Here is a 230,686-nt window from a genome sequence, read left to right on the forward strand (position 1 = left end):
GCAGCGCGCACGATGTCCACCAGCTCGGTCGTCGCGCCGCCGAACGCGTGCACGGTCAGCGCATCGCACACCCCGGCCAGCGGCGTCAGGTTCGAACCCGGCCGCACCAGGACGTGCACCGTCCAGCCGTCGTGCACCAGACGGCGCGCCAGCTGCGAGCCGAGATAACCGGAAGCGCCGGTCACGAGCGCACGGCGCCTGGCGCTGCCGGGCCCCTGCTTGTTGCTTGCACTTGCCATGATGCGATTCGGGAGAAAAGAAGGCGATTCTACCGCGGCGCCGCCGCCCCTTGCCTCCAGCGTGCATCCGCACAGGCCTTGATGATGGATTTCCGGATGTGCACGCCCGAACAGGTTCTTTCCGAGATCGTCGGGAAAGGCTGACGTCCCGTCGAATCCGTATCGGGGCCAGGCTTCTCGCGCCTGCAGTCCTCGGCCTGGTCGGCCAGCCGCCGCGCCGGTTCGCCGGGTGCGGCTTGATGGCGTCATCAGGGTGGCGCCGTTTGCGTAGAACAATCAACCGGCTGGCGGTCCCGGCCGTTCGCCGATCTGCTGGCGCCACATCGCATAGTACAAGCCGCGTGTCTCCAGCAGCGCCGCGTGCGAGCCGCTCTCGACAATCTGCCCCTTCTCCAGCACGAAAATCGTATCGGCATGCATCACCGTCGACAGGCGGTGCGCGATCAGGATCGTGATCTGGGTGGCGCGTGCGGAAATCTCGCGCACCGTGTTCGTGATCTGCTCCTCGGTCAGCGAATCGAGGGCGGACGTCGCCTCGTCGAAGATCAGCAGCGCCGGCTGGCGCACCAGGGCGCGCGCAATCGACAGGCGCTGCTTCTCGCCGCCCGAGAGCTTCATGCCGCGCTCGCCGATCACCGTGTCCAGCCCCTCGGGCGAGCGCTCCAGCAGGTAGGCGCAGGACGCCGCGCGCATCGCCGCCACGATTTCCTCGTCGCTGGCGTCGGGCGCCACGAAGCGGATATTGTCGCGGATGGTGCCGGCGAACAGATAGGTTTCCTGGGTCACGAAGCCGATCTGGCGCCGCACCCGGTTGTAGCGCAAGGCCGTGGTGGCCACGCCGTTGTAGAACACCTCGCCCTCGTTCGGCGTGTACAGGCCGACCAGCAGCTTCACCAGGGTCGACTTGCCCGAGCCCGAAGGCCCGACAAAGGCGATCGTCTGGCCCAGCCTGGCGTCGAATGAAACGCCTCCCAGCGCATCTTCCTGCGCCCCCTTGTGGCGAAAGCGCACGTCCTGGAAGCGCAGCGCGACCAGCGGACCGATCTCGACCGGGTCGGGCGGGCGGCGTTCGATCGGCTTGTCGATCAGGTTCTTGAAGTTCAGCAGCGAGGCTTCGGCTTCGCGGTGCGCCAGGATGATGTTGCCCAGCTCCTGCAAGGGCGCGAAGATGGCCACCGAGATGAATTGCATGGCGATCAGTTCGCCGGTGCTGAGCACGTCGCGGAAGATCAGCCACAGCAGCGCGAACAGGATCGCCAGCCGCAACAGGCTCAGGGTCGAGCCCTGCAGGAAAGACAGCAGGCGGATCCGCTTCACCTTCTGCATCTCGAGCGCGAAGATGGCGTCGGTCTGACTGCGCAGGCGCCGGATTTCCGGGAAGGTCAGGCCCAGGCTCTTGATCAGCTCGATGTTGCGCAGCGACTCGGTGATGAAGCCGGAGTTGCGGTTGGTCTCGCGCACGATCGAGCGCTGCTGGGTCTTGATCTCGCGGCTGAGCAGGCCGGTCAGGCCGCCCAGCACCAGCACGCCGACCAGGAACACCGGCACCAGCAGCCAGTGTTTCGTCACCGCATACCAGGCCAGGAAGCTCACGCCCACCAGCGCGGCAAAGGCCGTGTTGATGAAGGTATTGATGAAGCGCTCGCTGTCGGCGCGCACCTTTTGCAGCAGGGCCAGCATTTCTCCGCTGCGCAGGTCCTCGAACTCCTGGAATTTCAATCGCAGCAGGTGCCGCAGGCCGTCGTTGAAGATCGCCACGCCCAGCTTCTGCACCACCAGACGCGTCACGTATTCCTGCAGGGCCTTGGCCAGGCGCGACAACACGGCCACCAGCACGGCCAGGCCGAGCAGGCGCAGCACGCGCGCAACGAGTTCGGTGTCGTCGGGGCGGCGGCTGGTTACGCCGTCGATGATCTTGCCGAAGATGATGGGATCGACCAGGGCCAGCACCTGGCTGATGCCGGCCAACAGCAGGGCCAGCAGGCCCAGGCGCCAGTGCGGCTTGAGGTAAGTCCAGAGGATATGCATGGGTCCATCTTAACGGGCCGCTCCCTGGCGGCGCGCACCGATGAGCCGGACAAGACACGTGCGCCTGTCAAGCGTGCACACCTGTCGGGCTTCTGATATGGCTCAGTTGTAGCGCTGGCGCCCTCGCTTATCGTTGGATCACGCAGCCGCTGTCATTTGCTGTGCGCCTTGCCATCGATCAACCTTTAGCGCATTTTTTCGTGAGGTCCATCATGCATTTACGCAAAATCCTGTGCGCCCTTGCGCTGCTGCCGGTCCTGGCGGCCTTGCCGGCGCAGGCAGCACCGCTGTACACCGTTACCGCGCTGCCGACCGGTTTCAATTCCTACGACATCAACAACCTCGGCCAGATTTCCGGCTACGTGCAGACCGAACCCGGCGGCGCCACCCATGCCGCGCTGTATTCCGGCGGCAGCATCACCGAGCTGGGCGGGTTTGGCGGCAGCGCCGGCTTTGCACGCGCGCTCAACGATGCCGGCCAGGTCATCGGCACCGCCTCCACGGCCTCGGGCGAATTCCACGGCTTCCTCTACACGGGCGGCAGCCTGGTCGATCTCGGCGCCAACGCCAACACCCAGGGCATCAACGCGCGTGGCGACGTGGTCGGCCAGCTCTCCATTCCCGGCGGCTACACAGGCTTCCTGTACCGCGGCGGCAGCTTCACCCAACTCGGCAACTTCGGCACCGGCGACGTCCGCGTTGCCTGGGACATCAACGACCATGGCAAGATCGTCGGCGAATCGAACATCAATCCCGAACTGCACGCGCCCTTCCACCCCTTCCTGTACAAGAACGGGCGGCTGACCGACCTCGGCACCCTGGCCGACCGCGAAAACAACTCCGCGCGCGTGATCAACAACGCCGGCCGCATTGCCGGCTACAGCGAAGCCGAGGGCGGCGGCCTGCACGCCTTTGTCTATGAAAACGGCATCATGCGCGATGTCGGCTCCTTCGGCGGCCTGAACCTCGACGTGGCCGACATCAACGAGCGCGGCGCCTTTGTCGGCAGCGCCTCCACCTGGGACGGCCCGACTGTCGGCTACATCTCCTTCGGCGGCGAATTGATCGACCTGAACACCCTCATCGACCCGAGTTCGGGCTGGGTGATCGGAGGCGCCTCGGGCATCAACGACCTTGGCCAGATCGTCGCCAGCGCCTGCCGCGACTTCGAATGCAGCTCGGTGCGGCTCGACCTGGTCAGCGCGGTGCCGGAACCGGCCATGGCGCTGATGCTGCTGCCCGGCGTGCTGGCGCTGGCGGGTGTGCGCCGGCGCCGGATGCGCCAGGACGCGCGCTGAAATGGATGCTGCGGACGTAAAAAAACCCGCTGGGAGCAGCGGGTTCTTCGGATACATCGGCCAGGACGCGGACCCGGGGTCCGCTTCCGCTTCAGTTTCCGCTTCCGATTACGCGCCTTCGCGCGATGCCTTCTTGCGCTCGTGTTCCTTCAAATAGCGCTTGCGCAGGCGGATCGATTTCGGGGTGATCTCGACCAGCTCGTCGTCCTCGATGAACTCGACGGCGTATTCGAGCGACATCTGGATCGGCGGCACCAGGCGCACGGCTTCGTCGGTACCCGACGAACGCACGTTGGTCAGCTGCTTGCCCTTGATCGGGTTCACGACCAGGTCGTTGTCGCGCGAGTGGATACCGATGATCATGCCTTCGTACACCGGGGTGTTGTGCTCGACGAACATACGGCCGCGGTCTTGCAGTTTCCAGATCGCGTAGGCAACGGCGGCGCCGTCGTCCTGCGAGATCAGCACGCCGTTACGGCGGCCAGCCAGTTCGCCCTTGGTGTTGTCGACCGGTGCGTACTCGTGGAACACGTGGCTCATCAGGCCGGTGCCGCGGGTCAGGGTCATGAATTCGCCCTGGAAGCCGATCAGGCCACGTGCTGGGATCAGGTATTCCAGACGAACACGGCCCTTGCCGTCCGATTCCATGTTCTGCAGGTCGCCACGGCGGCGGCCCAGTTCTTCCATCACGCCGCCCTGGTTGGCTTCTTCGACGTCGACGGTCAGGTTTTCGTACGGCTCGTGGCGCACGCCATCGACCATCTTGTACACGACGCGCGGACGCGACACGGCCAGCTCGAAGCCTTCACGGCGCATGTTTTCCAGCAGAATGGTCAGGTGCAGCTCGCCGCGGCCCGACACTTCGAAGGTGGTGTCGTCGTCGGTCGGCGACACGCGCAGGGCCACGTTGGCCTTCAGTTCGCGCTCGAGGCGCTCGCGCAGCTGGCGGCTGGTGACGAACTTGCCTTCACGGCCGGCCAGCGGCGAGTTATTGACCATGAAGTTCATGGTCAGGGTCGGCTCGTCGACGGTCAGCATCGGCAGCGCGTCCGGGGTGTCGGCGGCGCAAACGGTCGAACCGATGCCGATTTCTTCGATACCGTTGATCAGGCAGATGTCGCCGGCGACGGCTTCGTCGACCAGCACGCGCTCCAGGCCCTTGAAGTTCAGCACCTGGTTGATGCGGCCCTTGATCGGGGTGGCGTCAGGGCCGTTCATGATGACGACGTCCTGGCCGGTCTTGACGGTGCCGCGGTTGACGCGGCCAATGCCGATCTTGCCGACGTACGACGAGTAGTCCAGCGAAGTGATCTGCATCTGCAGCGGGCCGTCCGGATTGTCGTCACGCACAGGCACGTACTTCAGGATGGCGTCGAACAGCGGCTTCATGTCGCCGTCGCGCACGTCTTCGGTCAGGCCGGCGTAGCCGTTCAGGCCCGAGGCGTAGACGATCGGGAAGTCGAGCTGCTCGTCGTTGGCGCCCAGCTTGTCGAACAGTTCGAAGGTCTGGTTGATGGCCCAGTCGGCGCGCGCGCCCGGACGGTCGACCTTGTTGACGACGACGATAGGCTTCAGGCCCAGGGCCAGCGCCTTGCGGGTCACGAAGCGAGTCTGTGGCATCGGGCCTTCCTGCGCATCGACCAGCAGCAGCACCGAGTCGACCATCGACAGCACGCGTTCCACTTCACCGCCGAAGTCGGCGTGGCCTGGGGTGTCGACGATGTTGATGTGGGTGCCTTCGTACTCGACCGCGCAGTTCTTCGACAGAATGGTAATGCCGCGTTCTTTTTCGAGGTCGTTCGAGTCCATCACGCGGGTGTCCACGGCCTGGTTTTCACGGAAGGTGCCGGACTGACGGAGCAGCTGGTCGACCAGGGTGGTCTTGCCGTGGTCAACGTGGGCGATGATTGCAATATTACGAATTGCGCGTTTGGTATTTGACATGTGATTTCAGCGTGGATTTGCGTGATGTACGGATGTGTACGGTGCTGCCAATTTCGGAAACCGACTAGTATAGCACGCGGATGTGACGTATCAATGAAAAAGCCCCGCGTTTTCAATAGCTTGCCGGGATTTCAAGGGTTTTGCGGTTTCGGGACGGCTTCAGAAGAGCAATTGCGCTTTTTCCTGTAGGAATGAATCAGGTATGTAGGGTGGTCGGCTCCACCCCGGAGCTCGTGCGCACGCAGCGTGAGCGCCGCCCACGCGTTCAAATAGCAGTAGAAATACCGGGCAGGCCTCCATGCCGGGTTTGAACGCGTGGACGGCGGAGCCGCCTTTCGTGGCCCGGACCACCCTACGGGAATTAATCAGTGTTGTACAGCGATCAGGCGCTCTGGCGCCAGGATCGCCCACTCCTGCAAATTCGCCGTCCCCAGCAGCTTGCCTTCGTGGTAGACGCGTACCCTGCCCTGCTCCGGCGGGACTGCGACCGCTTCCTTGCCGAGCGCCAGGCGCTGGCCGTTCAGGAAGCGCTTCGCCAGCTCCGCCGTCAGCTCGACCGCCGGGAAAGTCGACAGCAAGGCATCCACGGGAGCCAGCAGCGAACGCGGCTCTGCATGCGCCTGCAACGCTTCCAGCGTGATCATGCCGTCGAGCGTCAGTGCCCCAACCTGGATGCGGCGCAGCGCATTCAGGTGGGCGCCGGTGCCGAGCGCCGCACCGATGTCCTCGCCCAGCACGCGCACATACGTGCCCTTGCTGCAGGTAACGCGAATCCGCAGCATCGGTGCTTCATACGCAATCAGCTCTAGCGCGTGGATGGTTACCGGCCGCGCCTCGCGTTCGAGCACGATGCCTTCGCGCGCATATTCGTACAGCGCCTTGCCGTCGCGCTTCAGGGCCGAGTACATCGGCGGCACCTGCAGGATCGGGCCGCGGAAACGCGCCAGCGCCGCTTCGATCTGTTCGACCGTCACGTCCACCGGAAGCGTTTCGATGGCCTCGCCCTCGGTATCGCCGGTGTCCGTCTTGATGCCGAGGTGAACCGTCGCCTCGTAGGTCTTGTCCGCTTCCAGCAAGTCCTGCGAGAACTTGGTCGCCTCGCCGAAGCACAACGGCAGCAGGCCGGTGGCAAACGGGTCGAGGGTGCCGGTGTGGCCGGCCTTTTTCGCGTTCATCACGCGCTTGGCGCGGATCAACGCATCGTTCGAGGACAAACCGACCGGCTTGTCGAGCAGGAGCACGCCGTCGACGAGGTCGCGCGGCTTTTTCGGAGGGCGGGCGTTCACTTGCTGTCGTCGTCGGCGTCGGGTGCGGCGGGTGCCTTGCCGTCATCGAAGTCGGCCGCGCGCACGGCATTCGCCTGGTCGATCAGGGCCGACATCTGCAGGCCGCGCGAAGTCGAGGTGTCGTGCACGAAGTGCAGCGACGGCAGCGTGTGGATGTGCAGGCGCTTGCCGAGCATGTTGCGCAGGTAGCCGGACGCCTTGTTCAGGCCGTCGAGCGTCAGCTTGACTTCTTCCTTGCTGTCTTTCAGCAGGGTGAAGTAGATCTTCGCGTGCGCGTAATCCGGGGTGAGCTGGACTTCGGTCAGCGTGACCATGCCCACGCGCGGGTCCTTCAGTTCGAACGCGATCAGTTCCGACAGGTCTTTCTGGATCTGGTCGGCAACGCGCAGGCCGCGCTGGGGAATGTTTTTGCTGTGTTTTGCCATGTTTCTTGGTTAGGTTTGGTGACAATGGTACATCGATCGTGCGCGGACGGGCGCAAACGAAAAAACGCCACCGGCCGGGCGCGAGCCCGACTGATGGCGTTCCTGGCATCCCTGCAAATTACAGGGTACGCGCCACTTCCGTCACTTCGAACACTTCCAGAACGTCGCCGACCTGGATTTCGTTGTTGTTCTTCAGCGAGAGGCCGCACTCGAGGCCGGCACGCACTTCTTTCGCATCGTCCTTGAAGCGCTTGAGCGAGTCGATCTCGCCGGTCCAGATGACGATGTTGTTGCGCAGCAGGCGAACCGACGACGAACGCTTGACGACGCCATCGGTGACCAGGCAGCCCGCAATCGCGCCGACCTTCGACACCAGGATGACCTGGCGAATCTCGACCTGGCCGGTGATGGTCTCGCGCTTCTCCGGCGCCAGCATGCCCGACAGTGCCGTCTTGATCTCGTCGATCGCATCGTAAATGATGCTGTAGTAACGGATGTCGACGCCGTTGGCTTCCGCCACCTTGCGCGCCTGGCCGTCGGCACGGGCGTTGAAGCCGATGATGACTGCCTTCGAGGCGACCGCCAGGTTGACGTCGGATTCGGTGATGCCGCCGACCGCCGCATGGACGACCTGCACGCGCACTTCCGAAGTCGACAGCTTCTGCAGCGAGCCAACCAGTGCTTCCTGCGAACCCTGCACGTCGGTCTTGATGATCAGCGGCAGGTTCTTCACCTCGCCCTCGCCCATCTGGTCGAACATGTTTTCCAGTTTCGCCGCCTGCTGCTTGGCCAGCTTCACGTCGCGGAACTTACCTTGACGGAACAGACCGATTTCACGCGCCTTGCGCTCGTCGGCCATGACCATGACTTCTTCGCCGGCTGCCGGGACTTCGGTCAGGCCCTGGATCTCGACCGGGATCGATGGACCGGCTTCGGCGATGGCCTTGCCGTTCTCGTCGAGCATTGCACGGACACGGCCGTAAGCCGAACCGGCCAGCACCACGTCGCCGCGGCGCAGGGTACCCGATTGCACCAGGATCGTCGCGACCGGGCCACGGCCCTTGTCCAGACGGGATTCGACCACCAGGCCACGGGCCGGTGCGCCGACCGGCGCCTTCAGTTCCAGCACTTCGGCCTGCAGCAGCACTTGCTCGAGCAGGTCGTCGATACCGGTACCGACTTTCGCCGACACTGGCACGAATGGCGAATCGCCACCGTATTCTTCCGGCACCACGCCTTCGGCAACCAGTTCCTGGGTCACGCGGTCGGTGTTCGCGCCCGGCTTGTCGATCTTGTTGATCGCCACGACCAGCGGCACACCGGCAGCTTTTGCGTGCGCAATTGCTTCCTTGGTTTGCGGCATCACGCCGTCGTCCGCCGCCACCACCAGGATGACGATGTCGGTTGCCTTGGCGCCGCGGGCACGCATGGCCGTAAAGGCTTCGTGGCCCGGGGTATCCAGGAAGGTGATCATGCCGCGCGGGGTATCCACGTGGTATGCACCGATGTGCTGGGTAATGCCGCCGGCTTCGCCCGCGGCAACCTTGGCGCGGCGGATGTAGTCCAGCAGCGAGGTTTTACCATGGTCGACGTGGCCCATGACGGTCACGACCGGTGCACGCGAGGTCGACTCGAACTCGGCATGCGCGCCCTGGTCGGCCAGGATCGCTTCCGGATCGTCCTCGGCGGCAGCGAAGGCCTTGTGGCCCATCTCTTCCACCACGATCATCGCGGTTTCCTGGTCCAGCACCTGGTTGATGGTGCACATCTGGCCCAGCTTCATCAGCTGCTTGATGACTTCCGATGCCTTGACCGACATCTTGTGGGCGAGTTCGGCCACGGTGATCGTTTCAGGGACGTGGACGTCCTTGACGATCGCCTCGGTCGGCGCCTGGAAGTTGGTTTCGCGGTCGTCGCTGTGCGAACGGCGGCCACCGCTGCGGCCACCCGAACGCCAGCCGTCGCGGCCGCTCGGCGCGCCGGTGTTGCCACGGGTCTTGGCGCCGCCCGGGGCGCCGCGCTTCTTGTCGTCCGACCAGGTCGAGGACACGTTCGCCGACTTGATCGACTTCTTGTCGCCCGGCTTCTTGTCGCCCGGTTTCGCGGCGGCGCCGTCGGCCGGCTTCTTGTCGGCAGGCTTGTGCAGCGTGCCGGCAGGTGCGGCCGGCTTGGCCGCCACTGGTGCAGGCGCCGGTTCCGGCGCCTTGATCACGCGGCGCGGCTGGGCCATCATCAGCTTGATCTGGGCTACTTCGTCGGCCACGGCCTTGCGTGCACGCTCGGTGGCGGCAGCGCGTTCGGCAGCGGCCTTGGCGGCTTCGTCGGCCTTTTGCTTGGCGTCGGCGGCGGCGGCCTGCTTGGCCTGCTCGCCGGCGGCGGAGCTGGCAGCAGCGGCTGCGGCGGCTTCGCGCTTGGCCTTTTCGTCGGCATCGCGCTTGGCCTGCTCTTCGGCGGCACGGGCTTGCTCGGCGCGCTCGGATTCGAGCTTGGCCAGGCGTTCCTGCTTTTCGCGCAGGTCGGCTTCCTGGCGCGCGACGAGTTCAGCGTGACGGCGCGCCTCTTCCTCGCGGCGTGCGATTTCGGCTTCGTCGATCACGGGTGCGGCAGGTGCGGCTGGTGCGCTCGGGGCCGGGTCGTCACGTTGTACGAAAGTACGCTTCTTGCGCACCTCGACCTGGATCGTGCGCGATTTGCCCGATGCGTCAGCCTGCTTGATCTCGCTCGTTTCCTTGCGGGTGACCGTGATTTTCTTTTTCTCGGTCGATTCGCCCGCGCCGTGGGTACGGCGCAGGTGGTTCAGCAGCTTGTCCTTATCATCTTTCGACAAGGGATCTGACGTCGAACTTTTCTCGACGCCGGCAGAACGCAGCTGCGTCAGCAGCAAGTCTGCAGGCATCTTCAGTTCGGTGGCAAATTGGGCTACGTTGTTACTCGCCATTCAGTCCTCTTTTCTATGTGTCGCGGAGATGATAAAGATTTGCAAATTATGCCTTGGCCGTTTCTGCAAGGCTCCAGGCTTTCGCCTGCAGCGCCTTGGCGCGGTCGTCATATTTACTGTCGACCAGCTTCATCTCATCGTCGGTCACATCATTAAATTCGTTCTTGATCAGTTCACGGGCGCGGTCCGACGGCAGCGACAGGATGGCGCCGAATTCGTCGTATGCGAGACCCGCAAATGCTTCGACCGTCTTGATGCCGGCCAGGCCGAGCTTGCCGGCGGTGCTGCGGTCCATGCCCTCGAGGTTCACCAGCGCCTCTTCCATGCCTTCCAAACCTTCTTCGGATGCAATGGCTTCGGTCACCAGCGCGTCACGGGCGCGGGTACGCAGTTCGTTGACGGTTTCCTCGTCGAAGGATTCGATTTCGAGCATTTCGGAAATCGGGACGTACGCGATTTCTTCAAGGCTCGAGAAGCCTTCTTCGACGAGGATGTCGGCCACTTCCTGGTCAACATCGAGCTTTTCCATGAACAGCGCACGGATTGCCGCCGTTTCCTGGGCCACCTTGTTGGCCGATTCCTCGGCCGTCATGATGTTGATCTTCCAGCCGGTCAGTTCCGACGCCAGGCGCACGTTCTGGCCCGAGCGGCCGATCGCGATTGCCAGGTTTTCTTCATCGACCACCACGTCCATGGCGTGCTTTTCTTCATCGACCATGATCGAGGAAACGTTGGCCGGGGCCAGTGCGCCGATGACGAACTGGGCCGGATCGTCGGACCACAGCACGATGTCGACACGCTCGCCGCCCAGCTCGCCGGTCACGGCCTGCACGCGCGAACCGCGCATGCCGACGCAGGTACCGATCGGGTCGATGCGCTTGTCGGCCGTGTACACGGCGATCTTGGCGCGCACGCCGGCGTCACGGGCAGCCGATTTGATTTCCAGCAGGCCCTGCTCGATCTCTGGAACTTCCAGCTCGAACAGCTTCATGATGAATTCCGGCGCGGTGCGCGACAGGATCACCTGCGGGCCGCGCATGTTGCGATCGACGCGCAGGATGTAGGCACGGACGCGGTCGCCGATGCGCAGGTTTTCCTTCGGGATCATCTGGTCGCGCGGCAGGCGTGCTTCGATCTTGCCCGACTCGACGATCGCATCGCCGCGTTCCATGCGCTTGATGGTGCCGGTCACCAGCGAATCGCCGCGCTCGAGGAAGTCTTGCAGGATCTGCTCGCGCTCGGCATCGCGCACGCGCTGCAGGACGACCTGCTTGGTGTCTTGCGCGAAGCGGCGGCCGAACTCGACCGATTCCACCGGCTCTTCGATGTACTCGTCGACTTCGATGTCGGCGATCTGTTCTTTTGCTTCGAAATGCAGGATTTCCTGGTCCGGCAGTTGCAGGCCGGCTTCATCCGGCACCACGTGCCAGCGGCGGAAGGTTTCGAATTCGCCATTGTCGCGATCGATGCTCACGCGAATGTCGACCTCGCCTTCATAGCGTTTTTTGGTGGCCTGGGCCAGGGCGAACTCGAGCGCCCCGAAGACCACTTCCTTATCGACGTTTTTTTCGCGCGCGAGCGCATCAACCAGTAACAAAATTTCGCGACTCATGCTTTGCGACTCCTAAAATCCACCTGTGGCACCAGACGTGCCTTGTCCAATTCGGCCAGCGTAAATTCCAACAACGCCAGACCATCTTTACCTTCAAATTCCAGACCGATCTTGTCGCCTTCCGGCGCGACCAGGATGCCCGTATAGGTTTTCCGGTTCGCGGTGCCCGGCATGGCGACGCGCAGCTTCACCGTGCATTCGTGGCCGGCGAAGCGCTCGAAATCGGCCAGGGTGCGCACCGGGCGGTCCAGCCCGGGCGACGAAATTTCCAGACGCTCGTAATCGACGTTCTCGACGGTCAGTACGTGCGACAACTGGTGACTCACCGTTGCGCAATCCTCGACCGTGATCGGCCCCTTTTCGTCCGCGACGGCAGCGGGGAAATCGATAAACACGCGCAGGATGCCACGCTCGCCCCGTTCGACATCAACGAGGTCGTAGCCGAGGCCACCGACTGTCTTGGCGATCAAATCAAACTGCTGCACGACACTTCTCCAGGGCTTTAAAACGTTTTACCAAAAAAAAAATGGGCATCTGCCCATCTTTTTGTATTCACTACCCAACCAGATGAAAGCACTTGCACCAAATTAATACTGGGAAGAACTCCGGATTAGGCTGCAAATTATAACGTATTCGAGGGCGTGCTGCAATCGACATACCATTATATGGACGACCAAACAACAGCTGCACACGATAAATGTGGATGGGTTCCTCAACCCACCACTCGGGTGCCATCGTTTCGTAGGGTGGGCACTTGTGCCCACGCGGTTTCACCGGCTGAACATCGATACCGATAATCCAGGACACCCTACATGAGGACAGGGCGCCGATGTTCAAGAGGTGAACCAGCGTGGGCTCAAGAGCCCACCCTACAAAACCCGCGCAGCGCTCATCCGCTCAAGCGGTGGGTTCGAGAACCGACCCCACCAAACCTCAACCGCGGCGGCCGCGGCGCGGCAGGCCGTGCTCGGAACCGCGCGGGCCCTGGCCGCCGCGACGGCCACCGCCGCCGGTACCGGCAAAGCCGAACGTGGTCTGCAGCGGATCGGGCTGGCGCGGACGGCTGCTGCCGCCGTTATTGCTGCCCGGACGGCCCGACGTACCGCCGAAGCCGCCGGCGTTGCCGCCACGGCCACCCTTGCCGCCACCCTGCGGACGCCCGTTCGGAACCGTCGACAGGCCGGCGTTGCGTTGCGGCGCGCCGGCGCGTGCGACCTGCGGGCCGAACGGGTCGACGTTCTTGTTGGCGTCGGCACGGTCGATGCGGTTGCCGTCGGAACGGCGTGGATCGGCCGGCTGGCCACCCTTGGCGCCCTTGCCGCCCTGCGCACCGCCTGCGGCGCCCTTCTTCTCGATACCGAAGGCCGACATGAAGTTGCGCACGTCGTTCTCTTCCAGCTCTTCCCAGCGGCCGCGCTTCAGGCCCGACGGCAGGGTCATGGCGCCGTAGCGGGTACGGATCAGGCGCGAGACGGTCAGGCCGACCGCCTCGAACATGCGGCGCACTTCGCGGTTGCGGCCCTCGCCGATCACCACGCGGTACCACTTGTTGATGCCTTCGCCGCCGCCGTCGACGATCTTGGTGAACGCCGCCTTGCCGTCGTCGAGCTCGACGCCGGCCAGCAGCTTCTGGCGCATGCCTTCTTCCAGCTCGCCCAGGGTACGCACGGCGTACTCGCGGTCAATGTTGTAACGCGGGTGCATCAGGCGGTTGGCCAGGTCACCGGAAGTCGTGAACAGCAGCAGGCCCTCGGTGTTGAAGTCGAGGCGGCCGACGGCCAGCCACTTGCCGGTCTTCATGGTCGGCAGGCGGTCGAACACCGATGGACGGCCTTCCGGGTCGTCGTGGCTGACGATCTCGCCGGCCGGCTTGTGGTACACCAGCACGCGCGGCGGCTTGGTGTTGTTCACCTTGCGCTGGATGAGCTTGCCGTTGATGCGTACGGCATCGGTCGGCAGGATGCGCTGGCCGATGTGGGCCGGCTCGCCGTTCACCGACACGCGGCCGGCAACGATCAGGTCTTCCATGTCGCGGCGCGAACCGAGACCGGCCTCGGCCAGCACCTTGTGCAGCTTCGGCGCGTCGTCGTCGGCGGTCAGGTCGCGGCGCACCTTCGGCTTCTGCTGGCCCTGGCCGCCGTCGTTGGCGTCGAAGGCATCCGAAGTGACGAAGGAGAACACGGCGTCGGCATCGTTGCCGCCCTTGCCCGGCTTCTGCTTGCCGCCCTTGCCCTTGTTACCGTGGGCGCCGCGCACCTGCTGGCCCGGCTGCGCACCCTGGCCCGCCTGCTGGGCGCCTGGCTGGCCAGGCTTCTGGGCATTCTTCTGGTTCTTCTGCTTGCCCTTGCCCTTGCCCTGGCGCTGTTCGCGCACCGGCTCGGCGGCGCGCGCTTCTGCCGCGCCGTCGACGCCGGCTTCCAGCGCGGCAACGGCTTCAACCTGCGATGCGGCAGCCTCGGCCTGGAGCAGTTCGCGCTGGCCGCGCTGCTCGCGCATCTGGCGCGGACCGCGCGGCTTGCGCTGGCCCTGCTCCTGGCGCGGCGCGGCGGCGCCCGGCACAGCGGCCGCTGCCGCAGGCACGGCTTCGGCGGCTGCCACCGGTGCGGCCGGGGCCGCGACTGGCGCCGGCGCGCTGGCGGCGGCCTGGGCCGGCGCCTCGACCTGGACCTCGGCCGGCTTGGCCTTTGCCGCGCGCGGCTTGCGGGCGGCCGGGGCCTTCGGTGCAGGCTCGGCAGCGGCGGCAGGCGCAGCAGCGGCAACAGGCGCAGCGGCGGCGGCGCCGGCGGCATCGCCCTCGGCGGCAGCCTTGGTGCGGCGCTTCGGCTTCGCAGCCGGCGCGGCAGCGTCGGCCGGGACCGCGGCAGGCGCTTCGCTCACGGCGGGCGCTGCAGCGGCGGCAGCGGCCTTGGTGCGGCGCTTCGGCTTGGCCGCGTCGCCCTTGCCCGGCTCGGCCGGAGTGGTCTCGGTGGTGTCAGTTGGATTCATCATTCGTGTCATTGTTTTGCTGACCTGGTACCGAGCCGGCGGCCGGTTGCGGGTCATGAATCGGCACTTCCACTTGGGAAGCCCCTTGTTCGTCTTCGGCTGCCGCTCCCGCGGCTGCCCTGTCAAAATTGTCGTTCAGCGCCGCTTCCAGCGCTTCCAGCGAGCGCCCGTCGGCGGCGTCGGCGATCGCTTCGAGCGGCGGCAACCCGCCCAGCGACGCCAGGCCCAGGTCGTCAAGAAATTGCTTGGTCGTACCCAGCAGGGCGGGCCGCCCCACCACTTCGCGGTGGCCGACCACATCGATCCAGCCGCGGTCTTCGAGCATCTTGATCGTCTGCGAGTTCACCGCGACGCCGCGGATTTCCTCGATGTCGCCGCGCGTGACCGGCTGGCGGTAGGCGATGATCGCCAGCGTTTCCAGCGTCGCGCGCGAATACTTCGGCGGCTTTTCCGGCGAAATCCGGTCCAGGTAAGGCTTCATTTCCGGGCGGCTCTGGAAACGCCAGCCCGAGGCCAGGCTGACGATCTCGATGCCGCGGTCGCGCCAGTCGTAGCGCAGTTCCTCGAGCAGCAGCTTGATCGTGTCGGACCCGACACCGATGCCGAGCGGCCTGCCGTTCGCATCGACGTCGGCGAACAGCTTCTTCATGCCATGGATCGACATCGGCTCGCGTGCGCACAGCAAGGCGGTTTCGAGGATCCGCTTGGCCTCGTCAGTCTTCATTCTCGATGTTGTCAGGCTCGAAAGCTCAATATAAATACTTGGTTTGCCAGCGCACCCAGGCGCGGCAAAGATCATCGTGCAGCTGCCGCCGTGACGCGACCGGCTACAAATGCCGGTGGCCGTCGCGAACGGAACGAGGTTCACGGTACTGCTCGTCGAAACTGGATGCGTGGCCCGCGCCTGGATGGGACGGGCACAATACGGTAGCGGGACAGGACCCGGCCACAGGCTGCTCGCTTGCCAGGCGGGCAACGGGTTGGTGATCTAGCGAAACAGGCTTGCCGGTTTTGCCGGCGCACGCACGGGGCGTGAAGCCATCGTTTCTTCCAACTGCGGGTCATTGTAACCGATAAAACACGGGAACGGCCACTTGCGCAAGGGTGCGCAGTGCGGTTTAGGATCAAGCGGACAGTTTTTCCGCCAGAATCGCCGACACGCCAAGGAAAGCCGGATACTGCGCCGTGATCACGTAGGTCGGCACCTGGGACAGGTAAGAAGAGAACCTGCCCTTGCGCTCGAAGCGGCTGCGGAAGCAGGAGGCGGCGAAACGCTCGCCCAGGCGCGGCACGATGCCGCCGCCGATGTACACGCCGCCCTGGGCGCCCAGCGTCACCGCCAGGTTGCCGGCTGCGCAGCCGAGCATGCCGCAGAAGACCTCGAGCACCTCGACCGCGAGCGCGCATTCGCCGGCCATGGCGCGGCGCGAAATCTCCGGCGCGCCGATCGCTTCCGGCTGCTGGCCGCGGTAATCGGCCAGCGCGCGGTAGATCAGCTCGACGCCGGCGCCGGACAGGAAGCGCTCGGCCGACACGTGCTCGAACTCGCGCCAGGCAAATTGCAGGATCGCGACTTCGAGTTCGTTCGCCGGCGAAAAGCCGACGTGGCCGCCCTCGCCCGACAGCGCGGTCCAGCTGTCGCCGACCGGGATCAGGCCGGATACGCCGAGGCCGGTGCCGGCGCCGATCAGCGCCAGCGGCGCGTTCGGGCGCGCGGCGCCGCCGCCTACCTGCACCTTGTCGCTATCGGGCAAGTGCGGCAGCGAGCGCGCCAGCGCGTAGAAATCGTTCACCACCAGCAAGGTGGCAAAACCCAGTTCCTGGCGCATGCCCTCGATCGAGAATTGCCAGTGGTGGTTGGTCATGCGGACCTGGTCGCCATCGACCGGATTCGCGATGGCGATCGCAGCGTGGCTGACCGTGCCGAAGCCTGCCGTTTCCGGCGCAGCGAGATAGCTGCGGATGGCGTCGGCCAGCGTGCCGTGGTCGGCACAGCCCAGCACCTGCACCGCTTCGAATTGCCCAGGCGCCGTTTCCAGCGCAAAGCGGGCATTCGTGCCGCCGACGTCGGCCAGCAGGCGCGGTTGATCGAAACGGGCAACGGAGGAAACGATGGTGTCAGGCAAAGAAGCAGTCATTGCGGCACAGGAGGCGGGTGATCCTCCAAGCTTACTGGATTTCTTTACGGGAGCACAAGTTTATTTTGTAGTTTAGGTACAAAGCAATCTTCATACGTCTGAAGAATGGTTAAGCTTAGGCGTAGTACAGTTACGTAGGGTGGTCGGCTCCACCTATGCGTGTGCACCACGGCTGCGTGTGCGCCGCCCACGCGTTCAGGTACAGGCCGCCGGGTCGTGCCAGGAAGCGGAGGGACGGTTCGTTTTCCGAAAATTGGAAAGACGGCACCGCTTCAGGCGCGGGCTTGCGCACGCTGATTGAACGCGTGGATGGCGCAGCCATCCACCCTACGTCGGTAACGGTGTCAGCTCGGGCGGTGGTGCGGCATGGTGGGCGTGCCAGGCATCCAGCCCGCCCAGCAAGGGCCGGGCACGGTGGAAGCCGTTGGCCAGGAAGGCCTTGGCCACCTGAGCGGCGGTGACGTCGTTCGGGCAGTTGCAATACACGACGATGTGCCGGTCGCGGTCGAGCCCGGCCATCAGCTGGCCCGGCTCGCATTCGGCATACAGCAGCGCGCCGGGAATCGCGTGCTCCATCGCCTGCGCCGTGACGCTGCGCGCATCGACGATCAGGGGATCGTGGCCGCCGTCGATCAGCGTCTTCAGTTCGGCAACGCCGATGCGCGGCAAGGCCATGCTGGCGCGGTGGCGGCGCCGCTCCACATATTTATAGGCGACGAACAGCGCCAGCAGCGTCCCGACCACCATCAGCGCGGTGCTGCCCATGGTTTCCAGGCCATCGAGCACGCGGTCGACGCTGTCGTGGAAGAGCATGCCGACCGCCAGCCCGCTGCCGCCCCAGAGCAGCGCGCCGGTGGAGGCAAACCCGAGGAAATGGCGGGTACCGGTGCCGAGGGCGCCCGACATCGGCGCGGCAATCGCATTGAAGCCGGGGATGAACTTCGAGACCAGCAGCGACTTCGGCCCGTAGCGGCGGAAACGGTCCTCGGTCTGGTTAACGCAGGAATCCGGCGACAGGGAAATGCGGCACAGCAGGCGCAGCACGCGCTTGCCGTAGTAGCGTCCGGCACGGAACCAGAAATAATCGCAGATCAGGCAGGCCAGCAGCACGGCAAGCAGGCACAGCTGCCAGCTGGCGCCGCCATCCATGGCCATGGCCCCGGCCACGACCAGCACGGGAAAGGCGGGAATCGGCAGGCCGAACTGCTCCAGCAGCACCGTGCCGAAGACGAGCAGAACGCCGTAGTGCTGGATCAGGAGGATAAGTTCGGACATGCTGTGATGGTAACGGAAATCTTCCTGCCCGGCTGGCAGCGGCCGGTTTTCCACCATGGGACTGCAACACCGGCGCAACAGTCAGGCGCCACGCGGAATCGCAGCCAGCAATGCCCTGGTGTAGTCGTGCTGCGGGTTGCGGTACAGCGCGTCGGAATCGGCCATTTCCACCACGCTGCCCTGGTGCATCACCATCACGCGGTCGGCAATGTAGCGCACCACCGACAAATCGTGGGATATGAAGATGTAGCTCATCTTGTATTCGTCCTGCAGGTCCTGCAGCAGGTTCAATACCTGGGCCTGGACCGACACGTCCAGCGCCGACACCGATTCGTCGCAGACCAGGATCTCCGGCTTCATGGTAAGACAGCGCGCGATGGCGATACGCTGGCGCTGGCCGCCGGAAAACTCGTGCGGATAGCGCTGATAAGCCGCGGCCGGCAAGCCCACCCGTTCCAGTAGCGCCATCACGGTGGCGGTGCGCTCCCTGTCGTTTGCGCCGATGCCGTGGATACGCATCGGTTCCAGCAAAATCTGGCCCACCGTAAAACGCGGGTTCAGCGAGGCATAGGGATTCTGGAAAATGATCTGGATGCGGCGTTTATAGGCCCCGTATTCGCGGTCCGACATGCTGACCAGGTCCTTGCCATCGAACAGGGCGCTGCCGCCGGTGGCGCGGTGCAGGCGCAGCAGCGTCAGGCCGACCGTGGTCTTGCCCGAACCGGATTCGCCGACCACGCCCAGGGTCTTGCCGCGCGGGAGGGTGAACGACACATCCTTGACGGCGCGGAACTCGCGCTTGCCGAACAGCCCTTCGCGCAGCCAGAAGCTTTTTTGCAGGTTCTTGACCACCAACACGTTCTCATCGTCCGGCGCATAGCCGCGCGTACGCTGCGGCAGCACGATGGACGCGGCGCCCTGCCCGCGCATGAAGTCGTCGATCACCGGCAGGCGCAGCGGACGTTCGTCCAGCTTCGGGCGGCAATGCAGCAGGGCTTGCGTGTACAGGTCGCGCGGCGCGCCGAACACCTGCGCCGCCCTGCCCTCCTCGCGCACTTCGCCATGGCGCATCACGATCACGCGGTCGGCAATCTCTCCCACCAGGCCGAGGTCGTGGGTAATGAACAGCACCGCCATCCGGTGTTTCTTTTGCAGCCTGGCGATCAGCTCCATGATCTGTTTCTGGATGGTCACGTCGAGCGCCGTGGTCGGCTCGTCCGCAATCAGCAGCTTCGGTTCACAGGCAATGGCCATGGCGATCATGACGCGCTGCTGCTGGCCGCCGGACATCTGGCTCGGGTAGGCGTCGATCTTGCGCGCCGGGTCGGGAATGCCGACTTCTTCCAGCAGTTCAAGGGTGCGGGCGCGCGCTTCGCGTTTGCTCATGCCCAGGTGCAGGCGCAGCACTTCGCCGATCTGGAAGCCGACCGTGAACACCGGGTTCAGCGAGGACATCGGCTCCTGGAAGATCATGGCAATGTCCTTGCCGCACAGGCGGCGCCGCTCGGCCGCCGGCAGGTGCAAGATCTCGCGGCCATCGAACTGCACGCTCGACCCGGAGTCCACGACAGTCGTATCCGGCGGCAGCAAGCCCATCACGGCCAGCGAGCTGACCGACTTGCCGCTGCCCGATTCGCCCACCAGCGCCACGGTGGCGTTCGCCGGCACGTCGAAGGAAATGCCCTTGATCGCCTCGACCGTGTTCTTCTTGTCGGTGCGAAAGGCAATGCGTAGATCGCGCACGCGCAGCAGTATCTTGTCCTGGTCCGTCATGCCGGCCTCACTTTAGTTTCGGGTCGAGCGCATCGCGCAGCGCGTCGGTGAACAGGGAAAAGGCCGTCACCAGCAGCGCCATCGCCCCGGCCGCGGCCGCCAGCTGCCACCACTTGCCGAGGATCAGTTCATTTTGCGCTTCATTGAGCATGCTCCCCCAGGACACGGTGCCGACCGGCACCCCGAAACCCAGGAAGGACAGGATGACTTCAGCCTTGATGAAGCCGACCACCAGGATCGACACCTGCACCAGGGCCACGTGCGAGACGTTCGGGAAAATGTGCGAGAACATCTTGCGCCAGCTCGAGGCCCCGATGGCGTCGGCCGCCATCACGTATTCGCGCGCCTTGTGCTTGATGTACTCGGCGCGGATCAGGCGGTAGGGCCCGGTCCAGCCGGTCAGGCCCAGGATCAGCACGATGGTGGTCACGCCCTTTTGCTGGAGCACGGCGGCCACCGTCAGGATCATCAGGATCGAGGGAATCGAGGTGAAGATGCTGTAGAACCAGTTGAAGAAGTCGTCGACGTAGCCGCCATAAAAACCGGAGATGGCGCCGAACAGGGTGCCCAGCGCCACCGCGACGGAAGCGGCAACGAGGCCGACCACGATCGAGGTCTCGCCGCCCTTCACCGTTTTCTTGAGGATGTCGTGGCCCCATTTGTCGGCGCCGAAGGGCAGCGTCAAGGCCTTGGCCACGGGCGGATGCGTGGCCTGGACCGCGCGCTTCAGGGTGCCGAGTTCGTCGGCCAGCGGGTCGAAGGCATTCGGCGGCGTCGGCCGCTGCGGCTGGGCCAGGGCAGCCAGGGCCGGATTCGCGCCAACGAAGCCTGGCGGCGCGTAATTGACTGCGACCTCTTCTTCCCAATCGGCTGCGACCAGGCCGCCCGCAGACAGCACCAGCATCAGCAGGAACAGGCCGACCACGGCCAGGGCCACCATAGCGACGCGGTCGGCGCGCAGGCGGCGCCAGGCGAGCGCCCACAGGCCGGGCGAAACGGGGTGATCGGTCATTTGAGCTGAACGCGCGGATCGACGGCCTGGTACAGCAAGTCCGCCAGCAGATTGAATACCATGGTCGCCGCGGCCACATACACGGTGATCGCCTTAATCACTGGAAAATCGCTGCGCTCCACGGCCAGGATGACTTCGCGCCCGATGCCGGGGATGCCGAAGAAACGTTCCAGCAGAAAAGCACCAATCAGCAAGGCGGGCAGGTTCGCCATCACATGGGTGATGATGGGGATTGCCGCATTCCTCAGCACGTGCACCCAGACGATGCGCCGCTCCCCCAGGCCCTTGGCGCGTGCGGTGCGCACGTAGTCCTGGTTGGCCTCGTCGAGCACGAAGCTGCGGTACAGGCGCAGGGTCGGGGCGATCGACACCGCCAGGCCGATGATGATGGGCAGCAGCGCGTAATGCAGCAGGTTTTCTCCCAGGCTGTTGCCCCAGCCCTGGACCGGGAACAGGCCGAGTTTGTAGGCGAAGAAGTACTGGAACACGATGATGTAGACCAGGATCGAGATCGACATGCCGACCGTGCAGGCGACCGTCACGGCGCGGTCCGTCAAGGAGCCGCGCACGAAGGCGATGGCCAGCGCCAGGGCGATGCCAAGGAAGGTTTCCAGCAGCGTAAGCGGCACCAGCACGGTGAGCGAAGGGCCGAGACGGCTGGCGATGATGTGCGAGACCGGCTCGCCCGTGCTCCAGGCGTTGCCGAAGTCAAAGGTGAGGATCTGCTTCAGGAAGATGCCGAGCTGCACCCAGACCGGCTGGTCGATACCGAGCTGGGCGCGGATGTTGGCGATCGCCGCTTCATCCGCCATCTTGCCCGCAAGCAGGTATGCCGGGTCGCCGCCCACCCAGTTGAACAGCACGAACACGAGGACGATCACGCCGGCCATCGTGGGCAACATTTGCCACAGGCGCCGCAGGAGGTATGCTGCCATTCTTGTTCTCGTGTGCCCAGCCTTGGGAAAAACGCTAACGATAGCGCAAATCAATACCGCCAGGCCATGAACTTATTTTGTACTGCAATAACCGTAGGGTGGGCACTTGTGCCCACGCGGTCCCATCGACTGATCCTCGGCGCCATAAGCGATAGCTCGACGTGCGGACCCTACGGGGATTCGTTTCGACGTGCCGCCGTTCGACCGCGTGGGCTCGAGAGCCCACCCTACGAAAATCCACCACGCCACGACGCAAGAATACGCGTTACAAATCTTCGCGCAGCCGCCGCTGGCGCACCGCCGCCGCCAACCCCTCCAGCACACCAATACTGGTCTCCCAGTCGATGCAGCCATCCGTCACCGACTGCCCATAGGTCAGCTCCTTGCCCGGCACCAGATCCTGGCGCCCCGCCACCAGGTGCGATTCCACCATCACGCCCACGATCCGCTCGTCGCCGCGCGCGATCTGTGCGGCAATGTCCGCGCACACCGGCACCTGGTTCTCCGGCTTTTTGGAACTGTTCGCATGCGAGGCGTCGATCATCAGGCGCGAGGCCAGGCCCAGGCCGGCGATCTGGCGGCACGCCTCCTCGACGCTGGCGGCGTCGTAGTTCGGGGTCTTGCCGCCGCGCAGGATGATGTGGCAATCCTCGTTGCCGGCCGTGGAGACGATGGCCGAGTGCCCGCCCTTGGTCACCGACAGGAAGTGGTGCGGCTGGGAGGCCGCCTTGATCGCCTCGGTGGCGATCTTGATGTTACCGTCGGTCCCGTTCTTGAAGCCCACCGGGCAGGACAGGCCGGAAGCCAGCTCGCGGTGCACCTGCGATTCCGTAGTCCGGGCGCCGATCGCGCCCCAGCTGATCAAATCGGCGATGTACTGCGGGCTGATCACGTCGAGGAATTCGGTGCCGGCCGGCAGGCCCATCTCGTTGACGTTGCGCAGCAGCTCGCGCGCCATGCGCAGGCCGTCGTTGATGCGGAAGCTGTTGTCCATGTAAGGATCGTTGATCATGCCCTTCCAGCCCACCGTGGTGCGTGGCTTTTCGAAGTACACGCGCATCACGATCTCGAGGTCGCCAATAAAACGCTGGCGTTGCTCGGCCAGGCGGCGCGCGTACTCGAGCGCGGCCTTCGGGTCGTGGATCGAGCAGGGGCCGATGACCACCATCAGGCGGTCGTCCTGGCCGTGCAGGATGCGGTGCAGCGCCACGCGCGCATTTGCCGCGGTCTGCTCCGCTGCCGGCGTGACCGGAAACTCGCGGATCAGGTGCGAGGGCGGCGTCAGTTCCTTCATTTCGCGGATGCGTAAATCGTCGGTGCGGGGCATGCTGTACTCCGTTTCTGGTCTGGAAATAAAAAAACCGCCATCGCTGGCGGTTTCTGGTGTTCGGTCCTGGGTTGCTTGCTGTTGCGTGTACCCGCCGCTACTCCACCGCCTGAAGGCCGGAAAAGCCAAAATAAAACCAGCGGGTAAAGAAAACGGCGTTGCGCATGAGGGAATCCGAAAATGGTCGAATCGACTATAACGCCAATGCGTGAAGATTGGCAAGCCTTTTGTCCGTAGCGTAAACATCACTCCATTGACAAGCGGTTGCGACAAACGCACAGCCGCGCAAACGCCGGAATGACGTTTGAGAGATATCAGACGTGTCGTTGCCGGTGCTGCAAAAGTCAGGACAAGCCCCGGTTCAGCGGTGTTTGTCTTTATCGAGAATCAATTGCTGTGTGTTGATTGTCTGGGTGAAAGCAAACAAGCGCGACATGGACCGGAATTCCCACACGTTCTGGAGTCCGGACATGACTGAAACCCTGATATCCCGCGCCATTCGCCGCCTCTTTGCCGGCGGCGGCGCGGCCGGCCTGGTCCTGCTGGCGTTGCCCCTTGTGCAGGCGCAGGCACAGGCGCCGTTGCAAGAGCAGGCGCAGCGGCCCATCGCGCGCGTCGAAATCACCGGCAGTAACATCCGCCGCGCCGAAGCCGAAACCGCCTCGTCGGTGATCACCGTGAACCGCGCCGACATCGAGCGTTCCGGCAAGAGCACGGTGTCGGAACTGCTGCAGACCCTGGCGGTGGACAACCAGGGCTCGGTGCCGACCTCCTTCGGCAACGGCTTCGCGGCCGGCGCTTCCGGCATCTCGCTGCGCGGCCTGGGCACGGCCTCGACCCTGGTGCTGCTCAACGGCCGGCGCATGGCGCCCTATGGCCTGGCCGACGACGGCCAGAAGGTCTTCAGCGACCTGAACGTGATCCCCACCGACGCCGTCGACCGCATCGAGATCCTGAAGGACGGCGCCTCGGCCATCTACGGTTCCGACGCGATTGCCGGCGTGGTCAACATCATCCTGCGCCGCAACTTCACCGGCACCACGGTGCGCGGCCTGCTCGGCATCAGCGAGGAATGGGACGGCGAGGAGCAGAACTTCGCCATCACCCACGGCTTCGGCGACCCCGACAAGGACCGCTACAACGTGCTGCTGAACTTCGAGTTCAAGCGCAGCAACGACATCTGGCTGCGCGACCGTGGCAGCCGCGACCACATCGGCCGCGTCGATTTGCGCCGCTGGGGCTATTCGGCGCTCCAGAACCTCGGCGGCACCGGGGCCATCACCACCAACAACGCGGCCGGCAACGCCATCAACGGCAACGTGCGCAACCCGACCACCCTCGACTACTACAACCGCGGCAACCTCGACCCGGCCACCGGCTTCACCCGCTTCTTCCCTGGCGCGGCCTGCGGCAACTTCACCAACCACCCGCAGGGCGACCCCGGCGGCGGCTGCCTGATCGACTCGACCCTGGTCTACAACCAGATCCAGCCCGAGCAGGAAAACTACAGCCTGTTCGGGCGCGGCACCTACCGCCTCACGCCCACCATCGAGGGCTATGGCGAGGTCAATCTGTACAGCAGCAAGTCCTCGTCCTCGACCACACCGTCCACCGTCAGCGCCTCGGTCGGCTATCCGGGCGGCCCGGTCAGCAACGCCGCCTCGCTGCTCGGCGCGGCCCACCCCGATAATCCCTATTTCGGCACGGCCGCGCGCCTGCGCTACCTGGCCGGCGACGTCGGCCCGCGGGTGTCGAACATCGATTCCTTCTTCTCGCGCCTGCTGGCCGGCGTGAAGGGCGAAGTCGCCGGCTGGGACTACGATACCTCGATCCTGTTCTCGCGCAGCACCGTCACCAACGAACGCCATGGCCAGCTGCAGCGCGACGTCACCTTTGCCCTGCTCAATCCCGACGACACGGTGAACGTGGCCTCGGCCCTGGCCACCAGCCCGGCCTATGCGGCGCTGCCGCCCGGCACCTTCTGGCGCATCGGCGAAAACGCCGGCCTGAACGACCCGGCGGTGTATGCGGCGCTGTCGCCGATGATCCGCAATAGCGCCGAGACCAAGATCATCCAGGGCGACTTCAAGGCCACGCGCGAATTCGGGCAACTGGCCGGCGGGCCGATCGGCGTGGCCGTCGGCACCGAATGGCGGCGCGAGGAAACCGAACTCGGCCCGAGCACCGGCACCGAGCGCGGCAACGTGATCGGCCTCGGCTACTCGGCCTACCGCGGCGCGCGCAATGTGTTCGCGCTGTACGGCGAGGCGCTGGCGCCGGTGCTGCCCGGGGTCGAGGTCACCGGCGCGCTGCGCTTCGACGACTTCACCGACGTCGGCCGTTCCTGGACGCCGAAGGTCGGCGTGAAATGGACGCCCTCGCGCCAGTTCGCCCTGCGCGGCACCTTTGCCAAGGGCTTCCGCGCCCCGAGCGCGGCCGAGAACGGCGTCGGCGGCCTGGCCGCGTTCGCCACCGCCGAGGACCCGCTGCGCTGCGCCCTGGGCGTGACGGCGGCCTGCGACCCGGCGAATATCGCAGTGATCACCTCGCCCAACCCGGACCTGTCGCCGGAGCGCTCGCGCAGCTACAACATCGGCTTCATCTGGGACCCGCTGCCGCGCACCAGCATCTCGGTCGACTTCTGGAAGATCAAGCGCAAGAACGAGATCAACCAGGAGCTGACCGACGCCGCGATTGCCGCCGGCAACGTGGCGCGCGACCCGAGCACGGCCACCGGCATCCCGGGCGACCCGGGCGCCATCACGGCGGTGCTGGCGAACTACGTCAACTCGGCGCAAACGGAGGTGCGTGGCATCGACCTCGACGCCCGCCACACGCTGCGCCTGCCCGATGGCTGGGGCAACCTGCTGCTCGACGGCAAGCTGACCTACCTCGACGAATGGGTCCGTACCGAACAGGACGGCAGCTCGCGCGACTTCGCCGGCACCCACGGCAACTGCGACGTCACCAACTGCATCGGCACCCCGGACTACCGCGCCAACCTGCGTGCGACCTGGGACCGCGCCGACTGGCGCGTGTCGCTGAACGCCAACTACCGCGGGCCGATCGACAACGTGCTGTTCAAGGGCGACCCCGACGGCTGCGCCAGCCACTACGCCAACGGCGACGACGCGCCGCGCAACTGCGAACTGGCCTCCTTCACCACCTTCGACCTGGTGGTGCGCTGGAAGCCGCAGCCACAGTGGGAAGTGTTCGGCACCGTGGAAAACCTGTTCGACAAGGTGGCGCCGCTCGACCCGCTCACCTACGGCGCCCAGGCCTACAACCCGCTCGACTACCTGGGTGCGGTGGGACGCACCTTCTCGCTGGGAGCGCGCTACACGTTCTGAAGGTGGCTGAAGACGGGGGGGCGCAGCGGGGCCGGCAGCGGCAGGCCTGCCCCGCGCGCCCGTGTAGCCGATGCATGCGTTCCCTGTGGTGCGCATGCCACGGCTCCCGTCCTTGCCGCGGGTCCGGCTGGCGAATCGCCCGCCGCTTCCCGCCCCGTTTGACCGAAATCACATAAACCCGATAAAGCGGTGCAAGACTCGATTCCAGGCACCTCGGCACAACATGTGTTTATTCCTAAAAACAATTGTTTAGCAAGGAAAGACGATGTGGCGCAGCGAGGCGATCACGACACCATTCGGGAGCTGATCATGCACGAAACCATCCTGTCCCGCGCGCTGCGCCAGCTGTTCCGCGGCGCCGGCCTGGGCCTGCCCGCCTGCCTCTTCCTGTGCCTGCCCGCCGCGGCGCAGGAAGCGCAGCGCCCGCCCGAATCACCGGCCCTGCAGACGCAGCCGGCCGAACAATCCGCCGCCCAGCCGATCCAGCGCGTCGAAGTCACCGGCTCCTCGATCCGGCGCATCGCCGCCGAAAGCTCGCTGCCGATCACCACCATCCGCGCCGCCGACTTCGCCAAGCAGGGCCTGACCACGGTGCAGGAAGTGCTGAACACGATCCCGATGAACCAGACCTCGACGGTCGCCTCGTCCGCGGTCGGCTCCGGCACCGGCGGGCGCGCCGTGGCCGACCTGCGCGGCCTGGGCGGCGACAAGACCCTGGTGCTGCTGAACGGCCGGCGCCTGGCCAACCATCCCTACTTCGCCGACACGGTCGACCTGAACATCATCCCGGTGGCGGCGCTGGAACGGGTCGAGGTATTGCGCGACGGCGCCTCGGCCATCTACGGCACCGACGCCATCGGCGGCGTCATCAACTTCATTACCAAGCGCTCGGTCGAGGGCGGCGCCCTCACCTACGAGGGCTACGAGCCCTGGCGCCAGGGCGGCGGCAACGAGCAGCGCATCAATTTGTCGGGCGGCTGGGGCAACCTGGGGCGCGACGGCATCAGCATGTTCGGCGTGCTCGACTACCACCAGCAAAGCGCCCTGCGCGCCACCGAACGCGCCTTCTCGCGCACCGGCGTGCGGCCCGAGCGCGGCATGAACGAGGTCAGCGGCACGCCCTTCCCCGCCAACTTCTTTTCCGACCTTGGCGTGACCGGCAACCCCGGCTACGCCAGCGGCTGCCGTCCGCCGGATTCGCTGCCGGCGGCGGACGCCCCGGTCTGCGCATTCGACTACACCCAGTACAACGACAACATCCCGAAGACGCGCCAGCTCAGCGCCATGGGCAAGATCAACCGCCAGTTCACGCCCGAGCACCTGGGCAGCCTGGAATTCGTCTGGGGCCGCAGCACCAACGAGTCGCGCGTGGCGCCGCCGCCGATGTCGAACATCGGCATCGTCATGACCGCCGCCAGCCCCTATTACCCGGGTAACGGCGCGGTGCCGGCCTTCCCCGGCCTGAGCGGCGAAAACCTCGACATCAGCTGGCGCCCGGTGGAAAGCGGCCCGCGCAAGAACTACGACAGCAGCAGCACGGCGCGCCTGCAGGCCAGCCTCGAGGGAACGATTGCCGGCTGGGACTACAACACCGCCATCTCGCACTCGGTCGGGCGCGCGAAAAGCACCTTCCGCGGCGGCTACCTGGTGGACCAGCGCATCATCGACGGCGTGGGCGCCGGCATCCTGAACCCCTTCGGCCCGCAAAGCCCGGCCGGGGCCGACTACCTGAACAATTCCCTGCTGCTGGGCGAATACGTGCATGCGCGCATCAACAGCAGCGCCATCGACGGCCGCGTCAGCCGCGAGCTGATGACCCTGCCCGGCGGCGCGCTCGGCTTCGCCCTCGGAGCCGAGTTCCGGCGCGACCGCGCCAAGTATTTCGTCAACCGCGACCTGGCCGGGCAGGCCTCGAGTTCGGGCTATGCCGATGCCCAGAACCAGTCGGGCCAGCGCAGCATCTATGCCGTGTTCACCGAATTGAATGTGCCCGTTATCAAGGACCTGGAACTGAACTTCGCCGGCCGCTACGACCACTACAACGACGTCGGCGGCAGCTTCAACCCCAAGGTGTCGCTGCGCTGGCAGCCGACGCGCCAGCTGCTGGTGCGCGGTTCCTTCAACAAGGGCTTCCGCGCCCCGACCCTGTTCGACCTGTACGGGCCGCAATCGACCACCAACAGTTCCGACACCTACAACGACCCGGTGCTGTGCCCGAACGGCGTGCCGGTGGCGGGCGCCAACCCGAACGTCGTCTGCGGCCAGCAGCAGGACATCCGCCAGGGCGGCAACCCCGACCTCAGCCCGGAACGCTCGCGCACCTACAGCGCCGGCGTGGTGTTCGAGCCGGTGCGTGCGCTGACCGTGTCGCTCGACTACTGGAACATCAAGCTGAAGGACCAGATCAGCGCCCTGGCCGAGCAGACCATCTTCTCCAACTACCCGCGCTACCAGAACCTGTTCGTCTACAACGCGGCCGGCACCAGCCTCGACTACGTGCTCGACATCACCGACAACCTGGGCGAAGTGCGCACCCGCGGCCTCGACCTGTCGCTGCTGTACCGCATGCCGCGCAGCCCGGTCGGCAACCTCAGCGTCAGCCTCGACGGCACCTACGTCAACAAGTACGAATACCAGAACGAGCGCGGCGGCCCCTTTACCCAGAACGCCGGCCGCTACGCCGACGCTTCCCCGGTCTTCCGCTGGCGCCACAACCTGCTGTTCACCCTGGTCCGGGGCGACTACACCTTCAACCTGTCGAACCGCTACATGTCGCACTACGAGGACCAGAACACGGCGGTGGCGCCCGAGTTCTTCAACAAGGTCGGCCATTACTCGACCTGGTCGGTGTCGGCCACCTTCACCGGCAATCCGAAGTTCGAGTTCACGGCCGGGGTCAAGAACCTGTTCGACGAGACGCCGCCGTTCACCAACCAGGTGACCAACTTCCAGCTGGGCTACGACCCGCGCTACACGGACCCGTTAGGAATTACCCCTTATATGCGCCTGACGTACAAATTTTAATGACGCGGTATAACCGGGGCACGTTCGGGCCTCCCGCCCGATCGTGCCCAACACGACGTGATCGTTTCCGGTTTTGGCCTGATGCACGCTGATATTGCCTGCTCCGATCTGCCCTGATCGGCAACCCGGCTTCGTCACCCGACACGCTCATGGCTGGCATGTCACGGCGTGGCCATGCTTTGCCTGCCTATCTGCGTATGCAATCGGCGCGGCAGCATTCCCCAGCACTGTTTATCCCCTATTTGCCTGCAGACTGTGGGATACATGCTGCGCAGTCACGTATTGATTTAAATCAAGTTCTGCCTTTCAACACCACGCAACAATTACCTCTTCGGTCCACGCAATCCCGTTCGCTTTGATGCATGAGACAACGTCGGTCTCCATATGCTATCCCTCGGTACGTCATGGCCGCGGAGTAAGTCATAACGGGAACACGTAACCGGAAGCTGCTCTTTCAGAGGGCATTTACTTCACATTTCTATTCGGAGCCGAAAAATGGCAATTGATGTTCACCTGCAGATTGACGGTATCAAAGGCGAATCCCAAGACGATAAACACAAAGACTGGATCGAACTGACCTCTGCCGAGTGGGGCGTCATCCAGCCCAGATCTGCTACCGCATCGACGGCAGGCGGGCATACGGCAGAGCGTTGTGAGTTACGAAGCATATCGGTCACCAAGCTCGCTGACCTGTCGTCGCCCATACTGATGCAAACTTGTGCTGCCGGAAAAACCTTACCAAAAGCGAGACTCGAGTTCATGCGTGCAGACGGTCAGGGAGCGCGCATCAAGTACTACGAAGTCGAACTGGAAAACGTTCTTATCGGGAGCATTAATCAGGCAGCACATGAGGGCGGCATCCTGCAAGACTCTCTGGGCTTGAAGTTTTCGAAGGTAAGGTGGAAATATACGCAGCAAAAAATTTCCGGAGGTGCAGGAGGCAATACGGCTGGTGGCTGGGATGCGGCGACAAACAGGATCGCGTGAAGGAGCCATCATGCTCATGATTCAACCTAAAGATACGCGCGGTTTCTTCATGTTGCCGCAAGCCCCGCAGGATGCTGGATATTATGTTTACGGCACCCCAGGGAAAGGAGCTGGTCAATATGCCCATCCAGCGATGATGACTGTTCTGCTCTATGTCGAGCGTGAATGGCAGACGGGTGACCACAGAAAATTCGGCATTGGAAACATCAGCCTGGCCGGTGGCAAGGTTTTCGAGCCACACGATAGTCATCAAGACGGCCTCCAGGTCGATGTCCGGCCGTTGCGGATCGATGGCAATCATGTTCCGGTAAAGTATTTCCAGTCCGGCTATGACAAGGCTGCAACGACGAGGTTAATCAGCATTTTTCAATCCCATCCAATGATCAAGAAAGTATTTTTCAATGACAGTTCGATACCTGGCGTACGGCCCATGACCAGCCATGACGATCATTTCCATGTCGAATTGAAGATAACGACCAAATGAAAAATACAGCGTTGATTGTTGCAGCCACCATTCTGGTGTCGATCGTTTGTTCCATCAGCGCAGCCGAGTGGCCTGCGCCGTATCGGCAATTCAATGGCAAATACGCGATCTATTCAGGAGAACTGGGGGATCAACAAGCGCCGACGCGTACCGAAACCAAGGTGTCGTTCATCGTGGACGGACAGTCTGCGAAAGAGCTGTTCGATGCGATGTATCCCGATGACAAAGAAACCTGTGGAGGCGAAGGCGCTCGCGCCCGTACGAAAGGCAATGTTTGGTGTACTTACCACCCGGGACGAGGCTACAAGTGTTATTTCGGTTTCGATCTCAAGACGGGCAAGAGTATCGGTGGTGGCATCTGCTGACGATGTATCGCAAGCACAGGGAAACTGCCTGCCTCGGGAAGCGCCTGTATCCAGTGAGCTGTCATGCTTCTGAATGAAGAACGGCCCGGTCGAACAGTCGACCGGGCCGTCAAGATCTTGCCTCGGCTTTACGCCGTATTCAAACGTATCAGGCCGTCCCGCCCACCGTCACGCCATCGATACGCAGGGTCGGCTGGCCCACGCCCACCGGCACGCTCTGGCCTTCCTTGCCGCACACGCCCACGCCCGAGTCCAGGCGCATGTCGTTGCCGATCATGGAGATGCGGTTCATCACGTCCGGGCCGTTGCCGATCAGGGTCGCGCCCTTCACCGGGTAGGTGACCTTGCCGTCCTCGATCATGTAGGCTTCGCTGGCCGAGAACACGAACTTGCCGTTGGTGATGTCGACCTGGCCGCCGCCGAAGTTCACCGCGTACAGGCCGTTTTTCACCGAGGCCAGGATTTCGCCCGGGTCCTTGTCGCCGCCCAGCATGTAGGTGTTGGTCATGCGCGGCATCGGCAGGTGGGCGAAGGATTCGCGGCGCGCGTTGCCGGTGACCGGCATTTTCATCAGGCGCGCGTTCATGGTGTCCTGGATATAACCCTTCAGGATGCCGTCCTCGATCAGCGTGGTGCACTGGGTCGGATTGCCCTCGTCGTCCATGTTCAGCGAGCCGCGGCGGTCCTTCAGGGTGCCGTCGTCGACCACGGTCACGCCCTTGGCGGCCACGCGCTGGCCGATCATGCCGGCATACGAAGACGAACCCTTGCGGTTGAAGTCGCCTTCCAGGCCATGGCCGACGGCTTCGTGCAGCAGCACGCCGGGCCAGCCCGGTCCGAGCACGATGGTCATCGGGCCGGCCGGGGCCGGGCGCGCGTCGAGGTTCACCAGGGCCGCTTTCACGGCTTCGTCGGCATAGCGTTCCAGGATTTCGTCGTCGAAGTAGCCGTAGTCGAAGCGCCCGCCGCCGCCCGAGGAACCGGTTTCGCGGCGGCCGTTCTGCTCGGCGATCACGGTCACCGACACGCGCACCAGCGGACGGATGTCGGCCGCCAGCACGCCGTCGCTGCGCACCACCAGGACCACGTCGTATTCGCCGGCCAGGCCTGCCATCACCTGCACCACGCGCGGATCCTTCTTGCGCGCCATCTTTTCCACGCGCTCAAGCAGTTTCACCTTGGCGGTGGCGTCGAGCGAGGCCAGCGGGTCGTTCGGCAGGTAGAGCGAACGGCCGCCGGTCGGCTGGGCCATCGAGGCCACCTTCACGCGGCCAGCGCCGGCGCGCGCAATGGTGCGCGTGGCCGCCGCCGCGTCCAGCAGGGCGGACTCGGAAATCTCGTCGGAATAGGAAAAGGCGGTCTTCTCGCCGGAGATGGCGCGCACGCCCACACCCTGGTCGATCGAGAAGCTGCCGGTCTTGACGATGCCCTCTTCCAGGCTCCAGCCCTCGCTCTTGGTGAACTGGAAATACAGGTCGGCATAGTCGACCTTGTGGGTGAACATCGTTCCCAGCGTGCGCAGCAGCTTGGCTTCGTCGAGGCCGAAAGGCGTCAGCAGCACGTCGCGCGCCACGGCCAGGGAGGAAAGATTCGGTTCGAATGGGATCATTTTGCGTCTGTTTCTCGTGTGGATTGGGGCATTGTGCCATATCCGCCGGGTTTGCATCGGCGTGCCGCGGCACCCGAAGCGGGGCCGTGGCGGCGGCATTCACACCATTACAGTTTGCGGTGGCGCAGCGCCGGCAGGCTCTCGCGCACGCCGGCAAGAAAAGCCGGGTCGAGCTCGCCCACCACCACGCCCTCGCCTTCGCGCAGCACCGCCTTGACTTCGCCCCAGGGGTCGACCAGCATGCTGTGGCCGAAGGTGCGGCGGCCGTTTTCGTGGGTCCCGCCCTGGGCCGAGGCCAGCACGTAGCACTGGTTCTCGATGGCGCGGGCGCGCAGCAGCACTTCCCAGTGCGCACTCCCGGTGGTGTGGGTGAATGCGGCCGGCACCACGATCAACGCGCATTCGCCCATCGCCCGGTACAGCTCGGGAAAGCGCAGGTCGTAGCAGACCGACAGGCCGACGCGCCCGAACGGCGCCTCGAAACTGCCCACCGCCTGCCCCGGCACGATGGTGCGCGCCTCGTCGTAGGATTCGCTGCCCTTGGTGAAGCCGAACAGGTGGATCTTGTCGTAGCGGCTGATTTCCTGCCCTTGCGGATCGTAGACCAGGGTGGTGTTCATGACCTTGCCGGCATCACCCGATACCAGCGGCAGCGTGCCGCCGATCAGCCAGATGCCGTGCTCGCGCGCCAGCTGCGCCATGCATTCCTGGATCGGCCCGCTGCCCGGCTGCTCGGCCCGGGCGACCTTGTCGGCATCGCTCATGCCCATGATCGGCCAGTACTCGGGCAGGGTCACGAGAGTGGCCCCACCGGCGGCAGCTTCGCCGACCAGGCGGCGGGCGGTGGCAAGGTTGTGCGCCACGTCGGGCGTGGACACCATCTGGACTGCGGCTACGCGGGCTTGCATGTCGCTTTTCATGTCACTCCTCTCAGGTCACTCTTTTCTTGCGGTGGGCGAGCGTGGCCGCTCCGGCGGGCGGTCCGGCGGATTGTCGATCTTGGTAATCGTCGGCGATTTCCACGGTCCTGTCACCTGCATCTGGTAAGTCAGGGCCTTCATCACCGGCGCGCGCAGGAACAATTGCGCCAGGTAAGAGCCGAGGCCGATCACCGGGTTCACGGCCAGGCCATACACCAGCGGCCCGGTGCCGAGATTGAACTCCGGAATCACCACCACGCGCAGGTTGGTCGATTCGTTGGCGATGTCGGCCGTGCCGTCCATCAGCACCGTCGCCGCCACGCCGTGCATCTTGAGGTTCTCGGTGCGCACCACGCCCTTCGAGATCATGGCGTTGGCCGTGATGCCGTCGAACGCCAGGCCTTCCGAGAACACGTCGTGGAAGTCGAGTTTCAGCAGGCGCGGCAGGGCCTGCAGGCTGAGCACGCCGAGCAGCTTGGCCGCGCCCGGGTCCTGCTTCAGGAACTGGCCGCCGCCCACGTTCATCTCGATCTGGCCCGACAGCGAAGGAATGTCCAGCGCATACGGCAAGCCGTTCCAAGACAGATCGCCGGAGATCTTGCCCTTGCCTCGCCTCAGGGTTTCCGGGAAGCCGAGCCGGTCGAGCAGGCGCCCGGCATCCAGGATGTCGAGGGTAAAGTTCATGCCGGTATTGCTCTTGCCGTCCTTGGTCAGCCAGCGCCCGGTGGCGCGCAGCTGGCCGTCGGGATTGGCCAGGCTGAGACGGTCGATGCGCCATTCCTTGCCGGCCAGCGCAGGCACGTTGCTCGCCTGCAGGTCCAGGCGCCCGAACTGCTTGTTGAACAGTTCGAAGCGCTCGGCCACGATGTCGAGCGCAGGGATGCTGGCCGCGCCGGTATTCGATTCGAGCAGGTCCTTGACCTCGGCCGCCGCCGATTCGGGAATGTCGAGGAAGGCCAGGCGTGCCGTGACCTTGCCCACGCCCCCTTGCTGCTCGCTCCAGCTGAGGTAGCCGGAGGCCTGGCGCGACTGCAGATTCGCCAGCCAGACATTGCCGCGGTGGGTGGCGCCGACCACCACGTCGGCCATGCGGCGGTCGGCCACGAAGAGTTCGGTGGCGCGCGCGGCGATCGTGGTCGGCACCACGTATTGCGAGAAATTCGGCCCCGAAGCGCCTGGCGTGCCGCCCTCGACTTCGCCGTCGCCGGCAATCGCGCGCGCCGCCGCCAGCCAGGCGTCGACGTTCACCGACTTCATGTCGACATTGATCATCATGCCTTCGTCAGGCTGGGGCGCCGGCACGTTGACGCCGATGCCGCCGCGTTCCACGATCCAGGGTGCGCGCGGCTGGTGGCTGCGCTGGTAGCGCGCAAAGACGGTGTTCCCGAGCGACAGGCGCAGCTGGTCGCGGCCCACGCCCTCGACGGTCGGCTCGCCCTCGAGCACGAAGCGCAGCGGCAGCGCCGTGTCCTGCGCCTTGTTCAGCGGCGCCGGGAATTCCAGGCCCAGCCCGGCCAGTTCGGATTCCACCGTCACGTTCAGGCGATGGTCACGCACGCCGATCATGCCGCTGTAGCGGGTACTGCCCGACAGGCGCGTGGCCAGGCGCGCCACCGCCGGCGCCGGCGCACTGCGGCGCATGCCGTCGGCCGACAGGGTGCCGGCCAGGCGGATCGCGATCGCGCCATCCTTCTGGCTGCCGCCGGACAAGGCCAGCGGCCCGCCCAGGAAGCTGGCGCCGACTCCGTTCAGGTTGAAGCCGCGCTCGTTGAACTCGACCTTGCCCAGCGCCGCCTGCAGCGGCGGCAAGTCGGGAAGCAGGTTGACGTCGTTGTTCTGCAGCTGCAGGGCCCCTTGCACCCTGGTTTCGTGGAGGTCGGCCAGCGGCATCTGCAGTTTGAGGCTGAGGCCGGCATTGCCGGTGCCGCGCGTGTCTTCGGTGAAGTGGCCGATCCAGCCCAGCACCGGACTGGCCGCCACGTAGCCGAGGAAGCCCTGCAGCGGCCCGCTGGCGCTGCCGTCGATGTCGAGCACGGAATCGTGGGAACCGAGGTTCGGGATCACGGCGCGCACGTTGCGCAAGTCGAGGCCGAAGCTGCGCAGGGTGTCGCCGCGGATTTCCATGCGGTCGCGCTCGAACACGATGCTGCCGTTGATGGCCTCGGCCAGCGGCCAAGCCGGCTTGTTGTCCGGCGTGCGGTGGCCCGGGGCGTATTCGAGCACGGCACCGGCCAGGCGCCCGGCCACCCGGAATTCGCCGCGCGCGCGCTCGGCTGCGTTCTCGGCACGGAAAGGAAATTGCGACAAGTCGCCGCGCAGGCGCAGGCGCACGTCTTCCAGCATGCCGCCCTGCAGGGCCGAGCCCAGCCACTCGCGCAGGTGTTCCGGCGTGGCGTTCGGCAGGAAGCGGCCGACCTCGGCAATGCGGAAGCCCTCCAGGCTGCCGCTGAAGTCGGCCACGCCGGGGCCGTGACCGGGCCCGAGCGGCAGCTGGTGGCGCCCGGACAGATTGCCGCGCAAGCTGCCTTGCGCAAAGGCCAGCTTGTCCACTTCCACCAGCAATTGTTCTTGCGGCTCATAGCGCCAGCGCGCCTGCAGCGCCAGGCTGTCGAGCGGCATCGCCGGTTCCGCGAACCAGGCCGGCATGCGCAGCGCCAGGTCGGTCGAGTCCACGCTGATGCTGCCGCCGTCCTGGGTGGCGTCGATGCTGCCCGTCAGGTTGTCGACGCCCGGCAGGGCCGGCCTTGCTGTACCTGCACCTGCACCTGCGCCCCCGTCCACGGCCGGCCTGGCCGCCTGCGGCTGCAGGCCCAGGCCCGCCACCCTGCCCTTCACGCGGTAGCCGGCCAGTTGCGGGTAGCGGCCGTCCCAGGAAGCGGAAAAGTCGAGCAGCTGGCCGCGTGGGGCGAAATCGGCCAGTGTCTGGCGCTGCAGGTCCGAGAGCGGCAGCTGCGCCGCCAACTGGGCCAGGGCCGCCAGGTCGACCTGGCTGGCCTCGACCGCGACCCGCTGCGGCTTGCCGGCGCGCGCAGGCGTAAAGGTTTCGCTGACGGTGGCGGGCGGCAGCACGCGGCCGTCGTCCAGGGCCATCGTGAAATTTTCGATGGCCACCGTGTGGCCGTTGGCGCCGAAGCTCGGCTTGCCTTCGGTGTCGGGCAGCAGTTCCTCGTGCGCCGAGAGCCGGCCCGACACCCGCGCCAGGCGCAGCGGCGGCAGTTCCGGCGCCATGCGCGCGGCCACCCCGGCCAGGGCCAGGTCGGCGGTGAAGCCCGCCAGGCGCGCACGGTCGAGCTGCATCCAGGCGCGCAGCGAGCCCTTGCCCTGGCTCAGCTGGAAGGGGTAATCGATGTATTGCTTCCAGGCCGCCAGGTCGGCTTCGCGCAGGTCGGCATACAGCTCGCCCTTCCAGCGCGCGATGTCCGAGGCGCGTCCGCCGAAGCGCGGATGGGTGAAGCGCGCGCGCACGTCGAGCGGGCGCGCCAGCGCGCTGGGTGGCGTGGCCTTCAGGGCGACGCGGTGGGTGCGCCAGCGGTTCTGCAGCACCAGCGAGACGTCGCGCAAGTCCAGCGGCGCGGCGCCGCGCAGGCCGTCGGTCCAGGTGACCTGCCCTTCGCGGATCACGATCTCGCGCTGGCGGAACACCCAGTCGCCGCCGGCGCCGCCCTTGTCATCCTTGGGGTCGATGCGCACCCCGGCCACGTGGAACACGCCGTCGCCGGCGCGCCGCACGTCCAGCTGCGGGCGGATCAGTTCCAGGGTCTCGAAACGGGGTTCGGCGGCAAACACGCTCCACCAGGAAAAGGTGGCCGAGACCGACGGCAGGGCCAGCACCTGGCGCCCGGCGCCGTCCTTCAGGGTGACATCGCCCAGGAACAGCGAGGGATGCAGACCGCTCCAGGAAGCATAGATGCGGGAGATGGCGACCTGGTTGCCGAGCGCGCGGCTGGCCAGGCGCTCGATGTCGCCCTTGTACATATCGATATTCGGCAGGATCGCGTAGCGCAGCGCCAGGAACAGAATACCCAGCCCGAAGTACACCGCCAGCACCAGCTTGATGGTGAACCCGAGCACATGATGCGAGGCCAGGTTGGCATACCGGTAGGCGGCACGCAGCCGCCGCCAGCGCTCGGCCAGCGGCGAATGGTCCTGAGACGCCTCGGGCGCCTGCGGTTCCGGGTTGTGCATCAAAGTGCTCAAAGGCTCGCCGTAGGTTGTTTCTTCAATATCAGAGCGCTTGCTAGGTTCGCGGCGTCTACCTTACCATCGGGCATGCGAAAAAATCGCCATGGCCGCGTTGCATCGTCTCGCCGTACCCATGTACTGTCTTCGACTCTGCGTCGGTGGGCCGCAGCCCTTGCCCTGGCGTTATTTTTGCCTGCCCTTCGTGCTGACCCTGGCAGCACGGCGGGCAATTCTACCGCAAGCACGCCTCCCGGAACGCTTTTACTCATGTGCAGGACTGCCCGATGACCACCCCGATGCCAACCATTGCCGCCGCCTGCGCCTCGCGCTGGTACCAACGCTGGACCGACGCCGCGCCCGACCGTCCCGAGCGCGTCGGCAAACTGGCCCAATTATCGCTGGCCCGGCCGGATTTCGGCGCGTTATTGGACACTGAGCTGGCGGCCGGCATTCCCCTGCCGCGCGCCATGCGCCGCCTGCGCAATCTCTTGCTGGCAGGCTTGATCCGGCGCGACCTGGAAGGCCTGGCCGACCTCGACGAAGTCGTCACCGCCATGACCGGCCTGGCCGACTTCGCGATCCGCACCCATGTGCAGGACCTGATGGCCGAGCAGGTGGCGGCCCACGGCATGCCGATCGGCGCCGAATCCGGGCGCCCCCAGGAGCTGATGGTATTGGCCATGGGCAAGCAAGGCGGCGGCGAACTCAACGTGTCATCGGACATCGACCTGATCTTCGTGTACCCGGAAGACGGCGAGACCGCCGCGGGACCGGGCCAGCGCGCGCTGTCGAACCACGAATTCTTCGTGCGCCTGGGCCGCAAGCTGATCGGCGCGCTGTCGGAAGTGATCGAGGACGGCTTTACCTTCCGGGTCGACATGGCGCTGCGCCCGAACGGCAAGTCCGGGCCGCTGGCGGCCAGCCTGAACATGGTGGAAGAGTACCTGATCGTCCAGGGCCGCGAATGGGAACGCTATGCCTGGGTCAAGGCGCGCGCCGTCACCGGCGTCGAGGAAGACATCGCGGCCCTGGACGCCATCGTGCGGCCCTTCGTGTTCCGGCGCTACCTCGACTTCGGCGTGATCGACGCGATCCGCAACATGCACGCCCAGATCCGCGCCGAAGTCAAACGCCAGGAACGCCTGCACCCGGACCGCAGCAACAACGTCAAGCTGGGGCGCGGCGGCATCCGGGAAATCGAATTCCTGGCCCAGGTGTTTCAACTGATCCGCGGCGGGCGCGACCCGGCCCTGCGCGAACGCTCCACGCGCCAGACCCTGCGCCTGCTGGCCGAGCGCGAGCTGATGCCGCGCGCCACCGTCGAACGCCTGCTGGAAGCGTATACCTTCCTGCGCAACCTGGAACACCGGCTGCAATACCTGGACGACGCCCAGACCCATACCCTGCCCCCGCTCAACGCGGACCGCGAAGTCGTGGCGCACATGATGGGCCTGCCCGACGTGCCGGCCCTGCTCGCGCGCCTGGAAGAACAGCGTGCCTTCGTGGCTGCCGAGTTCGACGACATGTTCGCCGACAAGAGCGCCGCGCCCGACGAGGAACGCGCCGAACTGGAAGCGATCGCGGCCGACCCCGAGCAGGTCGGCGCGATCGAGGCCCACCTGGCGGCGCTCGGCTTCAACGACCCGGCCGACGGCGCGCGGCGCCTGGTGGCGACCTGGCAGGCGCCGCGCCTGCAAAGCCTGCCCGACGCCAGCCGCGCGCGTTTATTGTCGCTGGTGAACCTGGCCCTGCCCCAGGTCGCGGCGACCGTCAAGGAAAGCGGGGTCGGCAGCCATGGCGCGACCCTCGGCCGCCTGCTCGACTTCCTGGAAGCGGTGGCGCGCCGCTCGGCCTACCTGTCGCTGCTGAGCGAATACCCGCACACGCTCGAGCGCGTGATCCGCATGATGCATGCGAGCGGCTGGGCCGCCACCTTCCTGACCCAGCACCCGATCCTGCTCGACGAGCTGCTCGACGACCGCGGCGGCATCGACGACCCGGCGCAAGTTGCGGCCAGCCTCGACGCGCGCCTGCAGGAAGCCGAAGGCGACACCGAGCGCCAGCTCGACATCCTGCGCGAAACCCACCATGCCCAGCAGTTCCGCCTGCTGGCCCTGGACCTGGCCGGCGAACTCTCGGTCGAGCGCCTGGCCGACCATCTGTCGGCGCTGGCCGACGTGGTGGTGGCGGCCACCGTGCGCTGGGCCTGGAAGACGGTGGCCTCGCGCCACATCGAGGAGCCGCGCTTCGCCGTCATCGCCTACGGCAAGCTGGGCGGCAAGGAACTGGGCTATGTGTCCGACCTCGACGTGATCTTCCTGTTCGACGACGAGGACGACATGGCGCCCTCGAACTACGCCAGGCTGGCCCAGCGCTTCATTACCTGGATGACGGCGCACACCCCGGCCGGCATCCTGTTCGACATCGACACCGCCCTGCGCCCGGACGGCGCCAGCGGCATGCTGGTCAGTTCGGTGGCGGCCTTCGAGCGCTACCAGCGCCAGTCGGCCTGGGTCTGGGAGCACCAGGCCCTGACGCGCGCGCGTTTCTGCGCCGGCGACGCCGCCATCGGGGCGCGTTTCGAGGCGATCCGGGACGAGGTGCTGCGCCAGGACCGGACGGGCCGCGAGGCCGAGCTGAAGGACGAGGTGCTCAAGATGCGGCGCCGCATGCGCGACGCCAGCCCGAACCGCACGCCGCTGTTCGACCTAAAGCAGGATGCGGGCGGGATGATCGACATCGAGTTCATGGTCCAGTACCTGGTGCTGCGCCATGCAGCAAATTACCCGGAATTGACGGCAAATCTCGGCAATATCGCCTTGCTCCGGATTGCCGGCGAACTCAGCCTGATCGATCCCGCTCTCGCTGGCAGCGTTGGCGACGCTTATCGCCTGATGCGCAGGCTGCAGCACAAGCGCCGTTTGCAAGGTCAGGAAGCCCGTGTCGAGCATGCTCAGGTTGCCGAACAAGCAAAAAATGTCTTGCATCTTTGGCAAATTCTCTTCGTGTAAATATGCGGCACTGCAACATGACGCCGATCTTCCTTATTATTCATTTGTATGCACTGAAATGTAGCATTCTGCGCCACTCCTTGGTGCATATATGCATGCGTGCAGTGCAGCAATTTCTTTCAAAATAAATTAACCACACGAAATAAAATTTTGTGTTGTTTTTGTGTCGAAATGTTTCCTTCGATGATTGACACTCCAAGAACAAAAATGGTCTTATGTACAAATCTTGCCGCCAGTCAAACCTAGAAACGGAAAGTGTGGTAGCTGTTTTTTGCCGCATTCAAGCCGGCTTTCTGGCGCGCTCGATCATGTAGTGCAGTAGACGAAAGATTGAAAATAATTCTCTGGAGAGTCCATGCATCAACGTAAAAAAATCGCGGTAGCCGTTACCCTGGCTGTGAGCGCGATGTCTGCCTTTGCCCAAACCACGGCAACCACGACCACCACCGCTGAACCATCGCTGCAACGCGTGGAAGTGACCGGCTCGCGTATCCGCGCGGTCGATCTGGCAACTGCCCAGCCTGTCCAGGTCATGACCCAGGAACAGATCCAGAAGAGCGGCCTGGTGACCGTTGGCGACATCCTGAACACCCTGTCCTCGTCGGGTAGCCCGGCCTTCTCGAAAGGCGCCGTGCTGACCTCGAACCGCGAGATGGGCGGCCAGTTCCTCGATATGCGCAACCTGGGTTCCAACCGCCTGCTGGTTCTGGTGGACGGCAAGCGCTGGACCCAGTCGATCGGCGGCTACACCGACATGTCGACCATCCCGTCGTCGATGGTCGAGCGCATGGAAATCCTGAAAGATGGCGCTTCCGCGATCTACGGCTCGGACGCGATCGCCGGCGTGGTCAACATCATTTTGAAACGCAACATGGAAGGCGGCGAGTTCAGCGGCTACATGGGCCGCAACGAGGAAGGCGACGGCCGCACCCAGGACTGGAACATTTCGTACGGCGTGGTCGGCGACAAGGGTTCGATGATGTTCGGCCTGTCGCACTCGAAGCAGGGCGCCGTCTGGGCCCGCGACCGTGAAATCACCAGCTACGGTTATGGTCCGAATCACCCGACCGACAACCTCGGCGTCGGCCCATGGGGCCGCATCGCCGGCGTCAACCCAACGAACGGCAATGCGACCACGGCCGGCGGCGTCAACTACATCCTGAACCACACCGGCAGCTACGACGGCGTCGGCGTCGGCGCCGACGCGCGCAACATCGCCAACTACCATACCTACAGCGGCTCGAAAGTCGACGATCTCTACAACGCGACCCAGGACATGCAGTTCCAGGCGCCGAACGAGCTGACCTCGATCTTCACCAAGGGCATTCTGAACCTGACGAACGACATGCGCTTCACCACCACCGCGATGTTCGCTCAGCGTAACGCGAACACCACGGTGGCCGGCTACGGTATCAACAGCCGTTCGCAAGTCAACAACCCGGTCTACATCAGCCGCAACAGCTACTACAACCCGCTCGGCGCCTCGGTCGTCGGCGCAGCTGCCGCCCAGGACCTGTTCTTCTATCGCCGCGTGATCGAGAACCCGCGCAGCACCGACAACAAGAACAAGACCGTCCACATCGACGCCGCCCTGGAAGGCAGCGTGAACCTGGTCGGCACGGCTTGGGACTGGAGCGTAGGCTACAACCACAGCTCGGTTTCCGGCACCACCGCCAGCTCGGGTAACATCAACCTGGTGAACCTGGCCAAGGCCCTCGGCCCATCCTACCTGGGCGCCGACGGCGTCGTGCGTTGCGGCACCGGCCCGACCGCCACCATCGCCGGTTGCGTACCGTTCAACATTCTGGGCGGCCCGAACGCGGCCACGCCGGAAGCGCTGGAATACATCAACCACCGCGGCGGCGGCAGCTACGGCAGCACCGTCAATAGCGCGACCGCCGACATCAGCGGCACCGTGCTGAACCTGCCGGCAGGCGGCCTCGGCTTCGCAGCCGGCCTGGAACACCGCGAAGTGCGCGGCTACGACAAACCGGACTCGCTTGAGCAGCTGGGCCTGACCACCAACCTGGCAGCCCTCACCACCGTCGGCAAGTACACCGTCAAGGAAGCCTACGCCGAACTGCAAGTCCCGGTCCTGAAAGACTTGCCGTTCGTGCAGTCGCTGAACCTGAACCTGGCCAGCCGCTACTCGGACTACAGCAACTTCGGCGACACCACCAACAGCAAGCTCAGCCTGACCTGGAAACCGATCAACGACCTGCTGGTGCGCGGCACCTGGGCTGAAGGCTTCCGTGCTCCGGCGCTGGGCGACACCTTCGGCGGCGGCTCGCAGACCTTCGATACCTACCTCGACCCTTGCGACAGCCAGTTTGGCCGTGCAGCGCGCGATGCAACCATCGCACAACGCTGTGCCGCCGATGGCGTACCGGCAAACTTCCGCCAGAAGAACCAGGCTGGCGCCAACGTTCCTGCGGGCGGCGGCCAGACTCCTGTGGCATTCAACAGCGGCGTCGGCAACGACACCCTGACCCCGGAAACGGCAAAGACCAAGACCGTCGGCTTCGTCTACAACCCGTCGTTCGTGAACGGCCTGTCGATCGCGGTCGATTACTTCGACATCGAAGTCAAGAACCGCGTCTCGGCCATCAGCACCGCCTACACCCTGACCCAGTGCTACGTCGAAAACGTGCAGCAGTTCTGCGACAACTTCTCGCGTGACGCCACCGGCCAGATCACCCAGCTGAACCGCGGTAATACGAACATGGGTTCGCTGTCGACCAAGGGCTTCGACCTGGAGCTGAACTATCGCTTCCCACGTACCCAGTACGGCCAGTTCGCCTTCCGCAGCCAGACCTCGTACGTCGACGAGTACAACACCCAGTCGACCAACGACGCCGAAGTGCTGAACTACGCAGGCGAGTACCCGCTGTACCGCGTGAAGTCGAACGCCAGCCTGGACTGGAACCTGGGCAACTGGAGCGCGACCCTGGGCGCCCGCTACTTCAGCCCGGTCAAATCGACCGGCTGGGATTGCGATCCGGAAGCACCGATCGAGTGCAACAACCCGACTGGCCAGAGCACCGGCTTCGACGGCTACAACAAGCTGGGTTCGCAGATCTTCACCGACCTGAGCGTTGGCTACAAGACCGCCTGGAACGGCAAGATCATGGTGGGCATCAACAACATCTTCGAAAAGGGTCCACGCGTGAACTACGACGCTGGCGCTTCGTCGGCTCCTGTTGATGCAGACCTGCCGCTCGACCGCTTCGTCTGGATCCGCTACAACCAGTCGTTCTAATAGACTGGATCCCAGCCCGCGCAAGCGGGCTGGTCCCGACAATGCCCGCTTCGGCGGGCATTTTTCGTTAACGCCTGGCCGTGACCGCGTCAAGCATCATTTGCCTTCATATCACTTTGTAGTTACGCGACTTTGCAACAAGCTCAAGTTAGTAACTTCACACTGTTGACAGCGCCGCCCTCAAGTGATTCCATTGTCGCGTTGCAACATGTGCCACTTATTGGTGCGCGCTGCTTCGTAACAAAAGCAAGAGTGCTCGCACCAGGTGCGGGCATCCGATACCTCTGAGGAGTAACAAGAAATGATGGAAACAATTTTGTCGCGATCGATTCGTCTGATCTGCATGGGCGGCCTCGCTGTCACCGTCAGCGCAGCGTACGCGCAGGAAATGCAGACCCAGGCAGGCCAGAATCAGAGCGGCGCTGTTCAGCAGCAGGCCGCCGCGGCAACCGAGGCGCAAGCGCCAGCCATGCAGCGCATCGAAGTGACCGGTTCGCGCATCCGCTCGCCGAATGCCGACTCGCCATCGCCACTGCAGGTGCTGTCGGCAGCCGACATCGCCGCATCGGGCGCTACCAACCTGCAGCAGGTGCTGCTGAACAACCCGACCATGGGCAGCCCGGCAATCAGCCGTACCAACTCGGCTTTCCAGACCGCCAGCGTCGGCGTCGCCACCGTCGATTTGCGTAACCTGGGCACCTCGCGTACCCTGGTCCTGGTCAACGGCCGCCGCTTCGTCTCGGGTATCCCGGGCGAATCCGCAGTCGACCTGAACTCCATCCCGACCGATTTCATCGAACGCGTCGAACTCCTGACCGGCGGCGCCTCGGCAGCCTACGGCTCCGACGCAGTGGCCGGCGTGGTCAACATCATCACCAAACGCGAATTCCAGGGCTTGATGCTGGACGCCCAGATGGGCGAGAGCTCGAAGAACGACGACAAGAAGCGCAAGTTCTCGGCAACCTTCGGCACCAGCAACGACAACGGCTTCCTGATGGGTCACCTGGGCTACTCGCGCGAGGGCCAGGTGTGGTCGAAAGACCGTGCACGCTCGGCGGTCGACCAGCAGGCCGACGGCGTCAGCGGCGTCATCCGTCCGTTCTACTCGAGCTATGCGCCACAAGGCCATTTCTACTCTGACACCAACGACTTTACCTACGACCGCAACGGCAACATCGCCCCGTGGAACACCAACGGTACGAATGGCGGCCAGGCTACCGGCTTCAACCGTAACGAGTTCCGTTCGATCGCCGTACCGGTCGAGCGCTACCTGTTCGCCACCAACGGCGAGCTGAAGCTCAACGAGAAGACCCGCGCCTTCATGGAAGGCACCTATGCATCGTCGCACGTCTCCACCACGATCGAACCGTTCGGCCTCGCCGCGGAGGACATCTTCCCGACGACCGGCCAGGTGCCGGCCGGCTCCCTGGTCAACGGCGTCCTGGTCCGCAACCCGCTGGTTCCGCAGTACCTGCACGACCGCATCAGCGACAACGACGGCGACGGCATCCCGGACTACTACTTCACCCGCCGCCTGTCGGAAGTGGGCACCCGCGGCAGCACCGCGGAGCGCGACACCTTCCGCTTCGTGACCGGCATCAAGGGCGAATTCGACGCCTGGAAGACCTGGAACTATGAAGTCTACGGCGGCTATGGCCAGACCAAGGAAGCCCAGCAGTCGACCGGCCAGGTCAATGTCCTGAACTTCGCCAACGCGCTGCAGGCCATCCCTGGCCAGAACGGCGGCGCCCCGGTGTGCGCCAGCGCCGACGCACGTGCGCAGGGTTGCGTGCCGATCAATATCTTCGGCTTTAACACGATCTCGCCGGAAGCGCTGAAGTACGTGACCGCACCAGGCTCGCTGCTGACCCGCACCACGCAGAAAATGGCGGGCGGCCAGATCAACGGCGAAGTCTGGGACCTGCCGGCCGGCCCGCTGGGCGTGGCGGCAGGCTTCGAATGGCGCAAGGAATTCTCGAGCGCCGTGCCGGATGCACTGACTCAGGCTGGCCTGAACGCCGGCAATGCAACTCCGCCGACCTCGGGTGAATTCAGCGTCAAGGAAATCTTCCTCGAATCGCGCGTGCCGCTGCTGAAGGACGCGCCGTTCGTCAAGCAACTGGACTTCCTTGGCGCCTTCCGCCACGGCGATTACTCGTCGGTCGGCAGCACCAACAGCTGGAATGCCGGTGTCGAATGGCAAGTCGTCAACGACGTGAAACTGCGCGGCACCCGTTCGCTTTCGACCCGCGCGCCGAACATCAACGAACTGTACCAGGCGCCTAGCCAGGACTTCCCGTCCGGCCTGATCGATCCTTGCCTGGGCGTGACCGGCACCTCGAACGGCCAGTACGACGCACTGTGCCGCGCCAACGCCGGCGTGGCAGCGAACATCGCCGCCAACGGTGCGTTCACCCTGAACCAGTCCGACATCCAGGGTGTCAGTGGCTACAACCGCGGCAACCCGGACCTTCAGGCGGAAAAAGGCCGTTCGACCACCATCGGCGTCGTCTGGACCCCGCGTTCGATCGACGTGCTGAAGCGCTTCACCTTCACGGCTGACTACTTCAACATCAAGATCGCCGACGCCATCCTGTCGACCGGACGCCAGTACGCGCTGCAGAGCTGCTACAACGGCACCAACCCGGCAATGTGCTCGTTCATCACCCGCCGCCCGACCGCCACCGGCAGCAACAGCGCCGGCTCGCTGGACCTGGTCGACACCGCCGTGTCGAACACCGGCGGCTTCACGACCGAAGGTATCGACCTGACCGCGTCGTGGAACGACCGCGTCGGCCCGGGCCGCCTGTCGAGCAAGGTGTCCTACACCTACGTGAAGCAAGGCTGGGTCAAGCAGACCCCGGATGCCGACCGCGATCCGTTCGCAGGCGAAATCGGTGCGCCGAAGAACAAGGCAATGTTCGACCTCGGCTACAAGTGGAACCAGTTCAGCATCAGCGGTACCGCGACCTACATCGGCCGCTCGGCGCTCGACGACCAGTTCCTGGCCGGTCTCGACATGGCTCCGAACTCGGTCAAGTTTGGCTCGCGTACCTACACCGACCTGCAGGCATCGTACGAACTGATGAAGGGCACCGAGCTGTACTTTGGCCTGAACAACGCGTTCGACACCAAGCCGCCAGCGATCATTTCGGGCCTGCCGGGTAGCGATACCGGCGCCGAAACCGCCGCCGGCACCTACGATCCGATCGGCCGCCGCTGGTACGCCGGCATTCGCGTCAAGCTCTGATTCTTCCCTTTTCGGGATAGTAAAGCGCCGGGTTCGCCCGGCGCTTTTTTTATGTGCGGCGCTCTTCGCAGGCCCACCCGGTTATCATAGGCGGATGCCGGCACGATGGCTCGGCGATCTCACTATCAAACACATGGCAATCAAATTCAAGAACGACAAGGACATCGCGAAAATGCGCGTCGCCGGCCGCATGGCCGCCGAGGTGCTGGAAATGATCAAGGAATACGTCGCTCCCGGCGTCTCCACCGAGGAACTCGACCGGCGCTGCAACGAATACATCCGCAAGGTGCAGAAGGCGACGCCGGCGAACGTCGGCTACCACGGCTTCCCGAAGACCCTGTGCACCTCGGTCAACGGCGTGGTCTGCCACGGCATCCCGAGCGAGAAGGAAATCCTGCAGGACGGCGACATCGTCAACATCGACGTCACCGTGATCAAGGACGGCTGGCACGGCGACACCAGCCGCATGTACTATGCCGGCACCCCGAGTCCTGAGGCGAAGCGCCTGGTCGACACCACCTTCGAGTGCATGATGGCGGGCATTCGCACCGTGCGTCCGGGTTCGCGCCTGGGCGACGTCGGCCACGCAATCCAGAAAATGGCCGAAGCCGCCGGCTATTCGGTGGTGCGCGACTATTGCGGCCACGGCATCGGCCGCGTCTACCACGAAGACCCGCAGGTGCTGCACTACGGCCGCCCGAACACCGGCCTGCTGCTGAAGGAAGGCATGACTTTCACGGTCGAGCCGATGATCAACATCGGCGGCGAGGAAGTCGACCAGCTCGACGACGGCTGGACCGTGGTCACGGCCGACGGCTCGCTGTCGGCCCAGTGGGAACACATGATCGCCGTCACCGCGAACGGTTTCGAGATCCTGACGCCCTGGCCGAAGGGCTGAGTTCGCAGGCAGGAGGAACGAATACAAAAAGCCCGCCGGTTCACACCGGCGGGCTTTTTTTTCGGGCTTGCCTGCCGGGTCTTGTACGAGTCCGTGCAGGTCAAGCACAGCGTGGTCGACAGCGAACCGATTCGCCTGGTCGCTTGCGCAGGCGCGCTTCGATGTCATGCCGCGGTTGTCCCTACTACACGCACAGTAATCTGCCAAGAAAGGCAAGCAGCAAAATAAAAAACGCCTTCAAGGGCGTTTCGTTTTGCTGCATTGCGCAAATGATCCATATTGCATTGCGATGACAAAGTTAATCTATATGCAATTTTTTGAGTGAATTCTGTTGTTTTTAGGATATAAAATCACTAATTTTGTCTATACAGATCAATACAAAATTGACGTATTTACATTCTCCGTGTTTCATTGCTGATAGCCGAGGTCGCTCTGCGACGCGAGGTACCACGATTACCGACACGGGAGTTTTGTTCATGTTAAAAGAAAAAGTATTAACGCAATCCGTACGCTTGATCTGTTCCGCCGGCGCCCTGGGCGCCACCCTGCTGTCCCTTCCCGCCCACTCGCAAACTGCGCAGGACACCGCCGAGCAGCCGATGCAACGCGTCGTCGTCACCGGCTCGGCCATCAAGCGCATCGACGCCGAAACCGTGGTGCCGGTCACCGTGGTACGGATGGAAGACCTCAGGAAGCAAGGCATCAACACCGTCGAGCAGGTGATGTCGAACCTGGCCCCGGTCCAGGCCTCGCAGGGCACCAGCCAGGTGGTCGGCCTGAGCACCGGCGGCGCCTCGTTCGCCGACATGCGCGGCATCGGCGCCAACAAGACCCTGGTCCTGCTGAACGGCCGCCGCCTGGCGAACAACGCCTTCGACAGCTCGGCGCCCGACCTGAACATGATCCCGTTCGCCGCGCTCGAGCGCGTCGAAGTGCTGCGCGACGGCGCTTCCTCGCTGTACGGCTCCGACGCGGTCGGCGGCGTGATCAACTTCATCACCCGCAAGGACTTCACCGGCGGCACCGTGACCCTGGGCTACGACAAGCCGGAAGAATCGGGTGGCATCGCCAAGAACGCCAACGTCGGCTTCGGCTACGGCGACCTCGACACCGACGGCTTCAACGTCTTCGCGATCGGCGACTTCCAGAAGCAGAACAACATCAACGGCCTGCAGCGTCCGTTCAACACGCGCTACCCCGGCGGCCTGTCGCCGACCACCAGCCCGGCCAACTACTTCCAGGACGGCGACAGCTTCAACCCGGCCGCGCCGGACTGCACCTCGGCGCCGAACCTGATTCCGGGCGATACCGGCACCGACTGCTACATGACAACCTCGAGCTTCGTCGACTACATTCCGAAGAGCGAGCGCGCCAGCGGCCTGTTCAAGGGCACCCTGAAGCTGCCGCAGAACCACGAGCTGGGCCTGGAATACCTGGTCAGCCGCAGCAAGGTCGCCAGCCTGATCGCGCCGGTGCCCTACGGCGGCCTGTACATGAACCGCCTGCGCCCGAACGGCAGCCTGAATCCTTTCTTCCCGGGTAACCCGGGCGCCGTGCCGGCCGGCTTCGCAATCGACCCGACCTTTGTCGACCCGCTGTTCGCCACCACCGGCCTGCCCGCCGGCGTCCAGCCCGGTTACCTGAACGTCAAGTGGCGCGACCTGCCGAACGGCTCGCGCGGCGACCAGAACACCAACCGCCAGCACCGCTTCGTCGCTTCGCTGTCCGGCGCCGTGGCTGGCTGGGACTACACGGCGGCCCTGAGCTATAACCAGAACAAGGTCACCGAAAACCTGGTGGGCTACAGCGACGGCGGCATCATCTCGCAGGGCGTCCTGAACGGCATCATCAATCCCTTCGGCGAGCAGACCGCGGAAGGCATGACGCTAATCGAAAGCGCGGCCCTGAACGGCACCATCCAGACCGCGAAAGGCACCACCAAGACCCTGGACTTCAGCGCCAGCCGCGAGTTCGGCGACTGGGTCGGCGTCGGCAAGAACGCGGCGCTGGCAATCGGCGGCCAGGCCAGCCGCGAGAAGTTCCTGAACCGCGCGAATACCGAGTATGCGGAAAAAGTCGTGGCCAGTACCGGCATCGACCCGAACCTGCTGAACCAGGGTTCGCGCTCGGTGTACGCCCTGTTCGCCGAACTGAACGTGCCGATCCTGAGCACCCTGGACGTGACCGCCGCCGTGCGCTACGACAAGTACAGCGACTTCGGCAACACCACGAATCCGAAGTTCGGCTTCCGCTTCCAGCCCTCGCAGACGGTGCTGGTGCGCGGCTCCTACTCGACCGGCTTCCGCGCCCCGTCGCTGTACGAGATCAACGCTGCCCAGACCTACACCAACACCTCGCAGCATGACGACCCGATCAACTGCCCGGGCGGCGTCGTCATTCCTGGCAAGACGCGCGCCACCAGCTGCGCCCAGCAGTTCCAGGCCCTGTTCGGCGGCAACCAGAACCTCGATCCGGAAGAATCGAAGAACCTGACCCTGGGTGTGGTGTTCGAGCCGATCAACAACCTGACCCTGGGCCTGGACTTCTACCGCATCGAACTGGAAAAACAGATCGGCTCGCTGAACGAGAACGAAGTCTTCGACGATCCGGTCAAGTATGCGGCCCTGTACCGCCGCAACGGTGCCGGCAACCTGTCGACCGACGGCTCGCAGTGCCCGAACCCGGCCACCTGCGGCTACGTCGACCTGCGTACCCAGAACCTCGGTGGCCTGAAGACCGACGGCATCGACCTGAGCGCGGCCTACCGCATGCGCACCGCCGGCTACGGCAACTTCAACTTCGCGATGAACACCACCTGGGTCCACAAGTACGACTACCAGAACTCGGAAGGCGGCGAATGGATCAAGAACGTCGGCGTGTTCTCGGGCGTGGGTCCGGTGTTCCGCTGGCAGAACTCGGCCCAGCTGAACTGGAACCTGGGCGAATTCGGCGCCGGCCTCTCGGCCCGCTACAAGACGGGCTACGTGGATGAAGATCCGGAAAACCGCGTGCCGTCGTACACGACCCTGGACACCTATGTGTCCTGGACCCAGAAGCAGGGCTTTGGCCTGACCCTGGGCGTGCGCAACCTGGCCGACCGCGAACCGCCGCTGAGCTTCCAGCAGCAGACCTTCCAGGCCGGCTACGATCCGCGGTATACCGACGCCGTGGGCCGCACCTTCTACGTGCGCGGCACGTATACGTTCTAACTGCGCCTTCTAACTGCGCCTTCTAAGCGAGGTACAGGCAACAAAAAACCCGTGCGGCTCGCGCCGCACGGGTTTTTTTTACGCCGAACGCCGGATTACTTGGCGTTCATCAGCGCGACGGTGGTGTCGAGCATGCGGTTCGAGAAGCCCCACTCGTTGTCGTACCACGACGACACCTTCACCAGGCGGCCCGAGACCTTGGTCAGGGTCGAATCGAAGTTCGACGATGCCGGGTTGTGGTTGAAGTCGACCGAGACCAGCGGTTCGGTCTGGTAGGTCAGCACGCCGTTCAGTGCGCCTTCCGAGGCCGCCTTCATGATCTGGTTCACTTCATCGACCGTGGTGTCGCGCTTGCCGATGAAGGTCAGGTCGACGATCGACACGTTGATGGTCGGCACGCGGATCGCGAAGCCGTCCAGCTTGCCGTTCAGCTCAGGCAGCACCAGGCCGACCGCGGCGGCGGCGCCGGTCTTGGTCGGGATCATCGACTGGGTGGCCGAACGGGCGCGGCGCAGGTCTTCGTGCATCACATCGGTCAGCACCTGGTCATTGGTGTAGGCGTGGACGGTGGTCATCAGGCCGGTTTCCAGGCCGATGGCTTCGTTCAGCGGCTTGACCAGCGGGGCCAGGCAGTTGGTGGTGCAGGATGCGTTCGAGATCACGGTGTCGGTCGACTTCAGCACGTCCTGGTTCACGCCATAGACGATGGTGGCGTCGACGTCCTTGCCGCCCGGGGCCGAGATGATGACTTTCTTGGCGCCGCCCTTCAGGTGGGCCGAAGCCTTTTCCTTGGTGGTGAAGAAGCCGGTGCACTCGAGCACCACGTCCACGCCCAGCTCGCCCCATGGGATTTCGGCAGGGTTGCGCTGTGCGAACACGCGGATCGGATCGCCATTCACGATCATGTTGTCGCCTTCGACCGTCACGGTGCCCGGGAACTTGCCGTGGGCGGTGTCGTAGCGGGTCAGGTGGGCGTTCGACTCGGCATTGCCGAGGTCGTTGATCGCCACGATCTGGATGTCTTGTTTCTTGCCGCCTTCGTAGAAGGCACGCAGGATGTTGCGGCCGATACGGCCATAACCATTGATTGCAACTTTGATCGTCATGCTTTGCTCCTGATTAGAAAAAAACTTTTTTCATATGGCACATGCTGCACATGCTGAATCTGGAAAAAGGGCTGCCAAAAGGCAGCCCCTGCTGAAACTGATTAGCCTGCGATGACCGCTTTGGCCTTCGCCACGACGTTCTCGACGGTGAAGCCGAAGTGCTTGAACAGCACCGGCGCCGGCGCCGATTCGCCGAAGGTGTCGATACCGACGACCGCGCCTTCCAGGCCGACATACTTGTACCAGAAATCGGTCACGCCGGCTTCGATGGCGACACGCGGCACGCCACGGGTCAGCACGCTTGCCTTGTAGGCGGCGTCCTGGCGCTCGAACACGTCGGTCGACGGCATCGAGACCACGCGGGCGGCAACGCCCTCGCCTGCCAGCGCGTCGGCGGCCTTCATCGCCAGTTCGACTTCGGAACCGGTGGCGATCAGGATCACCTTGGCGTCGGCGGCGTCGCGCAGCACGTAGCCGCCCTTGGCGATGTTTGCCACGGTGGCGGCGTCGCGCTCCATGAACGGCAGGTTCTGGCGCGAGAAGATCAGGGTCGACGGGCCATCCTTGCGCTGGACTGCTGCGCCCCAGGCGACCTGCGATTCGGTCGTGTCGCAAGGACGCCAGTTGTCCAGGTTCGGGATCAGGCGCAGCGACGAGACGTGCTCGATCGACTGGTGGGTCGGGCCGTCTTCGCCCAGGCCGATCGAGTCGTGGGTGAACACGAACAGCGAGCGGATCTTCATCAGCGCAGCCATGCGCAGGGCATTGCGGCTGTAGTCCGAGAAGGTCAGGAAGGTCGCGCCGAACGGGATGAAGCCGCCGTGCAGGGCGACGCCATTCTGGATCGCGGCCATGCCGAACTCGCGCACGCCGTAGTTGATGTGGTTGCCCGGGATGCCCGAGCGCACGGCGACCGACTCCTTCCAGTTGGTCAGGTTCGAGCCGGTCAGGTCGGCCGAGCCGCCCAGGAATTCCGGCAGGGTCGCGGCCAGGGCCTGGATCGCGTTCTGCGAAGCCTTGCGGGTGGCGATGGTTTCCTTCTTCTCGATGCAGGCGGCGATCGCGGCGTCCAGCACCTCGTTGAAGTTGGCTGGCAGCTCACTCTTCATGCGGCGCTCGAACTCGGCGGCCAGCTGCGGGTGGGCGGCGCGGTATTCGGCGAACTTGGCGTTCCATTCGGCTTCGAAGGCGGCGCCGCGTTCCTTGGCGTCCCAGGCTTCGTAGATTTCGCCAGGAATGTCGAACGGAATCGGGTCCCACAGCAGGTGCTGGCGCACGGCCGCGATTTCCTTGTCGCCCAGCGGGGCGCCGTGGACTTTATCGCCGCCTTCCAGGTTCGGGGCGCCCTTGCCGATGATGGTCTTGCAGCAGATCAGGGTCGGACGGTCCGATTCCTTGGCCTGCGCGATCGCTTCCGAGATGGCGGCGACGCTGTGGCCGTCGATCTGGCCGATGACGTTCCAGCCGTAGGCTTCGAAGCGCTTGCGGGTGTCGTCGGTGAACCAGCCTTCGACGCGGCCGTCGATCGAGATGCCGTTGTCGTCGTACAGCCAGATCAGCTTGTTCAGGCGCAGGGTGCCGGCCAGCGAGGCCACTTCGTGCGAGATGCCTTCCATCAGGCAGCCGTCGCCCAGGAAGGCATAGGTGTAGTGGTCCACCACGTCGTAGCCCGGACGGTTGAATTCATAGCCCAGCAGCCATTCGGCCAGCGCCATGCCGACCGAGTTGGCGATGCCCTGGCCCAGCGGGCCGGTGGTGGTTTCCACGCCCGGCGTGATGCCGACTTCCGGGTGGCCGGCGGTCTTCGAGTGCAGCTGGCGGAAGTCGCGCAGGTCGTCCATGCTCAGGTCGTAGCCGGCCAGGTGCAGCATCGCGTAGTGCAGCATCGAACCGTGGCCGTTCGACAACAGGAAGCGGTCGCGGTTGAACCAGCCCGGATTGGCCGGGTTGTGGCGGTAGTGCTTGTCCCACAGCGCAACGCCGATTTCCGCCATGCCCATCGGCATGCCAGGGTGGCCGGAATTCGCTTTTTGAACAGCGTCCATCGCCAGCGCGCGGATCGCGTTGGCCATCAGGGTGGTGGTTTGCGTAGATTTCATGGAGTGCGTGAGTCTGGATTGGGAAGCGGAGGGCCTGCGGCGGGCCGTAGCCCGTTATTTTACCAGAGCCCACCTCTGCCGAATTAAAATGCAGGTTTTGCCGCTCATATAGTTTTAACAGGAACCGCATGCCCCGCTTCTATTGCCCCCAGCCGCTCGCCGCCGGCGCCACCGTCGACCTGCCCGAATCCGTCGCCCACCACCTGCACGTGGTGCGCCTGCAGCCGGGCGCGGCGCTGACCCTGTTCGACGGCCGCGGCGGCCAGTACCGGGCTACCCTGCTGGAAACCGGCAAGAAGCGGGCGAGCGCAACCGTGGACGCCTTTGACGCCATCGACGTCGAACTGCCCTACGCCGTGACCCTGGCCCAGGGTTTGCCCGAGGGCGCGAAGATGGACTGGATCGTCGAAAAGGCGGTCGAGCTGGGCGTGGCCGCGGTGCAGCCGCTGGCGGCCCAGCGCAGCGTGGTGCGCCTGTCGGGCGACCGGCTCGACAAGCGCCAGGCCCACTGGCAGGGCGTGATCGAGTCGGCTTCCGAGCAGAGCGGACGCAACCGGCTGGCGCAGCTGCTGCCGCTGGCGGAATTCCGGCGCTGGATCGACACGCCGGCCGCCGGCACGCAGCCGCCGCAGCCCCGTATCCTTCTCAGTCCGCGCGGCACCGAGTCGCTGGCAGGCTGGGCGCAGGCGAACCCGGCGCAGGCGCTGACCCTGCTGGTCGGCCCGGAAGGCGGTTTCTCGCCCGAGGAAGAAGATGCGGCGATGGCGGCCGGCGCCCTGCCCCTGACCATGGGCCCGCGCGTGCTGCGCACCGAAACGGCGGCATTGGCGGCAATGGCCATGCTGGCGGGGATCTGGGGCGGGATGTAGGTTTCGGCCTTGCAAATGAAAAAAAGCCCCGTGACTGGGACTGTCACGGGGCTTTGTGCTTCAAGCAGCGGCATGGCTGCCGCTGCGGTCCCTTCTATTAGAAGGTGTAGTTCACACCCAGGCTGTAGAAGCGGCCGACGGCACCAGCCTGGTGCAGCGACGCGTTGTACGAGGTCTGGGCGCCGGCGTTGCCGTAGGTGGCGACGTCATACGGCGGCTGCTTGTCGAACAGGTTCAGCACGGCTGCGCGCAGGGTCAGGTTCTCGCTCAGCTTGTACTGCAGGTTCAGGTTGGTCGTGGTGAACGACGGCACCTCGCACAGCCAGTCAGGCTGAGGCAGACCCTGGTAGTAGGTGCGGCCGCCGACATCGAAGCCGGTGCGCGAGCAGTCCAGGGCGTCGTGCGACGGGTCGACGGTCGAGAAGCCGCCGGTGTAGTTCACGGTTGCGGTCACGTCCAGCGGGCCGCGGGCGTAGCCGAGGGTGAACTGGGCGCGGTCTTTCGGGTTGCCGGTGGCGCCGCCGACCGACGATGGCCCCTGGGTGCCGGCCAGCTGGTAGCTGGTGCCCGCCACTGCGGTTTCATAGCCGAAGGTGTGAGCGACGCTCAGATTGGCCGTGATGGCGCCCATGTCGTTGGCCAGGCGCCAGCGGTAGCGCACGTCGGCCTCGACACCGTGGGTCTTGGTGCTGCCCGCGTTGATATAAGGCGACTCGCCATACAGGATCGGGCCGACCGATGGCGTGGCCAGCGTGGTGCCGGTGCCGCCGGTCGAGACCGTGGTAGGCACCGCGTCGCCACGTACCCAGTCAGGTACGTAGGTCGGATCGTTGCCGGCGCGGGTCACGATCAGGTTGTTGATCTTGATGTTGTAGTAGTCCAGGGTCATGTTCAGGCCGCGCAGCGGCTCGAAGATCAGGCCCAGGGTGTAGGACTTCGATTTTTCCGGCGACAGGTCCTGGTTGGTCGTCGTCTGGACGTACGGTGGCTGCTGGCCGCAGGCCGCGATGACGTTGCCGGCGGTGCTGGTCTGGCCATCCGGGCACAGGATCGGGTCATCGATCGCGTTGAACGTGAAGAAGGAACCGGCATTGCCGACTTCCGACGGATTCGGTGCACGGAAGCCGCGCGCGAAGGTGCCGCGCACGCCGAACTGCGCCGATGGCGTCCACTTGAAGTTGGCCGACGGCGTGAACGAATTGCCGTAGGTGTCGTAGTGGTCGTAACGGCCTGCGACGCCGACTTCGATGTTCTTGATCGGGTTCGCACGCAGCTCGACGAAGGCCGCACTGTTGGTTTCTTCGCCGATGGCAAAGGCCGAGGTGCTGGCCACGGCGCCGTTCTGGGTCAGGCTCGATGCCGGCGAATTCTGCTTCAGCTCGTGCCAGTGGACACCGGCTGCGATTGCGAGGGGACCGGCGCCCAGCTGCATCAGCTCGCGCGAGCCGTACATGTCGAAGTAATTCAGCTCGGTCGTCAGCGTGTTGCCGAAGGTCGGCGAGACTTCCTGGACCAGCGCCGGCGAGTTCCCGCCAAGGACGTTCCAGCGGCCGGAATTGATTGCGTTGTACAGGGCCGCGCGATTGATGTAGCCGCTGTATTCGGCATCGACCTTGACGCGGGTGGCGCCGGCAGCAGCGCTCACATCCCAGCCATAGGCGCTACCGGTCAGGTCCACGGAGAAGCGGGTGCTCTTCGAAGTGTTGTCGGTGGTGTTGGCCGGAGCGACGCCGGGGATATAGCCGTACAGCGAGGCGGCATTTCCGAAGGTATTCGTGAGGCCGGCGCCGACTGCCGCGCCAGGCGCGAAGCGGGTGCTGGCAATGCGGTTCACGCCGCCGGTCAGGACGCCGTTCACCAGCGTGGTGCTACCGGCAAAGTTATTCGGCGAATAAGCGGCAGAGACGCCACGGTTGTTGATGCTGTCGCGCTTGAACAGGGAACCCTTGAAGGCGATTTCCCAGTCTTCGTTCAGCTTCTTGGTCATGCCGACCAGGACGTTGATGTTCTGGGTCGCTGGCTGGATATTCGAGACTTCGTCGCGCACGGCGCAGCCGCCGGCACGGTAGAGTTCATAATTGCACTTCGGATCGAGGAAGCGGAAGTTGGCCGGATTGGTCGCGCCGCCTGCGCCCGACGGGTTATACAGGAAAGGGCTGCTGGTAGCGGTCAGGCCGCCGTTCAGGTTGGTCGGCACACCCAGGGTCAGGTTATTGCCGCCGCGCGGACGCCAGTCACGGTTGGCCCAGCCGTACTGGTCGCGGTCGGCGACTTTGATCGCCTTCTGGTCGCGCCATTCGGCGGTAATGAAGGCGTTGTAGCCGTCCTGGTCGAGGTCGCCGATACCGGTGCTGATCGAGCCGCGCTTGGTCGCGCCGCCGCCGTGCTGGGTATCGCCGACTTCGGCGCTCAGGCGGGTGCCCTTGAAGTTTTTCTTGAGTTTGATGTTGATGACGCCGGCGATCGCGTCGGAGCCGTACAGGGACGAGGCGCCGCCCTTGAAGACTTCGATGTTCTCGATGGCGTCGAACGGGATCGAGGAAACGTCGACGAAGGAGCGCTGGGCGTCGTCCGACAGCGGGTACGGCGCCATGCGGTGGCCGTCGATCAGCACCAGGGTGGCGCCGACGGTCAGGCCGCGCAGCGAGATGCCGGTTGCGCCGTTGGCGAAGGCGCCGGCAAAGCCGGTGCCCAGGGTACCGGCGCCGTTCGAGGCCAGGTCGGTCAGCAGTTCGGCGACCGAGGTCTTGCCGCTCTTCTGGATGTCGGCCGCGGTCAGCACCTGCACCGGGGTCGGGGTCTCGGTGTCGGCACGGCTGATCAGCGAGCCGGTGACCACCACGCGTTGGATGGGCTGGCCTTCAGCCGGGGCCTGCTGGGCCATGGCCGGGCTCATGCCTGCCAGGGCGCCGGTAGCGGCCAGGGCCGAAATTGCGTACGGCAGCGACTTCAACTTGAACGTCATGAATACTTCTCCTTCTGGGCTTTTCTCGAGGTTGTTTATTATTGGCAACCGTACTGGTGTACGGCTTGCATGTCTCTTTCAAACCACCGCGCCGGAGCGCGTTTCCTACCCTGACGCAAAAAGCGTCATGTTTTTCTCAGGATGCTGCGGTATTACATTGACTGCGTTGCGACGATAGATGGCCGCTTTTGGGTGAATCATTTTTTCATGCTTGCCGGGTTAGGACGAGCACCCTCCATAAACGCATTTAAGGTAATAAAAACGTCGTTGGTATTTATACATAGAACCATGTGAAATATCCGGATGTCAACGAAACGCATGAAGCAAAATGTGTAAAAACAACACATTTGCAAAAACGGTCTACTTACTCCGGTGTAACTACAACGGTGCGCCAGATTTACCGAAAATGTGCCTACGGTTTTCAAGCGTTTCTTGGCCTTGTGGCGTGGAAATAACTAAGACGGCAGGATCCTCGCCCGGAGCCTGATCCGCCGCCCCGGCTGAAGTAAAATAGCGGATTGATTTGACCGCCCCCGCTGGCGCCCTACGCGAAACCTATGCTGCGAATTAACGAACTCAAGCTTCCCCTCGACCACCCCGACCACGCCCTGCGCGACGCCATCCTGGCCCGCCTCGGCATCCAGACCGCCGACCTGGTCGATTTCACCGTCTTCAAACGCAGCTACGACGCGCGCAAGAAGGCCGCCATCGTGCTGATCTACGCCATCGACGTCGAGGTGAAGAACGAAGCGGCGGTGCTGCAGCGCCTGCAGAAAGACCAGTACATCGTGCCGTCGCCGGACACCGGCTACAAGTTCGTCGACGCTCCGCGTCCGCCCGCCGGCACGCCGCGCCCGGTGGTGGTCGGCACCGGCCCCTGCGGCCTGTTCGTGGCCCTGATCCTGGCCCAGATGGGCCTCAATCCCCTGGTGCTGGAACGCGGGAAGATCGTGCGCGAACGCACCGTCGACACCTTCGGTTTCTGGCGCAAGCGCAAGCTCAACACCGAGTCGAACGTGCAGTTCGGCGAAGGCGGCGCCGGCACCTTCTCGGACGGTAAACTGTATAGCCAGATCAAGGACCCCAAGCATTACGGCCGCAAGGTGCTCACCGAATTCGTGAAGTCCGGTGCACCGGAAGAGATCATGTATGTGAGTAAACCGCACATCGGCACCTTCCGCCTGGTGAAGATGGTCGAGCAGATGCGCGCGGAAATTTTGTCGCTGGGCGGCGAGATCCGCTTCCAGACCAAGGTGGAAGACGTGGTCATCAGCGAAGAGAACGGCGTGCGCCAGGTGCGCGGCGTGGTGCTGGCTTCGGGCGAGCACATCGCCACCAACCACCTGGTGATGGCGGTCGGCCACAGCGCGCGCGACACCTTCGAGATGCTGTATAACCGCGGCGTGTACGTGGAAGCGAAGCCGTTCTCGATCGGCTTCCGCGTCGAGCACCCGCAATCGCTGATCGACGTCTGCCGCTTCGGTCCGAACGCCGGCAACAAGATTTTGGGTGCGGCCGACTACAAGATCGTGCACCACGCCTCGAACGGACGCTCGGTGTACAGCTTCTGCATGTGCCCGGGCGGCACGGTGGTGGCGGCGTCCTCGGAAGAAGGCCGCGTGGTCACCAACGGCATGAGCCAGTACTCGCGCAACGAACGCAATGCCAACAGCGCCATCGTGGTCGGCATCACGCCGGAAGACTATCCGGGTCACCCGCTGGCGGGCATCGCCTTCCAGCGCGAGCTGGAATCGCGCGCCTATGTGCTGGGCGGCGGCAACTACGATGCGCCGGGCCAGCTGATGGGCGACTTCGTCAAGGGTATCCCGTCCAAGGAATTCGGTTCGGTGATCCCCTCGTTCCGCCCGGCCGTGCACCTGACCGACCTGGCGCCTTCGCTGCCGGAATACGCGATCACGGCGCTGCGCGAAGCCTTCGTCGCCTTCGACAAGCAAATCAAGGGCTACTACAAGCACGACGCGGTGCTGACCGGCGTCGAGACCCGCACTTCCTCGCCGATCCGCATCAAGCGCCGCGACGACGACCTGCAAAGCCTGAACACGCGCGGCCTGTTCCCGGCCGGTGAGGGCGCGGGCTACGCCGGCGGCATCATGTCGGCGGCCGTGGACGGCATCCGCGTGGCCGAAGCCGTGGCGCTGGCGATGGGCATGCCCGTCCCTGCCTTGCAGGACTGAGCGCCTTGCAAGCCGCCACGCCAGCACGGACCGGCAGCGCCGTTGCGCCGCTGCTGGCCGTGGCCGGCTCCATCATCTCGGTGAACTTCGGGGCGGCCTATGCCAAGGGCCTGTTCCCGCTGGTCGGTAGCGCCGGCGTGACCGCCGTGCGCGTGGGCCTGGCGGCGATCCTGCTGCTGGCTTTCTGGCGGCCCTGGCGTGCGCCGCTGGCACGGCGCGACATCGCGAACGTCGTGGTGTATGGCCTGATGCTGGGCTTCATGAACCTCCTCATCTACGCTGCCTTTGCGCGCATCCCGATCGGGATTGCGATCGCCATCGAGGTGATCGGGCCGCTGGCGGTGGTGGTGCTGTCGTCGCGCCACCTGCGCGACTTTGCCTGGGTTGCCTGCGCGGCCGGCGGGCTGTACCTGCTGGCGCCGACGACGGCGAACGCCACCGCGCTCGATCCGGTCGGCGTGGCCGCCGCGCTCGGCGCCGCCTTCTGCTGGGCGATGTACATCGTGTTCGGCAAGCGCGTGTCGACCCTGAAAGGTGGGCATGTCGTGTCGTGGGGCATGCTGGTGGCGGCCATCTGCACGGTGCCGGTGGGGCTGGCCCAGGCCGGCAGCGCCCTGTTCGCGCCGCAGATCCTGCTCGGCGGCCTGGTGGTGGCGGTCTTGTCGAGCATCCTGCCCTACTCGCTCGAGATGCTGGCCCTGTCGCGCCTGCCGCGCCGGGTGTTCGGCATCCTGGTCAGCGCCGGGCCGGCGGTGGGTGCGCTGGCCGGCTTCTTCGTGCTGGGCGAGGTGCTGACCGCCGTGCAGTGGGCGGCGATCGGGCTGATCGTGGTGGCGACCGGCGGCAGTGCCGCGACTGCCGGCCGCAATTAAAGCCAGCCAGCCTTTTTGAACCTGCGGTACATGTAGTAGCTCACGGCCACCATCACCACGATGGCCGCCGGATACCCATATTTCCACTTCAGCTCGGGCATGAATTCGAAGTTCATGCCCCAGATGCCGGCAAAGGCCGTGAACACGGCAAAGATGGCGGCGTAGGCGGCCAGCTGCTTGTTGATCTCGTTCTCGTCGATGGCGACCATCGACAGCGTGACCTGGATCGCGGTGGCGATGGTGTCGCGGATGGTGTCCAGGCGGCCGGCGATGCGCAGCAGGTGGTCGTGGATGTCGCGGAAATAATCCTGGGCCTCGAAGGCCACCTGCGGCACGCGGCCGCCGTGCAGGCGCCCGACCGCGTCGAGCAGCGGCATCACCGCATGGCGCAGCACCAGGGTGTTGCGCTTCAAATCGTACAGGCGCTCGATGTTGTCGCGCTGGGCGCCCTTGCCGCCAAAGATGCGGTCCTCGATCGATTCGAGGTCGGATTCAAGTTTGTCGATGATGGGAAAGTAGCGGTCGACCACGGCGTCCATCAGCGCGTACAGCACGAAGCCGGAACCTTTTTTCAGCAGGTGCGGTTCGCGTTCGGCGCGGGCGCGCACGCCAAGGAAACCCTGGGCCGAGTCGCGCCGCACCGACAGCACGTAGTTGGGGCCGACGAAAATCGCCACCTCGCCCGAGCACAGTTCCTCGTGGTCGAGGTAGACCGTGCGCACGACCACGAATAGCGAATCGCCGTATTCCTCGAGCTTGGGGCGCTGGTGGCCGCGCGAGGCGTCTTCCACGGCCAGTTCGTGCAGGCCGAACTCGTGCTGCATGACGGCCAGTTCGGCAGGGTCGGGATCGCGCAGGGCGACCCAGACGAAGCAATCGGGTTGTTTCAGGTACTCGCTGATATCCTCGACCGGGATATCGGACAGTTTCTTGCCTTCCTGGTAGGCGACGCAGTTGATCAGCATGTATGTGGACGGTGAAGCGGAATGCCGTAGCTTACACCGCCGATGAGCGTGATGGGGCCGCGGCGTGGATCGTACGGTGGGCACGCCGTGCCCACGCGGAACGGCGCGTCATGTTGGCGGGTTTGAAGCTGCGGGACATGCATTGAGATGCAGCGTGCAAGAGCATGCCGCAACATCCAAACATGGCCAACACCGTATCGCTTTTCGCGTGGGCACGGGGTGCCCACCGTACGGTCCAGGCCGCAGGCCTCACTTGAAGACGCAGGCCTGCTTACGCCGCGACTACTCCTCCCGCGCCCCGTCTATCCCCAGCTCGACGATCTTGCGCGTGATCGTATTCCTCCCTATCCCCAGCCGCATCGCCGCATCGTTCTTGCGCCCGTGCGTGTGCTTCAGCGCGGTCTTGATCAGCGCCGATTCGAACTGCTTGCCGAGCGTGTCCATCACCTCGAACTGGCCGGCACTGAGCATGCTCGCGGCCTGCAGTTCCAGCAGCCCGATCCAGCCGTCCGGCGACGGCGGGGTCGCCAGCGCGGCGGGCGCCGGCATGCCGCCTTCCACGTACGCCGGCTGGACGGCGGCAACCGCCCCCTGCCCGCCCTGGGTCAAATCGCGCGGCAAGTCCTTGATCTCGACCGTCTGCCCCGGGGCCATCACCGTGATCCAGTTGCACAAATTTTCCAGCTGGCGCACGTTGCCCGGCAATTCCAGGCCGGACAGGAAACGCATCGCGCTGTCGCTCATGCGCTTCGGTTCGACGCCCAATTGGTGTGCGCTCTGCACCAAAAAGTGGCGCGCAAGCAAGGGAATATCTTCGCGCCGCTCGCGCAGGCTCGGCAGGCGCAGGCGGATCACGTTCAGGCGGTGGAACAAGTCTTCGCGGAACAGGCCGTCGCGCACGCGCTGTTCCAGGTTCTGGTGGGTGGCCGCGATCACGCGCACGTTCGCCTTCACCGGCTGGTGCCCGCCGACGCGGTAGAAGTGGCCGTCCGACAGCACGCGCAGCAGGCGCGTCTGCAAATCGAATGGCATGTCCCCGATCTCGTCGAGGAACAGGGTGCCGTTCTCGGCCTGCTCGAAGCGCCCGCGCCGCATGGCCTGGGCGCCGGTAAAGGCGCCGCGCTCGTGGCCGAAGAGTTCGGATTCCAGCAGGTCCTTCGGGATCGCCGCCGTGTTCAGCGCAATGAAGGGCTGCTGGGCCCGCGGGCTGTGCTTGTGCAGGGCGCTGGCGACCAGCTCCTTGCCGGTGCCGGATTCGCCGGTGATCAGCACCGTGACGTTCGACTGCGACAGGCGACCGATGGCGCGGAACACTTCCTGCATGGCCGGCGCCAGGCCGAGGATCTCGGGCGTTTCGGCAGGCGGCGCCTCGACGCTGGCTTCGCGCAGGCTTTCTTCCAGCGCGCGGCGGATCAGGGCGACGGCCTTGTCGATGTCGAAGGGCTTGGCCAGGTAATCGAAGGCGCCGCCCTGGAAGGAAGCGACGGCCGAATCGAGGTCGGAAAAGGCGGTGATGATGATGACCGGCAGGCCGGGATGGCGTTCCTTGACGGCCTGCAGCAGGTCGATGCCCGATTCGCCGGGCATGCGGATGTCCGACACCAGCACCTGCGGCGTATCGTGTTCGAAGGCGGCCATCGCATCGCGGGCGTTGGCGAAGCTGCGCGTTTCGAGATTTTCGCGCGCCAGGGCTTTTTCCAGCACCCAGCGGATCGATGCGTCGTCGTCGACAATCCAGATTGGTTTCATGTAGTTCGTGGCTTTCCGCAATGTGGATTCATAAGCGACCGCGGCGTCCCGCCACGACTGCCTCATTTACCCAACTAAGGCAGCGGCAGCAGGATCCTGAAATCCGTCAGTCCTGGCCGGCTTTCGCACTCGATCATCCCCTGGTGCTGTTGCACGAAGGTCTGCGCCAGTGTCAGCCCGAGGCCGCTGCCGCCCTCCCGTCCCGACACCAGCGGGTAGAAGATCCGGTCGCGGATCTCGGGTGCGATACCCGGTCCATTGTCGATGATATGCAAATCTAATGCCAGGCCGTAGCGGACCTTGGCCAGGGTCACCTGGCGCGCCACGCGGGTGCGCAAAACGATCTCGGCGTCGCCCGCCGCAATCCGGTTTGCCAGGGCCTGCGCGGCATTGTGGACGATGTTCAGCACCGCCTGGATCAGCTGTTCCTTGTCGCCCCTGAACTCGGGAATCGAGGCGTCGTAGTCGCGCCGGATGGTGAGGCCGTTCGGGAATTCGGCCAGCACCAGCGAACGCACGCGCTCGCAGACTTCATGGATGTTCACGTCGCCCACGATGTGCGGCTTGCGGTGCGGCGCCAGCAGGCGGTCGACCAGGGTTTGCAGGCGGTCGGCTTCCTTGATGATCACCTGCGTGTATTCCTTCAGCTCGCCGAGGTGCAGCGGTGGCAGCTCCAGCTCCAGCAATTGCGCGGCGCCGCGGATGCCGCCCAGCGGGTTCTTGATCTCGTGCGCCAGGTTGCGGATCAGTTCCTTGTTGGCCTGGCTCTGGTCGAGGAAGCGCTCCTCGCGGTCGAGCTTGAGTTGCTGCACGTTCTCGCGCAGCTCGATCAGCACTTCGCCGTTGTCGAGCGCGCTGGCGATGCTGTGCACGTGCAGGGTTTCGCGCCCCGGGCGTTCCAAAGCCAGGTCCTGGCGCAGATCGCTGTATTGGTGGGCGCGGGTCTGGTCGCACAGGGCCGCCAGTTCGTCGCCGTTGGTGAACAGGCTGGCCACGGTCTGGCGCGACAGCCATTTCAGCGAAGCGTCGAGCATGTTCTCGGCGGCCGGATTGGCATAGCGCACGCGGTCGTCGGGGTCGACCAGCAGCACGCTCGAGGCCAGCAGTTCGAGACCGGCAAAGCGGGCAGCTTGCGGCGGTGCTTCGTGGTCGCTCATCGGATGTTGCCGATTTCGCGGCGCAGGGCTTCGATGTTGCGCTCGGTGCGGCCGATGTCTTCGCGCATCTGGCCGACGCGTTCCTGGTACTTGGCGTAGTTGCGCTCGTTGCCGTTGCGCGGCGGTTCGCCGTTGTTGAATTCGCGGCGCTGCTCGGCCAGCTTCTGCTCTTCGGCGCGCAGTTCCTCGTTCAGGATTTCGCGGCGGTCGTTGTCGCGGGCGCGCTGCTGGCTTGTGTCGACGCGCGGGAAGTCGGACGGGCTCGGGGCAGCGGCTGCCGCATTCCCGGTCGGGCTGTTCGTGCGTGCGGCCGGCGCAGGCGCCGGCACAGCGGCGCGCGCCGGCGGCGCCGGAATATAGCCGGGCAGGTCCAGCACCTTGCAGCCCTTTTTATTCGTGTCGGTGAATTCGACCCGCCCCTGCGCATCGGTGCACTTGTAGACCTGGGTCTGCGCCTGGGCCGCGCCCGTCATCGTCAATCCGGCTGCCAGCGCCAGTTTCAGGCCGCGGCAGGTCACACTGGTTGTCATTCGCATCGTCAGAGAAAGCACGCGGGGCGCGCAAGGTGAAAGTCCAGCCGAATATACCGCATCAGAATGACAAACGCGGGGAAAGCCATCGGCTCGCCCCGCGTCCTTTACATTCGCTTACGGTTTTGATGCCGTAGCGCAACAGCCAGCTTGCAGACGAATTACGACGAGTAGTACATGTCGAATTCGATCGGGTGCGGCGTCATGCGCATGCGCTGCACTTCAGCCATCTTCAGTTCCAGGTAGGCGTCGATCATGCCGTCGCTGAACACGCCGCCGCGGGTCAGGAACTCGCGGTCCTTGTCCAGGGCTTCCAGGGCTTCTTCCAGCGAAGCGCACACCGTCGGGATCAGCTTGTCTTCTTCCGGCGGCAGGTGGTACAGGTCTTTCGTTGCCGCTTCGCCCGGGTGGATCTTGTTCTGGATACCGTCCAGGCCGGCCATCAACAGCGCGGCGAAGCACAGGTAGACGTTGGCCAGCGGGTCCGGGAAGCGCACCTCGATGCGGCGGCCTTTCGGGTTCGCCACGTGCGGGATGCGGATCGAGGCCGAGCGGTTGCGGGCCGAGTAGGCCAGCTTGACCGGGGCTTCGTAGCCTGGCACCAGGCGCTTGTACGAGTTGGTGCCCGGATTCGTGATCGCGTTCAGGGCCTTGGCGTGCTTGATGATGCCGCCGATGTAGTACAGGGCCGTTTCCGACAGGCCGGCATAGCCGTCGCCGGCGAACAGGTTCTTGCCGTCTTTCCAGATCGACTGGTGCACGTGCATGCCCGAGCCGTTATCGCCGTTCATCGGCTTCGGCATGAAGGTGGCGGTCTTGCCGTAGCTGTGGGCCACGTTCCAGATCACGTACTTCATGTTCTGGGTCCAGTCGGCGCGCTCGACCAGGGTCGAGAAGCGGGTGCCGATTTCGTTCTGGCCGGCGCCGGCCACTTCGTGGTGGTGCACTTCGACCGGGATGCCGAGCGATTCGAGGATCAGGCACATTTCCGAGCGCATGTCCTGGAAGCTGTCGACCGGCGGGACCGGGAAGTAGCCGCCCTTGACGGTCGGACGGTGGCCGCTGTTGCCGCCTTCGAAGTCCTTGTCGGTCGACCAGGATGCTTCTTCCGAGGCGATCTGCACCGAGCTGCCCGACATGTCGCTCTTCCAGCGGACCGAGTCGAAGATGAAGAATTCCGGTTCCGGGCCGAAGAAGGCGGTGTCGCCCACGCCCGAGGACTTCAGGTAGGCTTCGGCGCGCTTGGCGATCGAGCGCGGGTCGCGGTCGTAGCCCTTGCCGTCCGACGGTTCGATCACGTCGCACTGCATGAACAGAGTGGTCTCTTCCATGAACGGGTCGAGGTTCGCGGTGTTCGGGTCCGGCATCAGGAGCATGTCCGACGCCTCGATGCCCTTCCAGCCGGCGATCGACGAACCGTCGAAGGCGTGGCCGGATTCAAACTTGTCCAGGTCGAAGTGCGATACGGGAACGGTGACGTGCTGCTCCTTGCCGCGGGTATCCGCAAAGCGGAAATCCACGAACTTGACTTCGTTGTCCTTCACCATCTGCATCACATCTGCGGCGGTCTTTGCCATGCGTTTCTCCTGAATGAAAAGGGGTGGTGCCGACAGGCGGCGGGGTCGTGATCCTGTGCGACCGGTCCAGCCAACGTGCGACATACTCAAGCGAAACATATGCAGGAACCATGCCAGCAGTCCGTCATGAACAAATGCGCAATCGTTCTTTGGAAACCCGTGCGTTTAACCATAAAATCTTCGGTGTCAGCGTACAACGCCATGATGCACCCGATGCCGGCGATTGCACCATGATAGTGCATCATGAGTTGACCGCACCGTTTTGATGCGTGACGCACTGTTTTGGCCGCGATGCGGCACGATGCGGCAAGCTTGCGCTGCACTGGTGCGCACCACTTTAATTGAGGAAACACGATGAGCAAGACCGAAACGATTCTCGATGCTGCCCGCCAGCGCGCCAATGGCCAGCCGTATGCCGGCGCCGTCACGCCACAGGAAGCGTTCGAGCTGCTGCAGGGCGATCCGAAAGTCAAGATCGTCGACGTGCGCACCAATGCCGAGCGCGACTGGGTCGGCCGCGTTGCGGTGCCTGAAAGCCAACACGTGGCGGTGCAGTGGGCGACCTGGCCGGGCGGCCAGCCAAATCCCGCCTTTGGCGAGCAGCTGGAAAGCGTGGCCGGCAAGGACGAGGTGCTGCTGTTCCTGTGCCGCTCGGGCGTGCGTTCGCGCCACAGCGCGCGCGTGGCAACCGAACTGGGGTACGCGAACTCCTTCGACATCCTGGAAGGCTTCGAGGGCGACCGCGACCAGGAAGGTCACCGCAAGACGGTCGGTGGCTGGTGCAAGGCCGGGTTGCCCTGGGTGGGCGCGTGAGCCAGACCGCGCACGACAGGCTGCATGCAGCCAGGTCGATGACGCTCGAAGGCCGCCATGAGGAAGCCTTGCGCGAACTCATCTGGTTCCACGAGCACGCGCTGGAGGAGGAACCCTCGCTGTACGGCGTACGGAACTCATACGGGTTGTTCTACTGGATGGACCTGGCGCAGGTGTATCCGCCGGCCCGCGCCGCCCTCGAGACGCAGCGCGACCGGCATGCCAGCGCCCTGCTTGACGGCGGCGGTGGCAGGCAGGCATTCGGCGACCTCGCCGCGATCAACGAGCGCCTGGACTGCGCGGCGCACACCTATGGGGTGTTTTGCGAGCTGCTGGCGCGCGATCCCGACACCGCGCAAGCCTGCAGCAGTCGGGCGATGGAGGCGATCATCGCGGCCGGCGACTTCGCGCTGGCCGGACGCTTCCTGCCCGATCCGGAGCGTGTCGTGCGCAGGGCGAGCACGCTCCTGAACTGGGATGTCGTAAACCGCCGCGTGCGTCCTTTTACCATCGCGCCGCGCATCAAGGCCGGCATCTACAACTACGCCGACGAGGTGAAGCAGGTCCTGACGGTGCTGGAAGGCTGCGGGCGCCACGAGGAAGCACGGCGTATCGCGCAGCTTGCCACCGACCTGATCCCGGCCACCACGATCCGCCGTGCGGTGCGCGCCGCCCTGCTCCCCGGCGCCCGGCCCTGGTATGAGCGCAGCGCGCTGTCCTTGCGGACCATCGGCAGGAAGGAAAAGCTGCGTCATCGACGCCAGTTGGCGAAAGCGGCCCGCGCCGCCTGATCGCATAGGGTGGACGGCTCCACCCGGCTTCATGCCATCACCTGCCGTGTGCGCCGTCCACGCGTTCAAGGGCTGGGTGAGACAGCGCGGCGGTGCCAACTGTGTTGAACGCGTGGACGGCGTCCAGGCCGCCGGCAAACCGGCGTCCAGGGTAGAGCCGTCCACCCTACGACGCGAGATCAGTTCGCCGGCATCACCATCAGCTGCAAGCCCGAGGCCGCATCGGGCTGGTGGTACACGCGCTGGGTCGCCTTCACGAAGTCTTCCGGCTTCGCAGTCGGAATGCGGGTAAAGGTCTGCGGGTTCAGGTCGACCAGCGGGAACCACGAACTCTGCACCTGCACCATGATGCGGTGACCGCGGCGGAAGGTGTGGTTCACCTGGCCGAGTTCATAGCTGACCGCTTCCACCCTGTTCGGCACCAGCGCTTCCGGCTTTTCGAAGCTGTTGCGGAACTTGGCGCGCAAAGGATTGCCGCGCACCAGCTGCTGGTAGCCGCCCATCGCCAGCGGCGGCGCACCCACGTCGCTGCCACGGCGCTCGGCTTCCGGCTGCGGATAATCGGCCGGATACACGTCGATCAGCTTGACCACCCAGTCGGCATCGGTCCCGGTGGTCGAGACGAACAGCTTCGGCACCACCGGGCCGGCGATCGTCACATCTTCTTCCAGCACCTCGCTCTGGTACACCAGCACGTCGGGCCGCTTGGCGGCGAAGCGCTGGTCCGAGACCATGTATTCGCGCGGCACGCCGGTAGCCGGATAGCCGATGAAGGGGACCGGCTTCTTCGGGTCGGCCACGTATTCGTCGTAGCCGGCACCGTAGTTGGCTTTACCTTCAACAGGCGACTTCCAGTCCAGCTTGCCGCCCGCGCCGAAGTACAGCGTGCGAGGCTTGGCCTGCACCGGCGGCCAGGCCGCGTACTGGCGCCAGACGTTCGAGCCGGTCTCGAAAGCCGTCACTTCGGCAATCGCACGCGCCGGCTTCACGCCGCGCAGGTGCTGCTCAAAGAACGGGAATTGCAGGTGCTTGCGGAAGTATTCGCTCGTCTTGCTGTCGAAGTTCACATGGCCCAGGCGCGCGCCGTCGCCGCGCGCCCAGCCGCCATGCACCCAGGGCCCGATCACCAGGCTGTTGCTGGCGTTCGGATTGTGCTTCTTGATGGCGCCATAGATCGAGAAAGGCCCCTGCGGATCCTCGGCGTCGAACCAGCCGCCCACCGTTAGCACCGCCGCCTTGACGTTCTTCATGTGCGGCGTGATCGCGCGCGTTTGCCAGAAGGCGTCGTAGCTGTCGTGCTCGATGTTCGGCATGAAGTAGGTGCGCTGCGCCGGGCTCATGGCGGCGGCGATGTTCGCCAGCGTCAGGCGCTGCAGGAAGAAGTCGTAGCCGTCAGTCGTGCCGTAGTCGAATTCGGTGCGCGCCTTGGGCGGCGGCGCCGGGTTCGGCGCTTCGGTGAAGGAGGCATAGAAATCGAAGTTCGCGGCCAGCATGAAGGCGCCGCCGTGGTAGGAATCGTCGCCCATGTACAGGTCGGCAATCGGCGCCTGCGGCGAGGCGGCCTTGATCGCCGGGTGCGAATCGATGATGCTGGCCGCCGTGTAGAAGCCCGGATAGCTGATGCCGTAGATGCCCACCTTGCCGTTGTTGTTCGGGACGTGCTTCAGCAGCCAGGCCACGGTGTCGTGCATGTCCTCGCTCTCGACGCCCTCGCCCGGCACACGCTTGCTGTTGGCATGCGGCGTCATCTCCTGCCACTTCCCTTCCGACATGTAGCGTCCGCGCACGTCCTGCTTGACGAAGATGTAGCCGGCTTCCTCGAACTCGCGCGAGGGGCCGATCGCTTCCGGCATCCAGTCGACGCCGTAGCGCAGCTCGCCCTGAGCATTCACGCCGGCGCTGTAGGGCGTGCGCTGCATCAGGAAGGGGGAGCGTTGCGAGGCGTCCTTCGGCACGTAGACGACCGTGAACAGCTTCACGCCATCGCGCATGGGGATGCGGTATTCGTACTTGGTGTAGCTGTCCTTGATGCTGCGCCTGGCGGCGGGGGCGTCGGCGTCGCCGGCGGCGTGGACTGGAGCGATTGCGCCGGCGCCGAAGGCCAGCATCAGGCTGATGGAGAGGACGGACAGCGGACGGCGAAACATGGTGACCTTTGCGGATGAACGAAGCCCGCCAGTGTAATCGGATTCGCCGCCTTCTTGTTACTTTGCCAGTGCCCCGGGCTCGCCATCGAGCGTCGTCTGCACGCGCTCGCGCACGAAGTCGATATGGCTGCGCAAGCGGTACAACTCGTCCGCATACGCGAGCGGAATCGAGATGTGGTTCACGCGCGTCTCGATGTCGTCCAGGCGACGCACCAGGTCTCCACGGACGCGGTCTTTGCGCTGGCTTTCGGGCATACCCGTCGTCACTCCCTCCAGCGCCTGCTCGACCGCGCGCAGTTCGCCGTACCAGCGGTACACGCGCGAGCGCACCCGCCACACGTACAGCGGCGGCACGATCTTCGACAACGGAATGACGAGGGCGGCCAGCGCCACCACCACGACCCACAGGCGGTCGAACAAATTCGCCAGCCAGAAGCTCATGTAGCGCTGCAAGAGCGGCGGCCCGTCGCGGTAATACTTCGCCGCTTCCTGCGCCACCGGAATCTCGGTGTACTTCGGCGACGGGAACTGGCCCTGCTGCTGGAACCACCCTGCCCCGCCGTGGATCTCGCCCGCGGCCTTGACGAACAGGTCGACCAGGGCCGGATGCAGGTCTTCGCGCGCCACCAGCGTGGCTGTGGGCGCAATCAAATGGTAGTCCTGGGCCGGGATGTCGCGCCCGAGGTCGACGATCCCGCGCGGCAGGGTCACGTGGGTGAGGAAAGGCAGGCGCCGCGTATAGGCCTCGGCCTGGCTGAAGTTGAACAGGCGGATGCCCGGGGTTTGCAGCAGCATCTGGATCAGCGGCGCTTCCGGCGCGGAGCTGAACACCAGGCCGTCGATGCGGCGGGCCAGCAGCTCGACCGTGGCCGGCGTGTTCTCCAGCGCGCCGATGCTCAGCTCCTTCGGCTCGACGCCGTTCACCGCCAGGATTTGCCGGAACAGGTTCGGCACGCCGGTGCCTTCCGGCCCCAGGTTGATGCGCAGTCCGCGCAAGGCCGTGAGATTGGTCGCCTTCACGTCCTCGCGCAGGAACAGCCAGACTGGCTCGGTGAACAGACTGCCGAGCGAGGCCAGGCCCAGGCCGGCGGCTTCTTCCTCGCCGGTCGAGCCACTCTGCACAAAGGCGATGTCGACCTCGCCGCGCCGCAGGCGCTCCAGGTTTTCCTTCGAGCCGAGCGTGGGCTGCAAGGCAACCGCGATGTCGTCGCGCTCCAGCGCCTGCGCATAGCGCTTGCCGAAGGTTTCGTAGGCGGAGTTCTCCTGTCCGGTGGCCAGGCGCACCGAACGCGGCGGCGCCGGATCGACGACCAGCCAGGCGATGAAGCAGGCCACCGCCACCAGCACGATCGTCGGCCCGGACGCGACCAGCAAATCGCGCAGCGAAATCAGACTGAAGCCGCGGATGGTGGAGACGGCGCGCCGGCTGGCCCGGCGCGCACGTTCGGCTGCGCTCGCCCCTCTCAACGCACGCACTGCGTCTGTGCGGCCACGCTGCCCTGGGGCGGTTCGATCATCGGCATCAGGCTCGGCGCCAGCGTCACCAGGAGCTGCACCGGCAGCGCGCTGGTGAAGTCGTAGTTCTCGGACTGCGGGCCGTGCACATAGGCGGTCATGGAGCCGAAGAAGCGCTCGCCGATGTTGAAGACGAAGGTGGCCGAACGGTTCACGTAGCGCGACTCGATCAGGCGCCCGCCGCGTGCATACACGTCGAAGCGCTGGTCGCCGGTACCGGTCTTGCCGCCCACGGCGATCACGTTGCCTTCGGACGTGGTGAAGGCGGTCTTGGCGCGCTTGGCGGTGCCTTCCGACACCACGCCGCGGATCGCATCGGCCACGGCACGCGCCACTTCCGGCGCCAGCACCACTTCCTGCTCGACCTTGTTGGCGCGCTTGACCAGGGTCTCGTAGGGCGTGTTCTTGGCGAAGTGCAGCGAGTCAATGCGCTCCACCGGTTTGCGCACGCCGCCGTTCACGATGATGCCCATCAGCTCGGCCAGCGCGGCCGGACGGTCGGCCGAGGCGCCCAGCGTGGTCGCATACGACGGCACCAGCGAATCGAAGGGGTAGCCCATCTTCTTCCACTGCGCGTGGATCTTCAGGAAGGCCTCGACCTCGATCAGGCCGGCGATGCGCTTGTCCTGGGCGTTCTTGCGGCTGGTCTTGAACAGCCACGAGTACACCTCCTGGCGCTCCTTGGTGCTGGCGCCCACCACTTCGCTCCAGCCGGCCTTTGGATGGTCGCGCAGGTAGCCGACCAGCCAGAGTTCCAGCGGGTGTACCGAGGCCACGTAGCCGCGGTCGGCCAACGACATGTTCTGCGGCGCGTACTGGTCGTACAGCTTCTCGATGCGCTCCCCGTCGACCTCGTTGCTCGGCAGCGTGTCGTTGATAAAGGCGCCGAACTGCTGCAGGGTCGCGTTCGGGGCGATGGTGCGGTGCGCGGCAGAGAGCTTCGAGGCGAGCGGACGCACCCCGGCGAACAGCAGGGCCTGCGCTTCGTCCGGGGTCTTGCCCTTGTACTTGTTCCAGAACTTGGCAAGGAAGACCTTGCCTTCGTTGTCGGCGAAGCGCGCCAGGTAGCCGGCGCGGCGCGGGTCGTCGGCGTCGGCCAGCAGCGCCGCCGAGGAACCCGGCAGCTGGAACATGTAGTAGCGCACCACGTCGCGCATCAGGCGCACGAACACCAGGTTCGTCGACTGCTGCAGCGCGTGCTGCACCGTCATGATCTTGCCGTTATCGAGCTTGCTGAAGTTGCCGAAGTAATGCAGGCCGCCGCCGGTGAAGAAGCCCTCGCCCGGGTTGGCGGAATAGGTGCGGTTCATGGCGGCGCTGAGCATCGGCGCCAGGCCGCGGTCGGCGTTCGCCGGCAGCGCCAGGAAGTAATCGACGGCCCACTGGCTCAGGCGGTCCTTCGGGTCGATGCGGGTTTCGCGCAGCGCCTTCGGGTCCATCGCTTCGTAGCGGCGGTGCAGCTGGTCGACGATGTCGAGATAGGTGACGAGCGTGCGCAGCTTGGCCGTCGAGCCGAGGTCGAGCTTGGCCTGCTCGTTGATGTCGAGCGGCTGGTCGTAGTTATCGGTCTGCACGCGCAGGTAGTTCACGTTCTCGCCGCGCTCCATCAGGGTGAAGCTGTACACCACTTGTGCCGGGTCGCCGTTGCCGAGCATGCCCTTGCCTGTAAGGCCGGCGGCCTGCGCGGATTCGGCGCTGGTCAGCTGGCGCAGCGCGGCCGTCACGGCTTGCTGGGCTTCGGCGTCCAGCGTGGACACCACCGACAAATCCAGGCGGTCGAGGTTGTACAGGCGCGGTTCGCCCAGCAGGTAGCCGAGGTGGTTGCGCACCGCGTTCGAGGCCTTGCGCGACACGAAGGCATTCGCCGGCGGCGGCTCGACGCCGGAGCCGAGGGCCGGGTGCAGTTTCACGTTCAGCGCGGCGTCGCGCAGCTGCGGCGTGATCACGCCGGCCTGGGCCAGCACGCGCAGGTGGCTGTTGGTCAGCGTTTCCAGGTCGGCTTCGCCGGCGCCCAGGTAATAGGCCGGGCGGCGCTGCGCGATCATCAGCGACAGCGCTTCCTTGTAGGCCAGCACGGCGTCGGGATTGTCCATGCCGCCCTTCAGCGCGGCGGTGACCTTGTCGAAGTCGCGGCCGTACCAGACCCACATGCCGTCGCCGATGCCGTTCACTTCGCCGTAGCCGACCTTGGCCGACAGCGGCACCGTGTTCAGGTAGTCGAGCACGATCTGGCGCCGGTGGCCGGTGGTGTCTTCGCCGTCCTGGTAGGCGCGCAGCGTGGCCGATGCCATCTGGATGAGTTTATCTTCGAGCGAGGCGGTGCGGCCTTCCGGCGAGTGGCGGTATTTCTCGATCTGGGTGGCGAGGGTGGAGCCGCCGGCCACGCGGCTGCCGCTGCCCAGGCCGACCGAGTGCAGGGTCTTGTCGAACACCGCTTTCGAGAAGCGGTCCCATTCGACGGCCGGATTGCGTTTCGGGTAGGCCGGGTCGAGCAGCTCGCGGTTCTCGATGAACAGCAGGCTTTGCACCAGCAGTTGCGGCGCATCGTCGAAGCGCGCGTACTGGCGCTCGGGGAACTGCGAGCCGAACAGCGGCTGGCTGCGGCAATCGAGGATCTCGAGGCCGGCGCGGGTCTTTTCGCGGTAGGCGGCGAACAGGCCGCGGTCGGCCAGTTCCAGCATCTTCGGCGACATGCGCGCCTGGGCGTCGACGGCGTAGTCGCGCGTCTGCAGTTTGCTCAGGAAGGCCGGCAAATGGGAATAACCGAGGCGTGCGTCGTAGGGGCTGTCGGCCGGGAAGCGGATCGCGTTGCTCGGACCCTTCTCCATGCGGAAGCTGACTTCCTTCATCATGCCGGCGAAGATCTTCGCCTGCAGCGTGGAGGTGCGGGTTTCGTACACCGCGTAGGCGGCGCCGGCGGCCACCACCACCAGCACCAGGCCGAGCAGGATGCGCCTGGTATAGCCGCGCCCCTTCGGCGGCTCGCCTTCGCTTTCCGGCTCGCCTGCGTCTTCGGGAATGTCGTCCTGCTTGGGGTCGGTGACCAGCGACAGGTGCGGATAACTTTCGTACAGCGGTGCATCCTGCTCGGCTGCATCGGCAGCCATGACAGGCGCGGCACTGCCGCTGTCCGGGCGCCCGCGCAGGATGCGCACGGCGCGAAACACATTACGTGGCCGTTTGAAACGGCGTGTACTTTCCATGATGGCTCAACCGGTTTGAATCATTGTTCCTGCAATCCCCGCCAACCTGCTCGCCATCCTTGCTGCTGGTCTGTTCGAGTGATCGAGGTCATTGTTAGTTCGTGTCCGACGCTGTCCGGCACATTCGAATTTCACGTGCTATTCGGGACGCCGCAGCCATCATTCCACCACACCAACAGGTCTTCCATGTAGCGCTGTTCAACAAATTTGACCTGCCCAGATTATTTTCGCAAAAAAACAACGGCAGAGTTATTGAGACGGCACTAATGCCTACAAGCATCGGTATTCCTTTCCTACAAGACCTTGTTTTGTAGATAGTTCGACCGTGTTTTTCCAGGCCTGCAGGCATTAAGCCGGTACCGGTTATTGGCAAGAAGATGATGGCTGGTTCGAACAAGGCGTTGTATGCTCGACAAGCTCTCGCGTATTCGCAAAAAATATTTGAAATAGATAAAAAATGCTTAAAAAAATCGTCGTCCGCGTGTTGATGTGTGCCGGTGCCCTCGGGACCAGTGGCGCTGCGCTTGGTGAGCCGCAGTTCTCGCCGGCAGCTTGCTATAAGAAATGTACGACGCTTGCGTTTGAGGAGCCCGAAGCCTTGCATGGCCGATCTGCCGAGAAGATGAAGCGCATCCAGGCTCTTCAAAAACAGCAACAAGTCGAGCAGGACCGCGACAAGCTGAGAACACTGCGCGAGGCAGAAGAGGCGGAAACGGAAAGCCTGAAAGATGCACTTGACAAGAGCTGCTCGAAAATGTGCCAGATGGATCGTTGAGCAAGGCCGCATGCCATCCGCAGGTCCCTTCCTTCATGGGGCCACGGGAACGCTGGCCTTGGCGCGCAGGTCCTGTAGCGCCTGCAGGCAGTAATACTGGAACCACAGCCCGGTGAACAGGAAGATGATCACGTACAGCCAGGCCGACAGGATCGCCAGGAAGGGAAACAGCACCACCGACAGCACCGCGCCGCCCATCCAGGCAATCCCCGGCATGGCGCCGAGCACGCCGGAGACCATGCCGATGCCCAGCAGCGGCCAGCGCTGCGCACGCATCAGGGCCTGGCGTTCTTCCGGGCTGGCGTGGGCGGCCAGGGCATCGTAGCTCATCACGCGCGAAGTCACCCAGCCCCACAGCGCGGCCTGCACCAGCACCGCCACCGGCGGCACCGCGTACAGCGGCACCGTCACCAGCCACAGGCCGGCGAACACGATCACACTCGTCAGGTTCATCCAGACGCTGCCGGTGAAGCTGCCGCCCTCCTTCTGCTCGAGCTGCGGGTACTGGCGCCGGCTCACGTAGCGCTCGATGACCGGCATCGCGACGATACCCATGAACAGCAGCGCGCTGGCGATCATCAGCGGCAGCAGCAGGATGATCGCCATCAACGGCACCACCAGCACCTTCAGCGTACCCAGGCCGAGCGTGGACAGCATGCCGCCGCTGGAACCGAACCAGCCGTATTCGGCGAAGACGCCCTGCAGCCAATCGAGGAAGGGCTGCAGGCCGAACCACAGCAGCGCGCCCCAGACCAGCAGCGACAGCAGCAGCGGCACCAGCGACAGCAGCAGCATGCGGCGCGAGAACTGCGCACGCAGGGCGCGCGCCCAGGCGGTGGCGATACCGCTCACGCGGCGCTTCCCTGCGATTTCAGACAGCATGCTGGCATGGCGGTGCGCCTCCTGGGTTCTCGAATCCGTATTGTAGACAGAATCAGGCAGCCCGGCCGCTGGACGCACGCTTGGGCCTCGATAGCGCTTCGGCTGGTCATGCACTACAATCCCCGCTCAACTTGAACACTGAAGGAAAACCATGTCCACTACCACCACCGCTTCCGGCCTGCAATACGAAGACACCGTCGTCGGCGAAGGCGCCGAAGCAAAAGCCGGCGCTTACGTCACCGTCCACTACACCGGCTGGCTGCGCAACGACGACGGCAGCACCGGCGCCAAGTTCGATTCGAGCAAGGACCGCAACGACCCGTTCCAGTTCCCGCTGGGCGCCGGCCACGTGATCCGCGGCTGGGACGAAGGCGTGCAGGGCATGAAGGTCGGCGGTGCGCGCCGCCTGACCATCCCGGCCAGCCTGGGCTACGGCGCCCGCGGCGCCGGCGGCGTGATTCCGCCGAACGCGACGCTGATCTTCGACGTCGAGCTGCTGGCTGTGTAAGCAACGTCTATACGACGTTGTTTTGTAGGGTGGGCTCTCGAGCCCACGCTGTACCACGGTTGATCGATCGAGATGCAAGCGTTCCACCGCGTGGGCTCAAGAGCCCACCCTACTCCCTCCTCCCGGCCGCAGGCCACATCGAGCATCCCCTCTAAAATTCCCGCCAGAAGCACGTACATTCCCACCTGTTACGCTAAGATGGCCGCGCGCCTTGCCGTCCAGGCAATGCACCATCCAGCAATCCAGACAACAGGAGTTTTTATGAGCTTGCAAGACCAGTTCGCCCAGGCCCAGGCCGATTCGAAGAACCTGCCGGAGCGTCCGGACAACATGACCCTGCTGAAGATCTACGCGCTGTTCAAGCAGGCGTCGAGCGGCGACGCCACCGGCGAGCGTCCGGGCTTCACCGACATGGTCGGCCGCGCCAAGTTCGACGCCTGGGACGGCCTGAAGGGCACCTCGCAGGAAGAAGCAATGCAGCAATACATCGACCTGATCGAGGAACTGAAGGGCTGATCCTTCACGTTCCGCTGGCGCCTTGCAGGGCAAGGCGCCATCACCACAAGGGCCGCTCAGGCCGCCGCAAACACCTTGCGCATCTTGTCGCTCACCTTGGCTTCGATCGCCGGACCGAAGGCGCTCATCAGGAAGCCGAGCTTGATCCGCAGCGCCGCGCGCTGCTCTTCCAGGGTCAGGGCACCCTCCACGCCGCTACGCTCGAAGCGCAACACGTCGCCGTCCCAACGGCATTGCATGCCGAACTCGGCCGCGACCTTGTCCGCCACCTGCTGCGCCGCCGCGCGCGCCTTTTCCGGGCTCAGGCTGTGTTCCTGGACGATGTGAATGTCGGCCATCCGATTTCCTTCCTCATATAAACGCAACAGCCCGCCATGATGCCAGTTGCATCGCGGTCGTGCCAGTCCGCCATGCAATTGATCTTCGTCAAGACCGAAACCCGGCAGGGGCCGACTATCGACTGAGCTAACGCAACCACACGAGGAATCACCATGGAACAACGCGCCCTGTTGCCGGACGACCCGATCACGACCGAACGCGACCAGCCCCCGGTCGCCTTCATTCCCACGCCCAGCGCGGCCTACCGCCAGCACCGCAAGGCGGCGCAGTTGCTGGACCAGCCGGGCGCTCCGCGCGGCGCCGGCGAGCCGGCGTCCGAGGTACCCCTGCCCTACGCCTTCGGTGCGCGCGTGCTGATGTGGAAGCAGGACCCCTCGGTGCTGGACATGGGCACGCGCAAGGCTTTCCTGCCCGGCATCGTGCTGGCGGGCCCGCGCGATGCGCGCATCGCCAGCGGCACGCCGGGCATCGACGCGGTCGAGCCGAACGCCTTTGGCGACTTCGTCACCATGCCCGACACGCCCCAGTTCGACGCCGTCCACACCTTTGCCGTGGTGCGCCAGACGCTGACCATGTACCAGCGCTCGCTGTCTTCCAGCGGCGCCGAGATGCCCTTGCCCTGGCAGTGGAACAGCAGCATCGACACGGCGCCGCTGCAAGTCTTCCCCTACGGCTTGCCGAACGTGATGAACGCCTTCTACAGCCGTACCCAGAACTGCCTGAAGTTCGGCGACTTCGTACCGAGCGGGCAAAGCGAGCGCGTGTTCACCTGCCGCTCGTTCGACATCGTGGCCCACGAGACCGGCCATGCCGTGCTCGATGGCCTGAAGCCTTACTGGCTGCTGGCGGACGCCCCGCCGCAGACCGGCGGCCTGCACGAATCCTTCGGCGACCTGACGGCGATCTTCCTGGCCCTGTCCCAGCTCGACCAGTGCGAAGCGGTGGTGGCCCAGACCAAGGCGAGATTGCACGATAAAACCTTCCTGGCCGACATTGCCGAGCAGTTCGGCCTGGCGCTCGGCAGCACCACGGGCCTACGGAATGCCGACAACGACCTGACCCTGTCCCAGGCCGGCACCCAGGTGCATGCGATTTCCCAGGTCTTCACCGGCGGCGTCTACGACATCCTGGCCGACCTGTTCGCGCTGGAACGCAACCCGGCGCTGGAAGACGATGCCGCCGTGCTGCACCGGGTGGCGTCGTATTTGCGCGGGCTGGTGCTGCGCGCCCTGATTGCCGCGCCCGACATCGCCGCCACCTATGCCGACGTGGTCAACGAGATGCTGCGCCTGGCGCTCGAAGACGGCAAACCGGAGGGCTACATGGCCTCGATCCGCCAGCAATTCACGGTGCGCGAAGTGGTGGGCGGGCCTGAGGTTGCCAACGATGCGGCCAGTGATGTGCTGCCGGAAGCCACCGAAGCGCCGACGCCGATGCCCGATGGCGTGCCGCCGATGGACGCCGAACTGCCCGGCAAGCCCATGGCCCCAAGCTGCCGCGTGCACGTGCGCCTGGCGGCCGGCGTGTGCGACGTCCCCGGTGCCCAGCAGGACCGGCGCGCCTGCTGCGGCACCATGAACCTGGCCGAGTACTACAACATCGAACGCCTGCTCGACGCCGAAGCCCAGGCCCTGGCGCGCTGGTGCGCCGACCGCGGGCGCAATGGCCCGGCGGGCGAGGAGCCGGTGCTGGACGACGGCACGGCAAGCACATCATGAAGATCACGGCGAAACAGGAAGGCGGCTTTGCCGGCGGCGGGCAGTGCTTCGAACTCGACACGGCCTGCCGCGCCGACGGCGGGTCGGTCGAGGCGCTGCTGCAGCAGGTGGATTTCTTCGGGGCGGCGCCGATGTGCGTAGTGGGGGCGGATATTCCGCGCTGGGAGATCACGGTCGAGGATGCGGGACGCACGCATACGGTGGTGCTGGCGGATGATGGGTCGCTGGGGGCGACGGGGTGGCCGGCGTTGTTGGCGCAATTGCAGGGGATGGCATAAGGTCACCAAATGATCATTCGAGACGCCGCCTCGATGCATCATTTGCCATCCTGGCCAAGCCATCACGGCGCTACGTTCCGCGTGGGCACGGGGTGCCCACCGTACGGGATACGCCTCAGGTTCAATCGAAGGCCATCATTTCCACGCCAAACCCAAGCACGGGCAACACATTTGCTTATGTATATTGTGTCTAAACCCAATTTGTAGGAAAACTCGAATTGCCCTAAAATACAGTGCTTTGCCAGTTGGCGGCTCCCTCCTGCGCGCTAACGCTGCGTCACCCCACCATAGATAGGACTGTTATGACCCACGTTGTCACCGAATCGTGCATCCGCTGCCGGTATACCGACTGCGTCGATGTATGCCCGGTCGATTGTTTCCGGGAAGGCCCGAATTTCCTCGCAATTGACCCCGACGAGTGCATCGACTGCGCCGTGTGCGTGGCCGAGTGCCCGGTCAATGCGATCTATGCCGAGGAAGACGTGCCGGGCGACCAGCAGCAATTCATCAAGATCAACGCCGATCTGTCGCGCTTCTGGCCGTCGATCACCAAGACCAAGCCGGCGCTTCCCGACGCCGAAGAGTGGAAAGACGTCACGAACAAGCTGGACCAGCTGGCTCGCTGAAAATCCGCACAGCGGTGACGCGCCGGCTGTTTCGGGCCGCCGTCGCCGCACGCTGTTTTCGCTCGTCTCCGGCAGGCTCGCGTCATCCATGGCACACTAGCGGCCATCGCGTCACCGCCCCCTCTTTTACAAAATCAACAGGACCTTTGCGCATGACTATCAGTGCCACCCACGATGCGGGCAGCATCGCCCCTAACAGCTCGTTCGCCGGCGCCATCGACGCCGACGCCGTCATCATCGGTGCAGGCCCGGTCGGCCTGTTCCAGGTCTTTGAACTCGGCCTGCTCGAGATCAAGGCCCACGTCATCGATTCGCTGCCGGCCGTCGGCGGCCAGTGCGTGGAACTGTACCCGGACAAGCCGATCTACGACATCCCTGCCGTGCCCGTGTGCACCGGCCAGGAACTGACCGACAACCTGCTCAAGCAGATCGAGCCGTTCGAGCCGACCTTCCACCTGGGCCAGGAAGTGACCACCGTGCAGCGCCGCGAAGACGGCCGCTTCAACGTCGAAACCTCGACTGGCACCCAGTTCATCACCAAGACCATCTTCATCGCGGCCGGCGTCGGTTCGTTCCAGGCACGCACGATCAAGGTCGAGGGCATCGAGAAGTTCGAGAACACGCAGCTGCACTACCGCGTCAAGGACCCGAGCATCTTCGAAGGCAAGAACATCGTCATCTGCGGCGGCGGCGACTCGGCCCTGGACTGGGCCCTGAACTTCGTCGGCAAGGCCGAGTCGGTCGTGCTGGTGCACCGCCGCGAAGACTTCCGCGCCGCACCGGCATCGGTTGCCAAGATGAAGCAGCTGTGCGAAGAGTACGAGATGCAGCTGATCACCGGCCAGGTCACCGGCTACGACGAGAAAGACGGCCAGCTGAGCGAGGTGAAAGTCACCGGCGCCGACGGCGTCACCCGCCGCGTGCCGCTCGACATGCTGATGGTCTTCTTCGGCCTGTCGCCGAAGCTGGGCCCGATCGCCGAATGGGGCCTGGACATCGAGCGCAAGCAGCTGAAGGTCGTGGACACCGAGAAGTTCGAAACCAACGTGCCGGGCATCTTCGCCGTGGGTGACATCAACACCTACCCGGGCAAGAAGAAGCTGATCCTGTCGGGCTTCCACGAAGCCGCGCTGGCCGCCTTCGGCGCTGCGCCGTACATCTTCCCGGACAAGAAGATCCACATGCAGTACACCACCACCTCGCCGAAACTGCACAAGATCCTCGGCGTCGAGACCCCGGTGTTCGACTAATATTTTCGGTTCAGTTACGCAAAAACGACAATGCCCCGCTTAGCCGGGGCATTTGTTTTTATGTGTGGCGCATCACCGACGACCTGTGAAAAACGGTGCTATAAACCTTCTAAGCACAGATCAAATTCGCACGAGGGTGCGGGAAATTTCCACCCGCCAATCATTTGACCCTATAATGATTTGATCAAAATTCGTGCACGGCAGGCGTCATTGGGCGTCCCGGCGCAGCGAATGCTTCACCGAAGAAGGATTACTATGCTCTACCAATTGCACGAGATGCAACGCTCCTTCCTGACCCCGCTGATGCAATGGGCGGATGCGTCGTCGAAGTTGTTCTCGAACCCGGTTTCTCCGTTTGCCCACACCCCCTTCTCCCAACGTATCGCCGCCGGCTACGAGCTGATGTACCGGTTGGGCAAGGACTACGAAAAACCGGCCTTCGGCATCGACACCACCACCATCAAGGGCGAAGCGGTCGGCATCATCGAACACACCGCCGTCGACAAGCCATTCTGCAAGCTGCTGCACTTCAAGAAGGATTTGCCGGACGCGGCCTTTGAAGCCCTGGCACAACCGACCGTCTTGCTGGTTGCCCCGCTGTCGGGCCACCACGCCACCCTGCTGCGCGACACCGTACGCGCCCTGCTGCCCGACCACGACGTGTTCATTACCGACTGGGTCGACGCGCGCATGGTGCCGCTGTCCGCCGGCCCGTTCCATCTGGATGACTACATCTATTACGTCCAGGACTTCATCCGCACCCTGGGTCCGGACGTGCACGTGATTTCCGTGTGCCAGCCAACCGTGCCGGTGCTGGCCGCGATCGCGCTGATGGCGTCCGATAACGATCCGAAGCTGCCGAAGACCATGACCATGATGGGCGGCCCGATCGACCCGCGCAAGTCGCCGACCGCCGTCAACGACCTGGCCACCGAAAAGCCGTTCTCGTGGTTCGAGAACACCGTGATCTACGCGGTCCCGGGCAATTACCCGGGTTTTGGGCGCAAGGTGTACCCGGGCTTCCTGCAGCACGCCGGCTTCATCGCCATGAACCCGGGCCGCCACGCCCAGTCGCACCGCGAGTTCTACCAGCACCTGGTGCGCGGCGACGAGGAATCGGCCGAAAGCCACCGCCAGTTCTACGACGAATACAACGCCGTGCTCGACATGCCGGCCGAGTACTACCTCGACACCATCAAGACCGTGTTCCAGGAATTCCGCCTGCCGAAGGGCACCTGGGAAGTCGGCGGCAAGCTGGTCCGTCCGCAGGACATCAAGACGGTGGCGCTGTTCACCATCGAAGGCGAGCTCGACGACATCTCCGGCGCCGGCCAGACCCAGGCCGCGCACGAGCTGTGCAGCGGCATCCCGGACGACATGAAGCTCGACTTCGTGGCGCCGAAAGCCGGCCACTACGGCATCTTCTCGGGGCGCCGCTGGCGCGAGATCATCTGCCCGAAGATCGGCGAGTTCATCAAGGCGCACGGCTGAACAACGTCGTGATGCATAAAAAATGCCGCGGAGTCCGCGGCATTTTGCTTTTGTAGGGTGGGCACTTGTGCCCACGCGGTCTCATCGGGTGCGGAAATGCGACGGTCAACCCAGCGATAACGCAGGTCCATCGATATGGCTTGCCTTATGGATGCTCGTCGGTTCAGTCCGCGTGGGCACAAGTGCCCACCCTACAAAAACAATGCCGCGGAAGTCCGCGGCATTTTTTCATACGACCGATAACTCAAGCTGTGCTGTCGCGCCGGTCCTCGCCCCGCCCGAAATCATCGTCGATATCGACATGCGGCTCACGCCGGTCGGCGCCGCGGCGGTCGTCGGCAGCGGGTTCGGGCTTGGCCGCGGCGGCAGCGTCGCTCTCCCCGGGCCGGTACACCGGGCGCGAGGTGGGGTCGGCCGCCAGCAGGGGCGCGACAATCCATTCAGTCATTTCGTTCTCCTATAAACAGGCTGGAGAGGCGTCCCCCGCGTCGGCGGGCTGGCGCCTGCGCCAACCACTCAATTACCCAGCAAGACGCTGGCGATGACGCCGGTGGCAATCGCCGCCAGCACGTAGTCATTCCCCACCTGCACCCAATGATGGCCGCGTGGCGGCGCGCTCAGGCGGTGCGCGCGCCAGTTGTCGACCACGTATTGGCGGTGGTTGTAGTTCGACGGCAAACGGTTGCCGCGATACAGGTCATGGCGCGGGCCGGCGCCGCGGCGGGAATCGCGGTAGTCACGGCGGTCGTCGCGGCGTGCATCCCGGACATCGCGGCGGTCTTCACGGCGTTCGTCGCGGAAATCGCGGCGGTCTTCGCGCCGGTCGTCACGGTACTCGCGGCGGTCGTCACGGCGATCATGGTTCTGGGCAAATGCCGGCGCATTGGCAGCCAGCATCAGTGCGATCATGCTCTTGGCGATGAGGCGTTTATTCATGTTTTTTCCTCCTTAAAAGATGGCGCGCGTCGACGCGCAGCCTGTACCGTCAGTAAGCCATGGCGACCGCGAGGGCTCTGTACGCTGCACCACTTACTGGACGAAACATCAACCCCGGTCGCGCCCTCCGCGCTTTTGTCGGATAATGACGGCTTTACGCCGCCGCATCACCGTGACCAAGACTCTTGCCGACCAGATCGAAGACCTGCTGCCGCAGACGCAATGCACCAAGTGCGGCTACCCGGCCTGCCGGCCCTATGCCGAGGCGATCGCGAACGGCGAAGCGCCGATCAACCAGTGCCCGCCCGGCGGCATCGAGGGCGTGCGGCGCCTGGCGTCGCTCACCGGCCACCCGGTCATTCCGATCAACCCGGCCAACGGCGTCGAACGCCCGCGTCCGGTTGCCTTCATCGACGAAAGCCTGTGCATCGGCTGCACCCTGTGCATCCAGGCCTGCCCGGTGGACGCCATCATGGGCGCGGCCAAGCAGATGCACACCATCCTGCCGAGCCTGTGCACCGGCTGCGATCTGTGCGTGGCGCCCTGCCCGGTCGACTGCATCAGCATGGTCCCGGTAACCGAAGCCACCGGCTGGGCCGCCTGGTCGCAGGAAGCGGCGGATGCCGCGCGCGCGCGCCACGACTTCCGCACCCTGCGCCTGCAGCGCGAGCGCGAGGAAAACGATGCGCGCCTGGCCGCCAAGGCGCTGGAGAAAATGCGCGCGGTCACAGCCGAAGTCACGAACACGCCGGAGGAGCTGGCCGAGAAGGAACGCAAGCGGGCCATCATCGCCGCCGCCATGGAAAGGGCGCGCCAGCGCGCCGCTCCGCCCGACACCACGCCACCCGATTCGAACAAGAACTGAGCGAAGAAAAACCGAGCGATGAATCCCGCCAAACGCCTCGCAATCTTTACGCGCTTTCGCGCCGCCAATCCGCATCCGACCACCGAACTCGAATACACGACGCCCTTCGAACTGCTGATTGCGGTGCTGCTGTCGGCGCAGTCGACCGACGTGGGCGTGAACAAGGCCACGCGCCGCCTGTATCCGGTGGCGAACACGCCGCAGCAAATCCTCGACCTCGGCATCGACGAGCTGAAGAGCTATATCGCGACCATCGGTCTGTACAACACCAAGGCCAAGAACGTGATGGCGACCTGCCAGATCCTGGTGGAGCAGCACGGCGGCGAAGTGCCGCGCCAGCGCGAGGCGCTCGAAGCCCTGCCCGGCGTGGGCCGCAAGACGGCGAACGTGGTGCTGAACACGGCGTTCGGCGAGCCGACCATGGCGGTCGACACCCATATCTTCCGCGTCTCGAACCGCACGAAAATCGCGCCCGGCAAGAACGTCGACGAAGTCGAAATGAAGCTGCTGAAGTTCGTGCCGAAGGACTTCTTGCAGGACGCCCACCACTGGCTAATCCTGCACGGGCGCTACACCTGCGTGGCGCGCCGGCCGAAGTGCTGGAACTGCATCATCAACGACTTGTGCGAGTTCCGCGACAAGACGCCGACACCGGACGGCATCATCGCACCCGGCGTCACAGAATCGATTTCGCTCCCGGCAGCCTGAGCGCCAGGCGCGCCAGCAGGAAGCTGGCGACCACGCCCACGGCGCCGGCCAGGGCGAATTGGAGCTAGACCCTGGTCGAACTTCCTGTGCTTACAAGTGTCGAATAATGACCATGGAAAGCACGTTTGGAATTGGACACGCAGCGACATTCCTGGGTATTACAGTCAAGACGCTGCAGCGCTGGGAGCGCGAGGGGCGGCTAATCCCGGCGGCGCGCACCGCCAGCAACCGCCGGCGCTATACCGAGAGCCAGCTGCGCACGTTCCTGTGCCTGCCGTCGCTCACAGCGCCACGGCGGGTCGTGGCCTACTGCCGGATGTCGAGCGCAGCCCGGCGCCCCGATCTGATCAACCAGCGCCAGACGCTGGAGCAGTTCACGGCCGCGCGCGGCCTGGCCGGGGTCGAATACGTCGAGGAAGTCGGCGGTGGTCTGAACTTCGGACGCAAGCGCTTCCTGGCCCTGATGGACGCGATTGGCCGCGGCGAGGCGAGGTGGCAACCTTGGTGCTCGTGCACCGCGACCGGCTGACCCGATTCGGCTTCGACTGGTTCGCGCACTATGCGGCGTTGCATGGCGGCGAACTGGTGTTCAATCAGGAATGCCTGTCACCGGAGCAGGAGATGGTGCGGGACCCGATGACGATCGTTCACTGCTTTTCGAGCCGCCTGGATGGCCTGCGCAACTACCGCCGTCAGCTGCTCTCGGCGCTGGAGATTAACCATGCTGCTGGCGCACCGGATCAGGATAGCCCCCACGCTTGAGCAGCGCGAATACTTTGCGCGTGCGGCCGGCACCGCCCGCCGAGTCTGGAACTGGGCCCTGGCCGAATGGCAGCGCCAGGCCGCGCTGGGCCTGAGGCCAAACGCCCTGGCGCTTAAAAAGCAATTCAATGCCATCAAGTACGCGCATCCTGATTGGCTCGACGAACAGGGCCAGCCCTGGCTGCGCACGATCCACCGCGACGCCCATGCGCAGCCGTTCGCGTATCTCGCCAAGGCTTGGAGCCGTTACTTCGCGCAGCGCCGCTCCGGCGAAAAAGCCTACCCGCCGCGCTTCAAGACGAAGGGACGTTGCCGCGATGCGTTCTACCTGGCAAACGATAAATTCCGGCTCGAAGGGCCAGCCGCCGTGCTGCCGAAGGTCGGCCGCGTGGCGCTGCGCGAAGCCCTGCGCTGGCCGGGGCGAATCCTCGGCGCGAGCGTGTCGCGCGAGGCCGGCCACTGGTTCCTGTCGGTCCAGGTCGACGTGCCGGACGCTGTTGCGCGGCGCCACCGCAGCGGCGACGGCATCGTCGGCGTCGACCTCGGCGTAAACCGCGCGGCGACCCTTTCTACCGGTGAAACGATCCCCGCGCCCCGGCCCCTGAAAGCGGCGCTGCGGCGCCTGCGCATCCGCAGCCGGTGCCTGTCGCGCAAGATCGAAGCAGCGAAAACGCGGACAGGAATTGCCGGCAGCATCCCGAAGGATAAGCGGCCGCCGGCGTCGAAGAACCGCACCAAGGGGGCACAGGCGCTGGCGCGCTTGCAGGCCAGGATCGCCCGGGTGCGCCGGGATTTCACGCACAAGCTTACCACCCGGCTGTGCCGGGAAAACCAGGCTGTCGTGATCGAGGACCTGAACGTGAGCGGGATGCTGGCCAACGCGCGCCTGGCGCGCCATTGCAGACGTCGGCTTTCATGAGATCCGGCGCCAGCTGCAGTACAAGGCGGCGCGCTACGGCACGACCATTGTGCTGGCCGACCGCTGGTACCCGTCCAGCAAGCTCTGTTCGGGCTGCGGAAAACACAACGGCAGCCTGTCCCTGGGCGAACGCGCCTGGGGTTGCGTCGCCTGCGGCGCACACCACGACCGCGACGTCAATGCGGCACTCAACCTTGAACGGCTCGCCACCGCTGCCCTCGGGGCAAGTCAGGCGCTACCCGTGGCGAATCCAGCGGCGACGCCGGGCACTGCCGCCGGCTAATTGCCGGCGGGAGGCGGGAAAGTAACGCCTGTCAGGTACGAACACGGTCGGCAAGACGGTTTGGGGCAGGAAGAGAACGCTGCGCACTGTCGTGCACGTTCCCGCTAGCAGCATGTTCGGCAGCGGCAGCGCCGCAACGGCCCGAGGCTTCGGGGTGATGGCTGCTGTTCAGGCCCTACGCTGCGGCCACCGATACCCGGACGTAAAAAAGCCGCGCGGCACATGCGGCGCGGCTGCTTAGTAAGGCGAAGACCTTAGAACTCTTCCCACTCCTCGCTACCGGCCTTCGCGCTTACCTTCGAACGCACCGGCTCCTTGCGGACAGGGGGCGGCGCCTTGGCTGCCGGCGCCGTCAGCCGTGCCGGCGCCATGGCTGGGCGCAGCGGCTGCACACTCTGGGCCGCCATCGCATCGCCCTCGAGCTTGAACACGCCCACCACCTCGTTCAGCGCCACGGTCTGCTCGCGCAGCGCCTGCGCGGCGGCGGCCGCTTCTTCCACCAGCGCCGCGTTCTGCTGGGTCGCGGTGTCCATCTCGGTGACCGCGATGTTGATCTGCTCGATGCCGGCGCCCTGCTCGGCGCTGGCGGCGCTGATCTCGCCCATGATGTCCATCACCCGCTTCACGCTGGCGACGATTTCGTTCATGGTGGTGCCGGTCTCGTTGACCAGCGCGCTGCCCGCTTCCACACGCGCCACCGAGTCGCCGATCAGGGCCTTGATTTCCTTGGCCGCGCTGGCCGAGCGCTGGGCCAGGTTGCGCACTTCGGACGCGACGACCGCAAAGCCGCGGCCCTGCTCGCCCGCGCGCGCCGCCTCGACCGCCGCGTTCAGCGCCAGGATATTGGTCTGGAAGGCGATGCCGTCGATGACGCCGATGATGTCGACGATCTGTTTCGACGACTCGCTGATCGCGCCCATGGTGGTCACCGCGCGCTCGACCACGTCGCCGCCCTTCACCGCCACGTCGCAGGCGCTGATCGCCAGCTGGTTGGCCTGGCGTGCGTTGTCGGCGTTCTGCTTCACGGTCGAGGTCAGCTCCTCGATCGAGGACGCGGTTTCTTCCAGCGCGCCGGCCTGCTGCTCGGTACGCGACGACAGATCCATGTTGCCGCTTGCAATCTCATCCGAAGCAACCGTGATCGTTTCGGCGCCGCTGCGCACCTTGCCGACGATCTGCGTCAGGCTGGCGTTCATGTCCTTCAATGCCTGCAACAGCTGGCCGGTCTCGTCGTTCGACGTCACCTCGATGCGGGCGCGCAGGTCGCCGCCGGCAACCGTCTGCGCGACTTCCACGGCGCGCTCGAGCGGACGCACGATGGAACGCGATACGAACACGCCGGCCACGATGGCGGCGCCCGAACCGAGCGCCATTGCGAGCAGGCTCAGCAGCGTGGCACGCTTGCTGGCCGCTTCGGCCGCCGCGGCGCTGTCGCGGGTGGCGGCAACGATCTGCTGGCTGGCCTGGTCCAGCAGCTCGGCCGGCTCCCGGTCCTTGCCTTTGACCGCCGCATCGCCGGCGGCCGGATCGAAACCGGCGGCGGCAAACTGTTCATAGCCCTTGCGGAAGTCCTGGCCCATCTGCGCATGGGCGCGGCCGAATTGTTCGAGCAGCGTACGCTCCTTGCCCGGCGCCAGTTCGCCATTCAGCTTCGCGAGCTGGGCACCGACTTTGCGCTCGCTGTCCTGGAAAGCCTGCCAGTACTTGTTGCGCTCGGCCTCATCCTTGCCACGCAGGAGGGTGTTCTTCCATTCCTGGATTTGCGTCTTGAAGGTCGAGAGCATGGCCTCGACTTCCTCGGCATGGCTGTAGCTGACCACGGCGCGGTCGTAGGTGGCGATCGAGCCATTCAGTGCCCATAGGCCGAACAGGCCGGCGCAGGCCACGACCAGCGCAACGGCGGCAAAGCAAAGGGGAAGTTTACGACTCAGTTTCATGATGGCCCTGGTTCACGTCAATACGAGTTTTCCAGGCGAGTCTACGGGAGGTTCTATCCAGGCGGCAACAAAAAAACATGCCCTGCAATACGATGCAGACGGAATGTGTGTTTGCCACGACAGAGTTATTTTTACGCCAAGGAGAAACTTGTCGAGGCTGCCACGAACGGGCAGCCTGCGGGGGTGCCGGCTCAGGCCAGCATGGTGGTGGCGCCGCTGGCGAACGAGGCGCGCGCGATGCGTCCGTCGATGACCTCGTACACGCACAGCATCTCGACCGTGCCGCGTCCTTCCGGGAAGTTGCGGTACACCAGTTCCAGGTCGGTGACGAAATTCCCGGCCACGCTGCGTGTCAGGAGCTGGGCGCGCAGGTCCGGCTCGGCGAAGCGCGCTGCATAGCGCGGGCGGATCTGGTCATGGCCCTCGGCCAGCAGCGCGCCATGCAGCGCGAACTGCCGGGCATCCGGCGCATAGGTGGCCATCAGGGCGTCGAGGTCCTTGGCATTGTAGGCCTCTAACTGGGCCTGGACCACGGCTGCTGGAGAAGCGGACATGCGAGACGCCGTCAAAGTAAAACCAGGTTATCGCGGTGCACCAGCTCCGGTCCTTCGATGTAACCGAGGATGGCTTCGATCTCGTGCGAGGAATGGCGCATGATGCGGCGCACTTCGCTGCTGGTGTAGCTGGTCAGGCCGCGCGCGATCGGGGTGCCGTCTTCGCGTACGCAGGTGATCACCTGGCCGCGCCCGAATTCGCCGCGCACCTGGATGACGCCGATCGGCAGCAGCGACTTGCCCTCTTGCGTGAGCTTCTGCACGGCGCCGGCGTCGAGCACGACCTCGCCGGCGGTGTGCAGGTGGTCGACCATCCACTGGCGGCGCGCGGTCAGGCGCGTGGTGGGCGCGTTCAGCTGCGAGCCGATCGCCTCGCCGCCGGCCAGGCGCGTGAGCACGTCCGGTTCGCGGCCCCAGGCAATCACCGTGTGGGCGCCGGAACGGGCGGCACGGCGCGCGGCCAGCACCTTGGTCAGCATGCCGCCGCGGCCGATGCTGCTGCCGGCGCCGCCGGCCATTGCTTCCAGCGCCGGGTCGCCGGCTTCGGCTTGATCAATCAAACGTGCAGCCGGATCCTTGCGCGGATCTGCCGAAAACAGGCCGCGCTGGTCGGTCAGGATCACCAGGGCATCGGCCTCGATGAGATTGGCCACCAGGGCGCCGAGCGTGTCGTTGTCGCCGAACTTGATCTCGTCGGTGACCACCGTGTCGTTCTCGTTGATGATCGGGACCACGCCCAGGCGCAGCAGGGTCGTCAGCGTGGCGCGCGCGTTCAGGTAGCGTTCGCGGTCGGCCAGGTCGGCATGGGTCAGCAGCACCTGCGCCGTTTTCACGCCGTGGGTGGCGAAGCTCGATTCGTAGATTTGCGCCAGGCCCATCTGGCCGACGGCGGCGCAGGCCTGCAGTTCGTGGATGTCGTGCGGGCGGCTGGCGAAGCCGAGGCGCAGCATGCCCTCGGCGATCGCACCGGAGCTGACCAGCACGACCTCTTTACCGAGGCCGCGCAGCGCGGCGATTTGCGTGGCCCAGCGGGCGATGGCCTCGTGGTCGAGGCCGCGGCCTTCATCGGTGACGAGGGAAGAGCCGACCTTGACGATGATGCGGCCGGCTTGGCGAAGACAGGAGAAATGCGCGGAGTTCATGGCGAGAGAGGTTTGGCGCGCGGGCGCAAGGCCAGCAGGGCCAGCCCTGCCAGCAACTCGATCCCGCTCACGATCAACAGGGACCCATGCGGCAGGCCGATCGCGAATGCCGCGACCAGGCGCCCGGCCGGCTGGGCCAGCAGGAAGAATGCAACGAGATCGCCGAGGAAGGGCTGGTCGCCCCGCCTTGCCGCCAGCATAGCCAGTCCCGCGATGGCGAGACGGACTCCGACATAGATGGCGTAGAACTGGCTGTAGCCGTTCACGCCAACGAGAAACAGGCCCATGACCGCCGCGACCATATCGGGGTCGAGCAGGGCCACGAGCGCCGCCAGCGAACTGGCGGTGGCCACCAGCTGCAGCAGCTGGCCGCGCGCCCAGGCACGGGTGAAGGTGAACCCGGGGCGCTTGACGATGACGCGGTCCTCAGTCTTCAAGGATCTTGAAGCGTGGATCGTCGGGATCGATCGAGTTGATGCCGCGCGCTTCCTCGGTCATCTGCGTCGTTTCGTCGACGCGCACTTCGGTGGCGCGCTTTTCTTCCAGGTGCAGGTAGATCGCGTTGATCAGGTCCTGGCAGCCTTCGCGGTTCAGGGCCGAGATCTCGAAGACCGGGCCTTTCCAGGACAGCTTCTTGAGGAAGTCCTTGACCTTCTTCTTGCGCTCTTCCTCGGGAATCATGTCGAGCTTGTTCAGCACGAGCCAGCGCGGCTTGTTCAACAGGTCTTCGTCGTACTTCTCGAGTTCCTTGATCAGCGCCTTGGCTTCCTTCACCGGATCGACGGTCGCCTCGAACGGCGCCAGGTCGACGATGTGCAGCAGCAGGCCGGTACGCGCCAGGTGGCGCAGGAACTGGTGGCCGAGGCCCGCGCCTTCGGCCGCGCCTTCGATCAGGCCCGGGATGTCGGCAATGACGAAGCTCTTCGCGTGCGACACGCGCACCACGCCGAGGTTCGGATGCAGGGTCGTGAACGGGTAGTCGGCGATCTTCGGCTTGGCGTTCGAGACGGCCGTGATGAACGTCGACTTGCCGGCGTTCGGCATGCCCAAGAGGCCCACGTCGGCCAGCACCTTCAGCTCGAGGCGCAGCTGGCGGCGTTCGCCCGGCTTGCCGTCGGTCTTCTGGCGCGGTGCCCGGTTGGTGGACGTCTTGAAGTGGATGTTGCCCCAGCCGCCCTCGCCGCCCTTGGCCAGCAGTTCGGTCTGGCCGTGTTCGGTCAGGTCGGCGATGATTTCGCCGTTCACGTTATCGACGATCAGGGTGCCGACCGGCATGCGCAGGACGACGTCGTCCGCGCCCTTGCCGTAGCAGTCCGAACCACGGCCGGGTTCGCCGTTGCGCGCGGTGTGCACTTTCGAATAACGGAAATCCACCAGGGTATTGATGTTGCGGTCAGCAACCGCCCAGATCGAGCCGCCCTTGCCGCCGTCGCCGCCGTCCGGCCCGCCGAATGGGCGGAACTTTTCGCGCAGGAACGATGCGCAGCCGTTGCCGCCGTCGCCCGCGATGACTTCAATTCTTGCTTCGTCGATAAACTTCATGATGACCGCCAAAAAACTAAAAAGGCTCTACCGTGGGCAGAGCCTTTCGATGGAAGGCTTGCGCCTTACAAGGATGCGCCGCTGTGTGCGGCACTTTGCGTCAATTACGCTGCGACTGCTTCGGCAGCTGCTGCAACGACGGTCACGTACTGCTTCGAACCGACGCCTTGCTTGACGAACTTGACCGTGCCGTTCACCAGGGCGAACAGGGTGTGGTCTTTGCCGAGGCCGACGTTGACGCCTGGACGAACCTGGGTGCCACGCTGACGCACGATGATGCCGCCGGCGTTGATCGCCTGGCCGCCGTACACTTTCACGCCGAGGCGTTTGCTTTCTGAGTCGCGGCCGTTACGGGTAGTGCCGCCGCCTTTTTTGTGTGCCATTTAGTTACTCCTTGATGACTGTTTAAATAGACCGGGGCAATTAGCCGTTGATCGAAACGACTTCGATCTCGGTGAAGTTCTGGCGGTGGCCTTGACGCTTCTGGTAGTGCTTACGACGGCGCATCTTGAAAATGCGGACCTTGTCGTGGCGACCGTGGGAAACGACCTTCACCAGAACCGTCGCGCCTTCGACCAGAGGAGCACCAAACTTGATGCTTTCGCCCGCGCCAACGGCGAGGACCTGATCGATGGAGAGTTCGGAACCAATGTCTGCCGGTATCTGTTCTACTTTAAGTTTTTCGCCAGCGACAACTTTGTATTGCTTGCCACCGGTTTTTATGACCGCGTACATGATTGAAACCTCATCAAATGTTTAAAGAATTCCCACCGGCGCCATTGCGCTGAGCTGGTCTGAAGCCGGGGAACAGAGGATTATACATAGTTCGCCGCATTGCGTCAAAAGCCGGCATCATCCGTCAACAGTGTGTCATCCCAGCAACGACGGGCCTGGGCGCGGGAATGGCTGGGTATTTCCTTACAGTTGGACAAATGGCACGGCTTATGCATGCTTGTCGTATAATCGCCGCACTCAACGCCCTCAACGACTACGCAGGTTCGCCTTGTCCGCCGCTACCCAACACGCTCAACAGAACAATATTACCCAGACGATCGCCGACGACATGGCGGCGGTGAACACGGTGATCCGCCAGCGCCTGCACTCCGACGTTCCCCTGGTGAACCAGATTTCCGAGTACATCATCAGCGCCGGCGGCAAGCGCATCCGCCCCGTGCTGGTGCTGCTGCTGGCGAACGCGCACGGCTACCGGGGCACGGCGCACCACGAACTGGCGGCGGTGGTCGAGTTCATCCACACCGCCACCCTGCTGCACGACGACGTGGTCGACGAATCCTCGATGCGCCGCGGCCGCGAAACGGCGAACGCCCTGTTCGGCAACGCCGCCTCGGTGCTGGTCGGCGACTTCCTGTACTCGCGCTCGTTCCAGATGATGGTGAGCCTGGAAAGCATGCGCGTGATGCAGATCCTGTCCGACGCCACCAACGTCATCGCCGAAGGCGAAGTGCTGCAGCTGCTGAACATGCACAACCCGGACGTGACGCACGAGAGTTACCTCACCGTGATCCGCTCGAAGACTGCCAAGCTGTTCGAGGCCGCCGCCGAGCTGGGCGCCCTGGTGGCCGGCGCCAGCAACGCGCAGATCGCCGCGGCCGGCGAATACGGCCGCTCGCTTGGCACCGCATTCCAGCTGATCGACGACGTGCTGGACTACGCCGGCGACGCCGCCGAGATCGGCAAGAACGTCGGCGACGACCTGCGCGAAGGCAAGCCTACCCTGCCGCTGATCTACCTGATGGAACACGGCACGCCGCAGCAGCGCGAACTGGTGCGCACCTGCATCGAGCAGGGCGACGAGCAGCATTTCGATGCGGTGCTGGCGGCGGTGACGTCGAGCGGTGCGCTCGATTACACGCGCCGCGAAGCGGAGGCGGCGGCACGCCGTGCGGCCGAGTCGATTGCCGATTTGCCGGACAGCGCGTACAAGGACAGCCTGCTCCAGCTCTGCAGCTTTGCAGTTGACAGGAACCACTAAGAATATTTATAGTAATGCCATCCCGAGACGCCGTTTTCCCGGCGTCTCAAACCAGTCGGGGTGTAGCTTAGCCCGGTAGAGCGCTACGTTCGGGACGTAGAGGCCGGAGGTTCGAATCCTCTCACCCCGACCACAGAATTCGAAAGCCAGACCAGGCATCAGCCGGTCTGGCTTTTTTCATATCCGAGGCCATGAATGCGTAAGCTTGCCAGGCGTACTGCCCCCCTTCTCGCTGGAGTGCGCCGGCATTGAAACCGTTTATACGGCACATGCCAATTACTTCCCAGCGCGCGATGCGTACTCGCTGGCGAAGGAGCTTGCCGCGCTGCCTGTCTACTGGTTCCAGGTTCGCTGAACAGGCCCCGCAGAATGTAAAAAAGGCAGATCGACTCGATCTGCCTTTTTCGTTTTTACATGCCTGGGTCAGCGATGGAACCTGAAGCCGCCAGGATGTCTTGACGCTTATGCCAGCTCGGTAACGAACTGCGAAATCGGACGGCGCACTTTCTTCAGGTTGACGAGCCAGTCGCCTTCATCCGCACGATAGCCAACAGGCAGCAGGATCACCGAACGCAGTCCACGTTCGCGCAGATTCAGGATCTCGTCGACCTTGGCCGGATCGAAGCCTTCCATCGGCGTGGCATCCACCTTTTCCTCGGCGGCGGCGATCAGCGCGCTACCCAGGCCGATGTAGGCCTGGCGTGCGGCGTGCTCGAAATTGGTCTCGGCGTCGCGCTGCGGGTAGGTCGACAGCAGTTGCTGGCGGTAGGCTTCCCAACCTTCGTTCTTGAAGCCGCGCTCGTCGTTCACCAGGTCGAACATCGCATTGATGCGCTCGGGCGTGTAGTTATCCCATGCGGCGAATACCAGCAGGTGCGAAGCGTCCGTTACCTGGGACTGGTTCCAGGCATGCGGCTTGATCTGCTCGCGCAGGGCAGGATTGGTCACCACGAACATCTCGTACTGTTGCAGGCCACTGGAACTTGCCGTCAGGCGCACTGCTTCGAGAATGCGGTCGATCTTCTCTTTGGCGACCTTTTTGGCAGGATCCATTTTTTTGGTGGCATAACGCCACTGCAAGGTTTGCAGGAGATCGGACATGCAAATTTCTTTCTATGTGAAGTGAAGAACGCGTCATGATGCCCGACTCGGCGGATTCTTGCCGAGCAGGGCTTGATTTGCCCTCAGCAAGCACTCACTTCACACTTGGATTCGCCGCATGCACCGCTGCCTGCTTTACGCTGCAATACACATGCAGACCCAATACACTGCAGAACCAGCAGGAAAGCCGCCGCTGGCGCGGCGGCCTCTGTTTCGATCAGGCCTGCGTCTTGCGCTGGTCGTCATCCACCAGCTCGAACCACATCGCGTTCAACACCGCGAAAGCGGCCGCCAGCGGCAGGCCGAGCATCCAGGCGAAATACCACATGATCAGACTCCTTTTCTATTTCAATAATTAGTAAGCGTGGCCCTTGCCATCGCGGATGCCGTCGGCATCGACCTTGCCCCACAGGACCTTGTAGACCCAGCTGGTGTAGCCGATGATGATCGGCAGGAAGATGCAGCTACCCACCAGCATGATGAACAGCGTCAGTTGGCTCGACGACGAATCCCACACCGTCAAACTGGCCGCGCCCTGGATCGACGACGGCAGGATGAAGGGGAACATCGATGCCCCCACGCTGAGGATGATGCCGGCGATCGATACACTGCTGAACACCATGGTCAAGCCTTCCCAGCGGCGCGCCAGCCCAAGCAGTGCCAGCAGCGCGCCAGCGAAGCCCAGCACCGGCGCCGCCATCGTCCACGGATGGGCGGCGTAGTTGGCGAACCAGGCGCCGCCCTCCCCCGCTACCGTCTTGAACAGCGGGTTCGAGGCGCCGGTCGTCACGATCTCGCTGGTGATGCGGTAGCCGTCGACGAAGCGCCACAGCACCCAGCCGGCCAGCGCATACAGCACCACCACGGCCGCAGCGGCGCGCATGCCCCAGCTGCGGGCGCGCCAGGCGACGGCGCCCTCGGTCTTCAGCGCCAGCCAGCTGGCACCGTGCATCACCAGCATCGCCACCGACACCAGGCCGCACAGCAGCGCGAACGGGTTGAGCAGGCCGAAGAAGCCGCCGTCGTAGAAGATCTGCATGTCGGGTGCGAAGCGGAACGGCACGCCCTGCAGCACGTTACCGAGGGCCACGCCGAAGATCAGCGAAGGCACGAAGCCGCCCACGAACAGCAGCCAGTCCCAGGTGGCGCGCCAGCGTGCGCCTTCGCGCTTGCTGCGGTACTTGAAGCCGACCGGACGCAGGATCAGCGCAAACAGCACCGCGAACATGGCGAGATAAAAGCCCGAGAACGACACCGCGTACAGCTGCGGCCAGGCGGCGAAGATGGCGCCGCCGCCCAGCACCAGCCAGACCTGGTTGCCTTCCCAGACCGGGCCGATGGAGTTGATCACGACCCGGCGTTCCAGGTCGTTTTTCGCCACGAAGGGCAGCAAGGTGCCGGTGCCGAGGTCGAAGCCGTCGGTGACCGCAAAGGCGATCAGCAGCACGCCCAGCAGGATCCACCAGATGACGCGCAATACGTCGTAGTCGAGCAGTGTATGAAGAATCATGGTTGTTGTCTCCGAAGTGTCAGGATGGCTGCAGGCTGGCGTTGCGCGGCGCCGCGACGCGGACTTCGCCGGCAAGCGGCATGTCCGGTGCATCGTCGGACTCGGGGCCCTTGCGGATGGCTTTCAGCATCAGCTTCATCTCGACGATGATCAGGATCGTGTACAGCACGACAAAGCCGAGCAGCGTGCCGAGCACAGTGCCGATGCCGAGGTTCGACACCGCCACCGCCGTCGGCAGCACGCCCTCGATGGCCCAGGGCTGGCGGCCCAGCTCGGCCACGATCCAGCCGGCTTCGGCGGCGATCCACGGCAGCGGCAGCGACCACACGGCCAGCTTCAGCAGCCATGGGTAGGTGTCAAGCTGGCGGCGCGCCGACAGCACGAAGAACACGGCGGTAAAGGCGATGAAGTAGATGCCCAGGCCGACCATCACGCGGAAGGACCAAAACAGCGGCGCGACCTGGGGCACGGTGTCGCCGGCGGCCTGCGCGATTTGCGCGTCGGTGGCCTGGCGCGGATCGTCGATGTAGCGCTTCAGGAGCAGCGCGTAGCCCAGCTGCTGGCCGTGGGCCTCGAATGTGGCTTGCAGCTCAGCCGGCACCGGGCCCTTGCCGCCGAGCGCGCGGATTTGTTCGAGCGCGTCGTAGGCCACGATGCCCTGGCGGATGCGCGCCTCGGCCAATTGCACGAGGTCGTGGATGCCGGGGATCTGGCCGTCCAGCGAGCGCGTGCCGATCAGGCCCATCACCCAGGGGATGTGGATTGAATAATGGGTCTCGCGCGCGGCCTGGTCGGGGAAGCCGAAGGCGGTAAACGCGGCCGGCGCCGGCTCGGTGTGCCACATGGCCTCGATCGCGGCCAGCTTCATCTTCTGGTGTTCGGTCGACAGGTAGCCGCTTTCGTCGCCCAGCACCACCACCGACAGCGAAGCGGCCAGGCCGAAGGAAGCGGCCACGGTCATCGAGCGCTTGGCCAGATCAAGGTGGCGTCCCTTGAGCAGGAACCAGGCCGAGATGCCGAGCACGAAGAAGGCGGCGATCACGTAGCCGGCCGAGACGGTGTGCACGAACTTGGCCTGGGCCACCGGGTTGGTCAGCACGGCGTAGAAGTCGGTGACTTCCATGCGCATGGTTTGCGGATTGAGGGCGGCGCCGACCGGGTTCTGCATCCAGCCGTTGGCGATCAAGATCCACAGCGCCGAGAAGTTGGTGCCGATGGCGGTCAACCAGGTCACGATCAGGTGGGCGCGCTTCGAGAGCCTGTCCCAGCCGAAGAAGAACAAGCCCACAAAAGTCGCTTCGAGGAAGAAGGCCATCAGGCCTTCGAGCGCGAGCGGGGCGCCGAAGACGTCGCCCACGTAGTGGCTGTAGTAGCTCCAGTTCATCCCGAACTGGAACTCCATCACCAGGCCGGTGGAAACGCCGATGGCGAAGTTAATCCCGAACAAAACGCCCCAGAACTTGGTCATCTGGCGCCAGATGGGGCGGTTGGTCATCACATAGACCGTCTCCATGATGGCAACCAGCATCGACAACCCCAGGGTCAGGGGCACGAACAAAAAGTGGTACAGCGCCGTGAGGGCAAACTGTAGCCGGGAGAGCCCGACGACATCGAGATCCATGGTGAGATCCTTTCTTTTCTTGTTGAAGTGGGTGGGTTCAGTGTTGACGCAGGCGTGCAAGCGCCGCGTCGTAGTCAGGGGTGCCGCGCCGCAGGTCGGCCACGATGCGCCCGCCCTGCATCACGAGCAGGCGTTCGGCCAGCGCGGCTTCGCGCCGCAGATGGGTGGCGATCAGCAGGGTGCGGCCTTCGCCGTGGCGGGCGAGGCGCGCCAGCACGTCGGCGGCGGTGGCGCCGTCCAGGCCTTCGGTCGGCTCGTCGAGCAGCCAGAAGGCGGCATCGCGCAGCAGCAGGCGCGCCAGCGCCAGGCGCCGCGACTGCCCGCCCGACAGGCCCAGGCCGCCCTCGCCCAGCGGCGTGTCCAGGCCCTGCGCCAGGCGGCGCACGTCCTCGGCCAGGCCGGCCGCCTGCAGCACGCTCCACAACTGGGCGTCGCAGGCTTGCGGGTCGGCCAGGCGCAGGTTGTCGCGCAGGCTGTCCTGGAACAGTTCGGTGCGCTGGGTCAGCCAGGTGCAAGGCGATGCCGCCACCCGGCCCGACTGCGGCGCCAGTTCGCCGGCGGCCAGCGCCAGCAGTGTCGACTTGCCGGCGCCGCTGGCACCGATCACGGCAACGCGTTCGCCGGCGGAGATGCGCAGGTCGATGGTGTGCAGCGCGGGCTGGGCACGGCCGGCGTGGGTGACGCCCACCCGGTCCATGCGCAGTGCTTCGCCTGCCTCGGTGCGGCCGGCAGCCTGCGTCTGCATGGCGTCTTCGCGCAGGCGCGGCGCCAGGCGGCGTGCGGCCAGCGCGCTGCGCGCCGCCTCGATGGCGCCGCGGCGCAGCGCCGCGAACGGCTCCAGTGCGGCCAGTGCGGTGAGCAGGGCCAGCGCGGCCAGCGGCGCATCGAGCCTGCCCTGCCCTGCCAGCGCACCGGCCGCCAGCAGCACCAGGGCCACCGTCGCGTGGCCGGCCACGGCGTGCAGCCAGCCGGCACGGGTCTCCAGCCGGTGCAGCGCGTCGTCGCCGCGCGCCAGGCGGGCGTCGGTCTGCTGCAGGGCCGCGCATTGCGCTGGCAAGCGGCCGGCCAGGGCCAGGTCGGTCTGGCCGGCGCTCAGGTCGATGGCGCCGGCGCGCAGGCGCTCGGTCAGCTGCACGCGGCGCAGCGCCAGCGGACGGGCGCGGCCTGCGGTCCAGGCGGCGACGCCCCAGCCGCATGCCAGCAGCCAGACACATACAAACAGGCCCAGCCGCCAGTCGAGGATGGCGAGCAGCAGGCCGGCCAGCAGCGCCGCGCCGAAGGTGGCGGCCAGCGGCACCAGCAGGCGCAGGTAGACCGCTTCCAGGGCGTCGATGTCGCCGGTCAGGCGAAACAGCAGGCGGCCAGGGCGCAGCAGCAGCGCGCGTGCGGCCTGCGGTTCGGCCCAGCCGCGGAACAGTTTGACGCGCAGCGATGCCAGCACGCCGAGAGTGGCGTCATGGGTCACCAGGCGCTCGGCATAGCGGCCGAAGGTGCGGCCAAGTGCCAGCAGGCGAATGCCGGCGCTCGGCACGAAGACGTTGAAGGCCAGGGCCGCCGTGGCCGACAAGCCGGCCAGGCCGGTCGCCGTGATGAACCAGCCGGAGACGCCCAGCAGCGCGATCCCCGCCAGCACGGTGAGGGTGGACAGGCCGGCGCCCAGCAGCAGGCGGCGCGCATCGCTGCGCATGAACAGGCGCAGCACGGTAACGAAGTCGTGGTGGTGTTTCATGCTGCTTGCTCCTGCATGGCGTGCTCACCGATGCGCACGATGCGGCCGATGCGCGCCGCGAGCGCCAGGTCGTGGGTGGCGACGACCAGCGTGCGGCCGCGCGCCAGCTCAAACAGCGCATCGACGACGCCGGCGGCGGTGTCGCGGTCGAGGTGGGCGGTGGGTTCGTCGGCCAGCAGCAGGCTGGCGTGCGGGGCGACGGCGGCGCGCGCCAGCGCCAGGCGCACCAGTTCGCCGCCGGACAGGCCGGTGCCGCCCTCGCCCAGCGCCTCGTGCGGCGCCGCATGTTCGACCTCGGCCAGGCCGGCGCGGCGCACTGCCGCCGTTACCGCCAGCGGCGTTACGCCGGCGCGGCCCAGCGCCACGTTGCCGCGCACGGTGCCGGCGAACACGTGCGGCTTCTGGCCGACCCAGGCCATGCGCGTGCGCAGGCCGGCGGCGCTGCCGTCGTCCAGAACGGCGCCGCCGATGCGGATACTGCCGCCTTGCGCCTGCGCCAGGCCGGCGACCAGCGACAGCAGCGTGGTCTTGCCGCTGCCGCTGGCGCCGACCAGGGCGACGTGTTCGCCCGGTGCGATATCGAGCGTGAAGCCATCGAACAGCGGCGCTTCGCCGGGGTGGGCAAAGCGCAGGCCGGCAATCGACAGGCCCGGTGCGGCGATGCTGCTTGCGGTTGCATCGCTGGCGTCGTGCAGGGCGCCAGGCAGGAGCGGCGCTGGCGCCTGCAGCTTGTGCAGCGCCTCGAGCGCCGCTGCGCCCGCGGCCTTGTCGTGCCAGGCCGCGGCCAGGTCGCGCAGCGGCTCGAAAAAGGCCGGCGCCAGCATCAGGATGAACATGCCCTGCTCCAGGCTCAGGCGCAGGCCCCAGCTGCCGCCGTCGATCTGGCCGAGCAGGTGGAAGCCGACGTACACCGCCACCAGGGCGACGGCCAGCGCCGAGAACAGTTCCAGCGCGGTCGAGGAGAGAAAGGCGATGCGCAGCACGCGCATGGTGCCCTGGCGCAGGGCCTGGGCGGTGTCGTGCAGGCGGCGCGCGGTGGCGTCGACGGCGCCGAGCGCGCGCAGGGTCGACAGGCCGCGCAGGCGGTCGAGCAGGAAGCCGTTCATGCCGCCGGCAAGCTGCAGTTGCGCTTCGCTGGCGGCCTTGGCGCGCCAGCCGATGACGGCCATGAAGAGGGGGATCAGCGGCGCGGCCAGCACCAGGATCAGCGCCGCCACCCACGACAAGTAAGCCACCGCCAGCGCGATCATCGGCGGCACCAGCATGACGCGCCAGCGCGCGCCCTGGTAGCGCAGCAGCCAGGGCAGCACGGCCTCGGCCTGCTCGGCCAGGATGCTGGCGGCCTGGCCCGAGGCGGGACGCGTGCGGTCCAGCGGCGTGCGGCGCGCCAGGGCGTGGGCGGCGCCGGCACGCAGGCCGCTCAGCCAGCTGCGCGCGGCGGCGAACACGCGGCGCGCGCCCCAGGCGTCGAGGCTGGCGCGGGCCAGGCCCAGCAGCAGGAAGCTGAATGCCGGAAGGATCACCGAGTCCAGGCCGGCGCCATCGGCAAGGCGGCCGACGGCCTTGGCCAGCAGTGCGGCCTGGGCGATCCACAGCAGCGCGGCAGCGCCTTGCGCCAGCGCGCCGAGGCGGCTGCCGGCGGGCTGGGAACGTACATTGTTGGCGCTGTCCTGGGCTGCAGGGGCGTGCGCGGCCGCGCCACGGCGTCTGTTCAAGAGCATGGTTCTTCTCCGGGGTTCTGGGGTGCGGCGCCTCTCGTCGAGTGGCCGCGTGTTCAGGTGTTACCGGGTCAGGGCGGCGGCGAGCAGCCGGCGTGGATGGAACAGGCGGCGTTGCCGGTCCGCCGGCTCAGGCGGGGAAGAAGGTCGGGAAGGAGCAGAGCATGGCCTTGCGGGAGCGCCAGGGCGGCGGTCCGGAAAACGGTACGACGGGTACGATGCGAATCCATTCTCTCAGCTCTGCAGTGATACCGGCCGGGACGCAGCCCGTGCCGCACAGGTTTCACAACCTGTAAAAACTTCTGAATTTTCAGAAAACATTGAAAGTATGCAGCAGAAGTTTTGTATTGTCACGAGAAGGCCAGCAACTTAGTCGGGAATTGGTGCGCCGCAGCGACCGCTGGCTGCATGACCGCACCCGGTGCGTGAGATAATCGACTTTTCCAAATTTCGAAAAGTTCTCGACCGTGACGCCATTAGTCCAGAGTTTTGTCAGCCACTTCGGCGAGATGGGTAGCCGCTGGGGCATCAACCGCACCGTGGGGCAGATCTATGCCCTGCTCTTCGTGACCGAGCAGCAGTTGCACGCAGACGACATCGGCGAAAAGCTGGGTATCTCGCGCTCGAACGTGAGCATCGGGCTGAAGGAATTGCAGTCCTGGGGCCTGGTGCGCCTGAGCCGCATTCCCGGCGACCGCCGCGAATATTTCACTTCGCTGGGCGACGTCTGGGAAATCTTCCGCGTGGTGGCAGCCGAGCGGCGCCGGCGCGAAGTGGCGCCGACCCTGTCGGTGCTGCGCGAATCGTTGCTGATCAAGGCCAAGACGCCCGAGGACATGTTCGCCCAGCAGCGCATGGGCGAGATGCATGAGTTGGTGGACCTGGCGAATAACTGGTTCGATGATTTGCAGCGCCTGTCGCCGGAATCGCTGGCGCAGCTGATGAAGATGGGGGCCAAGGTGCAGCGTTTATTGACTGTCAAGGATCGCCTGCTGGGGAACGGGAAGGCGAAAGAGGACGAGTGAACGGCTGAGTTGCGGCGCCGCAACATTATGCGATTTTCGTATCGCTGGTATCACGAACCAAAAGTTTATTTATGGACTCAAGGAATTTATACTGCACCGCAACATCACAGTATATTTACGGAGTTCACTATGAACGCAGCAACGATCACCCAGGCTCAAGAGCCAACCCTGCGCCAGGATATCGGCGCCCTGTTCATTTCGGCACGCAGCTTCTGCGAGCAGCTCTTCACCGCACACGGCGGCTGGTTCGTGCGCAATAGCGATGAGATGGCAGGCCGCCGCGAGATGATGGCCCTGGCAGCTGAATCGGATGCCCACTCGCCGAATTTGGCGGCGGAACTGCGCTATTTCGCTAACCGTTAATCGGTAGCTGGCAGGTAGTAAAGACAAAGCGCAGCTGAGGCTGCGCTTTTTTTGTGGTTGCCAGTTCAGCACGCGCCTTCTTTTTGAGCATTGACGGCTGCGTTCGTAGGGTGGGCCGGGCCGCGCAAGGCACCCCGTGCCCACGCGGAACGATGCGTCACGTCAGCGCGAGTTCTGTCCCGCTCGACGCATATTGTTGGCAGCTCAAAAGCATGTCGTTAGCGTCACCTTGCATGGATACGCCGCGGAGCGGGTCATCGCCGCCGCAGGCTCCGGACAAGCACGTAACCGCGTGGGCACGGGGTGCCCACCTTACGAGGGAACCGCCAGCAGCTTGCCGATCTCCGGTAGACACGAACCGCAATTCCCGCCAGCCTTCAGGCAGGCCGTCACCTCGGCAGTGCTGCGCAGGTTCCGTTCTCGAATCGCCGCGCAGATCGTGTTTCTCCCAACACCGAAGCAGCTGCACACCGTCGGCCCCGCATCGGCACCCGCCTGCGCCGGCCGTCCGGCTAGCAGCACCGCACGCTCTCCCGCCCCCAGAACCTCCTGCGCGAACAAGCCACCCAGCCATTCGCGCGGCGGCAGCGCCCCTGCCTTTGCCACCAGCACGCAGGCCTGCAAGCGCCCATCGACCAGATGCGCCGCCCGATACACACCCGCACTGCGGTCCTCGTACTCGATCCAGTCCGCATCATCGTCCACGGCCAGCAAGGCACGCGCCCACTCCGCCCCCACCTTGCCGCGCCCGCCAGCCTCGTAACGCAGGAAGCCCTCGCCCTGCACGCGCGTCCACCAGGTCAGCGCATCGAGCCACGGCATACTGCGGCTCAGCACAAAGGCCTGCCACTCCACCACGAAGGGCTCCACCTTCACCGGCGTGTGCTTGAATTCCGGCTCCCCCGACACCGGATCGACCACCGGATTGACAAGCGCCCCGACCCGCGCATCCGATGCCGTCGGCCCGCTCCAGTGGATCGGCACGAAGACACCGCCACGCGCAATGCCACCGCTGTGGTGCACGCGGCCGACCATGGCGCCCCAGCGGCTGCTCACGCGCGCCAGCTCTCCCTCGCGCACGCCGGACAAGAGGGCGTCGTGCGGATGCAGGTCGATGAAGGGTTCCGGCACGTGGCTGCCCAAACGCGCTGACTTGCCGGTGCGCGTCATCGTGTGCCACTGGTCGCGTACGCGGCCGGTGTTCAGGGCCAGGGGATAGTCGTCGTCCAGCGCATTCTCCGGCCCACGCGGCGTGGTCGCAACGAAGCGCGCCCTACCGTTCGCATGGGCGAAGACGCCGTCGCCGAACAGGCGCAGGCTGCCGCCAGGTGCTTGTTGTGTGACCGGCCATTGCACCGGTTCGAGCGCGTCATAGGCCGTGCGGCCCAGTCCCGCGAGGCCGGACAGGTCGAACAGGCGCGCATGGTCTCCCCCGTTGCGCCAGCTTGAGAGCCGTGCGTGCTCGTCGAAAATCTCGTGCGCTGAAGTGTAGTCGAAGCCAGCATAGCCCATGCGCCGCGCCACGTCGCACAGCGCCTGCCAGTCGGCGCGCGCCTCGCCCGGCGCCGGCAGAAAGGCGCGCTGGCGCGAGATGCAGCGCTCGGAGTTGGTCACCGTGCCATCCTTCTCGCCCCAGCCCAGCGCCGGCAGCAGCACGTCGGCGCACGCATTCGTGTCGGTATCGAGCACGATGTCGCTGGCCACCACCAGCTCGCACTTGCCGAGCGCACGGCGCACCCGGTCGGCGTCGGGCAGGCTGACCAGCGGATTGGTGCCCATGATCCAGACCGCCTTGACGCTCCCCTCCTCTACCGCCCGGAACAAATCGACTGCCTTCAGGCCGGGCTTGGAGGCGATACGCGGCGCGTCCCAGAAGCTGTGGACAAGCTCGCGGTGCTGCGCGTTGTCGAGCTCCATGTGCGCGGCCAGCATGTTGGCCAGGCCGCCCACTTCGCGCCCACCCATCGCGTTCGGCTGGCCGGTGAGCGAGAACGGTCCCATGCCGGGCTGGCCGATGCGTCCCGTGAGCAGGTGGCAGTTGATGATGCTGTTGACCTTGTCGGTGCCGCTCGACGACTGGTTCACGCCCTGCGAATAGGCGGTGACGACCTTGCGCGTGGCGGCGAAGCTTTCGTAAAAGGCCAGCACGGCGCGCGGGTCGAGGCGGCAGGCGCGCGCCACGTCCTCGATGTCGATATCTGCGGCAGCCAGCGCCGCATCCAGCCCTTCGGTGTGGGCGGCAACATAAGCCCCATCGGTCACGCCTTCGCGCGCCAGGTAGGCCAGCAAGCCGTTGAACAGCCACACATCGGTGCCCGGCTTGAGCGGCAGGTGCAGGTCGGCCAATTCGCAGGTGGCCGTGCGGCGTGGGTCGATGACGACGATCTGCAGCGACGGCTTCGCTTCCTTGGCGCGCAGGATGCGCCCGAACAGGGTCGGGTGGCACCAGGCCGCGTTCGAGCCGGCCAGCACGATCATGTCGGCCAGCTCGAAGTCCTCGTAACAGCCGGGCACGATGTCTTCGCCAAATGCGCGCTTGTGCCCTGCCACCGACGAGGACATGCACAACCGCGAATTGGTATCGATATTCGCGCTGCCGATGTAGCCTTTCATGAGCTTGTTGGCGACGTAATAATCCTCGGTCAGCAGCTGGCCCGACACGTAGAAGGCCACCGCGTCCGGTCCGTGCTCGGCGATGATGCTGGCCAGTCCGTCGGCCACGTGGCCGAGCGCCTCGTCCCAGCTGGCGCAGCGCAGTTCGCCGTTTTCACGCAGTTGCGGATACAGCAGCCGTCCCTCCAGGTCCAGGGTTTCGCCCAGCGCCGCGCCCTTCACGCACAGGCGCCCGCGGTTGGCGGCGTGGCCCGCATCGCCCGAAATGATGGGGATCGTGCCGGGCTTGACGCTGGCTTTCACGCCGCAGCCGACGCCGCAATACGGGCAGGTGCTGCGCACCGTCGATACGGGCAGGCTCATGTCCATGTGCGTCCTTTCAGGCGGCCTGCGCGCACAGGGCGCGGCCGAACAGCAGTTGCTCGCGGAAGGCCGAGACGTCGGCGCCGCGCTGGATCAGGTCGAAGTACCAGGGGCCATCGGCCACGTCGCCGACCAGCACGGCGCCCGACAGGCGCGCGCCATCGAGCACCAGGCGTTTATACACGCCGGCGCGACGGTCGCGCAGCACCAGTTCCTCGCCGCCCTCGCGCCCGGCGATGTCGCCGGCCGAGTACAAGTCGATGCCCGTGACTTTCAGTTTGGTGGCGGTGGCGGCTTGCACATAGCGGCGGTGGCCGGCGCCTGCGAGGTGAGCGGCGCAGACGCGCGCCTGTTCCCACACCGGCGCCACCAGGCCGAAGGTGGCGCGCCGGTGCTGCACGCATTCGCCGACGGCGTAGATGCGCGGGTCGTAGGTTTGCAGGGTGTCGTCGACGACGATGGCGCGTTCGCAGTGCAGGCCGGCGGCACGCGCCAGCGCCACGTTCGGACGCACGCCGGCGGCCATGACTATCAGGTCCGCCGGCAGTTCTGTACCGTCTGCGAACTGCACCGCCTGCGCCCTGCCTTTGCCGACGATGGCCGTGGTCTGGGCGTCGAGCAGGATGCGCAGGCCAGCGCGTTCCAGCGATTCCTTCAGCAGCCGGCCAGCCTCGCCGTCGAGCTGCTGGTTCATCAGACTGGAGGCCACGTGCACCACGGTCACGTCCATGCCGCGCCGCTGCAGGGCATGCCCAGCCTCCAGCCCGAGCAGGCCGCCGCCGATGACGACCGCGCGCCCACCCCGGCGCGCAGCGGCCAGCATGGTGTCGACATCGTGCAGGTCGCGGAAACCGACCACGCCGTCCAGGTCGGCGCCGGGAATGGGCAGCATGAAGGGCGTCGAACCGGTGGCCAGCAGCAGGCGGTCGTACGGTGCCGCGCGCCCCGACGCGGATACCACCACGCGGCGCTTGCGGTCGATGCGCAGAACCGGGTCGCCCGCATGCAGGGTGATGCCGCGCTCGGCGTACCAGGCGCGCGGGTGGATCATGATCTCGTCGACCGCCTTGTCGCCGGCCAGCAGTGGCGAGAGCAGCACGCGGTTGTAGTTCCCATGCGGCTCGGCGCCGAAGACGGTGATGTCGTACAGGTCTGGCGCCAGCTTCAGCACTTCCTCGACCGTGCGCATGCCGGCCATGCCGTTGCCGACCACGACCAGGCGCGGCTTCACGTCGCCACCCACACGGTGCCGTTCTCGACCCGCACCGGATAACTGGCCACCGAGTGCGCTTCGGATTCCAGGCATTCGCCGGTGGCGAGATCGAAATGCTGCTTGTAGATGGGCGACGCGACCACGACCCGCTCGCCGATGCTGCCCACCAGCCCACGCGACAGCACGGCCGCGTGCGAGTGCGGGTCGTAGTTATCGATGGCGAACAGGCGCTCCTCCCCTACCCGGAACACGGCCACCTGGCGCCCACCCAGCAATGCGCACACGCCGGTATCCGGCACGATGTCGTCGATTGCGCACACGGCGCTCCACTCCTGCAATTGACTCATTTGCATATCCCGATGCATGGCGCTCTCCTCAGGCCGACGCCACGATGGGAATCGTACAGCGGCGTTCTTCGATCGTGGCCGGGCGGATCTGGCCGCGCTCGGGCATGAACACGACGTTCGCATCCGGCGCGTCGCTGTTCACAAAAGTACGGAAGCGCTTGCGCACCTCCGGGTCCTCGACCGCGTTCTTCCATTCGCAGGCATAGGTATCGACCACGTGCTGCATCTCGCTCTCCAGCTCCGCGCCGATGCCCAGGCTGTCCTGCACGACCACCTGCTTCAGGTAATCGAGGCCGCCTTCCAGGTTCTCGCGCCAGGTGCTGGTGCGCTGCAGGCGGTCGGCGGTGCGCACGTAGAACATGAGGAAGCGGTCGACCAGCCGCACCACCGCCGCTTCATCCAGGCCGCCCGCGAGCAGCTCGGCGTGGCGCGGCTTCATGCCGCCATTCCCGCACACGTACAGGTTCCAGCCCTTCTCGGTGGCGATCAGGCCGACGTCCTTGCCCTGCGCCTCGGCGCATTCGCGGGTGCAGCCGGACACGCCGAACTTCACCTTGTGCGGCGTGCGCAAACCCTTGTAGCGGTGCTCGAGCGCGATGGCAAAGCCCGCGCTGTCGCCCACGCCGAAGCGGCACCAGGTCGAGCCGACGCAGGACTTCACCGTGCGCAGGGACTTGCCGTAGGCGTGGCCGGATTCGAAGCCGGCCGCGATCAATTCTTCCCAGATCGGCGGCAACTGCTCGACGCGGGCGCCGAACAAATCGACGCGCTGGCCGCCGGTGATCTTGGTGTACAGGCCGTACTTCTTGGCGATCTGGCCGACCGCGATCAGGCCGTCGGCCGTGACCTCGCCGCCCGGCATGCGCGGCACCACCGAATAGGTACCGTCCTTCTGGATATTCCCGAGGAAGTAGTCGTTCGAATCCTGCAGGCTGGCGTGCTCCGGCTTCAGGACGAAGTCGTTCCAGGTCGAGGCCAGGATGTTCGCCGCTACGGGTTTGCAGACTTCGCAGCCCAGGCCGGAGCCGTGGCGCTCCAGCAGTTCGCCGAAGCTGCGGATGCGCCCCACGCGCACCAGGTGGTGCAGTTCCTGGCGCGAGTACGCGAAGTGTTCGCACAGCGCCCGGCTCACCGCCACGCCCCCCTTCGCCAGCTCGGCATTCAACACCTGCGTCACCAGCGGCACGCAGCCGCCGCAGGCGGTGCCGGCGCCGGTACACTTCTTCAGGGCGCCGATGCTGGTGGCGCCGTTCGCTACCGCCTCGCACAGCGTGCCTTTCGAGACGTCGTTGCAGGAGCAGACCTGGGCGCTGGCTGGCAAGGCATCGACACCGAGGCCGCGTACCGGCGCACCCTCGGCCTGGGGCAAGATCAGGAACTCGGGCGCCGCCGGCAGCGGCATGCCGTTCAGCGCCATCTGCAGCAGCGTGCCGTACTGCGCGGCGTCGCCGACCAGCACCGCGCCCAGCAGGCGCTTGCCGCAATCGGAGACGACGATCTTTTTATACGTTTGCTTGCGCTCGTCGAGGAACTGGTAGCTGCGGCTGCCACTGGTTGTGCCATGGGCGTCGCCAATGCTGGCCACGTCCACGCCCATCAGCTTCAGCTTGGTGCTCAGGTCGGCGCCGGCAAAGCCGCCCGGCGCACCCAGCACGTGACGCGCCGCGGTGCGCGCCATGTCGTAGCCCGGCGCCACCAGGCCGAACAGCTGGCCATTCCAGGCTGCGCATTCGCCGACAGCGTAGATATCCGGGTCGGAACTGAGGCAATTGGCGTCGATGGCGACGCCGCCGCGTGGCCCCAAGGCCAGGCCGGCGGCGCGCGCCAGTTCGTCGCGCGGGCGGATGCCGGCCGAGAACACGATCATGTCGGTTTCGAGCGCGCTGCCGTCGGCGAACTCCATGCGGTGCGTGGCCTCGGCACCGTCGACGATGGCCAGGGTGTTCTTGCCCGTGTGGACGCGCACGCCGAGTTCTTCGATGCGCCCGCGCAGCACGCGCGCACCGGGATCGTCGACCTGCACCGCCATCAAACGCGGCGCGAACTCGACCACGTGCGCTTCGAGGCCGAGGTCGCGCAGCGCCTTGGCGCATTCCAGGCCCAGCAAGCCGCCGCCCACCACCACGCCGCTGCGCGAGCGTGTGCCGCACTCGCGCATCGCCTCCAGGTCTTCGATGGTGCGGTAGACGAAACAGTCGTGACGGTCGCGCCCCGGCACCGGCGGCACGAAGGGCGAGGAACCGGTGGCCAGCACCAGTTTGTCGTAGGCCAGCCGTTCCCCGCTGTCCAGCGTCACGGTGTGCGCGGCGCGGTCGATGCCGGTCACCTTGGCGTTCAGCTTCAGTTCCAGGTTCGGGCGCTCGAAGAAGCCGGGTGCGACCAGCGACAGGTCGTCCGCCGTTTTCCCGGCAAAGAATTCGGACAGGTGCACGCGGTCGTAGGCCGGGCGTGGTTCCTCGCCCAGCACCGTGATGTGCAGGTGCGGCGCTGCGGCGGCCAGGGATTCGACGAACTTGTGGCCCACCATGCCGTGGCCGATGACGATGATCTTCATGTTGCTCTCCTCAAGCGGCGCTGGCCGCCGGTGCTGCCACGGCTGCATTCCCAAACCGGGCGCCCAGCGCACACAGGCTCGACGCCGCCACCAGTACGCCCAGGATGACCAGGGTCTGGCGCAGGTCGCCCGTCCCTTTCATCAGGAAGCCCGCCAGCACCGCGCCCACGTTGCCGCCGGCCCCGACGATGCCGGCCACGCCGCCCAGCGCCTGTGGCGCCACGAAAGGCACCAGCGCGTAGGTGGCGCCGCAGGCCATGTGGGTGAACAGGCCGAAGCACAGCATGGCAACCAGAGCAAAGGCGACGCCGTCGGCGTTTGCAAACCACAGCAGGCCCAGGCCCTCGCCGATCATCAGCAGGAACAGCACGGTCACGCGGCTGTTCAGGTCTCCGCGCGCGGCAAGGCGGTCCGACAGCCAGCCACCCAGGGCACGGGCGAACAGCGCCAGCAAGCCGAAGCTGCCCGCTGCCAGCCCGGCCGCGCCGAGCGACAGGCCGAAACGCTCGACGTAGTACACGGCGGCGATGTTGTGGATGAAGATCTCGATGCCGAAGCAGGCGCCGTAGGTGACGAACAGCAGCCAGGCGCGGTGGTTGCGGCAGGCGGCGCGGAAGCTCGCCCAGCCGCCCTTGCCGCCGGACTCGAAGGCCACGCCGGCCGCCCGCAGTTCGCTGAAGTTCCCGGCCGGGCAGTCCTGCGTATAACGCCAGTAGACGAAGGCCATGACCAGCATCGCCACGCCCGGCACCACCAGCGCCACGCGCCAGCCCAGGGTTTCGCTGACGCCGGCCATGACGATGGCGCCCAGCAGCAGCGGCATCAGCGCCTGCGCCGCGCCGCCGCCGGCATTGCCCCAGCCGGCTGCGGTGGCATTCGCCGTGCCGACCACTTTTGGCGCGAACATCACCGAGGTGTGGTACTGGGTGATGACGAAGCTGGCGCCCACCGCGCCGATCCCGAGGCGGAACAGGAGAAAGCTTTCGTAGCTCTGCGCCAGCGCCACGCCGATCACGGGGATCGCGCCCAGCAGCAGCAGGCCGGTGTAGGTTTTACGTGGACCGTAGCGGTCGCACAGCGGGCCGACCACCAGCCGCACCAGGATCGTGATGGCGACGGCCGCGATGTTGATGTTGGCGATTTGCGCCATCGACAGGCCGAATTCGCCCTTGATGACCGGCATCAGCGGCGCGCAGGCGAACCAGGCGAAGAAGCAGACGAAGAAGGCCACCCAAGTCAGGTGGAAGGCCCGCATTTGCGGGGTGTTGAAGGAAAAGAGTCGGATGCTGCTTGCTTTGCTGGCCATGATCGTCCCTCGTTTTTAGACTGACAGGCGAAAATAAAAAGGCGTCCGCATTCCATGGTCGAGACCTTGGAATGCGGACGCCGTTGTCCGGGTGCCGGCCCTTCGCTGGGCTGGCTGAATGTGAAGGGATCGCCGTTGATCCTGTCCGTGGAGTTTGCAAGAGCCGTGCCAGCCAGCTTGCAGGGCATGAGCGCGTAGTGCGCGGCCGGCTCCGCCTCATTGCAGTGCACCATGCGCGAAAATGATGCGCCGCGGCGCACCGCGCTCGCCCCGAATTAGCCCGATGAGCGCAAGTCGTGGATCGCGAACGCGCGCGCGTAAGCGGCGGGGTCGCTGCCATCCCACACCCGTCCGTCGATGAGGGTCGAACTGCGCATCGCCGTGTCAGGCAGGGCCACGCCGGCCAGCTGCGCCGCCTCGCGGTACAAATCGACATGGTTGACCTGGGCGGCGACGGCGCGATAATCCGGGTCCGCGGCCAGCAGGCCCCAGCGCCGCTGCTGGGTCAGGAACCACATGCCGTCGGACAGCCAGGGGAAGCAGGCGGCGCCCTCGCCGAAGAAGCGCAGCGCCGGCCAGTCGCCCCGGCGCGGCAGCAGGCAGGCGCGCAGCAGTTCCACGCCCGTGTTGACGTAGGCGGCGCTGGCCAGCACCTCGGCCGCCGCTTCGCGGTTCACCGGCGAGGCGTCGAGCCAGCGCGCCGTGTCGAGCAGGGCCGCCACCAGGGCGCGGCAGGCGTGCGGATGCGCCGCAACGAAATCGGCGCGCGCGCCCAGCGCCTTGCCCGGATGGTCGGGCCAGACCTGGCTGCTCGGCGCCGCCAGCGCACCGGCGCCGCCCTGCAGCGCGCGCCGGCTCCAGGGCTCGCCCGCACAGAAGCCGTCCATGTGGCCGGCCTCCAGGTTCGCCGCCATCTGTCCGGGCGGTACGGTGACCAGCGTGGCATCCTTCAAGGGATCGATGCCGGCGGCGGCCAGCCAGTAGCACAGCCACATGGCGTGGTTCCCGGTCGGGAAGGTGTGGGCGAAGGTGTAGCGGCGCGGCTGCGCGTGCATCAGTGCGGCCAGTCCGGTCCCATCGCGTGCGCCGCGTTCGGCCAGGGCGCGCGACAGCACGATGGACTGGCCGTTCTGGTTCAGGTTCATCAGCAGGGCCATGGCGCGCGGCGCCGAGCCGATGCCCATCTGCAGGCCGTACAGCAGGCCATACAAAGCCTGGGCCGCATCGAGCTCGCCCGTGTTCAGGCGGTCGCGCATGGCCGACCACGAGTGCTGGCGTTCCAGCACCAGGCGGATGCCGTACTTCTCGTCGAAGCCGAGTACGGAGGCCATGACCAGCGGCGCGCAGTCGGCCAGCGGCATGAAGCCGATCCGCAGTTCCGTCTTTTCCGGCCGGTCGCTGCCTGCCGCATAGGCTCCCTGCCCGCCCTGCCCCTGCAAACCCGTCATGTCTGTCCTTTCGCAGCCGGGGCCTGGCCCAGCAAATCCTCGACGTCGAGGATGCGCTGCGCAACCTCGGCCAGTCTCAGGTTCTTGTTCATCGCCAGGCTGCGCAGGCGGCCATAGGCTTCTTCTTCCTTCAGGCGGTAGCGCGCCATCAGGACGCCCTTGGCGCGCTCGACCACCTTGCGTTCGGCCAGCTTCTGGCGCGTGTCGGCCAGTTCGCCCAGCAGCTGCTGCTCGCGCCGGAAGCGCGCCAGGGCCACGTCGAGCACGGGCCGCACGCGCTCGGCCTGCAGGCCGGCCACGATGTAGGCCGAGACCCCGGCCGCCATCGCTGCCTCCATCGCGGGGGCGCTGTGGTCTTCGGTGAACAGGACGATGGGGCGGCGTGCGTCGCGCGTGGCGATCACGATGTGTTCCAGTACATCGCGCGCATCGGATTCGCTGTCGACGATGATCAGGTCCGGCTGCAGCTGGGCCACGCGCTCGGGCAGGAAGATGTCCGGCGGCAGCGAGGCGACGATGTCGTAGCCCGACTCCAGCAGCCCGATGCGCAGCGCCGTGTTGCGCTCGTGCCGGGCGGCGAGCGCGGCATCGTCATGGCCGGATGTGTCGGCGGTGACGACGACGATGCGCAGGCTGCGGGGTGGGTGGCTGGATTTCATGCCGATGAGGAATGCAAGAAGCGGGCCACACTGGCCTGACCGCCTGCTGCATGATCTCACCGCGAAATTGACCGTACGGTGGGCACGCCGTGCCCACGCGGTACGGACGCCTCCTTTTGAACACGTGCCTCGGCTTGTCGCTCGCGAGGCATCACCCGGCCACGGTCTGCCGGCGGCTCACGGGTATTGCGCGAGCGACGCCTCTCCGCACGTAGCCGCCGGATGTGTGCGTACCGCGTGGGCACAGCGTGCCCACCTTACGTCCATCATACGTCCAGGGTACAGAGGCCTCTCGTAAGCAATCGACGCATCATGCGGTTTTGTTGCAGTCGAGATATATCAGCCGTCAATATCGCCGCGTGTGACAGGCAGCAGATCATAAGTACAGTTTATCGCGGACATCATGAACATAAAGTTTGTTTATGAATCGGATCGTTCTATACTGCAACGCAACATCGCCGTATTGACCAACCACCGCGCTGACCAGCGCAAGAAAGGTTTGACCATGATCACTCTCGAATACCTGCCAGTTGGCCTCGCCGTTCTCGCCGTCGTTGCACGCATCGCCATGTTCCTGCCGCGCCAGCCGAAGTCGCAGAACCAGGCTGCCTGAGCCACTGCAAATAGTTCAAACGCCCGTGTAAACACAGCAATACGCGGGTAACAATTCTTGCGGATTATTCATCCGCGAACTGCCCCGTCGCATGGTGGCTGAGCTAGAATGCATTCGCAATTTCTAGCCAGAAAGCTATTTCGCTAACCAACCACCATTCACGATGCGACTTCCTGTACTGACGATTCTTGCCGCGTTCACGGCCTCATCTGTCGCCTTCACGGCGGCTGCGGCGCCGACGCCCATCACCCTCGACCAGGCCATGGCCAACCCCGACTGGATCGGCAACCCTGCCGAACAGGCCTGGTTCAGCTGGGACGGCAAGCAGGTCTTCTACAAGCAGAAGCGCACCGGCTCGCAGCTGCGCGACACGTTCGAGGCCGTGCAGGGCGGCCAGCCGCGCAAGGTGGCCGACGCCGAGCTGGCAAAGCTCGATAGCCCGAACGTCGTCTATAACCGCAGCCACACGCGCGCCGTCCTGGTGCGCAACGGCGACCTGTTCGAGCGCGACCTGAAAAGCGGCGCCCTGGTCCAGGTCACGCGCGGCGTCAAGGCCGAGGACCCGCAGTTCTCGAGCGACGAGCGCGCCGTGCAGTTCCGCATCGGCCACGAGTGGTTCAGCTGGGACCGCGCCAGCCGCGTGCAGGGCCCGGTCGCCCTGCCGCGCGCCGCGAAAGACCCGGCCGCGACTGACCCGGACGCCCTGCGCGACATGCAGCTGCGCCTGATCGCCACCCTGAAACGCGCCAAGGACGACCGCGACGCCGGCCGCGCCCGCGCCGAGGAAGAACGCCGTGCCGACCCGACCCGCGCACCCGCCCCGATCTACCTGGGCGACAAGCTCACCATCGAAGGCAGCGCGCTGTCGCCCGACGGCCGCTGGCTGGTGGTGGTCACCGCGGCAAAAGGCGGCGACAAGGGCCGCGTCGGCAAGATGCCGCGCTACGTCACCGAATCGGGTTACGAGGAAGCCGACGACGAGCGCACCCGCGTCGGCCGCAACAACCCGGCGCCGCATGCGCTGAAACTGATCGACCTGGCCACGAATACGGTCAAGGACATCCCGTTCGACAGTCTGCCCGGCATCGGCACCGACCCGCTGGCCAAGCTGCGTGCCGACGCCAAGCTCGATCCGCTCAAGGGCAACCGTCCGCTGCGCATCGCCGACCGCGCCGACGCCGTGCGCTGGACCTTCGACGGCAAGCAGGCCGCCGTGATGCTGCGCGCGGTCGACAACAAGGACCGCTGGATCGCCACCATCGACCTGCCGAACGCGAAGCTGAAGCCGGTGCATCGCCTGAGTGACGAAGCCTGGGTCAACTACGACAACGCCGATTTCGGATGGCTGCCGGACAACCGTACGCTGTGGTACCTGTCGGAAGAAAGCGGCTACTCGCACCTGTACACCTCCAGTACCGGCGGCCAGGCGCGCGCGCTCACCAGCGGCAAGTGGGAAGCCGGCGACGTGCAGTGGAACTTCGACGGCAGCACGGCTTACATGCTCTGCAACCGCAAGAACCCGGGCACCTATGAAGTGTGCGCGGTGAACGCGAAAGACGGCGCGACGCGCGAAGTGACCGGCCTCGAAGGTGTGGAGCGCTTCGCCCTGTCACCGGACAACCGCAAGCTGCTGGTGCACTACTCGACCAGCTACATGCCGATCCAGCTGGCCACGGTGCCGGTGGCGGGCGGCGCAGCGGCCAAGCTGACCGACACCCGCACCGCCGAATACAAGGCGCGCGAATGGATCCAGCCCGAATACGTGGCCGTGCCGTCGAGCGATGGCGGCGACCCGGTGTGGTCCAAGCTGTACCGCCCGGCCAAGCTGGAAGCGGGCAAAAAATACCCGATCGTGATGTTCGTGCACGGCGCCGGCTACCTGCAGAACACGAGCAAGCGCTACCCGAACTACTTCCGCGAGCAGATGTTCCACAACCTGCTGGTGGAGCGTGGCTACATCGTGCTCGACATGGACTACCGCGCCTCGAAGGGCTACGGCCGCAACTGGCGCACCGCGATCTACCGCCAGATGGGCCACCCGGAACTGGTGGACTACCAGGACGGCGTGAAGTACCTGGTGCAGAACCTGCAGGGCGACGCGCAGAACGTGGGCATCTACGGCGGCAGCTATGGCGGCTTCATGACCTTCATGGCGTTGATGCGCGCACCGGAGATGTTCAAGTCCGGCGCCGCGCTGCGCCCGGTGACCGACTGGACCAGCTACAACCACGAGTACACCGCCAACATCCTGAACACGCCGGACCTCGACCCGCAGGCCTATAAAATCTCGTCGCCGATCGAGTACGCCGAGAACCTGCGCGGCAACCTCCTGATCGGTCACGGCATGGTCGACGACAACGTGTTCTACCAGGACTCGGTGCGCATGGCCCAGCGCCTGATCGAACTGCGCAAGGATAACTGGGAACTGGCCAGCTACCCGCTGGAACGCCACGCCTACACCCAGCCGGAAAGCTGGTTCGACCAGTACCGCCGCATCCTGAAGCTGTTCGAACGCACGCTGAAGAACTAAGCGTTCCATGGGCCCTGCGGGGCCCTTTTCGTTTGCCGGCCCGCGCGGCTGTCCTGCCTTGCGCAGGCGCCGGGCCGCTTTGCGTTACTCTTCGGCCTATGCATTTCCATCGACGACTGAACATGACCGCCTGCGCTTCCCCGCTCCGCTCCCGCCTTTTCCGCTCCCTCGCCCTCGTCCTGCTGTCCTGCGCCGGCGCGCAGGGGCAGGCACAGGACAAGCACGACCCGCCCGGCTTCGTGGGCCTGCCGCAGACCGGAACCATCGACGCCAGCCGGGTCGTCTCGGCGCGCCACGGCGATGCGGCAAGCGCTGCGCCATCCAGGGACGCGCCGCCGAAGGAGACGCCGAGGGCGGCGCCAGCAGCGAAGGAAGCGCCGGCGGCGCGGCCCACGCAGGCCACCGCGATTCCGCGCGGCGGCATTACCGGCATCGTGGTCGAGAGCACGGCGCGCGACGAGCAAAGCAAGGTCCCGGTCACCTTCGGCCAGGTGTTCGCACCGGGCGATTTGCCGGCCAGCGCCGGCCTGGCGGGCAAGCTGGCCGATGGCGCGGCGCTGCCCTTGCAGGTCGACGTCAAGGCCACCCACGCGGACGGCTCGGTACGGCATGCGGTGATCTCCGCGATCCTGCCGCGCCTGGCGCCGGGGCGTCCGCTCGGCATCGCCCTGGTCAGGGACGGCAAGGGCGGCAAGGCTGCAGGCGAGAAGCCGGCCGCGCGCCTGGCCACGCCCGCCACGACGGTGAGCGTGACGCTCGACGGCGAACGCTATAGCGCATCGAGCGACGCCCTGCTGAAGGAGGGCGAGCCGGGCAAGTGGCTGGACGGCCCGCTGGTGACCGAAGTGCAGGTGGCGGCGCCGCTGCGCAACGCCAGGGGCGAAGCCCATCCCCACCTGGCGGCGCGCTTCGCGATCCGTTCCTACGGCACGGCCGGCAAGGCGCGCATCGACGTGGTGGTCGAGAACGACTGGGCCTACGAGCCGGCGCCGCAGAATTTCACTTATGACGTCGAGGTGGTCGCCGGCGGCAAGCAGGTGTATGCGAAGCAGGGCCTGGTCCATTACCACCATGCGCGCTGGCGCGTGCTGGCCTGGAGCGGCGACGCTCCGGACGTGCACCTGCGCCACGACACCGCCTACCTGATCGCCTCGCGCGCGCTGCCCAACTACGACCGCTCGGTGATCGTGTCGGACAAGGCGCTGGCGGCGCTGGCCGCGCGCTACGCAGGGCCGAACGCGGAGCCGATGGGCATCGGCGCGGCCTCGCGCGGCATGCCGAGCACCGGCGGGCGCAACGACATCGGCCTGCTGCCGGGATGGGGCGCCATGTATCTGCTGAGCATGGACCCGCGCGCGCGCGAGGTCACGCTGGGCACGGCCGACCGCGCCGGCAGCTGGTCGATCCACTACCGCGACCGCCAGACCGGGCGCCCGATCAGCCTGATCGACTATCCCTACATGACCATCCTCGGCAATCCGGGCGACACGCGCAACCGCAAGACCGGCAAGCTCGAAGCCTTCCCGCGCTGCCCGAAGAGCGCCTGCAAGACGCCGTATGCGCACGACACGGCGCACCAGCCGGCCTTTGCCTACCTGCCCTACCTCGTCACCGGCGACCACTACTACCTGGAAGAACTGCAGTTCTGGGCCATGTACAACGTGTTCGCCACCAACCCGGGCTACCGCAAGAACATCGAGGGACTCCTTATGTCGCACCAGGTGCGCGGCCAGGCCTGGAGCCTGCGCACGCTGGGCGAAGCGGCCTACATCACGCCCGACAAGCACCCGCTGAAGGACGACTTCCTCGCCATTTTGAAGACCAACCTGGCCTGGTACAACGCCACCTATACCGACAACCCGCAGGCGAACGGCCTGGGCGCGATCGTGCACCGGGCCGCGGCCTCCTACCGCAAGGACACGGCCATCGCCCCCTGGCAGGACGACTTCTTCACCTCCGCGGTCGGCCACCTGGTCGACCTCGGCTTCAGGGATGCCGGGCCGCTGCTGAAGTGGAAGGCGAAGTTCCCGCTCGCGCGCATGGTCGGCGAAGGCACCTGCTGGCTGGCCGCGGCCAATTATTCGATCTCGGTGCGCGATTCGGCGACCTCGCCGATCTACAACACCATCGCCGAATCGTACCCGAAGACGGTGGGGCCGGAAGTGGCCGCCCTGCCCTGCGGCAGCGAGCAGATGGCGGCGGCCACCAAGCGCAAGCCCGGCGACATGGGCGGCTATTCGGGTGCGCCGCTCGGCTTCCCATCGAACCTGCAGCCGGCGCTGGCGTACGCGGCCGACATCGGCGGCGACGCCGGCCGCAAGGCCTGGGAGCGTTTCATGTCGCGCAGCGTCAAGCCCGACTACGGGCGCGCGCCGCAGTTCGCCATCGTGCCGCGCTCGATTGCGGCAGAGGACGGCGCGCCTTGAAGCGTTTCATGCCGGCCGCATAAAGGATTACAGGTTGTAAGCGCAGTTGCAATTCGGGCATCGCCGTTGCACCTTATCGGTATAACAAACCGAAGGAGGTCCAATCATGAGATGTCCCCCGAACACGCCCGCGCTCCTGGCGCTGGGCGCTTTACTGCTGGCCGGCTGCAGCGTGCAGTCCCCCGGCCAGCAGGAGTCGCCGGTCCTGGCCGCGCCCGAAGCGGCACCGGCGCCGCCGCCGGCTTCAGTGTCGGCTCCTGCACCGCCACCGCCGCCGTCTCCTTCGGTTTCCGCCTACGCGTCGCAGCCGAAGCAAAGCGTGGTCGTGACCGGCTCGTCGATCTCGGGGCAGTACCAGGCGCTGCGGCGCGCGCCGCCGCCGGGCTTTGTCGTCATTGCGCCGCCGCAGGCCGACAAGTTCCCCGACAAGGAAGCGAACGCCACCCAGCTGGTGGCCGAGCAGCCGGTGTCCACCTTCAGCGCCGACGTCGACACCGCCTCCTACGCCTTTGTCCGGCGCCAGCTCACCTCCGGCCGCCTGCCGCCGCCGCAGGCCGTGCGCGTCGAGGAGATGGTCAATTACTTCCCCTACCGCTACGCCGCCCCGAAGGCGCGCACCGAACCCTTCGCGGTGACGACGGAAGTCATGCCCAGTCCCTGGAAGGCAGGCAACCAGCTGCTGCATGTCGCCGTGCGCGGCTTCGACGTGGAGCAGGCCGAGCGCCCGCCGCTGAACCTGGTGCTGCTGATCGACGTCTCCGGCTCGATGCAGGGGCCCGACCGCCTGCCGCTGCTGCAGCAGGGCCTGCGCCTGTTCGCCGACGGGCTGCGCGAGAACGACCGCGTGTCCATCGTCACCTATGCGAACGGCACACAGGTGGCGCTCGAACCGACGCTCGGCCGCGACAAGCAGAAGATCGTCGATGCGCTCGACGGCCTGCGCGCAGCGGGCGGCACCGCCGGCGGCGACGGCCTGCAGCGCGCCTATGCGCTGGCCGAGCGCCACCGCGACCCGAAGGCCGTGAACCGCGTGATCCTGGCCACCGACGGCGACTTCAACATCGGCATCACCGATCCGAAGCAGCTGGAGCGCTTCATCGCCGACAAGCGCAAGAGCGGCGTCTACCTGTCGGTGTTCGGCGTCGGCACGGGCAACCTGAACGACGCCCTGATCCAGCGCCTGACCCAGTCCGGCAACGGCAACGCCGCCTACATCGACTCGCTGCTGGAAGCGCGCAAGGCGATGCAGGAAGAACTCGGTTCGACCATGTTCCCGATCGCGAACGACGTCAAGATGCAGGTCGAATTCAACCCGCGCCAGGTGGCGGCCTACCGCCTGATCGGCTACGAAACCCGCATGCTGGCGCGCCAGGATTTCAAGGACGACAAGGTGGATGCGGGCGACATGGGCGCCGGGCACACCGTCACCGCCATCTACGAGATCACGCCGGCCTCGGAAGCGGACAAGCTGGTCGATCCGCTGCGCTATGGCGATGGCAAAAAGGCGGCGCCAGCTGGCAAGGGCGATGAACTCTGCTTCGTGAAGGTGCGCTACAAGCTGCCGGGCCAGAGTGCCAGCCGCGAGACCTCGCATGCGGTGCGCGCGGCCAGTGTGCGCAAGGGATTGGACGCGGCGCCGGACGATGCGCGCTTTGCGGTGGCGGTGGCGGCCTTCGGCCAGCGTCTGCGTGGCGAGGCGCCGCTGGCGGATTATAGCTATGCCGATATCGCGAATCTGGCGAACGACGCGCGCGGCAAGGATGCCGAGGGTTACCGCGCCGAGTTCGTGCGCCTGGTGCGGATGGCGGAAACGCTGGGCAAGACGGGACCGGTCGGACAGCCGTAGGGTGGGTTCTCGAACCCACCATGACGCTGCATGGCAGTCCCTTGTTCGGTGGGTTCGAGAACCCACCCTACAACATCCGCGCCATGGTGGCGATCACGATGCGGCAACGGTTTTCGTAGGGTGGGCACCTGTGCCCACGCGGTATCACCGGTTGATCATATCGGACAGAACCGGCAGATCGACGACACCTGCCTCTCGGGACACCGTTCGACAGGCCACTGTGTAACCGCGTGGGCACAAGTGCCCACCCTACAACAGCCCCCGGCCACAGCGACCGATAACGATACGCCAACGGTGTGCTGAGCGCGGGCCTGCCTGTTATAAGATTTCGACAGACACGCCCCGTTGCACGGGCTCCACGATCCTACTATTCAAGGAAACCCCATGCGCCTGCTCATCGCCCTGATCCTCCCCTGGCTGACCTTCTTCACCATCGGCCGCCCGATCGCCGGCATCATCTGCCTGATCCTGCAAGTAACCCTGATCGGCTGGCTGCCCGCCGCCATCTGGGCCGTGTATGCCCTCAGCCAGTACAAGACCGACCAGAAGATCGAACGCTCGATGCGCGGGCGCTGATCAGGTTTCGGGGCCGGCCTTTTTGGGCCTGCCCTTGCCTGCGCCCTTGCCCGCGCTTTTCCCCTTGCCGCGCTCGGCCAGCAGTTCGTCGACCGACATGCCGGCTTCCTGCACGATCGCCATCACCTGCTCGCGCGCCTTGCGCAGGTCGTGCTTCTGGCGCTCCTTGAGTTCCTTCTCGACGTCGAACTGCAGGCCTTTCAGTTCGCCGAGGTTGTAGTTCGACAGATCGATCTGTGCCATCGCTTTCCCTCTGTTCGGTTGGAAGCGCTAGCCTATCACGAGGCAGCGCTCAGGTAGCGCTCATACAGTTCCGTTTCCGAGCAAATCGAACAGCGTCAGCGCCACCACCTTCGTTGCCTTGCGCAGGTCGTCCAGCGCCAGCTTCTCGTCGGCCTTTTTCGCATTCGATTCCGGCACCGTGCGCGGGCCGGCGCCATACATCACGGCCGGGATGCCCTGCTCGCCGTACAGGCGCGCATCGGCGTATAACGGCGTACCCACGGCCGGAATCTCCTCGCCCAGGATGGCGCGGCCGTTGCGCTGCAGGCTGTCCACCAGCTGCTCCGATCCCGGCAGCGGCCGCAAGGCATGCGACAGCAGCAGGCGCCGGATCTCGACCCGGATGCCCGGCAAGCCGCGCACCGCGTCTTCGATCAGCGCACGCACCCCGGCCTCGACCGCCGCCGGGTCTTCTTCGGGAATCATGCGCCGGTCCATTTTGAGCACCACCTTGCCCGGCACCACGTTCGTGTTGGTGCCGCCGTCGATGCGGCCGACCAGCATGGTGGGCGAATCGATGCCGGGCACGCCCGACTTGATCGTCTTCAGCTCCGGCAGCTGGCCATAGATGGCGTTCAGGATGCGCGTGGCCGCCTGCAATGCATCATGCGCCGTCTCGGGCATGGCGCCGTGCCCTGCCTTGCCGTGCACCGTGACTTCCAGCTGCAGGCAGGCGTTGTGGGCGGTGATGACCTGGTAGCTGAAGCCGGCCGCGATCACCAGGTCGGGCCGGGTCAGCTTCTGATCCAGCAGCCAGCCCGGCCCCAGCAGGCCGCCGAATTCTTCGTCGTAGGTGAAGTGCAGCTCGACGCCGCCCTTCAGGGGCAGGCCGAGCGCCTCCAGCGCGCGCACGGCAAAGATGTAGGTGGCGAAGTCGCTCTTCGAGACCGCGGCGGCGCGGCCGTACAAATAACCGTCCTCGATCTCGGCGCCGTAGGGCGGTTTGGTCCAGCCTTCGCCGGGCGGCACCACGTCGCCGTGGGCGTTCAGGGCGATGGTCGGACCGTCGCCATACGGGCGGCGCACGATCAAATTGGTGATCGACTCCATGCCGTAGCCGGCGACAAGCTCCGCCGGCACCGCATGGCGCTCGGCTTCCCAGCCAAAGGCGCGCACCATGTCCGCCACGGCCTCGGCATGCGGCGCGTTGTTGCCCGGCGGGGTGTCGGTGGGGATGCGCACCACGCCCTGCAGGAAAGCGACCTGCTCGTCGAAGTGGGCGTCGATCCAGTCGCACAGCTGTTGTCTCGCTTGCGTATCCATCATTGGCTTCCTGTCCTGGCGCCGGCTTCGAACCAGGCGCCGATCTGCGCCCGTTCGGCGTCGGTCATGTTGGTGAGATTCGCCAGCGGCATGGCTTTCAGCTGCACGGTCTGCTGGTAGATGCGCGCCGCGTTCTGGCTGATGAGTTCGGGCGATTCCAGCATCACGCCGGCCGGCGCGGTGGCAAAGCCGGGTTGCGTCGGCTTCGCGGCGTGGCAGCTGACGCAGCGCTGGTCGACGATATGCTTCACTTGTGTGAACTGGGCCATCGTATCGACACCTGGCGCCTGCGCCACCGGGGCCGATGGCGCGATCAATACCGCCAGCACGGCCAGCAGCGCCACGCCTGCCGCCGGATACTTCCACTCGATACGGCCCTTGTGGCGCAGATTGAAGAAGTGGCGGATCAACACGCCGGCCGCCATGATCACGGCCAGCACGGCCCAGGCGTGCTCGTGGCGGTAGGTCATCGCATAGTGGTTGCTGATCATGAGGAACAGCACCGGCAGCGTGAAGTAATTGTTGTGCACCGAGCGCTGCTTGGCCTTGATGCCGTAGCTGGGATCGGGCTTCTGGCCGGCCATCATCGCGTTCACCATCTTGCGCTGGCCGGGGATGATCACGTGGGCGACATTCGCCACCATGATGGTGCCGATCATGGCGCCGATGTGCAGGTAGGCCGCGCGCCCGCTGAGCAGATGCGTGAGCACCCAGCTGCTCGCCACCAGGAAGGCGAAGATGACGACGCCAAAGGCAAGGTCGCGCTTGCCGAGCGGAGACTTGCACAATAAGTCGTAGACCAGCCAGCCGACCACCAGGCTGCCCAGGCCGATGCCGACCGCCTGCCAGCTCGAGAGGTCGGCCACGCTGCGGTCGACCATCATGGCCTGCGCATTCAGGTAGTAGACGATGAACAGCAGCGCAAAGCCCGACAGCCAGGTGGAATAGGCTTCCCACTTGAACCAGTGGAGTTCCTTCGGCAGCGTCGCCGGGGCGACGAGGTACTTTTGCGGGTTGTAGAAACCGCCGCCGTGCACGGCCCAGAGCTCGCCGGCCACGCCCTTGTTCGCCAGGTCGGAACCCGGCGCGGGCGGCTTGATGGTGTTGTCGAGCCAGACGAAGTAGAAGGAGGCGCCGATCCAGGCAATCCCTGTGATGATGTGCAGCCAGCGTACGAGCAAATTCAGCCATTCGAGGCCGTAGGGAGCCAGGTATCCGAATACGTCCATGCAGGGGTCCCTCATCTAAATCGTGGCAGTATTTCAACGAAGATACGCGGTTTTCATTTTCTACGACATGAAATATGCCGTATATTCGACATAACCGAACCGATATACGTCCAACATTCCCATGGCCAGCCTGCCCCAGCACCTCGACCTGCACCTGATCCGCATCCTCTACCTGCTGCTGGTGGAGAAAAACGTCTCGCGCGTGGCGCTGAAGCTGAACCAGCCCCAGCCCTCGATCTCGGCCTCGCTGCGCAAGTTGCGCGAGCTGACCGGCGACCCGCTGCTGGTGCGCGGCGCGCGCGGCATGGTGCCGACCCAGCACGGCGAAAGCCTGCTGAAACCGGCCAAGCGCATCCTCGACGAAACCGAGAGCCTGTTCGTCAAGAAGTCGCCCTTCGTGCCCGAGGCGGCGGCGCGCACCTTCCACATCGCCGCGCCCGACTACCTCGACACCCAGTTCCTGCCGAACGTGGTGGCTTCGATCCGGCGCGTGGCGCCGAACAGCCGCGTGGCCATCCACAGCGTCGGTCCCGGCACCGACTACCTGCGCATGCTGTCCGACGGCGAGATGGACCTGGTGATCGCCAACTGGGACGAGCCGCCCGCGCACCTGCACATGTCGAAACTGTTCGAGGATCCGATCGTCTGCACCATGCGCGCCGACAGCCCCTACGCCAAGCGCACCGAGGCCGATGCCATGACGATCGAAGACTACCTCAGTTTGCCGCACGTGGCGCCGTCGCAGATGCTGCCCGGTTACCACGGCGTGATCGACTCCTTCCTGGCGCGCTCCGGGCTACACCGCAAGATCGCGGTCGAGTCGCCCTACTTCGGCCTGATCCCCTACATGCTGACCCAGACCGACCTGGTCCTCACCACCGGCCGCCAGTTCATGCGCTTCTATGAAAAGGCGCTGCCGCTGAAGACCTTCACCATGCCGATCAAGTTCCCGCCGATGCGGTTCTACCAGTTGTGGCACCAGCGCGTGCACCAGTCGACGGAACACAAATGGCTGCGCGACCAGGTCAGCCAGGCGGCGCGGGCGCTGGTCCAGAAGTGAGTATATCGGTGGCCGTATAGGCGCGGGCGCCCTCCGGCCTTATTATCGAAGGTTCGAATCATGCGAGGCCGATCATGACTACCCTCTCCAGCCTGAATACACTTGACGCCGCCGGCTTTGTCGCGGCCCTGAACGGCATCTATGAGCATTCGCCCTGGATCGCGCAGCGCGCCGCCAGCGCGCGTCCCTTCGCCTCGCTGGCGGCGCTGAAGCTGGCCTTGCAGGCGGTGGTCGATACCGCGAGCGAGGACGAGCGCCTGGGCCTGCTGCGCGCCCACCCCGAACTGGCGGGCAAGGCGGCGATTGCCGGCGAGCTGACGGCCGAATCGACGGGCGAGCAGGCGGCCTCGGGCCTGAACCTGTGCAGTGCCGAGGAATACGCCACGCTGCAGCGTTTGAATGCCGAATACAACGACCGCTTCGGCTTCCCCTTCATCCTGGCCGTGAAAGGCCCGACCGGGCGCGGGCTGACGCGCACGGCGATCATCGACACCTTTGCGCGGCGCCTGAAGAACGGCCGCGCGGACGAGATGGCCGAAGCCCTGCGCCAGGTGCATCGCATCGCCGAGATCCGCCTGAACGCCCTGCTCGGCGTGACGCCGTCGATCGGCGCGCAGGTGATGGACTGGGCGGAGATCATCGGCGCCTGGAGCGATGCCGACGAGGGCCTGACCTGCGCCTACCTGACGCCGGCGCACTGCCGTACCGCAGCCCAGATCGAGGCCTGGATGCGTGAGGCCGGCATGCAGACGCATATCGACGCGGTCGGCAACGTGGTCGGCCGCTACGCCGCGACCGATCCAAACGCGAAGACCCTGATGACCGGCTCGCACTACGACACCGTGCGCAACGGCGGCAAGTACGATGGGCGCCTGGGCATCCTGCTGCCGGTCGCCATCGTGCGTGCGCTGCACCTGCGTGGTGAGCGTTTGCCCTACCACCTGGAGGTGGTCGGCTTCGCGGAAGAAGAAGGCGTGCGCTTTCGCAGCACCTTCCTGGGCAGCAGCGCGGTCACCGGCCAGTTCGACCTGGACCGGCTCGATACCCAGGACGAGAACGGCGTCAGCATGCGCCAGGCACTGCTCGAAACCGGCCACCATCCCGCGGCGATCCCGTCGATTGCGCGGCGGCCTGAAGACCTGCTCGGCTTCGTCGAGGTCCATATCGAACAGGGTCCGGTGCTGCTGGAGCGCGGCTTGCCGGTGGGCGTGGTGACGGCGATTGCCGGCAGCTCGCGCTACCTGGTCGAGTTGCGCGGCGTCGCCAGCCATGCGGGCACCACGCCGATGGGCATGCGCCGCGATGCCGCCGCGGCCGCCGCCGAAATCGTGCTGCTGGTCGAGTCGCGCTGCAGCGGCGTGCCATCGCTGGTCGGCACCGTGGGCCAACTCGAGGTGCCGGCCGGTTCGGTGAACGTGATTCCCGGCGCCTGCAAGCTCTCGCTCGACATTCGCGCAGCCGACGACGCCGTGCGCCTGGCCGCGGTGGACGATATCCTGGCCGGCATCAGCGCCATTTGCGCACGGCGCGGCATCGACGAAAAGCTGTGGAAGATCGTGGAAGCCGAAGCGGCGCCCTGCTCGCCGCGCCTGATGGATGCGCTGGGTGCGGCCGTGGAGCGTGCCGGCGTGCCGCGTTTCGACTTGCTGTCGGGCGCCGGCCACGACGCGATGCAGATGGCGCAGATCACGGATGTGGCGATGCTGTTCACGCGCTGCGGCAACGGCGGCATCAGCCACAACCCGCTGGAGACCATGACGGCCGACGATGCCGAGCTGGCCGGGCAGGTGCTGCTGGACTTCCTGCGCAGCCTGTCGGCTGGCGCATGATCGCCCTGCGGCCGGCACGCGGTGACGAGGTCGCCGCCTTGTGGGCGCTGCGTACGCGCGCCGTTGCCCATGGCTGCGCCGGTCATTATGCGCAGGATGTACTGGATGTCTGGCTGGCGTCTCCGGCGCCGGACAGCCTGGCGCGCCTGATTGCGGTCGGCGGCACCATCGTAGCAGAGGAGGCGGGACGCATGCTCGGTTATGCCGCGGTGGATGGAGCCGCCGGCGAAGTCGATGCCGTGTTTGTCGAGCCTGATGAACATGGGCGCGGCATTGGCGCGATGCTGCTCGCGGCGTGCGAAGACCTGGCGCGTGCGCTTGGCTGCAAGCGCCTGTATTTGTCCGCGTCGCTGAATGCCGTGCCTTTCTACCGGCGTGCCGCATTCACCGCCCTGCGCGAAGAGCTGTACCCGCACCGCTCGGGCATCGGCATTCCATCCGTGTACATGGAAAAGCAGATCGGGTGACGCCGGGTTATTGTTTTGCGCGCCCGGCCAGCACCAGCGCAATCCCGCCGAGGATCGCCACCGACGCCAGCACCAGCCGCAGGCTCAAAGGCTCGGCCAGGAACAGCACTGCGCCGAAGGCCGTGATCACCGGCACCGATAGCTGCACCGTCGCCGCGCGCATCGCGCTGAGCTCGCGCAGCGCCGTGTACCAGAGCGCATAGCCGACACCCGAGGTGATCGCGCCCGACGCCACCGCGAGCAGGATGCCGCCCACGTCGGCATGCGCAACGCCGATAAAGGGCAGCCACAACACGGGCGCCATCGGTGCGGCGCGCAGGAAGTTGCCGGCCGTGGCGCCGAGCGGATCGAGGGCGCCGCGTCCACGCAGCGAATACACGCCCCAGGCCACGCCGGCCGATGCCATCAGCACCGCGCCCACGATGGGCGGTGCGCTGACGCCCGGCAGGACAAGATAAACCAGGCCCAGTGCCGCCACGGCCAGGCCGGCACAAGCCAGCGGCGCGAAGCGTTCGCCGGCGCGCAAGGCGGCCCCGAACATGGTCAGCTGGACGGCGCCGAACAGGATCAGCGCGCCGGTGCCGGCGGCCAGGCTCACATAGGCGAAGGAAAAGAAGGCGACATAGGCGAACAGCATGGCCGCCGACAGCCAGTCGCCGCCAGTCTCGCGTGCTCCTCCCGCACGCCAGCGCACGATCAGCGCCAGCGCGATGGCGCCGGAAACGATGCGCACCGCGCCGAAGCTGGCCGGGTCGATCCCACCCTGCAACAGCGCCAGCCGGCACAGCAGCGAGTTGGCCGCAAAGGCCAGCATCGCCGCCGCCGTAAAGGCCAGCGCCGACAAGCGCGGGCGGCTGGTGGCGAGGTCACGCATGGCTGGCCACCAGCAATGCGCACCAGGCCAGCAAGGCCGCGCCCAGCGGCTTGCCGATGCGCCGGCCCCAGGATGTGTTCTTCTCGATGGCCATCACGACGGCCAGCACCAGCATCCAGCCCAGGCTGCCGGCGCCGACGGCGAACATCAGCAGCATCAGCGCCCAGCAGCAGCCGACACAGTAGGCGCCATGGTGCAGGCCAAGCAGGATGGCCTGGCGGCCATGGTTGCGGCCGCGCCAGTGCGTCATGACGAAGCCGAGCGGCGAACGGCAGCGGTCGAGGCAGGCGTATTTCAGGCGGCTGAACTGGAAGGCGCCGGCGCCGGCAATCACGGCGGCGCCGACGATCCAGCCGTTCCAGGCCAGTTGCGGCGATTGATCAAGCAGCGCCAGCAGGCCTGTGTGCAGGCCATGCGCGAGGATGCCGAAGGCGCCCCAGGCGGCCATGTAGCCGAGGCCGAGCAGCGCCAGCAGGCGCGAGTGGTCGGGCCGGCCGCTAGTCAGGCGGTCGAAGGCATCGAACAGCGGCAATGTGGTGGGCAGCATCATCGCGGCGGTCATCAGGATCCAGGCTGCAGCATACAACAGCAGCGGCACGACGATGTCGCCGGCCGGCAGCGCACGGCACAGTGCGGCGGCCGGGCCGGAGGCGGTCCAGTCGCCATGGTCGAGATAGCGTCCCCAGGGACTACCGGCCCAGATCCACAAAGTCAACCAGGCCAGCGCCGCCAGCGCCAGCAGCAGCGGCGCGAACACGCGGGTGTGGCGCCGCACCTGCGGCGCATTGGCCGCCGCGCTCATGCTTCGAACACGAAGGTGCTTTGCAGCGCGTTATGGTCGCGCAGGTTCAGGTGGATACCGAGGGTGTCGTTGCGCGAGCGGTAGACCGGCGCCTTGCCTACAAAAACCGGGGCGCCGGGCACGGTCGAGAAGATGGTTTCGGTGAGCGTGGTCGTATTGCCGCTAGGGCCGCGATAGGGTTCGAGTTCTGCGTAGTAATCGCTGCCGATGGCCAGTTCTCCCCTGCCCTCGTTCACCGTGAATGTGATGGGTGCGCGTTCGATCGACACCACCTCGCCGATCAGCTTGGACAGTTCGGCGACGGCGCCGCCGGACTTGCCGCTGTAGACCTTCAGGAGCGCGTCCATTTGTTCGTCGCTGGCGCCGTCGTCGACGAAGAACGCCACGCGCCAGTTGCCCTTCAGGATGTTACCGGGCAGATGCGACACGGCGGCAAGCGTGTGACCGCCGACGTCGATGCCGTCGATGGCGCCCTTGTCGATGTGCCAGGCGACGATGGTGTCGCAGGTGCCGTGGTCGGGGTCTTCGCCGATCCAGCACGGGCACAGGACCTTGCAGTTGCAGACTTCCAATAGCCTGCCTTCCAGACGATAGCTCATGACGACCTCCGCTTTGTCGCCGCCGGTCGCACGAACGCAGACCGGCGACATCTTTACAAGGTAGGCCGCTACATTGCCGCAGGCAAGCGCGGCAAACCGCGATCGGTATGAGCTAGATCAAGGCTTGCAGACAGCTTATTCGTCCGCCTGCGCCAGGCCGCGCCGGGCCAGCTTGCGCGAACGCAGCCAGTCGCGTCCGCCCCGGTTCAGGGCGGCGTCGATCACATTCTCCGGCAGGCTGTACACCGTGGCCCAGGTGGCGCGGCCGTCGGCGGCGTTGGCCGGGAAGCTGTGGGTCTCGATCGGCCAGTGGTATTTGCGCTTCAGGGTGCGCACGATGGCGGCCAGGGTCACGCGGCCCTGTAGCGGTTCGGCACCGGTCTGGTCTTCGTTTGACAACAGCACCGCCAGCACGGCGCCGCGCGCGGTCAGCGGACCGGGAAAGGTAGGAAGTTTGCTCGGCATGCGGCCATTCTAGCCGCGTTTGCCGGCATGCAGCGGACGCGTCCCTGCCCTCACGCCATGATCGACTGCGCGACCTTACTCCACCACCCGCGCCCGCTCCAGCATCGCATGCAGCAGCACGTTGCAACCGGCCTCCAGGTGCTCGGGCTTGGCGTCCTCGATCTCGTTGTGGCTGATGCCGTCCTTGCAGGGCACGAAGATCATGCCGCTCGGGGCCACGCGGGCGGCGTAGATGGCGTCGTGGCCGGCGCCGGAGACCACGTCCATGACGGAGTAGCCCAGCTTGTCGGTGGCGGCGCGCACGGCGTTCACGCAGTCCGGGTGGAAGGGGCAAGGCGGATAATAGGAAACGCGCTCGACCTCGATACCCAGGCCGGTCTCGCTTCGCGTCTTCGCGACAAAGGCGAGCATCTCTTCGTGCATGGTGTTCAGCAGCGCGTCGTTCACATTGCGCAGGTCGATGCTGAACTTCACCTGGCCCGGGATCACGTTGCGGCTGTTCGGGAACACCTGCACCATGCCGACCGTGCCGCGTCCGTATGGCGGGTAGCGGTTGGCAATCGCCACCACCTCCTGCATGATGCCGGTCGCCACCTGCAGCGCATCGCGGCGCAGGCCCATCGGCGTGGGACCGGCGTGCGCTTCCATGCCGCTGACCGTGCAGTCGTACCAGGACAGGCCCATCACGGCCGGCACCACGCCGATGACCTTGTCGGCGTCTTCCAGCACCGGGCCCTGCTCGATGTGGGTTTCGAAATAGGCGCCGATCGGGTGCTGGCCGGGTTCCTCCTCGCCCAGGTAGCCGATGCGCTCCAGCTCCTCGCGCACGCTTTTCCCTTCGACGTCCTTGGCGGCGTAGGCGGCTTCCAGGCTGAAGGCGCCGCAGAAGACGCCGGAGCCCATCATCACCGGCACGAAGCGCGAGCCTTCCTCGTTGGTCCAGAAGGCGACCTCGATCGGGGCTTCGGTGACGATGCCATGGTCGTTCAGGGTGCGCACGACTTCCAGGCCGGCCAGCACGCCGTAGTTGCCGTCGAACTTGCCGCCGGTGGGCTGGGTGTCGACGTGGCTGCCGGTGACGATCGGCGCCAGGCTGGCGTTGCGGCCGGGGCGGCGCATGAAGACGTTGCCGATCTTGTCGACGGTGACCGACATGCCGGCTTCACGGCCCCATCGCACGACCAGGTCGCGGCCCTGGCGGTCGAGGTCGGTCAGGGCGAGGCGCTTGACGCCGCCCTTGTCGGTGGCGCCGATCCGGGCGAGCTCCATCAGGGACTGCCAGAGGCGTTGGCCGTTGATGCGCAGGGTGTCGGGCATATCGTTCTCCGGGATGTGGGCGCGCCGGCTTTCGATGCTGGTGGTGGGCCGGTGCTGGTTGGACGCGTGGACGGCATAGCCGTCCACCCTACGGTACAGTTTCCGACTAAGCGAATGCGGGACGGTCGATGTGGCGGCCGGCGCCTTCTTCGGCGCGCAAATCGCCGCGCTCGAAGACCAGCTTGCCGGCGGCGACCGTGTGGGTCGGGATGCCGCGCACGGTGCGGCCTTCGAAGACGTTGAAGCCGCCTTTCGAGAACTGGGTTTGCGCGGAGATGGTGCGCGTGCCATTCGGGTCCCAGACCACGAGGTCGGCGTCGGCCCCGACCGCGATCACGCCTTTGCGCGGGTACATGTTGAAGATCTGGGCGGCGTTGGTGGACGTGACGCGCACGAATTCGGAGGGCGTCAGGCGGCCGCTGTTCACGCCGGCGTCCCAGACCACCGCCATGCGTTCCTCGACGCCGCCGCAGCCGTTCGGGATGCGCGTGAAGTCGTTTGCCCCCATCGCCTTCTGCTCGGCGCAGAATGTGCAGTGATCGGTGGCGGTGGTATGCAGGTTGCCGCCGGTGAGGCCATGCCACAGTGCGTCCTGGTGGTGGCGGCTGCGGAAAGGCGGACTCATGACGTGGCCGCGTGCGAAGTCCTCGTCTTCGCTTTGGTACACGCTGTCGTCGATCACCAGGTGGCCGGCCAACGCCTCGCCGTACACGCGCTGGCCCCTGGCGCGGGCGCGCACGATGGCGTCCAGCGATTCGGCGCAGGACACGTGGACGATGTAGACCGGCGTGCCGAGCACGTTGGCAATCGCGATGGCGCGGTTCGCCGCTTCGGCTTCCACCTCGGGCGGGCGCGAGAGCGGATGGGCTTTCGCGCCCGTGATGCCCTTCGCCAGCAACTCCTTCTGCAGCTGGAACACCAGTTCGCCGTTCTCGGCATGCACGGTCGGGATCGCGCCCAGCTCCAGCGCGCGGCGGAAGCTTTTCACCAGCGTCTCGTCGTCGGCCATGATCGCGTTCTTGTAGGCCATGAAGTGCTTGAAGCTGTTCACGCCGTGCTCGCGCACCAGGGTGCCCATCTCGGCGTGCACCGACTCATCCCACCAGGTGACGGCCACGTGGAAGGTGTAGTCGGCCGCCGACTTGCGCGCCCAGCCGCGCCAGGTGCGGTAGGCTTCCAGCAGCGATTGCTGCGGATTCGGAATGACGAAGTCCATGATGGTCGTGGTGCCGCCCGCGAGGCCCGCCGCGGTGCCGCTGAAAAAGTCGTCGGCCGTCACCGTGCCCATGAAGGGCAGCTGCATGTGCGTGTGGGTGTCGATCCCGCCCGGCATCACGTACTGGCCGCCGGCGTCGATCACCGTGGCGTTGGCGGGCGCGTCGATGCTGTCGCCGACGGCGACGATCTTGTCGCCGAAACAAAGCACGTCGCCGCGGAAGGCGCGGTCGGCGTTCACGATGGTGCCGTCACGGATGATCGTCGTCATGGATACGTCCCTTTCAGATGGACCCTGCCCCGGGTCTCAGGTTGGAGTATGCGGCGCCGCACGCAGTGCCGGCGCCGTGCGGCCTTTCATCATCAGCCCGTACACGACCGCCGCGATCACGACGCCGACGAACCAGGCATAGGTATAGATGGTCTTGAAGGTTTCGCTCACGTGCGGGAACGAGGCCGGCAACGCCGCGTTCAGGAAGCCCGGCAGGTTCGGCAGCACGCCGGCGGCAAAGGCGACGATGGCGGCGATGTTCCAGCCGCCCTTGTACGAATAGACGCCGTTGTCGCGGTACAGCTGGTCGACGTCGAGCCGGGTCTGGCGGATGAAGTAATAGTCGATGATCATTATGCCGGCGATCGGCCCGAGCAGCGCCGAGTAACCCGTGAGCCAAATGAAGATGTAGTTCTGGGTCGTCTCCAGGATCTTCCAGGGCATCATCGCCAGCGCGATGCCGGCCGTGATGTAGCCGCCGGTGCGGTAGCTGATGCGCTTCGGCGACAGCGCCGAGAAGTCATAGGCCGGGCCGACCAGGTTGGCGGCCAGGTTGACGCTGGCGGTGTCGATCAGCAGGATCAGCAGGGCCACCAGCACGGCGATGCCGGTCATGCGGCTGGCAACGTCGACCGGGTCCCACAAGGCTTTGCCATACAGGACGATGGTGGCCGAGGTGACGGTGACGGCCAGCGCGGCGAGCAGCGCCATCGGCAGCGGCAGGCCCAGGGTCTGGCCGACCACCTGGTCTTTTTGCGTTTTCGCGAAGCGCGTGAAGTCGGGGATGTTCAGCGCCAGCGTGGCCCAGTAGCCGATCATGGCGGTGAGCGAAGGCCAGAACACGGACCAGAACAGACCCGCTTTCGGGCCGCCCTGCACGAACTGCGAAGGCTGTTCCAACAACGGGCCGAAGCCGCCCACCTTGTCGTAGACCCACCAGAGCAGCAGGAAGCAGATCGCGATCTTCAGTGGCGCGGTATAGGTTTCGAGCTTGCGGATCGATTCCATGCCGTGCACGATGAAATACATTTGGATCGCCCAGAAGCCGAGGAAGCAGGCCAGCTGGCCGGCGTTGATGCCCAAGCCAGGCAGGTTCGGGCCGGAGATCGGCGCGCCGAGCAGCACGCCGAGCAGCGTATAGATCATGCTGCCGCCGAACCAGGTCTGGATGCCGTACCAGCCGCAGGCGACGATGGCGCGCATCAGTGCCGGCAGGCGTGCGCCGCGGGTGCCGAAGCTGGCGCGCGCCAGCACCGCGTAGGGAATGCCGTACTTGGTGCCAGCGTGGCCGATCAGGAGCATGGGCAGCAGCACGATCACGTTCGCCAGGAACACCGTCAGCACCGCCTGCCAGGCCGACATGCCGCTTTCGATCAGGCTGGCCGCCAGCATGTAGGCCGGGATGCTGATCACCATGCCGACCCAGAGGGCGGCGAAGTGGTACCAGCGCCAGGTGCGCTGGGCCGGGCTGGTGGGCGCCAGGTCGTGGTTCCAGAGTTCGTTGCTGACTGCTTGGTGTTGCGTCACGTGGACTTCTCCTATCGGTTGCGGTGGATGCAACCCAGTGTAGCGCAAATGTTTACGGGCACGGGCCGGCGGCAGCCCGCGCCCCGGTCAGGCTGGCAACTCGGCCAGCGCGGCGCTTCCATCTGTCGCGGCCGCCGTGCTCGCGGGCACCGCAGCAGCCGGCACCGCACACGACGGCGCCAGGTTCTCCGCACGCGGGTTGCGCGGGTCCTGGGTCCAGTTCATGTAGGGCTGCGTGGCCGGCTGCGGCACCATGGTGATGCAGGCCTCGACTGGACAGGTGATCTCGCACAGGTTGCAGCCCACGCATTCGGAGCGGATTACCTCATAACGGCGCGCGCCGTTCTCCGCCACCAGCTGGGCGATGGCCTGGTGCGAGGTGTCTTCGCAGGCGACGAAGCACTTGCCGCACTTGATGCACTTGTCCTGGTCGATGTCGGCGATCACCTGGTAATTCATGTCCAGGTATTTCCAGTCCGTGGTATTCGGCACCGCCTTGCGCGAGAACGCCGCGATGTTGGCGTAGCCCTGCGTGTCCATCCAGCGCGACAGGCCGTCCTTCATCTCGTCGACGATGCGAAAGCCATGCAGCATGGCCGCCGTGCATACCTGCACGCAGCCGGCACCGAGGGCAATGAACTCGGCCGCGTCGCGCCAGTTGCCGATGCCGCCGATGCCGGAAATCGGTAGCCGGCTGGTGGCCGGGTCGCGCGCAATCTCGGCCACCATGTTCAGGGCGATCGGCTTGACCGCCGAGCCGCAATAGCCGCCGTGGGTGCTGGCGCCGCCGACGATCGGGTAGGCCACCATGCGGTCCAGGTCGAGGTGGGTGATGGAGTTGACGGTGTTGATCAGCGAGACGGCATCCGCCCCGCCGGCCAGCGCGGCGCGGGCCGGGGCGCGCACGTCGGTAATGTTCGGCGTCAGCTTGACGATCACGGGCAGGCGCGTGTGCTTCTTGCACCAGCTTGTGACCATCTGCACGTATTCCGGCACCTGGCCGACGGCCGCGCCCATGCCGCGTTCGGGCATGCCGTGCGGGCAGCCGAAGTTCAGTTCGATGCCGTCGGCGCCAGTGGCTTCCACCAGCGGCAGGATCGCGGCCCAGGGCGCCTCCTCGCAGGGCAGCATCAGCGACACGATCATCGCGCGGTCGGGCCAGGCTTTTTTCACCGCCGTGATTTCGCGCAGGTTGATTTCCAGGCTGCGGTCGGTGATCAGCTCGATGTTGTTGAAGCCGATGACTTCGCGATTCTTGCCGTAGTGGGCCGAGTAACGCGACGAGACGTTCACGGCCGGCGGATCTTCGCCTAGCGTCTTCCACACCACCCCGCCCCACCCCGCCTCGAAGGCACGCACCACGTTATAGGCCTTGTCGGTGGGCGGCGCCGAGGCCAGCCAGAACGGATTCGGCGATTGGATGCCGCAGAAATCGATGCTCAGGTCGGCCATGCTGCCCCCGCTTGGAAATCGTTGTGGATGGCCAGCGCGGCCAGCTTGCCGTGCTGGACTGCCTGCACCGTGAGGTCCTGGCCGAGCGCCACGCAGTCGCCACCAGCGTAGATGCCGGGCACGCCGGTGCGCAGGGCGGCATCGACCTCGATGCGCTCGCCCTCGCGCCACAGCGTTTGCGCAAACTGATCAAGTGCGGGCGGCGCTTCGATGGCCTGGCCGATGGCCTTGAACACGGCGTCGGCGGCGATGTCGATGAAGGCGCCGGTGCGCGCCAGGCGGCCATTGTCGATGCGGGTTTCCTCGAAGCGCATGCCGGCCACGCGGCCGGCGTCGTCGAGCAGGACTTCCAGGGGCGCGGCCCAGGTGCGGATGCGTACGCCGTTCAGCTTGGCGATCTCGATTTCATGGCCGGTGGCGCTCATCGCCTCGTAACCGCGGCGGTAGACCAGGGTGACTTCATCGGCGCCGAGGCGCTTGATCTGCACCGCCATGTCGATGGCCGTGTTGCCGGCGCCGACCACGATGGCGCGGCGCGGCACCGGCAGGCGCGACAAATCGTCGGCCTGGCGCAGCGCGGCGATGTAGTCTGTGGCTGCCATCAGGCCGGGGGCGTCTTCGCCGGTGAGGCCGAGGCTGCGGCTGGCGCTCAGGCCCAGGCCCAGGAAGACGGCGTCGAAGCGGGTGTGCAGGTCGCGCAGCTGCAGGTTCTCGCCGAGGGCCTGGCCGTACTGGATGTCGATGCCGCCGACCGAGAGCAGGAAGTCGACTTCCTGCTGGGCGAATTCGCCGGGCAGCTTGTACTTGGCGATGCCATATTCGTTCAGGCCGCCGGCCTTGGGGCGGGCTTCGAACACCACCACGTCGTGGCCGAGCATGGCCAGACGGTGGGCGCAGGACAGGCCGGCGGGGCCGGCGCCAACCACGGCGACGGTCTTGCCGGTGCTGGGCGCGCGGGCGAAGGGGTGGGCGGTGAAGCCGGCGTTATCGATGGCGTGGCGCTGCAGCAGGCCGATTTTCACCGGCTCGCGCTCGGCGTAGTGGTTGCGCACGCAGGCGTCTTCGCACAGGATTTCGGTGGGACAGACGCGGGCGCAGCTGCCGCCAAAGATGTTCTGCTTCAGGATGCCGACGGCGGCGCCGGTGACATTCTGGTCGTGGATGTTGCGGATGAAGCTGGCCACGTCGATGCCGGTCGGGCAAGCCCGGGTGCAGGGTGCGTCGTAGCAGTACAGGCAGCGCGCGGCTTCGATGGCGGCCTGGCGCGCGGTGAGCGGAGGCGCCAGGTCGGTGAACTGGGCGGCCAGTGCCGTGTGCGAATCGGCTGCCGGCAGCAGGTGCTGGAGAGTCTCGATCATGTGCATCCCTTCTTGTTGTAAGGTGAAATGCTGGTGTTCGAACTGCTGGTGCGGGTAGTGCCAGTGGCGATGTTGCTTTTCGTAGGGTGGGCACCTGTGCCCACGCGGTCGTACTCCTGCACTCCGCACGGTTGATCCCGGAACGATTGTCTGCACGTCGATCATGGCGAGCTCGCCATGATCGACCATCAAACGGGGTACCGCGTGGGCACGAGTGCCATTCGTGGCCCGGCCCACCCTACGACTTGCGCGATTAGATGCTTCGGTAACGTCGGTTATTTCATCTGCGGGAACGCGAACTCGACGCCAGCGCTGGCGGTATTCGGCCAGCGCTGCATCACCGCCTTGTGCCGCGTGTAGAAGCGCACGCCTTCCGGCCCGTACGCATGGTGGTCGCCGAACATGCTGCGCTTCCAGCCACCGAAGCTGTTGAAGGCCATCGGCACCGGCAGCGGCACGTTCACGCCCACCATGCCCACCTGGATCTGGCGCACGAATTCGCGCGCCACGCCGCCGTCGCGCGTGAACACGGCCACACCGTTGCCGTACTCGTTGGCGTTGATCAGCTCCACCGCGCTGCCCACGTCAGGCAAACGCACCACGCACAGCACCGGCCCGAAGATCTCTTCCTGGTAGATGCTCATCGAAGGCTGCACGTGGTCGAACAGCGTGCCGCCGACAAAGAAGCCGTTTTCAAAGCCCTCAACCTTGTGGCCGCGGCCATCGACCACCAGCGTGGCGCCCTGCTCCACGCCCTCACCGATCAGGCGCTCGATGCGCTGGCGCGCCGCCTGCGTGACCACCGGCCCCATCTCCATGCCAGCGCTCATGCCCTCACCGATTTTCAACGACGATGTACGCTCGGCCAGCGCGGCTACCAGCTTGTCGCCGGCGTCGCCAATTGCCACCGCCACCGAGATCGCCATGCAGCGCTCGCCGGCCGAACCGTAGGCCGCGCCGATCAGCGCATCGACCGCCATGTCCATGTCGGCGTCGGGCATGACCACCATGTGGTTCTTGGCGCCGCCCAGGGCCTGCACCCGCTTGCCGTTGGCGCTGCCGCGCGCGTAGATGTACTCGGCAATCGGCGTCGAGCCGACAAAGCTGATCGCCTGCACTTCCGGGTTGTCGAGCAGCGCATCGACCGCCGTTTTATCGCCCTGCACCACGTTGAACACGCCGTCCGGCAGGCCGGCTTCCTTCAACAGGCGCGCATGCAGCAGCGACGGCGACGGGTCGCGTTCGGACGGCTTCAGTACGAAGGTATTCCCGCACGCGAGCGCCACCGGGAACATCCACATCGGCACCATCACCGGGAAGTTGAACGGCGTGATGCCGGCCACCACGCCGAGCGGCTGGCGCATCGACCAGGCGTCGATGCCGCGTGCGATCTGGTCGGTGAATTCGCCTTTCAGCAGTTGCGGAATGCCGCAGGCGAATTCGACGACCTCGATGCCGCGCGCAACTTCACCCTGGGCGTCGCTGAAGGTCTTGCCATGCTCGCGCGTGATCATGGCCGCGAATTCGTCGGTGTGCTGCTGGCACAGCTGCAGATACTTGAACAGGATGCGCGAACGGGCCAGCGGCGGCGTGGCCGACCAGGCCGGGAAGGCGGCGGAGGCTGCGAACACGGCGGCATTGACTTCGTCCACGCCGCCCAGGGTCACGCGCGCGCAGGGTTCGCCCAGCGCCGGATTGAACACGTCGGCATAGCGCTCGCCGGCGCTGTCGACCACGTGGCCGCCGATGAAGTGGCCGATGACGTTGACCGTACGATCGAGGTGATTCATGGTTTGTCTCTTCTAGTCCAGGTTTTTCAGTACGTTGGCCAGCTTGCCGAACAAATCGTCGATGTGCTGTTTCTCGAGAATGAGGGGCGGCGACAGCGCGATGATATCGCCCGTCGTGCGGATCAGGATGCCGTCGGCAAAGGCCTTCTTGAGCGCCTGGAAGGCGCGCGCGCCGGGCTTGCCCGGGATCGGTTCGAGCTCGATGCCGGCGATCAGGCCGATGGTGCGCAGATCGATCACATGCGGCAGGCCCTTCAAGGAATGCACCGCGTCTTCCCAGTAAGGCTGGATGCCCCGTGCGTGTTCGAGGATCTGCTGTTCCTTGAAGACTTCGAGCGTGGCCAGCGAAGCGGCGCAGGCCACCGGGTGGCCCGAATAGGTATAGCCGTGGAACAGCTCGATGCCGGCCGGCGCATCCATGAAGGCATCGTGGATGTGCTTTTTGCTGAACACGGCGCCCATCGGGATCACGCCATTCGTCAGGCCCTTGGCCGTGGTCATCATGTCCGGCTCGACGTCGAAATAGTCGGCGGCGAACGGCGTGGTCAGGCGTCCGAAGCCGGTGATCACTTCATCGAAAATCAGCAGGATGCCGTGCTTGTCGCAGATCTGACGCAGCTTCTTCAGGTAGCCCTTGGGCGGCACCAGCACCCCAGTCGAACCCGAGACCGGCTCGATGATGACGGCGGCAATCGTGGACGCATCGTGCAGGGTGACCAGGCGTTCGAGTTCGTCGGCCAGCTCGGCGCCGAAGTCCGGCTCGCCGCGCGAAAAGGCATTCTTCAGCAGGTTGTGCGTGTGCGGCAGGTGATCGACGCCCGGCAGCAGCGGCCCGAAGCTTTTCCGGTTCGGACCGATGCCGCCCACCGACAGGCCACCGAAGCCGACGCCGTGATAGCCGCGCTCGCGCCCGATCAGCCGGGTACGCCCGCCCTCGCCGCGCGCCTTGTGGTAAGCCAGCGCGATCTTCAGGGCGGTGTCGACCGCCTCGGAACCGGAGTTCGTATAAAACACGTGGCCGAACTTGTGGCCGGTGTAGTCCATCAGCTTTTCGGCCAGGTCGAAGGCGGCCGGGTGGCCCATCTGGAAGGTGGGCGCGAAGTCGAGCTGGCCGATCATCTCGCGCACGGCGCTGACGATCCTCGGCTGGGCGTGGCCGCAGGGGACGCACCAGAGACCGGCGGTGCCGTCGAGGATCTGGTTGCCGTCGACGTCCTTGTAGTACATGCCTTCGGCCGATACCAGGAGGCGCGGGTCGGACTTGAAGTCGCGGTTGTTCGTGAATGGCATCCAGAATGCGGACATCGATTCGGGTCTGGCTTCGTTCATGCAGGCTCTCCCTTGTTTGCAGCCCTATGGCGGACCGTCAGTCAAAACAATGATGCAAAACGATGAGGCGTCATAGCAATGTGCGCGACCGCGCCCGGAAAGTAAAGCCGGCGGCGCCAGACCCGGCAACTCCATGCATGCCGCGTTGCAAACATGCAAAAGAGTCAACCGATCCATTAATATAAACGCAGCCTGGGAACCCGTCATATGAAATTGCGTATATGCGAAGTCAGCCACGGGAACTGGACAATGCTAGTGCACTTGACTATGTGTTCGTAACAGAATGCCAAGGTGTTTGATCTAGCGCAAACCATTTAGCTTTGGAGAGCTCATGTCAGCGTCCCTGCCACCCATCCTGCGCACTGCCCGTCTGGTCCTGCGTCCGTTCGAGCGCAGCGACGCCCCGGACCTGCTGCGCGTGTTCGCCGACGCCGACGTGGTGCGCTACTGGTCGAGCGGCGCCTGGACCGACATCGCTCAGGCCGAGGCCATGATCGCGGACGCGCACCAATCCTACCTGGACGGCGGCCTGTACCGCTACGCGATCGCGCTGGCCGGCACCAACCGGCTGATCGGCATCTGCAACCTGCGTGGCCACTTCGAGCAGAACCGGCGCTGCGAACTCGGCTATGCCCTGGGACGCGCGCACTGGGGCCAGGGCTACGCTGGCGAAGCGCTGGAAGCCCTGCTCGACCACGCCTTCCATGCGCTCGACATCAACCGCATCGAAGCCGACATCGACCCGCGCAACGACGCCTCGGCGCGGCTGCTGGAAAAGCTCGGCTTCCGGCAGGAAGGCTATATGCCGGAGCGCTGGATCGTCCACGGCGAAAAGGCGGACACGGCGTTCTATGGGCTGCTCAGGCGTTACTGGGACGAGCGTGCGGCCACCCATTCATCGGCCCACGCTACCGGTTAAGCCATGAATTCAGCCATTCGTCGGCCGGGCATCGCGCGGACGCGGCCGTGGTTATACAGTGCACCCATCCGAACTTCTTTTGAAAGGAGCAGTCGCATGAAAACCACCACCTTCCGTAGCCTTGCCGCCGAACTCGAAGACGCCGCCGAAGCCTGCCTGCGCACCCTGCGCGGCGGCCTGCGCACCTTCTCGGCCCTGCCCTGGCCGGCCCTGCTGCTGGCAGCCGTGCTGGTGGCGTGCGCGATCACCGTCATCCCGCTGGCCTTGATGCTGTTTGCGATCTTCCTGGCCATCAAGTACGCCGTGCTGGCGATTAACAACGACAAGACCACACCAATCGAGGACTGAACGTGCAGGCAAGCCAGATCAACCGGACGCTCGACTTCATGCGTGAAGCCATCAGGGAAGCGAGCAAGCTCTGGTGGGCATTTTTCGACTGGCTTGCCGTCGTCGAGTGGCGCCGGCTGTATCTCACCTGGTTCCTCGCGGTCGTGTTCTTCATCATGGTGAACACGCCCGAGCCGGCCTTCTGGTACGTGTTCATCTCCTTCGGCGTCAAGGTACTGGCCGGCGGCAAGCGCCGCGCCGAACTCGTCGCGCGCGACGCCACCCTGAAAGCCGATGTCGCGACACTTGAACGGCGCCTGACCGAAGCGCAGATGGCCGCCCTCCAGGCCCAGGTCGAGCCGCACTTCCTGTTCAATACCCTGGCCCTGATCGGCCGCCTGATCGAAACCGACCCGCCAGAAGCGGCCAAGGTGCATGCGCACCTGATCGCCTACCTGCGCTCGGCCCTGCCGCAAATGCGTTCCTCGGGCGGCGCCACGCTCGGCAAGCAGCTGGAACTGTCGAAAGCCTATCTCGCCATCATGCAGGCGCGCATGAAGGAACGCCTGGCGGTGCGCTTCGAAGTGCCCGATTTCCTCGGCAGCGCGCCTTTCCCGCCGATGATGCTGCAGACGCTCATCGAGAACGCCATCAAGCATGGGTTGGAACCGAAGATCGCCGGCGGCACCATCCTCGTGCGTGCGCGGGTCGAAGGCGCGACGCTGGTGGTGGACGTATGCGACGACGGCGTCGGCATCGATTTGCATGCGGACGAAGGCGTGGGCCTGGCGAATATCCGCGAACGCCTGCAACTGTTGTATGGCGCCCAGGCCGAGCTGGTGATCGAAGCGCCGATGAGCGGCGGCGCCTGCGCCTCGGTGCGCATACCTTACAAGATGATGGAGGACGCATGATGGCGACCGGGACCACCGCGTTGATTGCGGACGATGAAGAGCCGATGCGCGAACAGCTGCGTGCCCGCCTGCTTGAGGTCTGGCCCGATTTGCAGATTGTGGCCATGGCGTCGAATGGCGTGGAGGCGGTGGAGATGGCCACGCGCTTCAAGCCGCAGATCGTGTTTCTCGATATCCGCATGCCGGGCATGGGCGGCATCGAAGCGGCACGCCAGTTGTACGACCGCTGCCATATCGTGTTCGTCACGGCGTATGACCAGTATGCGGTGGACGCGTTCGAGCAGGGGGCGATCGATTATTTGCTGAAGCCGGTGACAGCCGAGCGGCTGGTGACGACCTGCGAGCGGCTCCGCAGGCGCTTATCCCAGGCGCCGCAGGATATCGGGGCGCAGCTGGCGCAGCTGGCGCAGCTGGGCAGTTTGCTGCAGCAGCAGGGATCGGCGCCGAGGCGCAGCTACCTGCGCTGGATACAGGCACAGGTGGGCAGCAACCTGCGCATGATCAGCACGCGCGAGATTTTGTTTTTCCAGTCGGACGAAAAGTACACGCGGGTGCAAACGGCGACGGCCGAGCTGTTGATCCGCAAGACGCTGAAGGAACTGGCGGATGAACTGGATCCGGATGAGTTCTGGCGGATTCACCGTTCGACGCTGGTGCGCGTGGATGCGATTGCCGAGGTATCGCGAGATATGCGCGGGCGGCAAATGCTGAGGGTAAGGAATTATCCGAATGAGCTGGAGGTCAGCAGGAATCATTCGCATTTGTTTCAGCAGATGTGATCCCTTTGGGTAGAAATATCAGCCATGCGATTTTAGCGATGATCGAAATTTAATCCCCCTCTCCTTCTCTAACTTACGGATTTTAGCACCTTGCAGAAAGTTGAATGCAATCATCTGCACCAACATGGAAGAAGCAACGACACAGGGAATACCCCAAGCAAACATACTAAATATCGGGAATATTTTTCTCAAGTTCAAACCAGCAATCATCGACACCGCAAGTAGTACAGATAACACTGGCTCCAGCATTTTAGGCACACCCGGGATATGCATCGAAACCGAGAGAGCCAGGATCTTCCCAACCTCCTCCCATTCCAAAGCCGGACTATTTTTCTTTAGCGTTTTTTCGATGGAAGGTGCTTGTCGCTCCCATTGCTTATTAAAGTGACGCCTGCCCTTTTCAAAATTAAAAGCAAATAACAATAGGGATAGGCCGATCAATGTGAATTTTACTTGAAAGCCAAAGTCTTTCACCCAAACCAATGGCAACACTAGACTCAGCAAAAACCATATCAAAGAAAACCCACTCACCCCTCTAAATATAAATTCGCCTGATACACCTTTTTTACAGAAACCAAACACCAACACCTGCATCAAAAAAATGATGGCGGCTGCGACAGTTCCGAATTCCAAAAAATCTCGGCTGGCAGCCTCACCCACAAACATCTCAGCAATAGCCCAACCAGCAAGATTTCCAACTATTAACAAACCAAGGCATATTAGGATAGAGTAAGAAGATAGTTTTGTCATTTCATCGAGCCCACTCGGCTACATTACCCTTGATATTCAGCTTTTCATCAATCGCATCAACCACCATAGCTGCGATAATGTAGCCCGCTACGATAACAGCAACAACTGCAAAAACTGGCGCGGCGCCTGTACCCAGCAATAATCCCAACCCTGCCGTTCCAAGTGCAGCAAATGCGCTACCGAGTGCGGCTGTTGCGCCAGCCTTAGCAAGCGACACACCCGCACGCCCCAGAAACTCGGATAAATCTTTACTTCCTTTTTCATCTAGATATACCGCATTGACATCGACAATCAAATCGATAATCGTTCCAATAGCCTGGATTTTCACTCCACCTTTGAAATTTTCTGCACAGGTCATGATGATGCGTTTAAATCCTCCAAATCCAGCCTTCCCTGTTCGTCCGAATCCGCCATCAAGGAATGCCGTCTCTTTGCTACCAAGCGGATTATTAAAATGCCTCGGCTTCTTGATTGAACCAGTTATTTTTCCGTAAGTGTCAGTCAGCAGATAACCTTTTAAAGCGACGTTATATTTCCCTTTTGCTTTCGGCTCGATATGAACTTTCATTGCAACACGATTCAGCTTCGAAAAATGCTCAACAAAATAACCAGCCGTTTCCTTAAATCCGTTATTTGTTAGAAATTGATTCCCAGATATATGCTGAGCCGTTTTGATCAATGCAGTGTAAAGTAACGATGGCTCTTTGTTTTTAGGCGGTAGAAATATTTCGTTTGCAACTCCGTCAACGGTATGACCACTTTCCAATTTCGCTAGAACATGTGGTTGAATCTCATCGGAGGATGCCTCTGTAACTGCCACATACTCTTGCATCTCTGGTAATTGTTGCAAATAACTGTACTCGAATTTAGTCCCAAGTCCCTTCAAGATCGAAAGTTTTGGTTCTTCGGGAGCCATAATGGCTGACTGAGCAGCGCGAACACCAAAATTGTCCTCAGGCGTGCATATCCAGGGCGTAGATTGTTCTTTTTTCCCCATGACGATCATAAGAGGTTCCGGCTTTGACCTCGGGTCCTTCCCATAGCTTGTGCCATCCAGTTGGCTAACCTCGTAGCTACCGATTACCCGGCCATTCATCTTCAAAATGAGTTTCTCTTTAAATTCGCGTCCTATCCACAGATGGAACTGCTCACCGTCCATGAAATCAGCTGTTCTACCCAGCTTTTTAAGGAGAGGATTGTAGAATTCTCCTTTCGACTCAACTGTGTAGAGAGCGCCAGACTGCAAAGCAATGTCAAAAATGACGTCGCGGTGCTTACGCAGCACAACACGGATTTTGTCGCTTGATCGCCAACACTGCACGGTTTCCCCTGGCAGATCGATACAAACGTCTTGTGTACTTGGCTTGCCTGCCCTTACGTTTGAAGAAACCATGGATCTATCTCCTATTTGCGGCGAGGTTGTACCGCGCGAAACGGTCCCAGCGGTACTTTCTTGAGTTTCCCTATTCCGCTTCCATCCAGCGTGACTGCTCTATCGACGCCATTACTGAAGCGCAGGTCGATTGCTTCGTCTTTCAGCACATTTCCTTCTGCATCAACGTATTCAATTTCAAGGTCACGCTTTATACTCAGTTCTGAGATCTTCATTGCCATGTCAAGGCCAGCCACACTCACCGGCCCGGTCAGTTCTTTTTTAGTAGCCTTGATATCCACCTTGCCTGGCGCATGCACCTCGATATTTCCTCCCTCCAGCTTGATGTAAGCGCCCTGCGCCGTGAGCAGCACATGCTTTTTTGGCGCGCTGATCGTTACGGTTTTGGCGACACTCGCTACCATAAGCGTTTTGTCCGCCACGATGGAGGTCATTCCCGATTGACTTTGACTACTCAGCCGTCCACTTGCCGCATGCAGTTTTAGACCCGTCTCCTGGTTAGCTTTGGTTTTATTTTCTGCTTTGCCATATGTGAACAAGCTGACTCCGCCAGCCACAGTTGATGATGTGTGTCCCTGCGCCACTAGACCGATATCCTGTCCAGCGTTCAGGCTGGTTGTCATTCCACTTGAGAGAACAGCATTGCTGGGTGTGTCAACCACGATCCCGGCCGGACTCGACAACTGAACGTGGGGCTCGCTATACCCAGCAGTTCTTCCTTGCCGATCTGCTGCGGCGGCTGGCGATGTAAGCACCTCCAAAGTGTGATTGGTCTCCTTCACAGCCGGCAGCTCCGCTGCGTCAGACTCCCCCTTGATTTTCGCCTTATGTTTCTGCGCTTGCGCTGCCAAAGCGAGCTGCAACTGCCCGCTTGCTTCGATTTGAGAAGCCGCTTCGCAGGAATCGAGCTGGCTGCTATCACCGGCATTGCGTAGATCACAGGACAGCAACACACCCTGCCCAGCCCGAAGCGCAGCACTCTGCTCGCTCTTCAACTCCGCCCCAAATCCCACCCCTTCCAGCCGCCCGTTATCGCTCTGGTGCCGCAAGTGCCCCAGATTCAGCTCCGCCGACCCATCGTGCGCCTTGCCATGCCGCTGTAATACAAGCCGCGCCTGCTCCGCGCTGTCGTCGAACACCAGCTGGTTATAGGCCCCGCTCCCTCCCTGGCTGTCCTGCATCGCCTGCGACTTGATCCCCGACAGCACCGCCGGATGCGCATGCGCCCCACCCTCGCCCGGGAACCACGCCGGCGCATTGCCCGTGACCGCGCCTGCACCATACGCCATGCTGTTGTGCTGGGCATCGGCCTGCCCACGCCCGTTGTACAGCGCACCAATCACCACCGGCCGGTCGATATCGCCTTCCATGAAATCGACCAGCACTTCCTGCCCGACGCGCGGCAGCATGTTGCTGCCCCAGTTGGCGCCGGCGAGCGGCGTCATTACCCGCACCCAGGTGCCTGCTGTGTCATTGCCGGGCGCGCCGGTATGTCGTTCAGGAGACGGATGCGCCAGCCGGCTATGGCTGGCCTCTCCGCGCTGCCAGTGGAATTGCAGCTTGATGCGGTGGTCGCGGTCGGTATGGACGGTGGCGCCGGCTGCACCGACCACGATCGCCGTCTGCTGCCCGCGCACCGTGGGACGCGGATGCAGCAACTGGCCGTGCGCATCGACGCCGCTGCTGCGGTAGGGGATGCTGTCCAACAAGGCGTCGAAACGGTTGCGGTACAGGGGGCGTTCACCGATGCTGTCCCCGGCTGCGCGCATGCCGGCGTCCGCATCGAGGGTTGCGGCCACGGCGCCTTTTCCCAGCAGGGCATGCACACTGCCGTTCACCTCCGCCGACAAATTGTTGTGCATTAGGTGTACGGTGCGCACGATGGTGAAGTTGCGCCCGGCATCGTCGCGCGCCGCGTCGAAGCGGGCGTGGCCATGCAGCGCAAACGTGGTGCCGGGCGCAAAGGTGCGCACCGTCCCCGCGCCCACATGCACCTGGTGCGTGGCTTCCAGCGCCTCGATCTGCCTGGTGACGATGCGCTGCCCGTGCTCGCGCTCGGCCCAGGCATAGGTGCCGGGCGCGTCGCGGCTGCACAGGCTGGCGTCGCCGCCAACGCCGGCGGCGCTTACCTGGCGTTGGCCGGCGCTGCGGTAATCCCAGCTGACCATCTCGACGGCATCGGTGCGCAGGCGCGATTCGGTACGCCAGCGGTCGATGCTGTCGGCGCGCATCACGGCGCCGGCTTGCGTGAAGCGCACTGCCGCCTGCGCATTCGGCTGGAAGGCGCCGTTGTGGTCGGCAATCACCATCGTGTGGCAACCGAGCGAGGCGTTGCGCGGGTCGCCGCCGTGCTCGAAGAAATAGAACAGGCCTTCCTCGTGCATCAGGCGCTCGGCAAAGGCCAGGTCGCTTTCCTGGTATTGCGTCGTCAAGCTGCGCCGTGGATAGATACGGCGGTCGGCAATCTCGTAGCGCCATGCCGGCATCAGCCGGCCTTTGCCCTGGTACGCGGCAAACACGGCGTCGAGGATGTCGAAGACCGTCATGTCCTGGAAGATGCGGCTGTCGCGGCCCAGGCCGAGAAAGCTGCTCCAGGGTTGCAGGGTGAGGTGGTAGCGGGCCAGGCCGCCGTTCGCGCCGCTGATCTGCGCTGCGGTGATGTGCCCGTGAAACGGCCGCAGTGCATCGCGGCTGGCGGCGGTCAGCAGTTGCAGCAGGGCCGGCTGGCCGAGCAGGGTTTTCAAGGGCAGGTGGGCATCCTCGCACAAGGCGTCGATGCGGAAGGTGAATCCCGTGCTGATACCCTCTTCGCCGCGCACGCATTCGGCCAGCAAGTCCTCGCCGAGCGGCGTCGTCAGCCTGACCAGGCGCGTCGTCTGGGTAGTACGCGCGAACGCTGCGAGTAGACCTGCCTGGATGTGTTGCCGCATGCGCGAGCTCCCGTGAAATGCAGGCTGCATCGGCGCACAGCGGTAGCGTGCACGGCAGCCCGAACCCAGCGATTACACGCCGAGTCTGCCGTGCGGCAATTGCGCAAGATCAGGCCACTTGCCGCCGCAACATAGTTCGGCAAATCAGCAACAGTACGTCGGCGCTCGCATTCGGAAAACCACAGGCCGCGCAGTCAGAACAATCCGAACACATGTGCAGCAGACGAAAAAAAGCGCTGCTCCGCTTGCGCGGGCAGCGCTCCAGGCAGCGCGCCAAAACGATGCGACAAGCCCCGTGCCTTCCAGCGCGGCGCCCATCAACTCATCGAAACATCACTTGTTCAGGTCCCAGCTACCAAAGGCGTTCGGCAATTGTTCCGCAGCCGTGGTTTCCAGGATATCGCCCTTCAGGTTGGTGAGGACGACCGGCAACGTGTTGCCGCCCAGTTCCAGCACGACCTGGCGGCAGGCGCCGCATGGCGCGATCGGGCCGTCGGTCTGGCCGATCACCGCCAGCGCCGCGAAGTCGCCCGGCTTGTAGCCGTGTGCAATCGCCGAGAAGAAGGCGGTGCGCTCGGCGCAGTTACACAAGCCGTAGGAGGCGTTTTCGACGTTACAGCCACGGAAGATGCGGCCGTCCTTGCACTCCAGGGCGGCGCCGACCTGGAACTTCGAATACGGCACGTAGGCCAGTTCGCGTGCGGCGCGGGCTTCTTCGATTAGCTTGTCGTATTTCACGGTTTTACTCCGGACGAATGGTGCGATGGATCATCGGCTGCACGGCGGCCTTCTCGGCGCCGATCTGGTACGCGGCCTGCACCTGGCGCACGGCCTGCTCGGCGGCGGCCTGGGTGCGCGCATGCACGGTGCCCAGCGGCTGGCCGGCTTCGATCCGGTCGCCCAGTTCCACCAGGTTCGTCAGGCCGACCGCGAAGTCGATCGCATCCTGCGGACGCACGCGGCCGCCCCCCAGGGCGACGACTGCCAGGCCCAGGCCGCGGGTGTCGACCGAGGTGGCGTAGCCGGCTTGCAGGGCCGGTACCGGCACGATGATTGGTGCGGTTTCCAGGTAGGCGTCCGGCTTGTCCATCAAATCAGCCGGGCCGCCGAGGGCGGTGACCATGCGCGCGAAGCGTTCGGCGGCTTCGCCCGAATCCAGCGCGGCCTGCAGCTTGGCGCGGGCCTCAAGGTCGTTCGCGGCCAGGCCGGAAATGACCAGCATCTCGGCGCACAGCGCCATCGTCACTTCGTGCAGGCGTGCCGGACGCGATTTGCCGGTCAGGTAGTCGATGGCGACGCGCACTTCGACGGCGTTACCGGCGGCGTGGCACAGCGACTCGTCCATGCCGGTCAGGATGGCCGAGGTGCGGGTGCCGGCGCCGTTGCCGACGGCGACGATGCTCTCGGCGAGTTCCAGCGATTTTGCAGGAGTCGGCATGAAGGCGCCGCTGCCGACTTTCACGTCCATCACCAGCGCGTCCAGGCCGGCCGACAGCTTTTTCGAGAGGATCGAGCCGGTGATCATGGCCACCGATTCCACGGTCGCCGTGGTGTCGCGGATGCTGTAGAAGCGCTTGTCGGCCGGCGCCAGCTGGGCGGTCTGGCCGATGATGGCGACGCCGACTTCCTTGACCACCTTGCGGAACAGTTCCGGGTCGGGCACGGTGCTGTAGCCCGGGATCGAATCGAATTTATCCAGGGTGCCGCCGGTGTGGCCCAGGCCGCGGCCCGAGATCATCGGCACGAAGCCGCCGCAGGCCGCGATCATCGGTCCCAGCATGAGCGAGACCACGTCGCCGACGCCGCCGGTCGAGTGCTTGTCGACCACCGGGCCGGGCAAATTCATCGATTTCCATTCCAGGACCTGGCCCGAGTCGCGCATCGCCAGGGTAAAGGCGACGCGTTCGTCCATGCTCATGTCGTTGAAGTAGACAGCCATCGCGAGTGCCGCGATCTGGCCTTCCGTGACGCTGCCGTCAGGGATGCCGCGCACGAAAAACTGGATTTCTTCCGCGGTCAGGGTGCCGCCGTCGCGCTTCTTGCGGACGATTTCTTGGGGGAGGAACATGGGATGCTCGCCTCTCTAAATCAAATAGTTCAAATGGACGCGAACGTAAGGATCGCGCCGAAAACGACGTAGGGTGGGCGGGTTCCCCGTCCACGCGGTGATCGCTATCGGTTCCGGTTTCGTGTACGAACCGGCATCCACCAACGATCGACGCGTGGACGGGAGACCCGTCCACCCTACCCGTTGCATTCACACGCAACGGTTATTCATGCCATCTCAAACGCCGTACGGAATCCAGATGTTTTTCACCTGGGTCGCGTGCTGCAGCACGGCGCGGCCGCAGGCCTGCTTCGCATCGAACCAGTCGCGGCCCTTGGCGCCGCCGACCCAGGTACGCTTCAGCGTTTCGCTCGACAGGCGCTCGACTTCGGCGCAGCCTTCCGCCGAACCGTCGTGACGCCACACCGCATCGATGTCGCCGTGGGTGGCCAGCGTGCGCGCCAGCTCGTCGGCCGAACCGGTAACGATGTTCAGCGCGCCGCCCGGCAGGTCCGAGGTGTCCAGCACCTGGTACAGGTCGGTGCTCGAGAGCGGATGCGCTTCCGACGGCACCGCCACCACGCGGTTACCCATGGCCAGCGCCGGCGCCACCAGCGAGATGAAGCCCAGCAGCGGGTTCTCGTTCGGGCAGACGATGCCGATCACGCCGACCGGTTCGTTCAGCGCCACGGTGACGCCGTGCATCGGCGGCTGGTGCGCCAGGCCGTCGTACTTGTCGGCCCAGGCCGCCCAGTAGAACAGGCGCTCGATCGAGGCCTGCACTTCGCGTGCGGCGTCTTTCGAGCCGGTCTGCGCGGCGATGCGCTGCGCGAACTCGTCGGCGCGGATCGCCAGGTTCTCGGCGATGTAGTACAGCACCTGGGCGCGGTTGTGCGCGGTGGCTTTCGACCAGCCGGCCGCCTTGTGCGCCGCTTCCACGGCGTTGCGGATGTCCTTGCGGCTGCCTTCGCCGATGTCGGCCAGGAAGCTGCCGTCCGCGCCGTGGATGGCGCGGCTATAGGCGCCGTCAGGGCGGGCCTGCTTGCCGCCGATGTAGAGCTTGGCGGTGCGGTCGACGGCGAATGGGCTGTCGCCGGCTGCCGGCTTGGCGGCGACCTTGGCTGCCACGACTGGGGCGCTTGGGCGTGCGTCTTCCGACAGCGCGGTCAGGTACTCGTACATGCCTTCCTTGCCGCCTTCGCGGCCGAAGCCCGATTCCTTGTAGCCGCCGAAGCCGCAAGCGGCGTCGAACTGGTTCGCGGTGTTGATCCACACCACGCCGGCCTTGATCTGCGGCGCCACGTCCAGCGCCAGCGAGATCGATTCCGACCACACGCAGGCAGCCAGGCCATAGACGGTGTTGTTGGCCAGCTGGACGGCTTCGCCCGGGGTGCGGAAGCTCATGGCGACCAGCACCGGTCCGAAGATTTCGGTCTGGGCCACCGCGGCCGAGGTCGAGGCGCCGGTGATCAGGGTCGGCAGGTACCACGAGCCGGCTTGTGGGGCTTCGCAGGCTGGCTGCCAGATCTCGCAGCCTTCGGCGCGGGCGGCTTCCACCAGGCCGTGGATGCGCTGCTGCTGCACCGGGTCGACCAGGGCGCCGATGTCGTTCGATTTATCGAGCGGCGAGCCGACGCGCAGGTTCTGCATGCGCGCCTTGACCTTGGCGATGAAGCGGTCGTACACCGATTCCTGCACCAGCAGGCGCGAACCGGCGCAGCACACCTGCCCCTGGTTGAACCAGATCGAGTCGACCAGGCCTTCGACGGCGGCATCCAGGTCGGCATCATCGAAGACGATGAACGGCGACTTGCCGCCCAGCTCCAGCGACAGCTTCTTGCCGCTGCCAGCGGTGGCCTTGCGGATGATGCGGCCGACTTCGGTCGAGCCGGTAAAGGCCAGCTTGTCGATGCCGGGATGGTTGACGATGGCTTCGCCCACGCGGCCGTCGCCGGTGACGATGTTCACGACGCCGGCCGGCACACCTGCCTGCTGGCAGATCTCGGCGAACAGCAGCGCGGTCAGCGAGGTGAACTCGGCCGGCTTGAACACGACCGTGTTACCGGCAGCCAGGGCCGGGGCGATTTTCCAAGCCAGCATCAACAGCGGGAAGTTCCACGGCACGATCTGGCCGACCACGCCCACGGCGCGGTAGTCGGCGAATTCTTCCGATTGCAGCGCGGCCCAGCCGGCGTGGTGGTAGAAGTGGCGTGCGGCCAAAGGCAGGTCGGCATCGCGGGTTTCGCGGATGGTCTTGCCGTTGTCCAGGGTTTCGAGCACGGCGAACAGGCGCGAGTGCTTTTGCAGCAGGCGCGCGATCGCGTACATGACTTTCGCGCGGCCGGCGCCGCCCATGGCCACCCAGCCCGGCTGGGCGCGGCGTGCGGCAAGCACGGCGCGCTCGACGTCGTCGTTCGTGGCTTGCGTGATCTGCGCCAGTTCCACGCCGTCGGCCGGGTTGGTCGAGGCAAAGGTGTCGGCAGCTTCAGTCCATGCGTTGTCGATGAAGAGGCCGAAACGGCGTCCATGCTGGTCCAGCCACGCTTGTGCTTCTTTGGTGGTTTCAAGAGCGGGGCCGTAATCCATAGTTTGCAGAATCTCTTTAATTGTTGGCATGACGAATCCGTTCGGTGTTTAAGGTTGCGCGTGGCGGTGGGCGGCCGAGTAGGCGCCGGTCACGTAGTGCTCGAGCTGGCGTTCGATGTCGGTCAGGAGGCTGGAGGCACCGATGCGGAACAGGTGCGGCTGCAGCCATTCGTTGCCCAGCTCTTCCTTCATCACCGTCAGGTACTGGAGCGCGCTCTTGGCGGTGCTCACGCCGCCGGCCGGCTTGTAGCCGACCATGAAGCCGGTCTGCTCGTAGTATTCGCGGATCGCGCGCACCATCACCAGCGACACCGGAATGGTGGCGTTCACGCCTTCCTTGCCGGTCGAGGTCTTGATGAAGTCGGCGCCGGCCATCATGCAGACCCACGAGGCTTTCGCCACGTTGTCCAGCGTGACCAGGTCGCCGGTGGCGAGAATGGCTTTCACGTGCGCTTCGCCGCAGGCCTTGCGGTAGGCGAGCATTTCGTCGTACAGCGCTTGCCAGTTACCGGTCAACACGTGCTGGCGCGTGATGACGATGTCGATCTCGGTGGCGCCGGCGGCGACCGAGAGTTCGATTTCGCGCAGCTTGGTTTCCATGCTCGACAAACCGGCCGGGAAGGCGGTCGACACGGCGGCGATCGGCAAGCGGCCCTGCAAAATTTTGCCAGCCGGTTCGATCATCTCGTGGTACACGCAGACGGCGCCGGTTTGCAGCGACTCCAGGCCCAGGGCCTGCATCAAATCGGTGCGGATCGGGCGCATCGCCTTGCGGCACAGGCGCTCGACGCGGCCCGGGGTGTCGTCGCCCGACAGCGTGGTCAGGTCCATGCACTCGATGGCGCGCACCAGCCAGGCGGCCTGGTATTCCTTCTTCACCGTGCGGCGGTTCGCCAGGCTGGCGGCGCGGCGGTCGGCCGCGTTGCGGTTCACCTTCAGGCTGTTGACCCAGCCGAGGTCGAGGCCGACGGCGGTGTTACGTTTGAAGTCCAGGTTCTGGGTCATAGCAGTGCGGTTCCGTTGGAGAGGGGTTGGACGCCGAGGTGGCTGGCCAGCGTGGCGCCGATGTCGGAGAAGGTCGATGCGGTCGGCAGCTCCTGCGCCTTGACGTTCGGGCCGAAGAAGATCATCGGGATGTGCTCGCGCGTGTGGTCCGAGCCTGGCGCGGTCGGGTCGCAGCCGTGGTCGGCGGTGATCACGACCAGATCGCCGTCCTTCAGCTTGGCCATGAATTCCGGCAGGCGCGCGTCGAGTTCGTGCAGCGCGTTTGCGTAGCCGGCGACGTCGCGGCGGTGGCCGAAGTGCATGTCGAAGTCGACGAAGTTCACGAAGCTCAAGGACTTGGCTGGCGCTTCGTCGGCCACTTCCAGCAGGCGGTCGAACAGGGCCATGTTGTCCGGGCCCTTCACCAGGCGGGTCACGCCCTGCGCCGCGAAGATGTCGCTGATCTTGCCCAGGGCGATGACTTCGCCGCCGGCTTCCTTCACGTGGTCCAGCAGCGTCGGCGCGGTCGGTGGCACGGCGTAGTCGTGGCGGTTGCTGGTGCGCTTGTAGTCGCCGTTCGCACCCGTGAAAGGACGCGCGATCACGCGTCCGATGTTGTAGGGCTTGACCAGCTCATAAGCCGCTTCGCACACTTCATACAGGCGGTCCAGGCCGAAGTGCTCTTCGTGCGCGGCGATCTGCAGCACCGAGTCGGCCGAGGTGTAGAGGATCGGCTTGCCGCTCGCAACGTGTTCGTCGCCCAGCTCGTTGATGATGGTGGTGCCCGAGGCGTGGCAGTTACCCAGCCAGCCCGGCACGCCCGTCAGCTCTTGCAACTTGTCGGTCAGCTCTTGCGGGAAGCTCGGCACGGTCTTCGGGAAGTAGCCCCAGTCGAACAGCACCGGGACGCCGGCGATTTCCCAGTGGCCGCTTTGCGTGTCCTTGCCGGTCGACTGTTCGCGGGCGACGCCCCAGGCGCCGGTAAAGCCGTCGCGCTGATTGAAACCGGCGGCCCATTCGCCGCTGGCCTTGTGTGCGGCGGCCGCGAGGCCCAGGCGCTCCAGGTTAGGCAGCGACATCGGCTTGCCCTCTTTCGCGGCCCACTCGGCGATGTGGCCGAAGGTGTTGGCGCCGGTGTCGCCGTATTTGTCGGCGTCGGGCAGCGCGCCCAGGCCGAAGGAGTCCAGCAGGAGGATGAATGCGCGTGACATTTTTTCGCTCGCTAATTAGTTGGCGGTAGCGCGTGGCACCGAGGCCAGGCGCTCGACGAAGGAATGGATCAGGGTGACCAGGTCCTTGGCGGCAATCGCCGCGTACTTCAGGGTCTGCTCGTGCGACAGCGGGAACGGCGACAGGCCTTCGGCCAGGTTCGTGATCGCCGAGACGCCCACCACTTTCAGGCCGCAGTGGCGCGCCGAGATCACTTCCGGCACCACCGACATGCCGACCACGTCGGCGCCCAGGGTCTTGAAGGCGCGGATTTCGGCGGCGGTCTCGAAGTTCGGGCCCGGCGCTGCCAGGTACACGCCTTCGGCCAGGGTGATGTTCTTGTCAAGCGCCGTGGCCTTCACCAGTGCGCGCAGGTCGGCGTCGTAGGCGTTGGCCATGCTGAAGAAGCGCGGGCCGAAGCGGTCGTCGTTCGGGCCGGCCATCGGGCTGCCCGGCAGCAGGTTGATGTGGTCGGAGAGGACCACGACGCTGCCTGCATCGACTTCAGGACGCAGCGAGCCGGCGGCGTTCGTCACCAGCAGCATTTCGCAGCCGAGCAGCTTGAAGGTGCGCACGGCCGAGGTCATCACGTGGGCGCCATAGCCTTCGTAGAAGTGGCCGCGGCCCTTCATGCACACCACCGGCACGCCGGCCAGGGTGCCCAGCACCAGTTCGCCCGCGTGGCCGTGCACGGTGCTGATCGGGAAGCCCGGCAGGTCGGCATAGCTGATCGAGACGGCGTCAGTCATCTGCTCGGCCAGCACGCCGAGGCCGGAACCGAGGATCATGGCGACGCGCGGCTCGAAGCCCGGCTTGCGGGCGCGGATGACGTCGGCGGCTTCGAATGGGGTATTGCTGGACATGGTTTTCCTTCGTATGAATCTAATGGATAGGCGTGAATGCGGTGGCTGTCGTGAGGACGTGTCGTGGAGAGCGGCGCGGAAGAGGCAGCGCCCGAGCGGAACGCTCGACACTGATAAGCCAAAAATTATTCTAACTATGCATTATCGGCGATATGTATGGCAAATACCATTTTTCTTCAGCATTTATATGTCTGGCAAATAAATCCACGTAAATTTATGTCCGTCGCATGTTGGCTTACAGATACAATTTAGCTAACAGGACAATATTGTCGCATCAGCGTATTGACTGCGACCAAACATTTGTCTAGTATCGAACAACATTTGTTTATAAGTGCCGACCGTGACTGAACTCTCCAAGAAAGAACAGTTGTACGAGCTGATCCGTGCGAACCCCTTCATTTCGCAGCAGGACCTCGCCACCGAACTCGGGCTCTCGCGCTCGGCCGTTGCCGGCTACATCGCCACCCTGGTGCGCGAACGCCGCCTGCTCGGCCGTGCCTACGTGCTGCCGGATAACCGCCCTATCCTGTGCGTGGGCGCCGCCAACCTCGACCGCAAGCTGCGCGCCGAAGGCACGCTGGCGATGGGCACCTCGAACCCGGCCAGCGGCGTCGAGTCGTTCGGCGGCGTGGCCCGCAACATCGCCGAGAACCTGGCGCGCATGGGCGCGGCGGTGTCCCTGATCACGGCGGTCGGCAACGATTCTTCCGGACGCGCCCTGCTCGCCCACGCTGACAGCGTCGGCATCGACACCCGCGGCGCTTTCAAGCTCGACGACGCCGGCAGCGGCACCTACACCGCGGTGCTCGACGGCGACGGCCAGATGGTGGTCGCCCTGGCCGACATGGCCCTGTACGACCGCATCACCCCGGCCTTCCTCGACACGCGCCAGCAGCAGCGCACCGGCGCCTCGCTGATCGTGGCCGACCTGAACCTGAGCATGGAGGCCATCGCCACTCTGCAGCGCGACGCCGCGCGCGACGGCGTGTCGCTGATCCTGGTGGCGGTGTCCGAGCCGAAGATGAACCGCCTGCCCGCATCGCTGGCCGGCGTGCGCCTCTTGATCCTGAACGAAGGCGAACTGGCCGCCCGCGTCGGCCGCGCGCTCGAGGGCGAAGCCGATCTGGCCGCCGCCTGCCGCGAAGTCCAGGCCCAGGGCGCCGAAGACGTGGTGGTCACGCTGGGCGCACGCGGCGTGCTGTTCACCGTGCCCGGCGGCGGCGCCGAACGCCTCGATGCCCCGCCGGCCGACGTGGTCGACGTGACCGGCGCCGGCGACGCCTTTGCCGCCGCCCTGGTGCTGTCGCTGCAGAGCGGCGGCACCGACCTGGCCCTGGCCTGCCGCCGCGGCCTGCAACTGTCGGCCATGACGGTCGAGTGCCGCCAGACCGTTTGCCCGCAACTCGCGCCCGATACCTTCGGGGCCCTGATTCAAGAATAAAGGTCTACCCATGCAATCCTTCCTGCTGTTTTCTCCTGAAGTCGCCGCCGCGCGCAATGCCGGCCTGCCCGTGGTCGCCCTCGAATCGACCATCATCTCGCACGGCATGCCCTACCCGCAGAACGTGCAGACCGCGCGCGAAGTCGAGCAGATCATCCGCGACGCCGGCGCCGTGCCGGCCACCATCGCCATCATCGACGGCAAGATCTGCGTCGGCCTGAACGACGCGCAGCTGGAACGCCTGGGCACCGCGCAGGACGCGATCAAGGTCAGCCGCCGCGACCTGGCCTACGTGCTGTCGCAGAAGCTGCTCGGCGCGACCACCGTGGCCGCCACCATGATCTGCGCCGAACTGGCCGGCATCGAAGTGTTTGTCACCGGCGGCATCGGCGGCGTGCACCGCGGCGCCGAGACCAGCTTCGACATCTCGGCCGACCTGCAGGAACTGGCGAACACCAACGTGGCCGTGGTCTGCGCCGGCGTCAAGTCCATCCTCGACATCGGCCTGACCCTGGAATACCTGGAAACGAACGGCGTGCCGGTGGTGAGCGTCGGCCAGCCCGGCTTCCCGGCCTTCTTCACGCGCGAGAGCGGTTTCAAGGCCGACTTCCAGCTGGATACGCCGGAAGCGCAGGCGTCGTTCATCCGCACCAAGTGGCAGCTCGGCCTGGATGGCGGCGTCGTGGTCAGCAACCCGGTGCCGGCGGAATCGGCCATGCCGAAGGAAGAGATCGACCGCATCACCGAGCAGGCGCTTGGCGAGGCTGCACAGCAAGGCGTGACCGGCAAGCTGGTGACGCCCTTCCTCCTTGCCCGTATCAAGGAACTCACCGAAGGCCGCAGCCTGGCCACCAACATCGCCCTGGTCAAGCACAACGCCCTGGTCGGCGCGCGCCTGGCCGTGGCCCTGAACGGCAACGCGTAAATCACGCTTATGTCGATCGACCTGAAACAGCTGAAGTATTTCCTGGCCGTGGCCGAGGAAAAGAGCTTCAGCCGCGCCGCCGAGCGCCTGCACATTTCGCAGCCGCCGCTCTCGCAGCAGATCATGAAGCTCGAGTCCGAGCTCGGCGTGCGCCTGTTCGCGCGCACCACGCGCAGCTTCGAGCTGACGGTGGCCGGCAAGGCGCTGATGGCGGAGGCGTCCGAGCTGCTGGGCCGGATGCGCATGACGATCGACACCATCCGCCAGATCGACCGCGGCGAAGTCGGCCGCCTGCGCGTGGGCATCGTCGGCTCGGCGATGTGGGGGCCGATCCCGAGTCTGCTGGAGCGCTTCCAGACCGAGTTCCCGCGCGTGACCTGGACCCTGCACGAGCTGGGGCCGGACCAGCAGCTCGAAGCGCTGCGCTCGAAGCAGATCGACGTCGGCTTCTGGCGCGAACCGAGACTGGACGACGAGGAACTGAAGGCGGCGCACCTGCGCCAGCAGCTGTGCTTCCGCGAGAACTTCTGCGTGGCCGTGCACAAGGAACACCCGCTGGCGCGCCAGGAAGCGATCGAACTGATGGACATCGCCCAGGAGCCGATGCTGACCCTGCACCTGCACCAGTCGGCCGAGCCGCGCTACCTGATCCAGTGCTGCGTGAATGCGGGCTTCCAGCCGGCGATTTTCCAGGAGGCGGCCGAGCCGCAGACCCTGCTGGCGATGGTTGGCGCGCGTTTGGGCGTGGCGCTGATGCCGCAGACCACCAGCCGCATCGGCTGGCCGGGCGTGGCTTTCCTGCCGATCCGCACGAATCCGCCGTCGGCGAACCTGTACATCACCACCACCAGCCAGGACGATGCGCCGGTGGTGCGGGCCTTTTTGAAGATCCTGAATCCCGACGGGGAGTGATACGGGGCTGATGCGCCTGGCATAGGCTTGTTGAACGCGTGGACGGCGTTCAGGCAGTGTGTATTCGTCCGCCCGGGTGTAGCCGTCCACCCTACGGTCATGCATGCCGGCGGTGTTCGACGTAGGGTGGACGGCTACTCCCGACGCCATGCGTTCACGCGGCCGGTGCGCCGTCCACGCGTCCAGCCCGCGCCGGCAAGATCAGTGCGTCGCCCCACCTCCGACAACTGCATCGCCGCCACCCCGCACCGTCACCTCGACCGCCACGCGCAGCCCCTCGACGATCTCCTCCAGCGCCATCCCCGGCGCCCCGGCAAACGCCGCGGCCTGCTCTGGCAAGTAGGGCACGTGGATGAAGCCGCCGCGAATGGCGGAGCCGGCGATCCGGTGCATCAGACCATAGAACACATGGTTGCAGACAAAGGTGCCGGCCGTTTGCGACACCGAGGCGCGCAGGCCGCGCTCGCGCATTTCCGCCACGATGGCCTTGATCGGCAGGGTCGAGAAGTAGGCCGCCGGGCCGTCTTCGGCGATGGCCGCATCCACCGGCTGCTGCCTGTCGTTGTCGACGATCGGCGCATCGTCGACGTTGATCGCCACCCGCTCGACGGTGAGGTCGGCGCGCCCGCCGGCCTGGCCGACGGCAATCACCACGTCCGGCTTGATCTCGTCGATGGCGCCGGCCAATACCCGGTTGGCGAAGCCGAACACGCAGGGCAGCTGCAATACCTCGACCAGGAAATCGTCGCCGCTCCAGCCCTTGAGCGCGCGCACCGCTTCCCAGGCCGGGTTGACGCTGGCGCCATTGAAAGGCTCGAAACCGGTCAGCAGGACAGTTTTTTTCATAGTGGCTAGCGATTCATGAGGAAGTAGAGGAGGACGATGTTCGCCGCCAGCAGCGGCAGCGCGGTCGGTATCTGCGCCTTGATCACCGCGTTTTTGTCAGGCAACTCCAGGAGCGCCGCGGGGACGATATTAAAGTTCGCCGCCATCGGTGTCATTAATGTGCCGCAATACGCGCTGAACATGCCGATGGCAGCCATCACGGCCGGATCGGCGCCGTACACCTTCACCAGGACCGGAATGCCGATGCCGCCGGCAATCACCGGAAAGGCGGCAAAGCCATTGCCCATGATGATGGTGAACACCGCCATCGCGATGCAATACAGGGCCACGGCGGCAAAGCGCGAATCGACGTCGAACCAGCCCGTACTGACCTGGGCCACCGCCTTGCCGACGCCGGCTTCGGTGAACAGCAGCCCCAGCACCGCCAGCATGTGCGGCAGGGTCACCGCCCAGCTCATGGCGTCGACCAGGCGCCGCGCCTCGCGCACGCCCTGCACCGGGCTTGCCTTGGTCAGCCAGCAGGCGGCGCCGATGGCCAGCAGCGAGCCCAGGCCCAGGCTGGCCAGGGTCAGGTGCGACTGGTCGAACAGCAGCCAGTCGCCGATGTGTGCGTCCTTGAGCACGGTGGCGCCGAGCACGGTCACGATCGGGATCACCAGCGCCGGCAGGAACAGTTTATTGCCGAGGCGCGCGGCGCTGGCGCGGCGGGTCGCTTCGTCCAGGGTGCCGTGCCTGCCCTGGCGCACCAGGCTGCAGCCGGCCAGCAGCGCCATCGCGATCATCACGGCGCCGGCCGCTGCCGCCGGAATGACATCGCCGGCAAGATAAATGAAAGCGTACAGGCCCCAGAACAGCGCGCTAGTGAAGCGGCGCGGGTGGTCCCTGTCGAGCAGGGTCAGCAGTGCGACCGTACCCAGCAGCAGGCCGACAAGAACATACAACAATCCCAGCGAAAGAATCACTTGCCCTCCCCTTCGCGGCGGATCGCGGCGTCCAGGCGGCGCAGGTTCCAGCTGTGGATCAGGAAGGCGCAGACGGCGGTCGGGATGCCCCATAGCGCCATGTGCAGCGGATCGACCTCGATACCCTCGGCGCGCAGGATGGTCTGCATCAGCACGATGGCGCCAAAGGCAACGAAAATGTCTTCGCCGAAGAACAGGCCGACGTTATCGGTGGCGGCGGCCATGGCGCGGATGCGGTAGCGCAGCTTGTCGGACAGCGTGCCGTTGCGCGCCTCGGCCGCGCCTTCGGCCAGCGGCGCCACGAGGGGGCGCACCATCGACGGCTGGCCGCCCAGGCTGGTGAGGCCGGCGGCCGCCGTGGTCTCACGCAGGAAGAGGTAGACGATCAGGAGGCGCCCGGCGGTGGCCGAGCGGATCTTCGCGATGCTGGCCATTGCGTGCTCCTTCAGGCCGAAGCGTTCGAGCAGGCCGACGGCCGCCAGCGGCAGCAGCAGGACCAGCGGCAAATTACGGGTCTTGACGAAGGCCGTACCGAGCGACTCGAGCAGGTGCAGGAAGGGCATGGCGGCAGCGGCGCCGGTGACGCCGCAGGCGGCAACCACCACCAGCACGGGATTGGCGCGCAGCAGGAAGCCGGCGGCGATGACGGCCACGCCCAGCAGCGGCCATAGATTGACAGCGGTTTGCAACATTGTCTCCGGCTTGGGATGGTTAGCCGGATGAGTTTAACCGAAGCCAGGTTGCATTAGTGAAACCGCAAGACCGCGGGCGGCCGGCTTATGCGGCGGTGCTCACTGCGGCCGCACCGGATTGTCCGCCAGGTCGCCCACCCCGGTATTCCAGCGCCGCACATGGAAGGCGCGTACCAGGCCGTGCGTGACATACGGGTCCCTGGCGGCGAACAGCTGCGGCACCTGCGGGCTGTCGGCATCGAACAGGAGGACGGCGCGGTCGGCCGGTTCGTCGAAGGCGCCGGCCAGCACGATCTCGCCGCGCTCCTGCGCTTCCCAGGCCAGGCGCAGGTGTTCGTTGCGGAACTCGGCGCGGCGTTCGAGATAATCGGGAGCGAGATCATAGATGAGCAGGTAATGCACGGCGACTCCGGTGTTATGGGAAAGTAAAGAACCATAGTAACCCACCTGCGCGCCGCTGCGCAGTGCTAACGTGCACCCGCGCACGCTTGATCGCGCTCATACTTGGAGCGCCCTGCCCCACTAATCTCGATACGGTCACGAACGGCAAGCCGCCGACGTCCAGCCAAAGGAGATGCCATGTTCCCGACCATGTTTGCTCCGCTCTTGCGCTTCCTATGCCGATCCGGCGTGCGCATCGGGGCCCTGCTCCTGTCCGCCACCCTCGCCGCCTGCGGCGGCGGCGGCGTCTCGCTCGGCTTCGGCTACGTCGACTACGACGACGACTACGACGACTACCCCTACCAGCCGGGTTGGCCGGGCGGCGGCACGGCGTCCGATCCCGGCATCTTCCTGATCGCCGGCGGCCTCTGCCCCACCTGCGGCGGCGCGCTCGACGGCTCCGGTTCGGCCGCGCGCTTCGATGCACCCGAGGGCATCGTGCTCGGCCCCGACGGCAACCTGTACGTGGCCGAACGCACGAGCGGTACCATCCGCAAGGTCTCGCAGCAGGGCGTAGCCGTCACACTGGCCGGCAGCGCCGGCGCCAGCGGCAGCACCGACGGCGCCGGCAACGCGGCGCGCTTCAACGGGCCGACCCGGCTCGAAGCCGACATCGACGGCAATCTGTACGTCACCGACAGCGGCAACTCCACCATCCGCCAGGTGAGCGCGGGCGGCGCCGTCACCACGCTCGCGGGCGCCGCCGGCCAGTGCGGCAGCGCCGACGGCAGCGCCGGCAATGCGCGCTTCTGCAACCCGCAGGGCATCACGCTCGACCGCAACGGCAACCTGTACGTGGCCGACACCATGAACCACACCATCCGCCGCATCGACCGCAACAACGCCGTCACCACGGTGGCAGGCGTGGCCGGCGCCTGCGGCAGCGCCGACGGGCGTGGCAATGCCGCCCGCTTCTGCGAGCCGCGCGACATCGAGGTCGACGACGACGGCTATTTGTACGTGGCCGACACCGCCAATTCCACGATCCGCGAAATCTCGCCCGCCGGCGAAGTGCGCACCATCGCCGGCGCCGCCGGGCAATGCGGCACCGCCGATGGCCCGGGGCTGAGCGCGCGCTTCTGCAACGCCGCCGCGCTGACCATGGACGGCGCCGGCACCCTGTTCGTGGCCGACACCGGCAACGGCACCATCCGCCGCATCGGCGCCTCGGGCGCGGTGAACACCGTGGTCGGCACGCCGGGCACGCAAAACGTGGTGCTCGGCCCCCTGCCTGGCAGCCTGAACGCGCCACGCGGCATCACCGTACTGACGGGCGGCGCGCTGGCGGCCACCTCGCAAAACATGGTGCTGCGGCTGGTGCCGGCGCGCTGAGCGCGGCAGGGACTGTTGCGCAAATCATACTCTCGCGCCAGCTCCGCGATTTGCTGCGGTGCATGGCGACTTGCCGCACAGAAGAGTTAGCGCCGTGGGCGTAGACTGGCGCCATGAACACATCGAAAAAAATGGCGGCAGGGATGGCGGGATTCGCCAGCGTGTTGTGGCTGGGCCTCACGGCTGCGGTGGCAGCCAACCAGCGCCGGCTGGTGTTCAACCCGACCATCATCCCCGAGGTCAATAGCCCGCGCAGCAGCGGACATCGCACCCGCCCGATCGTCCTGCGCGCAAAAGACGGCACCCGCCTGTGCGGCTGGCTGATGACGCCGCGCGTGCCGGGCCCGCGCCCGGCGGTGCTGTATTTCGGCGGCCGCTCCGAAGAAGTATCCTGGGTGGTGCGCGATGCCGGCAATCTGTTCCCGAACATGACCGTGCTGGCGATGAACTACCGCGGCTACGGCAACTCCCAGGGCATCCCCGACGAAACCCTGATGATCGACGACGGCTGCACCCTGTACGACTGGCTGGCCGCCCTCGGCCAGGTCGATGCGCGCCGCATCGCCGTGGTCGGGCGCAGCCTCGGTTCCGGCGTGGCCGTGCAGGTGGCCAAGGAACGCGCCGCCCACTCGGTGGTCCTGATCACGCCCTACGATTCCATCCTGGCGATCGCCAAGCGCAAGTTCCGCGCCATGCCGATCGAGTACATGCTGCGCCACCGCTTCGAGTCGATCAAGTACGCGCCCTCGCTGAAGGTTCCCACCTGCGTGCTGCGCGCGGAGAGCGACGACATCGTGCCCCACTCGCACACCGACCAGCTGTGCGGCAAGCTGGCCAACCTGATCGCCGACGAGATCGTGCCCGACTCGGACCACCTGAACATTCCCTACCTGGAAGCGACCCAGGCGCGCATCGCCGGCTTCCTGACCGAGCGCTTCAGCCAGCCCCTGCCCACCCCGCAACTCCTGGAAACTGTGGCTTGAAGGAAAAAAGATGCCGAATGTTGTCGGCATTTATATTTCCTTCGAATAAATTGCCAAGTAAAATCGTATTTGTCATGCATCCATCGGCTGATGCATATTTGACAGGTTGAGCTGCGCAGGTTTTCCGATACCCGGCGCCACGCAGCGCATGGCCGGGCTACCCTCCCCGTTTGCTGTTGCGATGCTGCGACATTCGCGCGCGTAATGCATGGTTGAGCAGGCCGCGATACAAATCGTAACCCCATGAAACGTTCGGGGCTGACACAATCCGCACGGTAAAAAAATTCGTGCTGGCATGGCACTGTGCACGGCACAGCGGCATGCCGCACAGCCTTGCCTTTATGCCGCCCTTCCCAACGCAGCCGTTGCGCCGGGTACAATATCGAAATTCCAGGAGCTATTTCATGAAATTCAAGCAACTCAGCATGACGATTGCAGCACTGTGCATCGCCGGCACGGCAAGCGCAGCCAATCCGAAACTGGGCATCGTCTACGATGCCGGCGGCAAGTTCGACAAGTCGTTCAACCAGTCCGCTTTCGAAGGCGCCGAGCGCTTCAAGAAGGAAACGGGCATCTCCTATATCGAAGTCCAGGCCAACAGCGATACCCAGGCCGAGCAGGTGATGCGCGGCCTCGCGCGCAAGAAGCTCGACATGATCGCCGCCGTCGGCTTCTCGCAGACCCAGGCCGTAGCCAAGGTCGCCAAGGAATTCCCGAAAGTTAAATTCGTCCTGATCGACTCGGTCGCGCCGGGCGCGAACGTGAACTCGATCATGTTCAAGGAACAGGAAGGCTCCTACCTGGTCGGCGTCGCCGCCGCCATGGCCTCGAAGTCGAAGAAGATCGGCTTCGTCGGCGGCATGGACATTCCGCTGATCCGCGCCTTCTCCTGCGGCTACAGCCAGGGCGCCAAGGCGCAGCAACCGAAGATCGAGATCCTGTCGAACATGGTCGGCACCACCGCTGCGGCCTGGAACGACCCGGCCAAGGGCGGCGAGCTGGCACGCCAGCAATTCGACCGCGGCGCCGACGTCGTGTTCGCCGTGGCCGGCGGCTCGGGCATGGGCGCCCTGCAGATGGCCAAGGAAAAAGGCAAGCTGGCGATCGGCGTCGATTCGAACCAGAACTACCTGCATCCGGGCAATATGCTGACCTCGATGGTCAAGCGCGTCGACATGGCGATCTACGACTCGTTCATGCAGGTCAAGAACAACACCTGGAAGGGCGGCATCACCTACAAAGGCCTGAAGGAAGGCGGCGTGGACTGGGTGCTGGACAAGGACAACCGCAAGGTCGTCACCCCGGAAATCGAAAAACGCGTGAACGGCGTGAAAGCCGACATCATCAACGGCAAGGTCAAGGTCATCGACTACCGCGCAGGCAGCAGCTGCCCGGTCTGATTTCCATTTCCGTTTTAACTACAGCGCGCCGCGTCGGATTCTCCGGCGCGGCGCGCTTTTAAATGCATTGCATTACTCAATGCATTTGCTGTTAAGAATCCATTGAGTTACTCAATGCATTCATCATTTTTAAGAAAACATTTTTACTACTGATCGCTATGCAGCCAGCCGTAGAATTTCGCAACATAAGCAAGGCCTTCGGGCCGGTGCAAGCGAACGCTGACGTCAGCTTCACGATCGCCAAGGGTTCCATCCATGGCGTCATCGGGGAGAACGGCGCCGGCAAATCCACCCTGATGAGCATCCTGTACGGCTATTACCACGCCGACAGCGGGCAACTCCTGATCGATGGCCAGGCGCGCAATATCCGCACCAGCCAGGAAGCCATCGATCTCGGCATCGGCATGGTCCACCAGCACTTCATGCTGGTCGAAAACATGACCGTGCTCGACAACGTGATGCTCGGCGCCGAGGGCGGCTTCAAGCTGGCTGCGAAACGCAAGGAAGTCGAAAACAAGCTGCGCGAGATCTGCACGCGCTACCGCCTGGACGTCGATCCGCTGGCCACCATCCACGATCTGTCGGTAGGCGCCCAGCAGCGCGTCGAGATCCTGAAGCAGATCTACCGCAGCGCCAACATCCTGATCCTGGACGAGCCCACCGCCGTCCTCACCGCCCAGGAAACCGCCTCCCTGTTCGAAATCCTGCGCCTGTTCAAGGACCAGGGCAAGACCATCATCCTGATCACCCACAAGCTGGGCGAGATCATGGACATTACCGACCAGGTGACGGTGATGCGCGCCGGCCGCGTGGCGGGCGCCGTCACGACGAGCGAGACCTCGAAGGAGCAACTGGCCAACATGATGGTCGGCCGCCCGATCGAAGGCAATTTGCCGCGCAAACCCTTCAACCCGGGCGCGCCTGTCCTGAAGGTGAACAACCTGCAGCTGCAGGATGCGAACAAGGTGCAGTTGCTGGCCGACATCAACCTCACCGTGCGCGCCGGTGAGATCGTGGCGCTTGCCGGCGTCTCGGGCAATGGCCAGAGCGAGCTGATGGAAATCCTGTCCGGCATGCGCCTGCCGAGTTCCGGCCAGGTCGAGCTCGACGGCAAGCTCCTGCCCTACGCCGGCCGCTCGAATGCCGACGGTTTGCCGGCCGCCTTCCGCCAGCTCGGCATCGGCCACGTGCCGGAAGACCGCCTGCGCGACGGCGTGATCAAGGATTACTCGGTGATGCAGAACACCGTGTTCGGTTACGAAAACCGCGTGAAGAACCGCTGGGGCCTGTTTGACTTCGAGGCGATCGCCAGTCGCTGCGCCGACCTGCTGCAGGCCTTTGACGTGCGCCCGAACAACCCCGACATGCGCATCGGCCTGCTCTCGGGCGGCAACCAGCAAAAGGTGGTGATCGCGCGCGAAGTCTCTGCCCAGCCGAAACTGATGCTGGTCGGCCAGCCGACCCGCGGCGTCGACATCGGCACCATCGAGTCGATCCACACCCAGCTGCTGCGCCTGCGCGACGAAGGCGTGGCGATCCTGCTGGTCTCGACCGAGCTGGAAGAAGTGCGCGCCCTGGCCGACCGCATCGTGGTCGTATCCGGCGGGCGCGTCACCGGCGAACTGGCCATCGACGAATTCGACACCACCCGCATCGGCCTCCTGATGGGCGGCATGCACAAGTCATGAAACAGATGAAACTCACCGAACTTCCACGCTGGGCGACCGGTATCGCCCTGCCGCTCCTGAACCTGCTGTCGGCGCTGCTGGTCGCCGCGCTCGTCATCCACCTGCTGGGCGAAAGCCCGGTCGAGTCGATGAAGATCCTGATCGACTCGGCCGTCGTGAATCCCGAAGGCCTGGCCTACACGCTGTTCTACGCCAGTACCTTCATCTTCACCGGCCTTGCCGTGTCGATCGCCATGAAGGCCGGCCTGTTCAACATCGGCGCCGAAGGCCAGATGTACTTCGGCGGCCTGGGCCTGACCCTGGCCGTGCTGGCGTTTGATGCCACCCTGTCGCCCTGGCTCCTGATTCCGCTGGCCATGCTCGGCGCCGCCGTGTTCGGCGCGCTGTGGGCCTTCCTGCCGGGCTATTTGCAGGCCAAGCGCGGCAGCCACGTGGTGGTCACGACCATCATGTTCAACTTCATCGCCGCCAGCCTGATGAACTTCATCATCGTGAAGTACCTCATTCCCGAGGGCGAGCAGAACCCGGCCAGCCGCGTGTTCGCCGACAGCGCCATGCTGCCGACCCTGAACACCTGGTTCCCCTTCTTCGGCGACACCCCGCTGAACATCGGCTTCCTGGTCGCCATCGCCGCCCTCGTGATCTACGGCGTGGTGGTGTCGCGCTCGACCTGGGGCTACCAGCTGCGCGCCACCGGCCTGAACCAGCACGCGGCCCACTACGCCGGCGTGCGCATCAGCCGCATGATCATCGTCGCCATGCTGATCTCGGGCGCCCTGGCCGGCCTGGCCTCGGTGAATTCGATCATGGGTTCGACCCACTACCTGAGCCTGAACTTCCCGGCCGGCGCCGGCTTCATCGGCATCGCCATCGCCCTGATGGGCCGCCAGCATCCGGTCGGCATCTTCCTGTCCTCGGTGCTGTTCGGCGCGCTGATCCAGGGCGGCTTCGATTTGTCGCTGGAAAAACCGAACATCCCGGTCGAGACCTTCGTCTTCATCCAGGGCCTGATCATCCTGTTCTGCGGCGCGATGGAAAACCTGTATGGTCCGGCGCTCCTGAAACTGATCAACGCAACACGCAAGGGTTAAATCATGGAAGGCTTTGATATCGCCAACATCGTCGTCTCGACGATCCGCAACGCGCCGGTGTTGATGTTCGCCGCGCTGGCCGGCCTGTTCGCCGAACGCAGCGGCGTGGTCGACATTGGCCTCGAGGGCAAGATCCTCGCCTCGGCCTTCGTCTCCGCCGCGGTCGGCTACACGACCCAAAACCCGTGGCTGGGCATCGCCGCCGGCATCGCCGTCTCGGTGGCGCTGGCCATGGTCCAGGCATTCGTGTCGATCACGCAGAAGGGCAACCAGCTGGTGGCCGGCATCGCGATCAACATCGCCATGAGCGGCCTGACCTTCGTTGTCGCCCAGTACATCTTCCAGCAAGGCGGGCGCACGCCGGACCTGGGCGCGGCGCGCCTGAGCACGATCACCCTGCCGGGCGCCGAAGCCGTGGCTGGCATCCCCGTGCTCGGCTGGATCTGGAACAGCCTGCTCGGCGGCCACTCGCCGCTGGTCTACCTCGCCTTCCTGCTGCTGCCGGTCGTGCACTGGGTGGTCTACCACAGCCGTTTCGGTTTGCGCCTGCGCGCCTGCGGCGAAAACCCGCACGCCGCCGATGCCGCCGGCGTCTCGGTCGAGCGCACCCGCTACATGGCGATGCTGGTGGCCGGCGTGCTGTGCTCGTTCTCGGGCGCCTACCTGTCGATCGTCCAGAGCGGCTTCTTCCTGCGCGACATGTCGGCCGGCGCCGGCTACCTGGCCCTGACGGCCCTGGTGTTTGGCAACTGGCGTCCGCTGCAGACCGTGCTTGGCTGCCTGATGTTCGGCTTCTTCTCGGCGGTGCAGATCCAGATCGAAGGCGTCGATCTGCCTGTCGTGGGCCGGATTCCGGGCTCGCTGATCCAGATGATTCCGTATGTCGTGACCGTGATCGTGCTGGCCGGGCTGATGGCCAAGTCGGTGGCACCGAAGGCGGTGGGCAAGCCGTTCGTGAAGTCACGCTGATCGCCCAAGGCACGCAACATCGAGGCCGGAAAGCCGCTGCCCAGCGGTTTTCCGGCCTTTTTCTTTGTCTGGTGCAAAAATATCTTTCAAGGCTTGAATTATTAATCCTGACACTTCTTGAAAAAGTCAACACATTTCGTTGTACCAGAACGACGTTGCTCAAAAATTTTTCACCAGCAACTTTGATGCTGTACGGCACTTTCTTTCCTATGAGAACGAGGTAAACGAACTCAGCCGTTATGCATTTTCGCTAAAAAATGTATCCACACGGAATTAATTCCTCACGGTATTCTGAGTGCACTTGATCTCACAGACGCTCTGTCCGGAGCGCTGCACTCCATAAGGAATACCATGCAATCGATCCGTATCAGCAACATCCGCCGCATCGCTTTCGCCGTCTCCGCACTGGTGTTCGGCGCCGCCGCTCCCGCCTCGGCCGCCGTCCTCGGCGTCGGCACCGGCCAGACCTACGCCACCCCATGCAAGGCCTTTGCCGCCGCCAAGACCGGCGACACCGTCGACATCCAGGCCGGCACCTACTCGGGCGACGTCTGCGCGATTTCCGCCAGCAAGCTCACCATCCGCGGCGTGAACGGCCGTCCGCACATCAAGGCCGGCGGCAAGCATTCCGGCGGCAAGGCGATCTGGGTCGTGCGCGGCAATGACATCACGATCGACAACGTCGAGATGTCGGGCGCCGCAGTCCCCGACAAGAATGGCGCCGCCCTGCGCCTGGAAGGCACCAACTTCACGCTGCGTCGTTCCTTCTTGCACGACAACGAGAACGGTGTCCTGAGCGGCGTGAACGAAGCCAGCACCGTGACCATGGAATACAACGAGTTCGGCCGCAACGGCCGCGGCGACGGCTACACCCACAACGTGTACATCGGCAAGGTCGCGAAACTCTACTTCCGCTACAACTTCTCGCACGACGCAAACGTCGGCCACAACCTCAAGACCCGCGGCCTGTACAACATGATTGCCTACAACCGCTTCTCGAGCCTGCGCTCGGGCGAAACCGGCAGCACCGCGGCAGGCAAGCCGAGCTACGAAGTCAACGTGCCGAACGGCGGCACCACCTACCTGATCGGCAACGTGATCCAGCAACCGGCGTCGAACAACAACCCGGCCATGGTGTCGTACGGTGAAGAAGGCGTGGGCACCCGCAAGACCGACCTGTACGTGATCAACAATACCTTCGTCAACGACGAAAGCTCGCGCGGCACCTTCGTTACGATCCGCAACGCAACCACGCCGGCCAAGCTGATCAACAACATCTTCGCCGGCGGCGGCACGGTCACGGCCCAGGCCACGGCAATCCAGAAGACCAACTACCGCTCGGTGGCAGGCAACTTCGTCAACAAGGCAACGTATGACCTGCGCCCGGCAAGCAACGCGCAGATCGTGAATGCCGGCTCGAACCCGGGCAACTCGGCCGGCGGCCTGGCCCTGAAGCCGACTGCCAGCTACAAGCACACCGCGACCTACTCCTCGCGTTCGACCAAGGGCGGCACGATCGACATCGGCGCCTACGAAATCCAGTAAGCGCATACCGGCATGCGCCAGGTACCCAACCCGAAATAGATGTGTACTGAGAAACACAAAGGCCCCGGCACGACAGCCGGGGCCTTTTTTCATTCCATCCGGTACGCGGTTGTTACGGTTGCGCACCTTCCTGCCGCACCTTCCCCGCCGCATCGCGCTTGCGCAGGGCATGCGCCTTGCCCGTCATTGCCTCGTGCCAGGCCGGCAGCACACGGAAGGTCAAGGCCAGGTCGTAGTCGCCGGGGATGCTGCCGCTGTCCATCGGTACGTTGCCGGCGCGGTTCTGGAACCAGCGCAGCCATTCGACGGACCCGGGCGCCGGCGAATTCATGTAGGGCGCACCGGCGTTGGCGGCAGCGCCTTCGCCCGGTGCGGCCAGCGGCATCATGAAGGAGGCCATGCCCTGCTTCGGATTGGCCGCATTCCACTGCGCGGCGCCGTGGCAACTGAGGCAGGACGAATTCGCGGCGTTGCGGGTCAACACACGCCCGCCCTCGCCTGCCACCGAGATATCGTTCAGCGCATGGTCGTTCGGCCCCGACAGGCGCCCGCCCCAGCCCAGGGTCTCAAGGGCGTACACGGGCGCGTTCGGATTGACCCAGGTTTCCTGCAGCGCGGCGCCGGGGTTCAGCGCGCTGTTGGCCTGCGGGTCGTTGCCCCATTGCGCGCCGAGCGGCACCATCTGGTCCCAGACGCCGGCGCTGCCGGGGCGCGTATCCTTGTCGTAGACCAGGGTCGTGAACACCCAGCCGGTCTGCGGCGCCGACTGCGTGTCCTTCACCACGATGTCGACCTGCATCAGGTAGGCCTTGTCCAGCTTCGGCCTATCGTTGTGGCCGGTGGTGGCGTTCGCCGTCATCATCATCGGCCAGGCCAGCGCGCCTTCCAGGCTGGCCAGGTCGCCGGGTCGGCGGTGGTGAAGGCCAGCTTGACAGTGATCGAGCCCTCGGCGTACTGGGTCGCGCCGCCGCCCAGCACCGGGGCATTCGGGTTGCGCGCCCAGATTTTCCCCAGGGTTTGCGCGGCGGTGCGGTTGTAGTAGGTCAGCACATAGGTCGTGAACGGCTTGGCCAAGCCGCTTTTCGGGAACAGGGTGTTGTCGACCTTCTCGATCCCGACCAGCATGCCGTGCACCGGCTCGCGCTGGGCGCCCAGCCAGGGGTCGTTGTACCAGCCGCGCTGGGCGGCGTTCCAGTCCTCGTAGTCGGTCAGCAGCGTGGCCATGTCGCGCGCGATGCTGTCCTTCAGGGCCTGGGTGTAGGCCGGCGCGCTGGCGGTCGTGATGGCGCCGTTGCCGATGGCCACGCGCCAGGGCATGTAGGGCGCCGGCAGGCCGGACGGGTAGTTGTAGCTGAGCCTGAAGAGTGGCCCGGTATAGTCGGCGGGCGGCAGCTTGCCGTTGTGGTCGGCATACGGGTTGACGCTGGCAGCGAGCGCGCCGAGCGCGAGCAGGCTGCCGGCCAGGCAGAAGCATGCGTTGCGGATGAGCATGGTCGATTCCTTGTGTGGAGGGCGAACAGCTCATCTTCCGCGCGGGCGAGGGCCACGGTTTGTGGCCGGACAATGCTTACCGATTAATCGAACTGATCAGTCGCGTGCCATGGACTTCGAGCGCCACAGCGTCCACGACAAGCCGATCCCGCCCGACACGCCATTGTTCTTGCGATGCAGCGGGCTGTCGTCGTTGGCGCCGACGCCGTAGTTCTCGACGCGCAGGTAGCCGAACACGCGCAGGTCCGGGTTGACCTGGCGCGCGGCAAAGGCGCCCAGGCGCACCAGGATCAGGCCGGACTTGGCGGCATAGGCCGGGCGCTCGGCCGTCGCGTACTGCGGCGCCACTTCGTAGAAGTAGCGGTTGATCTTGCCGTCGCCGACGACGCTGGACAGCTGGGTATCGAACAGCCATTTGCCGTCGGCGCTGCGGCGCTCGTAGACCAGGCGCGGCTCGAAGGTGTAGCCCTGGTGGCGCACGCCGCTGCGCACCTCGAACACCGCGCGCAGCGGCAGCTCGGCGCGCAGGCCACTGTGGGCGTCGAAGCGCGCCAGGCGCAGTTTCAGGCGCGGGCCGAATTCGCCCAGGGCGCCGAGGTCGGTCATGCCGGCACGGGCGTCGACGTCGTCGGACTTGGCCGGCAGCGAGGCCGCCAGGCCGACGTCGAGTTCGGCGTTCTCGCTGCGGAACAGGCGCGCGCCGATGCCGGACTGGTCGGCCCGCAGGATCTTGCCGCGGTAGATGAGGGTCGGGATCGCCAGCACCCGCGTTTCGCGGTCATCGGCGCCGGGATAGGCCGGCGTGCTGATGACACCGCCGCCCAGGCCGAGTTCCCACAGCGGGCGGCCGGGCGGTTCGCTGGGCGAGGCCGCCGAATCGATGATCTGGGCGGATACGTGCAGCGAACAGGCCAGGCCGGCGAGGCCGGCAATGGCGGGCAAGATTTTGTTCATGTGAAGAGAAAAAAGGCGCGGGCGCAGGGATTGTTATTTTAGCAGCAGGATGGGCCGGATTATGCGGGTCCTGGTGGATGGCGCTTGCGTCAACAATAGGGTGGGCACTCCGTGCCCACGCGGTACGTGCGTGTCTGGAGTCACGTACGCAAACCTGTCGCTCGCACGGTATGCAACGGATGGCAAATCGGCTTCGCTCCTTGTTTCGAGCGATGGGTTACGGCAGCAGGTGCAAGGATAGGTGCGTATCGCGTGGGCACGGAGTGCCCACCCTACGTTTGATTCTTGGATAAAACGGCGGTACCGGCTCGCCAATAAAAAAGCCGCAGCTTGCGGCTGCGGCTTTTCTTCAATACGTCAACGGCGGAGCAATCAACCGTAAATTGCCTTCAACACCTCGGCCAGCTTGTAGCCGCCCTTGATCAATTGTTCCTTGGCCAACTGCGAGCTCGGCACCGGGTAGTTGTCCGGCACTTCCAGCGTGAAGGTGTAGTAGGTGTCGCCCTTCTTGCTCGTCTGTGGCACCAGCTTGCCCGGCACCACGTCGCCGTAGGCGATCTTCGACGCCACCAGGCTGTCGTCGGCCCACTGGTACGGCCAGGTGGCGAGCTCGCCAGTGTTCGCCTTGATGGCCGGCTTGCCGGCGATTGCTGCATCGGCAAATTGATCCGGGGTCCTGGTGCGGATGCGGCGGAAGGCGTAGTCGACCGTGGTGCTGTCCCAGTACGAGTGGAAAGGCTTCGTGAGCGCCTTCGGCACGCCTTCCCGGATCGGCTTCGGCTCGCCCGGCGGAATCACCGCGTCGCTCAGGCGGGTCAGGCGTTCATCATCCAGCAGCAAATTGTTGCCGCCACGCGAATCGAAGATCGCCGCTTCGTCGACTTCGGCATGGGTCTTCGGCACCACGAACTTGCCGTCCTTGCTGACGAAGGCCGCGCCCACGTGCAGCGGCTGGTGGATGTCGCCGACCATGTGGGTCAGCAAAATCAGCGCCTGGCGCTTGGTGAACTTGTGCGGGTTCAGGGCCGGGTCCGTCTTGCCCTGCAACACGGCGATGGCCTGCTTCAGCGTCTGCACGATGTCGTGCTCGCTCGTGCCCACGCGGTGGTCATGGTAGTGCTCGAGCTGGAACGGCACGTCGGTGTAGTGGTACTCGCTGTGCTTCGGGTTGGCGGTGGTGTACTCGACCATTTCCGGCGACTGCGGGCCGCAGTAGGTGCCCTTCACGCAGTCCGGCCAGTTGGCGATCGACTGCAGGGTTTCGCCCGGCTGCAGCAAGGCGGCGATCTGCTTCTCGGCGTTCGTGCCCTTCAGCAGGCGGTCGGCAATCGCGCCCACCGCGCGGTGGCCGTCGCCGCCCCAGGCAGCCGCATCAAACGACACGAAGGCGCTTGCCAGCGCCAGTACACAAGCTAGTTTTTTCATGAATTCCTTGGGATGAAGCGTTTGTTTATTGCTGCGTCGCCAGCAGGAGCGACATGACAGCCATGATCGCGGCCGCCAGGGCGCCGAGCATCAGCAGGCGCCGGCCCGGCGACAACGAGGATTTCAGCAGCAGGCGCTTGACCACGGTGACGCCGATCACGGCCAGCGCGACGGCAACGATGACAACGGTGTTCTGGTCCATGTTCAGTTCCTCGCGCCGGCTTTGTCGATGCGCACGGTCGAGGCCATGCCGGCCGCCGGTGCGCCCGCGCCCGGGTTCTTCGCAATGAAATCGCTCAGCGCGTCGAGGTCGACCAGCTGGGTATCCACGCGGTTCGTGCCCTTGGCAAATTCCGGAATATTGTCGCCGCCTTCGGCCAGGAAGTTGTTCGCGACCACGCGGTAGGTCTTGCCGTCCTCGATCGGCGCGCCGTTCAGCTTCAGGCTGCCCGGCAGCACGCGGCTGCCCACCGAGCGGCTGGCGTCCCAGGTGTAGGTAAAGCCTTGCGACACCTGCAGGATGGTGGCACTGGAGCTGCCGGGGCGGTCCCACTGCTGCTCGAGCAGGCGGCGCAGCTGGGCGCCGCTCAGGTCCATCACGACGAGCGTATTACCGAACGGCAGGACGGCCTGGGCATTGCCGAAGGTGGCCACCTGCCCGTCCGCGGTTTCCAGGTCCTTGCGGATGCCGCCCATGTTCATGAAGCCGATCTGCACGCCCTGGTCGCGGGTGGCGGCGACGATGGCGTCGGCAACCAGGTTGCCCAGCGGCGCCTCGCCGGCATCGCTGGCCTTGCGCGCCACGACCGCCGTGCCGAGTTTCCCCAGCGGACGCGCCAGCGCCGCGCGGCTGCGCTCCTTCACGTTGGCCAGGAAGGCGGCAACCCGCGGGTCGGCCGTGAACTTGGCCGGGTCCATGACCACGTTGCGCACGTCGATATCGGCGACGGCGCCGCTCTTCGGATCGACCTTCAGGGCGATGCGCGACAGCAGGTGGCCGGCGGCATCGGCCTGCGTGACCACGCGGCCGTCGACCTGGCACAGGTAGCCCTGGTGCGAGTGGCCGGTGATGACCAGGCGGATCGCCGGGTCGAGCTTCTTGACGATGTCGACCACGCCGCCGGTGAGGCCCTTGCAATTGGGCTGCTCGGGGGATTCGTCTGTGCGCCCGCCTTCGTGCACCAGGGCCAGGATCACCTGGGCGCCCTCGGCGCGCATCTGCGGCAGCGTGCGGTTGATGGCCTCGGCTTCGCCGATGAAGTCCAGGCCGGCGATGGCCGAGCTCATCGCCACCGAGGCGGTGTCCTGCAGCACCACGCCGACGATGCCGACCTTCACGCCCTTGACGGTCTCGATGCGGTAGGCCGGCATGAAGGGCTTGCCGGTGGCCTTGTCCAGCACGTTGGCGGCGAGGTAGGTGAAGCGCGCGCCCTTGAAGTCGGGCGCCAGCTTGCAGGCCTTGTTCGGACGCGGCGAATCGCAGCCGCCGTGCTGCTGGCGCAGCAGTTCCTTGCGGCCCTGGTCGAATTCGTGGTTGCCGACCGAGCTCACGCGCAGGCCGAGCAGATTCATCGCTTCGATGCTCGGCTCGTCGGCCCACATCGACGACAGCGCCGGGCTGGCGCCGATCAAATCGCCGGCGCCGATGAACAACAGGTCCTTGTCTTCCCGGCGCCAGGCGGCCAGCGCGCCGCTCAGGGCTTCGATGCCGCCGGCGCGCAGGGTTTCGCTTTGTCCGCTGGCACTGGTGTAGGTGTACTTGCTCGGCTCGAGGTTGCCGTGGAAATCGTTGATGGCGACGAGATTGAGGGTAATCGGTTCTTGCGGCGCGGTGGCGCAGCCGGCGGCGGCAAGCGCCAGCACGAGGGTGGAGAGAACGGCGCGGGCGCGCGGGGAAACGATCATGGATTACCTTTGGTCGACGAAAACGGATGCCCTCGCAGGGCGACCCGGATTATTGCACGTAGGGAGACGCGAGGCCATCCTTACAACTGCCCTACCCGCTCACGTAAACAAAAAACGGCCGGTGTCGCCACCGGCCGTTCATCACCCTACAGGCAGGGAATCAAGTATTAGAACTCGTACTTGACGGTTGCCTGGATGGCCCACTGCGACTCGCCCTTGGCTTGGCGCACGTTCAGGTCTTCCACGTTGTTACGCACGGCGTAGACGTACTTGCCGTCTTGCAGACCGACGTAGTCGACGAAGCTGCGCGCCTGGGCGCCGGCCGACTGGAAGCCGACTTCTTCGATACGGCCCCACTTCTTGTTCAGCAGGTTGCCGAAGTTCAGGATGTCGAGCGAGAAGCTGGCCTTGTGCTTGTCCGAGAAGCCAGGGATTTCCTGGGTAACTTTCACGTCGAAGCTGTTGGTCCATGGCGAGAAGGCGCTGTTACGCTCGACCACGCCGCCCTTTGCATTGCGCAGGGCCTTGTTGCCGTTGACAACTTCCCAGAAGCGGCGCTCGGCGTCTTCGCGCGCTGCGGCAGTGGTGCCGTAGAACACGACTTCGCCCGAACCCGGTGCGCTCGGGATGTACATCAGGTCGTTGCCTGCCAGGCCGTCGCCGTTCAGGTCGTTGTTGATGGTCCAGCTGTACGGCTTGCCCTTGCGGCCTTCATAGAAGACGCCGAGACGGGTGCGGTAGTTGCCGAAGAAGCGCTTCTCCCACGACAGACGGGCGTTGATACGGTCTTTCACCAGGTACGACGAGTTGGCGGCAACTTCTTCGTTCGGGTTGAAGACCGAGCGGCCGGTCCAGTTCGAGTTCGAGGTCGACGAGGTCAGCGGCGAGACTTCGGTCGCGTTGGTGTGGGTGTAGGCCACCGACCAGCCGAAGCCCTTGCGGGTCGGGCTCGTCAGGGACAGGGTCACCAGCTGTGCATCGCCCTTGTCGGTTTCCTTGGCCAGCAGCACGTTACCGTAGTTCAGGTTCGAACGTGCTTTGTTCACTACCGAGCATTCACGCGCGATGCTGACAGCATTGTTCGTGAAGCTATAGCAGCCGGCATTCAGGCCTGCAGCGTTGTAGTACAGCGCACGTCCATCGCTGCCGGTCGCGCTCGGCGCGCCGACGTTCAGGTTCTGATAGTAGATCGCGTTCTTGTTCTGGGTCGCCAGCAGCTCGGCGCCAAACACCAGGCCGTACCATGGCAGCTCATGCTCGAATGCCAGGTTGGCTTTCCAGATCGAGGGCTGCTTCAGGTTCGGCGACAGGATGTCGACGTTGGAGGCCGGGGTGACGCCAGGGACCGACTGCTGGGCGGTCACGTCAGGCGTAAAGGTGCCGTCAGTAGTCGGGCAACGGGTTGCGCTGGTGGTCGAGCAGGTGACGACACGGGTAGCGACGCCCGGGTTCGAGAACGGGTTCGACATCCACACGGTTGCGGCCGCGCCCTGGAACAGGCCGAAACCGCCGCGCAGCTGCATCGGACGGGCCGAGTCGAACTTGTAATTGAAGCCAACGCGCGGCTGCCACAGTTTCTGGCCGTCGAAGGTCTGGGTGTTGTCGTAGCCGTAGCCACCCGACTGGCGGCCGAACTGGCCGGTGCCGGCGATGGTCGGCGCGGCAACGGCGGCATTCGCCAGCGGACGGTTGTTGACGTCGGTCATGTCGACGCGCACGCCGGCGCTGATGGTCAGGTTGTTATTGACCGACCAGTTATCCTGCAGGAACACGCCGGTGTTCTTCATCTTGAACTGGGCAACGGCGTTGTCCAGCGAACCGCCGGCGACCGGCAGCTGCACGGTGTACGACGACGGACGGCCGCGCGAGAAGTTCTCGTAGAGTGCGGCGTCGATCTGGGCTGCGCTTGCGGTGGCGCAGTTGATCGAGCCGAAGGTGTACGAGAAGTTGTTATCGCACTGGAAAGTGTAGTTACCGAAGATGTTCTGCAGGAAGGCGTTGTACACCTCGTTCGAGGTGTAGTCGGCGCCGACCTTGAACTCGTGGTCGCCCCACTTGTAGTTTGCGCCCGCGTACAGGTCGAGGGTCTTGGTGCCCAGGACGTTGTTGTGGCGGCTGTTTTCGGTACCGGTGTTCAGGAAGCGGTTGCCGGTACGGGTGCCGGCAGGCGCGTCCGACGGCAGTGCGCCGCTGAACTGGAACGACATCGTCGGCAGGCGGGCGCTGTTGATCGGCACCGAGTCGTAGTCACGGGTCGAGGCGCGGAATTCGGTCGAGAACTTCTCGGTCCAGTCCGAGAACACCTGGGCAACGGCGGTCTCGATGCTCTTGTCCTGGTTGTAGAACTGCGAGCTCAGGGCCACGCCGCTCTGCGAGAAGCCTGGATAGATCGGCTCGTTCTGGGTGGTCTTCGAGTAACGGAAGCTGGCGCGGTGGTCGTCGTTGATGTTCCAGTCGACCTTGAAGGTGCGCTCTTCGGTCTTCATCTTGTTGTTCGACGGGATGTCGCTGCTGCCGATGTCGAAACCGTAGCGGTTCTGGGCGATTTCCTGGATGCGGGCGATCTGGGTCGGGCTGATGCCGACGGTGGTGCCGGTGCCCGAGCCGATGGCGCCGTATTCCGGACCGCTGCGGCTGCTTTCGTAGTTTTCAGCCAGGGCGAAGAAGAACAGCTTGTCCTGGATCAGCGGGCCGCTGACCCACAGGCCCTTGGTGTTGTCCTTGAATTCAGGCGCGTCGTTGTACTTGTCGGTGGCCTGGTCGTAGCGCTTGCCGACCAGACGGTCGTCACGGGTGATATAGTAGACGCCGCCGTGGTACACGTTGGTACCCGACTTGGTGACGGCGTTGACGTTGGCGCCGGTGTAGCCGCGCTGGGTCACGTCGTAGTTGGCAACGTTCACCTGCACCGAGGCGATGGCTTCCATCGAGATCGGCTGGCGGGCGGTCGGGCTGCCGTTGGCTTCCAGGCCGAAGGTGTCGTTGATGGCGACGCCGTCGATGGTCATCGAGTTGTAGCGCGAGTTCTGGCCGGCCACCGACATCTCGCCGCGTTCCTTGTCGGTCTGCGAGACGCGCGGATCGATACGCGCGAAGTCTTGCAGGTTGCGGTTGATCGATGCCTGGGTTTCCAGGTCGGCGCGGGTCAGGGTGGTGACCGAACCCATGGCGCTGTTCGAGAAGATTTCCGAGCGTGCGCGCGAGCCGCTGACGGCCACGGTTTGCATCTGCTGGCCCAGGGTTGCGTCGACAGCGGCGGTTTCAGCCAGCTCGACGAAGACGTTGTCACGCTTTTCGGTGATACCGTTTTTGGTAATAACGATCGTGTAAGGACCACCAACACGCAGGCCACGTGCGACGTAACGGCCTTCGGCGTCAGTCACCACGTTGCTGACGGAGCCAGACTCCGTGTGGATGATCTGCACCTGGGCGCCCGCTGCCGGCGTACCGTCCGCACCCGAAACACGGCCGCCAATGGCCGAGGTGGTGTTCTGTGCGAAAGTCGGTGCAGCCGACAACGCAATCGACAAAGCCAGCGCCAGCTTGGTCAGCCGGATCTGATGTTGAGTGATCATTGTTAAAACCCCAAAATAGACTTTAGTTATTTTGGACATCCGAAGATGTCCCTCTTTACAAGTACTGCAACCTGGTTGCTGCGAACCGCAGCGGCACAGCGCGCCATCCCTGGACCGGCGATTGTAGACAGGAAAGATGTCATCCCTGTTACAAGTCGCCCTTGAAAAAACTTCAAGCATATTTACTAACGTCAACAAATATGCATGAGCCCCACCGGCCAGACAAATACGTTTTTCCTTCGCCATTTATAGGCTAGGCGTCTGAATCGCCCAAAAAACGTGCATCTTGTGCACCGCAGCGAGGTTTCTCGCGCAAAATCACAAGGCGCGATTATACGGAAGGCATTCTTTGATGAAATATTTAGATAAGCATTTTCGGAAAACGCAGGGGCGGCCCTGTAAATCTGTGGTGAAGAGGCCACAAATGTTAGCTCCGCACTAACTTCCGTCTGCTCCAGGGTGGTGCAAGGCATGGTGCACTTGCAAAAACGGCAGCCTTGCGCTGCCGTTATTGAAACCATTTATTTGTTGCTTATTTGATTTTTGTGCGTGGTGCCTGCACAACGGTTTTCGCCAATCCCGCGATGTCGGCCTCGAACTTCGCATAGCGCGCGTCGAGCTGGCGCGTCAGGCGCGTCTTCTCGGCAGCGGGCAGAAAGGCGTAGCGGATGCTGTTGTACGAGGCCTTTTTCATTTCCGCATAATCCGGCTTGTAGCGGCTGGCGAACAGCACGTACTCGTGACTCAATGTGTGGCGGGTGACGCCGGCATCGTCGGTCGAGATCACGTAGGGCACGCCGTACTTGCGGTACAGCGTGACCGGGTGGTTCTCGTCCTTCAGGCCGTTGATGAAGGCGTTCGAGGTCAGGTTGATCTCGACCGGCACGTCGTCCTTGCGCATCTTTTCCATGATCGCCAGGGCATTCGTTTCGTGGGCCAGGTCGATGCCGTGGCCGATGCGGTCGGCGTTGGCCAGCACCAGTGCCTCGTCGATGTGGAACTTCAGGCCTTCCGGCGGCACGTCGCCCATTGCCAGCTCGCCGGCGTGCATGGCTACTTTCACGTCCGGGTACACCGACTTCAGGAAGCCGAACATCTTCATGTGCAGCGTGTAGTCGCGCATCGAAACGGCCGTGCTTTCCTGGCCGACGATGTTCACGCCGACGATCTTGCCGTTGGCCGAGGCCGCCTTGAAGGCGCCGATCATCGAGGAAAACACCTGCGACGGGTTCAGCAGGCGCAGCACATAGGTCTGGTAGCGCATGGTGAAGCGCTCGTCGTCGATGCCCTGCGCCGCTTCGTCGATCTTGGCGACGAAGTCACCCAGGGTCTTGTTGAAGGCAGGGTCGCGCGCCAGGGTGTCCATCCACTTGTTCAGCTCGACCTTCAGGGCCGCGTCGTCGTTCGCCAGCTGCCAGGCGCGTGCGTCGAACTCGGGGTTGGCGACGGCCGGCGCCATCTTGAACATGGTCTCGATGTAGCCGACGTTCTCGGCGATTGCGCGCTTTTTCAGCTCCTGCAGGCCTTCGGCGAAGTTGGCGTTCGAGACCGGTCCAAAGAAGCTGAAGGTCTGGAAGAACAAACGGTCCGGCGGCGGCTGGAGGGCGCCGTGGTTGTCGAAGTCCTTGTTCGACCAGCGCTGCACCAGCTCGCGCCAGGTGTGGTCGTCGGCATAGACTTCGGCGCTGGACAGGCAGTTGCGCTCCTTGGCCGGTTTCGCGCGCTCGGCGGCGATGACATCCTTGTTGGTCTCGATGCGGTAGGTCTGCTTGTTCACGCACAGGCCCTGCTTGTCGAGGAAGTCGACGTACTGCTCGGCATAGATCGAACCAGAGTAGTGGTGGTGCAGGTCCCCGCCCTTCGGCATCTGGGTGAAGAACATGGTCAGCTCGGCCAGCTTCGGCGCGCTGCCGGCGATCAGGCCGGCGTAGTGGCGGGCGGTGGCGGCTTCGTTGGCCTGGCGCGTGGCGCTCGCGGGCTCCTTGGCGGCCACGGGCGCGGCCGGGGCGGCAGCACAGGCGAGCGCGACCAGGAGGCTGCTCAGTTTCTTCTGCATCGTGATTCTTTCGTAACGGTTGGTTGGTTCGGACCGCGAAACTCTAACCGTTTTCGTGCGGGGTTGGCAATGGATGGGGTTGTGTGGGGTTTGATACGGAGGATTTGCAGGCGTTTTCGGGGCTGTTGCCTGCGCGGTTATTGGTGGGTTGAATCCGCGTGGGCACGGGGTGCCCACCCTACGAGAGATGTTCCGGGCCGAAAACACCTGGCATGGTTTTGTGGCCGAGGCACGAAGTGCCGAACCGATGCGCGTCCCGTAGGGTGGGCACTCGTGCCCACGCGGATTGGAGGGACCATTACCGTCACAGGCAACAGCCCCACTACCCTCGATTCACCGCTGGTGAACCCGCTTCCCCATCGCATACGTCGCGAAAATGGTCCGGTCATCCCCCAACAAGGCCAGCGCAAACAACTGCTCCTCCAGCGTATTGCAATGCGCGCTGCGCCTTGCCATCAAGGGCGTCGCCTGCGGATCGAGCACCACGAAATCGGCTTCGGCGCCGGGAGTAAAACTGCCGATCGTCCCTTCCAGGTCCATCGCCCGCGCCGCACCCAGCGTGGCAAGATAGAACATGCGCAGCGCCGGCAGATAGCTCCCCTTCAGCCGCGCCACCTTGTACGCTTCGTTCATCGTCTGCAGGATCGAGAACGAGGTCCCCGCCCCCACGTCCGTCCCCAGCGACAGCAGCGCCCTGGCCCCATCCGCCTTCTCGAAATCAAACAATCCGCTGCCCAGGAACAGGTTCGAGGTCGGGCACACGCTGGCCGCCGAACCCGTGGCCGCCATGCGCGCAAAGTCCTCGTCGTCGAGCCAGATGCAGTGCCCGAACAGCGCGCGCGGGCGCATCAGGCCGAAGTCCTCGTACACGCCCAGGTAGCTGCGCGACGTCGGATACAGCTCCTTCACCCAGCTGCACTCGTCCTTGTTCTCCGACACGTGGGTCTGGATGAAGGTGTCCGGATAGCTGGCCGCCAGTTCGCCGGTCAGGCGCAGCTGCGCCTCGCTCGACGTCGGCGCGAAACGCGGCGTGATCGCGTACAGCGCGCGGCCGCGCTTGTGCCACTTGTTGATCAGGGCTTCGCTGTCGCCGATCTGGCCTTCGGCGTCGCGCAGGAAGTCCGGGCAGTTGCGGTCCATCAGCACCTTGCCCGCCACCATGCGCAGGTTGCGCGCTGCGCTCGCTTCGAAAAAGGCGTCGACCGAACCCGGATGCACGGTGCAGTAGACCACCGCCGTGGTGGTGCCGCAGCGCGTCAGCTCGTCGAGGAAGAACTCGGCGGTGGCGCGCGCATGCACCGGGTCCTCGAAGCGGCGCTCGGTCGGGAAGGTGTAGGTCTCCAGCCAGGGCAGCAGGCCCTCGCTGGGCGAGGCGATCATGTCGGTCTGCGGGTAATGCAGGTGGGTGTCGATGAAGCCGGGCGTGATGATCTTGCCGCGGTAGTCGACCGGTTCCAGGCCCGGCGGCAGCGTCGCGCGCAGTTGCGCGTAGTCGCCGGCCGCCTTGACGCGGCCATCCTCGATGACGAGCAGGCCGTCCGTGTGCCAGGAATAGGCCTGCTCGACGAAAGCCGGGTCGGCGTGAAAATGCAGCAAGCTCGCACGGTAGGCTTGCACGGTAGGGTGTGCGGTGGACATCAGTAGGATTCCGGAGAAGCGTCAAGAAGGCTGGAGGCCTGGGCGGTCTCCCAGACCGTCAGCAGCTGGGCCGCGACGGCGACGGCGATCACAGCCGGGGCCTTGCCGGCAATGCCGGGCAGGCCGATCGGGCAGACCATGGCGCCGATGCGCTCGTCGGCGATGCCGCGCTCGCGCAGGCGGTGCTCGAACTGGCGGCGCTTGGTGTCGGAGCCGATCAGGCCAAACCAGTCGGTCTGTTCCAGCGTTCGAACGCGCGACAGTATCGCAATCGAGAGGCGCAGGTCAAGTGCATGACTGTGTGTCATCACCAGGAAAGAAGTGCCGGGGGCGGCCTGGGCGACCAGGGCTTCGGGCGTGTCGGTGGCTTCGACCGTCACGTTCGCCGGCACCTCGGCCGGGAACATGTCGTCGCGCTCGTCGACCCAGGTGACGCGGCAGGGCAGCTCGGCCAGCGCACGCACGATGGCCGCGCCGACGTGGCCGGCGCCGAACAGCATCAGGTGGGCGCGCGGGGCGAAGACGGCGTCGGCCAGCCAGCTGCGGCCGGTGTCGTCGGTGAAGACGTGGGTGCCGCGGGTGCGGTCGAAGTCGGGGGCGGGACCTCCGCTTAGTTGGCGGCCCGCGCCGTCCAGGAGAGCCGTAGGGTGGACCGGGCCACGAGAGGCGGGTTTCCCGTCCACGCGTTCAAGCGGTATTGGCATGTTCGAGGTGGCGCCAGCGTCCGTTGGACGCGTGGACGGCGGAGCCGTCCACCCTACGAGTCTCCAGGTATCTTCATTGCGTCGCTTGTCCAGCAGCGCCATCTGCTCGCGCTCCACGACCTCGAACACCAGGTGCGCGATCCCGCCGCAGCACTGCCCCAGGCTCGGCCCCAGTGCAAAGCGCTCGATCCGCGCTGCCCCGCCCTCTTCCAGCATGGTGCGCGCCATGTCGATCGCGCGGTGCTCGAGATGGCCGCCGCCGACCGTGCCGGCAAAGCCATCACGGGTGACCAGCATCTTGGCCCCGGGTTCCCGCGGCACCGAGCCTTCGACGATGGCGACCGTAACCAGCACGGCCGGCGCGCGCAGCGCGGCTGTCAGCCAGTCGTCCATCACGCGCCCGGGTGGGCAACCGCTTCCACCGCGGCGATGGCATCCAGGATCGCTTCGCTGGTGGCCGGCGCATTCAGCGGCGGATTCACCTTGTGCCCGCCGACGCTGGAAATCGCGTCGCGCAGTGCAAAGAAGACCGAGAACGGCAGCAGCAGCGGCGGCTCGCCGACCGCCTTCGAGCGGTGGATCGAATCCTCGACATTCCGGTTCTGGAACAGGCGCACGCGGAAGTCGCGCGGACAGTCCGACACGCCCGGGATTTTATAAGTCGACGGCGCATGCGTCATCAGCTTGCCGCCGGCGTTCCACCAGAGTTCCTCGGTGGTGAGCCAGCCCATGCCCTGGATGAAGGCGCCTTCGACCTGGCCGATATCGATGGCGGGATTGAGCGAATTGCCGGCGTCGTACAGCGCATCGGCGCGCAGCAGCTTCCATTCGCCGGTGAGCGTGTCGATTACGACCTCGGCCACCGCCGCGCCATAGGCGAAGTAGGAGAACGGCCGCCCGCTCATGGTCTTCGCGTCCCAGCTCAAGCCCGGCGTGGCATAGAAGCCGTCCGACCACAGCTGCACGCGCGCCAGGTAGGCCTTTTGCACCAGATGCTCGAAGGGGATGTCCATCCCGCCCGCGAAGACGGTATCGGCCGCGAAGCGCACGTCCTCTACCGCGCATTCATAGGTGGCGGCCGCAAACTCGGCCAGGCGCTCCCTGATCTGGCGCGCCGCATCCTGGGCCGCCTTGCCGTTCAGGTCGGCGCCGGTGGATGCCGCCGTGGCCGAGGTGTTCGCCACCTTGCTGGTGTTGGTGGCAGTCGCGCGCACGCGCTCCACGTCCACGCCCAGTTCGTGGGCGACCACCTGCATCACCTTGGTGTTGATGCCCTGCCCCATCTCGGTGCCGCCATGGTTCACCATGATGGAACCGTCGACATACACGTGCACCAGCGCGCCGGCCTGGTTCAGGTGGGTGACGTTGAAGGCGATGCCGAATTTCACGGGCGTGAGCGCCAGGCCTTTTTTCAGCACGGGACTAGTGCGGTTGAAGTCGGCAATTGCCTCGCGCCGCGCCCGGTATTCGCTCGATGTCTCGAGTTCGGCCACCAGTTCGTGGATGACGTTGTCGACCACGGCCTGGCCATAGGGCGTGACATTGCGCTCCGTCTTGCCGTAGAAGTTCAGCTTGCGGATGTCGAGCGCATCGGCGCCCAGGTTGCGCGCGATCTCGTCGATCACGTATTCCATGGCAATGGCGCCCTGCGGGCCGCCGAAGCCGCGGAAGGCGGTGTTCGACTGGGTGTTGGTCTTGCCGCAGGCGGCGCGGATATCGACGTCGCTCAGGTAGTAGGCGTTGTCGTAGTGGCAGACCGCACGCGTGGCGACCGGGCCGGACAAGTCGGCCGAGTAACCGGCGCGCGAGACCATGTCGATCTTCGCCGCCAGGATGCGGCCAGCGTCGTCGTAGCCGACTTCGTACTCGTAATAAAAGCAGTGGCGCTTGCCGGTGACCAGCATGTCGTCGTCGCGGTCGGCGCGCAGCTTGACCGGGCGCTTCAATTTGGCTGCGGCGATCGAGGCCGCCGCCGCCCACAGCGCCGACTGCGATTCCTTGCCGCCGAAGCCGCCGCCCATGCGCCGGCACTCGACCACGACGTGGTGCGAATGCAGGCCGAGCGCGTGCGCCACCACGTGCTGCATCTCGCTCGGGTGCTGGGTCGAGCACTGCACCAGCATGCCGCGGTCTTCGCCAGGGATCGCATAGGCGATCTGGCCTTCCAGGTAAAACTGTTCCTGGCCGCCGACAAACAGCTGGCCCTGCACCTTGCGCGGCGCGTTCGCGAACGCGGTCTCGGCATCGCCGCGCGCCAGGCGCATCGGCGGCACGACATACGATTGCGCGGCGTGGGCTTCCTGCGGCGTGAGGATGGCCGGCAGTTCCTCGTATTCGATCTTCGCCAGGCGCGCGGCGCGGCGCGCGTTGTCGTGGCTGTCGGCGACGACGATGAAGACCGGCTGGCCGACGTACTCCACCTTGCCGTCGGCCAGGATGGGATCGTCGTGGATGATGGGTCCGCAGTCGTTGGTGCCGGGGATGTCCTGCACCGTCAGCACCGCCACCACGCCGCGTGAGGCGCGTACGGGCGCCAGGTCGATGGAGACGATGTTGGCGTGCGCCTTGCTCGACAAACCCAGCGCCGCGTGCAGCGTGCCCGCCACTTCCGCGATATCGTCGGTATAGGTGGCTTGGCCGAGCACGTGCAGCGTGGCCGATTCGTGCGGCCGCGAGCGGCCGACCGCGCTCCACGCCGCCGCCTTGATTTCAGGTGCGCCTGCGTCGTTCATGATGCTTTCTCCTTACGCGATGGCTGCGAATGCGTTCACCGCGCCCTGCGGCAGCGGGTTGTCGAGGCGGGTTTCAAGCCAGAAGCGGCGCAGCAGGTTCTGCGCCGTCTTCATGCGGTAGCCGCTGGAGGCGCGCATGTCGGACAGCGGCTGGTAATCCTGGGCCAGCGCGGCCATGGCTTCCTGCAGCGCGGCTTCGTTCCAGGCGCGGCCGCTCAGCACCGCTTCGGCCGCGGCGGCGCGCTTTGGCGTGGCGGCCATGCCGCCAAAGGCGATGCGCGCTTCCTTGACGATGTCGCCGTCCAAGGTGAGCGCAAACGCCGCGCACACGGCCGAGATGTCCTGGTCGAAGCGCTTCGCCAGTTTATAGGTGCGGAAACGCACGCCGGCTTGCGGCAGCGGCACGCGCAGGCCGGCGACGAATTCGTCGGGCCGCATGTCCTTTTGCTGGTAGCCCAGATAAAAGTCTTCGAGCGCCAGTTCGCGTTCGCCCTCAAGGCCGCGCAGTACCAGGCGGGCGCCGAGCGCGATCAGCCAGGGCATCGAGTCGCCGATCGGCGAACCGTTGGCGACGTTCCCGCCCAGGGTGCCGGCATTGCGGATCGGCAGCGAGGCGAAGCGCTGCCAGAGTTCGTTCAGCTCGTCGGGATAGTGGCGGCAGATGGCGGCGTAGGCGTCCTGCAAGGTGACGCCGGCGCCGATCACCAGCATGCCATCGCGCTCGGTCACGCTTTTCAGCTCGGCCACATGGCCAAGATAGATGATGTCGTTCAGCTCGCGCATCTGCTTGGTCACCCACAGGCCGACGTCGGTGGAACCGGCCAGGATCAGCGCCTGCGGATTGGCGGCGCGCAGGGCCACCAGCTCGTCCAGCGTGCGCGGCGCGTGGAAGCTGCGGTTTTCGTACACATAGGTCGCACCGTTCGCGCGCTGCAGCGAACGCAGGGCGTTGGCCACGGCGGCACGGTCGAATTCGGCGCGCGGCAATTCGGTCATGCGCACAGCGGCGTCGATGATGGGGCGGTAGCCGGTGCAGCGGCACAGGTTGCCGGACAGGGCATCGTCGATCTGGCAGCGCGATGGCGCTTCCGCCCCCTTCAGGTACATGCCCCACAGCGACATCGCAAACCCCGGCGTGCAGAAGCCGCACTGCGAGCCGTGGCATTCGACCAGCGCCTGCTGCACCGGGTGCAGGCGGCCATCCGGCAGCTGCAGGTCCTCGACCGTGAACAGGGCCTTGCCGTCGAGCGTGGGCGTGAACTGGATGCAGGAATTCACCGCCTTCAGTTCCAGCTCGCCGTTTTCCAGCGAACCGACCACCACCGTGCAGGCGCCGCAGTCGCCTTCGGCGCAGCCTTCCTTGGTGCCGGTGCAGCGCAAGTCCTCCCGCAGGTGCTGCAGGATGGTTTGCGTCGGCGCCACGCCGGTCACTTCGTGGACGGCGTTGCGGAAATAGAAGCGGATCGGTTCGGCCATGGCTAGTCTCGGATTGGTCCAAGGGTGAAGAGTACCCCATCGGGGCAGCCGGCAACTATAGCAAATAAATGATATTGCTTATCACCGCAACAATATGCATCACCCTATGAAGGGATGCGTGGCCCGCCAATGGTGCGCAATGTCGATGCGGCGCGTGATCCATACGTGCTTGTGCTGCAACACGTAGTCGAGGAAACGGGCCAGCGCGGCGGCCCTTGCCGGGCGTCCGGCCAGGCGGCAGTGCAGCCCGATCGAAAGCATTTTAGGCGCGTTCAAACCATTCGGGTCGCCTTCCGCATACAGCACGTCGAAGGCATCCTTCAGGTAGTCGAAGAACTGGGTGCCGGAATTGAAACCCTGCATGGCGGCAAAGCGCATGTCGTTGGTGTCGAGCGTGTACGGCACGACCAGGTGGCCGCGTTCGTCGGGCGCGCCGTCGGCGCTTGTTACGCTGACGGTCTGCCAGAACGGCAAGTCGTCGCCGTAATGGTCGGCGTCGTAGACGAAGCCGCCGTGCTCGACCACCAGGCGCCGCGTGTTCGGCGAATCGCGCCCGGTGTACCAGCCGAGTGGCGTCTCGCCGGTGAGCGAACGCATGATCTCGACCGCCTCGCGCATGTGGGCGCGTTCGGTGGCTTCATCGGTGTGCTGGTAGGAGATCCAGCGCAGGCCGTGGCAGGCGATCTCGTGGCCCAGCTCGCGGAAGGCGGCCACCGCCTCCGGGTTGCGCTGCAGCGCCATCGCCACGCCGAACACGGTGAGCGGCAGCTTGCGCTCCTCGAACATGCGCAGCAGGCGCCACAGGCCGGCGCGCGAACCGTATTCGTAGAGCGATTCCATGCTCATGTGGCGCATCGGGAACGCCTGGGCGCCGATGATCTCGGAGAGGAAGGTCTCGGACGCCGGATCGCCGTGCAGCACGTTGTTCTCGCCGCCCTCCTCGTAGTTCAGCACGAACTGCAGGGCGATACGGGCGCCGCCGGGCCACTGCGGATGGGGCGGGTTGCGGCCGTAGCCGATCATGTCGCGCGGGTAGCTGGTATCCATGGGCTTTTCGGCAGGATGAAGGGTATATGGCCGATCTTATATTGACGAAAGTGTAAAGGTATATGATGCGAACGATAGCCACCTTCACCAACTCCGTATAGGGACCACATGGGCAAGCTCAGTACCCACGTACTCGACACCGCGCACGGGCGCCCGGCCGCCGGCGTGGCCATCGAACTGTATGCCATCGACGCCGGCGGGCGCAGGCTGGTCAAGACCGATGCCACCAACCGCGACGGCCGCTGCGACGCCCCGCTGCTCGAAGGCGAGGCCCTGCATGCCGGCCGCTACGAGCTGGTGTTCGCGGCCGGCGATTATTTCGCGGCCCAGGGCGTGGCCCTGCCGGAGCCGCGCTTCCTCGATCGCGTGACGATCGCCTTCGGCGTGGCCGACGCCGGCCAGAACTACCACGTGCCGCTGGTGGTCACACCGTGGTCGTACTCGACGTACCGGGGTAGCTGAACACGTAGCTGAGGACGCCCGGCAACACCCGCCGGTTTCGATTGCTGCCGCCCGCTCGAACTTGCTATCCTGTTCGCACACGACAGGAGACGCCCATGTCCTTGCACATCGTCCACTTCATCGGCCCGATCAACCACAATGCCGCCTGCGCGGTGCGCAACCTGTGCCTGCAGGCCCTGCAAAGCGGCGCCAGCGAAATCGAACTGCACATGTCCACCGAAGGCGGCAACATGACGGCCGGCTTTGCCCTGTACTTCTTCCTGAAGTCCCTGCCGATTCCCCTGCACACCCATAACATCGGCAGCGTCGAATCGGTGGGCGTGGTGATTTTCCTGGCTGGGCAAAAACGCTATGCCTGCCCCGGCGCGCGCTTCCTGATCCATCCGCTGCACTGGGGCTTCGGCAACCTGGTGGCAGCCGACCACGCGCGCGTGTCGGAGTGGCGCGAATGCCTGGATTTCGATGCCGAACGCTATGCGGCGATCGTCGACGAAGCCACGTGCGGTGCACCGGAAGCGGGCGACGTCCGCCCTCACCTGTTCGGCAATGCGCGCATCTACACGGCCGAGCAGGCCGTGCGTGCCGGGCTCATCCACGAGGCCGTCCAGGCCCGCCTGCCCGCGATGGGCGCCACCACGCACTGGTGGAATTAATCAACACATAAAGATTTATATTGTTTCTCTAAAGAAACTCAATAAAAGTTTTGCTCATCTGTTTCACCAAAACAACGCATTGATCTGCTGCAATGTCTCGTTTTTGGTGCAAACCGTCTTTTCCTTGTCTTTACTTTTGCTCCATGGATAGAATCGTTTCGTTCTATCCATGCCCGGTGCATGCAAACGACACAACAACTAGAAGCAAATCTAATAAACGGAAATCCTGTAATAGCTTATCTTATGAATAACAAGCACATCCTTGCCGCCATGCTGGCCCTGCCGCTGGCGCTGTCGTCGGCATTTGCACAAGAAACGCAGAGCCCGACCGTCAAGATCAGCGGCTTCGGCACCGGCGCCCTGAGCTGGACCAACACCAACGATGCCGAATTCGGCCGTCCGAACCAGGCTTCCGGCGCGAAGAAATCGCCGCGTACCGGCGTCGATTCGAACCTTGGCCTGCAGGCTGACGTTGGCGTCAACAGCTGGCTCTCGTTCGCCGGCCAGGGCCTGGTGCGCCGCGATGCCGAAGACGACTTCGGCGCCGAGCTGATGCTGGCTTTCGCCAAGGCGCGCATCAACGACGAAATTGCCGTGCGCGTGGGCCGTACCGGCCTGCCGGCATTCATGATCTCGGACTACCGCAACGTCGGCTACGCGCACACCTTCCTGCGCCCGCCCGGCGAGATGTACTCGCAAGTCCCGTTCGACAAGCTCGATGGCATCGACGCCACCTGGCAGCGCAGCTTCGGCGACACCACCGTCACCGGCCAGCTGGCCTATGGCCGCGCGGAAAGCCGCCTGGCTGGCGGCGTGATCAAGGCCGAAGGCAAGGACGTGCTGGCCCTGAACGTGGTGGCCGAACACGGCCCCTTCACCGCCCGCTTCGGCCGTGTCGACGCCAAGATCTCGGTCAAGCATTCGGCCAGCCTGGATACGCTGATCGGCGGCCTGCGCCGCGCCGGCGCCGCCCTGGCCCAGCCGCAGCTGACCACCATGGCCGACCAGCTCGACCCGACCGAAAAGGATGCCTCCTTCACCTCGTTCGGCCTGGCCATGGACTGGAACAACATCGTCGCCCAGTCCGAGTTCGCCAAGCGCAAGACCGACACCTACGTCAACGACACCACCTCGTGGTACCTGATGGGCGGCTACCGCTTCGGCAAGGTCCTGCCTTACGTCATCCACGGCAAGGTCTCGATCGACGGCCATCCGGCCAACGTGGTGCCGGCCGGCGTGCCGGCACTGGCGGCACTGCGCGCCGGCGCCGCGTCGCTGCCGTACATCGGTATCGGCCAGGGCGAGCAAAGCACCACCTCGCTCGGCGTGCGCTGGGACTTCCACAGCTCGGCCGCATTGAAGGTCCAGTTCGACCGCGTCAAGCCGGGCGTCGGCAGCGGCCTGCTGCTCAACGCCAAGCCAGGCTTCAACCGCGACGTGACCGTCGGCGCCGTTGCCGTCGACTTCCTCTTCTAAGGAGCGCAGCATGAACAAACTGATCTCCGCAGTGGTGGCCGCAGCCGCCCTGGCCGCCTCGGTGCCGGCCCTGGCCGAAGTGGTCGTGGTGGTGAACCCGAAGGCCGCCGAAGCCTCGATGACGAAGGACCAGGTCGCCCAGTTCTTCCTCGGTAAATCGAGCGCGATGACGCCGATCGACCAGTCGGAAGACTCGCCGCAGCGCGCCGAGTTCTACAAGAAGGTGACCGACAAGGACGCCTCGCAGGCCAAGGCCCTGTGGTCGAAGCTGGTCTTCACCGGCAAGGCCACGATGCCGAAGGAAGTCGCCAACAGCGCCGCCGTCAAGGCCGCCGTTGCCGCCAACCCGAAAGCGATCGGCTACATGGACAAGGCGTCGGTCGACGCCAGCGTAAAAGTGGTCTACACGGCGCCGTAACAGGGGCCGACAAGCTGTTTTCGACGATTCCCGCCCCGCCGGCCCTGCCTGCGGGGCGGTTTCATGAATAGTGAGAGACAAGACATGAGCATCAAGCGCAGGATTTGGGCACTCCCGGTCATTTCGACCCTGATCTTCGGCCTCGGTATCGGCGTGAGCGCGATGATCGCGACCGACGCCCTGAAGTCGATCAATTCCACCGAAAGCGTGGATTACCCGGTGCTGGACGCGTCCAAGGCATTGACCCTGGAAATCGGCGACGTCACCGACGCCCTGCGCGACGCCGTCACCGAAGGCGACAAGGCGCGCATCGAGGAAGTCGGCAAGCAGGCCGACAAGGTGCGCGCGCACCTGCAGCAGTTCGGCGCCATCGACGGCCAGGCTGCCAACGGCGCGCGCCTGCTGAAGGAATTCAACGACTACTATGCACCGGCCCTGTCGGCCGCGCGCATCATGCTCGAGATGGAAGAAGGCGACCCGCAGGCCGTGGTCGGCAAGATGCAGAGCAGCCTGGCCGTCCTGAGCGCCGACCTGGACAAGACCCAGGCGCAGGCGAAAGAGCAGTTCAAGGCCGGCATCGCCAACAGCGAGGGCAATGTGCGCCGCGTGCTGTGGACCATGATCCTGACCGCGCTGATCGTGATCGCCAGCCTGGCCGCGGTGTCGTGGTTCATGGTGCGCGCCATCTGGCAGCAGCTCGGCGGCGAGCCGGAATATGCGCGCGAGATCGCCCGTGCGGTAGCCGCCGGCGACCTGGCGATGGACATCCGCACCGACGCGAAAGACAGCGCCAGCCTGCTGGTGGCGCTGAAGGAAATGCGCCTGCGCCTGGCGACGATGGTGGCCGAGATCAAGGGGTCGGCCGAGACGATTGCGGTGGCCAGCGCGGAAATCGCCAGCGGCAACGCGGACCTGGCCGGCCGTACCGAATCGCAGGCCGCCAGCCTGGAACGCACCGCGCGCGCCATGGACGAGCTGACCGGCGCCGTGCGCCAGAACGCGGCCAACGCCAACGAGGCGAATGCGCTGGTGGTGAGCGCCACCGACATCGCCACCCGCGGCGGCGAAGTGGTAGGCGGCGTGGTCGCCACCATGGGCGACATCAACACCTCGGCCAAGAAGATCGTCGAGATCATCGCGGTCATCGACGGCATCGCCTTCCAGACTAACATCCTGGCGCTGAACGCGGCGGTCGAGGCGGCGCGCGCCGGTGAACAGGGCCGCGGTTTCGCAGTCGTGGCCGGCGAAGTGCGCAACCTGGCCCAGCGTTCGGCCGCGGCAGCCAAGGAGATCAAGGAACTGATCGGCGACTCGGTCTCGAAGGTGAACGCCGGCAGCGCGCTGGTCGACCAGGCCGGCGAAACCATGGGCCAGATCGTGGCATCGGTGAAGAAGGTGCACGACATCATGGCGGAGATCAGCATGGCCGGCCAGCGCCAGAGCGAAGGCATCGAGGACATCGGCCGCGCCATCGGCAGCATGGACGAGATGACCCAGCAGAACTCGGCCCTGGTCGAGGAAGCCTCGGCGGCGGCCGAATCGCTGACCGAGCAGACCGGGCAACTGACCGGGGCGCTGTCGGTGTTCAAGCTGGCCGAGCAGGGTTCCGGCCCGGCGCTCGGCAAGCGCGCGGCGCCGCTGGCCTTGCGTTGATCGGTTTGCTGACTATATAAATAGACAGGCGCCTGCGGGCGCCTGTTTTTTTTGCGCTGTAGGGTGGTCGGCTATACCCGACCGTCAACCTCCACGCGACTTGAACGCCGCCCACGCGTCGATCGCTGGCGGCTCCGCTTCCGCGCCGGATGATCTTGCCGCCTACGATAGCAACGTAGGGTGGGCACAGAGCGCCCACCCTACCTGATCACGCCGCCGGCCATTGTATGCGCCGCGTCAACGCAAGCGCCGGATACAATGCCTGATCAATCTGGTCAAACCGTCCATAACCATTGTCCGGGCATCAACAAACCCCAGCACGTGCCAATCTGTCTACGTGGCGCGCACGCATCTATCTCAATTGGATTCGCTTTACAAATTTGATGCCCATAGGCATCATCCGAAGAGATCTTCCGCGTGGTTCAGGCCCCCGCGCGGCTCTCTTGTCCTTCCTCTAACACCACAGCGCATATGGCAGCAGTCCTCCCGAACGCGACTTCAGGCACACCGATGTCGGGTTTGGCGCGCGCGTTGGTCCAGGCTGGCCGCCTGACCGCAAGCCAGGCCGATACGCTGCAAAAGAAGGCCACGCTCGAACGCGTTTCCTTCATCGACGCCCTGGTGGTGGGCGGCGCGATCGATTCGCAGTCGCTGGCCGTGTTCTGCGCCGAGACCTTCGGCTATCCGCTGTTTGACTTGTCCAGCTTCAGCCTCGACGCCCTGCCGGCGGGCGCCATCGACGCCAAGCTGATGGCGGCCCAGCGCGTAGTGGCCCTGGCCAAGCGCGGCAACCGGCTGTCGGTGGCAATTTCCGACCCCACCAACTCGCAGGCCCTGGACCAGATCAAGTTCCAGAGCGAGGCCGCCGTCGAGCCGGTGATCGTGCCGCACGACGCCCTGCTCAATTTGCTGGTCAGCCTGGCCAAGGGCGCCGAGCAAAGCCTGGCCGAACTGGCCGGCGAAGACGGCGAGATCGAATTCGCCGAGGAAGAAGCGGCAGCCGCCGCGGCCCAGCCGGAAGCGGCCAACGAGGTCGAGGATGCGCCGATCGTGCGCTTCCTGAACAAGATCCTGATGGACGCCGTGAACCTGGGCGCCTCGGACATCCACTTCGAGCCCTACGAAAAATACTACCGCATCCGCATGCGCGTGGACGGCGTACTGCGCGACCACGCCATGCCGCCGCTCTCGATCCGCGACAAGCTGGTCTCGCGCATCAAGGTGCTGGCGAAACTCGACATCTCGGAAAAGCGCGTGCCGCAGGACGGCCGGATGCGCCTGATCCTCTCGCCCACGCGCACCATCGACTTCCGCGTCAGCACCCTGCCCACGCTGTTCGGCGAAAAGACCGTCATGCGTATCCTGGACGCGACCCAGGCGCAGATGGGCATTGACGCCCTCGGCTACGACCCCGACCAGAAGGCGATCCTGCTCGACGCCATCTCGCGTCCCTACGGCATGGTGCTGGTGACGGGGCCCACCGGCTCGGGCAAGACCGTGTCGCTGTACAGCTGCCTGAACGTGCTGAACAAGCCGGGCATCAACATCTCGACCGCGGAAGACCCGGCCGAGATCAACCTGCCCGGCGTGAACCAGGTGAACGTCAACGACAAGGCGGGCCTCACCTTCCCGGTGGCGCTGAAGTCCTTCCTGCGCCAGGACCCGGACATCATCATGGTCGGCGAGATCCGCGACCTGGAAACCGCCGACATCGCGATCAAGGCCGCGCAAACGGGCCACATGGTGTTCTCGACCCTGCACACCAACGACGCGCCCTCGACCCTGACGCGCTTGATGAACATGGGCGTGGCCCCTTTCAACATCGCCTCGTCGGTGATCCTGATCACCGCGCAGCGCCTGGCGCGCCGCCTGTGCACCTGCAAGCAGCCGCTCGAGATGAGCCGCGACGCCCTGCTCGGCGCCGGCTACCGCGAGAGCGACCTCGAAGGCGACTGGAAGCCCTACGGCCCCGTGGGCTGCGAGCGCTGCCTGGGCTCGGGCTACAAGGGGCGCGTGGGCATCTACCAGCTGATGCCGATTTCCCCGGCCATCGAGGCCCTGATCCTCGCGCACGGCAACGCGATGCAGATCGCCGCCCAGGCCGAGAAGGACGGCGTGAACTCGCTGCGCCGCTCGGGCCTGTTGAAAGTCAAGCAGGGGCTGACCAGCCTCGAAGAAGTGCTCGGCTGTACGAACGAGTAACGGATAAGAAACAAGCGAAACAGGATCAATATGGCTACCTCCCTCCCCACCCGCAGCCGCGGCGGCGCACAGGTCAAGGAATCGGTCTACGCCTGGGAAGGCAAGGACAAGACCGGCAAGACCGTGCGCGGCGAGCTGCGCGCCGGCGGCGAAGCCATCGTCAACGTGACGCTGCGCCGCCAGGGCATCATGGTCACCAAGGTCAAGAAGAAGATCTACCGCTCCGGCCGGAAGATCACCGACAAGGACCTGACCATGTTCACGCGCCAGCTGGCCACCATGATGAAGGCCGGCGTGCCGCTGCTGCAGTCCTTCGACATCGTCGGCAAGGGCCATGCGAATCCGTCGATGTCGAAACTGATCCTCGACCTGCGCGCCGACATCGAGACCGGCACCAGCCTGAACAACGCCTTCCGCAAGTACCCGCGCTACTTCGACCCGCTGTTCTGCAACCTGGTGGGCGCCGGCGAACAGGCCGGTATCCTGGAAGAGCTGCTGCACCGCCTCGCCGTGTACAAGGAAAAGACGCTGGCGATCAAGGCCAAGATCAAGTCCGCCCTCACCTACCCGATCGCGATCCTGGGGGTGGCCTTCATCGTCACCGCGATCATCATGATCTGGGTGGTGCCGGCCTTTAAATCCGTGTTTTCCAGCTTCGGCGCCGACCTGCCCACGCCGACCCTGGTCGTGATGAGCATCTCGGAATTCTTCGTGCAGTGGTGGTGGGCGATCTTCGGCTCGATCTTCGCCTCGCTCTACTTCTTCTTCCAGTCCTGGCGCCGCTCGCTCAAGATGCAGCAGGGGATGGACCGCCTGCTGCTGCGCCTGCCGATCTTCGGCAGCGTGATCCGCAAGGCGACCATCGCGCGCTGGACCCGGACGCTATCGACCATGTTCGCCGCCGGCGTGCCGTTGGTCGAGGCCCTGGATTCGGTCGGCGGCGCCTCCGGCAACAACGTCTACCTGGAAGCGACCAAGCGCATCCAGACCGAGGTGAGCACCGGCACCAGCCTGACGGTGGCGATGCAGAACGCGAACGTGTTCCCCAGCCTGGTGACGCAGATGGTGGCCATCGGCGAGGAATCCGGCGCGCTCGATTCGATGCTGGGCAAGGTGGCCGATTTCTTCGAAGAGGAAGTCGACGAGGCCGTGGGTGCGCTGTCGTCGCTGATGGAGCCGCTGATCATGGTGATCCTGGGGGTGCTGATCGGTGGCCTGGTGGTGGCGATGTATTTGCCGATCTTTAAGCTGGGGTCGGTGGTGTAACACACCAGACAACTGGGATCATTTCAGGTCTGACGTTCGAACACGGCCTCAGCTCTCATACGCAAGAAGCCGGCGAGGGAGCAGAGTGCGCCCTCGTCTCGGCAGGCAGGAAGGCGGGCCTACAAAACAGCGCAAAACTCGTGTTCAAATGTCAGTATTGGCCCCGGCTATTTGGCTTACACCATGTTGATCCGTGCAATCATTGTTCCGCAGGTGCTCAAGCTGCGGGCGTCCAGTGAGGTAATTCGTTCTTGTGCGGCAGCTGATCTGCAGCCCAATCAAACATTCCGCGCGGATTGGTGCACAACTGGGCCAGTAGCGAAAACGCAGCGCGCAGTTTCAGTGCCTCCGGACCGGACTGTATCATGTCGCATGTAACGAATCGCTTGCGCTCAGCCTGCCATTGGAGAATGTTGTCTTCCTTGACCAAGAGCGGGAGCGTTTCTCCCGCCACCCTGATCGGGATATGAGGCAATATCGTAACGCTGGTGCTCTTGTAAGAGTAATCAGAATCGACAAGTCGAAAACCTCCTCCCGGCAAGCCACGGAACAGGAAATGTCGATCAATCGATTTTGCGCCACCGATACCAGCGGAGGCAGAAAAGTCACAGACACCGTCGCCATCAAAATCGGTCCAGGTAATAACGCTAACCTGACCATTCGGATACTGGAACCCATGTAAAACAAGAGCGCGCCTTGCTGTCTCTATCTCTTCATGCGTCCACGGTGTCTCGTCCGTAATGTCTTCACTTGGTTCGCCAGAAGGATCGTACTGGACTAAATATTTGGCCAGTTCCTTACGGGACAGCTGCGCTGATGCACATGTGAGCGGAGCTGCCAGCGTCAAATTCTTTCCGCTAACGGTTAGTTGTTTTTCTGTTGCATATGTTGAGCCTGGAATGCCACCTGCAGCAAGTGTCATTACATACAAGGCACCCAGGTTCAATATTTTCATTCGAAAACTTTCACTTGCTCCATACGAAGATAGCCAGTCCTTCGCCCATGAGGGCCACTTTGCGGCCAGCAACCCCTAGTCTTTCAACCCCGATCCCGGCTCGGCATCTGCAGCATGCAAATCAGCCTTCACCGTATCCGGCGCCAGGTTATTGACGATGTTCCCGATCACCTTGCTGCTCGTCATGCCGGCGACGACACGGTCCTTCCCGGCCTTCATGGCCTCGTAACCCTCTGCCGCCACCTTGCTCGGGGCCGCCTTCTCGCCCATGCCGAGCTTGTTGGTATCCATGCCGGCGCGGTGCCAGAACGGCGTGTCGACCTGGCCCGGCAATAGCAAGGTGATCGTCACGCCGCTGTCCTTGATCTCCGACTTCACCGCTTCCGCAAACGAAATCAAAAAGGCCTTCGTGCCGCCATATACCGACTCGTACGGCGTCGGCATGGTGCCCGAGATCGACGCCGTGTACAGCAGCTTGCCGGAACCCTGCGCCACCATGTCCGGCAGGATGCGTTTCGTCAGGTGCACCTGGGAGACGATGTTCAACTGGATCATGTTCAGCTCCGCTTCCAGGTCGGTGCCGCCGATGAAGTAGCCGCCCAGGCCAACACCCGCATTCAGGGCCGCCGCGGCCAGCGGCCGGCCAAGAGCGGTAACCGCAGCGTACAGCGACTCGACGCCATCGAACTTCGTCAGGTCGGCAACGACGATCTCGGCGCCGGCGCCGGTAGCGCGGACGGCTTCGGCGGTGCGTTCGAGCAGTTCGCCATTGGTCGCGGTGATGACCAGGTCATAGCCGTCGGCTGCGAAAAGCCGGGCCAGTTCATAGCCGATGCCGCTGGAGGCGCCGGTGACCAGGGCGAGCGGGCGTTCATTCGGTTGCGTCATGTGCAGGTTCCTTTATCGTGAAAGTTGAGGGCAGCCGAGCAGGTCGGCCAATTCGATGAGACTGTCGGCGACCACATCCCAGTCGTGTTCCGGTGCCAGGTCGGTGCTTTGCTTCGGGCCGTGTTCCTGGGGCCGTCGCACGAACACGGTCCTGAAGCCGCAGGCGCGCGCTGCTTGCAGGTCGTCGTTGTGGGCGGCGACGAGCGCCACCTCGTGCGGCGGCAGTCCAACCGCTTCCGCCGACTTCAGGTAGGCCTGGGGTTGCGGCTTGTAGCTCCTGGCGATCTCGGCGCCGAGAATGGCGTCCCAGGGAAGTCCGCCAAAGCGCGACAGGTGCAACATGCCCGCGATATGGCTGTTCGACAGGGCGCCGATCGGGAAGCGCTGCTTCAGCCGGGTAAGGCCTTCGACCGCATCGGGCCATGGATCGAGCCGCTCCCAGGCGCGATTGAGATCGGCCAGATCGGCACCTGCAATCGCACCGAAATCCGCACCATGCCGCGCCAGGACGGTTTCAAGATTTTCCCGTTGCAGCACATCCAGCCGCACCCACGGCCGCTCGCCTGAGCGGACGGCCTGCATCGCAGGCTGGTACAGCGACCGCCATTCGTCGGCAAAGTCGAACGGATCGACGTCGATGCCGTAGCGTTCGAGGAAAGGTTGGGCGGCACGCGCCACTCCCGACCGCCAGTCGACGACGGTGCCGAACACGTCGAAGCAGAGAAAGCCGATGTGTTGAAGCGATGTAGTCATGAGCTTTCCTTGTGGCGCTGCTGGCTCCCCGTGGAGGGAAGCGGACAGCATGTTTCGATTGCATCGAATGAAGAACAAGAATGCCTAGTCTGACTAAAATCGGCCATGGGAAGCGCATCATTGAATGCGGCTATCATGCAAATCGATGAAGGGTGTATTCCTGGATGCCGGCCTGCGTCGCGGCGTGCGTCGCTGCAGCTTGCCGCCCGCTAGCCCAGCACATTGCTCCAGATCTGCCGCGCCCACGCATCGGCATCCCTGCCCTCCTGCGCGGACGGATGGTCCGACAGCATGCCGCTGCCCTCGGCCCGCATGCTGCCGGTGGCCGGGTCGTAGCGGTACAGGGTCGAGATGTGCATCGCCTGCCTGTCGTCGACGTAGCTGTAGCAGGTATTGGCAAAGGCCGGCGCCGGATCAAGCGCCTGCCCCAGCATCAAATCCACGATGGCGCGCGCGCAGACCTTGGCCTGGGCATTGGCCATGTGCGCCGACTTGGGCAGGCCGGCGTCGATGGCATCGCCGATGACATGCACGCGCGGCAAGACCTTCGATGCATACGTGAGAAAGTCGACTTCGCACCAGCGCCGCTCCACGTTGGCCAGGCCGACCTGTTGTGCGATCCTGCCCGCCCGCTGGGGTGGAATGACGTTCAGCACATCCGACCTCACCGTATCGAAGGCGGTCCTGACGGTCTTCGTCGCCACGTCGACTTCCCTCGGTTCGCTGCCCGGCACGTAGTCGATCATGCCCGGATACAAATCGCGCCAGGCCCGCTCGAACAGCGCGCGTTTCGAGGTGATGACGGGATTGGCGTCCAGCACCACGACCTTGGAGCGGGGCTTGTGCGTTTTCAGGTAAAAGGCGACCTGGCACGCGCGCTCGTATGGTGCGGGAGGACATCGGTAGGGCTGGGCCGGCACCACGATCGTGAACACCCCGCCGTCGCGCATCGCCGCCAGCTGCCGCTGCAGGTTCCGCGTTTGCGGACCGGCTTTCCACGCATGGGGAATGCGCTCCTGCGCCTTTGCCAGCATTGGAAAATCGTCGTAGATGAAGTCGATGCCGGGCGCGACGACCAGCCTGTCGTACGACAGCCTTTGTCCTGCCATCACGATCTGCGACCGGTCGGCATCGATCGCCGTCACGCGGCCCCGCATGAACCGGACGCCATGCTCCTGCCGGAGCGCATCGTAGCCGAACGTGAGCTGCGCCAGTGTCCTTTGCCCGCCCAGCACGCGGTTGCTCACCGGGCAGGAAACGAAATCGGCGTTCTGGTCGACGAGAATGACTTCGATGCGCCCGGCGCCCAGGAGCCGCACATACCTGGCTGCGGTGGCGCCGCCATAGCCGGCGCCCACGACCACGACCCGCCCCAGGCGCCCATGCCAACCATGGCGCTTGTGGCGGACAGGACAGGCCCCCGCCGCCAGCGACGGCTGGGCCAATCCCGCCAGTGCCAACCCGAGAACATCGCGCCTGCGCATCGCCCTACTCCGTTCTTCCAGACTTACCCAAAGCTAAGCATAGTTAACTTTTCGCTGGATTCCTACTTCACAGGGGCCGGTTTCACTCTGCGCATGGAGCACAGGGCCAGCGCCTTCCCCTCCACAGGCCGACACGGTGGAACTCACCGCCATATTTCTTAGATTGATTGCTGCGTTGACGTCGCGGTCATGGTGCGTTGCGCATCCAGGGCAGGTCCACTGACGTACGTCCAGGCTGAGTGCATTGAGCTTGTAACCACAGCAGGAACAGGTCTTGCTGCTGGGGTACCAGCGATCGATGACGATGATTTGCCCACCGCGCCGCTGCGCTTTGTACACGAGCTGGCGGCGCAGTTCGGCAAAGCCCATGTCGGCAATCGCCCGTGACAGGCACCGGTTGCCGAGCATGCCCTTGACATGCAGATCCTCGATGCCGATGGTATGAAAGCGCCGGGTGATACTTGCGCTGAGCTGGTGCAAGCCGTTCGCGCGCACGTTGGCGATCCTGGCATGCAGGCGGGCCAGTTTGGCTCTTGCCTTCTTGCGGTTGCACGAGCCTTTCACCTTGCGCGACAAATCGCGTGACAGTCGACGCAGGCGATCCAGCAAGGTTCGCAATGCCTTGGGTCCGACGACTGTCTCTCCTGTCGACAACGTGGCCAGGTGCGTCACGCCGAAGTCGATGCCGACCGCGCTTTGATTTTCGGCTGGCGGCAGCTGTGTGTCGGAGGTATCGATGCTGATGCTGGCATACCATTCGTCGGCTGTGCACGAAACGGTCGCAGAGACAATCCGTCCTGTGTAGCGCAGGCTTTCACGCATCCTCAGCCATCCGAGTTTCGGAATACGGATGCGTTTGCCATCGACCTGGAACTGGTCGTTGGTCAATGTGAACCGGTCGTTGATCCCCTTGCGCCGGAACCTCGGGTAGCGTGCCCGTTTCTCGAAGAAATTCTGGAAAGCGCGGCCCAATTGCATGATCGCCATCTGTGGCGCATTCTTTGTTACTTCCAGCATCCATGGGAATTGCGTGCGCTTGATGGCGTTGAGCTGGCGCCGCAGCGCCGCTTCGTTTGGCTTGGGCAAGGCTGGGTTGCGTTTGCACGCTTCGAATTGCCGTTCCCATTCGGCCAGTGCCCAGTTGTAAGCGAACCGCGCGGTCCCGGCTGCACGCGACAGATATGTTGCCTGCACCTTATTAGGGTCGAGTCGAATACGATGGGCCAGGATCATCGCGCCTCCTTTACCCATGTTCGACACTGTCGATCAGTTATTGGTTCCGATGACTACGGCTGCCATCCAGCCTTACAAAAATATAATACAAGTGCTTTCGTGATAGAAGAAGTTGTAAAAATCCTATCCATTCTGAATAAGATTGCATATGTTTAGACAAGTTACCGATTACTGTTATCAACCCATTCCAGAACCGGGTAGAGCAGGTTGACGTTGCGCCGGTTGACGATGTCGAAGAGTTGCCAGCGGCTGCGCTCCGAGGCCGCCGCCGTGGCCATCGTGGCGGGCATGTCGGCGCCCTGCCGGATGCTGGCGCGCACGTCGTGCAGCAGGGTCGCCAGGTAGTGGCGCTGCCTGGCCAGCGCCGCCTTCCTGTCGCGCGTCACGGGGCCGTGGCCCGGGATGGTGAGCCCGGCCGGCATCTTGTCCAATCCGTCCATGGCGGCGAGCCAGCCCTGGAGGTCGCCATCGATGGCCGGCGTGCGCTCGATGAAGAGCAGGTCTCCCGTCCATAGCGTACCGCTGGCGGCGTCGAACACGCTCAAGTCGTTGTCGGTGTGCGCCTTCGGCCAGGCCCGCAGTTCCAGCTTGCGCCCGCCCAGGTCGAGGGTCAGCCGGTCCTGCACGGTCTCGCCCGGCGCCACCAGCCTGCTCGCGCCGGCCCCGGCACCGAGTTGCTGCTTCAGGTTGCGCACATAGGCATCGCCGCGCAAGGCGAGGAAGCGCGGCAGCGTGGCATGGCCGACCAATCGCGGCCGCCCTTCTCCCTCGGCGGGATCGGCCTCGATGAAGGCGGCGTTGCCGAACACATGGTCGGGATGCCCATGCGTGTTGATGACGTAGCGGATCGGCAGCCGGGTGACGGCGCGCAGCGCCTGCTTCAGGGCCATGCCGACGGCATACGAGCCGCCTGTATCGATGACCGCGACCGCATCGCTGCCGACCACGAAGCCGATATTCGCGATGTCGCCGTCGTAGCCTTCCTCGAAATCCTTGTGCTGCCCGATGTGCACATACACGCCCGGCGCGACCTGGTCGACGCGCAGCGGCGCTGCTACGGCAAGCTGCGCGGCCGCCAGCAGCCAGGCCACGTGCATCAGGCGCCGCATCTAGCCGCCCACGTCGATCGACTGGCGGAAGCTGGCGCCCTGGCTATCGCGGATCAGGACTTGCAGGGTGCCGGCCCGGCTGGGGACGAATCCAAACCCAATCGAGGGATTTTCGCTGATGCCGATCGACGTATCGGCCGTCATCACCGGCTTGCCGTCGTAGGTGATGTCGATCTTGTCGATGAAGAAAGCGGGACGGAAGCCATGCGTGGCCAGGTCGCGCTGCAAACCGGTGTACATCGGGTGCCGGATCAGGAGCCGGGCCTTGTTGAGCTCGCCGCGCCTGAATGGTCCGTCGAGTGCGATCTTCATTTTTCCCGCTTCCGCCAGCGCCTGCGCATTGTCGCCCGGGATCGTGCCGGCGCAACCGCCGGATGCCTTCACGGTAAGGCTATTCACATACAGGCGGCCGTCGCTCGACTCGGCAACGACGTGCACCGGCGAATCGGATTCGAAGCGGATCCTGGTCGATACTTCCGCCTTACCGCTCTCCGGACGAAAACGAAATACCGCCGTCAAGGGCACGGGATTGGCGTCGACGAACAGGGTGACCGACTTGATGTACTGCGTCGCCGTCATCGGATGGTCGATGCTGAACGCGAACGGCACCTGGTCGCCGCTGGCTGCGCGCGCGGGCGCCGTTAGGCGGATAAAGGAGGCCTGCTCCAGTTGCTTGCCGGGGAAGTAAGACTGCTGCAATGCCGCCCAGGGCGCATCGGCGGCCTGGGCGCTTGCCGCCGGCGGGCAGGCCAGCACTATCAGGCTGAGGAACACATGAGAGCAGACGCTACGCTGTAAACGAGTGTTCATCATGTCAGCCTTTATCCATCACGGATGCACGGTGTCATTGCGTAGACAGACTGCGCAGACTGCGCGCGGCCTTGCCGCCAGGACGACTATAGCGCGATTTTACGCCTTCGGGTAGGCGCGATGGACCAGGATCGCGCCTGCTTGCAGGCCGGAGCCGCGCTGCCGCCGTTCACAGCCGCGCGGCGGTGATGCTCATGCCTGCGCTCCCCAGATTGCAGCCATGAATACGCCAAGCCGGCGGATGGCTTCAGCGAGCTGCTCGCTACTGGCCGCATACGACAGCCGCACGTAGCGGTCCGCGCCGCAGTGCCCGAAGTCCTTGCCCGGCGTGAGCGCCACCTGCACCTCGTCCAGCACGCGCTCGCAGAACTGCCACGCCGTCAGCCCGGTCCCGCTCACGTCGAAGTAGACGTAGAACGCTCCGTCCGGCGGCACCGGCACCGGCAGCCCGATCCCCGCCAAGCCTTCCAGCACCAGCGCGCGGCGCCGCGCGAATTCCTGGCGCCGCTCCTCGCACACGGCCAGCGACGCCGGCGTAAAGCAGGCCAGCGCCGCCCCCTGCGACAGGCTGGACGCGCAGATGTAGTAATTCTGGGCCAGGCGCTCCATGGTCGGCACCAGCGCTTCCGGCACCACGGCCCAGCCCAGGCGCCAGCCGGTCATGCCGAAGTATTTCGAGAAGCTGTTGATGACGATGGCGTCGTCGTCGACAGACAGCACCGTCTGCGGCGCGCGGCCGTCGGCATCGCGGTCGCCCAGGTTCAGGTAGATCTCGTCGACGATGCGCCAGGCGCCGCGCTCGCGCGCCCAGTCGCAGATCGCGCGCAGCTCGTCCAGCGGTACCGAGGTGCCGGTCGGGTTCGAGGGCGTGGCGATCATCAGGCCTTGCGTCGCATCGCTCCAGTTGGCGCGCACGCTGGCGGCATCGAGCTGGAAGCGCGATGCGGCGTCGGTGGCCACCAGCTTCACCCGGGCGCCGAAGCTGCTCAGGAACTGGCGGTTGCAGGGGTAGGATGGGTCGCCGACCAGCACTTCGTCGCCGCTGTCGACCAGGGCGGCCGTTACCAGCAGCAGCGCGGCCGAGGCGCCGGCGGTGACGATGATGCGGTTCGGCGAGATCGTCACGCCATGCTCGCGCAGGTAGAAGCCTGCAATCGCCGCGCGCAGGGCCGGCGTGCCGAGGGCACCGGTATAGGGCAGCGGGCCGTCGACGGCGCTGCGCGCGGCGTCCAGCACGGCGGGCGGCGGGCCGAAGTCGGGCTCGCCCAGGCTGAGCTTGATGACAGCCTGGCCTGCCGCCTCCATGGCGGCGGCGCGTTTGCCGAATTCCATGGCGAAGAAGGGGTCGATGGCCTGGGCGCGTTGGGATATTTTCATGTCGGTTTCTCGGTGTTTTGGTGCGGAATGGATTTTATCTGGCCGGCGCGCGGATCACACGTTTCACGAACCACGGAAAACCCCTAAAATAGGTTGATCTACGGCACCACTGCCCGCATCGACGCCACCTAACCGGAAGCTAGCTCTTTGGAAACTCTTCTCTTTGCCGCCCCCGCATCGCTCGGCCCCACCATCGTTGCCGGCATCTTCGGCCTGTTGATCGGCAGTTTCCTGAACGTGGTCATCCATCGCCTGCCGAAGATGATGCAGCGCGAGTCCGACAATTATGTGGCGCACGAGAGCGGCAAGGAGCTGCCGCACACCGACCGCTACAACCTGATGGTGCCGCGTTCCTGCTGCCCGCACTGCGGCCACCAGATCAGCGCGCTCGAGAATATCCCCGTCGTCAGCTGGCTGGTTTTGCGCGGCAAGTGCCGCAACTGCAAGGCGTCGATCTCGCCGCGCTACCCCATCGTCGAGCTGATCACCGGCTTGCTGTCTGCCCTGCTGGTCTGGACCTTCGGCTCGGGCCTGGCGGGCATGGGCGCGCTGCTGTTCGTGTACCTGCTGATCGCCATGACCTGGATCGACTACGACACCAAGCTCCTGCCCGACGACCTGACCCTGCCGCTGCTCTGGGCCGGCCTGCTCATCAACGTCAACGGCACCTTCGTGCCGCTGCAGGACGCCGTGATCGGCGCGGCCGCCGGCTACCTGGTGCTGTGGTCCGTGTACTGGCTGTTCAAGCTCGCCACCGGCAAGGAAGGCATGGGCTACGGCGACTTCAAGCTGCTCGCGGCGCTGGGCGCCTGGATGGGCTGGGCCATGCTGCCGACCATCGTGCTGCTGTCCTCGGTGGTCGGTGCGATCGTCGGCATCAGCCTGATCGTGTTCGCCAAGCGCGGGCGCGACAACCCGATTCCCTTCGGTCCCTACCTGGCGGCGGCCGGCCTGATCGCCCTGCTCTGGGGCAAGGACCTGAGCGCCGGCTTCCTCAGCGGCCTGCTGGGCTGACGGACATGGAACCGGCGCCTGTTACTGCATTCTCCGTCGGCCTGACCGGCGGCATCGGCTGCGGCAAGACCACGGTGGCCGACATGTTCGGCGCCCTCGGCGCGACGCTGGTCGACACCGACGCCATCGCCCACGCGCTGACCGCTCCGAACGGCGCGGCGATGCCGGCCATCCTGGACGAATTCGGGCAGGACTTCGCCACGCTTGAGGGCGCCATGGACCGCATCAAGATGCGCGCGCTGGTGTTTTCCGATTCCACTGCCCGCGCGCGCCTGGAAGCCATCCTGCACCCGCGCATCCGCGACGCCACCGCCGCCGCGGCGGCCATGGCCACCGGCCCCTACACGATCTTCGTCGTGCCGCTGCTGATCGAGTCCGGCACCTGGCGCCAGCGGGTCACGCGCGTGCTGGCCATCGACTGCCCCGAGGAACTGCAGGTGGCGCGCGTGATGGCCAGGAACGGCATGACCGAACAGCAGGTACGCGCCATCATGGCGGTCCAGGTCACGCGCGCCCAGCGCCTGGCGGCGGCCGACGACGTGGTCCTCAACGACGACGGGCTGGACGCCTTGCGACCGCAAGTCGAACGCCTGCATGCGTTTTATCTCGACGAATCGCGCCGCGCTCATGCTCCATTCGGCGCCTGATCCGGACTTCTACAATCGAAGGTTTGTAATTTTGCGTCGCATGGTTCAGAATCACGAAGTTGCCTGCCAGCCCACATTCAGAGGAATGTCACTTTGATCGTCTACGAATATCCTTTCAACGAGCGGATTCGCACGTTGTTGCGGCTGGAAGACCTGTACGAGAAATTCAAGTTCTTTGTGCGCCAGGAACACCCGATGCAGCACCACGTCGCCCTGGCGACGATCTTCGACATGCTGGAAGTGGCCGGCCGCGCCGACCTGAAGTCCGACCTGCTGCAGGAACTCGAGCGCCAGAAGCAAAGCCTGCTGGCCTACCGCAGCAACCCGAACGTGGCCCCGGAAGCGCTGGACGCCGTCCTCGCCGAACTCGACCAAGTGAGCAGCGCCCTCGGCGCCGCCCAGGGCAAGACCGGCCAGAACGTGCGCGACAACGAGTGGCTGATGAGCATCCGCGGCCGCACCATCATCCCCGGCGGCGCCTGCGAATTCGACCTGCCCTCCTACTACGCCTGGCAAAAGCGCCCGGCCGAGCAGCGCCACGCCGACATCATGGCCTGGTTCGGGCCGCTCGCTCCCCTGTTCGACGCCCTCGCCCTCGTGCTGCGCCTGCTGCGCGACTCGGGCGGCCCGGCCAGGATGGTTGCCACCGGCGGCAGCTACCAGCAAATGTTGCAGGGAAAGGTGTACCATATGCTGCGCCTGGGACTCGACGAATCGCTCGGTGCGATTCCCGAAATCTCGGCCAACAAGTACATGCTGTGGGTACGCTTCACCACCCAGGACGGCGATCTGAAGCCGAAGTCGCTGGAAGAAGACGTGCCCTTCGAGCTGACCCTCTGTAATTTCTAAGTTTAAGTATTGCCATGACCGTTGTAGCCTGCCCCACCTGCGCCAGGAAAGTCGAGTGGACGGAAGCGAATCAATACCGCCCGTTCTGCTCGGAGCGCTGCAAACAGATCGACCTGGGCGCCTGGGCCGAAGAGAAGTACACCATCCCCGCCGCCGCGCCGAACGAGTCGCTGGACGACCCGCTGGCTGACGATAAACACTGATCTTGGAGCGGCCATCCGGATTCCTCGTCCGTGTGGCCCTGGCCGCGATCCGCGGCTACCAGCGTTATCTCTCTCCCCATAAAGGTTTTTCCTGCGCCTACCGCTGTGCGACCGGGCGCGACAGCTGTTCGCGCCATGGTTACCGGGTGATCGAACGGTTCGGGCTGTGGAATGGGCTGGCGCTGTTGCGGCGCCGCCTGCGCCTGTGCGGTGAAGCTTACCGCAGCCGGCGTGTCCACGTTCCCCATCCGCTCCTGCACCACCAGCGCGGCGATTGCGTGCCTTGCGATTGCGATGCGAGTTGTCTGCCGGATCTGCACTGCGATATGCCCAGCGTGTCGTGGCGCGATGCCGACTGCGTGTGCGATGCCTGCCAGTGCGTCGATTGCGCTAACTGCGGCGATCCGAAGCAGACGTGGCGCGACTGGAAGGAACGGCGCCGCCAGCGCAGGATGCGGCGCCTGTTCTCGTAAAACGGCACGTCCATATTCGGCAGTTGTCGGCCTCAACCGTACGGTGGGCACTCCGTGCCCACGCGGTTACGTGCGTTTCCTTGCACCTGCTGCCGCGAGGTGTCGCCCCCAAAATGCAAAAACGGACACGACAGGTGCGTGTCCGTTTTTGACGTTTGCGAGCGATGTTTCGCCGCAGCAGGTGCAAGGATGCGTGCGTACCGCGTGGGCACGGAGTGCCCACCGTACGGTCCCTGTCCTGGGTCGATCAGGCCGTGACGATAATCCCACCCGGCATCTGCACCGGCTTGTTACCGCTGCCATACCGGTCCATGAACAGGCCTTCCAGCCCGATCTCCGGCTGGCGGCCCGAGACCATGTCGGCCAGCACGCGCCCCGAACCGCAGGCCATGGTCCAGCCCAGCGTGCCGTGGCCGGTGTTCAGGAACAAATTGCGGTACGGAGTCGGGCCCACCACCGGCGTGCCGTCCGGCGTCATCGGACGCAAACCGCACCAGAACTCGGCCTTGCTCACGTCGCCGCCCTGCGGGAACAGATCGGTCACCGAGTGCTCCAGCGTGTCGCGCCTAGCCTGGTGCAGGGTCAGGTCGAACCCGGCCAGTTCGGCCGTGCCGCCCACGCGGATGCGGTCGCCCAGGCGCGTAATGGCGACCTTGAAGGTCTCGTCCATCACCGTCGATTCCGGCGCGCCGGATGCGTCGGTGATCGGCACGGTGATCGAATAGCCCTTGACCGGATACACCGGGATGCGGATGCCGATCTGCTTCAGCACGAAGGGCGAGTAGCTGCCCAGCGCCAGCACGAAGGAATCGGCCTTCAGTTCACCCTGCGAGGTGACCACGCCAGTGACCCGGTCGCCTTCCACGGACAGGCGCTTGATCTCGACGCCCTGGCGGAACTTCACGCCCAGGGCTTTCGCCATCTCGGCCAGCTTCTGGGTGAACTTGAAGCAGTCGCCGGTCTCGTCGTTCGGCAGCAGCAGGCCACCGACGAACTTGCCGCGCACTTTACTCAACGCCGGTTCGTAGGCTTCGCAGCCGGCCGGGTCCAGCACTTTATACGGCACGCCGTACTGTTCGAGCACGGCGATGTCGGTGGCGGCGCCATCGAGCTGCTTCTGGGTGCGGAACAGCTGCAGGGTACCCTGGCTGCGCTCGTCGTAGGCGATGCCGGTGTCCTTGCGCAGCTGGACCAGCACGTCGCGGCTGTACTCGGCCAGGCGCACCATGCGGCCCTTGTTGATCTGGTAGCTCTTGTGGTTGCAGTTGGCCAGCATGGACAGGATCCAGCGCCACTGGTTCGGGTCCATCTTGGGGCGGATGACCAGCGGGCTGTGCTGCATCATCAGCCATTTCACGGCTTTCGCGGGCACGCCGGGGCCGGCCCATGGGGACGCGTAGCCGGGCGAGATTTCGCCGGCGTTGCCATAGCTCGTTTCCATGCCGGCGCCCGGCTGGCGGTCGATGACGGTGACGTCGTGCCCTGCCTGGGCCAGGTAATATGCCGTGGTGGTGCCGATGACACCACTACCCAAGACGATGATTTTCACAGGAGTCCTTGAACAGAGGTTGACTGCTTTTTACCTTGCGTAGCGCAGCTGATCGAGCCACTCGAGCAAGGGGATGGTTGCGGGCAGGAGCGGGGTAACGCCGACTGCCCCTTGCCACGCAAAGGCCTGGCCTTCCAGGCTCTGCGGTTCGCCGCGCCAGTCGCGGCTGATATAAAAATGGAGCCGCACATGGGCGTGCTCGTAGACGTGTTCGACGCAGCACCACTCTTCGGCGCCGACGATGTTCAAGCCCAATTCTTCGACGAATTCGCGCTGCAGGGCGTTGAAAATGCTCTCGCCCGGCTCGACTTTACCGCCCGGGAATTCCCAGTAGCCGGCATATGGTTTGCCCGCCGGGCGCTGGCCGAGCAGCACGTCGCCATTCGGGCGCATCACGATCCCGACTGCCACGTCGATAGGCCTGCTGGCGGCTTGCTGCATGAGAGAGTCCGGTTGGAAAACCCGATATTGTACGCCAGGCGCGGGCGTAGAAAATCATGGGTGTTGTGTTCCCGCCGATAGAAAATTGCGTGGGGGGATAACCCGGGTGTATGGGTTCGTAGGGTGGACACCCGTGTCCACGCGGTATGGCACGGCTCCGTTGTCGAAACGATTATTCGATATGCAAACGTGGCACCGCGTGGACACAGGTGTCCACCCTACGAAAAACCAGTCAGGGTAATTTTCCGGCGTAGTCTTTTGCAAACTGCCACGCCACCCGCCCCGAGCGCGAGCCGCGCCCCAGCGCCCATTGCAGCGCCAGCGGCCGGGCCGCCTCGATCTGCTCCGGCGTGCAGCCGAAGCTGGCCAGCCAGTGCGCGACGATGCCCAGGTAATCGTCCTGGCGGAAAGGATAAAACGACAACCACAAGCCAAACCGCTCGGACAGCGAAATCTTCTCTTCCACCGTCTCGCCCGGATGCAAATCTCCATCCTCGCCGTGCCTGTAGCCGGCGTTATCCGACATCTTTTCCGGCATCAAATGGCGCCGGTTCGAGGTCGCGTAGATCAGCACATTGTCCGACTGCGCCGAAATGCTGCCGTCCAGCGCCACCTTCAGCGCCTTGTAGCCAGCCTCGCCTTCCTCGAACGACAGATCGTCGCAGAAGATCACGAAGCGCTCCGGCCGCGCCGCCACCAGGTCGACGATGTCCGGCAAATCGGCCAGATCCGCCTTGTCCACTTCGATGAGCCTGAGCCCCTGGTCGGCAAAATCGTTCAGGCAAGCCTTGATGAGCGACGACTTGCCGGTTCCGCGCGCCCCGGTCAGCAGCACGTTGTTGGCCGGACGGCGAGCGACGAACTGGCGCGTGTTCTGCTCCAGCTGGCGCTTTTGCGCATCCACGTGCTGCAAATCGGCGAAGCGGATGGTCGACACATGCGCCACCGGCTGCAGCCACGCATTGCCGCCACCCGCCCCATTCCCCCGGCGGCGCCAGCGGAAGGCGAAGCTGCGCTTCCAGTCCGGCTCGCGCGGGACCGCCGGCGGCAGCACCGCCTCGAGCCGCGCCATCAAACCCTCGGCGCGGTGCAGGAACTGTTCGAGCGGCGTCATGCCTGCTTTACGAGCGGTAGTCGGCGTTGATGCTGACGTAGTCGTGCGACAGGTCGCAGGTCCAGACCGTGGCCGTGGCATCGCCGCGCGCGAGCTTCACACGGACCAGGATCTCGGCCTGCTTCATCACGCGCTGGCCATCGGCTTCCTGGTAATCCGGATTGCGTCCGCCGGCCTTGGCGACCCAGACGTCGTCCAGGTACAAATCCAGCTTGGTGACGTCGAGGTCGTCCACGCCGGCATAGCCGACCGCGGCCAGGATGCGGCCCAGGTTCGGGTCCGACGCGAAGAAGGCGGTCTTCACCAGCGGCGAGTGGGCGATCGCATAGGCGATCTTGCGGCACTCTTCCAGGTCGCGGCCCTCTTCCACCGTGATGGTGATGAACTTGGTCGCGCCTTCGCCGTCGCGGATGATCTGCTGCGCCAGGTTGCGCGAGATGTCGGTGACGGCATCGCGCAGGGCTTCATAGTCGGCGCCGCTCGCTTCGTTCACGACCAGGCCGCCGGCGCCGGTGGCCACCAGGATGAAGGAATCGTTGGTCGAGGTGTCGCCGTCGATGGTGATCGAATTGAAGGAGCGGTCGGCCGCGTACTTCACCAGTTCGTCGAGCACCGGCTGCGCCACCTTGGCGTCGAACGCCAGGTAGCCGAGCATGGTCGCCATGTTCGGCTTGATCATGCCGGCGCCCTTGCTGATGCCGGTCATGGTCACTTCGTGGCCGCCGATGGTCACCGTACGCGAGGCAGCCTTCGGCTGGGTGTCGGTGGTCATGATCGCTTCGGCGGCGTTGAACCAGTTGTCCGCCTTCAGGTTCTCGACAGCGGCCGGCAGGCCGGCGACGATCTTCGCGATCGGCAGCTGTTCCAGGATCACGCCGGTCGAGAACGGCAGCACCTGGCCGGCTTCGCAGCCGAGCAGCTTCGCCACTTCGGCGCAGGTGGCCTGGGCGTTGGCCAGGCCGGTCTCGCCGGTGCCGGCGTTCGCGTTACCGGTGTTGACCACCAATGCGCGGATCGGCGCACCGCCATCCGTCACGGCTGCCAGGTTGGCCTTGCTCACCTGGACCGGCGCCGCGCAGAAGCGGTTCTTGGTGAACACGCCGGCGACGGTGGCGCCATCGGCCAGGCGCATGACCAGCAGGTCCTTGCGGTTGGGCTTCTTGATGCCGGCTTCGGCAAAACCGATCTCGATACCGGCAACCGGCTTCAGGTCGGCGGCGACGGGCAGGGGGGAATTCACGGCCATGGTGGTCTCTATGAAAAGATTACGAATCCAATATTGTACTGCGCACGCGGGTGCGCCGGCGCAATGCGCACAGCCAGCAACAATAAGCACCATGCATGGACGAATTTATTTACGTAAGGCATTATTGCGAGATTAAAAACATAACAACACTTGTCCATGATGAAAAGAGAATATATAGCCAGTATGTTGGCCCTTGCACTCGGCAGTGCGCCGCTTGCCCTGGCCGCGCCAGCGACGCCTGCTGCCGCACCACCCGCCGAGGCGCAGAGCAAAGTGACCGTGATTGCCGCCGACGAGGTGCCGCCATCCCAGCCTGCCGCCAGTACGAAACTCGCGGGTGCCGCGACGGCGGTCATCAAGGAAATCCAGCAGGTCCTCGACGGCAAGGAAACGCTGGTGCGCAAGCTGGAGCGCCTGACGACCTTCCGTCATACGCCCGAGACCGCTGCTGCGCTGATGCCCATCTTCGGTAACGAACGTCCCTGGTCGCTCGAAAAACGCGCCACGTCCGGCGCCCCCGCCTACCGCTGGACCCTGCAGCCGCTGCGTCTTGCCACGCCCGGCGGCAGTTTCCTGGAATGGAGCGATTTCCCGGTCGATCTGACGATCGACAAGAGCGGCAAGGGACTGCAGTTCGACGGCACCTGGACTACCCTGTCATTCGAGAGCGAATCCGGTCGCGTCGAGATGCGCGACGCCACGGTGAGCGGCGTGCAGCGCCAGGGCAGCGGGCCGTTCTGGCTCGGCACCATGGAAGGCAACATTGCCAGCGTGGCCTTCGATGTCCGCAAGCCGCAGGCGGCCAGTTTCATGATGCGCGACCTGTGGATGCGCAGCCAGGTGCAGGAGCGCGCGAAGACCGTCGAGTACGCGCAATCCTTCGGCATCAAGGCGTTCGAGGTGGCCGGCGAACAGCTGGACGACCTGGTCTTCTCCTACCGTCTCCGCAACCTCGACAAGGCGGCACTGACCGCGCTCTACCAGGCCGACCGGAAGCTGGATGCGAAGCGCACGCCGGCGGCCGAACTCGAGGCTTTCCTGCCGCTGTTCCGGCAGTTCGCGCGCACGGCGTCGAAGAACAGGACCACGCTGCACGTCGACGAGATCAGCGCCACCTACCATGGCCACAAGGCCGTGCTGAGCGGCAGCGTTGTCGCAACGGGCGTCACCGAGGCCGACCTCAAGGACATGGCCCGCTTCGTCAAGCGCATCGATGCGCGCTTCGAGCTGCGGGTACCGGTGTCGCTGCTGCGCGAAGTGGCCACGCGCATTGCGCAGCAGCAGGCCAAGGCCGCGCAAGGCGGCGCGGCGCCCGATGTCGCCAAGACGGCCCAGGACATGACCGATGCGATGGTCGGCAAGGTGCTCGGTAACGGCTACGCCAGGCTGGAGAACGGCGTGCTGGTGGCGCCGATCGCGTTCCGCGGCGGCGTGCTGCGGGTGAACGGCAAGCTAGTCGAGATGCCGAAGAAGCCGGCCCCGCAGCAGGGCAAGCTGCCGCCTGCCAAGCTGCACACCTTCATGCAGGCGCGCCGCATCAACGACTCCTGCACCCTGCCCGACTATCCGGCAGCCGTGATCGAGCGCGATGCGCCGCTGGAAGTGCGCTTGAGGTACACGGTCGATGCGAACGGCGTCCTGCGCGATGTGCAGGTGGCGCAGGCCAGTGCGGAACCCGGCTACGACGCGGCCGTGCTGCAGGCCTTCGGTAGCTGCCGCTTCATCCCTGCCCTGCAGGACGGCAAAGCGGTCGAGCACACCGACACCTTCACGCTGTCGCGCGCGCCGGGCAGCACACGCCCCTGAGCCACTCCAGGTCACGCTAGCGCCGGCGCCCGCTCAGCGCAGCACCAGTTCGACGCGGCGGTTGCGTGCGCGGCCGGCTTCCTCGTCGTTCGGGGCCACCGGCGCCAGGTTGGCGACGCCGCGCGCCGTCATGCGGTTGGCGGCGATGCCGAAGCGGGTGCTCAGGGCGTCCGCCACCGCCTGGGCGCGCCGCTGCGACAGGCCCAGGTTGTTCTCGAAGTCGCCCTGGTTGTCGGTGTGGCCGACGATGAACACCCTGGCGTCGCGCGCCGTAGCCAGGGCCTGGGCCATCTGTTTCAGCTGCTCGTCCGACTCGGGCTTCAGCAGCGCCTTGTTGGTGTCGAAGTGCACGCCGTACAGGGCGATCCTGCCGTCGCGCCTGAGCGTGTCGCCGATGGCCTTGGCGTCGACCGTGACCTTGCCGGTCCGGGCGGTCGCCGGCTCCACCACCTGTAGCAGCTGCTGCACGCGGCCGGCCGTAGCGCCCGAGCCGGAGTCGACCGACATGGCAACCTGCACCCGGATATCGCCATTCGGGCCGGCCTTGCGCGCGCTGACCAGGTTGAAGCCGGGCTGGTAACCGTTATTGAACATGCTACGGGCCAGGGCATTCTCGCTGACTCCGCGCGCCTCGCGAGGCAGGTTCCCCACCAATGGCTGGGTCCTGTCCTTCTTGCATTGCGGCTCCTCGCAGGCATAGACCACCTGGAAACCGGCCGCCTCCAGCGCCTGCCGGTAATCGCGGAACACCTCGAGCGCGCCCGTGCCTTTCGGCCCGAAATAAAAGCGGTTGGTGATGCGGCCTTCCACCTGGCGCAGCACCGGCTTGCCCGCCTCGACGTCGACCAGGCGGGTGAAGCCGAGCGGATCGTCGCCGGCCGCGCTCAGCACCGAGCCTTCGTAGCGCGACAGCAGCGGACTGTCCTTCGCGCCCGGGATGTCGCGCATCGTCTTGTCGGCGGCGCCCACGGGCAGCGCCAGCGGCAGCGCGGCGGCCAGCAGCAGGACCCTGGCAGTGCGCGAAAAATGCGCCGGGCGGCGCGGAAGCGATGGATGAATGCGGTGTGTGTTGTGCATGCGATTCGTTTTCTGGTTTGAACGGTCCGCTTCCTGTCTGCAGCCGCAGGCGGCCTGCCGGTCAGCCCTTGCAGTCGCCCACGCGGGACAGGCGCATGACCGTCTTCTGCTCGTTGCGCGCGGTACCGGCTTCCACATTGCCGTTCTGGACACGCTCGACCGACGTCTGCCAGGTCTTCGCATCGACCTGGCGCAGGTGGATCTTCATGCTCCCCCACGGGCAGGTGTGCAGCGCCACCATCTCGCCATTGACGACCTGGCCCTTGGTGGCCTTGCATCCATCGATGGCCAGGCCCTTCGGCAAGGCGCCGGGTGGGGTCGGCCCGATGCAGGTGCGGTGTGGCCCTGCGCCCGGGATCACGTTCTTCGCCGGGCTGCCGCCGTCGCGTTTGTACTCGCTGCTGATGCTGCCGCTTGCGCCATCGTGGGTATCGTTCCGTTCCAGCGTATGCGTGGGCGACTGGACCTTGAGGCCGCCGACGATGTCGACTTGGTACAGGCCCGGCGGCGGCAGGTAGCGGGTATCGGCTGCCAGGGCGGCGCCGGCCGCTCCAAGGCCGATCGCGATACAGCTCAGGATGCGTTTCATGCTCTCTCCTCGACGCACGCGCTCAGCGCACGACCATCTCGACGCGCCGGTTCCTGGCGCGCCCTTCTTCGCTGGCGTTGCTCGACACCGGCGCAAAGCTGGACACGCCGCGCGCGCTCAGGCGGGCCGCGGGAATGCCGTACTTGCCGGCGAGCGCTTCCACCACGGCCTGGGCGCGCTTCTGCGACAGCGCCAGGTTGGCCTCGATGTCGCCCTGGTTGTCGGTGTGGCCGACGATCAGCACCTTCATGGCCGGCTGGGCCTTCAGGGCATCGGCCATGCTTTGCAGCTGCGCCGCGGAATCGGCGCGCAGCACCGCCTTGTTGGTATCGAAATTCACGCCGTACAGGGCGATCTTGCCGTCGCGCTGCAGGCCGGCGCCGATGGCTTTCGCGTCGACCGTGACCTTGCCCATTTCCGCCTGGGCCGGCTCGACGATCTGGATGAACTGGCGCGTCCGCCCCGCAGTTTCGCCATCGCTCCTGGGTCCGGCCAGCGCCACCTGGACATAGGTGAAGCCGGAACCGGTCTGCTTGCGTGCGCTGATGTAATGGAAGTCGCGCTGGCTGCCGCTATTAAAAATATTCACCATCGCATCGTTGCCGACCCATTTCGCTTCGCGCGGGAGGTCTTCGATCATTTTCTGGATGCGCAGCGTTTCGCATTCGGCGGTCTCGCAGCTGAACAGCGTTTCGAATCCTGCCGTGCGCAAGGCCTGCTGGTAGTTGCGGAAGACCGCCAGCGCACTGGCGTCCTTCGGGCCCCAGTACAGGCGATTGCTGAGCCGGCCTTCGACCGGGCGCAGTACCGGCTCGCCCTTGGCGCGCTCGACCAGGCGCGCCGTTCCCAGCGTATTGCTGCCGTAGTCGTACAGGATGCCGCCTTCGTAGCGGGAAATCAGGGGATGGTCCTTGCCTCCCGGGCGCTCGGCCAGCAGGGATGAAGCCAATGCGCCGGCGGCGGACAGGGACAGCGTGACGGCAGCGAGGAATCGGGTGCCGGTCGTGAAAACAGCATGCATCAGGATAAGCTCAGCGAGTGAATCATGCTGAGCATTGTAAGGACGTTTCCGGCGCACACTTTAGCGGCTTGAAAAAAACCCGCAGCGCATAAGCACTCCATACGGCAGGCGAAAAAAAACGGCCGGATCGCTCCGGCCGTTTTTTCTTTCGCGGTTCAGCTTACGCCAGCTTGCCGTGGCACTGCTTGAACTTCTTGCCGCTGCCGCAAGGGCAAGGGTCGTTGCGGCCGACCTTCACGCCCATGTAGGTGCTGTGGTCTTCGGCGGCCACCGGCGCTTCCGAAGCGGCCACCGGGTTCGGCGCCAGCAGTTCTTCCGGCGCGGCCGACGGGTTGAAGTCGGCGTGCTGGAAGTTGATGTTTTCCAGGTGCGCCTGCTGGGCCGCCATGGCCGCTTCCGCCGCCTCGACTTCCTCGCGGCTCTGGATGCGCACGGTCATCACGGTGCGGATGACTTCGTTCTTGATCTGGTCCAGCATGCTGCCGAACAGCTCGAAGGCTTCGCGCTTGTATTCCTGCTTCGGGTTCTTCTGCGCATAGCCGCGCAGGTGGATACCCTGGCGCAGGTGGTCGAGCGCGGCCAGGTGTTCGCGCCAGTGGGTATCGACGCTTTGCAGCATGACGTTGCGCTCGAAGCCACCGAACGATTCCTTGCCGACGATGCCGACCTTGCCGTTGTACGACTCGTCGGCCGCCGCCAGCACCTTTTCCAGGATGTCGTCGTCGTTCAGGTTTGGCTCGTCCTGCAGCATCTGCTGCAGCGGCACGTTCAGGCTCCACTCGGCCGCCAGCACGCTTTCCAGCGACTTGATGTCCCACTGCTCTTCGACCGATTCGGCCGGCACGTGGGCGCGCACGACGTCGGTGAAGGTACCGGTACGCAGCGAGGCGATCAGTTCCGAGATGTCGGCCGCTTCCAGCAGTTCGTTACGCTGGGTGTAGATCACCTTGCGCTGGTCGTTGGCGACGTCGTCGTATTCCAGCAGCTGCTTGCGGATGTCGAAGTTGCGGGCCTCGACCTTGCGCTGGGCGGTCTCGATGGAACGGGTGACGATGCCCGCCTCGATCGGCTCGCCTTCCGGCATTTTGAGGCGTTCCATGATGGCGCGCACGCGGTCGCCGGCGAAGATGCGCAGCAGCGTGTCGTCCAGGCACAGGTAGAAGCGCGAGGAACCCGGATCGCCCTGGCGGCCCGAACGGCCGCGCAGCTGGTTGTCGACGCGGCGCGATTCGTGGCGTTCGGTGCCGATGATGTGCAGGCCGCCGGCATTCACCACGTGGTCGTGCAGCGACTGCCATTCGTCGCGCAGCTTCTGCGCCTGGGCGGCCTTGTCGGCCTCGCTCAGCGAAGCATCGGCCTCGATGATCTGGATCTGCTTCTCGACGTTGCCGCCGAGGACGATGTCGGTACCGCGGCCGGCCATGTTGGTGGCGATGGTGATCATCTTCGGACGGCCGGCCTGGGCGATGATTTCCGCTTCACGGGCGTGCTGCTTGGCGTTCAGGACGTTGTGCGGCAGCTTGGCGCCGTTCAGGATGCCGGACAGGAGCTCGGAGTTCTCGATCGAGGTCGTGCCGACCAGGACCGGCTGGCCGCGCTCGTAGCAGTCCTGGATGTCCATCAGCATGGCGTTGTACTTTTCCTGGGCCGATTTGTACACCTGGTCCTGGCGGTCCTTGCGCTGGGACGGGCGGTTCGGCGGAATGACCACGGTTTCGAGGCCGTAGATTTCCTGGAACTCGTAGGCTTCCGTGTCGGCGGTACCGGTCATGCCGGACAGCTTGGTGTACATGCGGAAGTAGTTCTGGAAGGTGATCGAGGCCAGGGTCTGGTTCTCGTTCTGGATGCGCACGCCTTCCTTGGCTTCGACGGCCTGGTGCAGGCCGTCGGACCAGCGGCGGCCCGTCATCAGGCGGCCGGTGAATTCGTCGACGATGGTGACTTCGCCGTTCTGCACCACGTAGTGCTGGTCCTTGTGGTACAGGACGTGGGCGCGCAGCGCCGCGTACAGGTGGTGGATCAGGGTGATGTTGGCGGCGTCGTACAGCGAGGCGCCTTCCGGCAGCAGGCCCATCTGGGTGAGGATGGCCTCGGCCTTTTCGTGGCCGGTTTCGGTCAGCAGCACGGTGTGCGCTTTTTCGTCCTTGGTGTAGTCGCCCGGGACTTCGATCTTGCCCTTGCCGTCAGGCGTTTCCTCGCCGACCTGCAGGGTCAGTTGCGGCGGCACTTCGTTGATGCGGTGGTACAGGTCGGTGTGGTTCTCGGCCTGGCCGGAGATGATCAAAGGCGTACGCGCTTCGTCGATCAGGATCGAGTCGACCTCGTCGACCACGGCGAAGTTCAGGCTGCGCTGCACGCGTTCGCGCGCATCGTAGACCATGTTGTCGCGCAGGTAGTCGAAACCGAATTCGTTGTTGGTGCCGTAGGTGATGTCCGAGCCGTAGGCCTGCTGCTTGGCGTCGTGCGGCATCTGCGACAGGTTGACGCCGGTGGTCAGGCCCAGCCAGCTGTACAGGCGGCCCATCGACTCGGCGTCGCGCTGGGCCAGGTAATCGTTGACGGTAATGACGTGCACGCCCTTGCCCGACAGGCCGTTCAGGTAGACCGGCAGGGTTGCCATCAGGGTCTTGCCTTCACCGGTGCCCATCTCGGCAATCTTGCCTTCGTGGATGACCATGCCGCCGATCAGCTGCACGTCGAAGTGACGCATCTTCAGCACGCGCTTCGCGGCTTCGCGGCAGACGGCAAATGCTTCGGGAAGGATGTCGTCGAGCGTGGCGCCGCCGGCGATGCGGGATTTGAATTCCGGGGTCTTTGCCTGAAGCTCGGTGTCCGACAGCTTTTCCATCTGCGGCTCGAGCGCGTTGATCTGACGCACGGTTTTTTGATACTGCTTGATCAGCCGCTGGTTGCGGCTGCCGAAAATCTGGGTCAGGAATGACATGCTAAGTTTCTTATAAAGACGCCGCGAAAAGAGCCAGGGATGATATCAAAAAGATACCCATCGAAGACCGCCCAAGGCAAAAAGCGACTGATTTTATCATGCGATGCGGCCACACTTGGGGCTTATAGGCCAGATAACAAGTGTGGTTCCAGAAAGAATGTTATCAAATTGCATCGCTCTGCACATGTCTGGCAGCCTGTCGTGCGTCCTGCGCTGCGCCCGGCGTGCGCTGCGCCATGCGCTGTGGTATGTTGTGGCCTTATCGATCTCCCTGAGTTCCACCAGCCTGATGCATATCTACGGCACCCGCAACAACCCGACTTCCTTCGAAGCGACCGACTTCCTGCGTTCCAACGAGCGCATGGCGCGGCTGCTGCCGGCCGCCATGCGCATGGCCGATTTGCAGCGCGACGTCGGCGCGGCCCTGCCCGCAATGGCCGGCAATTGCGACGTGCTGTCGTTCCAGGAGGGGGTATTGGTGCTCGCCGTGCCGAGCTCGGCGGTGGCGGCAAGGCTGAAGCAGCAGGTGCCCAAGCTGCAGGCCAGCCTGCTGGCGCGCGGCTGGCAGGTCAATTCGCTGCGCTTGAAGGTGCAGGTGATGCGCGCCATGCCGGAACAGGTGCAGATGCGCACGCTGGCGCTGCCGGAGCGGGCCGTCGCGGCCTTCGAGGAACTGGGGGATGCGCTGCCGGATACGCCGCAGAATGCGGCGCTGGTGGCGGCGGTGAAGCGGCTGGCGGAGAAGCGCAGGAAAGGCTGACGCGGCGTTGCTGTTCGTAGGGTGGGCACCTGTGCCCACGCGGTCTCATCGGCCGCGTCTATGCGACCTTCGAAAATGATTCCTACACTGGCGTCATCGCATTCGATTTGGCGTTGGGGTACGCATGGGTACGACCGCGTGGGCACAGGTGCCCACCCTACGAAACCCGACCCGCCGTTGCCATAGCCGCGGGAGCACTATCCTCAGGTCAGCGCCCACTCCTCGCGCATCTGGCGCACGTACGACGGCGGTGCGCTATCAACGGCGTCGAAACTCACGATCTCATACGCATCCGGCCGCGCCAGCAGCGCGCGCAGCAGCTCGTTGTTCAGCGCGTGACCCGATTTATGGGCCTCGTAGGCGGCCAGCAGCGGATGCCCGACCAGGTACAAGTCGCCGATCGCGTCCAGGATCTTGTGGCGCACGAATTCGTCGTCGTAGCGCAGGCCGTCGGCGTTCAGGATGCGGTACTCGTCCATCACGATCGCGTTTTCCAGCGAGCCGCCGCGGGCCAGGCCCATGCCGCGCAGGCTTTCCACGTCCTGCATGAAGCCGAAGGTGCGGGCGCGCGCCACGTCGTGCACATACGACACCTGGGCGAAGTCGACCGAGGCGTTCTGCATGGTGCCGTCCACCGCCGGGTGGTTGAACTCGATGAAGAAGTCGAGCTTGTAGCCGTCGTGCGGCTTCAGGCGCGCCCACTTCTCGTTGTTGCCGGAACCCTGGCGCACTTCGACTTCCTTCAGCACGCGAATGAATTTCTTCGGCGCCGGCTGGTCTTCCACGCCGGCCTGCTGCAGCAGGAACACGAACGAGGAGGCCGAACCGTCCATGATCGGAATTTCTTCGGCCGTCACCTCGATGTAGAGGTTGTCGATGCCCAGGCCGGCGCAGGCCGACATCAGGTGTTCGACGGTGGAGACGCGCGCCGCGTCCTTGATCAGCACCGAGGCCATGCGCGTGTCGCCGACCACGTCGGCGCTGGACGGGAATTCGACCACCGGGTCGAGGTCGACGCGGCGGAACACGATGCCGGTGTCTGGCGCGGCCGGACGCAGCGTCAGCTCGACCTTGCGGCCGGAATGCAGCCCGACACCCGTCGTGCGCACCAGTTGTTTGATGGTTCGTTGTTTGAGCATGGGTCGATTATATCTGCGCTTTTCAAACCCTGCCGAAGCCGGCCATTGCAATATAGAAACATCAACAATGAACTGATGTGCTAACGCGACAGCTCACGGATGCTCGGATTCGGCGTGCGTTTTCTCGTGCCGGATCAGGTACAGGCCGCTGCCGATGATGATGGCCGCGCCAATCAGCGTGTACTCGTCGGGCAGGGTCTGCCACAGCATCCAGTCGATCGCCACGCCCCAGGCCAGCGCCGAGTACTCGAAAGGCGCCACCACCGAGCCCTCGCCATGGCTGAAGGCTTCCGTGATCGCCAGCTGGCCGAAGAAGCCGCTCACCGCCAGCCCGCACAGCAGCAGGATGTGGCCGGGGTCGATGCTCACCCACTCCGGCGCGGCCAAGGCGGTGGCGCCGATCGACATCAGCAGCATCAGCCAGAACATCATCTGGCGCGTGCTGTCGGTGCGCGCCAGGATGCGCGCGGCGATCGCCGAAATGGCGTAGCACACGGCCGAACCGAGGATGGCCAGGCCGCCCAATGTGAGGAAGCCGCCGCCTTCCGGGCGCAATACAACCAGCACGCCGGCCAGTCCCACGACGATGGCGATCCAGCGCGCCAGGTTGACCCGCTCCTTCAGGAAAAACACCGCCATCGCCGTGATCAGGGCCGGCGCGATGAAGAAGATGGAATAGGCCTCGGCCAGGCTGAGGCGCTTCAGGCCATACGCGAACAGCGCCAGCATGCCGATGCCGAGCACGCCGCGCAGGACGTGCAGCGAAAAGCGCGCGCGCATCATGCTGGCGAAGCCGCCGCGCCAGGCGACGTACAGCACCACCAGCGGCAGCGAGGACAGTGAACGCAGGGCCGCCACCTGCATCGCCGGATAGTGGGCGGCGAGCAGTTTCATTGCCGTGTCCATCAGCGAGAACATGAAGACGGCGATCAGCATCGCGTAGATGCTGCGCAGGTTGCCGGAGACTTTACTCATACATCACTTGGAATAAAAAAACGGCGCCGCAGCGCCGTCGGGTGCGAAATGAAAGCGATCAGCCCAGTTGCGCCAGCAGCGCTTCGGCCTTCGAGACCTCGAAGCCGCCCTGCTCCACGTTCAGCTGCTTGACCACGCCGTCGACCACCAGCATCGAGTAGCGCTGCGAGCGCGTGCCCATGCCGTGCTTCGAGAAGTCGGCGTCCAGGCCCAGCGCCTTGGTAAAGGCGGCGTTACCGTCGGCCATCATGCGCACAGTGCCGCCGGCCTTCTGGTCGCGGCCCCAGGCGCCCATGACAAAGGCGTCGTTCACCGAGATGCACCAGATTTCGTCCACGCCCTTGCCCTTGAAGGCTTCGGCATTCTGCACGAAGCCCGGCACGTGCTGGGCCGAGCAGGTTGGCGTGAATGCGCCCGGCAGGCCGAAGATGGCGACGGTCTTGCCCTTGACCAGGTCGGCGACCTGGAAGGTGTTCGGGCCCAGGGTGCAGCCTGCGGTCTCGGTCTCGACGAATTCGGCCAGGGTGCCTTCCGGCAGGCGCTCGCCAATCTGGATAGTCATTGCGGTGTTCCTTCAGTGTTGTTGTAAGAATCCCGGCAGTATGCACTATCCCCACCTTTCCTGCACTGTCCCGCCGGCCGCCTCCTGCGCCGCCAACGCGGTTGCGCATGCCGGATCGCCCTCGGTTTTTGTCACAGAAACGCCATGCGGCACGTCTTGTGAAAAGCGGCGGGCAAGTCTTGCCAGCCGCACGGCCAATCACTCACAAAGGGAATACGAACGATGAATCGCGCAAACTGGTTTCAAGTCTCGCAGGAAGGCGCCAAGGCGCTGGGAGTGCTCCATCATTACGCGACGACGGGCACGGGCCTGGAGCCCGGCCTTGTTCACCTCGTCTTTCTCCGGGTCTCTCAATTAAATGGTTGCGCACACTGTATCGATGTTCATACCCGCGATCTCATCAAACACGGAATGTCCGTCGACAAGATCGTATTGGTACCGGTATGGGACGAGGTCGCCTATTTATTTTCAGACCGGGAACGTGCGGCCCTCGCATGGACGGAAGAGGTAACACGGGTGAGCGAAACCCATGCTTCGGACGAGGCATACTCGGCGGCCTTGACCGCGTTTGGAGAAAAGGCCCTGGTGGAACTGACGATCGTGATCGCCGCCATGAACGCGATCAATCGCATGGGTATCAGTTTCCGATTGAAACCACGTGCCAGGGCTTAGAAAAATGCGTGGACAGTACCTACATCGCCGCGAACAGGGGCACGTAGGCGCGGCTCACCGCCAGCTCGGTCTCGATGCCGCGCATGCGCAGGAACAGGCGGCTCGTTTCGTCGCGCCGGGTCCCGGCCAGGTGGGCCAGGTTGACGATGGTGGCGCGGTGCACCTGGCGGAATTCCTCGGGGTCGAGGCGCACCGCGAGTTCCGCGATCGGCGTGCGGATCAGGTATTCGTCGCGCGCGGTGCGCACCACCGTGTACTTGTCGTCGGCCTGGAAGAACAGGACGTCGCCGACTGCGATGTTGTGGACGCTGCCGCCCTTGCCCGCGCGCAGATAGCGCAGGCGTTCGCCTGCCGGCTGTCCCATCAGGCGACGCAGCGTTGCGGCCAGGCTTGCGTCGTCCGGCGGCGGCGCGATCAGGGCTGCCTGCACGCGTTCGACCGTGCGCTGCAGGCGCTCGCTGCGCAGAGGCTTGAGCAGATAGTCGAGCGCCGCGTGCTCGAAGGCCTGCACCGCGTATTCGTCGTAGGCGGTCACGAAAATGGCGCGCGTGCGGCCTTCGATGCCCTGCGCCACTTCAAGTCCGGACAGGCCCGGCATGCGGATGTCGAGGAAGGCGAGATCGGGATCGTGCTCGGCGATGAGGCGCGCAGCGTCGATGCCGTTGCTGGCCACGGCCACGATCTCGAGCGCCGGCCAGAGCTTGCCGAGCTGACCCTTCAGGTGCTCGGCGAGATGGGGTTCGTCGTCGGCGAGGATGGCACGATGCGGGACGTGGTTCATGGCGTGGCTCGATAAGGAAGTTCGATGGTGGCGTCGGTGCCCGCGGCGTGCAGCAGGGTCAGGCTGGCGCGCTCGCCGTAGCGGTGCCGCAGGCGCGCGCGGATGTTCGCCAGCGCCATGCCGGCGCCTTGTACAGCGGACGGCGCGCCGCCCCCGAGGCCGTCGTCGAGCACGCGGATGCGCAGGCGGCCATCGTCGACGGCGGCCACGATGCGCACTTCGCCGCCTTCGACCTTCGGCTCGAGGCCATGGCGGATCGCATTCTCCACCAGCGGCTGCAGCAGCAGCGGAGGCAGCAGCGCGGCGCGCGCGTCCTGCCCCGCGTCGACCGCGAAACGCAGGCGCGGCCCCATGCGGATCTGCAGCAGGCGCAGGTAGTTCGCCGCCATGTCGAGTTCGGCGCCGAGCGTGGTTTCCTGGACCCGCAACTGGCCCATGCCGGCGCGCAGGTGGTCGGAGAAGGCTTCGAGCATGGCGCGGGCGCGCGGCGGATCGGCCTCAAACAGGCTTTCGATGTTGGCCAGCGTGTTGAACAGGAAGTGGGGTTCGATCTGGGCCTGCAGCAGGCGCAGCTGGGCTTCGGCGGCCTGGGCCTGCATTGCCTGGCGTTGCAGGCGCCCGCGCCAGAAGAGGCCGGCCACGATGGCGAGGAAAGGCAGGAGCTGCAGCACGCGCAGCTGGCGCCGCAGCGTCGACGAGGCGAAGAACTCGGTAACCGGAAAGACCAGCGCCAGCAGCGCGCTGCCGAGCAGGTTGCCGAGCATCAGGCCGGCCAACAGGAGCAGGCTGACGCATGCCGCCGCGCGCCAGTCGCGCACCGGCGACAGCCGCATCAGCATCGTTTCCGGCAGCACCCCTTCGGCCAGGCGCAGCACGGCCAGCATGCTCCAGGCGATCGCCAGGAACAGCAGCAGCATGCCGGACAGCAGGCGCTGCAGGAAGCCGGCGTCGGGCACGTTCATGGTGATCACGCCGGCCAGGCCGAGCAGGCAGAGCGCCGCCCAGGCCAGCAGCGCCAGCGCGGCGGCGATGAGGACGTCCGCCCACAGGTCGGCGGCGCGGCGCTTGCGCAGGGTCCAGAATGCGCGCCAGGCCTGCGCGAGTGTAGACGAAAGGATCATCTT

At 65.1% G+C, this 230,686-nt stretch carries 185 protein-coding genes and 1 tRNA gene (1 of these 186 cut by a window edge); 71 read left to right on the plus strand and 115 right to left on the minus strand.

From position 1 onward, the window contains the following. Both ACWYRN_RS02780 and ACWYRN_RS02785 read right to left on the minus strand, forming a co-directional pair. On the minus strand, positions 1 to 239 hold the 5' portion of the coding sequence (locus tag ACWYRN_RS02780) for an NAD-dependent epimerase/dehydratase family protein (protein ID WP_488691024.1). 718 nt of this gene lie to the left of the window's left edge; 239 of the gene's 957 nt are visible here — the first part of the coding sequence; the start codon lies at positions 237 to 239; its stop codon lies beyond the left edge, outside the window. A 276-nt stretch (positions 240 to 515) separates the two neighbouring features. Beyond that, on the minus strand, positions 516 to 2,267 hold the full coding sequence (locus ACWYRN_RS02785; protein ID WP_488691025.1) for an ABC transporter ATP-binding protein: 1,752 nt from the start codon (positions 2,265 to 2,267) through the stop codon (positions 516 to 518). Between the two features lie 212 nt (positions 2,268 to 2,479). On the opposite strand from ACWYRN_RS02785, the gene ACWYRN_RS02790 reads away from it, so the two are divergent. Further along, a complete protein-coding gene (locus ACWYRN_RS02790; RefSeq protein WP_488691026.1) occupies positions 2,480 to 3,565 on the plus strand; it encodes a hypothetical protein in 1,086 nt (361 codons plus the stop codon). A 108-nt stretch (positions 3,566 to 3,673) separates the two neighbouring features. Here the strand turns inward: ACWYRN_RS02790 and typA are convergent, their stop codons facing one another. The 14 genes from typA to aroG form a co-directional block, all read right to left on the minus strand. Beyond that, positions 3,674 to 5,509 carry a translational GTPase TypA gene (gene typA, locus ACWYRN_RS02795; protein ID WP_488691027.1) on the minus strand — a complete coding sequence of 612 codons (1,836 nt, stop codon included), beginning with the start codon at positions 5,507 to 5,509 and terminating at the stop codon, positions 3,674 to 3,676. A gap of 365 nt (positions 5,510 to 5,874) precedes the next feature. After that, positions 5,875 to 6,795 carry a tRNA pseudouridine(55) synthase TruB gene (truB, locus tag ACWYRN_RS02800; RefSeq protein ID WP_488691028.1) on the minus strand — a complete coding sequence of 307 codons (921 nt, stop codon included), beginning with the start codon at positions 6,793 to 6,795 and terminating at the stop codon, positions 5,875 to 5,877. Beyond that, a complete protein-coding gene (gene rbfA, locus ACWYRN_RS02805) occupies positions 6,792 to 7,220 on the minus strand; it encodes a 30S ribosome-binding factor RbfA (protein ID WP_488691029.1) in 429 nt (142 codons plus the stop codon). The genes truB and rbfA overlap by 4 nt, the downstream gene beginning before the upstream one ends. A gap of 118 nt (positions 7,221 to 7,338) precedes the next feature. Next, a complete protein-coding gene (gene infB / locus ACWYRN_RS02810) occupies positions 7,339 to 10,158 on the minus strand; it encodes a translation initiation factor IF-2 (protein WP_229437813.1) in 2,820 nt (939 codons plus the stop codon). Between the two features lie 46 nt (positions 10,159 to 10,204). Further along, positions 10,205 to 11,770 carry a transcription termination factor NusA gene (nusA, locus tag ACWYRN_RS02815; protein ID WP_229437814.1) on the minus strand — a complete coding sequence of 522 codons (1,566 nt, stop codon included), beginning with the start codon at positions 11,768 to 11,770 and terminating at the stop codon, positions 10,205 to 10,207. Next, entirely contained in the window at positions 11,767 to 12,255 is a 489-nt protein-coding gene (gene rimP / locus ACWYRN_RS02820) for a ribosome maturation factor RimP (RefSeq protein ID WP_229437815.1), read from the minus strand. The genes nusA and rimP overlap by 4 nt, the downstream gene beginning before the upstream one ends. Positions 12,256 to 12,703: 448 nt before the next feature. Then, positions 12,704 to 14,755, minus strand: coding sequence for a 23S rRNA pseudouridine(2605) synthase RluB (gene rluB / locus ACWYRN_RS02825; protein WP_488692766.1), 2,052 nt, complete (start codon positions 14,753 to 14,755; stop codon positions 12,704 to 12,706). Then, entirely contained in the window at positions 14,742 to 15,479 is a 738-nt protein-coding gene (scpB, locus tag ACWYRN_RS02830) for an SMC-Scp complex subunit ScpB (RefSeq protein WP_488691030.1), read from the minus strand. Before scpB ends, rluB begins: the two co-directional genes overlap by 14 nt. A gap of 400 nt (positions 15,480 to 15,879) precedes the next feature. Then, positions 15,880 to 16,893: a glucokinase gene (locus ACWYRN_RS02835; protein WP_488691031.1), complete on the minus strand. Its 1,014-nt coding sequence runs from the start codon at positions 16,891 to 16,893 to the stop codon at positions 15,880 to 15,882. A 327-nt stretch (positions 16,894 to 17,220) separates the two neighbouring features. Then, a complete protein-coding gene (locus ACWYRN_RS02840; RefSeq protein WP_488691032.1) occupies positions 17,221 to 18,168 on the minus strand; it encodes a DedA family protein/thiosulfate sulfurtransferase GlpE in 948 nt (315 codons plus the stop codon). A gap of 81 nt (positions 18,169 to 18,249) precedes the next feature. Beyond that, positions 18,250 to 19,941, minus strand: coding sequence for an ABC transporter ATP-binding protein (locus tag ACWYRN_RS02845; protein ID WP_488691033.1), 1,692 nt, complete (start codon positions 19,939 to 19,941; stop codon positions 18,250 to 18,252). Positions 19,942 to 19,948: 7 nt separating this feature from the next. Then, positions 19,949 to 20,953 carry an ABC transporter permease gene (locus ACWYRN_RS02850; protein ID WP_488691034.1) on the minus strand — a complete coding sequence of 335 codons (1,005 nt, stop codon included), beginning with the start codon at positions 20,951 to 20,953 and terminating at the stop codon, positions 19,949 to 19,951. After that, a complete protein-coding gene (locus ACWYRN_RS02855) occupies positions 20,950 to 21,888 on the minus strand; it encodes an ABC transporter permease (protein ID WP_488691035.1) in 939 nt (312 codons plus the stop codon). Before ACWYRN_RS02855 ends, ACWYRN_RS02850 begins: the two co-directional genes overlap by 4 nt. A 265-nt stretch (positions 21,889 to 22,153) precedes the next feature. Continuing rightward, positions 22,154 to 23,215 carry a 3-deoxy-7-phosphoheptulonate synthase AroG gene (aroG, locus tag ACWYRN_RS02860; RefSeq protein WP_488691036.1) on the minus strand — a complete coding sequence of 354 codons (1,062 nt, stop codon included), beginning with the start codon at positions 23,213 to 23,215 and terminating at the stop codon, positions 22,154 to 22,156. Positions 23,216 to 23,685: 470 nt separating this feature from the next. Between aroG and ACWYRN_RS02865 the strand changes: the two genes are divergently transcribed. The 5 genes from ACWYRN_RS02865 (at position 23,686) to ACWYRN_RS02885 (ending at position 31,425) form a co-directional block, all read left to right on the plus strand. Beyond that, the gene (locus ACWYRN_RS02865) at positions 23,686 to 26,565 is read left to right on the plus strand and encodes a TonB-dependent receptor (RefSeq protein WP_488691037.1); all 2,880 of its coding nucleotides are present in this window, start codon (positions 23,686 to 23,688) and stop codon (positions 26,563 to 26,565) included. Between the two features lie 309 nt (positions 26,566 to 26,874). Next, positions 26,875 to 29,589 carry a TonB-dependent receptor gene (locus tag ACWYRN_RS02870; protein WP_488691038.1) on the plus strand — a complete coding sequence of 905 codons (2,715 nt, stop codon included), beginning with the start codon at positions 26,875 to 26,877 and terminating at the stop codon, positions 29,587 to 29,589. 495 nt (positions 29,590 to 30,084) lie between these two features. Then, the gene (locus ACWYRN_RS02875) at positions 30,085 to 30,576 is read left to right on the plus strand and encodes an Hcp family type VI secretion system effector (protein WP_488691039.1); all 492 of its coding nucleotides are present in this window, start codon (positions 30,085 to 30,087) and stop codon (positions 30,574 to 30,576) included. Between the two features lie 10 nt (positions 30,577 to 30,586). Then, a complete protein-coding gene (locus tag ACWYRN_RS02880) occupies positions 30,587 to 31,060 on the plus strand; it encodes a penicillin-insensitive murein endopeptidase (RefSeq protein ID WP_488691040.1) in 474 nt (157 codons plus the stop codon). Beyond that, entirely contained in the window at positions 31,057 to 31,425 is a 369-nt protein-coding gene (locus ACWYRN_RS02885) for a hypothetical protein (RefSeq protein WP_488691041.1), read from the plus strand. The genes ACWYRN_RS02880 and ACWYRN_RS02885 overlap by 4 nt, the downstream gene beginning before the upstream one ends. A 148-nt stretch (positions 31,426 to 31,573) precedes the next feature. Here the strand turns inward: ACWYRN_RS02885 and tldD are convergent, their stop codons facing one another. The 3 genes from tldD to ACWYRN_RS02900 form a co-directional block, all read right to left on the minus strand. Continuing rightward, positions 31,574 to 33,034, minus strand: coding sequence for a metalloprotease TldD (tldD, locus tag ACWYRN_RS02890; protein ID WP_488691042.1), 1,461 nt, complete (start codon positions 33,032 to 33,034; stop codon positions 31,574 to 31,576). Positions 33,035 to 33,141: 107 nt separating this feature from the next. Then, positions 33,142 to 33,942: a carbon-nitrogen hydrolase family protein gene (locus tag ACWYRN_RS02895; protein ID WP_488691043.1), complete on the minus strand. Its 801-nt coding sequence runs from the start codon at positions 33,940 to 33,942 to the stop codon at positions 33,142 to 33,144. A gap of 27 nt (positions 33,943 to 33,969) precedes the next feature. Then, the gene (locus ACWYRN_RS02900) at positions 33,970 to 38,151 is read right to left on the minus strand and encodes a YhdP family protein (protein WP_488691044.1); all 4,182 of its coding nucleotides are present in this window, start codon (positions 38,149 to 38,151) and stop codon (positions 33,970 to 33,972) included. Between the two features lie 269 nt (positions 38,152 to 38,420). On the opposite strand from ACWYRN_RS02900, the gene glnE reads away from it, so the two are divergent. From glnE to ACWYRN_RS02925, 5 genes are all read left to right on the plus strand, one after another. Next, positions 38,421 to 41,147, plus strand: coding sequence for a bifunctional [glutamate--ammonia ligase]-adenylyl-L-tyrosine phosphorylase/[glutamate--ammonia-ligase] adenylyltransferase (gene glnE / locus ACWYRN_RS02905; protein ID WP_488691045.1), 2,727 nt, complete (start codon positions 38,421 to 38,423; stop codon positions 41,145 to 41,147). A 355-nt stretch (positions 41,148 to 41,502) separates the two neighbouring features. Then, positions 41,503 to 44,406, plus strand: coding sequence for a TonB-dependent receptor domain-containing protein (locus ACWYRN_RS02910; protein WP_488691046.1), 2,904 nt, complete (start codon positions 41,503 to 41,505; stop codon positions 44,404 to 44,406). Between the two features lie 316 nt (positions 44,407 to 44,722). Then, positions 44,723 to 47,656, plus strand: coding sequence for a TonB-dependent receptor domain-containing protein (locus ACWYRN_RS02915; RefSeq protein WP_488691047.1), 2,934 nt, complete (start codon positions 44,723 to 44,725; stop codon positions 47,654 to 47,656). A 133-nt stretch (positions 47,657 to 47,789) separates the two neighbouring features. Beyond that, positions 47,790 to 48,554 (plus strand): type I methionyl aminopeptidase, encoded by a 765-nt coding sequence (gene map, locus ACWYRN_RS02920; protein ID WP_488691048.1) that lies wholly within the window; start codon positions 47,790 to 47,792, stop codon positions 48,552 to 48,554. 512 nt (positions 48,555 to 49,066) lie between these two features. Further along, positions 49,067 to 51,763, plus strand: a complete 2,697-nt coding sequence (locus ACWYRN_RS02925) for a TonB-dependent receptor (protein WP_488691049.1) — start codon at positions 49,067 to 49,069, stop codon at positions 51,761 to 51,763. Between the two features lie 95 nt (positions 51,764 to 51,858). On the opposite strand, the gene gap is transcribed toward ACWYRN_RS02925, so the two are convergent. Together gap and tkt are read right to left on the minus strand one after the other, a co-directional pair. After that, a complete protein-coding gene (gap, locus tag ACWYRN_RS02930) occupies positions 51,859 to 52,869 on the minus strand; it encodes a type I glyceraldehyde-3-phosphate dehydrogenase (RefSeq protein ID WP_488691050.1) in 1,011 nt (336 codons plus the stop codon). A 101-nt stretch (positions 52,870 to 52,970) separates the two neighbouring features. Next, positions 52,971 to 54,968 (minus strand): transketolase, encoded by a 1,998-nt coding sequence (tkt, locus tag ACWYRN_RS02935; RefSeq protein ID WP_488691051.1) that lies wholly within the window; start codon positions 54,966 to 54,968, stop codon positions 52,971 to 52,973. A gap of 128 nt (positions 54,969 to 55,096) precedes the next feature. Here tkt and ACWYRN_RS02940 point away from each other — a divergent pair, with 128 nt between their 5' ends. Next, entirely contained in the window at positions 55,097 to 55,837 is a 741-nt protein-coding gene (locus ACWYRN_RS02940) for a 16S rRNA (uracil(1498)-N(3))-methyltransferase (RefSeq protein WP_488691052.1), read from the plus strand. 97 nt (positions 55,838 to 55,934) lie between these two features. Here the strand turns inward: ACWYRN_RS02940 and ACWYRN_RS02945 are convergent, their stop codons facing one another. Continuing rightward, positions 55,935 to 58,802, minus strand: a complete 2,868-nt coding sequence (locus ACWYRN_RS02945; RefSeq protein ID WP_488691053.1) for a TonB-dependent receptor — start codon at positions 58,800 to 58,802, stop codon at positions 55,935 to 55,937. Positions 58,803 to 59,359: 557 nt separating this feature from the next. Here ACWYRN_RS02945 and ACWYRN_RS02950 point away from each other — a divergent pair. Both ACWYRN_RS02950 and ACWYRN_RS02955 read left to right on the plus strand, forming a co-directional pair. Beyond that, on the plus strand, positions 59,360 to 60,997 hold the full coding sequence (locus ACWYRN_RS02950) for an NAD(P)/FAD-dependent oxidoreductase (RefSeq protein WP_488691054.1): 1,638 nt from the start codon (positions 59,360 to 59,362) through the stop codon (positions 60,995 to 60,997). 5 nt (positions 60,998 to 61,002) lie between these two features. Next, entirely contained in the window at positions 61,003 to 61,869 is an 867-nt protein-coding gene (locus ACWYRN_RS02955; protein ID WP_488691055.1) for an EamA family transporter, read from the plus strand. Here ACWYRN_RS02955 and corA read toward each other — a convergent pair. The 5 genes from corA to glnA form a co-directional block, all read right to left on the minus strand. Beyond that, complete coding sequence (gene corA / locus ACWYRN_RS02960; RefSeq protein WP_488691056.1) at positions 61,866 to 62,834, minus strand: magnesium/cobalt transporter CorA; 969 nt, start codon at positions 62,832 to 62,834, stop codon at positions 61,866 to 61,868. The two genes, ACWYRN_RS02955 and corA, sit on opposite strands and share 4 nt — an antisense overlap. A 282-nt stretch (positions 62,835 to 63,116) precedes the next feature. Continuing rightward, on the minus strand, positions 63,117 to 64,583 hold the full coding sequence (gene ntrC / locus ACWYRN_RS02965; protein ID WP_229437842.1) for a nitrogen regulation protein NR(I): 1,467 nt from the start codon (positions 64,581 to 64,583) through the stop codon (positions 63,117 to 63,119). 74 nt (positions 64,584 to 64,657) lie between these two features. Then, entirely contained in the window at positions 64,658 to 65,740 is a 1,083-nt protein-coding gene (gene glnL, locus ACWYRN_RS02970; RefSeq protein ID WP_488691057.1) for a nitrogen regulation protein NR(II), read from the minus strand. After that, positions 65,737 to 66,270: a DUF4124 domain-containing protein gene (locus ACWYRN_RS02975; RefSeq protein WP_488691058.1), complete on the minus strand. Its 534-nt coding sequence runs from the start codon at positions 66,268 to 66,270 to the stop codon at positions 65,737 to 65,739. The genes glnL and ACWYRN_RS02975 overlap by 4 nt, the downstream gene beginning before the upstream one ends. 161 nt (positions 66,271 to 66,431) lie before the next feature. Continuing rightward, a complete protein-coding gene (gene glnA / locus ACWYRN_RS02980) occupies positions 66,432 to 67,847 on the minus strand; it encodes a type I glutamate--ammonia ligase (RefSeq protein ID WP_488691059.1) in 1,416 nt (471 codons plus the stop codon). A 354-nt stretch (positions 67,848 to 68,201) separates the two neighbouring features. Between glnA and ACWYRN_RS02985 the strand changes: the two genes are divergently transcribed. Both ACWYRN_RS02985 and ACWYRN_RS02990 read left to right on the plus strand, forming a co-directional pair. Beyond that, the gene (locus ACWYRN_RS02985; protein ID WP_488691060.1) at positions 68,202 to 68,660 is read left to right on the plus strand and encodes a rhodanese-like domain-containing protein; all 459 of its coding nucleotides are present in this window, start codon (positions 68,202 to 68,204) and stop codon (positions 68,658 to 68,660) included. Continuing rightward, on the plus strand, positions 68,627 to 69,451 hold the full coding sequence (locus tag ACWYRN_RS02990) for a hypothetical protein (RefSeq protein WP_488691061.1): 825 nt from the start codon (positions 68,627 to 68,629) through the stop codon (positions 69,449 to 69,451). The genes ACWYRN_RS02985 and ACWYRN_RS02990 overlap by 34 nt, the downstream gene beginning before the upstream one ends. Positions 69,452 to 69,630: 179 nt before the next feature. On the opposite strand, the gene ACWYRN_RS02995 is transcribed toward ACWYRN_RS02990, so the two are convergent. Genes ACWYRN_RS02995 through ACWYRN_RS03005 form a run of 3 tightly spaced genes read right to left on the minus strand, consistent with a single transcriptional unit; the run spans position 69,631 to position 76,316 of the window. Further along, positions 69,631 to 71,598, minus strand: coding sequence for a CocE/NonD family hydrolase (locus ACWYRN_RS02995; protein WP_488691062.1), 1,968 nt, complete (start codon positions 71,596 to 71,598; stop codon positions 69,631 to 69,633). A gap of 57 nt (positions 71,599 to 71,655) precedes the next feature. After that, positions 71,656 to 73,074 carry a TAXI family TRAP transporter solute-binding subunit gene (locus ACWYRN_RS03000; RefSeq protein WP_488691063.1) on the minus strand — a complete coding sequence of 473 codons (1,419 nt, stop codon included), beginning with the start codon at positions 73,072 to 73,074 and terminating at the stop codon, positions 71,656 to 71,658. Then, positions 73,062 to 76,316, minus strand: a complete 3,255-nt coding sequence (locus tag ACWYRN_RS03005) for a transglycosylase domain-containing protein (protein ID WP_488691064.1) — start codon at positions 76,314 to 76,316, stop codon at positions 73,062 to 73,064. The genes ACWYRN_RS03000 and ACWYRN_RS03005 overlap by 13 nt, the downstream gene beginning before the upstream one ends. A 457-nt stretch (positions 76,317 to 76,773) precedes the next feature. Here ACWYRN_RS03005 and ACWYRN_RS03010 point away from each other — a divergent pair, with 457 nt between their 5' ends. Beyond that, entirely contained in the window at positions 76,774 to 77,091 is a 318-nt protein-coding gene (locus ACWYRN_RS03010; RefSeq protein WP_488691065.1) for a hypothetical protein, read from the plus strand. 33 nt (positions 77,092 to 77,124) lie between these two features. Here ACWYRN_RS03010 and ACWYRN_RS03015 read toward each other — a convergent pair whose 3' ends face one another. Beyond that, positions 77,125 to 77,973 carry an EI24 domain-containing protein gene (locus ACWYRN_RS03015; protein ID WP_488691066.1) on the minus strand — a complete coding sequence of 283 codons (849 nt, stop codon included), beginning with the start codon at positions 77,971 to 77,973 and terminating at the stop codon, positions 77,125 to 77,127. A gap of 151 nt (positions 77,974 to 78,124) precedes the next feature. Between ACWYRN_RS03015 and ACWYRN_RS03020 the strand changes: the two genes are divergently transcribed. Both ACWYRN_RS03020 and ACWYRN_RS03025 read left to right on the plus strand, forming a co-directional pair. Continuing rightward, complete coding sequence (locus tag ACWYRN_RS03020; protein WP_229437851.1) at positions 78,125 to 78,481, plus strand: FKBP-type peptidyl-prolyl cis-trans isomerase; 357 nt, start codon at positions 78,125 to 78,127, stop codon at positions 78,479 to 78,481. Between the two features lie 261 nt (positions 78,482 to 78,742). Continuing rightward, a complete protein-coding gene (locus ACWYRN_RS03025; RefSeq protein WP_305822482.1) occupies positions 78,743 to 78,997 on the plus strand; it encodes an acyl-CoA-binding protein in 255 nt (84 codons plus the stop codon). 56 nt (positions 78,998 to 79,053) lie between these two features. On the opposite strand, the gene ACWYRN_RS03030 is transcribed toward ACWYRN_RS03025, so the two are convergent. Then, positions 79,054 to 79,335 (minus strand): polyhydroxyalkanoic acid system family protein, encoded by a 282-nt coding sequence (locus ACWYRN_RS03030; protein WP_229437853.1) that lies wholly within the window; start codon positions 79,333 to 79,335, stop codon positions 79,054 to 79,056. Between the two features lie 153 nt (positions 79,336 to 79,488). On the opposite strand from ACWYRN_RS03030, the gene ACWYRN_RS03035 reads away from it, so the two are divergent. From ACWYRN_RS03035 to ACWYRN_RS03055, 5 genes are all read left to right on the plus strand, one after another. Then, positions 79,489 to 81,054, plus strand: a complete 1,566-nt coding sequence (locus ACWYRN_RS03035; RefSeq protein WP_488691067.1) for a hypothetical protein — start codon at positions 79,489 to 79,491, stop codon at positions 81,052 to 81,054. Continuing rightward, entirely contained in the window at positions 81,051 to 81,332 is a 282-nt protein-coding gene (locus ACWYRN_RS03040; protein WP_488691068.1) for a protealysin inhibitor emfourin, read from the plus strand. The genes ACWYRN_RS03035 and ACWYRN_RS03040 overlap by 4 nt, the downstream gene beginning before the upstream one ends. A gap of 302 nt (positions 81,333 to 81,634) precedes the next feature. Then, entirely contained in the window at positions 81,635 to 81,958 is a 324-nt protein-coding gene (fdxA, locus tag ACWYRN_RS03045) for a ferredoxin FdxA (protein WP_229437856.1), read from the plus strand. A gap of 152 nt (positions 81,959 to 82,110) precedes the next feature. Beyond that, the gene (locus ACWYRN_RS03050; RefSeq protein ID WP_229437857.1) at positions 82,111 to 83,208 is read left to right on the plus strand and encodes an NAD(P)/FAD-dependent oxidoreductase; all 1,098 of its coding nucleotides are present in this window, start codon (positions 82,111 to 82,113) and stop codon (positions 83,206 to 83,208) included. Positions 83,209 to 83,463: 255 nt separating this feature from the next. Beyond that, positions 83,464 to 84,699 carry a polyhydroxyalkanoate depolymerase gene (locus ACWYRN_RS03055; RefSeq protein WP_488691069.1) on the plus strand — a complete coding sequence of 412 codons (1,236 nt, stop codon included), beginning with the start codon at positions 83,464 to 83,466 and terminating at the stop codon, positions 84,697 to 84,699. 244 nt (positions 84,700 to 84,943) lie between these two features. Here the strand turns inward: ACWYRN_RS03055 and ACWYRN_RS03060 are convergent, their stop codons facing one another. Both ACWYRN_RS03060 and ACWYRN_RS03065 read right to left on the minus strand, forming a co-directional pair. Next, on the minus strand, positions 84,944 to 85,147 hold the full coding sequence (locus ACWYRN_RS03060; RefSeq protein WP_488691070.1) for a hypothetical protein: 204 nt from the start codon (positions 85,145 to 85,147) through the stop codon (positions 84,944 to 84,946). Between the two features lie 68 nt (positions 85,148 to 85,215). Next, positions 85,216 to 85,635 carry an RcnB family protein gene (locus tag ACWYRN_RS03065; RefSeq protein ID WP_488691071.1) on the minus strand — a complete coding sequence of 140 codons (420 nt, stop codon included), beginning with the start codon at positions 85,633 to 85,635 and terminating at the stop codon, positions 85,216 to 85,218. A gap of 145 nt (positions 85,636 to 85,780) precedes the next feature. Here ACWYRN_RS03065 and rsxB point away from each other — a divergent pair, with 145 nt between their 5' ends. From rsxB to ACWYRN_RS03095, 6 genes are all read left to right on the plus strand, one after another. Continuing rightward, positions 85,781 to 86,500 (plus strand): electron transport complex subunit RsxB, encoded by a 720-nt coding sequence (gene rsxB / locus ACWYRN_RS03070; protein ID WP_488691072.1) that lies wholly within the window; start codon positions 85,781 to 85,783, stop codon positions 86,498 to 86,500. An 18-nt stretch (positions 86,501 to 86,518) separates the two neighbouring features. Further along, positions 86,519 to 87,208, plus strand: coding sequence for an endonuclease III (gene nth / locus ACWYRN_RS03075; RefSeq protein ID WP_488691073.1), 690 nt, complete (start codon positions 86,519 to 86,521; stop codon positions 87,206 to 87,208). A 112-nt stretch (positions 87,209 to 87,320) separates the two neighbouring features. After that, positions 87,321 to 87,737, plus strand: coding sequence for a MerR family DNA-binding transcriptional regulator (locus ACWYRN_RS03080; protein ID WP_488691074.1), 417 nt, complete (start codon positions 87,321 to 87,323; stop codon positions 87,735 to 87,737). After that, on the plus strand, positions 87,710 to 87,970 hold the full coding sequence (locus ACWYRN_RS03085; RefSeq protein WP_488691075.1) for an IS607 family transposase: 261 nt from the start codon (positions 87,710 to 87,712) through the stop codon (positions 87,968 to 87,970). Before ACWYRN_RS03080 ends, ACWYRN_RS03085 begins: the two co-directional genes overlap by 28 nt. Beyond that, positions 87,930 to 88,889, plus strand: a complete 960-nt coding sequence (locus ACWYRN_RS03090; RefSeq protein WP_488691076.1) for an RNA-guided endonuclease InsQ/TnpB family protein — start codon at positions 87,930 to 87,932, stop codon at positions 88,887 to 88,889. Before ACWYRN_RS03085 ends, ACWYRN_RS03090 begins: the two co-directional genes overlap by 41 nt. A 49-nt stretch (positions 88,890 to 88,938) precedes the next feature. Continuing rightward, positions 88,939 to 89,172: a zinc ribbon domain-containing protein gene (locus tag ACWYRN_RS03095; RefSeq protein WP_488691077.1), complete on the plus strand. Its 234-nt coding sequence runs from the start codon at positions 88,939 to 88,941 to the stop codon at positions 89,170 to 89,172. Between the two features lie 254 nt (positions 89,173 to 89,426). Here the strand turns inward: ACWYRN_RS03095 and ACWYRN_RS03100 are convergent, their stop codons facing one another. The 7 genes from ACWYRN_RS03100 to rplU all read right to left on the minus strand — a co-directional run bounded on the left by ACWYRN_RS03100 (position 89,427) and on the right by rplU (position 95,082). Beyond that, a complete protein-coding gene (locus ACWYRN_RS03100) occupies positions 89,427 to 91,109 on the minus strand; it encodes a methyl-accepting chemotaxis protein (protein ID WP_488691078.1) in 1,683 nt (560 codons plus the stop codon). 191 nt (positions 91,110 to 91,300) lie between these two features. Continuing rightward, a complete protein-coding gene (locus tag ACWYRN_RS03105) occupies positions 91,301 to 91,663 on the minus strand; it encodes a nuclear transport factor 2 family protein (protein ID WP_488691079.1) in 363 nt (120 codons plus the stop codon). A gap of 11 nt (positions 91,664 to 91,674) precedes the next feature. Beyond that, the gene (proB, locus tag ACWYRN_RS03110; RefSeq protein ID WP_488691080.1) at positions 91,675 to 92,805 is read right to left on the minus strand and encodes a glutamate 5-kinase; all 1,131 of its coding nucleotides are present in this window, start codon (positions 92,803 to 92,805) and stop codon (positions 91,675 to 91,677) included. Continuing rightward, positions 92,802 to 93,242 carry a hypothetical protein gene (locus tag ACWYRN_RS03115; RefSeq protein WP_488691081.1) on the minus strand — a complete coding sequence of 147 codons (441 nt, stop codon included), beginning with the start codon at positions 93,240 to 93,242 and terminating at the stop codon, positions 92,802 to 92,804. The genes proB and ACWYRN_RS03115 overlap by 4 nt, the downstream gene beginning before the upstream one ends. Further along, positions 93,232 to 94,347, minus strand: coding sequence for a GTPase ObgE (obgE, locus tag ACWYRN_RS03120; RefSeq protein WP_488691082.1), 1,116 nt, complete (start codon positions 94,345 to 94,347; stop codon positions 93,232 to 93,234). Before obgE ends, ACWYRN_RS03115 begins: the two co-directional genes overlap by 11 nt. A 104-nt stretch (positions 94,348 to 94,451) precedes the next feature. Continuing rightward, a complete protein-coding gene (gene rpmA / locus ACWYRN_RS03125) occupies positions 94,452 to 94,730 on the minus strand; it encodes a 50S ribosomal protein L27 (protein WP_229437869.1) in 279 nt (92 codons plus the stop codon). 40 nt (positions 94,731 to 94,770) lie between these two features. Continuing rightward, entirely contained in the window at positions 94,771 to 95,082 is a 312-nt protein-coding gene (gene rplU, locus ACWYRN_RS03130; protein WP_136220275.1) for a 50S ribosomal protein L21, read from the minus strand. A 268-nt stretch (positions 95,083 to 95,350) separates the two neighbouring features. Here rplU and ispB point away from each other — a divergent pair, with 268 nt between their 5' ends. Together ispB and ACWYRN_RS03140 are read left to right on the plus strand one after the other, a co-directional pair. Beyond that, positions 95,351 to 96,340: an octaprenyl diphosphate synthase gene (gene ispB / locus ACWYRN_RS03135; protein WP_488691083.1), complete on the plus strand. Its 990-nt coding sequence runs from the start codon at positions 95,351 to 95,353 to the stop codon at positions 96,338 to 96,340. Positions 96,341 to 96,396: 56 nt separating this feature from the next. Continuing rightward, a tRNA-Pro gene (locus ACWYRN_RS03140) sits at positions 96,397 to 96,473 on the plus strand. A gap of 329 nt (positions 96,474 to 96,802) precedes the next feature. Here the strand turns inward: ACWYRN_RS03140 and ACWYRN_RS03145 are convergent. From ACWYRN_RS03145 to cydD, 6 genes are all read right to left on the minus strand, one after another. Next, complete coding sequence (locus ACWYRN_RS03145) at positions 96,803 to 97,441, minus strand: NAD(P)H-dependent oxidoreductase (RefSeq protein ID WP_488691084.1); 639 nt, start codon at positions 97,439 to 97,441, stop codon at positions 96,803 to 96,805. A gap of 217 nt (positions 97,442 to 97,658) precedes the next feature. Continuing rightward, positions 97,659 to 97,769, minus strand: coding sequence for a cytochrome bd-I oxidase subunit CydX (gene cydX, locus ACWYRN_RS03150; RefSeq protein WP_488691085.1), 111 nt, complete (start codon positions 97,767 to 97,769; stop codon positions 97,659 to 97,661). Between the two features lie 27 nt (positions 97,770 to 97,796). Continuing rightward, the gene (cydB, locus tag ACWYRN_RS03155) at positions 97,797 to 98,951 is read right to left on the minus strand and encodes a cytochrome d ubiquinol oxidase subunit II (protein WP_488691086.1); all 1,155 of its coding nucleotides are present in this window, start codon (positions 98,949 to 98,951) and stop codon (positions 97,797 to 97,799) included. A 19-nt stretch (positions 98,952 to 98,970) separates the two neighbouring features. After that, positions 98,971 to 100,572, minus strand: a complete 1,602-nt coding sequence (locus ACWYRN_RS03160; RefSeq protein WP_488691087.1) for a cytochrome ubiquinol oxidase subunit I — start codon at positions 100,570 to 100,572, stop codon at positions 98,971 to 98,973. A 37-nt stretch (positions 100,573 to 100,609) separates the two neighbouring features. Further along, the gene (gene cydC, locus ACWYRN_RS03165; protein ID WP_488691088.1) at positions 100,610 to 102,301 is read right to left on the minus strand and encodes a thiol reductant ABC exporter subunit CydC; all 1,692 of its coding nucleotides are present in this window, start codon (positions 102,299 to 102,301) and stop codon (positions 100,610 to 100,612) included. Next, on the minus strand, positions 102,298 to 104,022 hold the full coding sequence (gene cydD, locus ACWYRN_RS03170; protein WP_488691089.1) for a thiol reductant ABC exporter subunit CydD: 1,725 nt from the start codon (positions 104,020 to 104,022) through the stop codon (positions 102,298 to 102,300). Before cydD ends, cydC begins: the two co-directional genes overlap by 4 nt. 506 nt (positions 104,023 to 104,528) lie before the next feature. On the opposite strand from cydD, the gene ACWYRN_RS03175 reads away from it, so the two are divergent. Next, on the plus strand, positions 104,529 to 105,044 hold the full coding sequence (locus ACWYRN_RS03175; RefSeq protein WP_488692767.1) for a GbsR/MarR family transcriptional regulator: 516 nt from the start codon (positions 104,529 to 104,531) through the stop codon (positions 105,042 to 105,044). A 129-nt stretch (positions 105,045 to 105,173) separates the two neighbouring features. Continuing rightward, positions 105,174 to 105,407, plus strand: coding sequence for a hypothetical protein (locus ACWYRN_RS03180; protein ID WP_229437885.1), 234 nt, complete (start codon positions 105,174 to 105,176; stop codon positions 105,405 to 105,407). A 312-nt stretch (positions 105,408 to 105,719) separates the two neighbouring features. Here ACWYRN_RS03180 and ACWYRN_RS03185 read toward each other — a convergent pair whose 3' ends face one another. The 7 genes from ACWYRN_RS03185 to ACWYRN_RS03215 all read right to left on the minus strand — a co-directional run bounded on the left by ACWYRN_RS03185 (position 105,720) and on the right by ACWYRN_RS03215 (position 115,910). Further along, positions 105,720 to 108,389: a molybdopterin-dependent oxidoreductase gene (locus tag ACWYRN_RS03185; protein WP_488691090.1), complete on the minus strand. Its 2,670-nt coding sequence runs from the start codon at positions 108,387 to 108,389 to the stop codon at positions 105,720 to 105,722. A gap of 10 nt (positions 108,390 to 108,399) precedes the next feature. Then, positions 108,400 to 109,581: an NAD(P)/FAD-dependent oxidoreductase gene (locus ACWYRN_RS03190; RefSeq protein ID WP_488692768.1), complete on the minus strand. Its 1,182-nt coding sequence runs from the start codon at positions 109,579 to 109,581 to the stop codon at positions 108,400 to 108,402. 29 nt (positions 109,582 to 109,610) lie between these two features. After that, positions 109,611 to 109,961: a nitrite reductase small subunit NirD gene (nirD, locus tag ACWYRN_RS03195; protein WP_488691091.1), complete on the minus strand. Its 351-nt coding sequence runs from the start codon at positions 109,959 to 109,961 to the stop codon at positions 109,611 to 109,613. A 10-nt stretch (positions 109,962 to 109,971) separates the two neighbouring features. Then, on the minus strand, positions 109,972 to 112,497 hold the full coding sequence (gene nirB, locus ACWYRN_RS03200) for a nitrite reductase large subunit NirB (RefSeq protein ID WP_488691092.1): 2,526 nt from the start codon (positions 112,495 to 112,497) through the stop codon (positions 109,972 to 109,974). Positions 112,498 to 112,507: 10 nt separating this feature from the next. Beyond that, the gene (locus tag ACWYRN_RS03205) at positions 112,508 to 113,803 is read right to left on the minus strand and encodes an MFS transporter (protein WP_488691093.1); all 1,296 of its coding nucleotides are present in this window, start codon (positions 113,801 to 113,803) and stop codon (positions 112,508 to 112,510) included. A gap of 275 nt (positions 113,804 to 114,078) precedes the next feature. Next, positions 114,079 to 115,251, minus strand: a complete 1,173-nt coding sequence (locus ACWYRN_RS03210; protein WP_488691094.1) for a CmpA/NrtA family ABC transporter substrate-binding protein — start codon at positions 115,249 to 115,251, stop codon at positions 114,079 to 114,081. Then, positions 115,248 to 115,910 carry an ANTAR domain-containing response regulator gene (locus ACWYRN_RS03215; protein ID WP_488691095.1) on the minus strand — a complete coding sequence of 221 codons (663 nt, stop codon included), beginning with the start codon at positions 115,908 to 115,910 and terminating at the stop codon, positions 115,248 to 115,250. Before ACWYRN_RS03215 ends, ACWYRN_RS03210 begins: the two co-directional genes overlap by 4 nt. Before the next feature lie 403 nt (positions 115,911 to 116,313). Here ACWYRN_RS03215 and ACWYRN_RS03220 point away from each other — a divergent pair, with 403 nt between their 5' ends. The 5 genes from ACWYRN_RS03220 (at position 116,314) to ACWYRN_RS03240 (ending at position 123,901) form a co-directional block, all read left to right on the plus strand. Next, positions 116,314 to 116,523 (plus strand): hypothetical protein, encoded by a 210-nt coding sequence (locus tag ACWYRN_RS03220; protein ID WP_488691096.1) that lies wholly within the window; start codon positions 116,314 to 116,316, stop codon positions 116,521 to 116,523. A 163-nt stretch (positions 116,524 to 116,686) separates the two neighbouring features. Then, positions 116,687 to 119,053 carry a S9 family peptidase gene (locus ACWYRN_RS03225; protein ID WP_488691097.1) on the plus strand — a complete coding sequence of 789 codons (2,367 nt, stop codon included), beginning with the start codon at positions 116,687 to 116,689 and terminating at the stop codon, positions 119,051 to 119,053. A 122-nt stretch (positions 119,054 to 119,175) separates the two neighbouring features. Further along, a complete protein-coding gene (locus tag ACWYRN_RS03230) occupies positions 119,176 to 121,479 on the plus strand; it encodes a hypothetical protein (RefSeq protein ID WP_488691098.1) in 2,304 nt (767 codons plus the stop codon). Positions 121,480 to 121,585: 106 nt separating this feature from the next. Further along, positions 121,586 to 123,325, plus strand: a complete 1,740-nt coding sequence (locus ACWYRN_RS03235) for a vWA domain-containing protein (RefSeq protein WP_488691099.1) — start codon at positions 121,586 to 121,588, stop codon at positions 123,323 to 123,325. Positions 123,326 to 123,709: 384 nt separating this feature from the next. Next, the gene (locus tag ACWYRN_RS03240; RefSeq protein WP_229437895.1) at positions 123,710 to 123,901 is read left to right on the plus strand and encodes a YqaE/Pmp3 family membrane protein; all 192 of its coding nucleotides are present in this window, start codon (positions 123,710 to 123,712) and stop codon (positions 123,899 to 123,901) included. On the opposite strand, the gene ACWYRN_RS03245 is transcribed toward ACWYRN_RS03240, so the two are convergent. The 3 genes from ACWYRN_RS03245 to ACWYRN_RS03255 are packed head-to-tail and all read right to left on the minus strand — an operon-like array spanning position 123,902 to position 126,675. Further along, on the minus strand, positions 123,902 to 124,144 hold the full coding sequence (locus ACWYRN_RS03245; RefSeq protein WP_488691100.1) for an H-NS histone family protein: 243 nt from the start codon (positions 124,142 to 124,144) through the stop codon (positions 123,902 to 123,904). Between the two features lie 60 nt (positions 124,145 to 124,204). After that, the gene (locus tag ACWYRN_RS03250) at positions 124,205 to 125,449 is read right to left on the minus strand and encodes a M20/M25/M40 family metallo-hydrolase (RefSeq protein ID WP_488691101.1); all 1,245 of its coding nucleotides are present in this window, start codon (positions 125,447 to 125,449) and stop codon (positions 124,205 to 124,207) included. Continuing rightward, on the minus strand, positions 125,446 to 126,675 hold the full coding sequence (locus tag ACWYRN_RS03255; protein WP_488691102.1) for a urate hydroxylase PuuD: 1,230 nt from the start codon (positions 126,673 to 126,675) through the stop codon (positions 125,446 to 125,448). Before ACWYRN_RS03255 ends, ACWYRN_RS03250 begins: the two co-directional genes overlap by 4 nt. Positions 126,676 to 126,796: 121 nt before the next feature. Here ACWYRN_RS03255 and ACWYRN_RS03260 point away from each other — a divergent pair, with 121 nt between their 5' ends. From ACWYRN_RS03260 to ACWYRN_RS03270, 3 genes are all read left to right on the plus strand, one after another. After that, on the plus strand, positions 126,797 to 127,735 hold the full coding sequence (locus ACWYRN_RS03260; RefSeq protein WP_488691103.1) for a LysR substrate-binding domain-containing protein: 939 nt from the start codon (positions 126,797 to 126,799) through the stop codon (positions 127,733 to 127,735). Between the two features lie 74 nt (positions 127,736 to 127,809). After that, positions 127,810 to 129,564 (plus strand): allantoate amidohydrolase, encoded by a 1,755-nt coding sequence (locus ACWYRN_RS03265; protein WP_488691104.1) that lies wholly within the window; start codon positions 127,810 to 127,812, stop codon positions 129,562 to 129,564. Continuing rightward, positions 129,561 to 130,031 (plus strand): GNAT family N-acetyltransferase, encoded by a 471-nt coding sequence (locus ACWYRN_RS03270; protein ID WP_488691105.1) that lies wholly within the window; start codon positions 129,561 to 129,563, stop codon positions 130,029 to 130,031. Before ACWYRN_RS03265 ends, ACWYRN_RS03270 begins: the two co-directional genes overlap by 4 nt. A gap of 7 nt (positions 130,032 to 130,038) precedes the next feature. On the opposite strand, the gene ACWYRN_RS03275 is transcribed toward ACWYRN_RS03270, so the two are convergent. The 11 genes from ACWYRN_RS03275 to aptA form a co-directional block, all read right to left on the minus strand. Then, positions 130,039 to 130,905: a DMT family transporter gene (locus ACWYRN_RS03275; protein ID WP_488691106.1), complete on the minus strand. Its 867-nt coding sequence runs from the start codon at positions 130,903 to 130,905 to the stop codon at positions 130,039 to 130,041. Next, positions 130,898 to 131,707, minus strand: coding sequence for a DUF2182 domain-containing protein (locus tag ACWYRN_RS03280; protein ID WP_488691107.1), 810 nt, complete (start codon positions 131,705 to 131,707; stop codon positions 130,898 to 130,900). Before ACWYRN_RS03280 ends, ACWYRN_RS03275 begins: the two co-directional genes overlap by 8 nt. Further along, positions 131,704 to 132,306 (minus strand): DUF1326 domain-containing protein, encoded by a 603-nt coding sequence (locus tag ACWYRN_RS03285; RefSeq protein ID WP_488691108.1) that lies wholly within the window; start codon positions 132,304 to 132,306, stop codon positions 131,704 to 131,706. Before ACWYRN_RS03285 ends, ACWYRN_RS03280 begins: the two co-directional genes overlap by 4 nt. A 135-nt stretch (positions 132,307 to 132,441) precedes the next feature. Further along, positions 132,442 to 132,771 carry a hypothetical protein gene (locus ACWYRN_RS03290; protein WP_488691109.1) on the minus strand — a complete coding sequence of 110 codons (330 nt, stop codon included), beginning with the start codon at positions 132,769 to 132,771 and terminating at the stop codon, positions 132,442 to 132,444. A 75-nt stretch (positions 132,772 to 132,846) separates the two neighbouring features. Continuing rightward, positions 132,847 to 134,088 carry a Zn-dependent hydrolase gene (locus ACWYRN_RS03295; RefSeq protein WP_488691110.1) on the minus strand — a complete coding sequence of 414 codons (1,242 nt, stop codon included), beginning with the start codon at positions 134,086 to 134,088 and terminating at the stop codon, positions 132,847 to 132,849. A gap of 106 nt (positions 134,089 to 134,194) precedes the next feature. After that, positions 134,195 to 135,574, minus strand: a complete 1,380-nt coding sequence (gene hydA / locus ACWYRN_RS03300; protein WP_488691111.1) for a dihydropyrimidinase — start codon at positions 135,572 to 135,574, stop codon at positions 134,195 to 134,197. Between the two features lie 36 nt (positions 135,575 to 135,610). Then, positions 135,611 to 137,101, minus strand: coding sequence for an NCS1 family nucleobase:cation symporter-1 (locus ACWYRN_RS03305; RefSeq protein ID WP_488691112.1), 1,491 nt, complete (start codon positions 137,099 to 137,101; stop codon positions 135,611 to 135,613). Positions 137,102 to 137,188: 87 nt separating this feature from the next. Beyond that, positions 137,189 to 138,553 carry an NAD-dependent dihydropyrimidine dehydrogenase subunit PreA gene (gene preA / locus ACWYRN_RS03310; protein ID WP_488691113.1) on the minus strand — a complete coding sequence of 455 codons (1,365 nt, stop codon included), beginning with the start codon at positions 138,551 to 138,553 and terminating at the stop codon, positions 137,189 to 137,191. Beyond that, a complete protein-coding gene (locus tag ACWYRN_RS03315) occupies positions 138,541 to 139,911 on the minus strand; it encodes an NAD(P)-dependent oxidoreductase (protein WP_488691114.1) in 1,371 nt (456 codons plus the stop codon). Before ACWYRN_RS03315 ends, preA begins: the two co-directional genes overlap by 13 nt. Positions 139,912 to 140,186: 275 nt before the next feature. Next, positions 140,187 to 141,701, minus strand: coding sequence for a CoA-acylating methylmalonate-semialdehyde dehydrogenase (locus tag ACWYRN_RS03320; protein ID WP_488691115.1), 1,515 nt, complete (start codon positions 141,699 to 141,701; stop codon positions 140,187 to 140,189). A gap of 12 nt (positions 141,702 to 141,713) precedes the next feature. Then, positions 141,714 to 143,030 carry an omega-aminotransferase AptA gene (gene aptA / locus ACWYRN_RS03325; protein ID WP_488691116.1) on the minus strand — a complete coding sequence of 439 codons (1,317 nt, stop codon included), beginning with the start codon at positions 143,028 to 143,030 and terminating at the stop codon, positions 141,714 to 141,716. 331 nt (positions 143,031 to 143,361) lie between these two features. Between aptA and ACWYRN_RS03330 the strand changes: the two genes are divergently transcribed. From ACWYRN_RS03330 to ACWYRN_RS03345, 4 genes are all read left to right on the plus strand, one after another. After that, positions 143,362 to 143,949 carry a GNAT family N-acetyltransferase gene (locus ACWYRN_RS03330; RefSeq protein ID WP_488691117.1) on the plus strand — a complete coding sequence of 196 codons (588 nt, stop codon included), beginning with the start codon at positions 143,362 to 143,364 and terminating at the stop codon, positions 143,947 to 143,949. A gap of 96 nt (positions 143,950 to 144,045) precedes the next feature. After that, positions 144,046 to 144,297 (plus strand): hypothetical protein, encoded by a 252-nt coding sequence (locus ACWYRN_RS03335; RefSeq protein WP_229437913.1) that lies wholly within the window; start codon positions 144,046 to 144,048, stop codon positions 144,295 to 144,297. Positions 144,298 to 144,299: 2 nt separating this feature from the next. Continuing rightward, a complete protein-coding gene (locus ACWYRN_RS03340; RefSeq protein ID WP_488691118.1) occupies positions 144,300 to 145,190 on the plus strand; it encodes a sensor histidine kinase in 891 nt (296 codons plus the stop codon). Further along, on the plus strand, positions 145,187 to 145,969 hold the full coding sequence (locus ACWYRN_RS03345; protein ID WP_488691119.1) for a LytR/AlgR family response regulator transcription factor: 783 nt from the start codon (positions 145,187 to 145,189) through the stop codon (positions 145,967 to 145,969). Before ACWYRN_RS03340 ends, ACWYRN_RS03345 begins: the two co-directional genes overlap by 4 nt. Before the next feature lie 18 nt (positions 145,970 to 145,987). Here ACWYRN_RS03345 and ACWYRN_RS03350 read toward each other — a convergent pair whose 3' ends face one another. From ACWYRN_RS03350 to xapA, 9 genes are all read right to left on the minus strand, one after another. Further along, positions 145,988 to 146,719 (minus strand): hypothetical protein, encoded by a 732-nt coding sequence (locus ACWYRN_RS03350; RefSeq protein WP_488691120.1) that lies wholly within the window; start codon positions 146,717 to 146,719, stop codon positions 145,988 to 145,990. 1 nt (position 146,720) lies between these two features. Beyond that, positions 146,721 to 148,112, minus strand: a complete 1,392-nt coding sequence (locus tag ACWYRN_RS03355; protein WP_488691121.1) for a hypothetical protein — start codon at positions 148,110 to 148,112, stop codon at positions 146,721 to 146,723. A gap of 11 nt (positions 148,113 to 148,123) precedes the next feature. Next, entirely contained in the window at positions 148,124 to 151,042 is a 2,919-nt protein-coding gene (locus ACWYRN_RS03360; protein WP_488691122.1) for a type VI secretion system Vgr family protein, read from the minus strand. Positions 151,043 to 151,375: 333 nt separating this feature from the next. Beyond that, positions 151,376 to 151,780, minus strand: a complete 405-nt coding sequence (locus ACWYRN_RS03365) for a cytidine deaminase (RefSeq protein WP_488691123.1) — start codon at positions 151,778 to 151,780, stop codon at positions 151,376 to 151,378. Between the two features lie 4 nt (positions 151,781 to 151,784). Further along, complete coding sequence (deoA, locus tag ACWYRN_RS03370) at positions 151,785 to 153,110, minus strand: thymidine phosphorylase (RefSeq protein ID WP_488691124.1); 1,326 nt, start codon at positions 153,108 to 153,110, stop codon at positions 151,785 to 151,787. Between the two features lie 216 nt (positions 153,111 to 153,326). Then, complete coding sequence (locus ACWYRN_RS03375; protein ID WP_488691125.1) at positions 153,327 to 155,705, minus strand: aldehyde dehydrogenase family protein; 2,379 nt, start codon at positions 155,703 to 155,705, stop codon at positions 153,327 to 153,329. A gap of 18 nt (positions 155,706 to 155,723) precedes the next feature. Then, positions 155,724 to 156,680, minus strand: a complete 957-nt coding sequence (gene deoC, locus ACWYRN_RS03380) for a deoxyribose-phosphate aldolase (protein ID WP_488691126.1) — start codon at positions 156,678 to 156,680, stop codon at positions 155,724 to 155,726. Then, the gene (locus tag ACWYRN_RS03385; RefSeq protein WP_488691127.1) at positions 156,677 to 157,870 is read right to left on the minus strand and encodes a phosphopentomutase; all 1,194 of its coding nucleotides are present in this window, start codon (positions 157,868 to 157,870) and stop codon (positions 156,677 to 156,679) included. Before ACWYRN_RS03385 ends, deoC begins: the two co-directional genes overlap by 4 nt. 15 nt (positions 157,871 to 157,885) lie before the next feature. Beyond that, complete coding sequence (gene xapA, locus ACWYRN_RS03390) at positions 157,886 to 158,731, minus strand: xanthosine phosphorylase (protein WP_488691128.1); 846 nt, start codon at positions 158,729 to 158,731, stop codon at positions 157,886 to 157,888. A gap of 340 nt (positions 158,732 to 159,071) precedes the next feature. Between xapA and ACWYRN_RS03395 the strand changes: the two genes are divergently transcribed. From ACWYRN_RS03395 to ACWYRN_RS03405, 3 genes are read left to right on the plus strand one after another with little or no spacing between them, the layout of a single operon-like run. Continuing rightward, complete coding sequence (locus ACWYRN_RS03395; RefSeq protein ID WP_488691129.1) at positions 159,072 to 160,172, plus strand: carbohydrate kinase; 1,101 nt, start codon at positions 159,072 to 159,074, stop codon at positions 160,170 to 160,172. A 10-nt stretch (positions 160,173 to 160,182) separates the two neighbouring features. Beyond that, positions 160,183 to 161,097: a pseudouridine-5'-phosphate glycosidase gene (locus ACWYRN_RS03400; protein ID WP_488691130.1), complete on the plus strand. Its 915-nt coding sequence runs from the start codon at positions 160,183 to 160,185 to the stop codon at positions 161,095 to 161,097. Positions 161,098 to 161,106: 9 nt separating this feature from the next. Then, entirely contained in the window at positions 161,107 to 162,009 is a 903-nt protein-coding gene (locus ACWYRN_RS03405; protein WP_488691131.1) for a LysR family transcriptional regulator, read from the plus strand. A gap of 201 nt (positions 162,010 to 162,210) precedes the next feature. Here the strand turns inward: ACWYRN_RS03405 and pcp are convergent, their stop codons facing one another. The 4 genes from pcp to ACWYRN_RS03425 form a co-directional block, all read right to left on the minus strand. Beyond that, entirely contained in the window at positions 162,211 to 162,855 is a 645-nt protein-coding gene (gene pcp / locus ACWYRN_RS03410; protein WP_488691132.1) for a pyroglutamyl-peptidase I, read from the minus strand. 5 nt (positions 162,856 to 162,860) lie between these two features. Next, on the minus strand, positions 162,861 to 163,817 hold the full coding sequence (locus tag ACWYRN_RS03415; protein ID WP_488691133.1) for a DUF979 domain-containing protein: 957 nt from the start codon (positions 163,815 to 163,817) through the stop codon (positions 162,861 to 162,863). Next, a complete protein-coding gene (locus tag ACWYRN_RS03420) occupies positions 163,814 to 164,506 on the minus strand; it encodes a DUF969 domain-containing protein (protein ID WP_488692769.1) in 693 nt (230 codons plus the stop codon). The genes ACWYRN_RS03415 and ACWYRN_RS03420 overlap by 4 nt, the downstream gene beginning before the upstream one ends. 102 nt (positions 164,507 to 164,608) lie before the next feature. Further along, positions 164,609 to 164,911, minus strand: coding sequence for a YciI-like protein (locus tag ACWYRN_RS03425; protein ID WP_488691134.1), 303 nt, complete (start codon positions 164,909 to 164,911; stop codon positions 164,609 to 164,611). 177 nt (positions 164,912 to 165,088) lie between these two features. On the opposite strand from ACWYRN_RS03425, the gene ACWYRN_RS03430 reads away from it, so the two are divergent. The 7 genes from ACWYRN_RS03430 (at position 165,089) to ACWYRN_RS03460 (ending at position 173,958) form a co-directional block, all read left to right on the plus strand. Then, positions 165,089 to 166,282 (plus strand): NHL domain-containing protein, encoded by a 1,194-nt coding sequence (locus ACWYRN_RS03430; protein WP_488691135.1) that lies wholly within the window; start codon positions 165,089 to 165,091, stop codon positions 166,280 to 166,282. A gap of 113 nt (positions 166,283 to 166,395) precedes the next feature. After that, positions 166,396 to 167,265, plus strand: a complete 870-nt coding sequence (locus ACWYRN_RS03435) for an alpha/beta hydrolase (protein ID WP_488691136.1) — start codon at positions 166,396 to 166,398, stop codon at positions 167,263 to 167,265. A 404-nt stretch (positions 167,266 to 167,669) separates the two neighbouring features. Further along, positions 167,670 to 168,665 carry a BMP family lipoprotein gene (locus ACWYRN_RS03440; protein ID WP_488691137.1) on the plus strand — a complete coding sequence of 332 codons (996 nt, stop codon included), beginning with the start codon at positions 167,670 to 167,672 and terminating at the stop codon, positions 168,663 to 168,665. A 158-nt stretch (positions 168,666 to 168,823) separates the two neighbouring features. Further along, the gene (locus ACWYRN_RS03445; protein WP_488691138.1) at positions 168,824 to 170,353 is read left to right on the plus strand and encodes an ABC transporter ATP-binding protein; all 1,530 of its coding nucleotides are present in this window, start codon (positions 168,824 to 168,826) and stop codon (positions 170,351 to 170,353) included. Between the two features lie 5 nt (positions 170,354 to 170,358). Continuing rightward, complete coding sequence (locus ACWYRN_RS03450; RefSeq protein WP_229438051.1) at positions 170,359 to 171,444, plus strand: ABC transporter permease; 1,086 nt, start codon at positions 170,359 to 170,361, stop codon at positions 171,442 to 171,444. Between the two features lie 3 nt (positions 171,445 to 171,447). Next, entirely contained in the window at positions 171,448 to 172,413 is a 966-nt protein-coding gene (locus ACWYRN_RS03455) for an ABC transporter permease (RefSeq protein WP_488691139.1), read from the plus strand. Positions 172,414 to 172,764: 351 nt separating this feature from the next. Next, positions 172,765 to 173,958 carry a right-handed parallel beta-helix repeat-containing protein gene (locus ACWYRN_RS03460; RefSeq protein ID WP_488691140.1) on the plus strand — a complete coding sequence of 398 codons (1,194 nt, stop codon included), beginning with the start codon at positions 172,765 to 172,767 and terminating at the stop codon, positions 173,956 to 173,958. Positions 173,959 to 174,070: 112 nt separating this feature from the next. On the opposite strand, the gene ACWYRN_RS03465 is transcribed toward ACWYRN_RS03460, so the two are convergent. From ACWYRN_RS03465 to puuE, 13 genes are all read right to left on the minus strand, one after another. Beyond that, complete coding sequence (locus ACWYRN_RS03465) at positions 174,071 to 174,823, minus strand: hypothetical protein (protein WP_488691141.1); 753 nt, start codon at positions 174,821 to 174,823, stop codon at positions 174,071 to 174,073. Beyond that, a complete protein-coding gene (locus tag ACWYRN_RS03470; RefSeq protein WP_488691142.1) occupies positions 174,820 to 175,449 on the minus strand; it encodes a hypothetical protein in 630 nt (209 codons plus the stop codon). Before ACWYRN_RS03470 ends, ACWYRN_RS03465 begins: the two co-directional genes overlap by 4 nt. A gap of 96 nt (positions 175,450 to 175,545) precedes the next feature. Beyond that, the gene (locus ACWYRN_RS03475) at positions 175,546 to 176,403 is read right to left on the minus strand and encodes a MipA/OmpV family protein (RefSeq protein WP_488691143.1); all 858 of its coding nucleotides are present in this window, start codon (positions 176,401 to 176,403) and stop codon (positions 175,546 to 175,548) included. A 372-nt stretch (positions 176,404 to 176,775) separates the two neighbouring features. Next, complete coding sequence (locus tag ACWYRN_RS03480) at positions 176,776 to 177,828, minus strand: S1/P1 nuclease (protein WP_488691144.1); 1,053 nt, start codon at positions 177,826 to 177,828, stop codon at positions 176,776 to 176,778. Between the two features lie 25 nt (positions 177,829 to 177,853). Then, positions 177,854 to 178,030, minus strand: coding sequence for a hypothetical protein (locus tag ACWYRN_RS03485; protein WP_488691145.1), 177 nt, complete (start codon positions 178,028 to 178,030; stop codon positions 177,854 to 177,856). A gap of 2 nt (positions 178,031 to 178,032) precedes the next feature. Then, positions 178,033 to 179,733, minus strand: a complete 1,701-nt coding sequence (locus tag ACWYRN_RS03490) for a bifunctional metallophosphatase/5'-nucleotidase (protein WP_488691146.1) — start codon at positions 179,731 to 179,733, stop codon at positions 178,033 to 178,035. A 167-nt stretch (positions 179,734 to 179,900) separates the two neighbouring features. Next, positions 179,901 to 183,308, minus strand: a complete 3,408-nt coding sequence (locus ACWYRN_RS03495) for a TonB-dependent receptor (protein WP_488691147.1) — start codon at positions 183,306 to 183,308, stop codon at positions 179,901 to 179,903. A gap of 532 nt (positions 183,309 to 183,840) precedes the next feature. After that, entirely contained in the window at positions 183,841 to 185,364 is a 1,524-nt protein-coding gene (locus ACWYRN_RS03500; RefSeq protein WP_488691148.1) for an adenosine deaminase, read from the minus strand. Between the two features lie 333 nt (positions 185,365 to 185,697). After that, positions 185,698 to 187,002, minus strand: coding sequence for a guanine deaminase (gene guaD, locus ACWYRN_RS03505; protein ID WP_488691149.1), 1,305 nt, complete (start codon positions 187,000 to 187,002; stop codon positions 185,698 to 185,700). Further along, a complete protein-coding gene (xdhC, locus tag ACWYRN_RS03510) occupies positions 187,002 to 188,099 on the minus strand; it encodes a xanthine dehydrogenase accessory protein XdhC (RefSeq protein WP_488691150.1) in 1,098 nt (365 codons plus the stop codon). The genes guaD and xdhC overlap by 1 nt, the downstream gene beginning before the upstream one ends. Further along, positions 188,099 to 190,438: a xanthine dehydrogenase molybdopterin binding subunit gene (gene xdhB, locus ACWYRN_RS03515; RefSeq protein WP_488691151.1), complete on the minus strand. Its 2,340-nt coding sequence runs from the start codon at positions 190,436 to 190,438 to the stop codon at positions 188,099 to 188,101. Before xdhB ends, xdhC begins: the two co-directional genes overlap by 1 nt. A 12-nt stretch (positions 190,439 to 190,450) precedes the next feature. After that, a complete protein-coding gene (xdhA, locus tag ACWYRN_RS03520; RefSeq protein ID WP_488691152.1) occupies positions 190,451 to 191,914 on the minus strand; it encodes a xanthine dehydrogenase small subunit in 1,464 nt (487 codons plus the stop codon). 99 nt (positions 191,915 to 192,013) lie between these two features. Then, the gene (gene puuE, locus ACWYRN_RS03525) at positions 192,014 to 192,961 is read right to left on the minus strand and encodes an allantoinase PuuE (RefSeq protein ID WP_488691153.1); all 948 of its coding nucleotides are present in this window, start codon (positions 192,959 to 192,961) and stop codon (positions 192,014 to 192,016) included. A 108-nt stretch (positions 192,962 to 193,069) separates the two neighbouring features. On the opposite strand from puuE, the gene uraH reads away from it, so the two are divergent. From uraH to ACWYRN_RS03560, 7 genes are all read left to right on the plus strand, one after another. After that, the gene (uraH, locus tag ACWYRN_RS03530) at positions 193,070 to 193,423 is read left to right on the plus strand and encodes a hydroxyisourate hydrolase (protein ID WP_488691154.1); all 354 of its coding nucleotides are present in this window, start codon (positions 193,070 to 193,072) and stop codon (positions 193,421 to 193,423) included. A 95-nt stretch (positions 193,424 to 193,518) separates the two neighbouring features. Further along, the gene (locus ACWYRN_RS03535) at positions 193,519 to 194,076 is read left to right on the plus strand and encodes a ClpP family protease (protein WP_488691155.1); all 558 of its coding nucleotides are present in this window, start codon (positions 193,519 to 193,521) and stop codon (positions 194,074 to 194,076) included. 243 nt (positions 194,077 to 194,319) lie between these two features. Then, the gene (locus ACWYRN_RS03540) at positions 194,320 to 195,552 is read left to right on the plus strand and encodes a hypothetical protein (RefSeq protein WP_488691156.1); all 1,233 of its coding nucleotides are present in this window, start codon (positions 194,320 to 194,322) and stop codon (positions 195,550 to 195,552) included. Positions 195,553 to 195,562: 10 nt separating this feature from the next. After that, positions 195,563 to 195,970: a hypothetical protein gene (locus ACWYRN_RS03545; RefSeq protein ID WP_229437954.1), complete on the plus strand. Its 408-nt coding sequence runs from the start codon at positions 195,563 to 195,565 to the stop codon at positions 195,968 to 195,970. A gap of 84 nt (positions 195,971 to 196,054) precedes the next feature. After that, the gene (locus tag ACWYRN_RS03550) at positions 196,055 to 197,623 is read left to right on the plus strand and encodes a methyl-accepting chemotaxis protein (RefSeq protein ID WP_488691157.1); all 1,569 of its coding nucleotides are present in this window, start codon (positions 196,055 to 196,057) and stop codon (positions 197,621 to 197,623) included. A gap of 510 nt (positions 197,624 to 198,133) precedes the next feature. Continuing rightward, positions 198,134 to 199,825 (plus strand): type IV-A pilus assembly ATPase PilB, encoded by a 1,692-nt coding sequence (gene pilB, locus ACWYRN_RS03555; protein WP_488691158.1) that lies wholly within the window; start codon positions 198,134 to 198,136, stop codon positions 199,823 to 199,825. A gap of 30 nt (positions 199,826 to 199,855) precedes the next feature. Then, on the plus strand, positions 199,856 to 201,091 hold the full coding sequence (locus ACWYRN_RS03560; RefSeq protein WP_488691159.1) for a type II secretion system F family protein: 1,236 nt from the start codon (positions 199,856 to 199,858) through the stop codon (positions 201,089 to 201,091). 217 nt (positions 201,092 to 201,308) lie between these two features. Here ACWYRN_RS03560 and ACWYRN_RS03565 read toward each other — a convergent pair whose 3' ends face one another. The 8 genes from ACWYRN_RS03565 to ACWYRN_RS03600 all read right to left on the minus strand — a co-directional run bounded on the left by ACWYRN_RS03565 (position 201,309) and on the right by ACWYRN_RS03600 (position 209,700). Continuing rightward, complete coding sequence (locus ACWYRN_RS03565; RefSeq protein WP_488691160.1) at positions 201,309 to 202,046, minus strand: hypothetical protein; 738 nt, start codon at positions 202,044 to 202,046, stop codon at positions 201,309 to 201,311. Between the two features lie 75 nt (positions 202,047 to 202,121). Further along, positions 202,122 to 202,934: an SDR family NAD(P)-dependent oxidoreductase gene (locus ACWYRN_RS03570; RefSeq protein ID WP_488691161.1), complete on the minus strand. Its 813-nt coding sequence runs from the start codon at positions 202,932 to 202,934 to the stop codon at positions 202,122 to 202,124. 12 nt (positions 202,935 to 202,946) lie between these two features. After that, the gene (locus ACWYRN_RS03575; RefSeq protein ID WP_488691162.1) at positions 202,947 to 203,687 is read right to left on the minus strand and encodes a haloacid dehalogenase type II; all 741 of its coding nucleotides are present in this window, start codon (positions 203,685 to 203,687) and stop codon (positions 202,947 to 202,949) included. 209 nt (positions 203,688 to 203,896) lie between these two features. Beyond that, positions 203,897 to 205,171 carry an NAD(P)/FAD-dependent oxidoreductase gene (locus ACWYRN_RS03580; RefSeq protein WP_488691163.1) on the minus strand — a complete coding sequence of 425 codons (1,275 nt, stop codon included), beginning with the start codon at positions 205,169 to 205,171 and terminating at the stop codon, positions 203,897 to 203,899. A gap of 33 nt (positions 205,172 to 205,204) precedes the next feature. Beyond that, complete coding sequence (locus ACWYRN_RS03585) at positions 205,205 to 206,404, minus strand: RNA-guided endonuclease InsQ/TnpB family protein (protein WP_488691164.1); 1,200 nt, start codon at positions 206,402 to 206,404, stop codon at positions 205,205 to 205,207. A 161-nt stretch (positions 206,405 to 206,565) separates the two neighbouring features. Continuing rightward, positions 206,566 to 207,513 carry a quinoprotein relay system zinc metallohydrolase 2 gene (locus tag ACWYRN_RS03590; RefSeq protein ID WP_488691165.1) on the minus strand — a complete coding sequence of 316 codons (948 nt, stop codon included), beginning with the start codon at positions 207,511 to 207,513 and terminating at the stop codon, positions 206,566 to 206,568. Continuing rightward, complete coding sequence (locus ACWYRN_RS03595; RefSeq protein WP_488691166.1) at positions 207,514 to 208,323, minus strand: quinoprotein dehydrogenase-associated SoxYZ-like carrier; 810 nt, start codon at positions 208,321 to 208,323, stop codon at positions 207,514 to 207,516. It lies immediately after the preceding gene. A 192-nt stretch (positions 208,324 to 208,515) separates the two neighbouring features. Next, complete coding sequence (locus ACWYRN_RS03600) at positions 208,516 to 209,700, minus strand: pyridoxal phosphate-dependent aminotransferase (protein ID WP_488691167.1); 1,185 nt, start codon at positions 209,698 to 209,700, stop codon at positions 208,516 to 208,518. A 147-nt stretch (positions 209,701 to 209,847) separates the two neighbouring features. Between ACWYRN_RS03600 and ACWYRN_RS03605 the strand changes: the two genes are divergently transcribed. From ACWYRN_RS03605 to yidD, 5 genes are all read left to right on the plus strand, one after another. Beyond that, positions 209,848 to 210,714 carry a prepilin peptidase gene (locus ACWYRN_RS03605; protein ID WP_488691168.1) on the plus strand — a complete coding sequence of 289 codons (867 nt, stop codon included), beginning with the start codon at positions 209,848 to 209,850 and terminating at the stop codon, positions 210,712 to 210,714. A gap of 5 nt (positions 210,715 to 210,719) precedes the next feature. Then, the gene (gene coaE / locus ACWYRN_RS03610; protein WP_488691169.1) at positions 210,720 to 211,361 is read left to right on the plus strand and encodes a dephospho-CoA kinase; all 642 of its coding nucleotides are present in this window, start codon (positions 210,720 to 210,722) and stop codon (positions 211,359 to 211,361) included. Between the two features lie 93 nt (positions 211,362 to 211,454). Next, entirely contained in the window at positions 211,455 to 212,210 is a 756-nt protein-coding gene (zapD, locus tag ACWYRN_RS03615) for a cell division protein ZapD (protein ID WP_229437970.1), read from the plus strand. Between the two features lie 14 nt (positions 212,211 to 212,224). Then, positions 212,225 to 212,413 (plus strand): DNA gyrase inhibitor YacG, encoded by a 189-nt coding sequence (yacG, locus tag ACWYRN_RS03620; RefSeq protein ID WP_488691170.1) that lies wholly within the window; start codon positions 212,225 to 212,227, stop codon positions 212,411 to 212,413. Positions 212,414 to 212,415: 2 nt separating this feature from the next. Beyond that, on the plus strand, positions 212,416 to 212,886 hold the full coding sequence (gene yidD / locus ACWYRN_RS03625) for a membrane protein insertion efficiency factor YidD (RefSeq protein ID WP_488691171.1): 471 nt from the start codon (positions 212,416 to 212,418) through the stop codon (positions 212,884 to 212,886). Between the two features lie 247 nt (positions 212,887 to 213,133). On the opposite strand, the gene ACWYRN_RS03630 is transcribed toward yidD, so the two are convergent. From ACWYRN_RS03630 to argJ, 4 genes are all read right to left on the minus strand, one after another. Beyond that, a complete protein-coding gene (locus ACWYRN_RS03630; RefSeq protein WP_488691172.1) occupies positions 213,134 to 214,435 on the minus strand; it encodes a D-amino acid dehydrogenase in 1,302 nt (433 codons plus the stop codon). A gap of 30 nt (positions 214,436 to 214,465) precedes the next feature. Then, the gene (locus tag ACWYRN_RS03635) at positions 214,466 to 214,876 is read right to left on the minus strand and encodes an NUDIX domain-containing protein (RefSeq protein ID WP_488691173.1); all 411 of its coding nucleotides are present in this window, start codon (positions 214,874 to 214,876) and stop codon (positions 214,466 to 214,468) included. A 232-nt stretch (positions 214,877 to 215,108) separates the two neighbouring features. After that, the gene (locus tag ACWYRN_RS03640) at positions 215,109 to 215,990 is read right to left on the minus strand and encodes an ATP-binding protein (protein WP_488691174.1); all 882 of its coding nucleotides are present in this window, start codon (positions 215,988 to 215,990) and stop codon (positions 215,109 to 215,111) included. Between the two features lie 7 nt (positions 215,991 to 215,997). Next, positions 215,998 to 217,236, minus strand: coding sequence for a bifunctional glutamate N-acetyltransferase/amino-acid acetyltransferase ArgJ (gene argJ / locus ACWYRN_RS03645; RefSeq protein WP_488691175.1), 1,239 nt, complete (start codon positions 217,234 to 217,236; stop codon positions 215,998 to 216,000). 183 nt (positions 217,237 to 217,419) lie between these two features. Here argJ and ACWYRN_RS03650 point away from each other — a divergent pair, with 183 nt between their 5' ends. Then, complete coding sequence (locus tag ACWYRN_RS03650; protein WP_488691176.1) at positions 217,420 to 219,042, plus strand: DUF945 family protein; 1,623 nt, start codon at positions 217,420 to 217,422, stop codon at positions 219,040 to 219,042. A gap of 33 nt (positions 219,043 to 219,075) precedes the next feature. Here ACWYRN_RS03650 and ACWYRN_RS03655 read toward each other — a convergent pair whose 3' ends face one another. From ACWYRN_RS03655 to secA, 4 genes are all read right to left on the minus strand, one after another. Continuing rightward, the gene (locus ACWYRN_RS03655) at positions 219,076 to 220,119 is read right to left on the minus strand and encodes an OmpA family protein (protein ID WP_488691177.1); all 1,044 of its coding nucleotides are present in this window, start codon (positions 220,117 to 220,119) and stop codon (positions 219,076 to 219,078) included. Between the two features lie 61 nt (positions 220,120 to 220,180). Then, the gene (locus ACWYRN_RS03660; RefSeq protein ID WP_488691178.1) at positions 220,181 to 220,708 is read right to left on the minus strand and encodes a hypothetical protein; all 528 of its coding nucleotides are present in this window, start codon (positions 220,706 to 220,708) and stop codon (positions 220,181 to 220,183) included. 22 nt (positions 220,709 to 220,730) lie between these two features. After that, entirely contained in the window at positions 220,731 to 221,729 is a 999-nt protein-coding gene (locus ACWYRN_RS03665) for an OmpA family protein (protein WP_488691179.1), read from the minus strand. Between the two features lie 160 nt (positions 221,730 to 221,889). Continuing rightward, positions 221,890 to 224,673: a preprotein translocase subunit SecA gene (gene secA, locus ACWYRN_RS03670; RefSeq protein WP_488691180.1), complete on the minus strand. Its 2,784-nt coding sequence runs from the start codon at positions 224,671 to 224,673 to the stop codon at positions 221,890 to 221,892. A gap of 184 nt (positions 224,674 to 224,857) precedes the next feature. Between secA and ACWYRN_RS03675 the strand changes: the two genes are divergently transcribed. Continuing rightward, positions 224,858 to 225,433 carry a DciA family protein gene (locus ACWYRN_RS03675; protein ID WP_488691181.1) on the plus strand — a complete coding sequence of 192 codons (576 nt, stop codon included), beginning with the start codon at positions 224,858 to 224,860 and terminating at the stop codon, positions 225,431 to 225,433. A 203-nt stretch (positions 225,434 to 225,636) separates the two neighbouring features. Here ACWYRN_RS03675 and lpxC read toward each other — a convergent pair whose 3' ends face one another. The 3 genes from lpxC to ACWYRN_RS03690 form a co-directional block, all read right to left on the minus strand. Continuing rightward, positions 225,637 to 226,572: a UDP-3-O-acyl-N-acetylglucosamine deacetylase gene (gene lpxC, locus ACWYRN_RS03680; RefSeq protein WP_488691182.1), complete on the minus strand. Its 936-nt coding sequence runs from the start codon at positions 226,570 to 226,572 to the stop codon at positions 225,637 to 225,639. A gap of 93 nt (positions 226,573 to 226,665) precedes the next feature. Beyond that, positions 226,666 to 227,547 (minus strand): DMT family transporter, encoded by an 882-nt coding sequence (locus tag ACWYRN_RS03685; RefSeq protein WP_488691183.1) that lies wholly within the window; start codon positions 227,545 to 227,547, stop codon positions 226,666 to 226,668. A gap of 58 nt (positions 227,548 to 227,605) precedes the next feature. Continuing rightward, entirely contained in the window at positions 227,606 to 228,109 is a 504-nt protein-coding gene (locus ACWYRN_RS03690; RefSeq protein ID WP_488691184.1) for a peroxiredoxin, read from the minus strand. A gap of 222 nt (positions 228,110 to 228,331) precedes the next feature. On the opposite strand from ACWYRN_RS03690, the gene ACWYRN_RS03695 reads away from it, so the two are divergent. Beyond that, a complete protein-coding gene (locus tag ACWYRN_RS03695; RefSeq protein ID WP_488691185.1) occupies positions 228,332 to 228,781 on the plus strand; it encodes a carboxymuconolactone decarboxylase family protein in 450 nt (149 codons plus the stop codon). 19 nt (positions 228,782 to 228,800) lie between these two features. Here ACWYRN_RS03695 and ACWYRN_RS03700 read toward each other — a convergent pair whose 3' ends face one another. Both ACWYRN_RS03700 and ACWYRN_RS03705 read right to left on the minus strand, forming a co-directional pair. After that, the gene (locus ACWYRN_RS03700) at positions 228,801 to 229,562 is read right to left on the minus strand and encodes a LytR/AlgR family response regulator transcription factor (protein WP_488691186.1); all 762 of its coding nucleotides are present in this window, start codon (positions 229,560 to 229,562) and stop codon (positions 228,801 to 228,803) included. After that, positions 229,559 to 230,683: a sensor histidine kinase gene (locus tag ACWYRN_RS03705; protein ID WP_488691187.1), complete on the minus strand. Its 1,125-nt coding sequence runs from the start codon at positions 230,681 to 230,683 to the stop codon at positions 229,559 to 229,561. The genes ACWYRN_RS03700 and ACWYRN_RS03705 overlap by 4 nt, the downstream gene beginning before the upstream one ends. Positions 230,684 to 230,686: the final 3 nt, after the last annotated feature.

The sequence above is a fragment of the Massilia sp. BAP21 genome (assembly GCF_057801335.1).

Coding starts and splice junctions, on each gene's coding strand:
- uraH (WP_488691154.1), top strand. CDS start 193,070: ATGGGCAAGCTCAGTACCCACGTACTCGACACCGCGCACGGGCGCCCG.
- ACWYRN_RS03040 (WP_488691068.1), top strand. CDS start 81,051: ATGAAGATCACGGCGAAACAGGAAGGCGGCTTTGCCGGCGGCGGGCAG.
- ACWYRN_RS03145 (WP_488691084.1), bottom strand. CDS start 97,441: ATGTCCGATCTCCTGCAAACCTTGCAGTGGCGTTATGCCACCAAAAAA.
- ACWYRN_RS02995 (WP_488691062.1), bottom strand. CDS start 71,598: ATGTTTCGCCGTCCGCTGTCCGTCCTCTCCATCAGCCTGATGCTGGCC.
- ACWYRN_RS02985 (WP_488691060.1), top strand. CDS start 68,202: ATGAGCAAGACCGAAACGATTCTCGATGCTGCCCGCCAGCGCGCCAAT.
- ACWYRN_RS02840 (WP_488691032.1), bottom strand. CDS start 18,168: ATGTCCGAACTTATCCTCCTGATCCAGCACTACGGCGTTCTGCTCGTC.
- preA (WP_488691113.1), bottom strand. CDS start 138,553: ATGGCCGACCTGAGCATCGATTTCTGCGGCATCCAATCGCCGAATCCG.
- ACWYRN_RS03640 (WP_488691174.1), bottom strand. CDS start 215,990: ATGACGCCGCTCGAACAGTTCCTGCACCGCGCCGAGGGTTTGATGGCG.
- fdxA (WP_229437856.1), top strand. CDS start 81,635: ATGACCCACGTTGTCACCGAATCGTGCATCCGCTGCCGGTATACCGAC.
- ACWYRN_RS03690 (WP_488691184.1), bottom strand. CDS start 228,109: ATGACTATCCAGATTGGCGAGCGCCTGCCGGAAGGCACCCTGGCCGAA.
- ACWYRN_RS03540 (WP_488691156.1), top strand. CDS start 194,320: ATGAATAACAAGCACATCCTTGCCGCCATGCTGGCCCTGCCGCTGGCG.
- ACWYRN_RS02845 (WP_488691033.1), bottom strand. CDS start 19,941: ATGACGGACCAGGACAAGATACTGCTGCGCGTGCGCGATCTACGCATT.
- ACWYRN_RS02940 (WP_488691052.1), top strand. CDS start 55,097: ATGCCCCGCTTCTATTGCCCCCAGCCGCTCGCCGCCGGCGCCACCGTC.
- ACWYRN_RS03235 (WP_488691099.1), top strand. CDS start 121,586: ATGAGATGTCCCCCGAACACGCCCGCGCTCCTGGCGCTGGGCGCTTTA.
- rpmA (WP_229437869.1), bottom strand. CDS start 94,730: ATGGCACACAAAAAAGGCGGCGGCACTACCCGTAACGGCCGCGACTCA.
- infB (WP_229437813.1), bottom strand. CDS start 10,158: ATGGCGAGTAACAACGTAGCCCAATTTGCCACCGAACTGAAGATGCCT.
- tldD (WP_488691042.1), bottom strand. CDS start 33,034: ATGATCCCATTCGAACCGAATCTTTCCTCCCTGGCCGTGGCGCGCGAC.
- yacG (WP_488691170.1), top strand. CDS start 212,225: ATGACCGTTGTAGCCTGCCCCACCTGCGCCAGGAAAGTCGAGTGGACG.
- ACWYRN_RS03185 (WP_488691090.1), bottom strand. CDS start 108,389: ATGGACATGAGCCTGCCCGTATCGACGGTGCGCAGCACCTGCCCGTAT.
- rsxB (WP_488691072.1), top strand. CDS start 85,781: ATGACGGCTTTACGCCGCCGCATCACCGTGACCAAGACTCTTGCCGAC.
- ACWYRN_RS03675 (WP_488691181.1), top strand. CDS start 224,858: ATGTCTGGCAGCCTGTCGTGCGTCCTGCGCTGCGCCCGGCGTGCGCTG.
- ACWYRN_RS03600 (WP_488691167.1), bottom strand. CDS start 209,700: ATGAAAATATCCCAACGCGCCCAGGCCATCGACCCCTTCTTCGCCATG.
- ACWYRN_RS03285 (WP_488691108.1), bottom strand. CDS start 132,306: ATGAGCTATCGTCTGGAAGGCAGGCTATTGGAAGTCTGCAACTGCAAG.
- ACWYRN_RS03180 (WP_229437885.1), top strand. CDS start 105,174: ATGAACGCAGCAACGATCACCCAGGCTCAAGAGCCAACCCTGCGCCAG.
- deoA (WP_488691124.1), bottom strand. CDS start 153,110: ATGTTCCTCCCCCAAGAAATCGTCCGCAAGAAGCGCGACGGCGGCACC.
- ACWYRN_RS03010 (WP_488691065.1), top strand. CDS start 76,774: ATGCTTAAAAAAATCGTCGTCCGCGTGTTGATGTGTGCCGGTGCCCTC.
- ACWYRN_RS03160 (WP_488691087.1), bottom strand. CDS start 100,572: ATGGATCTCGATGTCGTCGGGCTCTCCCGGCTACAGTTTGCCCTCACG.
- ACWYRN_RS03595 (WP_488691166.1), bottom strand. CDS start 208,323: ATGAACACTCGTTTACAGCGTAGCGTCTGCTCTCATGTGTTCCTCAGC.
- ACWYRN_RS03230 (WP_488691098.1), top strand. CDS start 119,176: ATGACCGCCTGCGCTTCCCCGCTCCGCTCCCGCCTTTTCCGCTCCCTC.
- ACWYRN_RS02885 (WP_488691041.1), top strand. CDS start 31,057: ATGAAAAATACAGCGTTGATTGTTGCAGCCACCATTCTGGTGTCGATC.
- ACWYRN_RS03225 (WP_488691097.1), top strand. CDS start 116,687: ATGCGACTTCCTGTACTGACGATTCTTGCCGCGTTCACGGCCTCATCT.
- guaD (WP_488691149.1), bottom strand. CDS start 187,002: ATGTCCACCGCACACCCTACCGTGCAAGCCTACCGTGCGAGCTTGCTG.
- pilB (WP_488691158.1), top strand. CDS start 198,134: ATGTCGGGTTTGGCGCGCGCGTTGGTCCAGGCTGGCCGCCTGACCGCA.
- ACWYRN_RS03490 (WP_488691146.1), bottom strand. CDS start 179,733: ATGATCGTTTCCCCGCGCGCCCGCGCCGTTCTCTCCACCCTCGTGCTG.
- ACWYRN_RS03065 (WP_488691071.1), bottom strand. CDS start 85,635: ATGAATAAACGCCTCATCGCCAAGAGCATGATCGCACTGATGCTGGCT.
- ACWYRN_RS03695 (WP_488691185.1), top strand. CDS start 228,332: ATGAATCGCGCAAACTGGTTTCAAGTCTCGCAGGAAGGCGCCAAGGCG.
- ACWYRN_RS03585 (WP_488691164.1), bottom strand. CDS start 206,404: ATGATCCTGGCCCATCGTATTCGACTCGACCCTAATAAGGTGCAGGCA.
- cydC (WP_488691088.1), bottom strand. CDS start 102,301: ATGAAACACCACCACGACTTCGTTACCGTGCTGCGCCTGTTCATGCGC.
- nth (WP_488691073.1), top strand. CDS start 86,519: ATGAATCCCGCCAAACGCCTCGCAATCTTTACGCGCTTTCGCGCCGCC.
- ACWYRN_RS03580 (WP_488691163.1), bottom strand. CDS start 205,171: ATGCGCAGGCGCGATGTTCTCGGGTTGGCACTGGCGGGATTGGCCCAG.
- ACWYRN_RS03295 (WP_488691110.1), bottom strand. CDS start 134,088: ATGCCCGACACCCTGCGCATCAACGGCCAACGCCTCTGGCAGTCCCTG.
- lpxC (WP_488691182.1), bottom strand. CDS start 226,572: ATGCTCAAACAACGAACCATCAAACAACTGGTGCGCACGACGGGTGTC.
- ACWYRN_RS03385 (WP_488691127.1), bottom strand. CDS start 157,870: ATGTCACGCGCATTCATCCTCCTGCTGGACTCCTTCGGCCTGGGCGCG.
- ACWYRN_RS03215 (WP_488691095.1), bottom strand. CDS start 115,910: ATGAAATCCAGCCACCCACCCCGCAGCCTGCGCATCGTCGTCGTCACC.
- ACWYRN_RS03590 (WP_488691165.1), bottom strand. CDS start 207,513: ATGCGGCGCCTGATGCACGTGGCCTGGCTGCTGGCGGCCGCGCAGCTT.
- ACWYRN_RS03405 (WP_488691131.1), top strand. CDS start 161,107: ATGTCGATCGACCTGAAACAGCTGAAGTATTTCCTGGCCGTGGCCGAG.
- nirB (WP_488691092.1), bottom strand. CDS start 112,497: ATGAAGATCATCGTCATCGGCCACGGCATGGTGGGCCACAAGTTCGTC.
- ACWYRN_RS03105 (WP_488691079.1), bottom strand. CDS start 91,663: ATGTCCGCTTCTCCAGCAGCCGTGGTCCAGGCCCAGTTAGAGGCCTAC.
- ACWYRN_RS03270 (WP_488691105.1), top strand. CDS start 129,561: ATGATCGCCCTGCGGCCGGCACGCGGTGACGAGGTCGCCGCCTTGTGG.
- ACWYRN_RS03635 (WP_488691173.1), bottom strand. CDS start 214,876: ATGCAGCAAGCCGCCAGCAGGCCTATCGACGTGGCAGTCGGGATCGTG.
- ACWYRN_RS03575 (WP_488691162.1), bottom strand. CDS start 203,687: ATGACTACATCGCTTCAACACATCGGCTTTCTCTGCTTCGACGTGTTC.
- secA (WP_488691180.1), bottom strand. CDS start 224,673: ATGTCATTCCTGACCCAGATTTTCGGCAGCCGCAACCAGCGGCTGATC.
- xdhC (WP_488691150.1), bottom strand. CDS start 188,099: ATGGACGACTGGCTGACAGCCGCGCTGCGCGCGCCGGCCGTGCTGGTT.
- ACWYRN_RS03315 (WP_488691114.1), bottom strand. CDS start 139,911: ATGATCGAGACTCTCCAGCACCTGCTGCCGGCAGCCGATTCGCACACG.
- ACWYRN_RS03255 (WP_488691102.1), bottom strand. CDS start 126,675: ATGGACGTATTCGGATACCTGGCTCCCTACGGCCTCGAATGGCTGAAT.
- ACWYRN_RS03665 (WP_488691179.1), bottom strand. CDS start 221,729: ATGCATGCTGTTTTCACGACCGGCACCCGATTCCTCGCTGCCGTCACG.
- nirD (WP_488691091.1), bottom strand. CDS start 109,961: ATGCATCGGGATATGCAAATGAGTCAATTGCAGGAGTGGAGCGCCGTG.
- ACWYRN_RS03485 (WP_488691145.1), bottom strand. CDS start 178,030: ATGGACCAGAACACCGTTGTCATCGTTGCCGTCGCGCTGGCCGTGATC.
- ACWYRN_RS03535 (WP_488691155.1), top strand. CDS start 193,519: ATGTCCTTGCACATCGTCCACTTCATCGGCCCGATCAACCACAATGCC.
- nusA (WP_229437814.1), bottom strand. CDS start 11,770: ATGAGTCGCGAAATTTTGTTACTGGTTGATGCGCTCGCGCGCGAAAAA.
- ACWYRN_RS03685 (WP_488691183.1), bottom strand. CDS start 227,547: ATGAGTAAAGTCTCCGGCAACCTGCGCAGCATCTACGCGATGCTGATC.
- glnL (WP_488691057.1), bottom strand. CDS start 65,740: ATGAGCGACCACGAAGCACCGCCGCAAGCTGCCCGCTTTGCCGGTCTC.
- gap (WP_488691050.1), bottom strand. CDS start 52,869: ATGACGATCAAAGTTGCAATCAATGGTTATGGCCGTATCGGCCGCAAC.
- ACWYRN_RS03465 (WP_488691141.1), bottom strand. CDS start 174,823: ATGATGATGACGGCGAACGCCACCACCGGCCACAACGATAGGCCGAAG.
- ACWYRN_RS03565 (WP_488691160.1), bottom strand. CDS start 202,046: ATGAAAATATTGAACCTGGGTGCCTTGTATGTAATGACACTTGCTGCA.
- cydB (WP_488691086.1), bottom strand. CDS start 98,951: ATGATTCTTCATACACTGCTCGACTACGACGTATTGCGCGTCATCTGG.
- glnA (WP_488691059.1), bottom strand. CDS start 67,847: ATGGCAAAGACCGCCGCAGATGTGATGCAGATGGTGAAGGACAACGAA.
- map (WP_488691048.1), top strand. CDS start 47,790: ATGGCAATCAAATTCAAGAACGACAAGGACATCGCGAAAATGCGCGTC.
- xdhA (WP_488691152.1), bottom strand. CDS start 191,914: ATGGCCGAACCGATCCGCTTCTATTTCCGCAACGCCGTCCACGAAGTG.
- xapA (WP_488691128.1), bottom strand. CDS start 158,731: ATGTCCAGCAATACCCCATTCGAAGCCGCCGACGTCATCCGCGCCCGC.
- ACWYRN_RS03650 (WP_488691176.1), top strand. CDS start 217,420: ATGTTGGCCCTTGCACTCGGCAGTGCGCCGCTTGCCCTGGCCGCGCCA.
- tkt (WP_488691051.1), bottom strand. CDS start 54,968: ATGAAATCTACGCAAACCACCACCCTGATGGCCAACGCGATCCGCGCG.
- ACWYRN_RS03480 (WP_488691144.1), bottom strand. CDS start 177,828: ATGAAAAAACTAGCTTGTGTACTGGCGCTGGCAAGCGCCTTCGTGTCG.
- scpB (WP_488691030.1), bottom strand. CDS start 15,479: ATGAAGACTGACGAGGCCAAGCGGATCCTCGAAACCGCCTTGCTGTGC.
- ACWYRN_RS02880 (WP_488691040.1), top strand. CDS start 30,587: ATGCTCATGATTCAACCTAAAGATACGCGCGGTTTCTTCATGTTGCCG.
- ACWYRN_RS03035 (WP_488691067.1), top strand. CDS start 79,489: ATGGAACAACGCGCCCTGTTGCCGGACGACCCGATCACGACCGAACGC.
- ACWYRN_RS02855 (WP_488691035.1), bottom strand. CDS start 21,888: ATGGCAGCATACCTCCTGCGGCGCCTGTGGCAAATGTTGCCCACGATG.
- ACWYRN_RS03245 (WP_488691100.1), bottom strand. CDS start 124,144: ATGGCACAGATCGATCTGTCGAACTACAACCTCGGCGAACTGAAAGGC.
- ACWYRN_RS02875 (WP_488691039.1), top strand. CDS start 30,085: ATGGCAATTGATGTTCACCTGCAGATTGACGGTATCAAAGGCGAATCC.
- ACWYRN_RS03275 (WP_488691106.1), bottom strand. CDS start 130,905: ATGCGTGACCTCGCCACCAGCCGCCCGCGCTTGTCGGCGCTGGCCTTT.
- ACWYRN_RS02910 (WP_488691046.1), top strand. CDS start 41,503: ATGCATCAACGTAAAAAAATCGCGGTAGCCGTTACCCTGGCTGTGAGC.
- ACWYRN_RS03550 (WP_488691157.1), top strand. CDS start 196,055: ATGAGCATCAAGCGCAGGATTTGGGCACTCCCGGTCATTTCGACCCTG.
- ACWYRN_RS03350 (WP_488691120.1), bottom strand. CDS start 146,719: ATGACAAAACTATCTTCTTACTCTATCCTAATATGCCTTGGTTTGTTA.
- ACWYRN_RS03495 (WP_488691147.1), bottom strand. CDS start 183,308: ATGATCACTCAACATCAGATCCGGCTGACCAAGCTGGCGCTGGCTTTG.
- ACWYRN_RS02850 (WP_488691034.1), bottom strand. CDS start 20,953: ATGACCGATCACCCCGTTTCGCCCGGCCTGTGGGCGCTCGCCTGGCGC.
- ACWYRN_RS03545 (WP_229437954.1), top strand. CDS start 195,563: ATGAACAAACTGATCTCCGCAGTGGTGGCCGCAGCCGCCCTGGCCGCC.
- ACWYRN_RS03080 (WP_488691074.1), top strand. CDS start 87,321: ATGGAAAGCACGTTTGGAATTGGACACGCAGCGACATTCCTGGGTATT.
- aroG (WP_488691036.1), bottom strand. CDS start 23,215: ATGCCCCGCACCGACGATTTACGCATCCGCGAAATGAAGGAACTGACG.
- ACWYRN_RS03240 (WP_229437895.1), top strand. CDS start 123,710: ATGCGCCTGCTCATCGCCCTGATCCTCCCCTGGCTGACCTTCTTCACC.
- pcp (WP_488691132.1), bottom strand. CDS start 162,855: ATGAAAAAAACTGTCCTGCTGACCGGTTTCGAGCCTTTCAATGGCGCC.
- ACWYRN_RS02870 (WP_488691038.1), top strand. CDS start 26,875: ATGCACGAAACCATCCTGTCCCGCGCGCTGCGCCAGCTGTTCCGCGGC.
- ACWYRN_RS02785 (WP_488691025.1), bottom strand. CDS start 2,267: ATGCATATCCTCTGGACTTACCTCAAGCCGCACTGGCGCCTGGGCCTG.
- ACWYRN_RS03345 (WP_488691119.1), top strand. CDS start 145,187: ATGATGGCGACCGGGACCACCGCGTTGATTGCGGACGATGAAGAGCCG.
- glnE (WP_488691045.1), top strand. CDS start 38,421: ATGACCACCCCGATGCCAACCATTGCCGCCGCCTGCGCCTCGCGCTGG.
- ACWYRN_RS02865 (WP_488691037.1), top strand. CDS start 23,686: ATGACTGAAACCCTGATATCCCGCGCCATTCGCCGCCTCTTTGCCGGC.
- puuE (WP_488691153.1), bottom strand. CDS start 192,961: ATGGATACCAGCTACCCGCGCGACATGATCGGCTACGGCCGCAACCCG.
- cydX (WP_488691085.1), bottom strand. CDS start 97,769: ATGTGGTATTTCGCCTGGATGCTCGGCCTGCCGCTGGCGGCCGCTTTC.
- ACWYRN_RS03400 (WP_488691130.1), top strand. CDS start 160,183: ATGCAATCCTTCCTGCTGTTTTCTCCTGAAGTCGCCGCCGCGCGCAAT.
- rplU (WP_136220275.1), bottom strand. CDS start 95,082: ATGTACGCGGTCATAAAAACCGGTGGCAAGCAATACAAAGTTGTCGCT.
- xdhB (WP_488691151.1), bottom strand. CDS start 190,438: ATGAACGACGCAGGCGCACCTGAAATCAAGGCGGCGGCGTGGAGCGCG.
- hydA (WP_488691111.1), bottom strand. CDS start 135,574: ATGACGACGATCATCCGTGACGGCACCATCGTGAACGCCGACCGCGCC.
- coaE (WP_488691169.1), top strand. CDS start 210,720: ATGGAACCGGCGCCTGTTACTGCATTCTCCGTCGGCCTGACCGGCGGC.
- ACWYRN_RS03445 (WP_488691138.1), top strand. CDS start 168,824: ATGCAGCCAGCCGTAGAATTTCGCAACATAAGCAAGGCCTTCGGGCCG.
- ACWYRN_RS03570 (WP_488691161.1), bottom strand. CDS start 202,934: ATGACGCAACCGAATGAACGCCCGCTCGCCCTGGTCACCGGCGCCTCC.
- ACWYRN_RS03460 (WP_488691140.1), top strand. CDS start 172,765: ATGCAATCGATCCGTATCAGCAACATCCGCCGCATCGCTTTCGCCGTC.
- ACWYRN_RS03220 (WP_488691096.1), top strand. CDS start 116,314: ATGAACATAAAGTTTGTTTATGAATCGGATCGTTCTATACTGCAACGC.
- ACWYRN_RS03030 (WP_229437853.1), bottom strand. CDS start 79,335: ATGGCCGACATTCACATCGTCCAGGAACACAGCCTGAGCCCGGAAAAG.
- typA (WP_488691027.1), bottom strand. CDS start 5,509: ATGTCAAATACCAAACGCGCAATTCGTAATATTGCAATCATCGCCCAC.
- ACWYRN_RS03050 (WP_229437857.1), top strand. CDS start 82,111: ATGACTATCAGTGCCACCCACGATGCGGGCAGCATCGCCCCTAACAGC.
- ACWYRN_RS03090 (WP_488691076.1), top strand. CDS start 87,930: ATGCTGCTGGCGCACCGGATCAGGATAGCCCCCACGCTTGAGCAGCGC.
- ACWYRN_RS02950 (WP_488691054.1), top strand. CDS start 59,360: ATGCTGCGAATTAACGAACTCAAGCTTCCCCTCGACCACCCCGACCAC.
- ACWYRN_RS03015 (WP_488691066.1), bottom strand. CDS start 77,973: ATGCTGTCTGAAATCGCAGGGAAGCGCCGCGTGAGCGGTATCGCCACC.
- ACWYRN_RS03705 (WP_488691187.1), bottom strand. CDS start 230,683: ATGATCCTTTCGTCTACACTCGCGCAGGCCTGGCGCGCATTCTGGACC.
- ACWYRN_RS02835 (WP_488691031.1), bottom strand. CDS start 16,893: ATGACTGCTTCTTTGCCTGACACCATCGTTTCCTCCGTTGCCCGTTTC.
- ACWYRN_RS03655 (WP_488691177.1), bottom strand. CDS start 220,119: ATGCACAACACACACCGCATTCATCCATCGCTTCCGCGCCGCCCGGCG.
- ACWYRN_RS03470 (WP_488691142.1), bottom strand. CDS start 175,449: ATGCTCATCCGCAACGCATGCTTCTGCCTGGCCGGCAGCCTGCTCGCG.
- ACWYRN_RS03500 (WP_488691148.1), bottom strand. CDS start 185,364: ATGCAGAAGAAACTGAGCAGCCTCCTGGTCGCGCTCGCCTGTGCTGCC.
- ACWYRN_RS03355 (WP_488691121.1), bottom strand. CDS start 148,112: ATGGTTTCTTCAAACGTAAGGGCAGGCAAGCCAAGTACACAAGACGTT.
- ACWYRN_RS03205 (WP_488691093.1), bottom strand. CDS start 113,803: ATGGCCAGCAAAGCAAGCAGCATCCGACTCTTTTCCTTCAACACCCCG.
- corA (WP_488691056.1), bottom strand. CDS start 62,834: ATGCTGATCAACTGCGTCGCCTACCAGGAAGGCAAGAAACTGTCCGAT.
- ACWYRN_RS03265 (WP_488691104.1), top strand. CDS start 127,810: ATGACTACCCTCTCCAGCCTGAATACACTTGACGCCGCCGGCTTTGTC.
- rbfA (WP_488691029.1), bottom strand. CDS start 7,220: ATGGCAAAACACAGCAAAAACATTCCCCAGCGCGGCCTGCGCGTTGCC.
- ACWYRN_RS03320 (WP_488691115.1), bottom strand. CDS start 141,701: ATGAATCACCTCGATCGTACGGTCAACGTCATCGGCCACTTCATCGGC.
- ACWYRN_RS02895 (WP_488691043.1), bottom strand. CDS start 33,942: ATGCAAGCCCGCGTAGCCGCAGTCCAGATGGTGTCCACGCCCGACGTG.
- ACWYRN_RS03440 (WP_488691137.1), top strand. CDS start 167,670: ATGAAATTCAAGCAACTCAGCATGACGATTGCAGCACTGTGCATCGCC.
- ACWYRN_RS03435 (WP_488691136.1), top strand. CDS start 166,396: ATGAACACATCGAAAAAAATGGCGGCAGGGATGGCGGGATTCGCCAGC.
- ACWYRN_RS03560 (WP_488691159.1), top strand. CDS start 199,856: ATGGCTACCTCCCTCCCCACCCGCAGCCGCGGCGGCGCACAGGTCAAG.
- ACWYRN_RS03060 (WP_488691070.1), bottom strand. CDS start 85,147: ATGACTGAATGGATTGTCGCGCCCCTGCTGGCGGCCGACCCCACCTCG.
- ACWYRN_RS03290 (WP_488691109.1), bottom strand. CDS start 132,771: ATGCCGAGCAAACTTCCTACCTTTCCCGGTCCGCTGACCGCGCGCGGC.
- ACWYRN_RS03210 (WP_488691094.1), bottom strand. CDS start 115,251: ATGACGGGTTTGCAGGGGCAGGGCGGGCAGGGAGCCTATGCGGCAGGC.
- deoC (WP_488691126.1), bottom strand. CDS start 156,680: ATGACCCAGAACCTGGACTTCAAACGTAACACCGCCGTCGGCCTCGAC.
- ntrC (WP_229437842.1), bottom strand. CDS start 64,583: ATGAAACCAATCTGGATTGTCGACGACGACGCATCGATCCGCTGGGTG.
- ACWYRN_RS03260 (WP_488691103.1), top strand. CDS start 126,797: ATGGCCAGCCTGCCCCAGCACCTCGACCTGCACCTGATCCGCATCCTC.
- ACWYRN_RS03055 (WP_488691069.1), top strand. CDS start 83,464: ATGCTCTACCAATTGCACGAGATGCAACGCTCCTTCCTGACCCCGCTG.
- ACWYRN_RS03280 (WP_488691107.1), bottom strand. CDS start 131,707: ATGAGCGCGGCGGCCAATGCGCCGCAGGTGCGGCGCCACACCCGCGTG.
- ACWYRN_RS02975 (WP_488691058.1), bottom strand. CDS start 66,270: ATGACAACCAGTGTGACCTGCCGCGGCCTGAAACTGGCGCTGGCAGCC.
- ACWYRN_RS03005 (WP_488691064.1), bottom strand. CDS start 76,316: ATGGAAAGTACACGCCGTTTCAAACGGCCACGTAATGTGTTTCGCGCC.
- ACWYRN_RS03700 (WP_488691186.1), bottom strand. CDS start 229,562: ATGAACCACGTCCCGCATCGTGCCATCCTCGCCGACGACGAACCCCAT.
- ACWYRN_RS03250 (WP_488691101.1), bottom strand. CDS start 125,449: ATGATGGATACGCAAGCGAGACAACAGCTGTGCGACTGGATCGACGCC.
- aptA (WP_488691116.1), bottom strand. CDS start 143,030: ATGAACGAAGCCAGACCCGAATCGATGTCCGCATTCTGGATGCCATTC.
- ACWYRN_RS02790 (WP_488691026.1), top strand. CDS start 2,480: ATGCATTTACGCAAAATCCTGTGCGCCCTTGCGCTGCTGCCGGTCCTG.
- ACWYRN_RS03475 (WP_488691143.1), bottom strand. CDS start 176,403: ATGAACAAAATCTTGCCCGCCATTGCCGGCCTCGCCGGCCTGGCCTGT.
- ACWYRN_RS03020 (WP_229437851.1), top strand. CDS start 78,125: ATGTCCACTACCACCACCGCTTCCGGCCTGCAATACGAAGACACCGTC.
- obgE (WP_488691082.1), bottom strand. CDS start 94,347: ATGAAGTTTATCGACGAAGCAAGAATTGAAGTCATCGCGGGCGACGGC.
- ACWYRN_RS03375 (WP_488691125.1), bottom strand. CDS start 155,705: ATGCCAACAATTAAAGAGATTCTGCAAACTATGGATTACGGCCCCGCT.
- rluB (WP_488692766.1), bottom strand. CDS start 14,755: ATGAATCCAACTGACACCACCGAGACCACTCCGGCCGAGCCGGGCAAG.
- ACWYRN_RS02945 (WP_488691053.1), bottom strand. CDS start 58,802: ATGACGTTCAAGTTGAAGTCGCTGCCGTACGCAATTTCGGCCCTGGCC.
- ACWYRN_RS03455 (WP_488691139.1), top strand. CDS start 171,448: ATGGAAGGCTTTGATATCGCCAACATCGTCGTCTCGACGATCCGCAAC.
- ACWYRN_RS03450 (WP_229438051.1), top strand. CDS start 170,359: ATGAAACTCACCGAACTTCCACGCTGGGCGACCGGTATCGCCCTGCCG.
- ACWYRN_RS03330 (WP_488691117.1), top strand. CDS start 143,362: ATGTCAGCGTCCCTGCCACCCATCCTGCGCACTGCCCGTCTGGTCCTG.
- cydD (WP_488691089.1), bottom strand. CDS start 104,022: ATGCTCTTGAACAGACGCCGTGGCGCGGCCGCGCACGCCCCTGCAGCC.
- ACWYRN_RS03360 (WP_488691122.1), bottom strand. CDS start 151,042: ATGCGGCAACACATCCAGGCAGGTCTACTCGCAGCGTTCGCGCGTACT.
- ACWYRN_RS03335 (WP_229437913.1), top strand. CDS start 144,046: ATGAAAACCACCACCTTCCGTAGCCTTGCCGCCGAACTCGAAGACGCC.
- ACWYRN_RS03100 (WP_488691078.1), bottom strand. CDS start 91,109: ATGAAACTGAGTCGTAAACTTCCCCTTTGCTTTGCCGCCGTTGCGCTG.
- ACWYRN_RS03430 (WP_488691135.1), top strand. CDS start 165,089: ATGTTCCCGACCATGTTTGCTCCGCTCTTGCGCTTCCTATGCCGATCC.
- proB (WP_488691080.1), bottom strand. CDS start 92,805: ATGAACTCCGCGCATTTCTCCTGTCTTCGCCAAGCCGGCCGCATCATC.
- ACWYRN_RS03025 (WP_305822482.1), top strand. CDS start 78,743: ATGAGCTTGCAAGACCAGTTCGCCCAGGCCCAGGCCGATTCGAAGAAC.
- argJ (WP_488691175.1), bottom strand. CDS start 217,236: ATGGCCGTGAATTCCCCCCTGCCCGTCGCCGCCGACCTGAAGCCGGTT.
- ACWYRN_RS03660 (WP_488691178.1), bottom strand. CDS start 220,708: ATGAAACGCATCCTGAGCTGTATCGCGATCGGCCTTGGAGCGGCCGGC.
- ACWYRN_RS03190 (WP_488692768.1), bottom strand. CDS start 109,581: ATGGCCGGCATGCGCACGGTCGAGGAAGTGCTGAAGCTGGCGCCAGAC.
- ACWYRN_RS03175 (WP_488692767.1), top strand. CDS start 104,529: ATGGGTAGCCGCTGGGGCATCAACCGCACCGTGGGGCAGATCTATGCC.